We start from the raw sequence: 230686 nt of genomic DNA, 5'->3' as shown, positions 1-230686 counted from the left end.
ATCTGCAGGCAGACCTAATAAGCATATGGATAATCCAGTAGAAGATAGAAAAGAAGACAAAACCTCTATTCCTGATATTTCATATGGTAAAGATGTAGATGCAAGATGGATTAAGAAAGGTAATAAGAGTCATTATGGCTATAAAGTTTTTGCTAGTGTAGATGATAAGTATGGTTTCATACAAACAATACATACAGAGTCAGCAGAAGTCTATGAGGCTCATAGATTAGAAACAATGTTAGAAGATATTAACTGTAAACAGTTATTAGCAGATAAGGCATATGATACTGCTGCTAATAGAGAATTACTAAAAGCTAACAAAATTAATAATCGTGTACTTAAAAAAGCAGTTAGAAATAAACCACTAACTAAGAGACAAAAATTACGAAACATTCTTATATCTAAAGTTAGATATAAGGTTGAACAATGCTTTGGCACGATGAAAAGAAAGTTTAACTTTACTAGAGCTAGTTACTTCTCTACAGTAAAAGTAAATGCGCAAGCTTTGTTAAAAGCTATATGTTTTAACGCATTAAAAGCTGTCAATTTAATGGCTTAACTAGGATAGGTGTATTCATATCGGTACAAAATGCCGATATGAAACACAAAATAAGGATTTTAAAGTCAGATTTCTCTAAAAATACTCAAGATTAAGAGACATGAAAAAGGTCTTAGATTAACTCAACAGCCTTTTTCATTTAAACGAGTTTTAGCTATATTTACTCGTGTAGGGCTTAGATAACGTATACTTTTTATGTGGTTTGAGCTGGGTATTGCATTAAATGTTCTGATTCAGACTATATAGCTGTAATTAAGACAACTACAGACAGAATCAAAACTGTTACGATTTATAGAAACAAAAGTTTGTGCTTGGTTGACAAATTGACATACCATAATGATTAGATCATTAGCTGTCATCGGTGTACTTGCATGACCACCTTTGCCATGAAAAATTATCTCAAATAGATCTTCTCCAGCCATAGTAACAGAGTGTTTTATTTGTATTTTACTACCTATTCTAATGTTTAGAAAATAAACCTGACTATTTTGAAAATAACTTAGTCTAGGACTGTAATAAAAGGATTAGTTAATTTTTAATACTGCTTGTTAAAAAATGATTTGTAAGATTGTTAATAATTAATGTTATATTTATCACCTGAGTTTTAGATAGTTTATCTGAACTTTTAGTTTTGTTGTTAAAGATACTAAGTGTTAGCGCTTAGAAAAATAAATAAAAGGGTGTAATTATGAAAAAAATATTAAAATCATTACTTTTAGGTACTGTGACTTTTGGCTCTATGTTTGCTGCAGGTAATACGTTAAATGTTAATGATTTAAATTGTTTGAGAGTAGAGAAGCAGTTTAGCGAAAAATATAAGAATGTTTGCTTACCATCAGAAAAACCTGAAAACTGTTCAACAGAAAGCTACGATAAACTAAAATCTAACATTAAAGAGTGTGATTTTAAACTTTTAGGATCTTTAAGAGAAGCATTTTAGGGTTTATATTAGTTCTTTCAATAAAAGTTACTAAAGATAGATTAATTGATATGTTAAAAAATAAGAAGCTTAAAATATCTTAAATAAGAGCTTAAAGCTAAACATTAAAAACAGGAAGTTATCATGAAAAATTAGTATTAATACTATCAGTAGTTATGGCTACTTCAGTATATGCAGCTGAGTCATGTTCAGATACTGAATCAAAATCAGAAGTACCTCATGTGTGTCATGGAGTTTAGATAAACATTATCTAATCAAACTTAATAAATTCTATAAAATAATAGTTATTATAAATATCGTAATTTATTCTAAATATTTAGTTTAATTTTTTAGAGTAATGGTATAACTTCAGAATTATACCTCTTGTATATTAGTTGTTAAAATGTAAAATCTAGAAATACAAACATTTATGATTATCTCTTATGCAAGAATCTTTAAAACTTAGTGAGTTCTTAGAGCTTATAAAAAGTACTATAGAAATGAGCTTTGGTTATGAAGGTTTTTGGGTTGTTGCTGAACTTTCAGAATGGAGAAAATCAGGTCGACACTATTATGGTGAGCTAATAGAACATGATGGTGTTAGTAAATATCCTGTAGCTAAGATTAGATGTAATTGTTGGGCGAATAAAGCTGACTATATTCTAAGAAAATTTAGTTCTTCAACTAATGAGCAGCTAAAGTCAGATATGAAAGTTTTACTAAAAGTATCTGTTAATTATCACATTAGTTTTGGACTTAGTTTAAATATAATAGATATTGATCCAGCTTTTACGTTAGGAGATAGACAAGCGCGTAAATTAGAAATTTTACAAGATCTAACTAAAAAAGGCATCTTAGAAAAAAATAAAAACCTTATTTTACCGAAAGAATTTACAAGTATTGCTGTGATTACAAGTCTAACAGCAGCAGGTAAGGGAGATTTTTTTGAAGAAGCAGAGAAACTACAATCTTTAGGATTATGTGAGTTTGATGTCTTTGAAGCAAAAATGCAAGGTAAAGATTGTGCAATAAGTGTCTCAAATGCCTTTAGTAAGATTATGCAAAAATCTGATCAATATGATGCTATCGTGCTTATCCGTGGTGGAGGCTCTCAAGCTGACTTAGATTGGTTTAATAATATATTGCCTGCTGAAAGTATTTGTAATAGCAGATTACCTGTGATGGTAGGTATAGGTCATGAGCGAGATAGTACAGTTTTAGATGACATCTGTACAAAACGTTTTGATACGCCTTCAAAAGTGATAAATTTTATAGCAAATACTATAGTTGAGAATGCTAAAACAGCTAAATATGACTATGATTCAATAATTAAAATAGTTAAAAACTTAGCTAGACAAAATCAAGATCAATTAGAAAGAGTATATAGTGATTTTAAAACTAAGGTAGATCACTATTTATACCAAATCAATCAAAGTTTAGAATATAATTATAAAAGTGTTTTATCAGTATCAAGAGGGCTTGTTAAACTATATAGTCAAACCGTTGAATCTCAATATAATAACATAGGTCACAACACTCAAAACTTAGTAAAATATTATAATAATTCTGTTGATGAATATTATAAACAGTCAATTAATATCTCAAGAGGTATTACAAAGTATTATAGTCAAACAAGTGAGTATTTATATAAACAGATTCTCTCGGTATCTATTGAACCGACATTAAAAAGAGGGTTTAGTGTTACAGTATCTCAAGATGGCAAGTATATAACTAACTATAAAGAAGCTCAAAAATATTCAACACTAGATATAGTTTATTCAGATGGAAAAATTCAAGTAGAGGTAAAAAATAATGGCAACACAAAGTAAAAAATTTGCAAAAAATTATGAAGTTTTGGAACAAATAAATGAAAAACTTCAAGATAACCAAGATAATCCAGCATTATTAGATGAGTTAGCTCCAATGTTAGAGCAAGCATCCAAAAGTTATAAACTATGTAAAGAAAGAATAGATGCTGCGCAGAAATTTATAGATGAGTTTGATAAAGGATAATTAAAATACCATACCAGGCATTTGCCAGATACCAGCCATTCTAAGGGTATCTTTTATGATCATTGCTCTTTCATCTTCAGATATAGGCATCATAATATTATACCCTCTAACTCCTGAGACTATATTATGGAACTTAAAGTTTGAATTTGTATTTAAATTTTCTTGTTCAAATATTGCATTAGTTCGTCTGATATCAGATGATGATGTGATTAGAATAATATTTTTGATTTTTGGCTTTAAGCTTTCTAATATTTTAAAGGTATCAATAGCTCCCCATACAGTACTATTTGACTGATCTTCTTGGATTATCATATCTCTAGGCACACCATTTTTGACAAGCCATTGTTTCATTTTATAAGATTCTGTAACTCCTAATCTAGGCTTACCTCCGGCAACTATAATCTTGGCATTTGGATATCTATGGTGAGCTTCTAATCCTTTTTGCAATCTTTTTATTAGTATATCATTCATTGAGCTATCTTGATTAAGATTGTAGCCATTAATAATAATAACTGTAGGCAAGTTGTTTTCTATTTGTATTTGATTTGCATTAGTATTAATTTGTAGGTAGAAGCTATTTTTTATTATTTTGAATGTTTTTATAAAATTATCTGTTTTTGACCATTTTAATTTTTGTAAGCTTCTTAATGATAGGTTATAGTTTTTTAATTTGAGTAGATCTAGATATGCTATTGCATATATATGAACAACAGGCTCTTTGGGAAAGTCTTGTGAGAGCTGTATGATTGTTTGATCTGCTTTCTTATAATCATGTAGATCTAGTTCTAAAGAAAACAAAGATAGTCTTATTTGAAGTGATTCTGTAGATTTTTCTGGAGTATCTTTAAGAGCTTGGGTCAAATAGTCTATAGCATTATTCAAATTTTGTTTGTTTGTGGAGCTATCACTATCATCGCCATTTTTTGTGACATATTGAATGTTAGCTATAGCTTTTTGCTTTAACTCAATTTGTTTAGAGCTAGTTATCGAAGCTATTAGTTTGCTACTATCACTATTATTATAAAAAGGAATATTTGATTTAATGTAAGATATAATACTATTCTCATCAGCAAAAGCAGAACTTGATATAGCTAGAAGTAGGTTTATCGTTATTATTTTTTTCAATAGTTTCGCCATATTTTATAAAAAGTTTCTACAAAGTACTAAATTATGTCTAGTTCCTTTGCAAATTATACTTGTATTTAATAATATAACATAAACTCAGCTAGAATTTATTGAAAATGAAAAAAGAAATATCCATAAAGAATATAATATTTGCAGGTTTTGCAACAACTGTAGAATATTTTGATTTTGCTCTATTTACATATGTGGCTATCTATATATCGGCAACATTTTTTCCTGATAACAACTCATCAGTAGCTATATTAAAAACATTTGGTTTGTTTGCTGCTGGATATTTAATGAGACCATTAGGAGGGATTTTCTTTGGTAATCTTGGTGACAAAAAAGGGCGTAAATATGTCTTAATAGTTACAGTTGCTCTAATGTTTATATCAACAGCTATGATAGCTCTTACTCCAGGCTATGGTAGCTTAGGTATTACATCTGTAATTGTTATTCTATTAGCTAGAATGATCCAGGGATTTTCGATTGGTGGTGAGTATAATGGCGTGCTTGCGGTATTAAGTGAAGGTGCACCAGATAATAAACGTGGTTTTATTACTGCTTTTGGGACTTTTTTCTCTGGGTTAGGAGTTTTTTTTGGTACATTTATAGTATATGTCCTAACAAGCTTTTTAAATCCTGATCAGATGCATGCTTATGGTTGGAGACTATGTTTTGTTATAGGCATGATTTTAGCAATTATTGTACTTATTATGCAGTTTTTACAAAAGGAATCACCTGAATATCTTAAAGCTAAAGAAGATGGAATGTTAGATGATACACCAGTTGTTTCAGCAGTTAAGGAGTTTCCATATCAGATATTCATAGTATTTGCATTAGCTGGATACCTGGGGATTGTATATTATATGGTTTCTGGTTTTATTCCAACATTCTTAAAACAAGATTTGGGTTATTCTGTACATACAGCTATGTTAATGTCTATGGTTGCTGCATTTAGTTATTTTGTAACAGCTCCTTTGTGGGGTGGCTTATCTGATAAAGTAGGTAGAAAGAAAGTACTATTGCTGTCTTGTATTGGTATTGGTGTACTAATAATTCCAGCATTTTATATTATGACAAATACAAATTCACAAATTGTTATAACATTAGTTATGACGATTATTATGTTACTTATATCAGCAGCAACAGCTACTTTTGTTGTAACTATTAATGAACTATTTCCAACACATCTAAGATTTAGTGGTGTAGCAACTGGGTATAATGTAAGTAATGCTCTATTAGGAGGAACTGTGCCAGTTGTATCAGCTGCATTAGTAATGTATTTTGGTAATGTTGCTCCTAGTTTTTATGCTTTAGTTGCCTCTATAGTCATAGTTATTATCATAGCTAAAATGCCTGAGACTAATGGTATAGAGCTAGAGGAGTAGTGTGAAAAAATAGCAATAATTTTACTTTTTTGTTTACCGGTATCTTTATTTGCAAGCGAGACTTGTAAAAGCTTATACTCTGCAAAAAAATATAATGAGGCTTTTAAACAGTGCTCAAAAGATGCTAGCCAAGGCGATAACTATGCTAAAAAAGCCTTAACAGCAATGTATGCAAAAGGTCAGGGTACTGAAGTTAATTTACATAAGTCATTTGAGCTAGATCTAGATTTAGCAGAAAGTGGTGATGAAATCGGTATCCAAAATATGGCTTATGACTATACTAATGGTGTAGGGGTTAAGAAAGATATTTCTAAAGCTATATATTGGAATAAACAAGCTGTAGAGAAATTTAACTCTATTGATGCAATGTTAAATCTAGCAAGTATTTATGAAGATCAAGATAATTCAAAAGAGATAATTTACTGGAAAACTAAAGTCGGAGAGAATGGTTTTCCTATAGAGCTTTTCGATGTCGCTGCAATGCATCGTTTTGGCTACAACAATACTAAGATTGATTATAATAAAGCTATAGCTGTATATAAAAAAATATTAAAAACTGGTCATTACAAAGGTGATGCTGCTTATGGTCTAGGTGATATGTATTATAAGCAAAAGAAGTACAAGCAAGCTTTTAAATGGTATGCAGTAGCCTCAGATAAATACCACTTTGCAGCAGCTAATGCTAGTCTTGCACAGATGTATCAAAATGGTATTGGAGTTTCAAAAAATACTACTAAAGCTATAGAGTTATATAAAAAAGATTATTACTTATCTCAAGGATTCCCTAGTTCAAAAAGTGACTCTGTATATGCACTGGCAAATATATATCTAAAACAAAAAAACTTAGATAAATCACTGTATTGGTTAAGAGTATTTAATGCTATAGGAGTTAGCTATGTAAATATTAAAAATAAGCTAGTTGATCATGATATTCATGGTAGAGTTTATCCACAGGTGTACTGTTTTGTAGGATATCAAAGTGCAGAATATAAGCAGGGCAAAGAGTCGTGGGACATTTATCCAGGAGGCAAAATAAAAAATGTAGTAGTCTATGATGGTAAGTCAAAAATGTTTGTAGCCGATTGTTGGAATAAATATCGTAGTTTAATTAATACAATAAGGGCTGGCCATGGAAATTTAAGCTATGGAGAAGTAAATCATAAGCCAATTTTTAACGTCAGAATAATTAATAGTAATAATAAGAAAATTAACTTAGATGATACTAATTTACATTGGCTAAAAGGAAGCATCTAATTTGCCTTTTATTAATGATATCTATATTATCAGTAGCTATAAATCATTTTTATTTAAGGGTGTTTGTCTATGCTTGAGCTATTTATATTAGCTTTATTTATAGTCGTTATTGTAAGTGTTATCTACCTTCCAATTAGGTTATATAACAATATTATTATTAATGAAAATAATACTAAAAGAGCATGGTCAAATACTGTAGTTTATCAAAAACAACTTCTTGAGCTCATACCTAGGTTAGAGGCTAATTTGGATAGTTATAAAGATTATGAAAAAGCTACCCTTACCGATATAGTTAGTTTGAGAGAAAGTATTAAAAAAACATCTTCTGATGAAATTGATTTAGATAAGCTATCAAAAAGCTGTGATCAAACTGAGCAATTAATTTCTAAATTAAATGTACGCTTAGAACAATATCCAGATCTTAAATCTAATACAGTTTATTTGAAATTTATGGACAGTTTGTCAGATAACTACACTAATGTAACATCATCAATTAGGATCTTTAACTCTTGTGTTAATGCTTTTAATGATAGTATTACAATGTTTCCGCACTCTATCATAAATGCTATTTTTTTAAAAAAACATAAGCTTGATAATTTTCAACATAAGAAAAGTGAAGACTCTCTAGGTGGTTTTAAACCAAATTTTTAGGAATTATAGATGCTTAAAAATGAAATGTTATTGCAAGAGTTAGAGAGTGAGCTAAGTGCTGATACTGATATAAATACCTTTTATATGAATGTTGAAAAAATATTTAAAAAATATTCTTTTAAAAGAAAATCTGTTTTTTTACCAATATTACATTTCTTTGGTTTCTTTTTTTCATTTGCCTTGTTTATATTTGTATATAGCTGGTTATTTTTTAATATTATAAATTTTATTGCTAGTATAGTCAGTTTTCTAGGAATTATACTTATGCTTTTGTGGTTTGTTTCTTTATTACCAGCACTATTCTTATATTCAAAATTTTATTATAAGCTTTTTTATAAAAGTATTAATAATTTTAATCTTGAGAGTGAAATAGGATATCTCTTAAAAGATAGGTTATTAGATATTAAGTATAGTTTTAAGCATACAGAAATAGATATATTACCAGTCTTGTTACATCAGTTAAATTATCCCAAAGGTGATGCTTCTTATGGGGTTGAAGAAGTACGTGAATTTAAAAGAGATTTTGGAAAATGTTTTATTGGAACTTATTTCTACAAGAAAAAAGATAAAGATTCTGATAATAATACTATTTACAAAAAATACGAGAAGAATTTTATCTTAATATAATATTGAAAACTTACCCTCGTTTAACTTTAAACTAAAAGCTGAATACTCAATATTTAAAATATTTGGTAATAAATCAAGCCAAATAACAGCATCCCCAGAGTTTAATAAAAATTATAAAGTCTCATATAATCAAAGCAATAGTGTCCAAGCAGCTAATTATTTTGATGCAACGAGGGTTATTAAACTTATAGATTTTTATAAGAAAAACTTATTTGATTTTAGGCTTCAGGTTAATGGTCAAGATGCAGAGAGGTTTGTCTGCATAGATAATCACAATATAAATATTGAAAGCTTTTTAAATAATATATCAAAAAATTTTCCTAATAATTTAAGAGATCTTGAGCTTCGTGAGTATCATACCTTCTTAGAATTGCTTAAAATATTAGATATTAATTAAAGGAGATAAAATGCAATTTATAATTGGACTTGTATCATTAGCCCTAATAATCTTGTGGTATATAGGTTTATATATTCTGAATAATAAATATATTATAGATTTGACGATTAAAAATAATGCTAACAAGCTTTTAATTTTTTCATCGATAACAATGATTTTATATACACTGGGTATTTTGATTTTACTACTAGTAGCAGATCAGGCAATTGTTCAAAATATAAGAGCTAGTACATTTATAGGGGTGACAATTATTTCAGCAATACCTTTTGTTGTTTTACCTACTCTATGGAGAAGGTTTGCTGATAATATTTCAATAAGAGTATTTTTTTGGTTATCTTTGGTGCATGTTGTTATATCTGATTTGATAATAATATTGAGTCAAGCAAACCTTTCTCCAATTTCATCTCTTATAATCTCACTTATAGCCTTTTTAATACTTATTGTCTTTATTGTGATGTTAAGCACAAAGATAAAACAAACAACCGAAAACAAACCTTTACTAAATAAATTAGTTATAAATATTGGCGCTATTTTTATATCAATAATATTTATAATTGGCGCAATAATTGCATCATATGCTTCTAACATGTACGAAAGTGGCAACTATAGTACTTATCAGACTATTTTACTTAGTAATATAGGACATTGTTTTATAGATGTTGCAAGTATAGTAACACTTTATTTTATAATGTCTTTATTAGCTTATAGATATAGGGTTATTAGAGGAACTATTATAATAGCTATATTAATGATACTTGTAGGTGTTGTTACTGTAGGCGCATTTACAGCCATATCTACTTACTATGCTAACTTATCAACGAAAGATTATTTAATGATGATTTCTAGTGTGTATAAGTTACGATATGTTGTTGAGTTTTTTATTTATTCAGCTTTCTTTGTGATGCTATTAAAACAAAATAACTTAAGAATAATAATAATTAGCATTTCATTTTTAACTATATTGATACTACCTGTGTTTTATAAGGAATATTCATTAGGTTGCACATATACATTATTTTTTGCTATTTTATTTTTGTTTACTAAAGATAAGTACTTAAATAAGTAACTTATCATATAGGGAGTTTTCATGTTAACTGTAATATTTGGATTAGTTGTATTAGGCTTTACATTATTTTGGTATTTTCTTATCTATATGCTAAATAATAAATTTATACATAACTTACTAGAGAGAAAACAAACTAATAAACTTCTCATAAAAGTATCAATCGTTGTTGTTGGTTATTTAATAGTTTATTTATTATTTGCTTGCTTAGGTAGTACAAATCTTGCTGATTCTTTTAGATCACAAAGTATTTATGCTATGTCATTACTTGCAATGTTTCCACTTGTTTTGATGCCATCAATATGGCGAAGATATACCAATAAAATAACAGTTCGATTATTCTATTGGTTTGGAATTATATATATTATATTTTCTGGTTTATCTTCTGTATTTTATTTAGGCTCTAATCATTCTCTAATATATATGATTGTTAGCTTACTAGCTGGTTTATTATTATTTATATTATTTGTATTAATGATTATGATGCTTTTATCAGATCCTAAGATAGAAATAACTAATAAAACATTACAATCTAATATGCTATTAAGAATCTTATCAGCTATTGCACTTTTAGTTTTGCTTGTAGGATATACACTTAGCTTCTTAGCTAATAAATCATATAACACGAATGGTATTGATTTTGATACATATCTTATAATGATTAATTTCTCTAGTGCGTCTATCTTTGTAGCATTTACTATAGTCTTTAGTAGTATATTAACGTGTATGGCAAAAAGCTATAATAGTCTCAAGCATATTTTATATGCAATTATTGGACTTTTAATTATAGGAGCTTACTTTTTACTAGCTTGGACATATACAGCAGGTTTTCAAGGACAAACTTTAGAAAATGCATACTCAGTGTTGAATATAACGACTAATATTATTAGTTTTATTGTATATTCATATTTGCTTATTTTTATATTAAATAAAGTAAGTTTAAAGATAAGTTGGATAGTTATATTTTTTGTTGCTTTTATAGTATTGCCTTTTACCACAAAGTATATGAGCGCAACATATAGTCAAGCGTATATAATTGCATTAGCTATGTTAATTATTAGAAATGGTAGCAAATATTTTAATACAAATGTTGAATCTATAGATTCTGATCAAGATACTATTTTAACCATAGATAAGACTAATGATCCATCTGACAAAAACAAAGAAGATGAAGTTAAACAGAAAGATGATCAACACATATCACAGCAATCTAATAGCTTCTCAGATATAAGTTTTGATCAAAAAGATGATGACTTAAATGAAGAAATACTTATTCGACCCTTATTAATATCGCTAGCTGTATCAGTGCTTGTCTGGGTTGTTACTTTTATTATTGGTAAAATATATGCTTTTTTCGCTTCAGGAGCTATGCTAGCTTACTGTTCTACGCTTGGTGGTGCGGGAGCTGTATATAGTGGCGAATTTAAGTGTCCTGGAATGGGAGATGGTAATGGTGATATTTCTCTCTACTATCAGCATATAAATTCTATAGCTTCACTAGTAAGTTTGATAATTGCATTTTTGAGTTTTGTGTTTCTATACTATGTTTTATACAAAAGTTTTAATAAAAAAGATAAGTAAGGTTTAGTTGATGAAAAAGATACAGATAGCTATTAGTGCATTTATCGTTTTATTTATTCTTGTCTTGATGGTTGGGACTTTAGTGTACTTAAAAAGTCTTAAAAATTCACAGAGCCAAAAACAAGAAACTTCATTAAATTCAACTTCTGAGAAAAACTCTAGTCACAATTATGCTAAATCATCTGATAATAATAGGGCAGTTAGCTCACTGACAGATAAGATTTCATTAAAGATAAAAGAAAAAGATTTATCTAAAGGTAACATATTTTTAGCAACAAAATATTTTAAAATAGCAGATACTCAAAACCTTTCTGATCTCGATAAGAAAAGAACATTGGCAATAGGCTCCATACCTACTGATTTTGAGATTATAAACGGTAATCAATGCCAACTTAATAGTATGTCTGCAGAATGTTTAGTAACTGTAAAAAATAAGAAGACTGATAAATTATTATATTTAACATTAGGTTATCATCTAGATTATAATACTTCTCAGGTTGCCATAGATGCTATTGTAAATAGTATACCACCATTTGAATACTCTAAAAGCAATCCTAAGGTTGGAGCTATGATAAGTGATGGTAAATTGTTATACACATATGATAGAAGTATAATTAAGGATATAAGAATATCTAAAAATGACTTATCAGATAAGCAAATAAAAGATGTTCATTATAATGACAAAAATAAAAGCATTGTAATAAGTTATGTAGACTCATCAGTTATAACAGTTATTTTTGAAAATGGTAGTTATAAAGATTTTACATTACCTTTTATGTATAATGGTTATTCCACTTATTCAATAAAGCCAATAAATAATGATCATGGATATATTGTTAATTATATAAAGTCTGGCTTTAACAATAGACCATCTTTACTTGGTTTATTACTACCTAATAAAGATAACTATAAGTTTATCTATAAGAAAGAGTTTTACACCTTACCTAATTTAAAGCAAAGTAAAGATGGTAATCTTATATATTTCTTAGCAGATGGAAGAAATATAGATTATAAGAAAGCTTATATCTGGAGTAAATCAAATGGTCTTAAAGAAATAAGATATACAAGTTTTAATTCTGTCGGTGAGGCTAGTCGTGCAATTTTTATGTCAGTTAAAGATCCTGATGAAAAACCGAATAAACTTTATAAATCATCATTTGGTATTTTAATAAAAGCAGATGGTAGTATACAAGAATATCGAAATCTTTCTTTTATTACTGATATAAAGGTGACAAAAGCTGGTGACTTTATTGTTAAGAATCAAAATGATACATATTTTATATCTAAAGATGGGCAAATATCAAAAGTTGATAAATCATCAGAAATTTATAGTATTGATGAGTTTGTAAAAAATAATATATTTTATATAAAAGGAAATAAACTTTTTATAACTTATAAAAATTCACATAAAGTTATTGATAATCCAGTTATAAATATAAAGGGTAGTAATCATGAATATGTAATAAAAGATACAAAAGGAAATATATATATTGTAATTACAGATAGTAAAAATAATATCTTTGTATATAAGTTAGTAGATAATTTCTCCTTTTCTCAAGTTACAAAGTTTCATGAGAAGAATTTGTCTGATATCAGTCTATATTCATTAGATAATGGCTTGGTTATATGGAGCAAGAGTAATAACCCTAAGCATATATATATTTATAATAATGATGAAGCTAGTGATTATTCTGTAGATAAAGATGTTAAAGGGTTAAGAAAATTAGCATCTTTAAAAGATGTATATGTAATATATCCAGAAGGTAAAAAGTACTTTTTAGAGTTAAATAAAAATACTTCTAAATTATCTAAAGTTGATTTAGCTAAAGATATTTATAACCCTCTTGAGAAGCAGGGCGTAAAAATAAAACCTAATTTTGCTTCAGTAATAGTAAACTCAACAAAAGATAGTTTTGGGATGTTATTCAAAGATGCAGAGAGTGGAGAAAACTATAAGTTTATATTTTGGATGAATGAGAAGGGTAAAATATCAGCATTTATTTTACCTGACGATGCTGATCGTTTTGATACTGAGAATTCACCTTTAAAATCAGATACAGGTCAGCTATTTTATGTTAATACAACAGATCCTTCTCAAGGTTATAACAGCAATAAAAATCATTTTGTATTAACTGTAATAGGTAATGATGGTAATGCTCATAAATATACAGCTACAGATGGTTCTATGTATATTAATTATGAATGGGTAAGAACTTATTTTTATACAGGGAAGAATAAATCTGGCGTAATAATCTTTGTTTTTTATTCTAATACTCAGAATTATGAATATAACTCATCATTTTGGATTTCAAATACCGATAGTTCTAATCTAAAGCAGTTAAAGGCTCCAGAAATATTTGGGAAAAGACCTGGTTCAGTAATTCAAGTTGGTGGTGATTATGGTAGTCATCAAGCTAATATATTTAAATATAAGAATACGGATTTTTATGTAAATATAAATAAAGATGGTAGCTATTATTATGCAGAAAATCGTTATACTTATTAGATAGTATTTACAGCTATGAAAAAAATGATTACTAGAATGATATTGTTCTTTATTATTCTAATTATTTTCATTGTTAGTGCTAATTATTACTTTGATAATTCTTTAGATTCAGAAGATATTAGCAATTGTCTGAGTATAAAAAATAAGATGTTAAAAGATTCTAACCTATATTCTACATTCAAAAAATTACCTAAAACATCAACAAAGATAAACGCTTATAAATTTAAGTTACACAATACTACTATATATTTACCTGAATATAAGATAAAAGATATACACCTAGGAGATATTCCTAATGATAAAGATAGTGTAGTAATTATATATGAGAATAATACAAAGATATTAATATACAGAGATAAAAACAACTCTATAAAAGATATATTTTCATCAATAGATATTTCTCATAATAAAGAAATAATCTCTCATTCTGGTCAGCAAATGACTAAAAAACTATTTGGAGATAATCTAACAATTATAGGTTTGAATATATATGGCTACGAACATACACCAAAAGATATTAAATGTGATAAAAATAGTTTTTTGAATGATATGCGTTTGATGGTAGCATTTCCACTGAAATCTGTTGCTTATGGTTTTGGAGATTTAGAGACAGTTTATCGGAAGAATAAAGATTCTGACTTTTATATTAAGGAAATACATAAACCTGAAGATGATACTATAGCATATACTATTACAAAGTTAGTGAATAATAAAAAACAATACATAAATATTGATTATATATTTCCTCAAAGTGAAGTGCAAAAGGACCTTGTTTTTGCTTTTAACAATAAAAGAATATTAGCTAGCCATAATCGTCCAAAATGGTTGATTAATCTACAGCGTACGATTGATTTAAGTGAAGGTTCTAAAAATTAAAAAATAAATCTTTTATTTTTATTGAATATGTTGTTATGCTGTACTACTATGTTAGTACATTGATACATTAGTTTATTCTAAATGTCTGAAATAAAAAATAATGAAGAAAATCTCCAAGGTCTTTATGAGGTTTTCACGAACTTTGAATCTGTAGATGATGCAAAGCTTTTTTTAGAAGATTTATGTACGCCAGTAGACTTAATGGCTATGGCTGCTCGTTGGAGAGTGGTTAAAGAATTAAAAAAAGATAAATCATATCGCCAAATCCATGCTGAAACAGGGGTTAGTCTTACAACTATTAGTAGAGTTGCGAGATGTCTTACCTATGGAACAAATGGTTACAACACTATCTATAACAAAATCAAAAAAGAGAATTAAAATGAGAAAAAGATTAAGAGTCGCTATACAAAAGAAAGGCAGGCTATATGATAATTCAATGGAATTATTTAGTAAAATAGGTGTCAAAGTAGAGTTTTCGAGTAAAAGTAATTTATTATGTCATTCAATAAATGCTCCGATTGATTTTCTTTTTGTAAGAGATGATGATATTCCAACATTAGTAAATGGTAACGTTTGTGATTTTGGTATAGTTGGTGAGAATGTTTTAGAAGAGTATTTACTAAGCATAAAAGATACTAATAAAAACAATGATATTATCAAAACTAAAAAACTAGGTTTTGGTAAGTGCAGATTATCCATAGCTGTATCAAATAATGCTAGTGAGAATTTAAATGATTTAAAAAATACGCGAATAGCAACTTCATATCCTTATCTGGTACAAGAGTTTTCTGATAAGAATGATTTAGGTCTTGATCCATTATCTATTTCTGGATCTGTTGAGATCGCACCAAATTTACAAATGGCAAGCTCCATATGTGATTTGGTTTCTACTGGCAGAACATTAGAAGAGAATAACCTTAAAGAGATTCATACCATAATGAAAAGCCAAGCTATTTTAATTCGCTCAAATGAGAGTTTTGGTGAAGAATTAGAAGAGTATTATGAGTTATTACTTAGACGAATTGAGGGTGTAAAACATGCCCAAGAACGTAAATATATTATGTTTCATATTGATAAAAATGCTGTTGATACGATCTCACACATTTTACCAGGCCATGAGGGTCAAACTATTATGCCTATATATGGTGATAGTAAAGTCGCGGTACATTTAGTTACCAAAGAAGGTGTTTTCTGGGGAACTTTAGAGAAGTTAAAAGAAGCTGGTGCTAGCTCTATACTAGTTTTACCAATTGAAAAAATGCTGGAGTAAGTAACGAAAATGATTGAAATATATAATTGGCAAGAGCTTAGTGTAGCTAAGCAATTAGAGCTTTTATCTCGCCCAGTTTCTGCTAATAAAGCTAGCTTAGTCTCAGGTGTTAGAGGCATTTTAAACGAGGTTAAGCAAACTGGTGATAAAGCTCTTTTTGAATTTACTTCTAAGTTTGATGGTGTTGATTTAGATAGTATTGAAGTCTCAGCAGATGAGATTAAAAAAGCTTACTCACTAGTCTCACAAGATGATATTAACTTGGTTAAAAGCTCTATAGCTCGTATATCTAATTATCATGAGGTAATGAAGCCAAAAACTACTGTTTGCGATACTAATGATGGTGTGGTTTGTAAAAAAGTTTATAAACCTATCGAAAAGGTTGGTTTGTATGTGCCTGGCGGTTCAGCTCCTTTAGTGTCAACTTTGATAATGTTAGCAGCTCCAGCACAAATTGCAGGTTGTAAAGAGGTTTATGTAACTACTCCTTGTGATAAAAATGGTAATGTTCATCCATTAATTTTAATAGCTGCGGATATTTGCAATGTCTCTAAGGTTTATAAATTAGGTGGAGCTCAAGCGATAGCTGCTCTAGCTTATGGTACAGAGACAGTAGCAAAAGTTAATAAGATCTATGGCCCTGGAAACTCTTGGGTTACAGAAGCAAAACAACAAGTATCTAATGATAGTCAAGGAGCTGCGATAGATTTGCCTGCAGGGCCGTCAGAGGTTTTAGTAGTTGCTGATGAAGTGGCCGATCCTAGATTTGTTGCTGCGGATTTACTAGCTCAGGCTGAGCATGGCACAGACTCACAAGCACTACTAATCACAACTAGTCAGACTGTAGCTGATAAGGTTAGAGATGAAGTTTCTAAGCAGACTAGTACAGCCCAAAGAAAAGCTATCATTGAAAAATCTTTAGAAAATAGTGCAATTATTGTTGTAGATAATCTTAGACAAGCAATCAGTATAGCTAATGAATATGCTTCTGAGCATCTTATTTTAAATATTGAAAATACAGATAATTATATTGATAGTATCGAAAATGCTGGAGCTGTATTTGTAGGCCCTTGGGCAGCAGAGGCATTAGGAGATTATATTACAGGGTCAAATCATGTGCTACCTACTTATGGTTATGCCAAAGCTTATAGTGGTTTAGCAACTATAGATTTTATGAAAGCAATAAGTATTCAAAATGTCTCAAAACAAGGGATGAAAAATATAGGTGAAATAGCAATGAGACTAGCTGACATAGAAGGTTTAAAAGCTCATGAAATGGCTGTAAAAATTCGTTTGGAGAGCTTATAAAATATGCAAGAGCTAGAAAAATTAATTCGTAAAGATTTACAAAAGTTTAGTGCTTATTCATCAGCGAGATCGCTAAAAGTTCAAGGGAGCATATGGCTTAATGCAAATGAATCTCCTTATAATGATGAAAATTTATTTAACCGTTATCCTTCACAGCAACCTCAACAATTAGTTCAGCATTTAGCAGATATCTATAAGGTCAAAACTAATAATTTGTTAGTTACTCGAGGTAGTGATGAAGGAATTGATCTATTATTTAGACTATATTGCGAGTATCAAAAAGATAGTGTATTTGCAGTAGAGCCAACATTTGGAATGTATAAAATAGCTGCGCAATTACAAGGTGTAGAGTATAAAACTATAAAGCTTGAACAAGAGAATGATTTTAAACTTGATATTGCTAAGCTTTTAGAAAGTATCGCTAATAATTGTAAGTTACTTTTCTTATGTACCCCGAATAACCCAACAGGTAAATCATTATCTTTAGCTGAGATTGAAAAGGTACTAACAAACTTGGTAGGTAAATGTATAGTTGTAGTGGATGAGGCATATATAGAGTTTAGTAGTGAACAGTCTGCAATTACTCTTATCGATAAATATCAGAATCTAGTTGTACTAAGAACGCTATCAAAATCTTTTGGTATGGCTGGGCTTAGACTAGGAACTATAATTTCTAATCCTAATATGATTGAATGGCTTAGAAAAATATTAGCACCATACCCAATTCCAAAGACTACTGAAACTACGATATTAAATTTACTTGATGATAAGAGCTTAGCTAAGTTAGATGCTCAAGTTGAAGAGATAAAAAAACAGAGGCAGCTAGTATTTGAAAAGCTAGAACAGTTAGCGATAGTAAACAAAGTATACTCATCAGATGCGAACTTTTTACTAGTTAGTTTTAAAAAGCACGTTTTTGATGATTTAATTGCAAACAATATAGTTGTCCGTTCCATGGCACATTTTTTTAATGATGAAAAAGTTCTAAGAATTAGCATAGGGACAGTACCTGAAAATAAAAGATTAATCGAAGTATTACAAAAATTAAGTAGTGATTATGAAGCAAAATAAATATTTATTCATTGATAGAGATGGTACGTTAATAGTTGAGCCACCTATAGATAAACAGGTTGATAGTATTGAGAAGCTTGAGTTTTTTGAAGATGTTTTTGAAGCTCTTAAAAAGTTACAAAAAGCAGGTTTTAAACTTGTGATGGTATCGAACCAAGATGGCTTAGGTACTGAGTCTTTTCCACAAGAGGATTTTGATGCGCCACATGATCTGATGATGAAGGTATTTAAATCACAAGGTATTGAATTTGAAGATGTTTTAATTTGTCCTCATTTTGCTCATGAAAACTGTAATTGTCGTAAGCCTAAAGTTGGTTTGTTGATGGATTATTTAGTAGAGCAGAAGATTTCTCTAAAAGATAGCTATGTGATTGGAGATAGAGAGACAGATATTCAATTAGCTCATAATATAAAAGTTAACCCTATTCAATTTGGTGTTGGAAATTATCAATCTTGGGATGATATAACTACAGCTATATTAAATAAACCTAGAGTAGCTGAAATCAAGCGTGTAACTAATGAGACTGATATTATTGTAAAGGTTAATCTAGATGTTCCAGGGACTCGAGAAATCGATACTGGTCTTGGTTTCTTTGATCATATGCTTGATCAGATTGTAAAGCATGCTGGTATAAGTGCTGTAATTAACGCAAAAGGTGATCTTCATATCGATGATCATCATTGTGTTGAAGATGTTGCAATTACTCTTTCACAAGCAATTGCCCAAGCTCTTGGTGATAAATATGGTATTAATCGTTATGGTTTCTTGCTACCAATGGATGAGGCTTTAGTTGAAATTGCTCTAGATTTAAGTGGTAGAAATTACTGCTCATTTGAGGCGAATTTTGATCGAGAAATGGTTGGGGATCTATCTGTAGAATTGGTGAAGCATTTCTTTGTGTCTTTTGCTGAAGGCCTAAAAGCAACTCTACATATCAAAGTAACAGGTGAGAATACTCATCATATGATAGAAGCATGTTTTAAAGGCTTAGGAAAAGTGCTTAAACAGGCAATTGCTAAAGATGGTATAGATGAGATTCCAAGCTCAAAGGGAGTATTATGATAGCGATAATAGATTGTTGTGGGAGTAATTTTGCATCGATAAAATATGCTTTTGAGAAATTAGGTCGACAAATAGTCCTAACACATGATGCTGAAGTAATTAAAAAGGCAGCTTGCGTGATTTTGCCAGGTGTAGGACATGCTAAATCAGCCATGGATAGTTTAAGAAAAAATAATTTAGATAAGCTTATTCCAGAGCTTAAGCAACCTGTCTTAGGAATCTGCCTAGGAATGCAGATTATGTATAGTTTTTCTGAAGAGGGAAATATAAATTGTTTGGGTATTTTTCCTGAAAAAGTAAAAGCTTTTAAGAAAACTCAAGGTTTTAGTATTCCACACATGGGTTGGAATAGTTTACAAAATGTAAATAAAGATCATTTTTTGTTTAAAGATATTGCAGAAGATGATTATGTATATTTTGTGCATAGTTTTTATGCTGAGCTTAATCAATTTAGTATAGCTACTAATGATTATATAAATGATTTTACTGCGATGGTAAATAAAGATAATTTTTATGGCATTCAATTTCATCCTGAGAAGTCAGGTAATGTCGGGATGAAGATTTTAGAGAATTTTATACAGGGAGTTTTGTAAATGAATATATTTCCAGCGATAGATCTAATAAATGGCAAATGTGTTCGTTTAGAAAAAGGTGATTTTAATAAAACTACTATTTATGAGCTTGAGCCTAAAGATGTTGCAAAAGCATATCAACAAGCAGGTGCAGAGTTTATCCATGTTGTAGATTTAGATGGTGCTAAAAAAGGTCAAACTTGTCAATTTGAGACTATCCAGCAGATTAGAAAAAACTGTAATATGACGCTACAAGTTGGTGGAGGTGTCAAAGATTTTGAAACTATTGAAAAGCTTCTAGAGATTGGAGTTGATAGGGTAGTTATTGGTAGTTCAGCTGTTAAAGATATTGCATTAACAAAGAAGTTTTTTGAGAAATATGGTGCTGAGAAGATAGTTTTAGCTTTGGATGTATTTATCAAAGAAGGAATACCTTATATAGCAACGCATGGTTGGCAAGAGTCTAGCACAACAACTTTAGATGAAATATTGCAGACTTATCTTGGTGATGGTCTTGAATATGTTTTATGTACTGATATTTCTCGCGATGGTATGCTACAAGGTCCAAATTTTGAGCTATATAGAATCTACTCATCTATTTATCCAGATATTCAGTTTATGGCTTCTGGGGGAGTGGGGGCTTTACAGGATTTAGAAATTCTAAAAGAGCAAAATACTTATGGTGTTATCATAGGCAAAGCTCTATATGAGAATAAATTTACACTACAAGAGGCTTTAGAATGTTAACAAAAAGAATAATTCCATGTCTTGATGTCAAAGATGGCGTAGTTGTCAAAGGTGTAAAATTTAGAAATCATAGAATCATTGGCGATATTATTGATCTGGCTCAGAAATACTCAGATGCAGGAGCTGATGAGCTGGTATTTTATGATATTGGAGCTAGTCCTGATAATAAGCTACTCTCTATCAAGTGGATACAAGAGATAGCTAAAAAGATAAATATTCCATTTTGTGTGGCTGGAGGTATCAAGTCAGTAGAAAACGCTCGAGCCATATTAAATGAAGGTGCAGATAAAATATCTGTCAACTCTGCAGCGCTTGCTAGACCTGATTTGATAGATGAGCTAGTTTATGAATTTGGTACACAGTGTGTAGTGGTTGGTGTAGATAGTAAATTTATTGATGGTGAATTTAAAGTTTGCCAATATACAGGTAGTGCTGATAAAACTGTAGAGACATTATTAGATCCAGTTAGCTGGGCAAAAGAAGTTGAATCTCGAGGTGCTGGTGAGATAGTTCTTAATTGTATGAATCATGATGGTGTCAAAGGTGGTTATGACATAGAGCATCTTAGAGAGGTTCAATCAAATGTATCAATACCAGTTATTGCCTCTGGTGGAGCTGGCCAGATTCAGCATTTTATTGATGTATTTAAGTATACGAATATTGATGGAGCTTTGGCAGCTAGTGTATTTCATGATGATATTATAGCTATACCTGAGTTAAAACAAGAGCTTTTTAAAAATAATATACCTACAAGAATAGTAAAATAGGATATAAAATGGATAACAAAATTATAGAGTCTATAGCTTGGCAAAAAATGGATAATTTAGTTCCAACTATTATTCAATCAGCAATTGATAATAGTGTCTTAATGCTAGGTTATATGAGTAAGGAATCTTTAGAAAAGACTTTAGAAATCGGCAAAGTAACTTTTTATAGTCGTAGTAAGAAACGTTTGTGGACTAAAGGTGAAGAAAGCGGTAATTTTCTTGAGCTAAAAGATATAGCTGTTGATTGTGATAATGATTCTATACTTATAAAAGCTATACCATTTGGCCCAACTTGTCATACTGGTAGTAAATCATGTTTTACTAAAAATGAAGAAAATAGCTCGGTGTATATAATAGATAAATTAGAAAAATTAATAGCTGAAAGAAAAGACTATTTACCTGAGAATAGCTATTTGACTAGTTTATTTAAAGAAGGTTTACCGAGAATAGCTCAAAAAGTTGGCGAAGAAGGTGTAGAAGTTGTGATCGCTGCAATGAAGCAAGATTCAGAAGATGAACTAATTTCAGAGACAGCAGATTTATTATTTCATTTATTAGTTCTGCTTAGAGAAAAAGAAGTTTCATTAGAGCAAGTTTGTCAAAAGTTGGTTTCTAGGAATAGTTCAGGTTAGTATATATGGCAGCTAAATAAATGGATATATTATAATGGTCTCATATGATGAAATAAAGAAAGAGATAATTCCTTTTATTAAAAGTAGAATAGTTAGAGTAGTTATTTATCTTACTATTTTTACTATAGTGTTAGGATTATATTTTAAGCAATATAATTATATGTTTTTTATTATTTATTCAATTCTTTCATTTGGAGTATTATTTTTAATAATAGTTTTTTTATTTCTTTGCCAACATTTAATTACAGATAAAAACAACTTTATTATATTCATACAAGGAAGTATTTATTTGCTAATTGTAGGAGTCATATCTTATTTACTTTTTCCATATATAAATACTTATATAAAAAGTGGAAGTGTTAGTTTTGATTTTCATCGACTAATAATTGGACAGTATAAATCTTTATTATACTTACTAATATTAACTGTAGGCTTAGATCTTTCATATATTTTTATTGGAAACTATAGAGATAAGGAGTTACAAAAGCAAAAACATATGAAACTATTAGGCAAAGAAGCTTATGATTTTTATAAGAATCTATAATAAATATAAAAGTCAATTTCTTAAACGCTCTAATTTATAATCATTTCCATTTAGTCATAGCAGTTGAATTAGTCTATATATAATGTAAAACTAGTCTTTAAGAATTTAGAATAAGTAACGATAGATAAACCGAGTAAGAAGGGATTTATATAAGTTATGGATATAAGCAAAATTTTAGAAGATACAAATATTACTAATGCTTGTTTAAAGCAAGCTAATATTAGTGAAAAAGAATTATCAGAAATTATAAGTGATTATCTAAGTAGAATTGATGATTTTAAAAGTACAGCTAGTTATTTAGCGAATACCTTACAACAATGCGATAATGTTCACTCTGTTAGATGGCGTGTAAAAGATGCCTCTCACCTCTTAAAAAAGATAGTAAGAAAGAAAAAAGAGGGAAATAAAAAGTATGCAGATATATCTGTAAAAAATTATCTAAAAATAATTACAGATTTAATAGGAATAAGAGCATTACATTTATTTAAAAATGAATGGGAAGATATTTATCACTATGTCAATCAAAAGTATGAAACTCATGAAAAGATTGTTTATATAAGAAAAGGTGATAATGAAGTAGTTGAACATAAAGATTGTGAAGTGAAGGAACATCCTATTGGCTATCGTTCGACGCATTATGTAATTAAAGCGAAACCTCTCAAGGAAGAAATATTTTGTGAAATACAAGTAAGGACAATATTTGAAGAGGGCTGGAGTGAGATTGATCATAGAGTAAGGTACCCTGATTTTTCAGATGATAAATCAATACTACATTTCTTAACGGTATTTAACAGATTTGCTGGTAGTGCTGATGAGATGGCTAGCTTTCTTAATAATTTAGTAACAACACTAAAGGAAGAGAGAGTTAAACAAAAAGCTATAAACAATAGTAATGAAACTAAGATAAATAACTTAAATTATGAGATTGAACATCTAAAAATGCAGCTTGAAGAAATGAGCTCTGATAAGAAAACATCTTCAGGTAAAGAGGTTGCGAATCAAAACTTTGATAATTTATTTTCTAGAATTACAAATATCCAAAATTCTATAAAAACATTAAATAGTAATGATGTATCAAAGACAATTAATGAGCTAGGTTTACCTGTTATAAATGCTGATATCTTGGCAAATGCATTAGAAGATACAGATGTTTTATATAATGCATCTAAAATCATTGAAGAACTTTGCCCTGAGATAGATATGGATGAAGTAGTAAAGAGTATTGAGTCTAGCGATACAGATGATCAAAATGAAAATAAGAATTAATCTTTGGCTTATTAGTGTTTTACTTTTAATAACTACGTCAATATATGCCGAGCCAGCTTCAGGTACTTTTACAGCAAGGTCATCTTGTCAAGCCTATATATCTAAAAATAAGCAAACTAATCCTGATAATACTCATGTAATAATTGGACAGACTTACACTATTAAAGAAAAAAATAAATACACTAATGCAAATTGGTTTAGAATTTTTATCCCAAAAGCTGATAAGAATCAGTTCCGCTGGGTTAGTAAAAATTGCGGCATAGTTAAGTTAAAAAATAATTTGAGTAGACAGTGTATAAATAAATCAGGCTATGCAGATAGTTATGTGTTAGCTTTGAGCTGGGAGCCTGCTTTTTGTGAGACTTATGGTTATGGTGCAAATAAGCAAGAATGCAAAAATTTATCATTAAATAATACAGCAGCTAAGAGTTTTTCATTACATGGTTTTTGGCCAAATCAAAATGCCTGTGGTATTAACTATGGTTTTTGTAATACTAAAGAACAAATAAATTTCTGCAGCTATGCACCTTTAAAATTAGATGCTAAAACTGAAAAATTGCTACATAGTGTAATGCCTGGCTATAACTCCACTTCATGTTTACAAAGACATGAGTGGTATAAGCATGGAACTTGCCAGCTTCAAGATCAAAATCAATATTTTACTCAAGCAGCTAACTTTGTAAGACAAATAAATAGTTCAAAACTTGAGCAGTTATTTAGTCAAAATATTGGTAAAGAGATCACTATTGAACAGTTTAATAATGCGTTTAATAGTAGCTTTGGAGCAAATTCTAGTAAGAAAGTATATCTAAATTGTAAAGAGGGTATGTTAGTTGATATATACATATCTTTACCTAAGAGTGCTGATGATCCTACTCAGAAAGATTTGGCAGCCTTATTATCTAAAGCACCTAATGCTAAACAGAGTACTTGTCCAAATACTTTTAGAATTTCTAATTTTTCTAGTAGTGTGAATTAGTTTTGTAGATTAAAATTTATCTTTATAGTTTTTTTTAGTGACAACACATTGTGCTGTCTTATTATAGTTATATAAGTAATTGACAGATCACTGATCTGTCACTACATAAATAAAATCCTTAAGAAATAACATTATTATTGTAAACTTATTTCTGTGTTCAGGATGATTTATACATGGCTAGCTATATTTGTAGGGTTGGATATATCTAATAAATCTCTATCCATCAAATGACTTGGTAATACATTTGAAAGTGAATTTAAAATATTACTTGGGACTTTTGGATTCTCATGTGCTAAATCTTGAATAAGCTTTTTAACTTTCTTTCTTTTAAGATTTTCTTGGGAACCACATAGGTTACATGGAATTATAGGGAAATCTTGTTCTTTAGCAAATTCTATCAAGTCACGTTCTTGGACTAATACCATTGGGCGGATTACAGTGTTTTCACCATCTTTAGTAATAAACTTAGGTGGCATAGATTTGATTTGCCCTTGATATAGTATAGACATTAATAAAGATTCAATTAAATCATCACGATGATGCCCTAGAATGATTTTATCCATTTTATGCTCTTTTGCATATCTATAGATATTGCCACGACGAAGCCTTGAACAAAGAGAACAGTAAGTTTTACCCTCTGGAACTTTATCTATCACTACACCGTAAGTATTTTTTGTCTCAATCTCATAAGATACGCCTAGATCATCAAGATATTTTCTAAGTTGACTATCATCCCAGCCAGGTTGAGATTGATCTAGTGTATATACATGAAGATCTATATCATAAGTTCCATTTTTGATAAGACCATGTAGAACTTTCAGAAGTCCAAAGGAATCTTTACCACCAGATAGGCAAAGCATAACTTTATCACCTTTTTTAATAAGCTTATAATCAGCGACAGCTTTAGTGATATAGTGACGTAATTTTTTTTCAGTCTTGCTTATTTTGATATCAGTCATTTATCTATGCGCCTTCTTAAAGATTCTATCTTTCTCACGCGCCCAATCTTTATCTTTTTGAACTTGACGCTTATCATGTGTTTTCTTACCTTGAGCCAGAGCTATTTCAACTTTTACGCGAGGACCTTTCCAATACATGGCCAGAGGTACGCATGTTAGGCCTTTTTGCTCAACTCTACCCATAATCTTGTCTATTTCACGACGATTAAGTAGTAGCTTACGATTTGCTGAAGCATCTGGTATTACATGTGTTGATGCAGATAGTAGCGGTGTGATTAGGCAGTTAAATAACCATGCCTCACCACGTTTGATATGCACATGACTATCTATCATCTGAACTTTGCCAGCTCTAATACTTTTTACTTCCCATCCTTGTAATACTATTCCAGCTTCAAACTTCTCTAAAATAGTATAATCATGGAAGGCTCTTTTATTTCTAGCAATAGTTGCTGGAGAAACCTTATGTTTACTCATAACTTTATTATTTTTTGTAAAAGATATACAATGTAGAGCTATATATTATCAGCAAAACACAAAAGATTAAATAAATGAATAAAGTTAATAAATCTGCAATTGTAAATTATAGTGCTGCACAGATGTATAATCTTGTAAATGATATCAAAAGTTACCCTGAATTTTTACCAATGTGCTATGATATTGAAGTTTTTGAGCATACTGAAACAGAAGCAAAAGCATCTTTAAAAATTAAGTCTGGTTTTGTTAAGCTAGACTTTGCCACACACAACACTATGGTAAAAAATGAGCATATCCATTTGAATCTTATGAATGGGCCTTTTAAAAGCTTAATTGGTGACTGGAGATTTGAACCTCAAGATGAAAACTCGTGCAAAGTATCATTAGATATGGAATTTACTTTTGAAAATAAGTTTGTAGAGATGGCTCTTGGTCCAGTATTTCGTGGTTTAGCAGATAAGATGTTAGGAGCTTTTTGTAAGCGTGCAGAAGAGGTTTATAAATAGTGAAAGTAGAAGTTATTTATGCTTTACCTGATGAGCAGAAATCTTTTTTTGTTGACTCTGAAGAATCTATGTCAGTTAGACAAGTCATTCAACAATCAAAGATAGTCCATAAATATCCAGAGCTAGAAAACCTAGAAGAGTTAAAAGTCGGCATATATAGTGAGATTGTTGATTTAGATCATCCTGTAAAAGATAAAGATAGAATTGAGATATATAGAAATCTAACTATCGATCCAAAGCAAGCTCGCATGCTAAGAGCTGAACAAAAGCGTAAAAGAGAAGGCATAAGAGGCTTTGGAGCATAAAAGAGCTTTTCAACGCAAAAATCATCGTCTAGAGAATTTTGATTATTCACAAAATGACTATTACTATGTGACTATTTGTACTAAAGATAGAGTTAGTTATTTTGGACAAATATCATCAGATGGCCAGATGATATTGAATGATTGTGGAAAGATAGTTTATGATCAATGGGTGTGGTTAAGCCATCAGTATGAATATGTCTTTCTAGATGAATTTGTTGTAATGCCAAATCATTTTCACGGAATATTAATTATTGATAATCCAAATGTGTGCGTAGAGGCTGGTCGTGACCAGCCAAATAAAAGGACAAGTCACGACATGTCCCTACAAAAAAATAGAAAAATTAAACCTTTATCTCAATTAATAGGTGCATTTAAGACAACATCATCTAAACAAATCAGAAATAAACTTGGATTATCAGACTTTGAATGGCAGAGATCTTTTTATGATCATATAATAAGAAATGAGCTATCCTTATTAAAGATCCGAGAATATATAAATAATAATCCAGCTAAATGGTATTTAGACAAATATAACTGTGAGAATCAAAATGAGTACTAAAAAAATAGCTATCATTGGGGCTGGACTAGCAGGGTGTTCATTAGCTTATGAGCTAAGTAAATCAAATGATTTTGATATAACTATATTTGATAAAAACTCTGAAATAGCTCGTGAGGCATCAGGAAATTTTGCTGGGATTTTAGAGCCATATTTGACTTCAGATAATAACTTCTCAGACCAGTTTCATACTTTAGGCTACAGCTTATTACTGGATTTTATAAATCAGTATAAAGATCAAATAGAGGTTTGTAATCAAGGAGTATTACAGATATTAAGTGATGAGAAAGATCTAAAAAGATATCAAAAGATATTTGCCAAAAGAGATATAGATTCTAATTTAGCTCAATTGCTTTCAGATCAGGAGTTAGCGAAATTCATTAATAAAGATATATTAAAACAAGCAATTTATTATCCTAATGCTTTATCTGTAGTACCTAAAAGTATTTGCCAGCTATGGCTTAAGTTATCTGATGCTAAGCTAGAATTAGGAACTGAACTATTCGATATTCAAAAAGCTGATAATGATCTTTGGAATCTTAGCTTTAAACACACTAATCAAGATAATAAGATTCTAAATCATCAGTTTGATATAGTGATTTTTGCTGGAGGATATCATTTATTCAAAAATATTTCTTATTTACAAAAAATTCCTGTATACCCTTCTTATGGTCAGTTAACTGTTATAGAAAAATATTTTAATATAGATAAAACTATAGTTGATAAGGGTTATATTATTCCAGGCTATAAAGATAATCTCCAAGTTATTGGTGCAACATTTAGAGATAACTCAGATATTAGTGGCGAGCTTAGAAATGCTGATGATGAGTTTAATATCTCTCAAATAAGACAGATATCATTAAACAACTATGATACTAGCTTAAGTATTGTTGATTCTAGGGTTGCTATGCGCTGTGTAACATCTGATCATCTGCCTATTATTGGACAGCTATGCAACTACAATAAATTTGAGCAAGATTTTTATAAACCTTTATCAAAAGGTTATCCTAAATCCAAGATGCCAAAACTTGAGCATGAAACTGGATTATATGTATCATCTGGGTTTGGCTCTAAAGGGATGTGCTCATCTTTAATTGCTGCAAAAATAATTACCTCAAATATACTAAATCGACAAAGCATAGTATCTAGTAAGTTATTAGAAGCTCTATCACCGCAAAGATTCTGGATTAGAAACTTTAAGAAAAGTTTAAAAATCTAAATTATAGCTTTATATTTAATCATAATTGGCTATAATGCTTACTTCAAAATCTTGTAATAAATTTATTCTGATATGAAAGTTAAAATAAAATTAATATTCTTTTGGATTGTCTTAGCGGTAACTCTTGCAGGATGTTCTTTTAAATGGGAGGTCCCTGTAAATAAAAGAGACCCTTATGAGAAATATAATAGAAAAATATATAAATTTAATAATGATGTCTATGAGTTTTTAACTCCTGCAGCTAAAGCGTATGCTTTTGTAATGCCTAATATTGTTCAAAATGGTATTTTTAATGTCTTTCAAAATCTTTTTGAACCTAGTAGAGTTGCAAATGATATATTTCAAGATCAATGGGGTTATGCCGGTGATGATAGTATGAGATTTTTAGCAAATACTACCTTAGGTGTTGCAGGAATCTTTGATGTTGCAAATAGTTGGTTTGACTTACCTATGCGTTATCACCAAGATTTTGCAACCACATTACATAAATGGGGTGTGTATAAAAAAGGTTATGCTTCACCATATATTGTATGGCCTATTTTTGGCCCGGGAACTGTAGAGAGTCTATCAAATAGTGTTGATGCAGCATTTAACCCTCTTACATATGTATTTGTTATTCCTGGTATTGATACTTTTACATCTTATCTTATAAACTGGAGTGTTTACGGTTTGTATTATACAAACCAAGGTGTGTCATATTTACCAGCATATTCAAATTTACAACAGACTTCACTAGATCCGTATGTAGCATTAAGAAATGCTTATCTACAAAATTATGACTATAGTATGGCAAAAATATTAAAACAAAAACTTCCTCAAGCTGAATCAGCTCAACAAAATGATCAAGCTGTATTAGACATATTAGGTGTCAGTAGTAAAAATGCTACTTCAGAAGTTGCTTCAAGTGGTGAAAGTTTTGTAACAAATTCGCAAAATATCCCTGTACTTAAAAGTAGTTTATCAACTGTAAATGATGCAGCCAAAGTTTAGAAAAAAATTCATATAAAATATATTCATAAGAGTTTCTCTAATTAAAAAGTTTTTGCTATAGTAAATACATCTATTAATTGAATTATATGCTTTCAATGAAAAAAATATTCGTAATTTTTATGTCTGTGGTAATGTTATTACCAAGTTTATCAATTATTGCAGCACCTGTACCTAGTGGTTATGATTTTATTCCTATCCAAGAGGAAATGCAGATTGCTCAACCAGTTGTACAAAGACATGGTATGGTTTCTTCACAAGAAGCTTTAGCTAGTGTAGTAGGACTCCAAATACTCAAACAAGGTGGTAATGCTGTAGATGCTGCAGTTGCTGTTGGCTTTGCTTTAGCTGTGACTTTACCTCGAGCAGGAAATCTTGGTGGTGGAGGCTTTATGCTAATATATCTAAAAGATAAGCATAAAACTATAGCTATAAACTATCGTGAAAAAGCTCCTTCTAAAGCTACTAAAGATATGTTTCTTAATAAAAAAGGAGAAGTTGATTATAGTAAAGTTTCTGGATCATATAGTGCATCAGGAGTTCCTGGTACTGTAGCAGGGCTAATTGATGCACAACAAAAATATGGTAAATTAAAACTTGCTCAGGTAATTGCTCCAGCTATTAAGCTTGCAAAATACGGTATTCCAGTAAGCTATGATTTACATCAATCATTAGTAACTGCTAAACCGTGGTTGAAAAAATCTCCTGATGCAATGAGAATTTTTTATAAAAAAGATGATTCTGCATATAAGGTTGGTGAGACGTTAAAACAACCTGAGCTTGCTAAGAGTTTAGAGCTCATTTCAAAGCAAGGAAAAAAAGCTTTTTATCAAGGTGAAATTGCCCAGAAAATAGCTAAAAGTATGGCAAAAAACGGTGGATTAATTACTCTAAAAGATCTTAAAAACTATAACGTTGAAGAGATGAAACCAGTTAAGGGTACTTATAGGGGGTATACTATCTATTCTATGCCGCCGCCAAGTTCTGGAGGTGTGGTTTTAATTGAGCTTCTAAATATTTTAGAAAATTTCCCTCTATCTGATTATGGAAACAATAGTGCCAAAACTATTAATCTTATGAGTAATGCTATGAGCTATGCTTATAATGACCGTAATTCAGATCTTGGTGATCCAGATTTTGTAAAAATGGATTTAGCTAAATTCTTATCTAAAAAATATGCTAAGCAGATAGCTAAGAAGATAGATACGGATAAGCATATTCCTAGTAAAGATATTAGTACTGTTGATCCAGATGATCATGAGAAGCTACAAACTACACAATTTAGTGTGGTGGATAAAGATGGTAATATGGTCTCAAATACTTATACACTAAATTACTCTTATGGTAGTGGTATTATCGCACCAGGTACAGGGATATTCTTAAATAATGAAATGGATGACTTTGCCGCTAAAGTTGGTGTAGCTAATGTGTTTGGGTTAGTTCAGGGTGAAGCTAATACGGTAGCCCCTAATAAGCGACCTTTAAGCTCAATGACACCAACTATAGTGTTAGATAAAAAAGGTAATCCATTTTTAGCCACAGGCTCTCCTGGTGGTAGTCGTATTATTACAACTACATTGCAAGTGATTTTAAATCTAATTGATTACAAGATGAATTTACAATCAGCAGTTAATAACCCTCGTGTGCATAGCCAATTATGGCCAGAAGAGCTAGGTGTAGAGCAGGGTATATCTGTAGATACTATTAATCTACTTAAGAAAATGGGCAATAATGTTGTTCCTTATGCAGCTATGGGAGCTGCTGAATCGGTAGGTTCAGATGGACAGTATGTATATGGTGCTGCAGATCCACGTAGAGCGGGTGCTTTGGCAGTAGGTTATTAAATTCTATTTCTTATTCCTCTTTTCTAGGAGATGCTGAGCTACCAGCAAGTATTCCTCCATCAATATTTAACTCAATACCTGTAACATATTTTGATTCATCTGAAGCTAAGTATAGTGCCGCATAAGCTACATTTTCAGCTTCCCCCATTCTTTTTAGAGGAATATCTTGAGAAATAGCTTTAATAGCTTCTTGTCTTTGAGTCTCATCTTTGGGTAACATTTCATCCCACATAGGAGTCAAGATAGCTCCAGGATGTATAGAATTACATCTAATTCGATAGTTCATGTCAGCACAATATAAAGCAACAGATTTTGTATGGTTTCTTACAGATGCTTTACTAGAAGCATATGCAACAGCTTGAGGTATTCCTACAATTCCAGAGCGAGAAGAAATATTTACTATACTTCCGCCACTTTCCTTCATAGTCTTGATAGCATATTTGCATCCTAATGCTACTCCATCAGAATTTATAGAGTGAATTTTATGCCAAGAATCCATATCTAAATCTTCAGGATTATGAGGACCAGAACTTTCTATAAAACCTGTAATACCTGCATTATTGACTAAGATATCTAACTTACCGAATTTGGACTTAATATATTTAGTAATATTTATCCAATTATCCTCAAGACTAACATCCAAATTTTTATATTCAACATTTGTAGAATTAATATTTTTGATAGTCTGATTACCTAAGTTATCATCTATATCAGAGCAAATAACTATAGCTCCTTCATTAGCGAATAATTTAACTATTGCTTTACCAATACCTCTGGCACCACTTGTTACTAAAACAATCTTATTTTCTAATCTTTTCATAAAAAAGTCCTGTAATTTATAAATTATAGGTTAGCTTAGTATTTTATTTTTTTATATTAAAATGATCTAGCAATTAGGTTTAGAATGAAATATTTTAAGGAAGATATATGGAATTAAAGAGCTCCACGAGCTGCTTTTTTACGATCAGATTCAGTTAGATGTTTTTTTCTTAATCTAATAGATTCAGGTGTAATCTCAACAAGCTCATCATCTTCAATAAACTCTAAAGCATATTCAAGAGTAAGTTTTATTGGAGTAACTAAAGTAAGAGCATCATCTTTACCAGAGGCACGAACGTTAGTTAACTGTTTACCTTTACAAGGGTTTACAGCTAGATCATTATCTCTACTATGAATACCTATAATCATTCCTTCATAAACATCTGTACCATGAGAAATAAACATTTTGCCTCTCTCTTGTAGGTTCCATAGAGCAAAAGCCACTGCTTTACCCGCTAACATAGAAACTAGAGTACCGTTCTGACGAGTTTCAAGAGTTTGCTTTTTCATCGGTCCATAATGATCAAATACTTTATTTAAAATACCGGAGCCTGATGTAATAGTTAGAAACTCTGTATAAAAACCAATTAAACCACGTGATGGAATTATAAACTCAAGTTTTACACGACCTTTTCCATCTGGTTCCATATTTTTAAGCTCACCTTGACGCAAGCCCATTCTTTCCATTACAGTACCTTGATGTTCTTCTTCGATATCTATAATCGCTTGCTCATACGGTTCATGCTTTTCACCATCAACTTCCCTGAAGATTACGTGCGGACGAGAAACTGCTATTTCGTAACCTTCACGGCGCATATTTTCTAGTAAGATTGAAAGGTGAAGCTCACCACGACCAGAGACTTTGAACTTATCAGGGTCATCAAGCTGTTCAACTCTTAAAGCTACGTTTGTAAGTAGTTCTTTATCTAAACGATCTTTGATCTGACGAGAAGTTACATACTTACCTTCTTTACCAGCAAATGGAGAATTATTAACTTGGAAAGTCATGCTAATAGTTGGCTCATCTACAGAAAGTTCAGGTAGAGCTTCTACTTTGTCAGGGCTACATAATGTATCTGATATATTCAAACCTTCCATGCCTGTTACACAAACAATATCACCAGCTTGTGCTTCAGGTACTTCAACTCTATCTAGACCCATATAACCTAATATTTGTAAGATTCTACCATTACGAGTTTTACCATCTTTACCAACAATAGTTACAGGAGTATTTGTTTTAACTTTACCCCTTTGGATACGGCCAATACCAATAGTTCCTGTAAAGTTTGAATAGTCTAATGAAGATATTTGCATTTGGAATGGGCCATCTTCATCAACAGCCGGATGCTCAACATTTTCAACAATAGCTTTGAAAAGATCAGTCATATCTTCTTTTTGTTCGCCAAGCTCATTAGTTGCCCAACCATTGATAGCAGAAGCATAAATAATAGGAAAATCTAACTGCTCATCTGTGGCACCTAATCTATCAAAAAGATCAAAGACTTGATCAACAACCCAATCAGGTCTTGCACCATCTCTATCAATCTTATTAATAACAACGATCGGTTTTAAACCTTTTGCAAAGGCTTTTTCTGTTACAAATCTTGTCTGAGGCATAGGTCCATCAACAGCATCAACTAGTAGTAGTACTGAGTCAACCATAGATAGTACACGTTCAACTTCACCACCGAAGTCAGCATGGCCTGGAGTATCTACGATATTAATTCTATAGTTATTCCATTTAAGAGCGGTATTTTTTGATAAAATCGTAATACCTCTTTCTTTCTCAATATCATTCGAGTCCATGACTCTTTCAACTTCTGGCCCACGAGTATTTAGAGTGCCAGACTGTTGTAATAACTTATCAACCAAAGTAGTTTTACCATGGTCAACGTGTGCGATAATCGCAATATTTCTTAAATTTTCAATCATTTAATTTTACCTATTTTTATAAAATCACAACAATTATAGACTAATAATGATCAAAAGTACCGAAAAACTTAGTTACTTTAGTTTTTCAGGAGTTTTTTATTTTTGATATATCCTAGTAGGAAAATAATAAAAGATATCATACTAAAGAAAAAGTTGATAAAGAAGACGAGAGAAAGGTGTTGAATTTGTAATATAAAAAATATGCTCATAGTGATTGATTTAATAGCATATATGGCATTTATAATTAGTCCAGCTATATACCCAAATGCTAATAAAACAGTGCCAACGAATACCAATATATTAAAAATATCTAGAATAATTGTATCTGTAGATACTTGATTTACTGGAGATGTTAAGTGTATGAAGACAATCATTAATAGAATTATTAATATTATCAAAGGAGCTACTTTAGAAAGGTCAGCTTTTGTTATTTCTTTAGGTTTTACCTTAACTTTATTATAAATAATTATAGCGACTAAGGCTAAAATTAAGTTTCCAGTACTTGGAATTATACCATTTAATAAGCTTATATAGTTCAATCCAGCAACAACAAAAAATTCAAAAGCTCCAGTGATGATTGCTAAAAAATAAAAATACCATGCATCTTTTTTAAAGGAACAGATTCTTATAGCAAAAAGGATACCAAAGATATGCAAAAGAACCTCAAGAATATAAAAAACAATACTCATATTATAATTAACCATTTTTACGTAATTATCATTTAAATATACTAATTTAGGAGTGATTGTTAAAGTGATATCTCAAGGGATACTTGGGGTTTGTATACTTGTTTGTTAGAATAAAAGTGTATTTATAAGAATAAAACTATGAGTAATGCTATCTAAAGTTAAAAAACTAAAATCTAGATTTAAAAAAAGAAATTCATATAACAACTCATATTCAAGTGAGCTTATTTCATCTATTCATAGAGCAGATATTAAAGCTACTATACTTTCAATAATATGGGCAGCAGGACCTGTAACAATAATAGCTATTACATTAGGCTATTACTTTAGTCATGGAACTAGCGTGCCTTTAGTTACTGTTGCATACTTCTCATTATATGTGTTTTTTGTTGGTTTAGTAGGTTTTGTTAGTAAGATTATTTTTGACTCGATTAGGCATAGTAAACAAGAGAAAATGCAAGATAGATTTTTGACAGTTATGGAGGAGTCATATCAGAGTCTATATCTATCTAAAAAAATGAATTTAGCTAATTTAAATGATCAAGTTAGAGATAATAGAGTAGCTTATGAAATTCTTTCAAAATCACATCCAACAAGTAAAGAGATATTTTATATTTTTGATCTGCATTTTAATAAAGAAATGGCTGAGTTTGCCGAGATTATATATCTACATAAGGAAAATGGTTTTCCTATAGATAATCATGATAATAAACGTAAATTAAGAAAATTTTATAAACAAATATCTAATAGCCAAAATATAACTGAAGACCTAAAGAAAAAGTTTTTAAATGCACTAGTTGGAGAGTATTCAGATTTGAAGCAAGGGCTTGAGAGAAAAGCAGGCTTTTTAACAAAAATTTATAATAGTGCAGGACAATATAATCTTTTTGATTTAGATGATGCTAGTAATGCAATTACACTTTTTATAGAGTTACTTTCTGGTAGAAAAATATATTACTTTAGAACTATTTCTAAATTTGAAGATGTGAAAAAAGATTATTTATTTACATCAATAGAAAAATTAAGAAGTAAAATAACACAAAAATATAATCATATTTTAGGGATTTATAAACAGTGTTTTTTAATTATGTCTGAAGTAGCGCCAAATTTAGATTTACGTGAACTAATAAACATAACAGAGGATGTTACAGAGAATATTTCTAAATTAGAAAGTTCAATAGCTCAGCTTCATACCAAAAAATTACCAAAAGATGTTAAAAGGCAGCTTCAGCAGAATAGAAATAGGTTTAATCAAAATGTTCGAATAATTAAAACTTTGCTCAAAAGATTAACAGTTTTATTAAATCAATGGCGATCACTAAATTTTGATAAAGATGAAAAGTTAAACAAAAATATTGAACATGAATTAGCTTATGTTTTTCTTGAAGAAAAAATGAGAATGTCGATAGCTTATGAATTATTTGAATATATTAATTATGAACATGATTTTGCAACAAAAACAGAGCAAATAAAAGCGTATGCTAGACAGATAGTCCGAGTTTTGCAAGAGCCTTTAAGCTTAGAAGAGGCTCCTGTTTTAACAGCTATAGAAATGTCTAATAGAGCAAATTTAAGTAGTATAAAATTAACAAACTCAACAGCTCAAAAGCTTAATACAACATATAATTTATGTAGATCTGTCAAGACAAATATATCTGAAATTAGACGTAGAATAAATAAGGTATTAGTTGCACAATATTTATGATGATTCATTTAGGAATCTTTTGTATCTATTCATCATAGTTATATTTCCTGATGTACCACCACAGTGGATATATATAATTGGCTTAGATAAGTCGTCATAATTTTCTAAAAGTACGCGCCAAGCTATTGGATCATAGAGAAGATCAAACTCTATAGTAGTTTGTTGCAGAAGCTCTTTGTAAATATTATGGTTTTCTATATCTAATTGACCAAAGTTTGTTCGAAATTGAGGCTCTAAAATTTGTGGGTGATTTAGATTCTTATCAATATCATTAAATTGTTGTTTTAAATATTGTGAATTACCAACACAAGGTACTGTAAAAACTTTTTGTTTTAGATATTTTTCTAAATATAAAGCTGTAGTACCAGTTCCTGAAGCAATTACTACACTATAGTCTTTGATTTTGTTTTTTTCACAATACGTTTTAATTTCTAGAGCACAGCTAGCGATACCCTCTTCAGCAAGAGGGTTTCTACCTCCTTGATCAAAAAAGTAAAAGTCTTTGGTATTTTCGTATTTAGCTTTTATACTTTCTAGCTCTAAAGATTCATTACTTTCAAAAAGTTGCATACCATTTTCTAATGCAAGCTGTAAGTTACCATTCTTATTTTGCTTAAGAAATTTGGGTAGGGGCTTTATCCAATAGTGAAAGTCCCAGCTTTTAATTTTAGCAAGTTGCGATAATGCCAGCATAAAGTTAGATTGGTTGCCACCAAAAGAAACAATAGTCTTAATTTTTGAATAGTTATCAGGGTTATTTAAGATGTAAGCGAGTTTTCTAGCTTTATTACCTGAAAAGATAGGGTGGTTTAAATCGTCTCTCATTAGTATGAAATCTTTATTATCAAAAGAAATCTTTTGAAACGGAGACATTTGATTATTCTTCTAAAAGCTCAAATTCATCTTTACCAACACCGCAGTCAGGACACTCCCAATCTTCAGGAACATCTTCCCATTTAGTACCTGGTTCAATACCATCTTCTGGCCAGCCTTCAGCTTCATCGTAAATTAATCCACAAACAATACAAATATACTTTCTATATTCCATAATTTCACATAAGAGTTAAGTTATAAAAGTTGAGCTATTTTATCATTATAAAATGTTGATATCTAGCCTAGTGATAGAGAGTTTCTAAAATACTATATTTTTGAATTATCAACACCAATTTTACGTGACTTATTTGAGAAATAAACTATGTTTTGATCGATAAAAATATCGGCAATTTCTCTAGGAATATCTTTATCTAAGTGTCTTCTTATCAGACGATAAAAGGCATCTTTATTTGTTTCATTAAAATGTTTCTTAAAAGATCTACTTGTTACTCCATCATAGCAAGCTAGAAATTTCTTAATACGCACTTTAGGGTCTGTATTGCTTGTACCGGTATCACACTGTGTTGGAGCTGTCGTAGCTATATTGAACCCTTTACGGGTGTAGTAAGAAGCAATACCTTTAAATATCCGATCATTACTGTATATTGTAATACTAAGATAAGTACGAAAATCCCTATATCTCTCGACGTATTCACCAACTTTAGCGCAAATATAGCCATCCATATTGTCCTTGTTACCTTCACCATAGATTATAGGTACAAGTTCGAAGTTTTTGTAGATTTCAGTTTTTTTGAAGTTTGACTCTAATTCTTGGCTATTGGTAAAGATTATAACTCTATCAAAATTATTTTCGGAGATACGTGAAAAGTTATTATAGTTCTCTGAATCAACTATTGCTAATTTAAGATATTCCATGATTTTACCATTTATGTATCTTTATACTAATTTTACCCTAAAAGCTGTGGAAATTCTGATATTTTGTTAAAATGATACTAAAATAGTAAAGTATATTTGCTGATATGATAAATTTCCAACATACCTATACTGGCTTATCTGAAGAATTTTTTTCAAAACAATCCGTATATAAATACCCAAATGCAAAGTTATTATTTTTAAATGAAGACTTAGTAAATGATTTAGATATGAATTTTTCTAAATATGATCAGAAGGATTTATTAAATTTACTACTAGGTTATGGTAGTAAAAACCCTATTTCACAGGCCTATGCAGGTCATCAATTTGGTAATTTTACAATGCTTGGTGATGGTAGGGCTATACTAATAGGGGAATATCAAAGTCCAAATGGAGATTTATTTGATTTTCACCTTAAAGGAGCAGGCTTGACTAAATTCTCAAGAGGAGGTGATGGTAAAGCTGCTTTGGGGCCTATGCTTAGAGAGTATATAGTTAGTGAATCTATGCATAATTTAGGTATACCAACTAGTCGTATATTAGCTGTGATAAGCACAGGTGAAAATATTCAAAGAAATAATCTCGAGCAAGGTGCAATTGCTGTAAGAGTTGCAAGTAGTCATATAAGAGTGGGTACTTTTCAGTATGCCGCAATGCTGGGGGAGACTTACTCTCAAGAGCTACTTAATTATACTATTGATAGACATAAGATTCCTTGTGAAGATAATAAAGCTCTAGGTTTGCTTGATTATGTCATAGATAAACAAACTAATCTAATTACTGAGTGGGAGAGGGTAGGTTTTATTCATGGTGTCATGAATACTGATAATATGACTATATCAGGTGAGACTATTGATTATGGTCCTTGTGCTTTTATGGATACGTATGATCCTGAAACAGTATTTAGCTCTATTGACAGAAATGGTCGTTATGCATTTGCAAATCAAGCATCTATAGCTGGATGGAATATAGCAAGACTTGCAGAGAGTTTGTTAAAATTAATTTCCTCAAATGAGGAAGAAGCTATTAAACTAGCTCAAGAAAAACTACAAGGCTATTCAGAAATCTATAAAACTAAATGGAAAAAAATGTTTCTTAATAAATTAGGCTTGGATAATCAGATTGATAATTACGATCAGGTTATTTCAAATTTGCTTGTGGAGATGTTTAAAAATAAGCTTGATTATACAAATACATTTTATGATTTAGCATATGCTAATGTTGAGAATTTAAAAGCAAAAGGGTTAGGATATTGGCTAGATTCATTGAAAAACCTAGATTTAGACTATTCAATAATCAAAAAATCTAATCCAATTATTATCCCGAGAAATCACCAAGTAGAAAAAGCTATAAAATCGGCTGAAGAAGGTAGCTTTGGAAATGTTTATAGCTTATTAGATGCTACGAAAAATCCTTATGAATTTAGTAAGATAAAAAGTAAATATATGGCTGAACCAACAGATAAAGAGAAAGTTAACTTTACTTTTTGTGGGACTTAACTAAGCTTTAGAAGCTTTTGTAGTTTTATCAACAATAATTGCTGTAGTCATACTCCCATGGATATTTAGAGGTGTTCTAAAGCTATCAATAATTGCATCAACTCCAATTATTAAAGCAATCATCTGCCAAGGCAAGCCAAAATAAGAGAATACTACACCAGCCGCAACAAAAGCTGTTCCAGGAATTCCTGAAACTCCTAATGAAGCAAGCATACAAATAACAGAGATTAGCAGAACATTTGAGAACGTTATATCCATGCCCGTAGCATTCATGGCCATAATAGCTAATACCGCAGGAAATACACCAGCACAACCATTCATTCCTAAAGTAGTTCCCATAGTAGGAGCAAATGTTGCGATACTACTAGAAGTACCATATTTATTTAGTCCATCAATAGATAATGGTAGTGTTCCCATACTTGATCTAGAAGTTGCTGCAACTACCATCGCTTTCCAGATACTTCTATAGAATCTAACTATATTTGTTCTAAATATAACTAGTAGAATAATATGCATTACTAAAACTATTGCTAAGGCTATATAGCAAGTTAAGATAAAGTATAAGACTGTAGAGATACTATTTTTATCAAGCTCAACGCTCATTTGAATCATTAAGCCTAATACACCATAGGGTGTGATAGCTATAATCATTCTTGCTAATTTTTTGATTACAAAAAATGCTGAATCTATAAAACTAATAAAGGGTGCTGCTAACTTACTATCTTCACGATGAGCAACTAACATAGAAAAACCAAGTAATATCGCAAATATGACAACAGCCATAACATTATTATTATCCATTTGCTCAAAAATATTATTTGGTAAGAATCCTAAAATAGTCTGAGATATCGTTGATGTTTGCATATCTTTATCAACATTACCTGTAATAGATGCAATATCTATCCCTTGACCTAGATGCATTGTAATTGCTACGACAGCACCAATTGCAGCACTAATTCCTGTTAGAACTAAGAGTATAGCAATTGTTTTGTACGCAAACTTTATAACATAAGAGCCTTCGTAGTTTTTAAGATTTACTATTGAATGTACTATAGATGTTAAAACTATTGGAATAATTAACATTTTAAGTAATGAAATATATCCATCGCCTAAAATATCACTAATTTGTATAAATGCTTTACTATCCTGATTAACAACATTATAAATAATACCAATTATAATACCGGATACTAGAGCTAATATTGTTCTAAAATTAAAGCTAAAATTCTTTACATGTAATAATACTAAAATGAGTAAAGAGATTATAAGTATAAATGCCATATCATGCCTTTAATTTGTAAGCTAATAAGACCTGGATTCTAACATACTCTACTAATTTAGTATATTAACAAAGCAGCATATTTTAAGTTAAACTGCCTAAAATTAAAATGTATTTTTTGAAAATGAATACTATAATGGAAATACTAAAATTTTTATGACTGAGAAAAACATGTTAAAAACACTTATGCATCAAGAGACTAGTAGTAGTTTTCAAAAAGTAGCAAATCAACTTAAGCTTAATAAAGCTATAGTTGAAGATATTGTTAACAAATTAAAAGAAAAAGGCATCAAAAGAGTAATTACTGTAGCTAGAGGTAGTTCAGATTGTGTTGCTAATTTTGCTAAGTATTTATTTGAAACCCAATTAGGCTTTAGTGTTTCTTCTTTACCGCCATCAGTAACGACAATTTATGGCAAAAATATTGGCGATGAGAAAACATTAGCTATTGGTATTTCTCAGTCTGGAGGTTCTCCAGATCTAAGACTAGCTTTAGAAGGATGTAAGAAAGCAGGATGTACAACTTTAGCTATTGTGAATAAGGAAGAGTCTCCACTAGCAGAAAGTGCAGATCTAGTTTTGCCTGTTAGAGCAGATGCTGAAAATGCTGTGGCAGCAACTAAAAGTGTTATAACGTCACTAGTAGCTTTAGTTAGTATTGTTGCAGAATATAATCAAGATTCATCATTGATGAAAAGTTTAGAAAAACTACCTGAGGCTTTAAAGGAAAGCTTAAAATCAGATTGGTCTGATGCTGTACAGGAACTAAAAGTTAGTAAGAATATGTTCGTAATAGGTAGAGGTTTTGGCTTCCCTATTGCTCAAGAGATGGCTTTAAAGCTTAAAGAAACCTGTGGAATACATGCTGAGGCATTTAGTTCAGCAGAGGTTTTACATGGTCCTTTTGCTTTGATGACACGTACATTTACTACATTTACTATTTTACAAAATGATGAAAGCGCCAAAGGTACTCATGAAATAGTAAAAAGGATGACAGATCTTGATGTAAAAACAATATGTGCGACTACAGATCGAGAATCATCAGCAAAAATTCATTTACATGTTGATGTTGATATTCATCCAATACTTCAAACAATAGTTCTATTACAAGAATTCTATCTTATGGTTAACGAATTAGCAGTATCTTTAGGTCTTAATCCGGATAATCCGGTAAATCTAAAAAAAGTTACCGAAACAGTTTAATTCTTATAAATAAATTTTGAGGCAATTCGGTTATGAATAAATCTATAAAATTAAAGCTTAAAATAACTATTATAATATTTTTCTCAGCAATGGGGGGAATGCTGTATGGCTATGATATAGGTGTAATTAATAGTGCTTTTCTATTTATAAAAGATGATATCCCAATGAGTGCATTTGAGACATCTTTATTAGGAGGATCTGTTTTATTTGGTGGTGCATTTGCTATATTAGTTGCAGGTATAGTAGCTGATATTATTGGTAGGCGAAATACCCTTAAGTTATCAGGTCTTGTTTTTATAATTTCTGTATGGATGATTTATGAATCTAGTAGTTACGAGTTTTTATTAACTTCTAGGTTAGTTCAAGGTATTTCTGTAGGTTTTATTACAGTTACTGTACCACTATATCTTACAGAGACAGTTCCTAGTAATATTAGGGGTGTAGCTGTTACATGTTTTCAACTCTTTTTGACAGCAGGAATTTTAATCTCAAATTATGTCGGGCTATTATTTGAGAGCACCCGAGACTGGAAGGCAATGTTTTTAACATCACTTATTCCTGCGTTAATATTCTTTTTTGGTTGTTTCTTTATCCTAAAATCTCCTAGATGGCTAATACTTAAAAATAAAGATTCAGAAGCAAAAACTGTTTTACAAAATTTCTTTAGTAAAAGTGAAGTAGAGTCGCAAGTTAAGCAGGTTAAAGATACATTAAAAGATAGTAGTCAAAGTTTGCTTCATATTTTTACCAATAAGCATTATGTTGTACCAACTGTAATAGTTATTTCTGTAGCAATTCTAAATCAATTAACAGGTATTAATAGTATATTGCAGTACTCATCTAGCTTGCTAAAAGAGGCAGGTTTAGGAGGTAACTATGTATCAATTGTTGGTGGGATAACTATTACAGCAATTAATTTCTTGACAACTTTATTAGCTGTTTTTATAGCTGAAAAAATAGAAAGGAAATTTATCGTCACATTTGGGACGTTCATGGTTGCTATTACTTTAATATTAACAGGTATAGCATTAGTAGTTTTACCTCCATCAAATATTAAAGGATGGGTTCTACTTATTGGATTGATATGCTTTGTATTTTTCTTTGCTATAGGTTCTGGATCATATGTCTGGGTAATATTATCAGAACTTCTTCCTAATAATATTAGAAGTAAAGCACTTGGTCTTGCTCTATTTTTAAATAGTATGGCTTCTGCAGTATTAGCATCAGTGTTTCTTCCAATAACAGCTAATTTAGGTGATAGTAGTATGTTTTTTATTTGTGGAGCATTTACATTGCTGTTTGGGTTTATAGTATTAAAATTTGTACCTAAAACTACGGGTCGTTCATTAGAAGACATTGAAAAAGAATTTATGAAATCTTAATTTTAAGCAGGATTATCTATATCAATAAACTTTGTATCTAAATCAAAGTTTTTTTCTAATAGTTTAGCAATAGCTTTTGCACCTTCTTTTTCAGTTGCATGGTGTCCAGCTGCTATATAGTTTATACCTAGTTCACGAGCTGTGTGAGTAGTTCTTTCTGATATTTCACCAGATATAAAAGTATCAGCTCCAGCATTATAAGCATATTCTATGAAATCTTGAGCACCACCTGTGCAAATAGCAACTTTTTGATTTTGATTTTTTGCATCTATGACAGTAGGTTGCCTGTTTAGTTTTTCTTGAATAAATTTGCTAAAATTATTTAAGTCTAGATCACAGTCTGCTATTACTGAAATATCAGGTTTAGATCCAGTTTCGAAGAATTCTATATTGCTTAGATTTAGTTTCTTTGCTAAAAGGATATTATTACCAATATCTTTATGCCCATCTAGTGGTAAATGGTAGCCAAAGAGATGTATGCCATTTTTAATAAGTTTTGCGATGCGTTCATATTTCATGCCAACTATAGGATAACTTTCACCTTTCCAAAAATAACCGTGATGAACAACGATAGCATCAGCGTCTTCTTGTATAGCAGAATCAATTAGATCTTGGCATGCTGTAACACCGGTTACAACTTTTTTAATATCTCTATCCCCCTGTATTTGCAGGCCATTAGGTGCATAGTCTTTATAGTCATTTATTTCAAAGTAATTATTTAAGTAATTTTCTAAATCTTTAAAGTACATAGGTCTGAAAAATCAACTTTATAATGGTATAATCTTACATTGTATATTTTCGTATGATTATTTGAAGTATAAATATATTTTTTTGGAATCTTTTATATGAATAAAACAAATGTTGTAAAAGTAGGTAGTGTTTTAATTGGAGGAGATAATCCAGTTGTAGTTCAGTCAATGACTGATACATATACCGCAGATATTGAAAAAACAGTTGAGCAAATTTTAGCTCTGCATAAAGCAGGAAGCGAGATAGTTCGAATTACAGTTAATGATGAGCCAGCTGCAGCAGCTGTTCCTGAAATCGTTAAAGAGTTAGCAAAGCATGATTGCCATGTGCCAATAGTTGGTGATTTTCACTATAATGGACACACACTTTTAAGCAAGTATCCAGAATGTGCAAAAGCTCTAGCAAAGTATCGTATAAACCCAGGTAATGTTGGTTTTGGTAAGAAAAAAGATACGCAATTTGCAGAGATAGTAAAAATAGCGATCGAGAATGATAAACCTGTGCGTATAGGTGTAAATTGGGGAAGCTTAGATCAAGCTCTTTTAGCTAGATTGATTGATGAAAATAATGCTCAAGAGCATCCATTGAGTTTACAGCAGATTATGCATAAGGCTTTGATAACATCAGCTTTAGAGAGTGCTAAATATGCCGAGGAAATTGGCTTAGCTAAAGATAAAATTATAATCTCTTGTAAAGTCAGTGAAGTTCAAGATTTGGTAGCAGTTTATCAAAAATTATCAAAAGAATGTGATTATGCTTTACATTTAGGTCTTACAGAGGCAGGTATGGGTACTAAAGGTATCGTAGCTAGTGCTGTGAGCTTAGGTATATTATTACAGCAAGGTATAGGCAACACTATACGTGTATCTTTGACGCCAGCTCCAAATGCACCACGTACTGAAGAGGTCAGAGTTTGTCGTGAAATATTACAAAACCTAGGTATGAGGACGTTCACTCCAAGTGTGACATCTTGTCCTGGGTGCGGTAGAACAACTAGTTCATTCTTTAGAGAGTTAACTAGTCAGGTAAAAGAGCATTTAGATGAGAAGATGCACCAATGGAAAGAGCAGTACAAAGGTGTTGAAAGTATGAAAGTTGCTGTGATGGGCTGTGTTGTAAATGGACCTGGCGAATCTAAAAATGCTGATATAGGTATAAGTTTGCCAGGTAGTGGTGAATCTCCTGTTGCTCCAGTGTTTATTGATGGTAAAAAAGCACATACTCTACGCGGAGATAATATCTCAGGAGAGTTTATTGAGATTGTTGAGAATTATGTCAAAAATCGTTATGGTTGTGAATAATCTAAAATAGGTATTTAAAACATGTCAGTAGTTTTTGTTAACACGCCTTTTACTAGACTTAAATTAGGTTATACAAATAATACACAAGGTTTTAGTAAAGAAAAATATGCTAAATTAAACCTGTCAGATAGTGTTGGTGATAAACACTTAGTAGTGGAAAAAAACCGTAATTTATTTAAGTCTTATGTAAATGCTGATGTCAAATGGTTAAGACAAAATCATACAAATATTGTCAAAAATTTTGACGAATACGATGGTGAATTTTGTGATGCTATATTTACAAGTAGACCAAAGCAAGCTTGTGTTGTTTTAACAGCAGATTGTTTACCAATAATTTTGTTTGATAAGCGCATGACTAAGGTTGCTGCAGTACATGCAGGCTGGAAAGGTTTATCTAAAGGAATATTAGAAGAAACATTAAAAGAATTTGTTGGTCTTGATATAGTTGCATGGCTTGGTCCTTGTATTAGTGAACCATATTATGAAGTTGGTAAGGATGTTCACGATAAGTTTGTACAGCAACATGAAAACTTTGGTCAAGCCTTTAGGCAAAAAAGTGATGAGAAATATCTATTTGATATGAAATTTATTGCTAAACAAATATTAAATGATAACCATTGTTTCGATATAGTTGATTCTGGTTTATGCACGTATAGTAATAAAAGATTTTACTCATATCGTAAAGAAGGCATAACAGGTAGACAAGCTACATTCGTATGGTTTGAGTAGTTATTTTAAAGTAAAAGGTTTGTTTGAATGGTTATAGAAGAGCTTGAATTATCTAGAAAACAAGTAAAAAAAGCTGGAGATATATTTAGGCATATTGATAGTGTAAGTCAAGAAGAGTCTAATAGTGCTTTTGATATTTTATCGGAATGGAGAGCTCGACATATAGAACCATTAAATCTAGCTTATAAATTAGTAAAAAGATATACATTGAAATATGATAGTAAAGCTTTTTTTGGTCAAAGATTAAAAAGAGCAATATCTATTATTCATAAACTTGAAAGAATACCTAAGCTAAACTTAGCTAGAATGCAAGATATTGCAGGCTGTAGGGCTATTGTAAAAGATTACAAAACTTTGAGAAAGATAGACTCTGGACTACTTAAAAGTAAAGCTATTGATAAGTCAAAAGGCAAAGATTATATTATAGAGCCAAAGCAAGATGGCTATAGAGGCATTCATAGGATATACAGATATACGGGTAATAAAGTTTATTGTAAAAACCTAATGGTAGAAATTCAGCTAAGAACAGAGTTGCAACATGCTTGGGCAACAGCAGTTGAAATTATTGATACTTTTGAGAAAGAGAATCTTAAAATAGGTCAGGGCTCTCAAAATTGGAAAGAATTTTTTTATTTAGTTTCTAATGAGTTTGCAAAACTAGAAGAGCTACCGAATATAGATGTTAATGTTAATAAGAATGACTTGGTGAATTTAGTAAAAGAATTAAATGTACTTGATAAGTTACAGAGCTACAGTGTTGTTTCGAAGATTACAGATGATGCGAAAGAAAAAATAAAGGATTTTCTGCTTATCCGTTTAAATAAAAAGGAGAAGCGAGTTTCGGTATCTAGTTATTCAGATGATTCATTAGCAAAGGAAACATATAAGGCTATGGAGAAAGAATATACTAATAATGATGATTATGATGTTGTCTTGGTGCATACACAATCGATAAAGGAACTAAAAAAGTCGTATCCTAATTATTTTGCAGACTCGAGATTATTTATTGAGAAACTAAAGCAAATATTATAGATAAAAAAGCAAAAGAGGAAAACATGTCTGAAAAATTACAAGTTTTAAAAGAAATAATGAAACAAAAGGGCTATGATTTTTATCTAGTACCTTCTACTGATGATCATAATAATGAGTATTTACCAAAATGTTGGCAGTATCGTGCTTGGATTAGTGGATTCGATGGTTCTGCTGGTGATGTATTAGTGACAATGGCTGAATCTTTTCTATCAACTGATGGTAGATATTTTTCTCAAGCAGAAGCTCAGCTAGATAATGAGTATTTTACTTTATTAAAACAGACTAGTTTTGAGTCAAAAATTGAAGAGTGGTTAAAGGAAAATTTTAAAGGTAAAACGTTAGCAGTAGACCCTAAGAAGATTGGTATTGCTAGGGCTGAAAACTTACTTTCAATTGCTAAAGAGAATGGTGGGAAAGTTGTTTTTGATAACGAGAATCTAGTTGCACAAGCGCAGAAAAAATTAAACCAAGAAACTCCTGTTCCAACTGAAAAAGTATTTATTCATGAGATTCAATATGCTGGTCAATCTGTTGACTCAAAATTAAAGAATATTAGAAGCTACCTAAAGTCTATAGATGCAGAATGCTTGATTGAAACAAGCTTAGATTCAATTATGTGGGCGTTGAATATTAGAGGTAGAGATATAAAAAATACGCCTTTAGCTATTTGCTATATGGTTGTAACAGTTGAGAATACTTTTTTATATATCAATGTTGATAAGATCACCGATGAAGTTAAAGAACAGCTTACTCAGAATAATGTTGTAATATTAAATTATGAAGAATTTTTTAATGATTTAAAAAGATTTGCAGCAAAATTTGTAATCGATAAAAATGTTGCAAGCTACGCGGTTAAATTAGCTGTAAGTGCAAATGAACATAGTAAGCTAATACAGGGAAATAATCCTATAGTCATAAGTAAAGCACTAAAAAACTCTATCGAGATAAATGGTGCTAAAGATGCACATAAAAAAGATGCTGTAGCATTTATTAAGTGGTGGCATTGGATGGAAAACAACTTCGAAGATGCTACTGAGCTAAGCGCTAAGGCAAAATTAGCAGAGTTTCGTTCACAACAAAGAAATTATTTAGAAGATAGTTTTGACTATATAGCTGGATATGCGGAACATGGAGCCTTACCTCACTACAATGCTACAGAAGAATCAAATAAACAAATCAAAGATGATGCTCCATTTTTGTGTGACTCTGGAGGTCAGTATAAAGAAGGAACTACTGATATCACAAGGGTACTTCACTTTGGCAGACCATCAAAAGAGCATAGAAGGTATTATACCTTAGTATTAAAAGGGCACTTAGGCCTTGGTAGAGCAGTTTTTCCTAAAGGAACAACTGGGTCTCATCTTGATGTTTTAGCTCGTGAACATCTATGGCACTTCTGTGCAGATTATAGTCATGGGACTGGTCATGGTGTTGGTAGCTTCTTAGGTGTGCATGAAGGACCTCAAAGAATAAATTCAGCATCAAAAGTAGAGCTTATGCCTGGTATGATTTTAAGTAATGAGCCTGGAGCATATTTTCCTGGTGAGTTCGGTATTAGAATCGAGAACTTATGTTATGTAAAACAACGTAATCAAGAGTCTCCTACTGGACATGGACAATTTTATTGTTTTGAAGATTTAACTTTGATTCCATATGAGTTCAAGATGATTGAAACGTGGATGTTAACCTATACTGAAAAGAAAACAATCAATAATTACTATAGTAGAATTAGAAAAGAGGTTTTACCGTTGATTGAAGAGCAAGAGATTAGAGATTTCTTATTGTTTAAAACAAGACATATTAAATAATACACAAATTTACAGATAGCATGATTAAATCATGCTATGACAGAAGTATTAAAAATGGCAAAAAAAACAACAAATAAAAAAGATAATCCTAAAGGTAGTAAAAACTCTACTTTAAAATTTATAAAAATATTTATATTCTTAGGTTTAGCTATCGCTGGAGGTTTTTCAGGAACATTCTTTGATAAGTATGATTTAAAAGAGAAATTCATAAGTTTTAGACATAATATCTATAACTACTTTTCAAGTGATCCTGTTAAAGATAACTATACTGCAAAAGATAATGAAAATATTGTAGCTAAGTTTTTTTCTCAAAATGATGATGCTAAAGTCAAAAAGCAGCAAGCAAATCAATTCAATGATCTAAAGCAGTATTCACCTCAAAGAACTTTACCTGCAGTAACTAATTATTGTCATGATTTCTTAATTTATGGTAATCCTAGCTTTGATGTAACAAGTGGCTTAGGTCAAACAAATCTATACTTATGTAGAGATGGCTATGTAGTTGGTTATAACTATAAAACTAAAGAAGCAAGCTGGGTAGCCTTTAAGCTAACAAAAGCAAAAGTAGCTAATAAGCTTAAGAGAAACGATAGGTTTAAAGAAGATGATGATGTACCTTTTGTCTATAGAGCTACATTAGATGACTACTCACATTCTGGTTATGATCGAGGACATTTAGCATCTTATGCATCTATGGACTTTAGTAAAAAATCTGCAGAAGAGTCATTTTTATTATCAAATATGTCACCACAGAAGGCTGGTCTTAATAGACAAGGTTGGGAGAGATTAGAAAGAGATGAGCGTATTTGGGCAAACATGTACGATAGTATATATGTCTATACTGGGCCAATATACAAAAAGCAGAAGATCCATAAAACTATAGGTGATAATAAAATTGCTGTGCCTGATTATTTCTTTAAGATAATTTATGTACCATCTAAAAATAAGGCTATAGCTTTTGTAATGCCAAACGCAAGAGTTGATAAAACAAAGATTGCTAACTATAGGGTTTCTATAAAAGATATTGAACAACGTACGGGATTACATTTCTTAGATAATATTCCAGATAGAAGCATGGTTGTAGATAATGTTTCATCAATGTGGAGAACTTCTTATTTTTAATTATTCAATTGAACATTTTTTCTTGATCATTATTTGTGAAGAGGTATTTGGCAGCCTTATTTAAAATCTGCACCGTAGGGCGTATAGTTAAAATAAGATTTATGATGTTCTTGAGCATTTTCAAGTTTAGAAAAAGTATCACTATATGTAAGATGGGAATTTCTTTTTTGATACTTATCCCATAGATCTTTATTATGAAATTCATCTTGAGAAGAGGCACAGCTTGATAATGTAGATATTAAAAATAATAAAAATATAGTTTTTTTTAACATAGTTCTATGTATAATGATTATATAGATTAAATTATTGCTGTTATTTTATCAGATTAAATAGGCAATAATTAGTATCAATTTTTTATTTTTATAAAGATATATTTTTATATATTTTGGCTTTGCTTATTAATTTTTAATTAGTGCTATCAAATCTCCCTATGTGCTTTTAAAAACTATATTGCTATTCTATAGCTTCTTTCATTAGCGTGGGGATATAGAATCAATTATGGATACAAGGGAAAAGGTTTCTTTAGTTGAGTTAATAACAGTAATAGCACTGGCTACAGTTTTAATTTCTATTACAATGCCAATATATGCAAATCATAGAGTAAGAAATAGAATTCTTTTAGAATTAGAAAAACTAAAATCAATCTCACAATATGTAACAAATGAATCAGGAACAATTAATTATTCTTTAGAAGATTTAAAGAATATACCAAGTAGTTTTCATATAGATGATAATGGAGTTATAGCTTTAAATACGAATAATATAGTTGCTAGCTCGTCAATATCCTTGGTTCCAACGTTAACATCTGGTGCTATCATTTGGAAATGTATTTCGATTGGATTAGCTCAGTCTCAAACACCAGAGCCTTGTGTAAGCGACTCAACACCTAAAAAGAACCTTGTTAAATCATTATACGATCCTGCAAAAGATCCAGATACTTTTACTTTCATTCAATCTGGTGAGGTGGGTTTAAAAGCTAACTGCATAACATATAAATGTACGATTGCAGAAATTAAAGGTAAAAGATGGTTAGCTCAATATATCGATCAACTTAATATTATCCAGCTGTATAAAGAAGATTCTGATTATTTAATAAACTTATATACAGATAATTTAACTATAGATCCTTCGATAGTTAATTCAGAATTATTACAGCAATTTGTTGATGAGTCTATGCTATGAGGTTGTTTAATAGTTAAATATGGGGTTTATATGAAAAATAAAGGCTTTTCAGTAGTCGAATTAATGGTAGTTATAGCTATAATAGCAATTATAGCAGCAATAGCTATACCCATGTATTCCAACTATAAAGTCAGAGCAAAATTATCAAATGCAGATACTACAGCTCGAATCTATATTAATGAAATTACTGATCATACATATCAAACAGGCAAGTTTCCTGCTGAAGACTCTGAGTTATGGAACTGTGAGGATATAAATAGAAGTTATGTTACACAAGTCTGTAAGGAAAGAACCGATTCTCAAAATGCAGTTATCAAAATTTATGTTGATCAAAACTTAGTGCCAGATGTTGAAGATCCATATTATCAGTATGATTTGGCTTTAGTTGAGTAATAGGAGTTATTTAATGGATATTAAGAAATTAATAATTATTATTTGGGGTACTTTCTTTAGTTTAGTATTTTTAAATGCTAAAACTCTTGTAATAAATAAATCAGCAGGGAATATGCCTAGTAGTTTGATTACTGGAATATCAACATCTAACTCTGGTAATAATGGTGGATCGGCAGGAAGTCTAGTAGACTCTTTATATGATGCGGCTGCCGATGAAGATCCTTTTACATTTACTCAGAATGTTCTTGGTAATGAATACACAGGAGTTAGTGCTGACTGTACAAATCATAAATGTGCAGTTGCTGAAATTAATGGTGCAAGATGGATGGTTCAAGAGGTTCCTGCTACTAGTCAAATTTTTTTATACAAAGAAGATTCAGATGATTCAGTTACTCTGTATTCTTCATATGAAGGTGGTACAACTGTAGATCCATCAAGAGATGATGCTGAGCAGTTGCAACAACTTGTTGATGAATCTATAACATTATTTAATGAGAATTAATTACTAAATTTTTATTTGCTTTAGATACCATTTATCCATAGATATTATACAGTTACCATATTTAACTGACTCATAAGTTCCATCTTTATAGCTAGAGCTAATATCAGAGCATATTTTATTACGATATTCTTTAAAAAATTTAATATTGTGGTTTTGTACCTTATCTAACTTATTGTCATACTTTTGCATTTGTGATTTTAAACATTTATTTATTTGGTAAGTATTACCATGACATAAAGTATCTGCAAATATTAAAATAGGTGATATTGTGAAAATAGTAAGTAACAGCTTTTTCATTATTATAAAATCCTGTAATGTTTATATTGCTAAAATATAGCTATCTAAGTCAATAAAATTAGCTATTTTATTTTTCTCTGTGGTGGTGATGAAAACCTGAGATTTTAGTTTTTTTAGATAGTCAAATAATGTTTGCGTGTGGGTGTTATCTAATTCTGAGGTTATATCATCAATTAGATAAATACATTTATTTTCATTCTCAATATTGTGTATCTCTCCTTGAGCTAACTTGATAGCGCAGATAAGAAGTTTTTGTTGACCTCTTGAGAAAATATCTTGTATAGGCTTATTATTAACTGTTAGAACCATATCTGCCTTGTGAGGGCCGTGATTGGTAACTTTATATCTATTATCATAATCAAATGATTCTTGGAGTACTTGTGAAAGCTCTTTGTGTGAATTCCAGCCACGAGAATATTCAATATCTAATTTTAAATCTGGATTAAATTGTGAAAGGATTTCATAGATTTTAGGCTTTAGCTTTGTAAAGTAAACTTGCCTTTTTGAATCTAATATATTAGCAAATTCACAAAGTTTTTTATCTATGCTGACTATATAAGCATAAGGATAGTTTTGCTTAAGAGCAGAGTTTCTTTGCTTTACTAAAAATTTGGTTTGTTGCCATATTTTTAAGAAAGTCTTATCAAGATAAAATGCACCCCAGTCTAACACTTTACAACGTTGTTGAGCTCCTGAATTTATAATGTTAAAACTTTCTGGATTCATTAGTTGTATTGGTAGAGTTCGGGTTATTTCAGTATGATTTTTTTGGATTTCGCTATTTAGTTTTGAAATATTATTACTATTTTTTTTACGTGATATAGAAATAGTTATTTCATCTGGATTATGTGATTTTGTATAAATTATGAATTCATCAGCATCATGGTTTATTATTCTATTTAGCTGAGAGCTACGAAATGATCTACTATGAGATAAGAAGTAAATCGCTTCAAGAATTGATGTTTTCCCAGAGCCATTTTTACCAACTATAAAATTTATATTATCTTTAAAATCAAAACTTTTAAAAGGTATATTCCTAAAGTTTTGCAGACGTAAGTTGGATATATACATTTTAGATAAATTCTAAGCTAGTATTATAAATTTGTTGTTTTAGTATATCAGGATTTAGATCATAAATATTGCTTAAGAGTTCAAAAATTTTAGGTATATTTTTAGGAGTATTAATATTTTCATTGCTGTTATAGAGCAGCATATCTGGTGAATCTGTTTCTAAAACAATATTTTTAGGATCAATTTTACTTAAAGTATCTTTGAGTTTTGTTTTGGGATATGAGAGTATGCTACCAACCCCAAGCTTAAAACCAAGTTCTATATATTTTTGCGCAATATCATAATTAGCATTAAATGCATGAATAATTCCACCATGCTTAAACTTTAGATCTTTGAGAGTTTTTAAAACTTCATTATGTGATTTAACTGAATGGATAATAACTTTTTTATTGAGATTTCTAGCAATACTGACTTGAGCTGAAAATAATTTTAATTGCTTGTTAAAATTATCAAATCTTTTATCAAGACCTATCTCACCAATTAATTTTGTTGCTGCTTCTTGTGTATATGACTCTAAATCATTTAAATCAGAGTTTGAGTGTTTATCTATAAAAATAGGGTGTAACCCAAAGCATATATGGATATTGCTAAACTCTTTATTTAAAGCTATGAGACTATCCCATGAGACTCTTTGAGTAGCTGGATTTATAAAATGTTTAATTTCTAAATCACCACATCTATTTATTAAATCTTTACGGTTTTCGTCAAAAACTTCAAAATCTAAGTGGCAATGAGTATCAATAAACATATATGATTATTAGTTAAATTCTTTGGGTTATTAAGTTATAATACACGAAGTTACAACTTATCCAATATACTAAAATGTCATGCTGAATTTATTTCAGCATCTCACAAATGCTACAAATTATATTGAGATCCTGAAACAAGTTCAGGATGACTTATTGGTTTTGTTGTTGTTTTAGATATTAAAATAAACATTTATTTATAAGGTTTGTAAATGAGCAAAGTTACAAAAGATTTTTTATTTGAACTAGGTACAGAAGAGTTACCTCCAAAAGCACTTAAAAAGCTATCTCAATCACTATTAGAAAGTGTTGAAAATCAACTTAAAGAAGCAAAAATAGATTTTGCTGCAACAAAATGGTTTGCATCACCAAGAAGACTATCTTTTATAATCAAAGATCTAGCATCATCTCAAGATGACATAGTAGTTGAAAAGCAGGGGCCTTTAGTAAGCATTGCATATAAAGATGGTGAGCCAACTAAAGTTGGTTTAGGGTTCGCTAAATCTTGTGGTGTAGATCTAGATCAGCTAGACAAAATAGAAACTCCAAAAGGGGACAAACTATTTTATAAAACGACTCAAACTGGTCAAGCTACAGTAAAACTACTACAAGATATTATTACAAAAGCTCTAAAACAATTGCCAATTCCAAAAATGATGCGTTGGGGCGACTCGCCAGTTGAATTTGTAAGACCTGTACATTGGGTTTTAGCCTTATATGGTAAAGATGTTGTTGATATGCAAATACTAGGACATAAAGCATCTAATATAACTTATGGGCATAGATTCCATCATCCAGAAGCTATAGCTGTTCAGAATATAGCTGATTATGCTGAGTTATTAGCTAATGCTATGGTGCTAGTAGATTGGGATCAACGCAAGCAAAAGTTAGTTGAGCAGGCAAAAGCTATTGCTAAGCAAAATAATTATCAAGTTGTCTTAGATGAAGATTTGGTTGAAGAGGTTTGCGCAATTATTGAATATCCAAATGCGATGCTATGTAGCTTTAATGAAGATTTCTTAAGAGTTCCTCAAGAGGCTCTAATATCTTCAATGGAAGAGCATCAAAAATGTTTTGCTCTTCTAGATAATAATGGAGATTTGGTTGCGCATTTTATCACAATTTCAAATATCCAAAGTAAAAAACCAGAACTAGTAACAACTGGTAACCAAAAGGTTATGAATGCTAGATTAGCAGATGCTGCCTTCTTCTATGACACAGACTTAAAGCATTCATTAGATAGTTTATTACCAAAATTAGAGAATGTAACATTCCAAAATAAACTTGGCAACATGCATCAAAAAGCTCAAAGAATAGCCGATATATCACAAAACTTAGCCGAGCTAAGTAATGTTGATACACAACAGGCTTATAGAGCTGGACTGTTAGCAAAGGCAGACTTGATATCTGATATGGTTTTTGAGTTTACTGATCTTCAGGGGATAATTGGTAAATATTATGCAAAAGCACATGGCGAGTCTAAAGTTGTAGCAGATGCTATAGAGCAGCAATATTGGCCTAAATATTCAGGCGCGGAACTTCCAAGGACTGATGTGGCAGCATGTGTTGCTTTAGCTGAGAAATTAGATACTTTAGTTGGTATATTTGGTATTGGACAAAAACCAACAGGTAATAAAGATCCATTTGCCCTAAGAAGATCAGCTATTGGAATATTACGTATATTAAGAGATACAAATATTGATATTTCTTTAGAAAAAGTTATTGATGTTGCTATAGCTAGTTATAAAAAAGTTAATAACTTAGAGCTTAAAACTGATGTCAAAACTGAAATTGTAGCTTTTTGTATAGACAGATTGAAAAATTTATACAAAGAAGAAGGTGTTGCAGTAAACTCTTTTGAAGCTATTAATAATACTGATTATGATTCGATAAAAGATTTTGCAGCTAGAGTAAAAGCTGTAAATAACTTTAATAGCTTAGATAAAGCACAAAGTCTTATAGCCTCTAACAAGCGTGTAGCTAATATCTTAGCTAAAAATGCTAAAGAAAAAGTAGATGCTTATGATATTGAGTTAGCTAAATCTACAGGAAATGAATATGAGTTGGCATTAGCTTATAGTATAGAAGAAATTACTCCTGATCTTGAAAAATATATAAAAAATAGAGAGTATAACTATGCTCTAGAATTACTAAGTAGTTTAGATAAGGTGGTTAGTGAATTTTTTGATAATGTTATGGTTATGGATGAAGATATCAAGGTTAGGCAAAATAGAATCACATTACTTGCTAATCTTCATAAGCTTTTTGCTGATGTTGCAGATATATCTAAGCTATAGGTTTCGTTTCTTTAAATAAAATCTTTATTTCATAACTTTCTTATTCTATTATTATCTTATTACTATGTTTAGTGATGTATAAGATGTCAAATCAAAAAAATGTTTTAGGAACTGATTTAAAACCTTGTTGTTTAAATCCAAAGACTGGGTTCTATAGGGATGGTTTTTGCCACACTGATGAACATGATCAGGCTCGTCATGTTGTATGTGCAATAATAACTAAAGAGTTTCTAGAGTATACAGCATCTCGGGGTAATGATTTATCAACACCAAATCTTGCTTTTGATTTTCCAGGTCTTAAACCAGGAGATAAATGGTGCTTATGTGCTTTAAGATGGTTAGAAGCTTATGAGAATAATTGTGCTCCTGAAGTTGTTCTTGAATCAACCCATGAGTCAGCACTTGAATTAATTAAAAAAGAATATTTACTAGAAAAAGCTTATTCAAGTATAAGCGTATAAGCTATTGGTGTTTTTGGTTTAATTTATAAATGCCAAATAAAAGTCCTATTGTTAGTATGCAAAATCCAAGTTGGGCATATGGTGATGCAATTACAAGATCTCTGCCATGGTAAAAGCTAACGATATAGCTACCACTTGCAGCAACCATATTTTTTGTGAAGTTTATTATAGAGTTAGCTGTACCAAAACTATGGTCTATTTGATCTATGGCAAATGAATATATCAAAGTAGAGCCAAAAGATACGCTTGCACATAAAACTAGCATTGTTAGAGTATATATCAGAGCATTATCCAAATTTAGACTGTTAAAGATTATTAGAACAATGCAACTTAGAGTAATTAGAGCAACACTATAATATAAAAATTTTAGCTGTTGAACACTACTAGAGTTCTTTTTGATAATCATATTTGCAAATATAGAGCCAACACAACATACTCCATAGTAAAAACAGTACCAAAACGATCCTGTTGCATAGTCACCAAGGTATATCAAAGCAGATGATGATATGTATATAAATAGCGCTGCAAAAATAGTTCCGCTAGCAACTGTAGCCAACATAAATCTAATATTTACTAAGTGTTGAAAATAACCAGGGATTAGTTTTAGTAAGCTGCTTTTTCTATCCTTATGATCTAAAGTTTCTTCAATTATACAAGCACATATAAGCATAACAACACCATAGAAGGTAAGAAAGTGAAAAGTGCTTTGCCAGGTGTGTGTTAAGTTTGTAAGTATAGTTCCAATAATTGGTGCTACTATAGGAGCTACAAGTAATATCATAATAATTGTAGCGATAAGATTAGTTAACTGAGCCCCTTTATAACAATCTCTTGCGATTGAAAATGCTACAACAGCTCCCACAGAATCTGCTAATCCTTGAATTAATCGCATAGTTTCAAGCATCTGAAAGTTATAGCTATATGAGCATGAAACAGTACTTATTATATAGATAATACTGCCTATGATAATGACATTTTTACGCCCATATTTATCTGATATGGCACCCCAAAATAGCATACCAAAAGAGAAGCCAACAAAATAGGTGGCAAACGTTGTCAAAACTGTACTATTACTAACACCAAAGTCATTAGCAATTAATGGAATCGCTGGAGCATATGTATTTACAGCTAGAGGAGGTAGAGCTGCAAACAGAGCAAGAACTATTGGGAAAAGCTTAGAGTTTCGAGTTATATAATTCATAGAAAAAAGAAGAATATTTATTATTTTATTTAATGATCTCTAGTATATACTCTTTTAATTTTTTACCAACTACTTTGTGCCTCCAGCCATTTAATAATTTACCCTTAGAGTAATTATTATCGACACCTAGATTATATGCTAAAGATTTTATATCTTTTCGTGAAGCGATTATACTACTATCAAAGTTAAAATCTTTAGTCTGAGCATCAAAATATGCAACTATTTTATTATTGATATCAGAAGATATCTTATTACTTATTTGTTTTTTCTCAATCAGGCTATCTTGTACATTATGAGCTGATTTAATAACATCGATGATTGCTTTTTTTAGCCAAGGTTTGAGTTTCTTTATCTCAGGGTGTTTAAAGTCGTCGATAGATTTTGGTTTGGCATGAGCTATGAGATATAAGACTTTATTGTTAAACATAAATCTTACAGGAATATTTTTCTCTTGAGCAACTTGTTCACGCCATTGTGCTATTGCTATAGCATTTCTTTGGATTTCTTCATCAAATTTTTGGATATTACCTATTTTTGTATGAATGATCTCAACAGAGTTAAATTCTGTCTTTTGAATATCTAGAAGTTCTTGTTCATAGAAATCCTTATATTCACAGTCATCAAGCTTTGTATTAAGGTGATCACGTATTTCTATAAGGTGTTCAACATCTTTAATAGCGTAGTTTATCTGCTTTTCAGATAATGGTCTTTTACGCCAGTCAGAAAACTGAGATTCTTTTTCCATATCAATGTCAAGTATCTCTTTCATAAGAGACTTTAGTGATAGTTGCGTCTGAAAGCCAAGAAATGTTGCTGCAAGTTGAGTATCAAAAATATTATTAACTTCACAATCAAAAAATCTTTTGATTATAGGAATGTCATTCGTTGCAGAATGAATAATTTTTTCGATATTATGATCTTCAAAAATCTTTTTAAGCGTTGAAAAATCTAGCCCTACAAGGGTATCTATCAAAAAAACTTCATTTTCAGTAGCTATTTGGATTAGACAAAGCTCTGGATAATATGTACGCATCCAGTAGAACTCAGTATCTACAGCAATTCTATTTGAATTTTCTAAAGTAATTATTAAATTGCTTAATTGTTTAGTTGTATTTATTATCATTTTTATAATTTATTAAGAGGTTTTTTCCACGCTGTTGTTGCAATCTGTTTAGCATTTTGCGTGATTAGGTTGCCATGAGCTAGGATAATCTTATCAAAATCCCATTCTAATATATTTTGTAAAGATTGAGCAGCTAATTTTTTATCTTTCCAACCTAGTTGGTATTCGGGTGCTGGTTTTGCTTTGTTCCACATTCTAAAAATTAGCCACCATATTTTAATACCAAAACCTATGTTTTGTGTCTTATTGCCAATATTCTCTATAATATCAACAACAATCAAAGTTTTTGTCTCTTTATGCAGCAATACAACTTCATTCATGATTTTAGAACCAAGAATAGGTTGCTGCTTAAACTCACTTAGTAAAGTTTCTTCTGTAAGAATACCATCATATTTTAGATTAGGTTGCTTTTTCTCAATCCCTTTACAAATATAAGTTTTGGCATTTGGGAAAGCTTTTTGAGCTGAGTCAATGTATAAATGGTGAAAATTACCTGGGGCAAATATATAACTTACGTCACCAAGTTTAAGTATTTCCTGTTTAAGCTTTTCATCGATTTCACATGGTGAATGAATGAGAACTGATCCATCATCTAATTTAATTAATGTTGTGCGAGAACTAAATTTGACACCTGAATATTTTATAGGATATTCAATAATCCATATTTTATTTTCTATAAAAGAAATTATTTCGTACATGTACTTTATTTTTATGATACATAGAATAAATTAAACTAATATATATGGTAACATTTTCACATATATATTAGTTAATAAAAATTAGATGATTTCTGATAATTCTAAAGATTTTGATTTGAAAAGCTTTTTAGCCAACTTAACGACTCATTCAGGTGTTTATCGTATGATTGATAAATATGGTGAGATAATTTACGTAGGTAAAGCAAAGAATCTTAAAAATCGTGTTAATAGTTATTTTTCAAAAGGCGCTAAAGATAGCAAAACTTTAATGATGGCAGCTCAAGTCGTTAGGATTGAGATAACTATTACCCCAAGTGATTATGAGGCATATTTATTAGAGAATAATTTAATTAAGCAACATAGGCCTAAGTATAATATCCTTTTTAAAGATGATAAAAGTTATCCATATCTAGTAATTTCACGTGATAAGTTTCCTAGAGTTTCTTTCTATAGAGGTAAATCAGCATATAAAAAAGGTCAATGTTTTGGTCCCTATGTTTCAATATCCTCAGTGAAAAATACTTTAAACATTATCCAGAAAATATTTCCTATTCGACAATGTGAAAATTCATACTATAAATCTAGAATTAGACCATGTTTGCAATATCAGATTAAACGTTGTTTAGCCCCCTGTGTAGGATTAGTTTCTCAAGAGCAATATGATGAGCAGTTAGCAATATTAAAGAAATTTCTAGCAGGTAAGTTTAGTAGTGTTTTAGAAGAAGTATCTGAGAAAATGTATCAAGCTTCAGAAAATATGGAGTATGAAAAAGCTCAGATCTATCGTGATCAGCTAGTAGTACTGCGTAAATTACAGCAGCAACAAATAGTAGATATACAAGCAGATAAAACTTTTGATGTGGTTGGTATTTATATACAAGATAACTATGCAAGTATTGCCTTATTACAAATTCAAAATGGTGATGTTATTGCAGATAGGCACTGGAGTATTGATGTAAAAGGTCAGGATAAAACCTCAATAATGCATGCATTTTTATCACATTTTTATTTAGGTGATGAAATTCGTAATATTTGGCCAAAAAATATAATCTTATCAAAGGTTGATTTTAGTGAGATACAAGATCTTATGACAAGTATTTCACAGAAAATAGGTCAGTCAATAAACTGGATATTAGCACCAGCTGCAGATAATCTAAAATGGTTAAAGTTAGCAGAAGTAAATGCTCGTCAAAAGTTAAATATATACACAAGCTCAAAATCACAATATCAAAAACGCTTAGATTCATTAAAAGAGTTTCTTGAGCTTGATCAAGATATTAAACGTATTGAGTGCTTTGATATTTCACATTTTCAAGGTGAGGCAACTATTGCTTCATGTGTTGTTTATACAGATGAGGGCGAGGATCGTAAATCTCATCGTAGGTATAATATCAAAGATGTCAAAGCAGGAGATGATTATGCTGCCATTCATCAAGCTGTTTCACGGCGAGTAAGTTCAGGATTAGAAGCTGATAATCTTCCAGATGTAATGATAATAGATGGCGGTAAAGGGCAGATCCATCAGGCTGAGGCAGTATTTAGAGAATTTGGGATTCAAGATAAAGTTCAGCTTGTGAGTCTTGGTAAGGGTGTTGAGCGAATTAGTGGTAAAGAAAAGATCTATAAAGGCTTTGATGATACTGAATATACCTTAGATGAACATAATCCAGGGTTCTTACTTTTACGCCAAGTTAGAGACTCTGCACATGATCATGCTATTAAAGGTCAAAGAAAGAAAGTTAGCTCAAATAGACAATCATCAATTATCGAAGAGATTGAGGGAGTAGGGCCTAAGCGTCGTAAAGCTTTGATAATGTATTTTGGTGGTTGGCAAGAACTAAGTAAGGCATCAGTTGATGAAATTTCTAAGGTAAAAGGAATTAGTAAAAAATTAGCTCAAGAGATTTGGGAGTGTTTTCATTAAAGTTTAGGATGTATGATATAACTGATCCGAGAGAAATATGTCATTCTACGACTTGATCGTAGAATCTAATTATAAAATTCATAATGATGAGTAGATTATGTGATCACACTTCGACTCCGCTAGGGTGGTAGCAGTCATTTTAAAAGAGGTTTGGGTTGACTATATATGAATAAATTATTTTGTGGTAAAGTTAGTCTTTAATTTGAATATGGGAGATTAATTGGTAATGTCTAACATAAGAAACTTAGCATTATTTTTTATAATTGGAATAGCAATGATAGTTTTTTGCTATTTCTTCGTAGATAGACAAATAGTATGGTTTTTACATGATCATCATTTTAGAAGTTATAAAATATTAGAAATTTTTGCCAATGATATAACTTTTTGGATAACTAAAGTAATTGCTATATTTTATATTTATTTCTTTATTAAACTTGTAATAAAAAAGACTAATGATTTAGATTACAAAGTTTTACTTATAGCAAATGCTGTAGTTATAGGTCAGTTTTTAAAAGATTTTTTGAAAGGAATCTTTGGTAGATATTGGACAGCTACTTTTATTGATAATAACCCATCATTAATTAGAGATCATGTCTATGGTTTTAATTGGTTCCATTCGGGTAATGCCTATGCATCTTTTCCATCTGGGCATGCGACTTTTATAGTATCTTTTTCAATAGCGGCTTGGATATTATTTCCAAAATTACGTTGGCTTTGGATTCTACTAGCAGTCTTAGTTGTGGTTAGTCAGATACTTATGTATTTTCACTTTGCTAGTGATTTAATTGCTGGATCAATGCTTGGCACATTGGTTGGTTATTATACGGCTGGTTTTTATAGTAAAAAAGCATCAGTTTAGTTTAGCAGAATCATAGCATTTAACAAAAACTATAGTTATAAAATGCTGATATGTTAAAATTATCACAAATATTGAATATTTGAATTTTAAAACTACAAATAATATGGAAAATAAACAAAGAAAAGCAATATCACTAATATCTGGTGGTCTTGATTCAATGCTTGCAACAAAGATGATGTTAGAGCAAGGTGTTCATGTTGAGGGTATAAATTTTTTTACAGGTTTTTGTGTTGAAGGGCATACTCATGCGATTCGTAAACATGATAAAGAAAAACAAAAAAGAAATAATGCGCTATGGGTTGCTGAACAACTTGGTATAAAACTACATATCATTGATGTGATAGAAGAATATAAAGATGTACTTCTAAATCCTAAATACGGTTATGGTGCAAATATGAACCCATGTCTTGATTGTAAAATCTTTATGGTGCGTAAAGCAAAAGAATGGGCTATAGAAAATGGTTTTGACTTTATTATAACAGGTGAAGTTATTGGTCAAAGACCAATGTCCCAGCGTAAAAGCACTATGCCAGTAGTACAAAAACAATCAGGTATTGATGATTTACTTCTTAGACCTCTTAGTGCAAAGAATTTACCGGAAACTAAACCTGAAAGAGAAGGTTGGGTTGATAGATCTAAGCTAATGGGAATCACGGGACGTGGTAGAAAAGAGCAAATGAAAATGGCGCGTGATTGGGGTATCGAAGACTATGCATCTCCAGCTGGAGGTTGTTGTTTCCTTACAGATAAACAATATTCTGATAAGCTAGTTGATCTATGGCAGGCGCGTAATTCAAAAGAATATGAGTTTGATGATATTATGCTTCTAAAAGTTGGCAGACACCTTCGTTTTAAACCAGAATATAAATTGATAATTGGTCGTGAAGAAGGCGAGAATAATTATTTAAATGGTTATAAGAATCAATTTACTCATGTGTATTGCTCATCTCACGGTGGTCCATTAATCTTAATAGATGGTGATTTTGATAAAGCTGATGAGGAGTTTACAGCAAGTGTCTTAGGTAGATTTACCCAAGGTAAAAATGCTGATAGTGTAACTATGGTGTTTAACTACACAGATGGAACGAGTAAAGAAATCGTTGTAAAACCTATGCCAGCCGATGATATCAAACAGGAGTGGTATATATAATGAAAGAATTAAGTCTTGAAAGATTATTATGTCCTATGCCTGTGATTAAAACACAAAATGCTTTACGAGGTATGAGCTCAGGTGAACAGCTAAAAGTAATATGTACAGATCCTGGGACTATGCATGATATACCAGCATGGTGTAAAGTTAATGATTATATACTTGTCAAAGCAGAGCAAGTAGAAGATAAATATGAATTTGTAATCGAGGTAAAATAATGGATCATTCAGTTTTAAATGTGTTAGTTTGTCCAGTTTGTAGATCAGGCTTATATTATGATAAAGAGAATCAAGTTTTAATTTGTAAAGCTGATAAGTTAGCTTACCCAATTAGAGAAAATATTCCGGTGATGTTAGTTGAAGAAGCAAAGAGATTAACTCTTGAAGAGGTTAAAAAATATGATTAATATTCATGTTGTAATTCCAGCACGACTTAAATCAACTCGTCTGCCTGGAAAAATGCTTGCTGATATCGCTGGTAAATCCATGATTCAAAGAGTATACGAGCAAGTCTCTAAGACAAAATTCAAAAGCATAATCATAGCTACAGACTCTCAAGAGATTAAAGATGTAGCAGAAGGTTTTGGTGCAAAAGTTATTTTAACAAGAGATGATCATGAGTCAGGTACAGATAGAATTGCCGAAGCTGTTACTAGTTTGGGGTTTGATGATGAAGATATTGTAGTCAATGTTCAAGGTGATGAGCCTTTAATACCAGTAGAGAATATTGAGCAAGCTGCGCAGTTATTAATAGATAAGCCAGAGGCTGTAGTATCTACTCTTTGTGAGAGAATAATTGAAGCTGAAGATATTTATAACCCTAATAACGTCAAAGTAGTTTTTGATAAGAATAATTATGCTTTGTACTTCAGTAGAGCTTCAATTCCTTTTGAAAGAGGCTATTCTGAAAATCAAGAAGTTAATATATCAGAATTTTTTAGACATATTGGTATTTATACGTATAGAGTTGGTTTTTTGAAACATTATGCAGAACTAACTGTATCACCTATAGAAAAGTATGAAGCACTTGAACAGCTTAGAGTTCTATATAATGGTTATAAAATAGCTATTGATCAAGCTCTTAAGCTAACTCCTGCCGGCGTTGATACTCAACAAGATTTAGAAAAAATAAGGAGGCTCTTCAATGTTTAAACTAGATTCTCGTTTAGAAGCTGATACTTTTGAAGTTTGTGAGCATTTAGATTGTAAAATCTTGGTGATGAATAACTCTACTATACCGTGGTTTATTGTAGTACCTTTTACAGATAGAACAGAATGGTATCAACTGGATGATTCAGTTCAGTACAATGTAAATAAGATTATTAATAAGCTCTCTGATTTTATAGTTAAAGGGTATAATGCAGATAAGCTAAATGTTGCGACTATTGGTAATGTTGTCAAACAAATGCATATTCATATTGTAGGACGATTTGAGAATGATCCAGCTTGGCCAGCTCCAGTGTGGGGGAATATTGATCCTAAACCATATACAAAACAAGAAAAAAGTAGCTTAGTAGAGAAGGTTAGAAAGATATTCTAGATCTGATGCGTTCCTTGACAAGCTTTTGAGATATAAAAGTTTGGCCTTATATTAAACTTTGCATAATAGTTACTCTCTAAGTAATTACTATATTCTTTAAGCATTTTACTTGGTAAAAGGTGTATTGTAGAGCCTCCAAAACCACCACCAGTCATTCTAGCGCCATAAACTCCATCAAACTTTCTTGATAAATCGACTAAATAGTCTAGTTCATCAGAACTTACCCTATAGTCATTTTTTAGCGAATTATGTGATTGATACATTAGTTTGCCTAAGCTTTGCCAGTCTTTAGTTTGCATTGCTTTAGTAGCATCGACGACTCTTTGGTTTTCTGTAAAGACATGTAATGCTAACTTATAATCTTGTTCAGAGAAATTAGCTTTAGTTTGTTCAAGCTTTTGATTATCTATCTCTCTTAGTGATTTGATATTATTAAATTTCGCAATATTTTCACAAACCTGTCTGCGTTTATTATAGGCAGAATCGGCTAAATTATGTTTGATATTTGTATCTGCAATCAAAACAGATAACTCATCAAGCTCAAAAGGGATATTGTTATGCTTGTCATTATCACAATCAATCATTGTAGCTGAATTCTCTTGTGAAAATATGCATGCCATCTGATCCATAAGACCGCACTTAGTACCAATATAGTTGTGTTCAACCTTTTGAGCAATTTTAGCAAGGTCAAGTTTAGAAATGTCTAATTCATAAGTTTCATTATAAGCAAAAGCAATTGCTGTATTTAATGAAGCTGATGAGGAAAGTCCAGCACCGAAAGGTAGATCACTAAATATATAAATATCAGCACCTTTAATATTTGCTGAAAATTCTTCTTTGATAATATTTAAAGTACCTTTAATATAGTTCTGCCAAGTGTTAGATATTTCTTGTTTAATTTCCACTAGATCGAAGGATGTTGAATCATCCAAATTTTCACTATATACATTGACTATATTGTCATCTCTTTTTGCAATAGCTATAAATGTCCCTTTATTTATAGCAAATGGCATTACAAAACCATTATTATAGTCAGTATGTTCACCAATTAGATTAACTCTACCAGGAGAGAAAAACATCTCAGGATTAGTGTTATATAGCTTTTTAAAGCGACTAACTAAATTATCTTTGATACAACTCATAATCATAACTCTCTTAATACTTGTGCGGCTAATTCAGGTGTAATATCTCTTTGAGACTCACCAAGCATCTCAAAACCTACCATAAATTTCTTAACTGTAGCAGAGCGTAATAGCGGAGGATAAAAATGTGCGTGAAGTTGCCAATGATCAGATTCCTGGGCTCCTATAGAACCATGCCAGCCCATAGAATATGGGAATGAAGTATCAAAAAGCTTATCGTATTTTACTAACAATGTTTTAAGAGCATTAGCAAGTGATATTTTTTGTTCTGCAGTTAAAAAGTTTAAATGTGAGCATTTAAACTTTGGTAAAAGTAAAGTTTCATAAGGCCATGTTGCCCAAAATGGTACAACAACTAGCCAATCATCATTTTGGTAAACGATTCTTTCTTTCTCGTTAATTTCACGATTTGTATAATCTAAAAGCATATTAGATTTGTTTTTCTCAAAATATTCTTTTTGAGAATGCTCTTCTTTTTGAGCTTCTGTAGGCAAGAAATCACAAGCCCATATTTGTCCATGAGGATGTGGGTTTGAGCACCCCATAATAGCTCCTTTGTTTTCAAAAACTTGAACCCATTGATATTTTTTACTTAAGTTTGATACTTCATCTGACCATAAATCAACCACTTTAGTTATGTCTTTTTCTTGCATAGATGCCATAGTTAAGTTATGTTTTGCAGAGAAGCAGACTACTTTTGCAACACCTGTGGCACCACTTACTTGGAATAAACCATCATTTATTTCTAAATCAGTGGCTATTTTTTCTTTTGAAAGAGCTGAAAAATCATTTTCAAATATAAAAGTCTCTTCAAAATTTGGATTTGTCTCTCCATTAGCCCTTGTATTGGTAGGACATAGATAGCAGTTTTCGTCATATTCTGGACGTGTATCTTTTGCATTCTCCTCTGATTGGCCTTGCCAAGGTCTATTAAGTCTATGAGGTGATACTAAAACCCATTCATTTGTTAATATATTTTTTCGGCGGTGAGAGAGCTTTATTTGAGAGATTTTCTGTGAAATATTCATAGCCATTTTTATTAAAAATAGTTGTTTTGTATTTTATGTATAGTATATCATCATTATTATAAGTGTTAATTAAATTTAATATTCGAAACAGTATAGGAAGATATATGTATGCAAAATGCAAGTAAAATAAATTTTGTAGTCATTCGCGTGGCTATAATAGCAGCTTTGGCCGGGCTATTATTCGGTATGGATATTGGTTATGTTAATGGCTCCTTGGGCTTTATATCAAAAACATTTGGTTTAAGCGTTGAAGAAAGTGGTCATGTGTCTAGTGTTTTGTTACTTGGTGCTGCTTGTGGAGCTTTTGCTAGTGGTTTTTTATCAAAACAATATGGGCGTAGAAAGGTATTATTAATCGCGGCGGCTATATTTTCTATTTTTACAATTGTAGGTATTTTATCTCCTAATTATGAAATCTTTATTGGGTCTAGATTTATCTTAGGTATAGCTGTAGGTATAGCATCATTTATTGCTCCTTTATACTTATCTGAAATAGCGCCAAAAGAATTCAGAGGAGCTTTAATTGCTCTTTATCAACTAATGATAACTATAGGTTTATTTTTGGTATTTTTAACAAACTCTGCTCTTGAGAGTACTGGCTCTTGGAGAATCATGCTATCAGTGTTAGCAGTTCCCTCAGTAATAATGTTTTTTGGTTGTTTGACTTTACCAAGAAGTCCAAGATGGCTTGTTTTAAAAGGTAATGATGAAGAAGCAGCTGTAGTCCTTAAGAAAATTAGATCTTGTGAGATTGAGGCTCTAGAGGAACATAAAGAAATCAAGCAAACTACGCATAAAGGAGTAAGTGTTTTTTCTTTACTTAAGAAAAAGTTTTTCGTAAAAGTAGTGCTTTTAGGTATAGCCCTTCAAGCATTTCAACAGTTCACAGGTATGAATGCTTTTATGTATTACTCAACTGATATTTTTAAGTTAGCTGGGTTTACTAACCCATCAACATCTACTATTGTAATTGGTTTATTAAATATGCTAACAACATTCATAGCTATTAAGTATGTTGATAAGTTTGGACGTAAACCAATCTTATATTTTGGTTTAAGTTTACTTATAACTTCTTGTATCGTTGTAGGGTTTATATTTAAATCACATTTTGCTTACGGCCAGGCTATGGTTCTATCACAAGCTTTGCAGTGGACTGCTTTGATATTCTGCTTATTATTTATATTCGGTTTTGCTATAGCAATGGGGCCTGTAATTTGGATTTTATGTTCAGAGATTCAACCTATAGAAGGTAGAGATTTTGGTGTTACAGCATCAACGATGAGTAACTGGATATGTAATGCTATTATCGGTAATTTTGCTCTTACTTGGTTGACATACCACCCTGGAAATACATTCTTTGGTTTTGCGATATCTTGTGTGGTCTGTGTGTTATTTGTTAAGTTCTTTGTGCCAGAGACAAAAGATGTTTCTTTAGAAGAAATTGAGAATAATTTAAGAGCTGGTAAACCTTTAGCAAAAATTGGATGTTAGTAAATTTTAAAAATAATGGTGGAGATATATGGAAGCACAAAAGGAATATAAAAGAATAGTATTTTTAATTGCTATAATAGCAGCTTTAGGTGGTTTACTTTTTGGTTTAGACCAAGGGTTTATTGCAAATGCTGGTAAGACACTTGATCATATTTATAATATGGCTCCAGGTAGTATTGCTGAAGGCAAGTTTAATGCTATTTTAGCTTATGGTGGTATATTAGGTACTATTTGTAGTGGTTTTTTTACTAGATACTTTGGTAGAAAAAATACATTGTTAATAGCTGGATTTTCATTCCTTATGGGAGCTTTAGTGTCTTCATTATTACCTCCTTTGAATATTCTAACTGCTTGTAGATTTATTCTTGGTTTTGGTGTTGGTTTAGCTTCTTTTGCGACACCTTTATATTTAGCTGAGACAGCTCCTAAAGATATTCGTGGGGCGATGTCTTCATTGTTCCAGCTAATGATAACATTCGGTATATTTTTAATATGCTTAGTCAATGTCGTGATTGTTGAAGTATCAGGACATACCAAAATATCATTAACTTTAATGTTTAGTGTTATTACATTGTTTGCTTTTTTAATGTTTTTGGGTTGTTTTTTCTTACCTAAAAGTCCTAGATGGCTTATGATGAAAGATAGAGAAGGAGAGGCTAGAGAAGTATTAGCAAGACTTAGAAATAAGGATGAAATTGATAGAGAAATCCAAGAGATGAGTCAAAATGATAAGCAAGAATCTCATTCTGTTAAACAAGTGTTAAGTAAAGGTTTCTTCTGGAAAATACTTATTGTTGGTGTAGTGATTCAAATGTTTCAACAATTAGTTGGTATCAATGCAATGATATATTATGCACCAAGTTTCTTACAAGGAGCTGGATTAAATATAATCTTAGCAGGTTTGGCAGTATTTTTTGTAAACTTTCTTTCAACATTTCCAGCGATTCGTTGGGTTGAAAAATGGGGCAGAAAAAAACTTTTGACAGTAGGCGCTTTGACGATGGCGGCAGCTCTTGTAGTTGTAGCTATATGTTTTTATGCTATTGATATTGCGGGAGTTCATTCAGAATTTCCTAAGTATATATTATTGATTGCATGCTTAGTGTATATCTTTGGATTTGCTTGCTCTTGGGGACCTGTTGCTTGGATTATTTGTTCTGAGATATTTCCACAGAATGTTCGTGAGTTTGGTATGACTATTACAACTATTGTTAACTGGACTTTTGTTTGGATAGTAGTAGCATATTCAAATGTGATCATGGATGCAGGAGTTTGGGGTAAGCCAATGATATTTATTAGTTATGCTATATTTTGTATGATTGCTATAGTTTTCTTAAAACTATTTGTACCTGAAACAAAAGGTGTTAGCTTAGAAAAAATTGAAGATAACTTAATATCAGGTAAAAAACTTCGTAATCTTGGTCAGTAGTCAGGCTTCTAATAAAGTTGTATATTTTTCTTAAATAATGTATTCTTTGCATTGTAATTACTAATAGTTAAATCAAAAAAATAAGGAACTATAATTATGAAAGCTTCAGCTAGACATTTGCTAGTACAATCAGAATCTGAATGTCAACAAATTAAAAAAGACATAACTGAAGGTAAAATTACATTTGAAGAAGCAGCTAAAAAGCATTCTCTATGTCCATCTGGTGCTAGAGGTGGTGATTTAGGTACTTTTTCTCAAGGACAAATGGTTCCTGAATTCGATAAAGTAGTATTTAATGATGAACTAAATACGGTTCATGGTCCAGTACAAACTCAATTTGGTTATCATCTATTAGAAGTTACATCTCGCGGATAATTTAAATTTCTCATAATTTTCAAATTATTAATAAGATTTCTCATAATAAAAATTTACGGATAAAAATGAATTCTGAAACTAAAAAAGATTTTAGTCAGCTTGGACTAAGTCAAGATATTGTAGATACTGTTGTTAAACTAGGATACGAAAATCCTACGCCAATTCAACAGTATGCTATTCCATATATCTTATCGGGTAGAGATGTGCTTGGTCAAGCACAAACGGGTACAGGTAAAACAGCAGCATTTGCATTACCTTTAATAAATAACATGGATTTTGACTCTAGAGATAGAGCGCCACAAGTTTTAGTATTAGCTCCAACTAGGGAGCTTGCTATACAAGTTGCAGAGCAGTTTGAGGCTTTTGCAAAAAACATCCCAAATCTAGATGTTGCTTGTATCTATGGTGGTCAAGAATATGGCTCACAGATTAGAGCACTTAAAAGAGGTGTTAAGGTTGTAGTAGGTACTACAGGGCGTGTAATGGATCATATTGAAAAAGGTACATTACAACTTGATAATCTAAGAGCGTTAGTATTAGATGAAGCTGATGAAATGCTTAGAATGGGTTTTATTGATGATGTAAGGTTTGTATTAAGTCATGTATCAGATGAGTGCCAAAGATTACTTTTCTCAGCAACAATTCCAACGGATATTGCTGATATTATACAAGAGTATTTAAGAAATCCTTGTAAGATACAAGTAAAGGCAAAAACAAAAACAGCCAATACAGTAACTCAAAAGTTCATGGTAATTAAAGGCTTTAGAAAAATAGATGCTTTAGATAGATTGCTTGAAGTTGAAGAGACTGATGGTGTTATTATCTTTGTTAAAACTAAGACTAGTACAATCGAAGTAGCTGATAATTTAAAAGCTCTTGGCTATAAAGTCGCAGCGATAAATGGTGATATGCAACAATCTCAAAGAGAGTATATTGTTGATCAATTTAGAAGTTCGAAATCAGACATATTAGTAGCTACTGATGTGGTTGCTAGAGGTATTGACCTTGAGAGAATTTCTCATGTCATTAACTATGATATGCCTGGTGATACAGATACTTATGTACATAGAATTGGACGTACAGGTAGAGCTGGACGTGAGGGTACTTCTATTTCTTTAGTGCCTTTAAAAGAAATGAGATTCTTACGTATTTTAGAGAGATTTACAGGATCTCCAATGCAAGAAGTCTTTATGCCAAGTGCAAAAGATTTAGCTAATAGTAGGATAGAGAATTTTAAAGCTAGAATAACTTCAGCGATAGATAAAAATAAATCTTTAGATAAGTATAAAGAGATAATTACAGGTATTCGTGATGAGTTAGAGCTTGATTCAGATGAGCTTTTAGCTGTTTTAACATTACTTACTCAAGGTAAGAAGTCTTTCTTCCCTAGAGAAATACAAGCTAGAGATGATAAGCCTCGTAGAGATAGAAATCCTAGAGATGGTAGAAGAAATGATAGGTTTGAGCGCAGAGGCGATCGTAATGACAGAAGTGATCGTGGTGATAGACGCTTTGATAGATCAGAAAGAAAACCACGTAGAACTCCAAATATAGATTTAACTACATATAAACTAGAGGTTGGTCGTGATAATGATGTTCAACCGAGAAATATTGTAGGTGCTATAGCAAATGAAGGAAATATTGATAGTAAGCATATCTGTAATATTTCTATCCAAAAAGATCATACTTTAGTCGATCTACCATCAAATTTACCACCAAAAGTTGTAAATCATCTTAAAAGAGTATGGGTTGCAGGTAAAAAGCTAAATCTTTCTGCTCAGTAATCTAATTTTTTGTATAGATTTCTTATGATTAGTTTATACTATATCTTTTTTTAATATTTTAATTATCTCTATTTTAAGAACAAATACATAAATTTAGCTATCTTTGTTCTATTTAATTAACGAAACCTGTATAATTCATCGAACTATCTATTCAATTATGATTTTTACAAATGAGTAACTATATTTTTATAGTTTCTGCACCATCAGGTGCTGGTAAAAGTTCTTTATTAAAAGCTTTTTTAGAAACACAAGTTGGCAGAGATAATTTTGCAGTAGCCACATCTCATACAACTAGAGCTCCTCGTACTGGTGAAACTAATGGTAAAGAATATCATTTTGTCTCTATTGCTGAGTTTGAGCAGATGCTTAGAAAAGATGGCTTTATTGAGTATGCAAAGGTTTTTAAAAACTATTATGGCACATCAAAGGCTGAGATAGATAAACTACTTGCAGAAGGTAAAAATATAATACTTGAGATTGATTGGCAAGGCGCTCAACAGACTCGAGTTATATATGGATCAAGAGCTAAGAGTATATTTATACTACCACCCTCAATGGATGAGTTAAGAAAGCGTTTAGAAACAAGAAATACTGATTCAAAAGATATAATTGATTACCGCATGGATCAAGCAGAAGCAGAAATATCCCATGCTAATGAATTTGATTATCAACTAGTTAATGATGATTTTAGTCAATCATTAGAGCAACTATGTGAATATTTCGAAGCAAATATCCAAGGTTAAAAGGAGCATTTGGATGTTAAATCAAAAACTTATAAAAGATAAAATATCACAAGCTAGAGCTGAACTGCCAGGCTTAAAAATTAAAGATGTTGAAAAGCAGAAATATATTAATGAAATAAAAGAGTTGTTAGAACAAAATAATGCTTGTTTAGTAGCCCACTATTATGTGGATGCAGAAATCCAAGAGTTAGCTGAGCAAACAGGTGGTTTTGTAGGTGATTCTCTTGCTATGGCTAAATTTGGCTTAGAAAGTGAATGTGATACATTAGTTGTTGCGGGTGTAAGATTTATGGGAGATTCAGCAAAAATCCTAAGTCCTGAGAAAAAAGTGCTTATGCCAACTTTAGAAGCTGAATGTTCATTAGATCTAAGTTGTAACAATGGTGAGTTTAAAAGCTTTATAGAAAAGCATCCTGATAGAGAGGTTGTTGTTTATGTAAATACTTCAGCGGAAATAAAGGCTCTAGCTGATTGGACTGTTACATCCTCTAATGCTTTAGAAATTTGCTCTTATTTACATAAACAAGGCAAAAAAATTCTATGGGGTCCAGATAGATTCTTAGGTGACTGGATTGCTAAACAAACAGGCGCTGATATGCTGCTATATGATGGTAGTTGTATTGTTCATGAAGAGTTCAAGGCACAAGCTTTAGATGATTTGATGCTTGAATATCCAGAAGCTGCTGTTTTAGTACACCCTGAGTCACCAGCTGAAATTATAAAAAGAGCTGATGCTGTTGGTTCAACTTCTCAGCTAATAGCTGCAAGTAAAGAAATGAATAATGATAAGTTTATAGTTGCTACTGATACAGGAGTTTTCTATAAAATGAAACAGTTATCTCCGCATAAGGAATTTATCCCTGCTCCTACTGCTGGTCGTGGAGCTACTTGCCAATCGTGTGCTAAATGTCCGTGGATGAAATTAAATCAATTAAAAAACTTAAGAGACTGCTTAGCAAAACAAAATAACCAAATTTTTGTAGATGAGGAAGTGAGACAAAAAGCTCTTATTCCTCTAAATAGAATGATAAATTTTTAGGAAAAATTATGTCTGAAGTAATGTTAAATAGTAATCAGATAATTGAAGTTCCAAATAATGTTATTAGAAAATTGGTTACAGAGTCTTTAACTGAAGATGTTGCTAGTGGCGATATCACAGCTCAGTTAGCCCAAGATATTGATACTACTGCTTTTTGTGTCACACGTGAAGATATGGTCTTGTGTGGTCAAAAATTTGCTAATGAAGTCATAAGTCAAGTTGACAGTAATATCGAAATAACATGGTTATATAATGATGCAGATGAAGTAATCGCAGGTCAAAAAATTTTTGAACTAAAAGGAAATGCTAGAAGTATTCTCACAGCAGAAAGAGCAATGTTAAATTTTATTCAAATGCTTTCAGCTACAGCGACAGCTACAAATAAACTTGTAAGACTTATATCTGACTATAAAACTAAGCTACTTGATACGCGTAAGACTATTCCAGGATTTCGCTTAGCACAGAAATATGCAGTTAAGTGTGGAGGTGGGTTTAACCATCGTATAGGTTTATTTGATGCTTATTTGATCAAGGAAAATCATATCAGATCTGCTGGTGGAATTTTACAGGTTGTTACAAAAGCTAAGCAATTAGATAGTAGTAAGATTGTAGAAATTGAAGTTACAAATCTAGATGAGTTAAATCAAGCAATAAATGCTGGAGCAGATATTATAATGCTTGATAATTTTTCTGTAGAAGATATTAAAAAGGCTGTTAGTCTAGCTAAAGACAAAGTAGCGTTAGAAGTTTCTGGTAATATTGATAGTAATACTATAGTAGAGATGGCAAAGACAGGTGTTGATTTTATATCTGTTGGTGCTATTACAAAACATATTAATGCTATAGATCTTTCTATGCAGGTTCAAATATAAAAAATGATTGTAAAAAAGCATGATATAGCTATAGTAGGGGGTGGACTAGCTGGGGTAGTTGCAGCTATAGAGTTAGCAGAACATGGCTTAGATATAGCTATCATTTGTGATCAAGTTTTTGACAAATGTGCTAGTTCATATGCTCAAGGTGGTATTGCTGCGATAATATCTGAACAAGATAGCGTAGAGTCACATATAACTGATACGTATGTTGCTAGTGGTAATATTGCAAATCTTGAGAGTGTAAATCAAGTTGTAAGTAATTCAAATTCTTCAATAAAATGGCTTGAACAACATGGTGTTGAGTTTGATAGAAATAATGATGGAAATTATAGCTTACATTTAGAAGGTGGACATTCATTAGCTAGAATCTTGCACATCAAAGATTACACAGGAAGAGCAGTTATATCAAAGCTATATGAAAACCTAAATGAGCTTGAAAATATATCAATATATTCAAATCACAAAGTATTTAAACTAATTAAAAAAGATAATAAATGTATAGGTTTATATACTCATAAAAGTAATCATCAAGTAATTAAGTTTATTGCCAAAAAAGTAGTATTAGCATCAGGAGGAGCTTCTGGGTTATACAAATATGTAACTAATGTTACTGCTGGTGATGGTAGTGCGATGATTATGGCTTATGACATAGGTTGCCAGCTAGAGAATCTAGAGTTTACACAATTTCATCCTACTTGTTTTTTTGGTAAGGCAGGAGAGCCTATTTTGATTTCTGAAGCTATTCGCGGTAGTGGCGCTGTATTAGAAACAGAAAAAGGTATAAGAATCATGAAATTAATTCATGAAAAAAGAGACCTTGCTCCTAGAGATATTGTAGCTAGACAGATTTATATCAATATGCAGGCCGGAAGAGATATTTATCTAAATGCTACTCATCTTAGTGCTAGTCAGTGGCAAGATAAATTTCCTTACATATACCAAAAATTATTAGATAATAATATAGATCCAACTATAGATAGGATTCCGATATCACCAGCAGCTCATTATAGTTGTGGTGGAGTAAGTGTTGATAAAAATTCACAAACAAGTGTGCAAAATTTATACGCTGTTGGTGAGGTTTCTTGCACAGGTTTACATGGGGCAAATAGATTAGCAAGTAATTCGTTACTTGAATGTGTTGTATATGCTTTGCAAGCAAGTAAAGATATATTAAACAATCTGACACATGATTTTTATCAAGATAATGAAGTGTTAGAGTTATTTAATTCAAGTAAAGATTACACTCACATGATAGCCCAGATAAGACAGTTAATGTGGGATAAAGTTGGGTTAGTTAGAAGACAGTCAGAATTGAATGATGCTTATAAACAGCTTAAAACACTAGAAAACTCAATATATCGAGATAGCGTATTAGGTAAATATGACTATAAATTAGAAGCATATAAAAAAGTAATTGCTCTAGCTAAATTGACTGTTAGAAAAGCAATGTTAAGACAAAATAGCATAGGCAGTCATTTTATAAGAAAATAAATATTTGCTAAAACCAATAGTTTAGTAATTATTTTTCTTACGGTTTTTACTCAGTATGGGCTTTTAAATTTTTTTGGAAAACATTATAGTATTAAAATCATATTTAATTTATAAATATAACATGAAAAAGTATGCAATATTTTTCTTAAGCTTTATTTGCTGTAGCTCGTCTTTTGCCATGGCTCATAATAATGCTAGTAAACCATCTGTAGAAAGTTATAAAGCTAAGATATTGAATGCAGATCAGCAAATTATTGAATTGATTGCAGAGCGCAAGGGATGGCGTAAAAAAATGTTAAAACTTGAGAAAAAACAAAACTTACCAAGTTATGATCCGTTTAAAGATAAATCATTAGAAAAAACTCGTACATCTTTTGCAATACAGTATGATGTTTCTCCTAGATTAGTGGATGAAGTTTTTAATATATTAAATACGCAGGATTTAAAAACTGCAGATCAAAGTTTTTAATAAAATATATGAGGTAATAAAATAACATGTCTATTTATGATTTTAAGCTAACAGCGGGAGATGGATCAGAATTCTATTTACCAAAAAATAAGGTTCTATTAGTTGTTAATGTAGCAAGTAAGTGTGGTTTTACAAAGCAGTATAAAGGTTTACAACATTTGCATGAGATATATCCAGATTTAGAAATTGTAGCATTTCCGTGTAACTCTTTTGGTGGTCAAGAGCCAGGAAGTGATACTGAAATAAAAGGTTTTTGTGAAACTAACTTTGGTATTACATTTCCTATTATGAAAAAAACAAAAGTTAATGGTAAGGATTCAGAACCTCTATTTGAATACTTAAAAGAACAGGCGAAAGGGATTTTAGGTACTGAAAGAATAAAATGGAATTTTACTAAATTCTTGGTATCAAAAGATGGTCAAACTGTTATAAGATATGCACCTAAGACAATACCTGAAGATTTGATTGCTGATATTGATAACTTCTTAAAAGATTAATTTAAACGATTTATCTAAAGATAAGTTTCTCAAATATTTTTTTCTTTCAATATACTTCATCAGTCAAATAAATAGCTAGAAAAAATATTGGTTTTAGAAACTCAGTTGAGTAGAATCTTTAAGTTTAAAGACTATTGATTTAATCAGTATTCACCATAAAAAAGTCGTGCTTGACACGGGGATCTCTTAAATACTGGAGAGATTCCCGCCTTCGCGAGAATGACTTGATAATTAAATCAACAGTCTTAGTTAGTATTTGCACTTATTGCTAATATTTAAGATTATAAAATTTTTTATTTAATCAAATCAGGAGTTAAAAGTGATTTCAACATCTCTTTCTTATATATCATCACTATTATTGATATGTAGTTTAATAGTACTTATTTCTAGTAAGTCTAAATCAAAGATATTTGAATATTTTCCCGCTATAGTAATTATATATTTTTCGATAGTTTTATTATCAATACTTGGTTTGTGGAATACTCATTCTATAGAGATTAAGCAGACAAAATCACAACTTGAAGGCTTAATATTACCGATAATGTTATTCTTAATGTTAATCCGCTGTGATATTAGGCTAGTAATTAAGCTTGGAAGGAAATTGTTGATCGCTTTCTTTGGTGCAAGTATTAGTATAATTATAGCTTTTATAATTATGTATCTAACTATTGGTAGATATATATCACCAGATGCTTGGAAAGGTTTCTCTGCATTATCAGCTAGCTGGATGGGAGGCACTGGAAATATGGTTGCTGTTAAACAAGCCCTTAATACACCAGATAATCAGATGGGATATATACTTCTGACAGATTCAATAAGCTATACTATCTGGTTTGCATTTTTGTTTGCTCTTATCTCTCGTGCAAAAATATTTGATAAATGGACAAAAGCAGGTTCATTAGAAGAGCATATTCGTAAGGTTGATATTCAAGATCCTTATAATTTTAAAAGGAGACATTAACTTTGTAGGGATATTCTTATTAATAGCCATAGCGTTTACAGCGACAGATATTGCAAGTATAGTAGCAGCATATTTACCTCAAACAGCACTAATTAGTACAAAGACTTGGACTATCTTGGTTGTGACATTTTTAGGGTTTATAGGGGCAATGACTCCAATAGCTAAGATAAGAAGTGACAGTATTATTGCTAGTATATTTTTATACTTTTTAGTAGCTTTGATAGCTTCAGGCTCTTCATTTGAAGGATTTTCAGAGGCTCCAATATATATAGCGTGTGGAATAATGATTTTAGTTATACATGCTATAATAATGACAATCATAGCTAAGATATTTAAGCTAAATTTAGCAATGTGTTCTATAGCATCACTAGCTAATATTGGCGGTATCGCTGGAGCTCCTATTTTAGCAAGTGCTTATAGTAGAAGTTTAGTTTCTATAGCTGTAGTTATGGCATTACTGGGGTTTTTAGTGGGAACACAGGGAGGTTTAATTGTTGCTAAAATACTTTCTGGATTTGCAGTATAGTCAATCCGATTGTATTGTGTACTTTTATGCGGTCATCCTGAACTTGGTTCAGGATCTCTTCACTTTGGCTAGGAGATTCCGGATCAAGTCCGGAATGACAGGTTTTATTTTACATAAGTCATTCGGATTAACTATATGAGTAAAATAATCGATATAAAAACATCTATAGTAAAAATAGCTCTTAAAAGAACATTTACAACAGCTATACGAAGTACAAATCATATAGATTCTTTAGTTGTTGAATTAACTTTAGATAATGGAACAAAAGGTTATGGTGTAGCTCCTGCAACAACTGCAATTACTGGCGATACATTACAAGGTATGCAATATATTGTTAATGAAATTTTTACTCCAGTTATTAAAGGAGCGTATTTGAGTGACTATGAAAGGGTTTTACACCAGGCTTTTAATAGAGTTATGTTTAACTCAGCAGCAAAAATGGCTGTTGATCTAGCTTTTCATGATCTACTTGCTAAACAAAAAAACACCTCTGTAGCAAACTTCCTTGGGGCAAAAAATAATACTATGGAGACTGATGTATCTATAAGCTGTGGTACAGTTTCAGAGACTATACAAAATATCCAAAATGGTGTTGAAGCTAATTTTACAGCTATAAAGGTCAAAACTGGAGCTGATTTTAGAAGAGATATAGAACTACTTAAAGCTTTAGATAGTGAATTTAATAAGAGTACTAAATTTAGATTTGATGCTAATCAAGGCTGGAGTATAATTCAAACGAAACAGTTTATTGAAGAGCTAAATAAATATAGCTTAAACGTTGAAATAATCGAGCAACCAGTCAAGTATTATGATATATCAGCTATGCATGAGATAACTCAGTTTAGCAATATTCCAATAGTTGCTGATGAATCTGTATTTAACTCAAGTGATGCTAAACGAGTTATAGATGAGAGAGCTTGTAATATGATAAATATCAAACTTGCAAAAACAGGTGGTATTTTAGAGGCTAAAAAAATAAAGAAACTAGCTGATGAGGCAGGTATACCATGTATGGTTGGCTGTATGATGGAGTCTCCCGCAGGTATCTTAGCTACAGCAAGTTTTGCATTAGCTGAAGATATTACTATAGCAGATCTTGATCCCTTAGATTGGGTTGCAAAAGATATTTATAATGGTTATCTAACTTTTAATGAGCCAAATATTATTTTAAAAGATAATTTAAATGGATTTGGTTATAATTTCTAAAAATATATTAAGTATTTATAGTAAATGAAAACAGATAGAATCATGGTTTTAGTTCATGGGTTTATTAAAAATAGTAAGGATATGCGTACTTTAGCGAGCTTTTTTAATCAGTATTATGATGAGATTATATCTATAGATTTACCTACTACTTTTGTAAGTATCAACACTGCAGTTTCTAAGCTTTGCGAAGTTATAAGAAACATTCCGAAGACAAAGTCTATCACATTTATTGCACATAGTATGGGTGGCATAATAGTTTGTAAAGCTATCAATGAGCTACAACTAGAAAACGTTGACAAATGTGTATTTATAGCTACACCTTTTAAGGGATCAAAAATTGCTGATTTTGGAGATAAAATTCCTTTTTATTCGAGAATATTAAAACCAAATAAAGAGTTAAAAATAACGGATGAATATCTTGATAGTTGTAATGCTATCTCTGCTAAATTTCCAGTAGGGTTGATAGCAGGGAATAAATACTCAAGGCTTAATCTTTTAGCTAGGTATTGTCTTAATAATGATCATGATGGTTTAGTGGAAGTGCAGTCTGCCTTTGGTATAAATAGTGATGACAGAATTATCTTGAATAAAAATCATGGTGAAATTCATCATGATGTCGAGACACTTGAAAAGATAGATTGTTTTTTAAAGACAGGCAAGTTTAAATAAATATAAATTAACAAGGTTTATATTAAGCAGCTAATGAGAATTGCTGTACAGGAAATGAGTTTGTTGAACCTACCTGGTGAGCAAAACAGCCAAAACTTGTAGAAGTTAGAGTAATCATTACTGTAGCTGAGATAATTATTTTTTTCATTTTATTGCCTTAGAGATTTATTTATTTCTTATTTATGGGTTTATTATTACACTGTTTTTTTATATATATTAAATTAATGTTTTTTATCTTATATATAAATTCAGCTTATATATTATAATAATTTATTCTGGCTTAGATATAGCTAAAACTGTATCTATATCAAAGTAGTACGTCATTGTGTTAGGTAGTTACTGAGCCTAGTCGAATGTACTTGACCATACAATCTAGCAAATAGTGTGCTTGTAAGCTATTTGATCAAGTGCTACTTTTAAACATAGTAGATCATATATGAGGCTTTATAGTTCGTATTATTATTTTTTCTAGAATCATATCTTTTTTTAATAAGCCTTGTTAAAAATAAATGAAGAGGGGTAATATATTATTAATATATAATCGAATTGTATTTAATTAAATTAGGAGATAAAAATGAGTACAAAAAAAGTACTTTTAATAGGATGGAATCCAGAGTCAGTAGATTATTCAAGATATCCAGGGATGAATGCAGATATGCTTAGAGCAGCTCTTGAAGGAGATTTGCAAAAGTTAAACGATATTGGTTATGATGCACACATGGGCTATATAACTAGTGAAGCAGCAGCTGTTAAAGAAGTTCAAGATATACTTTCGAAAAATACTTTCGATATTATTCTGATCGGGGCTGGAGTACGTAAGGATGATAGCTGTTTTCTTTTATTTGAAAAACTAGTAAACGTTGTACATGAATATGCAGTTAATGCAAAAATATGTTTTAATACAGGTCCTACTGATAATGTTGAAGCTGTCCAACGTTGGGATATTTAGCTTATAATATTTAGTTTAAAAGAAAATTATCTTACTTTTATAAAAATATTAAATTATTTTTGATTTAAAAGTTTTTTAAGTGTAAATTATGACTCATAAATATACGCTACTTTGAGATTGTTAATGATAAGTTGCAAAAAATTGAGTTTAAAGTTATTTGGTATAGTAGTATTAAGCGTTCCCTTTGAAGGAGGTGCTCATGACCATAACAATCCTTCTCATGATTCATTAAATCGGTATGGTTATATCATAAAGGATAAGAATGGTGTAGATATTACAGACGTAGTTTTATCTGAAAGGTCTCCTTATTGTAGTAGTTATGTGGGTAATTATTTTGCTTTAGCGGATGACTATAATTTAAATCAGAAAAACTCATCATATATGACTATAAAGACTAACACCGAGGACTGTATCATTATTAGTAATGGAATTCCAAATCATACTTATGATGATGCTAAGGAAGGAGCTTTTCGAAATAAAGTAGTACCACAATACCAGATATATGCAATTTCTAAAAAACCTAAACAGTTAGATAAACCAATTCCTTTATCACTAAGAATGGATAATGCAATTATGCTAAATGGAGTCAAAGTTGATCTATTAGCTGCGGGGTGTTATGGGGTTGGTGATGGTAGGATTGGTTGTTTTGATCCAAATGCAAGATGGCGCTATAATCCAACATATGAAGAGTCTGAGTTTGTAATGGATACTCATCATGCACACTCTCAGCCTGATGGAACTTATCACTATCATGCCTCACCAAATGCACTGTTTAAAGATAACTCATCTGTTGAGTCTCCTGTGATAGGTTTTGCAGCGGATGGCTATCCTATTTATGGCAGCTATATTAAGAATAATGGTGAGATTTTTGAAGTTAAATCTAGTTATCAACTAAAAAAAGGTAATCGTCCAAATACACCAGATAGTCCAGGAGGTAAGTATACGGGTGAATTTGTTGATGATTATCAGTATATTGCTGGTAGTGGAGATCTAGATGAGTGTAATGGTATGGAATATAATGGCCATTATGGTTATTATGTTACTCAAGGATATCCTTATATTATTAACTGTTTCAAAGGCACTCCAAATAAATCATTTATGAAAAAACTACCAATGCGTAGATCCTAAAAAAATATCATATAAAAGTTTAGATCTTTAGCTTATTATATTTATATATAGAATAGCTTTTAGGTCTATAGATATGACTTTTCTTACTGAAGAACAAAATCGTCAAATTGAAGAATATGCTATTTCTCAAGGTTTAAACCTGATTGAGAATGCCTCTGATGAGATAGTTAAGCTTATTTGCGCAAAATTCGATCAACAAAATAAAATACTAGTAATCGTAGGCTCAGGTAATAATGGTAGTGATGGTATTGCAGCTGCGATTAAGCTCTTAAATAAAGGCTATAATGTTGATGTTTATAGAGTTTTTGCTAAGGGAAATAAGGATAATCAGTACTATTATGAAGAGTTTTCAAAGTTTAAAAATCCTATTAGCTCTTTAAAACAAAACAAAAATGTCATTCCGGACTCAGATCCGGAATCTTCTAAAAATAATCAAATAGGTTCAATATGTGATTATGATATCGTAATCGATGGAATATTCGGTATAGGGTTGGATAGAGATTTACAAGCAGATGTTTTAGAGCTCGTTAAAACTATAAATGAAAATTCAAAATATACCTTAGCAATAGATGTACCGAGTGGTTTAGGTGCTTTTAATGCCAAAGTATATGGTGAGGCAATCCAAGCTAATGAAACAATTACATTTTTAGCAGATAAACAAGGTTTGCATACTGGCGATGGTCTAGATTATGCTGGTAAAGTAATTGTTAAAGAGCTAATTAACAGTGAAAATATCAAGATTACTCAATCAGAATATCAAATTTATAAAAGCGATATTCAAAATATAAATTTAGACAATATCCTTAGGAAAAAGAAAAATACCAATAAAGGTACTTATGGCAATCTAGCTATAATTGGTGGTAATGTTGGCATGAATGGTGCTTTGCAATTAGCTGGTAAAAGCTCGCTATATAGTGGTTGTGGTAAGATCTCAATGATATCTTTGGATAAAAACTTTCGTGCTGATATGTCTACACCTGAGCTAATGATAAAATCTTTGGAAAATATTCCTAAAAATCTAAATACTTTCTCAGCTTTGGTGGTTGGGGTTGGCTTTAATACAACAGATGACTCTCAACAAGTTTTAGAGTTAATAATTGATAATCTAACTCAACCAGCAATTTTTGATGCAGATGCTCTAAATATAATTGCAACAAATCAGCAAATTAGAGAAAAATTTATAAATTTAGAAAATAAAATAATAACTCCACATCCTGCAGAGGCTGCAAGATTACTTGGTTGTACCACAAACGAAATTCAAGAAGATAGATTTGCAGCAGTTAGAGCTATAGCTAAAAAATATAATGCTACAGTCGTACTAAAAGGAGCTGGAAGCCTAATTTGTAAAGATGATAAGATCTATATAAATACTACAGGCAATCAAGGTATGGCAGTAGCAGGGCAAGGAGATGTATTATCTGGGATTATAGGCGCATTTTTAGCTCAAGGTTTAGATACTCTATCGGCAAGTAGATTAGCTGTATATATTCACGGTTTAGGGGGAGATAATCTAGCTAAAAAGCTAGGTGGCTATATTGGCATATTTCCTAGTAGAGTTGCTGAGGAGGTTTGTGAGGTTTTGAATAATGTTAAATAATAATGTCATTATTGATTTAAATTATAAAGATAGAGAAACTGGACAAATCTTAAGATTAAAAAGCATTATAAGTAATGACTTTTCTGTTATTTTAGGTTCTCCTGGAAGTGGTAAAACCCAACCATTAAAGAAATATGAGAAATCTAATCCTAAAGTACAATTTTTTAAAATAGTTGCAGGTATTAAAAACCTAGTGCTTGATGATGAAACAGAGGTTTTGTTATTAGATGGACTTGATGAGTTTTTACTTAATGATAATTGTTATAAATTTTTTGCTCAACTAAAAAAGTTTCTAAATAAGTCAGTAAAAATAGTACTCACCTGTAGAGAAACTGAGTGGACTAAAGAATTAGAAGATGAATTGAACGAGAACTATAAAACTCCAAAAATTTATACTATTGAACCATTAAACTATAGGCAACAAAAAGAATTAGCTTTTAAATACGGAATTGAAGATAGTTTTATTGAAACTGTAGACAATAAATTTCTAGCAAATCCACAGATGTTTTCTATGATTTTAGAGCTATGGAAAAACGATAAAAAAGATATAAAGGATAAACAAACTCTATTTAGAGAGTTTATTTCTTTAGCGTCTGATGAATCTAATGTTTTATATAAAAAATATATGTTAAAAGAAGAGGATAAATTATATAGGTATTTAGGCTACCTTGCCTTTTTTTATATTTTTTCAGATATGAGAGAATTTAATGATAAGAGCCTGAAAATTATAGCTTGTGATAGTTACGAGAGAGAAATAATAGATAAAGTAATAAAAACTAGGCTTTTTAGTGATAGAACTTTTATACATAGACCTATTGCAGAATTTATTTTAGCAAAATTCATCTTAAAAGCTCTTGATAGTGAAAAGCTTAACTTTAGAAGAATACAGTCATATTTTATAAAAGATAAAGTTGCTATTCCAAAGCTTAAAGGTACATACGCATGGATAAGAACTCTTAATAACAAATATGATTTTGAAAAGATAAATGCTTATGAGCAGTTAATATATGGAGATATACCAAAATTAGAGGAAAGAAAGGGGTTTATTCTACAAGTTAAGGAAGAGTCAAAAAAGAATCCTTATTTTAGATATAATTTGAGGAATGAAACTTCAGATATTGATACTCTTAGTCAAGAGAAAGCTTTATATTCCACAGAAATTGAAAACTTCCTTATTGATGAATTTGATAAAACTAAAGATCTAAATAATAATTATCCAATGTTTATAGTAAATATTCTAACTAAAGGAGAGGCTGCGACTAAAAAATATATAATATCATCTATTAAAAATAACTCTATAAATGAGCATTTTATAACTTGTTTTATGACTTTATTTAAAGATGATAAAACAACTTTAGATTTTATTCTTGATAAAGTAAGTAAAGGAAATATCGCTGACAAAAATAATCATATAAAAGAACAGTATATATCTTTGTTGCATGACGAGCTAAGAGGAAATGAAATAGGAAAAATAATTTCATCCTATAACTATACAGATAGCTATATAACTATATATTTTATTGAGTTTGATGAATTAGATATAGTAAAACAAGAAGAAATAATTGCTTCTTTAGGACAAAATATTACAACATCTAATAAGTATATAGACAATAATATAGAAAAATTAATTGAAAGGTTTCTAGTAAACATTATATTAGCTTATTGCGATAATCAAATTAGTAATGAAAAAGCGTATCAAACTTTTAAAAAAGTAAGAGAGTTATTTTATAAAAATGATAATAGGTTAGCAAATATTAATATTCCTACTTATAGACTTAATATTTCGCAACAGAAAATAGTCGAAAATCTATTTGAATTTTTCTTTGAAAAATATGTCGAAGATATTTTATCATCACCTCCAGATAGAGATGGAAGATACTATTTCTTTAATTTTGATAATTATTTTTTCTATGATGAGAACATAGATAAATTAAAAGTCTTTTTATTAACAGTTGATAAGGAATACACTGAGAATATAAAGAAAGAGCTCTTAATCAATACTCTTCCTTATTCTAATGATAGTAATCTTAATAAGATTATAACCAAAGCTGAGGAACATGATTTAAAAGATTGGTTAGAAGAAAAAATAAAAGTAAGAAAACAAATAAGAGAAGAAGATAAACTTAAACAAAAACAACAGTCTGATGCTTGGACATTGGCTGAGCGTAAAGAAATTGATGGTTTTATAAACTATATTTCTATCAGATCTGATGATGATTTATATAAGAATTTGCAATTTATGTATTATATAGCAAATTTGTTCTTATTTGAAAATAATAAGTTACAAAAACTGCCTTTTGATGTTAAACGTAGATTAAATAACTTATTGCAAAATTTTATCTATACTAAAGGTGTTTCACATCTTACTATTGAAAGCATAGTTAAGGAAGATTTCTTAGATAAAAGAAGGTATATTTCAAATATATGTTTTGTCTCTACCTACCTTAATGAAGATAATTTAAGTAAAATACCTAAAGATATAAAAAAGTATTTATATATAAATGCTTTAAGATACAAATATTATAAGATTAGCACTGATAGTTTTCTTGAATATATAGAGAATGATATTGAATTTGCAATAAAAACACTTAATGAGACAGTAGGTATTATAATTGATGAATATTTTCCAGAGATAAAATCTTTTTTTGGGAAGTATTTAGATAAAGATAATATTGAAGATTTAAAACTATTTGTAGGTATAAGTGCTGATAATAAAGAATCATTACAAAATGAATTAGCAAAACAATTTTTATATAAATATGCTAATAAGTTATGTGTTAGTGAGCAAGATTTTTCTGAATTTATAAGTATTAGTAACTTAAAAGAAGCAAAAGCTATAGAAAAACTTATTAAAAATGCAGAAGTTAATTTTGATCTGGATGATGCTTGTTATCTCAAAGAGATTTTGATGAAAAACCATAAGCTTTTTCAGTGTATGGATAAAATTAGACTAGTTAGCTTTATTATGAAGCAATTTGTTTCAGAAAAAGATTTTGGTACCCTGAATAATTATATAACTAAGGAATATGATTTATTTCTATTTTTAGCAAATAACTTGTTTCCTTGTTTATCTTATATGGAGTTAAGTCAATTATTAGAACTACCATATATAAATAAAGATATCTGGGGAGATAAGATATATCAACGGATACAAGAGAATAGGCAGATTAGTTTTAAAAACCATAAGTATGAAGTTGAAGTTGTTAAAGGTCTAATTCTAGAAAATAAAATAGTCGATTATAGAGATTTTTTTGAGGAAACTTGCTACAGGTTAGAGAATTTAAAAAATGAAATAGAGTCGAATAGAAATAATGATAAATTAGACTTTTATAATGAGCCAAAAGAGACTTCAAAAAAAGTATACTCACCAAAAGATGAAGATAGATGCCGAGATGTTATCTTGAGAAGATTATCTGATAAGTATATTGATATCTTGTGTACTTCTGAAAAGCTCGAAGCAGATAATAGGGCAGACCTTAATATAAAGTATAAGTCTAATATTGAGTATGAAGTTCAAATTGAATGCAAAAAAGATAAGCATCGTAAACTTTATGAGTCAATAAATAATCAACTAATAAAACTTTATTTAGAAGATAAAGTTGAATATGGAATTTATTTAATTTTTTATTTTGGAGAAAAGCGCAAAAATAAACAATATATGTTTAATAAGTTAGAAAAAGGTATACAAGAGGAGTATAAGAACAAAATAAAAGTTATATGTATTGATTTGACAGTTATTAAAAAGGTGTAACGTCATCAATTACATCACCAACAATCTGAAACGGTAATTTTAATATACAACTATTTAAACTAATACAACAAACAGCTAATGCAGTAACTAAAAATATTTTCTTTAATTTCATTTTTTATAAGATCAGTATTTAAAATTTATTTATATAATACCTAAGTGATTTATACATTTGTAGATCTTATTTTAGTAATACTGGTTTAATTAGATATTTGTTATAATTAATACTAATAAATTTAGATTGTCTATTTGGATAAGTATTGTGAAACACCAACTTAAATGGATGGCATGGGAGACAACTAGACGTTGTAATCTTAAGTGCGTGCATTGCCGTTCATCTTCAGAATGTGAGGTGCTTGGTCACCCTGATTTTTCTACCGAAGAAGGTTTTAGAATCATTGATAATATAGTCGAGTTTGCTAATCCCGTATTAGTATTATCAGGAGGAGAGCCACTTTTAAGAGCAGATATCTTTGAGCTAGCAGAATATGGAGCGAGTAAAGGTTTGCGTATGGCTTTAGCTACCAATGGTTCATTAGTTACAGATGGAATTTGTGAGAAAATCAAAAACTCAAGTGTAAGTATAGTATCTCTAAGTATAGATGGTGCTACAGCCCAAACACATGATGATTTTCGTAGCCAAAAGGGTGCGTTTGAAGCAACTGTAAATGCTGCGAAATTATTTAAAAAGCATGGTATACCATTTTTGATAAACTCATCATTTACCAAGCGTAATCAACATGAGATTAAAGATGTTTATAAGCTTGCAAAAACTCTTGAAGCTACGGCATGGTATTTGTTTATGATAGTACCGACAGGGCGTGGCGAAGAGCTTATGCAAGAGTTGATAGATGTTGATGATTATCAAGATATTTTAAATTGGCACTATGATATGGAAGCCGATGAGCAAGATATGCTTGTACGTCCAACTTGTGCACCACATTATTATCGTATTCGTTTTGAGCGTAATAAAGAAGATAATGCAAAGGTTTGCTCACGTGCTCTTAGCTTTGGTACTGGTGGTGGTAAAGGTTGCATAGCTGGGCAAAGTATATGCCTACTAGATGTTGATGGTAATGTCTATCCATGTAGCTACCTACCTGTAAGCGCGGGAAATGTTAAAGAGAAATCATTTGCAGACATTTGGCAAAACAGTGATGTAATGCACGATATGCGTGATTTTAGTGCTTATGAGGGTAAATGTGGCTCATGTGAGTTTATCAAGATATGTGGTGGTTGTAGAGCTAGAGCCTATAATATTCACGGTAGCTATTTAGCAGAAGAGCCGTTTTGTAATCACATGCCAATTAGAATGAAATAATGAGTAAGAATAATTTTATTATAGATATTACTGTCTTTCTAAGCCAACTACATCACTCATATTAACAATTTCAATAACTTTTTCTTTTGGAGTAGGCTTGATTATATGCTTGTTTGCTTCTGGAGGCACATCAGTAAAATTCATAGCATTTAGATCATAACTGATATATCCTTCGTTAATACCTGCTGCATAAACTCCAGTAGGGCTATTACCTTGATATGCTGCAATATCTTTATATGAGACTATTAGGTTTTTTAGATCTTTAATAGTAGTCCATAAAGTCATAGAAACCTCATATGGTGGTACAGCGACATTATTAATAATTGATGAAGCATGGAAACAAGCTTCTCTATTTGATTGAGGCTCAGGAACTAACTGTGACAGAATGTAAGCTCTTACAAACCTAGATACTCCACTGAAGTCTCCAGGCATACCTATCAATTGAGCAACCTCAGGACGAGAACTTGAAACAGTATCTTTATAGTTTATTGTTTTATCAGAAAATTGACTATTGCTACCTTCAAATGGTTCTAATAAAGATTTATATTCTTTGATATTCTCTAAATGCCAATCATAAGTAGGTGCGTTAGTTAAAATATTGCCTTTGTTTTCGTATACTTTAACTTCACCATCAACAAACTCTACAACTGCAGTATTACCTTTTGAGTCCCTTAAACTAAAATGTATAGGGATATTTTTCACAAAAGTTCCAGGCTTGAGTTCTAATGCTCCACCAACTAACTGGTGTTCCGCTATAAGCTTTAGAGCCTCTGGAACATCTTTTGCCATAGATAGCAAAAAATTACCTATATAATAGACAGATAAAACCTTTCTTTTATCTTCTGGGTTAAAAGTAGGATGCTTTGTAACATCTAAATATAAGAAACTAAATGATAAGCCTTGAGTGTTTAATCCATCTGTAAGACATTTATCAAAGGCTAATCTACCAAAAAAACCGTAGCGAGTCTTCCAACTAGTTAATTGAGAATCAGGTATTTTATCAGCATCAATAACTATGTCCATGGTATTATCAATACCTACATAACTTATACAATTTTGAAAAGCTATATTCATTGGGAAATCCATAGATCTAGCTTCTACTTTATACTCATTCTTATTTATAAAAACATTTGTACACACAGCTATCTCCTTTTTTATTTGATTACTAATGCTATACTTTATAATATCAACACTACATTATTATGGAGTTTAAAACAATGACTCAACAATTTAATAAAATAATTTTATATCGCATGGTAACACCTGAGAAAACTTGTCCGTATGGTCTAAAGGCGAAAGCCCTTTTTGAAGAAAAAGGCTGGGGTTTTGAAGACCATATTTTAGAAACTAGAACTGAAACAGATGCTTTTAAACAAAAATATAACTTAGAAACTACACCTTTAATCTTTATCGATGGTAAACAAATCGGTGGCTATAGTGATCTAGTAGAATTTTTGGGTGAAAAATGAAAGATCAATTAAAGTGTTTTGTATATGAAACAAAAGTTTTACCTGAGCATATAGATCCAAATAATCATCTAAATAACATTGTATATCTGCAATGGATGCAGGATATTGCAATTGCTCATGTCAAAGCTAATGGTGTATTTGATATCACAGAAGCAAATGGTCTAACATGGTTTGCAAAAAAGCATACAATAGAATATTTAGCTCAAGGGTTCTTAGGTGATGATATTGTGGTTGTTACATGGGTAGAGAGTATCACAAAGATTTCTACATTTAGGAAGTATCATATTTATAGAAAGTCAAATAAAGCTCTTCTGTGTAAAGCAGATACCCTTTGGGTAATGGTAAATGCACAAAAGGGTAGACCTGCAAAAATTCCTGCTGAACTAGTAGAAATTTTTAATAAATATAATGATTTTGAAACTGATAATATCGAAAATCTTTTTTAATTTTTCTCAAAATAGAGAATTCGCTATAGATTATTGTTAGTATAGTTGTATAAGTGTGCTGATATATTTAATTTAGTAGAGTTTAGTTTTGTTAAATTTTTCAGAGAAAGAGTTAAGGTATTTATTAGAAAACACTCCTGATGGAATCCATATTATCGATCAAAAAGGTGATCTTGTATTTTTTAGTAAGTCTTTTATGAATAGACCTCTTGCGAAATACTAATTATTCACCATATATATAGAAAGATTGCTTAAGAGATCCATAAAAATGCAAATAAGCTACGCAATATTGTCAAAGAAAGCCAGAATATTTAGAAAACTAACAGGTTTAAAACTAAAACATTTCAATAAAATCTTAACCGATGCCTCAAAATCCTTAGATGAAGGATTTCCAAGGATTGGCAGAAAGCCAAAAGTTGATAATCATGCAGATAGATTATTGTTAGTTTTAATATATTATCGTTGCTATATGACACAAGAATTTTTAGGCTACTTGATAGGATTAGATGAATCAAATGTAAATCGCCTAATTAGACGAGTAGAGTTACTACTAGTTAAAGAAATACATATAAAAAAAGATAGAAGCATGACTAATCAAAAAGTAGAAAGACTTTTAATAGATGCAACAGAACAGCCAATCCAGAGACCTAAGAAATTAAAACGAAGAAAGGCTAACTATTCAGGGAAGAAAAAAAGCCATACACAGAAAGTAGAAATAGCTATCAGTGAAGCAGGTCAAATAGTTAATGTTTCGAAGGTTTATCCAGGCAGTGTTCATGATATAACTGTTCGCAGAAAATCAGATAAATTAGCTCGTGATGTTGATAAATATTGTGACAATGGCTACCAAGGTATTCAAAATGAATCTACTAAAGTAAAACTCCCCTATAAAAAGCCCAAAGGAGGTTCTTTAAGTATAGAGCAGAAGAATTATAATAAATGGCTTAGTAAGATTAGGATTTATGTTGAGCATAAAATTGCAGAAATTAAAAAGTTTCGTATACTGGGTGAAACCTATAGAAGTTTTGGTAAAAAAGCTAATCTTAGGTTTAATTTAGTGGCTGGAATAGTTAATTTACAAAACGGATTCTAAAAAGAAAATACCTACTTAGAAATAAAATGCCTCTGAAGTAGTATTTCGCAAGAGGTCTAATAATCTTGGTTATAACCAAGATGAAATGTTAGGTTTAAATGTAGTTGATTGGGATCCTTTTGCTCTTCATACTCAGCTTAGCTCTTTAATTTTGGATTTAATTGATAATCCAGAGATATTTACTTCAAAACATTTAAAAAAAGATGGCTCATTAATAGATGTTGAGATAAATGCTAAAGGTGTTGTTATCGATAATAAGAGATATCTTTTTGCTTCTCAAAGAACTATTAAAGCAAGAAATACAACACAAGTAGATTTAGCCAATAAACTCTTAGTAAGAGAAAAGGCAAAGTATAAAACTATCTTGGAATTAGCATCAGATGGTGTTTTCATTATGGATTTTGAGGGTAGACTTCTTGAGTATAGTAAAAAAGCCCAAGATCTTTTAGGATATTCTGATAGTGAGATGGTGGATTTAAGTGTTTTTGATTGGGATAAAAATATTACTAAAGAAGAGTATGCTCAGATAATCTTAGCACTTAAAAAAGGACCTATTGAAATAGAAAGAATACATACTAGAAAAGATGGTTCTAAATATATTGCTTTTATAACTGCAAATATTATTAATATTAAAGATCAAGAATTACTTTATGCTTCAGCTAGAGACATAACTCAACAGAAAGAAAGCCAAAGAATAATTATAGAACAGAATGAGCAATTAGAAGCTATATTTCAAACTGCTTTAGGTGGGATTAGCTTGTTGAGCCTAGATGGTAAATATGAGTTTGTTAATAATAAATATTGTGAAATGTTAGAATACTCTAGTAAAGAAATATTAGATAAAAGCACATTTGATTTCACAGATAAAGAATATTTAGCTGAATATAAACATGTACTTAAAGAGGTAACTGAAAAATCTATATATGAGGATTTTGAAAGAGTTTGTATAACCAAATCAGGTAAGCTAAAAAGACTAAGATCATCAATTGCTTTAATGCCAAATAATAGACAGTTATTAATGACAACAGTTGATAATACAGATCTTTTTAATGCCATGAGTATCATTAGAAAACAAACATATACAGATGATTTAACAAAACTTGATAATAAAAGATCGTATAATAATCATATTAAAGAAAATCTAAGACTATATGAAAGATATGAAATGCCATTTTCTATGATTATCTTTGATATAGATTTCTTCAAGAAAGTTAATGATAATTATGGACATCTTGTTGGCGATAAAGTACTTAAAGAACTTGGTAGTTTAGTCTCATCTAATATTCGTGGAACTGATACGGCATTTAGGATTGGCGGTGAGGAGTTCGCTTTAATTTTAAAAAATACTTCTTTAAATAATGCGGTTATCGTAGCAGAAAAACTTAGAACTATTGTTGAACAAGATTTAGATACTATCAAAGGTCAAACTATAACTATAAGTTTAGGTGTCACACAAGTCATAATAGGTGATACTACTGATAGTATTTATACAAGAGCTGATACTTGCCTGTATACTGCAAAAAAACATGGTAGAAATTGTGTTATAGCATCTGACTAAAATTGTAGTCAGTAATAAAATCTAATCTGTATCTGAGTACAACGATATAATTATCTAAAATCTTATGTTTTATAAAGATTAATTAAGCCTAAATAATAGTTTACATTTAACTGTAAAAAATATAACTTTAAATTATGATAGTACATTATATTTTGAATAAAAATGTCTAGAGATCTAAATCTTGCAATACTTGAAACATCAAGCTTGGAAGTTCGAGATAAACTAAGTGAATTTAGTATCAAAGAATTTTCAAAAACAAACGCTTTTTTTTCTAGAGAATTTGAAAATATTGACGCTTTTGTCATTGATTATAACTATAATGCTAGTGATTTGAGTGCTTTTGAGGTTGTCGAGATTATTAAAAAGATACGCTCAAGTGTGTATACATATCTAAAACCTATATTTTGCAATAGCTGCGAATATGTAGACTATACGATGGAAAAATTTTCAACTACTGATGAGCTGATAAAATTTGTTGAAACAATTAACCATGAGATTGATAATATAATTAAAATTATCCGAAATATTAATGACATATCAAATGGTTGGCAAACTCGACTTTTAATATATCTGTGTACGCGAAAATCTATTAGAGGTTTAATTCCTCATAAGAATAAATCTAGAAATACATGTTATAGCTATCCTACTTTAGATATGTTTTCTCAAGATGATGAGTTTGATTATTATGAATGGATAAAGGAGCTTAAGGATCAAAATATCCTTAAAGCTAAAAAGCTCATAAAATCATTTTTCTATTGTTCTAACTGTCCATCTTCACATGTTTTATTTTCAAAAAGATGCCCCGAGTGCCATAGCGAGGATATTATAGTAGGTGCTGATAGTAAGCAACCGGATAATTATTCTTGTAGAGAATGCGAAAGTATTTTTGTCGAGCCAGAAGTTGTTAATGAATGTGTTGACTGTGGTACGATAACGTTTTTAGAACAAATGCGTAAGCAAAATATTTTTGAATACGTGCTTACTACAAAGGCTGAGCAAAATATAAAAACTACTATATTACAAGATCCAATATCTGTGTATGACGATATAGATTATACTATTCCAGAGTTTTTTTATAGCTTTGTTGATTGGGCATACTCTATGCAAAAAAGAAATCCTGAATATGAATTTTCTTTGATGCATATTAATATATTTGATTATATAGGTACTAATGATATTGAGGCAATATCCAAAGCTTTAAAAAGTATATTACGCAAGACCGATTTGTTAACTAAAGTTTCACCGCATGATATATGGTTGTGGTTACCAAATACTTCTCTTGAAGGAGCTGAGGTTGTTGTAAAAATGATCAAAGATGCACATTTATCAGAGAAAGATACAGTTGAGGATCTAGTTGAGATTAATGTTTTTCACTCTAAATCGTTAGAGGACTTCTCTTCGGCAGAGAGATTCTTACAAGGACTGTCAGCGAAAGAATAAATCTATTTGCTCTTTATTCTTATGGATAAGTGTATAATCGATCTAGAGATGCTTCGTCTAGTATGCAGCTTTTTATAGAGTTAATGAATAACCATAATTGAAAAATTATCTTATGTTTAGTGTAAAATCTATTGTCTACTTTATCTACTGAAACTATAATCAAAATAGTTACATTTTAAGTCTATCACATATATTTTAAATTTTCACAAAAGATTTTTTATAGTGTATAAGTAAATATACAAGTGGGCTAAATTCTTTAATCATAGAGATTAGCTGTAGGTTAAATCAATTAATTTAGAGGAGGATTGTTATGAGTAAATCAATAGTCACAGAGGGAATGGCAAATATAATAAGTATAGACTTAAACCAATCTATGAACAACCTTAAATAGACCTCTTGCGAAATACTACTTCAGAGGCATTTTATTTCTAAGTAGGTATTTTCTTTTTAGAATCCGTTTTGTAAATTAACTATTCCAGCCACTAAATTAAACCTAAGATTAGCTTTTTTACCAAAACTTCTATAGGTTTCACCCAGTATACGAAACTTTTTAATTTCTGCAATTTTATGCTCAACATAAATCCTAATCTTACTAAGCCATTTATTATAATTCTTCTGCTCTATACTTAAAGAACCTCCTTTGGGCTTTTTATAGGGGAGTTTTACTTTAGTAGATTCATTTTGAATACCTTGGTAGCCATTGTCACAATATTTATCAACATCACGAGCTAATTTATCTGATTTTCTGCGAACAGTTATATCATGAACACTGCCTGGATAAACCTTCGAAACATTAACTATTTGACCTGCTTCACTGATAGCTATTTCTACTTTCTGTGTATGGCTTTTTTTCTTCCCTGAATAGTTAGCCTTTCTTCGTTTTAATTTCTTAGGTCTCTGGATTGGCTGTTCTGTTGCATCTATTAAAAGTCTTTCTACTTTTTGATTAGTCATGCTTCTATCTTTTTTTATATGTATTTCTTTAACTAGTAGTAACTCTACTCGTCTAATTAGGCGATTTACATTTGATTCATCTAATCCTATCAAGTAGCCTAAAAATTCTTGTGTCATATAGCAACGATAATATATTAAAACTAACAATAATCTATCTGCATGATTATCAACTTTTGGCTTTCTGCCAATCCTTGGAAATCCTTCATCTAAGGATTTTGAGGCATCGGTTAAGATTTTATTGAAATGTTTTAGTTTTAAACCTGTTAGTTTTCTAAATATTCTGGCTTTCTTTGACAATATTGCGTAGCTTATTTGCATTTTTATGGATCTCTTAAGCAATCTTTCTATATATATGGTGAATAATTAGTATTTCGCAAGAGGTCTAATATAAACTAACCACTTTTAAGCTTGATAGCGGACTTCTTAAAGAATTCTCTGATAAACTTCTTAAAAAACCAAAGCCACATTTTGATGTTGCTGATTTTAAGGAATATTTATTAAATAATAGTATATTATTCGATGATTTATCTAGTGAAGATGTAACTAAGTTAATAATTAGTTATCAAAGAGAAAAAGATAGTAGATTATAAGTAAAAGAAAATTATTTTTTATCATTTTTAATTATTTCAACAGGGCCATGATCATCACAGTGGTCGCCATGAGGATGGTGTAATCTGCCATCAACAATATAGTCTACATGATCGCCATGAGGTACAGCCTCATGTCCACAGTCTGGACCATGAACATGGTCACAGCAATCATCTTTAACAGGTTTGCAACCATCTGGATTCTTTTCAGAAACTTCTAAAGTATGCTCATCATAGTGATCTTCATGTTTATGGTGTAAATGTCCATCATGTAAGTAATCATAATGATCGCCATGTTTTATCTTTGTATGGCCACAACCATCTTTATGTTCATGGTCATGATTTTTATGTGTTTTACATTTGCTCATAAAATTTCTCCTTTTTATTAAAAAACTTATATGTCTAGTACTATTCTAACAGTTTTTGTCTCAAACCTTCAAATAAATAGATAGTTGCTGCTTGAGCAACATTTAAAGACTCAATATCACTGAGAGTTGGAATCATAGTTTTTTTACCTATTGAGAAGTCTTGGATACCATTAGCTTCTTCACCAAAAACTAATATACTATCTTTTAGTTTAAATTTGTCATCATAACAAGATATTCCTTCATGAGGAGTTGTTAACCATATTTGATGATTTTCAAGTTTTGAGATATTTTTTAGTTCTTTGAGATCCTCAATATAGCTAAAGGTTAAGCTAAACTGAGCTCCCATTCCTGCTCGGATTGCTTTAGGGTTAAAAGGATCAACTGTACCATTTATTAAAACTATTTCTTTTAATCCAACTGCTATTGCTGTGCGAAGTATTGTACCAATATTTCCTGGATCTTGGATTCTATCTAATACTAATATGAAATCATCATCAAACTTAAGATCATTAAAATCTTTCTTATAAGCTAATATTAGAATTCCTTGTGAATTTTGCGTTTGTGAGAGCTCGCTAATATCTTTTTCAGAAACAATATATTTCTTGTTTATTGGGTATAGGCTGCTATCTGAGTTTTCAGTTATTATTATCGTGTGTATATCTGAAGAGGGGAGCCTTTGAATAGCTTCTTGGCAGCATCTGAGTCCTTCTATAATATAGTAGGGAGATTTTTTTCTACCTTGGGATGTGTGGAGTTTCTTTATTTCTTTTTGTAGCTTTTGTGTAATAGTTTTCATTAATTATTATTTTAGTATAAGTTACTGCTTATATTTTATGTATTTTTGATATACAAGGAAAGACATGTTATGTTAAAAGCTATTAATAATAAAATATAAAATTCTATGCAAAGAGAAAAAGGAGCATATGCTCCAGTATTTTATCCAGCGATTATTTTAGCATCTATATTAGCATTACTAGGTATCATCTTTCCAAAAGACTTCGCTAACTATATGTCTATTGTTCAAAATCTTATTTTAGAGAAATTTGGTTGGGCATATATTTTAGCAATGAGTATTTTTGTTTGTTTATGTTTAGTTTTGATGTTTAGCAGATTTGGAGATATTAAGCTTGGTCAAGAGCATGATTTACCTGAGTATAATAATATCTCTTGGTTTGCAATGCTTTTTGCAGCAGGTATGGGTATTGGATTGATGTTTTATGGTGTTGCAGAACCTCTAAAGCATTTTTTATCACCTCCAAATGCTTCAAGTGAGCAGTTAGAAGTAGTTAAACAAGCAATGAATACTACATTTTTTCACTGGGGCATAGAAGCTTGGTCTGTATATGTGATAGTAGGTTTGTCTTTAGCTTATTTTGCTTATAGGCATGATTTACCATTATTACCTCGTTCAGTACTTTACCCGATCTTGGGCGATAAAATTTATGGTTCCATAGGGCATGCAATAGATATTTTTGCAATACTAGGAACATTATTTGGTGTCGCTACTTCACTTGGCTTTGGAGCTATGCAAGTAAGCTCAGGAATGAGTTTTTTAACAGGGCTTCCAGACACTATAAATATGCAAGTGATTTATATTGTATTTATTGTTGCATTGGCTACACTATCAGTGGCATTAGGACTTGATAAAGGTATTAAAATTTTAAGTAATTTTAATATAGTTCTAGCATTATTCTTATTAGCCTTTATATTATTTCTTGGTAATACAACAGGGTTAATACAAGATTATGTCCAAAATGTAGGTTATTACCTAAGTACTCTTGTTAATCAGACATTTAATTTATATGCCTATAATAAAGAAAGTCATGAGTGGTTAAAAGATTGGACTTTATTCTACTGGGGCTGGTGGATAGCTTGGTCTCCTTTTGTAGGAATGTTTATTGCGAAAGTTTCAAAAGGTAGAACAATTAGACAATTTACGTTAGGTGTTTTATTTATACCAACTGGGTTTACATTTTTATGGATGACAGTGTTTGGTAATTCAGCTATTGATATAGCTATGAATAGTAATGCTCAGAATCTTATAAATGCAGCTAATAATAATATCCCAGTGGCTCTTTTTGAATTTTTTCAGCATTTTCCTTTTTCTATAATACTTTCAATTATAGCTGTGTTTTTGATAGTTACCTTTTTTGTGACATCTGCAGATAGTGGAGCTCTAGTTATAGATATCTTAGCAACAGGAAATGCTAAAAAATCAATAACTATGCATCGTATAGCGTGGTCTGTGTTAAGTGGACTTTTAGCAATTTCACTTATTTTGGCTGGAGGTTTAGAAGCCTTACAGTCAGCAACTATAATTAGTGCATTTCCTTTATTGTTTATTTTGTTTTTAATGTGCTTTTCGCTAGTAAAATCATTAAGGCTAGATTATCTAAGGATTAAAAGTATCGAAACGCACTCTACAGTTGTACAGTATGTAAAAGCAAATACATCTTGGCAAAAAAGACTAGAAGCCATAGCTTATAAACCATCTAAGGATCAAGCGATAGATTTTTTACAAAAAGATGTTACTACCGCAGTAATAGAAGTAGCTGATGAAATGGAAAAAAATGGTATAGATACTGAGGTGCTTAGAGATCATGATCATGTCCAGCTAACTATTTCTATTGAGGATAATGAAGATTTTGTATATAGTGTTATGCTTAGAGCTTATCAGTCAAAAGTTGGTACATATAATAGAGTAGAAGTTCTATTAAGTCATGGTGGGCAATATTATGACATTATGGGATATTCAAAAGACCAAGTGATTGCTGATATTGTTAATCAATATGATAAGCATTTACATTATTTGCATCTAGCGGTAGCTGATAAGGATATTATTAATTAAGAGCAATGTAACTAAGGTTTAGTATCCAAGCAAAGCTTATCCATAAAAGATAAGGAATAAGTAAGTATCCAGCAACTTTGCTTATGTTACTAAATATCCTAATATTCCAAGCAACAAATATCCATAAGACAGACATTTCTAATAGTGCTAAATCTATTTGCTGCCAGCAAAAAAATATAAAACTCCATAAGAAGTTAAGACCTAACTGGATAGCATAAACAATAAAGGCTTTTTCTTTAAGTTGGCCTTTTAAAAATACTAACCAACCAGAGATAGCAATCATAATATATAAAATGCTCCATACAGGTGCAAATATCCAATTAGGAGGCGCAAAAGAAGGACTATTTAGATAAGCAAACCAGGTTGGTATATTATGAGCTGTTAAGGCTCCAACCAACATACCAACACCTAAAATTACAACTATAAATATAACTAATGATAAATAGTTTTTAAGTTTTATATTATTATTCATTTTTTACTCCATATATTCGCTAGAAAATATCTTTTAATATCATATAAATATTGTAGATTAGAATATACTTTTGCAAAAGTTTGTATGATAATTATTAACAATATTTAATAGATGATTAGAGGTGTTAGGGTGCTTAAAACAAAAAGTTTAACTCCAAAAGAGTACGAAGTTATAATAAATAAAGATACTGAGCAACCATTTACAGGTAGATATAACGATTTAGATGAAAAGGGTGTATATATCTGTAGAAATTGTGGAACACCGTTATTTAAAGCAGATAGTAAATTTATTTCAACTTGTGGTTGGCCTAGCTATGATATTCATATAGATAATAATGTCAAAGAACTTCCTGATGCAGATGGTCGAAGAACCGAAATACTATGTAATACCTGTGAAGGACATTTAGGGCATATTTTTCATGGTGAAGGTTATACAAAATTAAATACGCGCTATTGTGTGAATTCAGCATCAGTTGATTTTATAGCGAGTGAAAATTTTGGTGAGACTGAAGAAATAATTGTTGCAGCTGGATGTTTTTGGGGTGTTGAGTATTACATGAAAAAACTTGATGGCGTATTATTTGCTGAATCAGGATATTGTGGTGGAGATCAGCCATATCCAAACTATAAAGATGTATGTAATGGTGATACAGGGTATCTAGAAGTTGTTAGAATAATCTTTGATAAGACAAAATTATCATTAGAAAATCTTTTAAAATACTTTTTTGAGATTCATGATTTTCAACAAACTGATGGACAAGGTCCTGATATTGGTGAGCAATATAAGTCTGCAATATTCTATTATGAAGATGATCAAAAGCAAATTGCAGAAAGCATAAAAGATTCTTTAATTAATAAAGGATACAAGGTAGCTACTGAGATTAAAGAAATGAGCTCTTTTTATGTGGCAGAAGATTATCATCTAGATTATTATATGAAGCAAGGATCTTTACCATACTGTCATACGCGTAGAAAAATATTTTAATTAAGCTTTTACTGGAAATAGCTTATTTTTAATCATCATAAAAATAAGTATAGAGAAAATTATAAATCCTAACTGTTGCATTGGAATATCTACCATTAAATCTGAGATAGATAAAAAACTCAGAAAGAATCCAGCAAAACCAGCAGCTACAAATCTTGTTAGTCTTACAATAGCATTTCCAGCACCAAAGCCTTCTTTTAATAAATCAATTGCTTTAGTTGTTGTGATAAGGTTTATCAAAGAAAAACTAGCTGTTGCAAACGCATTTAAAACAATGAAAATGTAAATATTATTAAAGAGTACTGAAGCTATGATATTTGCTATTATGATTGCAATAGCAGATGCATAGCCAACAAATATAAAATATCTTTGGTTAGATGAAGTTATTTTTTTCTTTATGTAATAGCTAGCGAATAAAATACCACAAATATTCAAGCCAAAAAGAATACAATATTGGGTATATCCAAGTTTATAGTATTCTATAATTAAGTTAGATGATGAGCTAATAAAGCTAAATAGTGCTCCAAAACAAAGTCCTCCGACTAAAGATGCTGCTATAAAAGGCATGTTTATTAAATGTTTAAAGTAAACTTTGAAACTAGATAGTAAACTTTTTGACTTATTATGTGATAGCAGTGTTTCAGGAATTATAAATGTAATTATAAGTAGTATAATTCCATAAATAGTTAAAAAATGGAATATATCTTGCCAGCTTCCAGTTGTATAAATAATAACACTTCCAATAATTGGTGCGACAATAGGAGCTATCATAAAGACCATAACCATTGTTGCCATCATCTTTATTAGCTTTTGTCCTCTGTAGCAGTCTTTTAGGATCGCTGCAGCAGCTACAGCTGCGGGAGAATCGCCTAAACCTTGTACAAATCGCATAAATATTAATGTATTAAAATCGTGGGTGAATGAGCATAAAATGGTACTTAAAACATATATAAGCATACCTATTATAAGTATATTTTTACGCCCAAATCGGTCTGATAAAGCTCCCCAAAAAAACATCCCAACGCCAAAACCAATAAGGTAAGTTGAGACAGTAATGGATAAAATACTTACATCTACTTGAAAAAAATCACTGATGTTACCAAAAGCAGGAATGTAAGTATCAATAGCAAAAGGAGGTAAAGCAACAAATATAACCACAAAGAAAACAAGGTATTTACTACCTTTTCTTACTTGAAACATTCTAGAACTTATCTTTATAAATTTATTAGGAGATATATTTTAACAAATAAAATTACTTTATAGATTTAATTTATACTTATTTAAAATAAAAGATTGGATAATTTAGATAAATTTTAAATTATTTAGATTTGTCTGAAGTACTAGTTGAAGCTACTTTGCTACTAGCTTTATCTACAGCTTTTTGGATATTAGCTGCGCTTGTGTAACCGCCTATTACAGTAGTGTTATCAGCATTAGCACCTTTAAGAGGAGCAACAACTAAGAAAGGAGTTCCTTGAATATCAAGATCTTTGAAGCCCATTTCTAAAGTAGATTTTACATGAGCGGCTATTTTATCATCTTTGATAGCTTTTTTAACAGCATCGATCTTAGCACCAGCTTGTACAGCTACTTTATTTACAGTTGAATCAGTAAGCTTACCTTCATCTTCACCTGTAGCAAATATACCGTTATGATACTTAACATAAGCATCAGCACCGTATAGCTTATAAATTGCAGTACCAACTTCAGCAGCATACTCTGATGCTGGAGCTCTTTGACCAAAAATTGGGAATTCGCCAAAGACAACCTGAACATTGCTATTATTTTTCATGATTTTCTCAATCTCAGGAACTACTTTTGAACAGTACATGCACTGATAATCAAAGAATTCATATATTACTACATCAGGGTTTTTAACATATGATTTAGGAGTTAAATCAGAGTTATACATGCTATCTTTGACTTTAAGGAAGCTAGTTACTCTTTGTTCACTCATTTTTTTCATCATAGTTTGACGAAGAGAGTCCATATTGTTTTTAATATCTTGTTCAGAGATTTCTGGCTTTTTAGAATTCATTGCATCTTCAAATCCAGCTATAACACGATCTTTGTATAAACCGTAATTTTTAAGATTTGGATCTTGATTTATACTTGAACCCATACCGTAACCAATAGTGTAGCTAGCATTAGCTTTAACATTATCACTATTTGTATCTGTTGTTTTTTGAGTTGTAGCTACCGTAGATGCTGAGCTAGCAGCGCTAGTAGTTGAAGTAGAATCATCACTACTACTATTAGAACAAGCAACTAAACTAGTTGTAATCGCAGCTACAGCTAGTGCTTTTAAAAGTTTTTTCTTAGTCATTTCTTACTCCTTGAATTACTTACTGAGCATTTTTTTGTGCAGCCATAGCTTGCTTTTGGAATTCTGCCATAGCTGTTTGCATTTGCTCAGGAGTTAATTTAGGTTTTTTTGAATTAATTCCGTCTTTTAAACCATCAACAACTTGTGCATCATCTGCAGAAACATTATTTTGTTGCATTTGAGCTTTTAGAGTTTTACCCATTGTGTATCCAACTGAGTAACTAGTATCAGATTTAGTATCTGTTGCTGCAAAACTAGTACCAATTAAAGCCCCAGCAACTAATGGAGCTACAAGTAGAGTTTTAGTTAATTTCATTATTCATTTTCTCCTTTGTTTTATAAAAGTATTCCTTAGCAATTCTAACAAACAATATCTAAATCACAATCATTTATGTTCTTTTTGAATTAATCTTTGCTGTTTGTCTATAGCCCAGTTAATATGTTCTAACAATAGTGGATTATTGTTAAACTCATTTTTTTTAGTTATTAAAGCCTCTATATTTACTTCACTATGTGGCGAGTTACCTATCGCTATTGCTATATTTCTCATCCAAGCATCATAGCCTATTCTGCGGATAGCAGATCCTTGGGTATATTTATCAAAATCATCTCTTGTCCATGCAAATAGCTCTAGCAAGGGTTTGTTTACTAAAAAATCTCTTTGCTGGAAATCTTTTTCAGTCGTAGTAGGTGCATCGTTATTAAACGGGCAAACTAATTGACAATCATCGCAGCCATATATTCTAGTTCCTATCTTATCTCTAAGTTCTAGTGGTATAGCATTTTTATTCTCAATCGTTAAGTATGAAATGCACTTGCGAGAGTCAATCATTTTCCCTGGTTGTATAGCTCCGGTAGGACAAAGCTTAATACATGCTTGGCATTTACCACAGGAGTCAATATGTTTTTCTAAGTTAGGAAGTTTAGATAAGTCTAAATTACTATATATAACCCCAATGAAAAAGAATGATCCTTGAGTTTTGTTCATCAACATTGAGCTTTTACCTTGCCAACCAAGTCCAGCTTTTTCAGCTAAAGGCCTTTCTAGTACTGGAGCACTATCTGTAAATACTCTAAATTGATGTCCGCCTGTTAGCTCATCGATATATTGCCCTAATTTTTGTAACTTTTTTTTCATTACTTTGTGATAGTCACGGCCATGAGCATATATTGAAATATCAGCAATATTATCTATTGTTCTTAGTTTTTTGACTTCAGACTTTATTGATATTGGTCGATTAAGATAGTTTAGTGTAGCAACAATTACGCTGTTTGTGCCAGGGACTAGCTCGTCAGGAATATATCTTTTTGAGCCATGTTTAACCATATAATCAAGGTCTGCATGATATCCTTTTTCTATCCATTGATTATAATAGGGTATATATTCAGAAAGGTCGCAGTCAGCTTTTGAAATAGATGATAGATTCAGCTCACTAATAGCATAGTCTTTAACTTTCTGCCACTGTTGTAAAGAAAGTTCAAGCTTCATAATTAGCTATCAGTGCGTTTGATATCCCAAAGTTTCTCTAATGCATATAGATTTCTTGTTTCTTCAAGCATTATATGGGCAACAATATCTCCAGTATCTACTAAAATCCAGTCAGATTTGTTATCACCTTCGATACCTAAGATAGATATTTTATTACTTTTAAGTTCTTGTTCTAGATTTTTAGAAAGAGCTTTGGCATGAGTAGTTGATGAAGCTGTACAAATTACAACCTTATCCATCATATCCGTTAGATGTTCTACATCTATAGTTTGGATGTCTAATCCTTTTAAATCATCTAGAGCTTCTGTCACAATATGTAATCTTTGGTCTGTAGTCATAAATTTAAATTAATTTAAAGTTCTATAATTTTGGTCTAAGATTATAACACAAGTTATAACTGAAGTTACGCACTAAACATAAATTTGAGCATAAAGACAAAGTATTATATGCAAGGCAGGTTTTTATTAGCATAGCAGTAGCTATGGTGATAAAGTTCTAAGGCAGTCAGATGATACTTAGCTTTGTCCTTTGGATGATATAATTTGCATTAAATAACGTCGTTACCAAGATTTGAAGCTACTAGTAGCTCTTGACCTTGTTTCCTAGTTCTTCAACGCAACTTATAACACTCAAAATATATTTAGTGCGTAACTTCAGTTATAATAAAATAATGATATCATTATCTAACTTAAGATTTTAGGAGTGTGGCTATGAAGAAGAAAAGTTTATTTTTATTTTTATTACTAGTAATTTTGACAGCTATTGGCTTATTTTTGTTTTATAGATTTGCTCAATGGTATGAACAATTACTTGGATCAATTTTTTCTTACATTGTCATGATTAGTTTAGCTTTATTTATATTTGCGCCATTTAGATTTATCAAAGATAAAAAGGCAAATATAAACATATTTAGTTATATTAAATACTTAGGTGTTACAGTATTAGTCTTGGTAAAATTTGTAGCTAATGTCTTAAAAGAGATTGTCTTAACGTTTAGCTATATAGTTGCAAGAATTTTCACTAATAAAACTTTTTCACAGCCTATAAAAAAAGAATCTTCCGAAAAAATAGATCAAGAGTTACCACAAGAATAAATGCAATATACATCTGAACAACAAAAAATTATTAATCATGATATCAAAAAGCACGCTTTAGTCTCGGCAGTTGCTGGTAGTGGTAAGACACAAACGCTTATTGCTAGAATTGAGTACTTAATATCTAAAGGAGTCGTGCCAAATAAAATATTGGTATTAATGTATAATAAGTCTGCTCAACTTGATTTTGCAAATAGACTGAAAAAAGTTTTAAAACCTGAAATTTCTAGATTTATTAACGTTCGTACAATGCATTCTTTAGGTAATAGCTTTTTACAAGCTTTTGCTAAAGCTGGCTATGTTAATATTGAAAAAATTCTTAAAGAGTATGAAGTTGATAGTATTATTCAAAAACTATTAAAGCTATACCAAAAAGAATTTAAAATAACTAAAGATATTGATAATGAAAGAGTAGAGAGTTTTAAAGAATATATTTCACTTCTTAAATCAGATCTTACTTTAAATAACCAAAGAATAAAAGATTTAAATGCGAAAGAAAAAAAACTTTTAGATAAAATTTTTGCTGAGTTTAATAAAGAATGTGAAAAACAAAAAGCAATTACATACGATGATATGATATATTTGCCAGCAAAGCTATTTGAAAAGGATAGCTCAAGTGTGGCTCGAGCAAATAACCTATATTCATATATAATTATCGATGAGTACCAAGATATAAATCAAGCACAGCAGTTTTTTCTAAAATGCTTGGTTGGCGATAATACCTATGTAATGGCTGTTGGTGATGTTGATCAGACTATCTATCAATGGCGTGGCTCAACACCTTATTATATGTTAGAGGGGTTTAAAAAAGATTTTAAAAATGTAACCCAATATCAATTATCTTACACTTTCCGCTATGGAGATTTGGTATCCCTTATGGCAAACAATATTATTACTAATAATAAGAAGCGCCATAATAATCTCTGTATAACTTATCCTAAGTTAGAAGATAAAACTACAGATATTAGTATCTTAGATAATAGTGATAAGGTTGTTTTAAAATTAAAGGGTTTAATTGATAGTGGTGTAAAAGCAGATCAGATTGCCATATTAGTGCGAAAATATAATTCAACAACAGTTTTTGAATTAAGCTGTTTATATAATGATTTAGCATATAATGTCGTAGCTGATAAGAATATTTTTAGCGAGAATCTTTTTAAAGCAATATATGGCTATTTGATGTTATTTAACAAAGGTTACGGCTTTGAAAAGCATACTATAGAACAACGTGTTGAATTTATAAAATCAATGCTAGATTATCCATCACTATACCTAAAAAAAGATACTAAGCAAAAATTAGCACAAGAAATAGCTAAAGATGTCTCACAAGCGATGACTTTAATAGCAGAACTTACAAAAACAGTAGATAAGCCTTTTAAAGAAAAAAATATATTAGCAGTTGCCAGTAGTTGGAGAACTATTTTCAACAATACTAGGATAAAGAAATCTGATCGAGCAATAAACTTTATTTTAGAAAATTTAGATTTAGAAAAACAAATCTCTAAAGTGTCAGGTGAGACTCATTCAAGTAAGTCAAAACTTCAGATTATAGATGGTATAGCTAGCTTTGCAAAGAGTAAAAAAAGTTCGCTAATTGAATTTATTGAGCTGTTACATAATCTCTATCTTAAATCTAATCAGCAAGATAGCAATGATCCAGATCAAATACAAATAATGTCAATGCATAGGGCAAAAGGTCTTGAGTGGGATTATGTAGTTGTTCATGATGTTACTGAAGGTGGTTTTTTTGGTGATAAAAACACCAAAGTCTCAGATGAGACTATTGAGGAAGAAAGAAGACTATTCTATGTTGCTATTACAAGAGTGAAAAAGCATTTATTTATAGTCTCAGCTGATGATATAAGTAGATTATCTGCATGGTATCAAATTAAAAAGAACTCCTATCCAAAGGATTTGAAGTGTAAAAATAGTCTAAGATTTCTTTATGAAGGTAATTTGGTTGAAAGTGAGAATTATTTAGAAAATTCCAGCTCTTTAGAAAATACAGATATAAAAAATAAAATTATAAGAAAATACCATCAGAAAGTATCTGATATTTAGTTATCTAGATGGTAGTAAGTTAGCTTGATAGTCATTAGTTTGATCTTCTACAGTTTTTGGTTGAGGCTTTTTGGCATTTGGATCAAAGGGCTCATCTGATATTTGTAAAGATGGACTAGAAATCATTTTGCCATCTTTTGTTTTTCCTATCCAACTACCATCTTTAGCCGTTTCAGGCTTAAAATCTTTCATAATTTCGAGATACTTTTTCCAACACTCTGCTTGGTATGTAACTTTTTGACCATTATTAATAATTTTTTTAACCCAAGTTTTACCATTATCTGTAGATATTTTGTATGTCATATAGCAATAGCTTGAAGGCTTAGGCATAGCTGCTAATTCAGCAGCCTTTTTAGCTTCTTCTTGTTTTTTTATTTCTGACTGGTGATAAAAATAATACCCCGTTGCAGCTATTAATATTACTATGATTGATATAATAGAAGTAACTAGGATTTTTTTTATTATATTTCTCTTTTTCTTCATTTTAAGATCTTAAAATAACGATATAGTCAAGATTATATATGTAATTATAGTTAAATGCGATCAGTAGAGTTTATTTTATTTAGTAAAATAGTTTATAATATTGACTGTTTTATTTATTTTAATTAAGAAATCTGTAGCAACATCTACATGAAAGGTAAATCATGATTACTACTAAAGAATTGCGTAATAAGTTTATAAATTATTTTAAGTCGAAAGACCACTCGCATCAACCAAGTTCATCACTAATACCATTTGGCGATGAAACATTACTTTTTACAAATGCTGGAATGGTTCCATTTAAAGATGTTTTCCTTGGAGCTGAGAAAAAAGATTTTTCTCGTGCTGTGACTGTACAAAAATGTTTAAGAGCTGGTGGTAAACATAATGATTTAGATAATGTTGGTTATACTGCTAGACATCATACATTTTTTGAAATGCTAGGTAACTTTAGTTTTGGCGATTATTTTAAAAAAGAAGCTATCGAGTTTGCTTGGGAGTTTTTAACTAAAGAGATTAAATTACCTACAGAAAAATTATGGGTTACTATCTATGCTACAGATGAAGAGGCTTTTGATATTTGGCATAATCATATTGGTTTACCAAAAGAGAGAATTATTCGTATAGATACTGCTGATAATTTTTGGTCAATGGGAGATACTGGTCCATGTGGCCCATGTACTGAAATTTTTTATGATCATGGTGAAGATGTGCCTGGAGGGTTACCAGGAACTCCTGAAGAAGATGGCGATAGATATATTGAGATTTGGAATATTGTATTTATGCAATACAATCGTCATGCAGATGGTAGTACTACAGATTTACCAAAGCCTTCTGTAGATACTGGTATGGGACTGGAGAGAATTGCTGCAGTTTTGCAAAATGTTCACAATAATTATGACATAGATCTTTTCCAAGCATTAATTAAAAAGGCTCAACAAATAACAAATACTCAAGATGCTAACTCAGCATCATTAAAGGTTATCGCAGATCATATTCGTTCATGTGCATTTTTAATCGCTGATGGAGTTTTACCTTCTAATGAAGGGCGTGGTTATGTTTTACGTAGAATTATTCGTCGTGCAATTCGCCATGGTAATAAGTTGGGCGCTAATGAAGTATTTTTTTATAAGCTTGTTGATGAGTTGATTAATCAAATGGGACAAGCATACCCTCAGTTAGTTGAAAAAAGAGAACTTATAGAAAAAACGTTAATAAAGGAAGAAGAACTTTTCTTAAAAACTATTGAGAATGGTATAAAAATATTTGAAGCTGAAATAGAAGATTTAAAAGATAATACAATCTCTGGAGATGTTGCTTTTAAACTGTACGATACTTATGGTTTTCCATTAGATTTGACAGCAGATATGGCAAGAGAAAAGGGCTTAAAAGTTGATGAAAGTACTTTCCAAAAGCTAATGCAGCAACAAAAACAAAGATCAAAAGATGCTGGTAAATTTAATATTGATTATAACAATACGATTAACTCTCAAGCTAAATCTGAATTTAAAGGATATTCAACTTTGATTGAAGATGCTAAAGTTCTTGAAATATATCAAGATGGCAAACTTGTAGATGATGCTGTAGAACAAACATCAGTAATCGTAGTCTTAGATAAGACTCCTTTCTATGCTGAATCTGGTGGGCAGATTGGAGATAAAGGTGTCCTTGAAGGGGTTGGCGTAGAGTTTATCGTTGAGGATGTACAAAAATCTGGCAATGCTATTTTACATATAGGTAAAATTTCCAAAGGAACTCTACGAGTAAGTGATGAAGTAACAGCAAGAGTAAATGATCAGAAAAGATTGGCTATTGCTGCAAACCATAGTGCGACACACCTACTGCATAAAGCTTTAAAGATTGTATTAGGAGATCATGCCGAGCAAAAAGGATCTTTGGTCGATGAAAGAAAACTAAGGTTTGATTTTACTCATGATAAAGCTATTTCTAGAGAGCAAATCCAAGAGATTGAAACTTTAGTAAATAGACAAATTAGAATAAATTATCCTGTAAATACTATAGAAACCTCTCAAGAAAAAGCTAAAAATATGGGCGCAGAAGCTCTTTTTGGTGAGAAATATGGAGATATAGTTAGAGTTATTGTAATGGGGGATTTCTCTATAGAGTTTTGTGGTGGTACTCATGTAAGCCGTACAGGAGATATTGGTTTATTTAAGATAGTATCAGAGGGCGGTATTGCTTCTGGGGTTAGAAGGATAGAGGCAATAACAACTCAACAGGCTATTGACTACACTTTTGAAGTAGAAAATAAAATTGCAACTATCAAAGAGTCTTTGAAGGCAAATGATAGTAATGTTTTTGATAAACTTAAAGCGTTATTAGAGCAAGTTAAAAATCAAGAAAAGCAAATAGCTAAGCTAAAGAAAGATTTATTATCAGGATCAAGTAATGATATCAAAGAACAAAGATATAGTGATATAATTGTAGTTGTCGCTAATATTGAAGGTGTAGACGTTAAGACACTACGTGAAAAAATCGATGATTATAAATCTAAAAATGATAAAGTAGTTGTAGTTTTAAGTACGGTCAACTCTGGTAAGGTACAATTTGTAATTGGCGTAAGTAAGTCTTTAACATCATCAATAAAAGCTGGCGATATTGCTAAAGAATTAAGCTCTCACATAGATGGTAAAGGTGGCGGACGTCCTGATATGGCTCAGGGCGGTGGTAATAACTCTGCAAATCTTGATGAAGCTTTAGCTGAAGTTGAGAAATTTATTTGTAAAAATATAAAAGAGTAATACTTTGAAAATAATAAATAGATATTTATCAATATTATTAGGTATATCTTTTTGTAGTCTTGGCTTTGCTAAAGGTATTGTATCTGATTATACTACTACAATTAAGCAGGCTGTAAAAAATTCACCTCAATACAAATATATTGGTTTTCAATTAGACTCACAACAAATGGATCCAGCAGTCCAACTAGGTAAATTACTGCCTAGAATTGATATCGGTGGACAAATAAGTGCTGTTAATATTTTACAAGGACAGAAAAGAGCAGATGGCGATAAAGGACAAGGACGGTTTAATACTATACAAGGTCTAGTTACTCTAACTCAGCCATTATATGATTATGGTGCGTATAAAGATTTACAATCAGCTCAAGAGACTGCCCAATTTGCACAGCAAGATTATAGAACTAATTATCAACAATTTTTGTATGATGTTAGTTATGCGTATTTTAATTTGGCTAAAGCTATAAAAAATGTTCAATATAACTCATATAACCTAAAGTCGAATAAACAAAGTTATAATGAATTACAAAATAAATATGATTCAGGTGTTGCCGATATTGCAGACTATGAAACAGCAAAAGCTAACTATTATATAGCTCAGGCAGATTATGCCGCAGCCAAAAGAGAACAAAGAGTTGCTCGCGCAGAGTTACGTAAATTTACAAATAATGATGATGACATTGTTTTATACAATAATAAGTTCGAAATAAAGAATCCATCGCCAGATACAGAAGAGGGTTGGGAAGAGCTTGTAATGAGAAGTAACCCTTCATACTTAGGCTCTAGACATACAAAAGAAAGTAAGTATTATGATTATCAATCTGCGACTGGAACATTTATGCCTAAGGTTAATTTTGAAGTTAAATACTCTCCAGGGTTTAATGCTGTAAGTTCACTAGGTAACCCAGTTTTTGATTATGCGTTACCATCTCAAGGAACTGTAAATGCTTTTTATTTTGGACTTAATTTAACTTGGAATATATTTGCCGGTGGAACCAACTATGCTCAGCTTAAAAAGGCTGCATATGATTATCAGTCATCAGAATTTGATATGATTCAAACCGGCAGGGTTGCTCAAAATGATGCCATGTATGCATTTAGATTTGTTCAGCTGAAGAAAAAACAAGTAATGAATCTACGCAAAGGTGTTGCAGCAGCTAAGATAGCTTATGAGAAATATAAGCAAAGATATGAGCAAGGTACAACAACAATTACCCAGTATTTCATACTATTAAATGATTACTATAGAAGGCTGATTGAATTAAATAATGCCGAGTTTGATTACGTGATGGGCTTTTTAAGCCTTTATAAGACAGCAGGTATATTAACAGCAAGTACAGTACAAGAATTTAATAGCTGGTTAATCTTAAATCAAGATGTGGAGTTATAAAAAATGCATATATCAACGAAATTAATGTGTTTTACACAAGATAAGAATATAGACTCTTTACCTATATATATAATTAAAAAAGAGAGTTTTTCTAACTGGTTAAAAAATCAAGATAGTTTTTTGCAAAATTTTGTAAAACAATTTGATAGTAATAAAACAGTTTTAATAATTCCAAACTTAGATGGTAATATTGATAAAGTTATTTGTTTAGCTTCAAAATCTATGTTTAGTATTGCTGATTTACCTGGGCAGTTATCATCAGGTCATTATCATATAGAATATTCAGATACTGAAGATTTAAGCCTTTATTATATTGCATTTGCATTAGCAAGTTATAAGTTTGAAAGGTATAAATCAAAAACATGTGAGACAGAAGTAAAGCTATTTTTACCTCAAAAATATCAACATATTTTGATAAGTATAGAGGCGAATTATTTAGTTAGAGATATGATAACAACTCCAGCTGAAGATATGGGACCAGCTGATATATCAAATATTATAAAACAACTATCTTCTAAGTTTGATGCTAAATTTGAAGAAGTTGTTGGTGAAGATCTTGCTAATCAAGGTTATATGGGAGTATACACTGTTGGTAAAGGTAGTCACCGACCTCCACGTTTAGTTAGGCTAAATTGGGGGAATGAGAAACATCCTAAAATATCAATCGTTGGTAAAGGAGTAGCTTTTGATACAGGCGGTGTAGATGTTAAGCCAGCTGCTGGAATGCTACTGATGCATAAAGATATGGGAGGCGCAGCAAATGCTATAGGTCTTGCATATATGATTATGAAATATAACCTACCTGTGAATTTAAGTCTAGTGATCCCAACAGTTGAAAATGCTATTGATGCAAAATCGTATAGACCTAGTGACATAATTAAAATGAAAAATGGTACTACGGTTCAGGTAACTAATACAGATGCTGAAGGTAGGCTTATACTGGCAGAACCATTATATGAAGAGGCTCAAAAAAAACCAGAATATTTAATAGATTTCTCAACATTAACTGGTGCTGCTAGAGTTGCTTTAGGACCTGAGATTTCAGCGTTTTTTTGTAATGATGATGATATTGCCAATGAGGTTTATAAATATGGTGAATCTATGCAAGATCAAGTATGGAGACTTCCATTGGCTGATTGCTATAGAAAGAGTTTAAAAACTGAGTTTGCAGATATTTCTCATTGTGACTTATCACCTTTTGCAGGAGCAGTAAAAGCAGCTCTTTTTATGGAACATTTTGTAGGTGAAAAGGATGCTCCAACTTGGATACATTTTGATATGATAGCATGGAATGTTTCTAGTACTCCAGGAAAACCTAAGGGTGGTGAAATGATGGCTGTTAGAGCTATGTTTGAATTACTTAAAAATAAATATGAGAATATCGTTTAGCTAGAGTCTTCAAATTCATATACTTCTTAATATTTCTTTTTTAAAATAGCTATTATTTATTTACTTAGATATATTTCAAACGGTATACTTTAATAATTATAATTTTAAATTAAATTTTATTAGAATATGCAACAGTCAGTATTAGAGCAGCTAAAAAAAGTTACTATGGTAGTAGCTGATACAGGTGATTTTGAATTAATAAAAAAATATAAGCCAGTTGATGCAACCACAAACCCTAGTCTAATTTTAAAAGCTGTAAAAGATAAAAAGTATTCTGATTTAGTTAAACAAACTATTGAAGATGTAAAATCGAATAATTCAAAACTAAATAGTAATGAATTAATTAAAGAAATATTAATAGAGATTTTGGTTACTTTTGGTATTAAGATTCTTGGTGTTATTGATGGTAAGGTATCAAGTGAAGTTGATGCAAGAGTTTCTTTTAATGCTGCAGAGACTATTGATTATGCTAGAAAAATTATAGCTAGATATCAAGATAAGGGTATTAGTAAAGATCGTGTATTGATAAAAATAGCAGCTACTTGGGAAGGTATAAAGGCTGCTAAAATCTTACAAAAAGAAGGCATAAATTGTAATTTGACGTTAATTTTTGATAAAGCTCAAGCTCAAGCATGTGCAGAGGCTGGAGTTTATCTAATATCTCCATTTGTTGGGAGAATAACAGATTGGCAAATAAAAGAGAATAATATAGAAGGTTTCCCTGATATTGAAAATGATGATGGTGTTAATTCTGTTAAGTCTATTTATCATTTTTATAAAACACATGGGTTTAAAACAATCGTAATGGGTGCCAGTTTTAGAAATGTTGATCAAGTTATAGCTTTGGCTGGCTGTGATGCTTTAACCATTTCTCCAGCTTTACTTGAAGATTTAGAACAAAGAAAAGATAATCTTGAAGCTAAGCTATCTGATTGTATGGATGTTTCAACTCAAGATCCAGAACTTACAGAATCAAAATTCCGTTGGTTACTTAATGAAAATGCTATGGCAACTCATAAGTTAGCAGAAGGAATTAGACAGTTTGCAAAAGATACTGTTGAATTAGAAAATATTATTAAAGAAAACTTATAATAAGGATATTTATAGTGAGAAAGATTTTATTATCATCAATATTAACATCAGTTTTTATTGCTCCAGCATTTTGTGCATTTCCAGTAAATGACTCTAATAATGATGGTGAACTTGATGGTGCCGAATTAGCGCAAACGTCTCAACAAAGAACTGTCCATAATATTGGTTCAAGTGTAGACTCTCATACTAAAACAAAAGTTAAAAAAGGTGATGAGGATCTACACACTAATGTAATGGGTATGCATAGAAAGCATCAAAAAAATAATACTAAATCATACGATGCTCCTTCTGGAAAAATTACTCATCATGAAGCTGATTATAAGAAAGCTAAAAAAGATAACTCTGAAGATGATAATCCAAATTTGGCTAATCTGACAACACCAGAAGTAAATGTTAGAAATAATCTAGCTGTGAGTGATCAAGATGTAGCATTAAGTAGACAAATGATGCTAAATGGGCCTCAAGGTGGTATACAAAATAATCAGCCTCCAGGAATTGGTGGAACTAGCGCTAACTTTTAATTTTTAAAGCCAAAAACATTCTTTGCATAGTTTCTTTAAATATACTAAAATCTACTAGTTAAAATATTCTATTATAGTTAGGTTTTATTATGATTTTTCAATATGATAATTTTCAAATATTAGAAGTTAATGGAGTAGATACTAAAAAATTTCTACAAGGGTTAGTTACAGCTGATCTAAATATATTATCCCAAGATAATAATGTTTTATTAACAGCTTTTGCAAATTTAAAAGGGCGTATTATATCACTATGTTTTGTTAAGTTTGTTGATGATAATAAACTACTTCTTTCAGTTGAAGAAGGAGTCCTAGAAGGTTTACTAGCATGGTTAAAAAAATATGGCATGTTTTCCAAAGTTACTTTTTCTATAAATGATAATTATTCATTATTTTTTAAAAAAGATAATTTTTTAAATCACGATATCTTAGACAAAGATAGCTTAGCATCTGATACCAGTCTTGAGCAAATACAGAAAGAGAATATTATTAATAAATTAGCTATTATAAATGCTCAAAATTTTGAGCAGTTTTTACCTGCTGAATTAGAGTTAGATGATGTTGAGAATGTCGTTTGCTATACAAAAGGTTGCTATATGGGACAGGAAGTAATAGCTAGAATGCACTATAAAGCTAAACTTAAAAAAGAACTTGCAGTAATAAAATCTCAGTCAGATATTGATAGCTTTGATTTAAAAGATGTAAATAATAAGCCTTTAGCAAACGTTGTAAATAAAGTGTTTGTCGATAATGAGTGCTATATGCTTGTAGTTTTTCATAAAGAAGCAACAGAGCAGGAATATCAACTTAGTAATGGTCAAATTATAGTTAAATGCTAGACTATTTAAACCTACAGCAGCAGGAAGCTGTTAGGTATACAAGTACACCATTATTAGTATTAGCTGGCGCAGGTAGTGGTAAAACTAGTGTTATTATTGAGAAAATTTCTTATTTAATCGAGGAGTTGTTATATCCTGCAAAAAGTATTTTAGCTGTTACATTTACAAATAAAGCAGCTAAGGAGATGCAAGAACGAGTTAAATCTCGATTAGATAAGGAAAAATCAAAAGGTCTTGTTATATCAACATTTCACTCACTAGGTTTATCTATTTTAAAAAGACATTTTTCAGATCTTGGCTATAAAAAAAACTTTACCCTTTTTGATAGTCATGATTCAGCAACGTTAATATATGATATTGCTTATGACCAGTACCAATTACCTAAGCAAAATACTAAATTTATTCAAGCAAAAATATCTTTTTGGAAATCTGCTTTATTAACACCTGATGAAGTCCAACCTAAAGACGACTTAGAGGAGCAAGCAGCTTTTATTTATAAAGAGTATCAAAAGTATTTAAGGTCATATAACTCGTTTGATTTTGATGATTTGATATTCCAGCCAATTCAGCTATTTAGAAATAATCATAATATCCAGAAATTATGGTCAGACAAGTTCAGATATATATTAATTGATGAATACCAAGATACTAATGAGTCGCAGTATCAGCTTTTAAAGTATCTAACTCAAAATAAAAACAAATTTACAGTAGTTGGTGATGATGACCAATCTATATATGCTTGGAGAGGCTCACGTCCAGAAAATCTACGCCATTTACAGGAAGATTTTCCAAACCTTAAGGTTATTAAGTTAGAGCAAAACTATCGTTCTACTGGTAGAATTTTAAATGTTGCGAATAAGCTGATAGAGAATAATAGTCATATTTTTGAGAAAAAACTATGGTCTGCAAAGACATATGGTGAACAGATAAAAATAATCAGTTTGATAAATGATGAAGATGAGGCTCAATTTATTGCAAGTGATATCTTTTTTGATAGGGTAAAAACTAACTCTAGAAATTCCGATTATGCAATTTTGATTAGAAGTAATTATCAAGCTTATCTTTTGGAAAGATATATGCAGATGCATAAGATTCCATATACTATAAGTGGAGGGAGTTCATTTTTCTCAAAGACTGAAATCAAAGATATTATTTCTTATCTAAGGTTAATTGTTAATCCTGATGATGATAGGGCATTTTTGCGTATAGTGAATACTCCTAAAAGGGAAGTTGGTAGTGCTACGATTCATAAGCTAGGCGAGTATGCTAGTGAACATCATTGTAGCTTTTTCCATACTTTATACAATCTAGAGCATTTTGAGATGCGTGAATTTACAAAAAAGAAATTGCTAAATTTTAAAAATTTGATTTTGAATACGCGACAAGAAATTGTTTCAAGTATTTCAGCAGTAGAACTTAAGAAAATATTACATACATTTATTGATAATATCTCATATAGACAGTGGCTAATTGATTCTAGCTCATCTGAGAAACAAGCTGAATTTAGGTATACAAATGTTATTGAAGTTATAAGTTGGATAGTTAACCAATTAGATGATTCTTATAATGGACTTGAGTCATTATCTACAGTGTTAAATAAGATGCTTCTGATAGATATTTTAGATAGAGATAATGAAGATAAAAATGATAATCAAGTTCAGATAATAACTATGCATGCTTCAAAAGGTCTTGAGTTTAGAAAGGTCTATATAATGGGTATGGAAGAGGGGATATTGCCTCATCAACAAAGTATAGAAGAAGAGTCTATAGAAGATGAGCGTCGCCTTGCATATGTGGCGATTACAAGAGCTAAAGAAAACCTAACTATAACAATGACAAAACATCGTAAAAAATTTGGTGAAAAGCAAGTTTCAACACCGAGTAGATTTATTGATGAGTTGCCAGAAACAGATTTATATTGGGTTGGCACAGAAAAAGAATGTGCAGAGACTCGTAAAGAAAACTCAAAACAAAGTCTTTCAGCTTTGAAGAATATGTTTGGATAAGTCCCTTTATCAACAACCCCATTATAGTTTTAAAATAGTACTTGGTCAAATAGCTTATTAATAAGCTATTTGCTAGATTCCGTGGTCAAGCCTGACAGAATGACGTACTATTTTATATGAGCTTTAGCTATTCTTCTTTGATACTATAATAACTCCACGTGGCTTGTGTGATGTAGAATCTTTAGCTTGGATTGCTTTATATAAGTCAGAAGTTTTGATCCAAGCTGGAGGATATTTGTATCTAGCTACATCCATAAGTAACCACATGTCTTTGCTAGGGTTATATGCTGCTAATGGAGAGAAATGACCTCCACCTTGAGCGCCCATATCTGCTCGCTTATAATTAATTATAATATATTTACCAGCTTTCATACTGTTTAGAAGCTTATTTTTAAAATCTTTTTCATTTTTAAATTCATTAGCATGAAATACTTTTGCCTGAACTTTTGAACCTATAGTATCTTGCTCATTAATTATCTTAGCAGTTTGTTCGATAGTAAGACCACGAGCATAAACTAATTGTGGAGTTATTTTATCTTTGATTAGATTTTTATTGTAGAAAATATTGTTTTGATCAAATATTGAATATTGCATATGCGCTGGAGCTAAGGCTGGTTGTATGCCTAAAGCGTTAAGTACCATAACATCAGAAGCTGGTCCACAAAAAGTGGTGCCATTTTCAGTAGTAAAGTATTTAGCAAGTTGCCAGTACTGTTGAGAATATTTTTCTGGAGCAGTTTTCAGTAGTTTTTGTCCCTGAAGGCTAGAGAAGGCTATGGTATTACTTGGAAGAGTTAAAGGTTTTGCATAAATACTTACAGAAAATGAAAATATTAGTATAAAAAATAAAATTATTCTATTCATTTTGTTTTAGGATTATTTTGTTTTAGCGTATTAAATCATGTATAAAAATATATGTAAAGATAATAGTAAAATCCTATTCTAGAGTTCTTATTATTAAATATTTAATAAAAGCTTAATGGTATAGTTATAACTATGGTAAGATTCATTAGTATTAAGTCAGAAAGGAAATTATTTTGATTTCAATAGGAAAGTATAACAACTTAAGAATTCTAGATAAAAAATCACATTTTTTAATTTTGGATGCTTTAGAATTAGGCCAGGCAATACTAAATATATCAGAACTTGGACATACTCCAGAAATTGGCGATAATTTAGAAGTTTTTTTATACCATAACTCAAAATTAGAGCTTATTGCTACAACTAAAAGTGTTCCAACAGTAGGTCAAGTTGCTTATTTACAAGTAAAGAATCTAACAAAAATTGGTGCTTTTTTAGATTGGGGTTTAGAGAAAGATTTATTTGTACCACTAGCTGAACAACATCGTCCTTTTGAAGTAGGTAAGTCATATCTTGTTTATTTATACCTTGATAAAATTAATGGACGAATTACAGCATCTTCAAAAATTAATAAATTCATCAAAGATTACGCTGGTGATGATTTAAAGCCTAATCAAGAAGTGGATCTTATAATTGCTAACTCTACCAATATTGGTTATAAGGCGATTATAAATAATCTATATTGGGGTATAATCTATAGTTCAGAAGTCTTTAGAAGATTAAGCTTTGGGCAGTCTATAAAAGGTTATATTAGAAATATTCGTGATGATGGACGTATAGATATATCACTACAGTTAGCACATAAAGATCTAGATAAAAATGCTTCACTTGTCGAAAAATACCTTATAGATCATGAAGGATCTGCACCATTTAGCGATAAGTCAGACCCAGAAGATATAAAAAAAGAGTTTGGTATAAGTAAAGCAGCATTTAAGCGAGCTATTGGAACTCTTTTAAAACAGAAGAAAATTATAATAAAAGATAATGGTATATATTTGAATGGTTAGTCTAAGAAAAGAATGCTTTTATTTAATGAATTAGTTAATTTTCTTATTGAGAATAGAAAGTTTATTTTGTCTAATTAAGAGGTATTATTTTAAAGTAGAACAATCTTTGTTATCAAATGCAACATTAATCATTGTAGCAAATTGATAGTTATTATTAGAATCATGTGTAACTTCCCAAGTCATTGAACCACCATATTGTGATTGTCCATTTAAGTCTTCATAAGATTCACACATGGCATAGTATGGATGAGCGCTATCTGTTCCATTAAAGACAGTTGCTGCTCCTGCTGATGCTTTTGTTGCAGGTTGTCCCATTACAATTTTTGTATTTTCTGGAGTCATCTTTTTCAAAGCATAGAAACTATTTTCTATAAATCCAGCACTTAGTTGATCATGACAATCTTCAGTACCTTTAGTACATAAATTACCATCTTGATCAACAAAGTTACCACCTGTGTTATATGCTTGAACAAACATATAATCAAATAGACCAAGTTCAAGTGCTTGATTATATACTTGTTGAGTCGCTGTATTTACGTATTCTAACTTACCATTAACATTATTAACTTGTGGTGCTGCAGTTATTATTATATTTGGTTTTCTTTCTCTTAATGCTTCGATAAACTTTTTAACTGACTCAGCAGTAACGCTTGAAGGTACTTGCTCTAAGTCAAAGTCAATACCATCAAAACCATATTCATCTAAAAATGCGATAGTCTTATCTGCAAGAGCTGCATAGTCTGCATTAGATCCTGGATCATAAGTATTATGTTCACCACCTATAGAAGCCAATACATATTTTAGTCCTTTTGAACTTTTTGCAAAAGCTATATCTTCCTTGATTTGATCGATTACTTGTTGATCATCAGCAGAAGCGTTCCATCCACCATAAGATAAGAAAACATTATCTGTGAAAGTAATCGGCTCGTTACCCTTGATTATCACAAAAGAAGGAAGTATTACATTATATCCCATATCTGCTGCTTTAGATATTGTTGGAGGATTACTTCCCCAACTAACTGGTAAGTATCCAGCAAATATTAAAGAATCTTGTTTATATAAAACTTCATTAGTATTTGCAACACCATCTTTAACAACTACAGCAGGAGCCATATATTTTTGACCTTGATGATCATAGCTATCAAAAGTAATAGTGAAGTCACCTTTTGATGGTATCTCAAATGAGTTATTACCAGATACAATATTAACAGTTTCAGTATAACCTGAACTGTTTTTAATATATGCTTTTAGCCCATTTGGTGATGTGCCAGAAGCATAATTTATTGATAAGTTAACATAGCTATAGTTAATATTTTGTTCTTCAAAACTGATCTTAATGTTATTTTGTGTAGATTCGGATACTATTAGGTTATTAGTAGCAACACCATTGACTAAAATTTTGGCAACATATTCAGTTTTAGTTGCTAAATTTATAATATTATCAACACTTATATTATAACTACCTTCTGATAATTTAACTTCATTAGAACCTATAGCTAATGAATGATTTTCATCTCCAATTTTTACAGTAATTTGCTCGACGCCTAAATCAGAAGCATTTGCATTGACATTAAAGTTAACAGATTGCTTTTCTTTTGCTTCACCTATAACTTGCCATGGAGAATCCCATTCATTAGAAACTTTAGTATCTGGAGCAAATCCTTTAGTCCACCACTTAGCTTTATAAAGTATACCTTTGTATATTGCGTGAGTAGGGTTGCCATCATTTTCAGACGGAGTGTATACGGTATTAGCATTCCATTCTTTAACAGAATCGTCTGGAGTTGGAGTTGGAGTTGGAGTTGGAGTTGGAGTCGTAATCTCATCCCAAGCATTGCTACCATATGTTCCACTAGGCTTATAAGCAGCTATTTGACACCAACCAGAAGCAGGCCACCCTTTACACTTATAAGTTTTACCATTATCAGTTACAGTAGTTCCTGCAATATATGATGTTAAATCATTAGGTGACCATTGAGCTATTTCTGCTGCATTTAGCATGGAAACTCCACCTAAAGCTATTAAAGTTGCAAGCATCGATTTCTTCATATTATTATCCTTATTTATCTATGTTATAAAATTAGTTATCTAATTAATTTTATATAAGCTAAGGCTGTTGAGTTAATCTAAGACCTTTTTCATGTCTCTTAATCTTGAGTATTTTTAGAGAAATCTGACTTTAAAATCCTTATTTTGTGTTTCATATCGGCATTTTGTACCGATATGAATACACCTATCCTAGTTAAGCCATTAAATTGACAGCTTTTAATGCGTTAAAACATATAGCTTTTAACAAAGCTTGTGCATTTACTTTTACTGTAGAGAAGTAACTAGCTCTAGTAAAGTTAAACTTTCTTTTCATCGTGCCAAAGCATTGTTCAACCTTATATCTAACTTTAGATATAAGAATGTTTCGTAATTTTTGTCTCTTAGTTAGTGGTTTATTTCTAACTGCTTTTTTAAGTACACGATTATTAATTTTGTTAGCTTTTAGTAATTCTCTATTAGCAGCAGTATCATATGCCTTATCTGCTAATAACTGTTTACAGTTAATATCTTCTAACATTGTTTCTAATCTATGAGCCTCATAGACTTCTGCTGACTCTGTATGTATTGTTTGTATGAAACCATACTTATCATCTACACTAGCAAAAACTTTATAGCCATAATGACTCTTATTACCTTTCTTAATCCATCTTGCATCTACATCTTTACCATATGAAATATCAGGAATAGAGGTTTTGTCTTCTTTTCTATCTTCTACTGGATTATCCATATGCTTATTAGGTCTGCCTGCAGATTCAACTAAGGTAGCATCTATAATTGCACCTTTGGCATTATTTATCGATAAGCCTAATGCTTCTAGCTGTTTGTTAAATTCTTTAAGTAGCCTTTTATATTTTTTCTTTTCTATTAATAAGTTTCTGAACTTATTAATAGTACTATAATCAGGTAAGTTAGACGTTGGCGTAAAACCTGTGAAATACATGAAATCAATTCTTAGCCTTAAACTAGATGCTAATTCTCTATCGCTTAGACTATACCACTGCCCTAGTAACAAAAGTTTAAACATCATTATACTATCATAGGCGGGTCTACCTTGCCTTGTCATATCTTGAGTATAGATACCTTTAAGTGTTTTCCTAAACTTTTCAAAGGTAACTAACTTGTTTAGCTTTACAAACTTATTATCACTACCTAATGATTCTTCTAATCCTAAAAAGAAAAAATCCATAACTGTTAAAATATAAATATCTACTGCTATAGCTATATTTTACAAAATTCATAAATTTATTGGCAGATTAAATCAACAGTCTTAAGCTATGTAAGATGTGTGTTATTTAAATTTAATAAGGATAGTTAGAAATTAATAAGGGATTGATTTTATTACTTTATTTTTAGGGAATAATCTAGAGTTTAAGAGTTATTTCTTAGCTTTTTTACGAGCTTTTTCTTTAGCTTGTTGTTTTTTTAACTTATTTATTTCAGCTAGTTTTTTAGCTTCATCGCCAACATGAGAAAATCCTCTTTCTGCAGCTAGTTGTGATTGTTTCTCACGTTCTGCAAAGCGAGCTTTTTGTTTTTCTGTAGCTTTATCATAACAGTGATGGCAACTTATTCCTTTTTGATATTCAGGACGTTTTTTATCTTCTTCTGTAATTGGCATACGACAAGCAAAACACTGATCATAATTTCCTTTTTCTAGATCATGGTTTACAGCTACTCTTGAGTCAAAGACAAAACATTCACCTTGCCACATTGACTCTTCTTTTGGGACTTCCTCCAAATATTTAAGTATCCCACCTTGTAGATGATAAACTTCATCAAAGCCTTTAGCTTTCATCAAAGCTGTAGATTTTTCACATCTGATACCACCTGTACAAAACATAGCTACTTTTTTATGTTTTTTAGGATTTAAATTTTCATCAACATATTCAGGGAATTCTCTGAAGTTTTCAGTATGAGGGTTTACAGCGTTTTTAAATGTTCCTATTTCTATCTCATAATCATTACGTGTATCGATAAGAAGTGTTTCTGGGTCTGAGATTAGTGCGTTCCAATCTTTTGGTTTCACGTATTGCCCACAGACTTTATTAGGATCTATTTCATCGATTCCTAAAGTAACAATTTCTTTTTTAAGCTTAACTTTTGAACGATAAAAAGGCATTTCCTCATGATATGACTCTTTATAATCAATGTCTGCTAAGCGTGAATCAGACTTAAGGTACTCTAGTAAACTATCAATAGCTTGGCGAGATCCTGCTACAGTGCCATTGATTCCTTCATTTGCTAAAAGTAGTGTACCTTTAACGTTATTTTTTATCATTACATCTAGAAGAGGTTGGCGCATAGCCTCAAAATCATTTAAGGTAACAAATTTGTACATTGCACATACAACTATTTGTGACATAGAAATTCCCGAATTTTTTAATTAATATAAATAAAGATTTGCTATTATAACAAATATTATAATAGACCTCTTGCGAAATACTACTTCAGAGGCATTTTATTTCTAAGTAGGTATTTTCTTTTTAGAATCCGTTTTGTAAATTAACTATTCCAGCCACTAAATTAAACCTAAGATTAGCTTTTTTACCAAAACTTCTATAGGTTTCACCCAGTATACGAAACTTTTTAATTTCTGCAATTTTATGCTCAACATAAATCCTAATCTTACTAAGCCATTTATTATAATTCTTCTGCTCTATACTTAAAGAACCTCCTTTGGGCTTTTTATAGGGGAGTTTTACTTTAGTAGATTCATTTTGAATACCTTGGTAGCCATTGTCACAATATTTATCAACATCACGAGCTAATTTATCTGATTTTCTGCGAACAGTTATATCATGAACACTGCCTGGATAAACCTTCGAAACATTAACTATTTGACCTGCTTCACTGATAGCTATTTCTACTTTCTGTGTATGGCTTTTTTTCTTCCCTGAATAGTTAGCCTTTCTTCGTTTTAATTTCTTAGGTCTCTGGATTGGCTGTTCTGTTGCATCTATTAAAAGTCTTTCTACTTTTTGATTAGTCATGCTTCTATCTTTTTTTATATGTATTTCTTTAACTAGTAGTAACTCTACTCGTCTAATTAGGCGATTTACATTTGATTCATCTAATCCTATCAAGTAGCCTAAAAATTCTTGTGTCATATAGCAACGATAATATATTAAAACTAACAATAATCTATCTGCATGATTATCAACTTTTGGCTTTCTGCCAATCCTTGGAAATCCTTCATCTAAGGATTTTGAGGCATCGGTTAAGATTTTATTGAAATGTTTTAGTTTTAAACCTGTTAGTTTTCTAAATATTCTGGCTTTCTTTGACAATATTGCGTAGCTTATTTGCATTTTTATGGATCTCTTAAGCAATCTTTCTATATATATGGTGAATAATTAGTATTTCGCAAGAGGTCTAATGTTTTTGTTAGACTGAATACACAAGGTTAAAATATGAGTGATAATCATTATAGTATTTGGCTAGTACCTAGAAAAGATTCTTTAATACCATTAGCTGATTGTATAAATCACAATTCTTTTACTTCTAAGCAACCAGCATTTATACCACATATGACATTATTTACATCTGGAAAGAATATTTTAGATGATTTTGATACTTATGTAAGTCAGTTAAAGTATGAAAGTATTAAGCTTAGAATAGAAAGTCTTATAGAAAATAAAAAGTCATATTACATGAACTATTATCTAAAACTATCAAAGACAAAAGAATTAAAAGGGCTTTTTGATAATATTAAACAGCTTGATATAAGTAGTAACTATCAGCTCAACACATATAAGTTTAGCTTATGGTGCTAATGACTTTAGTGATTTTGTAACGTATAAATTCTCTGAAGATATTATATTTTATGAGCTTATTATAATGGAATATTCACTTGCAGGTTCTGCTAAAGCAGTTTTAGACTTTAAAATACTCAAATCCTACAATTTACAAACTCAAAAACTTATAAAATACTAAAATTTGTCTCTTTGCTGTTCTACTTTGTTTTAAGATGCTTTATTATTTTGAGACTACATATTTAAATTGATAATTAGAATGTTTTTTAAAAACCTTACAGCATTTAAAATCTTAGATATTAATATGGATATCTTTGAACAATCCATAAATAAGTTAAATTTTGTTTCTTGTAGTAATTCTCAAAAATCTTCTAGAGGATTTGTAAATCCTTTTATTAAAGAAGATGATAATGTTTTATTTAAGTTTAATCATCTTGCAGCATTTTGCCTTCTTAGTGAGGAAAAAATACTTCCTGCTCAAGTTATAAACCAACAAGCACAAGAATATATCGAAGAGCTTGAATTAACTCGATATGTCAGTAAGAAAGAAAAAACTCAGATTAAAGAAGATATAGAGCAGCGTTTGTTGCCTCAAGCTTTTAGTAAATTTAAAAAGATTTTTGGTTATTTGGATCTGACTAATAATCATCTTGTTATTGATAGTATCTCAGATAAGCAAATAACGGAAGTTTTAGATCTGTTGCAAAAATGTGAAGCTAGGTTTGAGCCAGTGATAAAAGAAGAGACAGACGTATTAACAGATTGGTTAGTTGAAAATACACATCCTTTAGATGTAGAGATAGCCGAAAAATGTAAGCTAACTAGTGCAATAGGTGATAGTATCGCTAATATATCATGCCAAGGAAGCTCAATGCTAAATGATAATATTAAATCTTTTATTGAAAGTGGCGGATATATTACTGAGCTAGCGATAGTTTGGCGTGAGCAATTAGCAATGACAGCTAATACGAAGTTACAATTTAAATCAATCAAATTCTTAGAAGGTATCAAGGATTTAAATAAAGAAGATAATCATGGTCATGAAGTCGATTTATTATTAATGGCAGATATATTCTCAGAGCTTTTAAATACTATGCAAGATTGGGTAGTAGAAGAAGAGCAAATATAAATATAAAGAGATAACTATATGATATTAAATGAAAACCAATTAAAAGCATATGAGTATGGATTAGCTCATCACCCTAATTTAAAACAAAACTGTAAAATATCTTTAGAAAAAGATATTTTAGAGATCGAGTTATCTGAAAATGATAATAATGTTGTCAAATTATATAAACATGATAATACAAAAGCAGGGTTAGTCGCATTGCTTAAAAGTGATGAGGTTAAAAGTCTACTTGGTTTTGATTTTTCTAATCTAATCGCTATTATGTGTATCAGATAATTTTAGAAAAATATGTTAAATTAGTTAATATTTAAAGTTTTAAGAGTCAGAAAATGCAATATATTTCAAAAGAAAAAATTAAAGTTAGCCAAGCATCAAATGGTCAAGATATATTTATAGAAAAAATTATAATAAAAGGTTCTGATCCTCAAGCTCCAAGTGTATATATGCAAGCAAGTATGCATGCATCGGAATTACAGGGAAATGCAGTCATGATTAAGCTTTTAGAGCATTTTAAAAAGTATCAGCCTAAAGGTGATATTTATTTAATTCCGCAATGTAATCCTATTGGTGCAGATAATTTTATCGGGGCAGGGCATCAAGGAAGATTTGATTCAGCAACAGGAGATAACTGGAATAGATACTATTTTAATCCTAAAATAGACTATAAGGCTTTTGTAAAAGAGCATTTAAATTCTTCAACAATTGAATATAAAAAAGCCTTTGAAAAACTTTTAGCTGAAGCTATAGATAAAGAGCTTGAACAAGAATGGTTCTTATCTCGAGCAAAACGACTAAACTATACAGTTCAAAAAGAAGCCCAAAAAGCTGATTATGTTTTAGATTTACACACTGATACTGATGCGACTACATATATTTATACTCCTGCGTTTGCTAAAAAAACTGCCGAGATTTTTGGTTATAAGCATACGCTAGTAATTCCTAATGAGTTTACAGGAGCTCTAGATGAGGCTATCTTTGTTCCATGGTGGAAGCTTCAAGAAGAGTTTAAAGCACATGGCAGACATGAGGATATTCTTAAAGAATGTTTTACCCTAGAGTTAGGATCTGAAGAGTATATTAACTTCGATGATGCCACCATGCAGACACAAGGGGTATTAAACTATTTAAAATCTAAAAATGTTATTGATTCGCCTTTTGATATTGATAGATTACACAAAGATATAATCCATCATGATATATCTAACTACAAATCCGTTCGAGCAGTAGAAGGAGGCTTATATGAATGGTTTGTCAAAGCAGGTGATTATTTTAACGCTGGTGATGTAGTTGGACAATATATACAAACTTCAACAATGGAAGTTAAACCTCTTAAGTTTCCTTTTGGTGGAACAATAATTAGTGTCCATATTAAAGGAGCTGTTTGTCAAGGAACTCAACTTTTAAATCTTGCTATTCATTAATCAGGGGTTGTTAAGTCTTATTACATTAGTTTTCATAAATCTTACTAAATATTCTTTTTACTGTTAGAATATAAATGTTATTAGATTAATTTACTGTATTTTATAAAATGGCTAAGAAATATTTATCAGTTATCGTTATATTATTTTATTCAACTGCTTTTGCGAATGTCTATGAGACAGATAATAATGGTGTACCGACATTTTCAAATGTTGATACAAAAGGAGCTAAGCAAGTAAGTGTTGATAAGCCTCAAGTTGTTAATTCATATAATCAGATATCTAATGGGCCATCACTAAATGATTATAAGCAAAAAAGAGATAATCAAATTGTTTGGAAGAATCAAGGCTCTAGAGGCGAAGAAAGGTCCAGTCAAGATGTTAGGAATTTAGAAGAGTCATTAGAAAGTTTTGCAAGAAATTATGAAAGTCAAAATCGCTCAAGAAGATAGTTTTAGGATATTAATCTAGATAATAGACTTATATTTGTAATGATATACAAAACTAAGCTTATTATAACATTTTTGAGTGTAGCTAATTAGAAAACTTATAAATTAAGAAATCTTATAGAAGTGAAAATTGAGATTCTTCTTTGTCGCTCTCTTTTTCTTGAGATTTACGTCTTTGTTGAACGGCTTGAGATAGCATTTCAAGCATTTTAATTGTATCATCAAAATCAACACATTTATCTGTAACACTTTGGCCATATGTTAATGGTTTCTTATTGATATCTTGGTTTCCAGCAACAAGATTACTTTCAATCATTACACCAAAAACATCATCACCAGCTTTAATTTGCTCACAAATATCAGCTAGTACAGAAATTTGTTTAGTATGATCTTTTTGACTATTGCCATGACTACAATCAATCATTACTTTTGTATCTAGATCAGCTTTTTTAAGCTTAGCAACACAGCTATCAACATCTTCTTTACTGAAGTTTGGTCCAGAAGCTCCACCACGTAAAATTACGTGACCATTTTGATTGCCTTTAGTTGAAAATATTGCTGTTGAACCTGATTTTGTAGTGCTCAAGAAGTGATGAGGATAAGTAGCAGATTTAATAGCATCTACAGCTACCTGTACATCGCCGTTAGTAGCATTTTTAAAACCGATAGGTGCTGAAAGACCAGATGCTAACTCTCTATGTACTTGGCTCTCTACAGTTCTTGCTCCAATTGCTCCCCATGTTATTAACTCTGCAAAATATTGAGGAGTTATAACATCTAGAAATTCAGTTGCGCATGGTAGTCCCATATTTGTAACATCTGATAATAACGTACGAGCAAGTTTTAATCCTTTATTGATATTATATGAGTTATCAAGATCAGGATCATTTACTAAACCTTTCCATCCAATAGTTGTACGAGGTTTTTCAAAGTATACTCTCATTATGATTAGTATATCTTTTTGAAATTTTTTGACTTGTTCTTTTAATTTATGTGCATATTCAATAGCAGCCTCAGTATCATGAATAGAGCAAGGACCTACAATCACAGCTACTCTATCATCTCTTCCATGAATAATATCAGCTATTTCTTTACGCGATTTTTTAACTGTTTCAAAAGAAGTTTTTAGAAGAGGAATATCTTGAATTAGAACTTCTGCTGGGATCAATACTTTTTCCTTTTTTATATTAACATTAGAAACTTTATCAAAGTTTTTATCACCTATCATTGACTTAGATATCCTTATTTATATTTTATGTATTTTATTTTCTTTTACCTAAAAGACCAGGCATATTACCCATGCCTTGCATAGCTGACATACGTTTCATCATATTTGCCATACCACCTTTTTTACCAACAACACTTTTCATCATTTTTTTCATTTGAGTATGTTGCTGTAGCAATTTATTAAGATCCTGGATAGTTGTTCCAGAACCTTTGATGATTCTTTGCTTTCTACTATGCTTTATTAGTTCAGGTTTTTTGCGTTCAAGAGGAGTCATTGAATCAATCATTGCCTCAATTTTCTTAAACATATCATCACCAACATTTCCAGGAAGGTTTGCTGGCATATTAGGTAGTTTAGACATGATAGAGCCTACACCACCCATTTTTTTCATTTGAATAATCTGAGCTTTAAAATCTTCTAAATCAAAGTTTTTACCACTTTTTAGTTTTTTTGTAAGTTTTGATGCAGATTTTTTTTCAGTCTTTTGTTCAATATTTTCAATTAAACTAAGGACATCACCCATTCCTAAGATTTTAGAAGCAACTCTATCTGGATGGAATGGTTCTAGAGCATCTGTTTTTTCACCAACACCTAAAAACTTGATTGGTTTACTTGTGATTTCTCTAATTGATAGAGCAGCACCACCTCTAGCATCACCATCGGTTTTTGTCAGGATCACACCTGTTAGCTCTAGAGCATCGTTAAATGCTTTCGCTGTCACAGCTGCATCTTGACCAGTCATACTATCAACTGTAAAGAAAGTTTCAATTGGATTAGCAATTTTATGAATTTGCTTAATCTCGCTCATCATATTTTCATCAATATGTAGTCTACCTGCAGTATCGATGATTAGTACATCAGCTAGTTTAGTTTTTGCTGATTTGATTGCTTCTGTAACTATATAATCAGGTTTTTGACTTGCATCTGATTCAAAGAAATCAACATCTAAGCTATTTGCTAAAGTTCTCAGCTGATCAATAGCTGCTGGGCGATAAACATCGGCACTGACAACCATAACTTTTTTCTTATGTTGTTCTTTTAAGTATTTAGCAAGTTTGGCTGTAGATGTTGTCTTACCAGCACCTTGTAAACCGGCCATTAAAATAACAGCAGGGGGCTGTGTTTTTAAGTTTATAGGTACAGCTTCTTCACCAAGAGCATTTTCTAATTCTTTTTTTACAAAAGATATAAATGTTTGATCAGGAGTCAAACTCTTTTTAACTTCTTCACCAATAGCTTTTTCTTTGATATTAGCTATAAACTTTTTGACAACAGGCAATGCAACATCTGCCTCTAACAATGATACTCTAATATCACGTAGGGCTGCTTGGATGTTTTCTTCTGTAAGAGATGTTTGTCCTTTTATTTTCTTAAAAGAGGACTGTAACTTATCTGATAAACTAGTAAACATATGTCTATAAGCTTTTTAACTCTTTATGAGTATAATTACTACAATAAGCAAAATATTAACATTTTTAGATTCAATATACTATCTAACAAATAACACTTATCAATATTATTATGAATAATATTAAGCAAATAAGTATATAAGTATAGTTTTTTTCTTTTATGAAAAATATAAGCTCTAATAAAATTCTTAAAATTGGTGAAATAATAATAAGCAAAATGCCTGTATTTATCAGTTCAAGTGACGGATTAGGGCCTTGAATAATTCTATGTATAGCACCCAAGATTAGAGCTACTATAGCAATAGTTAAATTAAGTTTTAATACTTTATATATAACTATGTTTTTCATTTGTTTACAGTTATAAAATTATTAGTCTATTAAATTATTTAATCATCTTTTTGCAAGATAATACAACTAAAAATGCATTTTAAAGCTGGCTAGTATAGAAACTTATTGAATTGTTGTTTACTCAATGGTTTTGAGGTGATATAACTAAGATATAAGACTTAAAGGAGGTGCTTATGAAAGAAGTCATAATTTTAGGTGCGGGTAGAGTTGGTTCGCTAACTAGTTGTTTATTAGTAGAAAGTGGTAATTATGTAGTTCACTTGATTGATAAATTTATTCCAAATGATAAACCAGTCTTAGAAAAAAATGTAGAAAATTTAAAGTATGTTGAACTAGATGCAACTAATTCAGAAGAGTTAGGAAAGTATATAAAGCTTCATAACATCGAAACTATTGTATCTTGTCTACCATTTTTCTTTAACAAGGGTGTAGCAGAATTAGCTGGTAAGTTAGAAATAAATTATTTTGATTTAACAGAGGATGTTGAGGCAACTAACTATATTAAAGATATTGCAAGTAATGCAAAAAATAATTTCTTTGCACCACAATGTGGTCTAGCTCCAGGATTTATCAGTATTGTTTCTAATAACCTTATGAAAGAGTTTGAATCAATTGATACTGTACGTATGCGTGTAGGGGCTTTGCCTTTGAATGTTTCAAATACTCTTCAATATGGATTGACATGGTCAACAGAAGGGTTGGTAAATGAATATGCTAAACCTTGTGAAGGCGTTGTTGATGGTAAAAAAAGAACTCTAGCGCCATTAGCCGATGTTGAGGAAATAAAAATTGATGGTCTTACTTATGAAGCATTTAATACCTCTGGTGGTATTGGTTCAATGATAGAAACTTATGCTGGTAAGGTTAAAAATATTAACTATAAGAGTATTCGTCACCCAGGACATTGTGAAAAAATGAAGTTTTTGATGCAAGATATGAAGTTAGGTGATGATTTGGATACTATGGTTAAAGTCATGGAAAATGCTATACCAAGAATTAACCAAGATATAGTTTTAATTTATGTATCTGTAGATGGTATCCGTAAAGGATTAAAGGCTGAACGACATTTTGCTCAGAAATATCCGTCAAAATTCATGTTTGCTAAGCATTTTTCAGCTTTACAATTAACAACTGCAACAAGTTTATGTGTAAGTATAGATTTGTTACTTAATTCTAAAGATAAGCCTAATGGCTTTATAAATCAAGAATCTATATCATTAGAAGATTTTTATAATAATCAGTTTGGTCAATACTATAGAGATTCAGGGCTTTTAATACAAGCAGACTAGTAAAAATTATAAAAGGTGGACAAATGAGTATTTTAAAAGAGTTAAATTTAGGTTTAGAAAAATATATAAATAATGATGTTAGTAATGCTATTGAAACTTATAGCCCAGCAGATGGTAAGCTTTTGGCAAAGGTGGAGAATCATGATATAGAGGTTATGCAAGAAGCTATTTCAAAAGCTACAGAGGTTGCTAAGAAGTGGCGTCAAGTACCTGCTCCTAAGAGAGGTGAATTAGTACGTTTGATAGGTGAAGAGCTGCGTAAAAATAAAGATCATCTTGGTAGTTTAGTTTCTTTAGAAATGGGTAAATCTAAACAAGAGGGTGATGGTGAAGTCCAAGAGATGATCGATATGGCAGATTTTGCTGTTGGCCAATCAAGAATGTTATATGGTGCAATGATGAATTCCGAGCGTGATGAGCATCGTATGTATGAACAATGGCATCCTTTAGGGGTTGTTGGTGTAATCTCAGCTTTTAACTTTCCAGTTGCTGTATGGTCGTGGAATGCATTTATTGCTGTAATTTGTGGCAATACAGTTATTTGGAAGCCGTCTGAGAAAACACCACTATGTTCTATTGCTGTACATAATATATGTAAAAAAGTTATTGAAGAGTATGATTATCCTGAAATTTTCCACACAGTAATTTCTAAAGAGATCGAAGTATCAAAGCTTTTGGTAAACGATGAACGAGTGAATTTAGTATCTTTTACAGGCTCGACAAAAGTTGGTCAAGATGTTGGACAACAGGTAGCTAAAAGATTTGGTAAGAGTATTTTAGAATTAGGTGGTAATAATGCAACAATTATTGATGAAACTGCTAATTTAAAACTTGCTATCCCTGCGGCAGTGTTCGGTGCTGTTGGAACAGCGGGACAAAGATGTACTTCTTTAAGAAGACTATTTGTACATAAATCGATTTATGAGTTAGTAAAAGAAAAGATGGTCAATGCTTATAAGCAGATAAAAGTTGGTGATCCATTAGATCAAAATAATTTAATGGGACCTGTAATTGATCAAGCATCAGTTAATAATTTCACAAGAACTATAGCTGAAGCTGTTAATCAAGGTGGTAAAGTTTTAACAGGTGGTAATAAAATTGAGAAGGAAGGCTTCTTTGTTGAACCAACTATTATTGAAGCTAGGCCAGATATGCAAATAGTAGCAGAGGAAAACTTTTGCCCAATATTATATATAATGCCTTATGCAAATATTGAAGAAGCTATAGAATTAAATAATTCAGTTAAATATGGTTTATCAAGTTCTATATTTACCGATAATCTGCAAAATGCTGAAAAGTTCCTATCTAGCTTAGGTAGTGACTGTGGTATTGCAAATGTGAATATTGGAACTTCTGGTGCTGAAATTGGTGGTGCTTTTGGTGGTGAAAAACATACTGGTGGAGGGCGTGAAGCCGGTTCAGATGCTTGGAAAGCATATATGCGTAGACAGACTAATACTATTAACTATGGTAAGGATCTACCATTAGCTCAAGGTATTAAATTTAACTTAGAGGAGTAGTCATTATGAGCGTAGACATTTTAGAAAAGTTATGGGATCAATATATGACAGATAACCCTCATGCAAAAGATATCTATGATCTTTTTGTTAAAAAAGGTGAAAATCCTGAAAATGATCATATTGCTCTAAGAACTTTAGATGATGATAGAATAGATATTCATAAGCTAGCACAAGCATTTATTTCTAAAGGATATAAAGTTTGTAATGATTATGATTTTGAAGTCAAAAAACTTAAAGCAATACATCTAGAACATAGTGATGAGAGTCAACCTAAGGTTTTTATTAGTCAGCTTTTAACAAAAGAGTTTTCTAGTGAATTGCAGCAGACACTTAATAAATGTATTGATTCAATTCCACAAGATTTAATTAATAATCCAGAAAAACTTTTACTATCGGGCGCTAGCTGGAAAACTAATTACGAAGTATATAAAAAGCTTCTAAATGAATCTGAATATGCTGCTTGGTTTTATGCTTTTGGGTTTAGGGCTAATCACTTTACAGTTTTCATTAATCAACTTAAGAACTTTAATGAAGTTGTTGAAGTTAATGATTTTCTTAAACAAAATGGTTTTAAGCTCAACTCTTCTGGTGGAGAGATTAAAGGTTCTCAAACTGATCTATTAGAGCAATCAAGTACAATGTCAGGGCTTGCAGAGGTAGATTTTGCTGACGGTAAGAAACAGATTCCATCCTGTTACTATGAGTTTGCAAAACGCTATAAAGATAGTGATGGTAAGCTATATCAAGGCTTTGTTGCTAAATCTGCTGATAAGATATTTGAAAGTACTAATACTAAATAATCTTATATTATTAAGAGTTCTTAGAAATTATCTTTACTAACTTATCAAAGATATCATTATATACAGAACTCTTTCTCATAACTAAATCAATTTCTCGATAAAACTCAGCATTATCAACTGTTATGTATTTGATATTTTCTGTTTTGGTACAGGCTATCTTAGGAATTAGAGTTACTCCTTCATCAATAGATACCATTTGTCTTAAAGTTTCTAGGCTACTACCTTTAAAGTCTCTATTGGTAAAATCATCTAGCTGACAAAGCTTTAATGTTTGATCGCGAAGGCAGTGTCCTTCATCAAGTATCATAAGATTTTCTTTGACTAATTCACTAACACATATGCTTTTATTTTTTGAGATTGGATTATTTTTAGCTACAGCTGCAAAAAACTTATCTTTAAAAACTGTTTTCCTTTTGAATTGGTAGTTGTCTGTTGGCGTTGCTAAAAGAGCAAAATCAATTTTTCCTTGATCAAGCATATCTACAAGGATATTGGTTTTTTCCTCAATTACTGAGATACTAATATTTGGTATTTCTTGTTTTATTATTGGCAGTATTTTTGGCATTAAATATGGGCATAATGTTGGAAAAGCACCAATCGAGATTGTTATCTTATCATTCTCAAGTAATAGTTTTGATATTCTTTTTAGATTTTTAACTTCGTCAAGAACCTTATATGCTTGGTTAATTATTTTGATACCAGGTTTTGTTATTAAGACTTGTTTAGAACCTCTCTCAAATATTTGTACACCAATAAATTCTTCAAACTTTTTTATTTGCATGCTCAGGGCAGGTTGGCTGACAAAACATCTCTCAGATGCTGTAATAAAGCTTTTAGTCTCATATACAGAAATGATATATTCTAGTGTACGAGTATTCATATAAGTAAATCTTATTGTAATGATAAGTATTATATATTTTAAATTATGTTTTATATTTATACAATATATAGTGAATCTTAACAAAGCAAGGAGCTAAATATGACTAAAAGAGTACCTAATGTAACTTTTAAAACTAGAGTTAGAGATGAAAGTATTGGTGGATCTAATCCATTTAGATGGCAAGATGTAACTTCAGCAGATATCTTTGATAATAAAAGAGTAATAGTATTTTCATTACCTGGTGCATTTACGCCAACTTGCTCTACATATCAATTACCTGGATTTGAGAATAATGCGGCTAGATTTAGAGAGCTTGGTATTGAAGAAATTTACGTTTTATCTGTAAATGATAGTTTTGTTATGAATAAATGGATCCAAGCTCAAGATGTTAAAAATATTAAGCCAATTCCAGATGGTAATGGTGAGTTTACACAAGGTCTTGATATGCTTGTAGATAAGTCTAATCTTGGTTTTGGTAAAAGATCATGGAGATATGCTATGATCGTAAACAATGGTGAAATTGAGAAGATGTTTGTAGAGCCTGGTAAGCGTGATAATGCTGAAGATGACCCTTATGGCGAATCATCTCCAGAAAACTTACTAAAATACTTAGAGTCTAAATAGTAATGAAAAAAGTTATTTTAATAGGAGCTTCGGGAACTATTGGTTCTGCAACAAATGAAAGCCTTAAAACAGCGGGATATGATGTTGTTACAGCTAGTTTCTCTGGTGATAAGACTGATTTTTCTGTAAATATACAAGATCCTAGCTCTATTAAAAACCTATTTGAAAGAGTAGGTAGTTTTGATGCTTTAGTTTCTACTACTGGAAAAGTTGCTTTTAAAAATATACAAGAGATTGAGCAACAAGACTGGGATTTAAGCTTAAGCAATAAACTTCTAGGACAGATAAACCTTGTTCAAATTGGCGCAAAGTATATTAACGAAGGTGGTTCGTTTACATTGACTACTGGAATACTAAATGTTGAACCAATAGCTATGGGAAGTGTAGCTGCAACAGTTAATGCTGGTTTAGAAGGGTTTATTAAAGCTGCGACTCTGGAGTATAAAAAATTTCGTATCAATGCAGTAAGCCCTACAGTAGTTGAAGAAGCTCTAGGCAAGTATGGTCCATTTTTTGTTGGTTATAAACCAGTAAAAGCTGAAGAGGTTGCTCAGGCTTATTTAAAATCAGTTGCAAGTATTGCAAATGGTCAAGTTATAAAAGTAGGTTTTAATAATCTTTTCTAAGAACTCTTTAATCAATTAATATTTCAAAATTTATTTAGTAAAATTAGATCTTTGATGTTACTGCTTCAAAAACCTCTTTTATAGATAAGTTTGATGTATCTATAATAATTGCATCATCCGCAGGTTTTAATGGTGCAGTCTTACGATTACGATCTTGAAAATCTCTCTTCTCAATATCTGCCAAGATTTTATCAAAATCAGGATTTAACCCTTTAGACTCTAGCTCATCGTATCTTCTTCTAGCGGTAACTTTTGTATCAGCATCAAGAAAGAATTTATATTTAGCATCAGTAAAGACTACTGTGCCCATATCTCTACCATCGGCGACTAATCCTTGTTCAGTTGCAAACTCTCTTTGTTTATTTAATAAAATATCTCTTACAGAAGGATAGGCTGCAATTTTTGAAGCAAGCATGCCAGTTTGTTCAGTGCGGATTTCTTTTGTTACATCTTCATCATTAAGAAATGCTTTAACAATATCTTCTTCAATCTTAAAGCTGATATTTAAATTTTCTAAAGTTTTTTGTACTTGAGACTCATTTTCAAGGTCAGCATTATTCTTATGGCAGTGAAGAGCTGCTAGTCTATAAATAGCGCCACTATCTAGTAAATTATAATTTAAATATTTTGCTAAAGCTTTTGCTAAAGTACCTTTACCAACACCGCTAGGTCCATCGATTGTAATAATTTTAGAATTGTTCATTTTCAAAATCCTGCATAAATTTAACTAGTTTTCTGACATCTTCAAGAGATACTGCATTATATAAACTTGCTCGACAGCCGCCTACATTACGATGACCTTTAAGTCCATAGAAGCCTTTCTTATCAGCAGATGATAGAAACTTATCAGTTAACTCTTGAGACTTTAGATGAAAGATAACATTCATATTTGAGCGATATTCTGGTTTTATATCATTGTTGTATATTTTTGAGTTGTCTATTGCTGAATAAAGAAGATCTGCTTTTTGATTATTAAATTCTTCAACTTTCTTCAAATTAGCATAGTTTTTAATTAGATATTCTAGAGTAAGCTCAAATGTTACCCAAGAAATAACAGATGGTGTATTATAAACGGAGTTTGATTTCTTAGTAATAAAATAATCAAAAACTACTGGGATGTTTGATTTTTGTTGGATTAAAGAATCTTTAACGATCACGATTGTTAGACCAGGAATCCCAGCATTTTTTTGCGCACCAGCATAAATTAAGCCATAATCAGCAACATTTACAGGTTTTGATAAAAAGCTTGATGACATATCACAGACTAGTTCTGTGTTACATGATTTAGCTAATTTATTGATTTGGAAACCATCTACAGTTTCATTGTCTGTATAGTATATATAGTCATACTTATTAGAAGTGAAGTTTTTGGCTATGTTTTCATCGTATTTAATAGCTGTTACATCAATAAATTTATCAGCTTCTTTAGCTGCTTTCTCTGACCATTGACCACTACATACATATAAAGCTTTATTGTATTTATTTGATAAGTTCATCGGAATAGCAGCAAATTGAGCAGTAGCCCCGGCTTGCATCAGTAGTATCGAATAATTATCAGGAATATTTAACAAGGTTCTTAAGTTTTTCTGTATAGCATCATGAACTTCATCAAAAGCTTTATCACGATGAGATATTGATAATAAAGAAACACCAGTGTCTTTATAGTTGGTCATCATTTGCTGAAGAGTTTGTATAATAGAATTAGGAACTACAGCTGGACCAGCACAAAAATTTATTTTCATTTAGTAAAGTAATGATTAAATATTTTGAGATTAATTGTAACATAAATAATATAGCTAAATACATATAAAAGTAGTATCTAATTTGGGTTATATAAGTTTAATAAAATCCTAAAGAATACCTTTTAATAGAGTTGTTTCTATTTTTAGTAATTAATGTTTTATTTGTTAATTATTAGGAGACATTATTAAGTATTAATTTTTAACCAATCTCTAGGTTTAATATATTCATATATTTTAGCTTCTTCAGAAATTTCTTCTGGGTGCCAATTATATTTCCATGTTGCCATAGGAGGCATAGAAGATAGTATAGATTCTGTACGTCCACCACTTTGTAAACCAAATATCGTACCTCTATCAAAAACTAAATTAAATTCTACATATCTACCTCTACGATAAAGTTGGAAATCTTTATGTTCTTGAGTGTATTCAATGTTTTTTCTTTTTTCTATTATAGGCAGGTAAGCATCTAAGTATGAATTTGCACAATCAGTCACAAAGTTAAAGCATTCATCAAATGATTTGTCATTTAAATCATCAAAAAATAAACCACCAACACCGCGGCATTCATCACGGTGTTTCAAGTAAAAATAATCATCACACCATTCTTTAAATTTGGGATAGTAGCTTTTATCATGTTTATCACAAGCATCTTTAGCTGTTTGGTGCCAATGTATAGCATCCTCTTCAAATGGATAATAAGGAGTCAAATCAAAGCCACCGCCAAACCACCAAATAGGACTATCAGTATCAGCTCCAGCAACAAATATTCTAAAATTAGCATGAGAAGTTGGAACAAATGGATTACGCGGGTGAATAACAAGAGAAACACCTGTTGCTATAAATGATTTACCAGCAAGTTCTTGTCTTTTAGCTGTAGCTGATGGAGGCAAGGTATCGCCATGAACTCTAGAAAAAGCCACTACACCTTTTTCAAAAACTTCCCCATTTTCTATTATCATTGAATTACCGTAGCCTTTAAGTTTTTGCTCAGGAGTGTTTGGTTTTTGCCACTTATCACTTACGAATTTTGCATTATTAGTTTCATACTTTTCTAATGCTGTGGTAATATTTTGCTGAAGTTGAGTTAAAAAATTTTCAAATTTTGAGATTTTTTCTTGCATTACTTTTAACCTTATAATTCAAGCTTGCTATTTTAATAGGATAATAGCAGAGTGGTTAGGGTTAGTTTATAATACTATTTTACCAGTAGGGACATAAAATTGCTTGTAAAAAATAAAGGCTTTGGGGCTAAAGAAACTATAGCATTAGTTATATTTACGATAATTATTGTTTTTTCAATATTTTTTATTTATTTGAATCACAATTATACAACAAGAATCTCTAATGATATTTCAAAACTTAATTTGCTAAAAACTAGAGTAGTTACAGAAGTTATTTATGGGAATGGTAGTGTAGAAGAGCAAAAATCAAAAAATCACTTATATGCTCTTACGAATATATCAACAAATAAAAAATATCAAAATATTAAGTCGCAAAATATTGTTATACGCAATAGTGGTGAAATTATAGCAAAGTTAGATGATAAGTATTTAGGTAGAGGTAGTATAGTTCTGACCCCATATGTTAAATCTAGAGCTAAGGTTGAAGATCCATATATAATCTGGGATTGTTTAATTATAACTGACAGAAATATTCCCCAGTTTTTAATGCCTGATAATTGTATTATTAAAACTACTAAGAATTAAAATTAATTATAGAATAGTATTTTATATGATTGAATCTGCAAGTATTACTTTTTTTGGTGCTCTGCTAATGGTTTAAGAAATGAGTCATTAAATAAAAAATGTTTCCTCGCTTTTATTATTCAAAGACTATTGATTTAATAAATATGTACCATAAAAACAGTAGTCATCCTCGTGCTTGACACGGGGATCTCTTAAATACTAAGGAGATTCCCGCCTTCGCGGGAATGACTTGTCCATTAAATCAACAGTCTTATTCATAAAGAATTTTAGTCAAATATAAATTGCTTTTATTACTAGATATTAGTATAATGCTTTCTTGCTCTTTGCTATGTAAATAACTTTTCATAGCTTATCAGTAAAAACACTTAAAGAAAATGATAAACCGGAAGGAGTTTATAAAAAATGAAACATTATGAAATCGTTTTAATGATTCACCCTGATCAATCAGATCAGCTAGAAACAATGCTTAACAAATATCGTGGCATTATCGAAGAGAAAGGTGGAAAAATTCATAGATTTGAAGATTGGGGACGTCGTCAATTAGCTTATCCTATAGAGAAACTTCACAAAGCACATTATGTATTATTTAATGTTGAATGTGCTACTGAATCATTAGAGAAGCTTCAAGAGTCTTTAAAATATAACGATGCTGTATTACGTCGTTTAATAATCTCTCAGAAAGAAGCTGTAACAGAGCCATCTATAATGATGCAATCAAATGAAAAAGAAGTAATTTAATTTAGGGGTATTTCAAAATGAGTCGTCGTAAAGTTTGCCGTTTCACTGTTGAAGGCGTAAAAGAAATTGATTATAAAGATGTAAATAAGTTAAAGGCTTATATTACTGAAACAGGTAAGATTGTTCCTAGTCGTGTAACAGGTACATCTGCTAAGTATCAAAGACAATTGTCTACAGCTATTAAAAGAGCTAGATTCTTAGCGTTATTACCATACTGTGATCGTCACTTTAACTAATACCGGAGGTTGATTACAATGCAAGTTATTTTAAAAGAAAAAGTTGAAAATCTTGGTGTATTAGGTGATATCGTAAACGTAAAACCTGGTTATGCTAGAAACTTCCTTATCCCTTTTGGTAAGGCTGTTCAAGCTACAAAAGCAAACATTGAAGTTTTTGAAGCTCAAAAAGCTGAGCTAGAAAAAGCTGAAAAAGCTAGATTCGATGCAGCAGTTGCTACAGCTGAGTCAATCAAAGACAAAGTTTATACTATCGAAGCTCAAGCTGGAGATGGAGGTAAGCTATTTGGATCAGTAGGTACTGCAGAAGTTGCTGAAGCTGTTTCTAAAGAATCTGGTAAAGAAATTGAAAAAAGCCAAGTTCGTATGCCAGAAGGTGTTATCAGAACAATTGGTGAATTTGAATTATCAATTCATGTTTATACAGATGTAGATGCAGACATTAAAGTAAATGTTGTAGCTATGCAAAGTTAGTTTTATAATAGTCTAACTAACACATATATCTTAATAAATATAAAAACCATGTGTTAGGCATGGTTTTTTTGTATTTAATATAAGGGTTTTTGAAGTCTATGGATTATCAATTTAAAGCTGCTGAGACTACTTATTCAATTGAAGCAGAAAAAGCAATACTCGGAAATATACTTTTAAATAACCAGAATATTGAGTTAGTTGAAGATTTGCTTTTAATAGAAGACTTTTTTGATAAAAGACATAGAATTATTTATAAGCAAATTAATATTCTAAATCAAGCCAATACACCTTTTGATGTTTTAATTCTAAGTGAATATCTTGCTACGGAAGGACTTCTTGAAGAGGCTGGTGGAGAGGTTTATATTGTTGATCTAGCAGCAAATACTCCATCTGTTTCAAATATTAAAATTTATGCAAACATCGTTAAAGATAAAGCTAAGTTGAGAAGCCTACAAAGTAGTGTAAATGATATAGTCCAGAAAATATATTCAGCTGATTCAAAAAATCCGGATGAGGTTATTGATTATGCTGAAAGTAGAATATTAGATATTGCCAAAGAGAGAGAGACTCTTACAAAAGGTCCTGAATCTATAAAATCTGTTATTCCTAAGCTGGTTGATCGTATGAGTGCGATTGTTGATGCTGGTACCGGATTGACCGGAGCTTCAACAGGGTTTATTGATCTGGATAAAATGACTTCTGGATTACAAAGAGCTAACTTGGGTATTATAGCAGCTAGGCCGTCTATGGGTAAAACAGTACTTGGTATTAATATTGCTCAAAATGTTGCAAAAATATCTGAAAAGCCAGTGTTAGTTTTTAGTTTAGAGATGCCTTCAGAAGATATTGTAACAAGAATGCTAGCAAGCCAAGCTCGAGTTGAAATGAATCTTTTAAAAGAATGTAATCGTTTAAATGATGCACATTGGGTTAAAATTACTAAAGCAATGAAAGATCTTAGTGATATGCCACTGTATATAGATGATACATCTAGTTTAACTCCAGCAGAGATGCGTTCTAGAGCACGTAGATTATATAATGAGCATGACGGTTTATCGATGATTTTGATAGATTATCTTCAGTTGATGAAAATTCCTGGATATGAGACAAATAGGACTCTTGAGGTATCTGAAATTTCAAGATCATTAAAAGCTTTGGCTAAAGAGCTTGATATACCTGTTATAGCGTTATCGCAGTTAAATAGGGCGGTTGATGATCGTAAGGATAAGCGTCCTATGATGTCAGACTTAAGAGAGTCTGGAGCAATTGAGCAAGATGCTGATTTGATCATGTTTATTTATAGGGATGAAGTTTATAATAAAGATAAAGAGGATAATAAGAATCTAGGTGAGATAATTATCGGTAAGCAACGTAATGGGCCTATAGGTGCTGTCCATGTTAGATTTGATGGTCAGTTTGCAAGCTTTGCTAATTTGACTAACGAAAATGATAATATTTTGCCAGGTGATATTGGTTATAATGAATAGCCTTTTAAAAAGATTTTAAAGAGATATTTTATGCAACAAGAAAAAATAAATTTACTTGGTCTTAACCAAAAAGCTATAGAAGATTTTTTTATTTCTATTGGCGAGAAAAAGTTTCATGCTAGACAAGTTTTTAAGTGGATTCACAAGAAGGGTGTTATAGATTTTGATGCTATGACGGACTTAGGTAAAAACTTACGTGCTAAATTAAAACAACAATCAGAAATAGTTATTCCTAAGGTTGTATTTAGTAAAGCATCTAAAGATGGTACACATAAGTGGTTAATAGATGTTGGTGGTAGTGCTGTTGAAACAGTATTTATACCTGAGGAAGGTAGAGGAACTCTATGTATATCTTCTCAGGTTGGATGTACTTTAAACTGTAGCTTTTGCTCAACAGGCAAACAAGGATTTAACAGAAATTTATCATCTGCAGAAGTAATATCACAACTTTGGATTGCAGCTAGAACATTATCAAAAACTAATGGCGAACATGACTTTACTGTTACAAATATAGTTATGATGGGTATGGGTGAGCCATTAATGAATTTTGAAAATGTAGTTCCAGCTATGGATATTATGATGGATGATTTGGCTTATGGATTATCTAGGCGTAAAGTAACTCTTAGTACATCTGGAGTAGTACCAAGAATATATGACCTACTTGAGCAATCTGGAGTATCACTAGCAGTATCATTACATGCTTCAAATGATACTCTTAGAAATGAAATTGTTCCAATTAATAAAAAATATAATATCGAAGAGCTTTTAGATGCATGTAAGTTATATGCAGAAAAAGGTCCTCATAAGCATATAACTTTTGAATATACATTAATGCAAGAAATTAATGATAATTTATCTGATGCTAAAGAGTTGGTTGAATTACTAAGATCTCGTGAAGTTCCTGCTAAAATAAATCTTATCCCTTTTAATCCTTATCCAGGTACTCCTTATAAGAAGCCTAGTGGAAATAGAATCCATAGATTTAAGGAATTTCTGCAGCATGAAGGTTTTGTTACTACTGTAAGAAAAACACGCGGTGATGATATTGATGCAGCATGTGGTCAGCTTGCAGGTGATGTAATGGATAAAACAAAAAGAAAAGAGAGATACTTGAAGAAGATTGGAGATATGGATGAAAATTAATCTTAAAAAGATTATTACTATAGCTATATTAGCAAGTACTTTATCTGCATGTGCAAGTTCAGGATCAAAAACTCAAAATGTTGCGGCTCAAGAGAGTGTTCAGCGCGATCAAAATAAATCAAATGAAATCGTTGATGGTAATACAGCAGAATATGTAGTTCCTGTTACTGAGCAAAAAAAAGCAAATTATAAAAAGGCTACGGAATTATATGCTGAGCTTGCAATTACTTACACTAGCGAAGGTTATTTAGATAGAGCAAAACAAAAACTTATTCGTGCTCAAAATTTACAAAAAGAACATGGTTACAATCTAGCAATTGTTGGGTATGCTGCGGGATATTATTATCAGAATATAGGTGTAAACTCAGTTGCCGAGAAATATTATACAGATACTGTAGATGATCACTCAAAAAATTTTGAAGCTATAAACTTTTATGCTCAATTCTTATGTAAAGAGAAAGATGAATATTCTAAAGCTGAAAAATTATTTGATAAATCATTATATTTATCAAACAATGATGATATGGCACAGACTCTATTTTTATATTCAGAATGTGCATATAAGCAAGGAAATAAAGATCAAGCTCTAAAGCTTATGCAAAGAGCAGATAGGTTTAGAACAAATTATCGATCTGCTAAGCTAAGATTAGCGCAAATGTATTTTGAAAGAAAAGAATATAGGAAATGCTATAAAGTTATTTATAGTATGAAAGATGATAATCAGTTTTTCTATAATAGAAAAGTCTTAGAGCTAAGACTTAAGTTAGCAGAGTATGCTAATAATAGAAGTGAAATAGCAATGATTAAACTTATTCTATCTTCTAGTGACTATAATGATGATGATATGAACCAGTTCTTCTCAAAAGCTGATATGGGAGATATAAATAATGCGAAAAATAAATAGATTTGAAGAGAAAAAAGCTCCAGAAAGGCTACAAAAGATATTAGCAAAATATGGGATTGGATCTAGAAGAAAAATAGAAGAGTTTATTCAGCAAGGTAGAGTGAGAGTTAATGGAAAAGTAGCAACAATAGGTGACAAAGCTACAGATAGTGATAAGATTAGCTTTGATGGAAAGGCTTTGCATTTATATGGACAACCAATGACTAGGCCTAGAGTTGTTATTTATCATAAAAGAGAGGGTGAAGTTTGTACAAGTAAAGATGAGAAAGACAGAAAAACAGTTTTTGACTCTTTACCAAAATTAGCAAAATCCCGTTGGATAATGGTTGGGCGTTTAGATATAAACACTACAGGCTTATTGCTTTTTACTACAGATGGAGATCTTGCTAATAGATTAATGCATCCATCATATGAGATAGAAAGAGAATATGCAGTTAGAGTTTTTGGTGAACAGTTATCTGAAGATACAATCAAAAAGCTTAAAGAAGGTATCCAGCTAGAAGATGGTGTTGCTAAATTTAATCATATAAAATTCTCAGGTGGTGAAGGAGCTAATCTTTGGTACTATGTGACTCTTTCTGAAGGGCGGAACCGAGAGGTTAGAAGAATGTTTGAAGCTATAGGAGTAACAGTTAGTAGATTAACTAGAGTTAGGTTTGGTGATATCATTTTGCCAAAATATATATCTAGAGGTAAGACATTAGAGCTTACTCCTTCAGAGGTTAATAGACTTAGAAAGTCTGTTAAGCTAAAAGAATATTCTTTTCCTAAAAAACTAGTTGATAGATTAGAGAAAAAATAATGAGTTTTGAGAATCAGTTAAGTGATATTTTTGATTTAGATATATGGGAGCTGAAACCCCAATATAAATCGTCTAATCAATTACAAACTGATAATGAGAATAGTAATGTTAATTTAGAAGAAATTACCGTTGACCTTAAACAAAATTCTCTAATTAGTAGAGAATTAGTTTATACAAATAATATTGATAGTAATAAGATCATAAATATATTTATTGAAAATGACCTTAATACTAATTTTTTAAATAATATTGTAGATAATTTATTCTTTAATTCAAAAGTAAGTATTTTTAGAATTCAGTCTACTGATTTTCAGACAGATCTTAATGAAATCAACCTTTTTGAGAAAGACTTTATTCTAGAAGGTAGTAATCTATTAAGTACACAAAATAAAAAACATATATTAGCAAAGCTATATGAGTATGCGGATTTTAAGTCTAGGTAAATCTCACTTTGATGCAGTTATTAGTCTTATACGATTTTCAGATAGAGAGTTTAGTTGGTCAGATCAACAAATTCTAGATTCTATTGAGAATGATTTAACTTTAGGTTTATTTGAAAATGATAAATTAAGGGCAATAGCTATTTTTAATAGTATTTTTGATACAGCAGAGCTTTTATATGTTTGTGTTGATAAATCTAATCAGAATAAAGGTTTCGGCTATAAAGTTCTTAAACAATCTTTTACATATTTGCTAAAGCAAAAGATATCTAAAGTTTTTTTAGAAGTTGATGTTAGTAATCATTATGCGTTAAAGCTTTATAATAAAATTGGTTTCAAAAAAATATCTACGCGTAAAAACTATTATAAGAAAAATGATGGTAGTTATAATGACGCATTAATCTATAAGTTAGAAATAAGCTAGATTAGAGAATATATTAAATAGCCGGAAATTGTGATATATTGTGTAAATGAGACAGCAGGGGGGCTATTAAATAATAGCTGAGAAGAACCCTTAGAACCTGATCTAATTAATATTAGCGTAGGGAGTTTGTTTGGTATATCTTTTAAAAAGTAAATCACTCAAACTTCTATTATTTATTAAATAATAGGAGATTAACATTGGAAAATTTTGGTTATATAACATTAAATATATCATTAATTCTTTATTTCGTACATTTTCTGCCGCAGACTATTCATAATCAGTTTAAGCATAAGACATTCGAAATTAGTCTTTGGACTCACTCTTTGATGATATTTGCAAATGCATTAGATTTGATTTATGCAATTGGTTTTAATTTACAGTGGCAATATGTATTGGTAGATATAATTTTATTGTTTTTTTTAACTGTTCAACAGTTTCAAATTTTAAATGATAGAAGAGAAAAGAAGATATTTATACATACTTTATTAATTCTGGCATTTTTATTATTAATAGTATTAATAATTAATATAGTAAAATTGGATAAAACATATTTATTATGGTGTGGATCAATAAGTGGGGTAATTTATAATATTTATTATCTTCCGCAGATTTGTAAAAATTATCTTCAAAGAGATGCCCAGGGGTTTAGCATTTTTTATTTAGGACTTTTAGCGATTAATATTTTATGTGATATAAATAGTGCTATTTTCTTGAGCTGGCCTATTGTGTCACTTCTAGTCCCTTGTAGTATGTTTGTGTTAGTGTTTATTCAGATACTTCAATATTTATATTATAAAGATATATTTTCAAAGCTACTTTTGAAGAAGGCCCAAAACAAACTGTAAACTTTACTGGAGCTTATGTTAAAATATTTGGTAGTTCATATCTAGTAATTTTAAAATAATAATGAAAAATACATTTAAGAATTTGTTATTGTTGTTTGCATGCATGGTTTTTAGTAATACTTTTGCAGACACTAAGACTAAAGTTTCATATAGCCCATATGTAATAGGTCAGTCATTGGGTAAAATTTCACATAAAAGTTTTAAAGCAATGGATAAAGAGCTTTCAAAACAAGATTTTATTACTGGATTTGATGATACTATTCTAGATAAAAAACCTGACTATAATAAGATATCTGATCAAGATTCTTATGTGGTAGGTATGATTATTGCTGCCAAATATAAGTCAGATCTTAAGAAGTTAATTAAGATTAATAAGAAAAACTCTCAAGAATTTGTTAAAGGCTTTAATAGTGCCGCAAATTCAGATAATGCTAAACTAACGGCACAAAATAAAAAAATATTAGAATATTTTAAAAAATCTGATGATGAGGATGATTAAAAGTAATATTTGATCAATTATTATATTGATAAATAAGCTATGCTACTTTATTCTTAAGTCTAATTAAATATCTATTTTTTTTATAATGCAAAAGCTTAAAGATATTCAAACTCTTATTGAGAATGATATAAAAAATAATAACCAATTTATTATTGATTCTCTTTCCTCAGATGTGGTTCTTATTAATCAAATTAGTCACTATATCATAAATAGTGGTGGTAAGAGGTTACGCCCACTTTTAGTTATGCTTTTTTCTAGAGCATTAAACTACCAAGGTGATAAACATTTAGCTTGTGCTGCTATTATAGAGTTTATACATACAGCAACATTACTACATGATGATGTTGTAGATAACTCAGAGCTACGTAGAGGTAAAGAAACCGCTAATAATGTTTTTGGTAATGCTGCCAGTGTTCTGACAGGTGATTTTCTATACTCAAGAGCTTTTCAGATGATGGTAGGTTTGGATAATATGCAAATTATGCAAATATTGGCAGATGCAACGAATAAAATTTCTGAAGGAGAGGTTTTACAGCTGTTAAATGCGAGAAATTCTGAGCTTACTGAGAAAGATTATACTAACGTTATATATTGTAAGACAGCAAAGCTTTTTGAGGCCGCTTGTGAGTTAGCAGGGGTTATTAGTTTAGATAAAGATAATTATCAAGAACATCAGGATAATATTAAAAGCTACGGTGTTTACTTAGGAAATGCATTTCAAATAGCAGATGATGTATTAGATTATGTTTCGGATGCTGAAAGCTTAGGTAAGAATATTGGTGATGATTTAGATGAAGGTAAAATGACTTTACCAACAATCCATGCTCTTGCTAATATTGATCAACAAAAACAAAAAGTACTGAAAAGAGCTATAGAAGAAGGTCAATATAATGTTGATGAGATTGTAGCTATAGTTAAAAATAGTGGTGCGGTAGAGTACTCATATAAGGTTGCTTGTCATTATGCCGATCTAGCGAAACAATCTATAAATTTTTTGCCTGAATCTGATTATAAAGAAGCTATGGTATTACTATGCGATTTAGCAGTTAAGAGAAAAAGCTAGATTATCATACCAATCTCAACACAGGATTATACACTCTCGCTTTATATTCCATACCTACTTCATAGCTTACATATCAAAAGCTTAAGTTGTGATTAATATTAATTACATTTTTATTGCTAATAGTTATAGTTAGTTCATTACAAGATGAAGTATATTTGTCGAATAATATTTGATGGATTTATAATTATATATTCAAGAAACTTTATTATTCAAAACTCTTAAGGGTTATTTTGAAAGAAAGAGCTTGGTTTGGTCCTATAGCAGCAGGAGCTCTTGTTCCATAAGCTGTATCCGGGGCACAGTATAGGATAACAGTAGAACCTGTTGGGATTTGTGGTATTGCATCTTTCCAGCATTGAATTAGATTTGTAAGAGGGAATGAAACACCTTTGCTAGAATCAAAGCTAGAACCAATTAGTTTTCCTTCTTTGATAGCTTTAAGAGCTTTTTGACTATCTTTTGCATAAACAACACCAGGAGTAGTTCCATCATATGCAATTGTTACTTTGCTATTAGCATTAGGTTTTTTACCATCGCCTTTCTTTATCATCTTATAGTAAACACCATCATTTACTTTAGTAATTCCATCCATCTTTGAAATTTCACTAATTAATTCTTGTGAATTAGCTTTATTTTGCTTAGCAATATTAACCTGCTTTTTGATTAGCTTATCTTTTAAAGCTTGCATATCTTTTTGGATTTGATCTTGAGATATTTTAGGTTGATTATCTTTTAAAGCGTCCTCAAAACCTTCTGCTGCTTTTGTATTATCTATACCAAAGTTTTGATTAGCTATTCCAGAGCCTATTTGGTAACCGACAGTATAACTTGCCTTAGGGTTAATTTTTATTCCATTTGATTCTGTATTGCTATATGCATTAACAGCTAGCCCCATTAATGAGCATGATGTTATAGCTACTATTTTTTTTAGATTCATGTTTTCTCCTTATCTATCTTTGTATATCATTTTTTGAAATATTAAAAAAATCAAAAAGCTCTTTATCCAACATTTGTGATGGAGATATATTTGAAAGAGCCTTAAATATTACATTTTTTCTATTTGGACTATTCTCTTCCCATTTGTTTAGCATATCTTTTATAAATACTCTTTGCAAATTATCTTGAGAACCGCATAAATTACAAGGAATAATAGGAAAGTTTTTAAGCTCTGAATATTGAAAAGTTTCTTTTTCACTAACAAAAGCAAGAGGACGAATTACTATATTTCGTTTGTCATCACTTAGAAGCTTAGGAGGCATTGCCTTAATTGTGCCGTTATAGAATATATTTAAAAAGAATGTCTCGATGATATCATCTCTATGATGTCCTAAGGCAATTTTTGTGATGCCATTTTCTTCGGCAAAATCATATAAGATACCTCGGCGCATTCTTGAGCATAATCCACACGTTGTTTTACCTTCAGGAATTACTTTTTTAACAACACTATATGTATCTCTTTCAATAATATGAAAGTCAACTTCCTTTGATTTTAGATAGTTTGGTAGTACATCTTCAGGAAAACCAGGCTGTTTTTGATCTAAATTAACAGCAATTATATCAAACTTTATAGGTGCTTTTTGCTGTAATAGTAACAATATTTCAAGTAAGCAATATGAATCTTTGCCTCCTGATAAGCAGACCATTATCTTGTCGCCATCTTCAATCATATTATATTGATTAATGGCTTGAGCTGTTTTTCTAAGTATTTGTTTTTCAAGTTTTTTTAAACTTTGTTTATTATTATCAATCATTTTTTTCTAAAAGTTTTTGTTTTAAGTCTGCTGGAAGTTTTTGTAGCCTAGATGTTTTAGCGTTATAGCATGCTAATTTAGCTTTTGCTTTGGTAACTACTTTATCACTACCAAAGATTCTTATTTCATAATCAAATTCAATACTTGCAGCACCTATTTTAGAAATATACTGTGTAACTTCTATTTTATTTGGATGTTGTAAGGCTAATATGTATTTACAACTCTGTTCAGTAATTACTAATTGAATAGAGTTTTCTTTGGCCCAATCCATAAGTCCGGTATTTTCGTATGCCCATGTTGTTCTTGCTTCTTCAAAATAGTCGAAGTATTTGCCATTATTAACATGATCATTCTTATCAGTATCAGACCAGCGGATATTGGTTATAATTTTAAATGGTTTTGAATTCATTATGTTACCTTTGATTAGAAGATATAAGATAGTAGTGGTTTACGAGGAATTTCACAATTTTCTAACTGTACTGAATATTTTTTTGCAACATCAGCTGTTTTGCGCGCATAGTTCTTTAAGAAAGAGTTATTTTTATGGCTACCGCGTTTATATCCGCCGATACCTTCATGATATGCAAGATATAAATCGTAAGTATTTGTTTTGCTTATCCCTGTTTGGTTATGTACATCATTTAGATACCAACCAATGAAATCTACTGCATCGGAGTAGTTTGAGCGTGAAACAAAAGACTGTTTTGTTTGTTTCTTATAATGATCCCATGTACCGTCTAATGCTTGGGAATATCCATAAGCACTAGAAGCTCTGCCTTTAGGAATAAATCCAAAATAATATCGCATAGATGGTTTAGCATCTGCTCTAAATGAAGATTCTTGCCTTACAAAAGCCATTTGGACATTTAGAGGAATTCCCCAGCGATCATATGAGTCAACCATATCATAATACCAGTCAGGATGTTGATGAATAATACTACAAGCATTATTTATATTTTTTGGTTGAGCAGTTGTACAAGATCCTAAGATTGCTATAGTTGTAATTATACCTGTTAATCTGATTATTTTCTTCATTATAAATACCTATAAAAAACACCTACTACTTTATCTTGAAATCTACGCGCATTATAGCGGTTTGAACGTTTCAGATCATTTAACATTATCGAGAATGTTACACGATGATTTTTTGCAGTTAATACATAACCTGATAAAGTCGATACTCCAGAGAGAGTTCCAGTTTTAGCATGAACTTTACCAAGAAGTTTGCCACCCATTCTATAAGCGATAGTACCGTTCATTCCAGAGGTTGGTAAATAATGATAAAATTTCTTGCCAACAGAGCTGTTGAAAGTTTTGGTTAAAAAGTTAACCATAAAGTTTGGTGATACTCGATCTAGCTCTGAAAGACCTGAGCCATCATACATAGTTAGTGCCGATGTGTCTAAACCTAATTCGTTATATATAATGTTCTGTACTGCTTCAGTTCCTGCTTTTATTGATCCTATCCCTGTTTTTTCAAAAGCAACTGTATTTAGAATTGTCTCAGCATATAAGTTATCAGAGCGTTTAAGTGTTTCATCTATTATATATCCTATTGATGCTGATGATGTCTTTATTTGAACGGGGTAGCCGTCAGGGACTTTATTTGCTATAGAGACATTACCATGTTTGATTCCATCACTATTAAGAAAATCTTTTACAGTATCTAGAGTCTTTAAAGCAGGGTTTTTAATTGCTAGTTCAAACATTTTCTCTGCGGCTCTAGATAGGTAACCACTAATATGTATAGTATTGTCATCGTCCATATATATTAAAGTTGCTTTGGAAGAGCTAGTGTATTTAGCAGAGTTATCAATAGCAATATTACTAGCATTACTTAGTTTTATTACCCTTGTAGATAAACTATTTGGATTTTTTGCTAATTTTATAACTGTACAATTTCTATTCATTGTGAAGCTAGATGCAGGCGCACCGTAGCAGAAAGTACTATCTTCTTTTGACCATCCTTGTGGGATGTATGGTCCAGAAAAAACACCAACCAAATAGATATCTCCAGTTATTTGCTTGATACCTTTTTTAGTTTTAATTTTCTTTATAAGTTTTGCAAGTCGAGTCCCAGTTAGAGAGGGATCACCCGAGAACTTTATATACATATCACTATATAGAATATGGTTTTTAACTCTGTCAGATGGATAGTTTACTGATGTTGTAAATCTAAAATCACTAGGAAGCGTAAATAAAGCTGCTGCCATTGTGAAAACTTTGTTATTACTGGCAGGCTCCATGGCTCTATTTTTAGCATAAGAATATAGCTCTTTGCCTGAATTTGTTCTTTGAGCTGCTATAGCAATCTTAGCATCTGCTAAGCCGTATTTTTTCACAAGATATTGAATCTCACCGCGCGCATTAGCTGCAAATGCGCTACTTGTACATATAGTAAAAATAGATAGAGCTACTAAAAACTTAGTTTTTTTATACAAAACTTCTTAATCCGTATAGTTTTTCTAAAACAACATTAACTTCAGATAATAGCATTTTATCTAATATAAATACAGCTGAACGTTACAAGTTTTGCACTAGTTTTGGCATGTATCTTTTTGCTATGAAGGGAGATTTTATATACTTGTATTTATAAGCTTATATGTTATAATCGCTATCTGTAAAAATTATCGTGGGCAAATAGCCCTTAGTTTTTTAATAACTGATAAACTGGCATTTAAGTGAGGTGAGAGAGTATGCCAAGCGTTAGAGTTAAAGAAAGAGAACCTTTTGACGTTGCTCTTAGAAGATTTAAAAGATCTTGTGAGAAAGCTGGAATAGTATCTGAGTTACGCCGTAGAGAGTACTTTGAGAAGCCAACTTGGGCGCGCAAAAGAAAAAAAGCTGCAGCTGTTAAAAGAGCACATAAAAGCAATATGATGGCTAGAAGATAGTTTTTTATTTAAACCACCTCGAGAGCATAAAGCTCTCATCTTTCACTAGGAATTCTTTTTTAAAATGTCACAAATTTTTGATCAATTGACTCTTGATATGAAAGAGTCTATGAAAACTAAAGATAAAAATAGATTAACTACCATTCGTATGGCTATGTCTGCTATTAAACAAAAGCAGATTGATGAAAAAATAGACATTACAGATGAGATTGTCATAGCTGTTATTACAAAAATGATTAAACAGAGACAAGACTCTTATAATCAATATATCCAAGCAGACAGAGCTGAATTAGCAGAGGGCGAGAAAAAAGAAATTGAGGTATTAACTCAGTATATGCCTAAGCAACTTAGCGATGAAGAAGTAGTAGCTATAGTTCAGAAAGCTATTGAAGATGTAGGCGCAACATCTATGAAAGAGATGGGTAAGATTATGGCAAATGTGAAAAAAGAATTAGCTGGCAGAACAGATATGAGTAAAGTCAGTGCAATTGTAAAATCTAATCTAGTGTAACACTATAATTTTGACATCATATGGCAAAGAGAGTCTCAAATACTTTTATAAAAGAGCTTGTCGCCAGTGCTGATATAGTAGATGTCGTCTCAAGATATGTTAATTTAAAAAAATCAGGCAAAAATTATAAAGGATGCTGTCCATTTCATAATGAAAAAACTCCTTCATTTTTTGTAACTCCAAGTAAAAACTTTTTTCATTGCTTCGGTTGTCAAGAGTCTGGAGATGCTCTTACATTTGTTAAAAAAATTAATAACCTAGAATTTATTGAAGCTGTAAAAAATCTAGCTGAAATAGTTGGAAAACCAGTAGAGTATGAAAACTATTCTCAAGAAGATTTACAAAAAGAGCAGCTATATAATAAATGTATTAGTTTTTTAGAAATCGCACAAAAATACTATCGCTGGAATTTGGGAAATTCAGAAACAAAAGATAAAGCTATAAATTATCTTAAGAAGAGGGGAATAGATAGTAAATTAGCTAAGTTTTTTGGTATAGGATATTCATCTGAAGGGTGGAATAATATTACACAGATTGCCAGATCTGCCAAAGCAACAGAAGATGTTTTAATAGATACTGGTTTAGCAATAAAGAACGATAAAGGTAATGTTTACGATCGCTTTAGGGGTAGAATTATGTTCCCTATTCGCAATATTCAGGGTAATGTAATTGCTTATGGTGGTAGAGTTGTGGATGATAATGATGGTGTTAAATATATTAATTCACCAGAGACGTTAGTTTTTCAAAAAAATAATACGCTATATGGTTTATACGAGTATAGAGAACATAAAAAACAAAAGTCAGAACATTTAATTCAAAGTTTAGTTGTTGTTGAAGGATATATGGATGTGGTTGGTCTTGCCCAACATGGCTTTTATAACGCTGTTGCTACATTAGGAACTGCTTTTTCACAGAACCACGCTAAAATTCTATTCCGAGAAACAAACTCTGTAGTATTATGTTTTGATGGTGATTCTGCAGGACAGAAAGCCGCTCTTAGAACTATTAAAATAGTTTTGCCCATATTAGATGGAAATAAAAAATTGAAAATATTAACTTTACTTGATGGTAAAGATCCTGATGATTTTATCAAAGCTTATGGTTTAGCAAAATTTAATGAAGTTTTAGAGGGTGCTTTACCAGTTTCAGAATTTTTAATAAAGAATTTTGTTGATAATAAAGATCTCAGTAGAGCTGAATCTAAGGCTGAGGTTATAGAGAATTTAAAGAATTTTTTATCTGATGTAGAGGATAATATTTACTCAGAAAGTATCGTAGCAACTATTGCTGAAAAAATAGGGATAAAAACTGAGCAAATTAAAAAGTTATTAAAAATACGTAAACATAATGCTTATGAAGGTTTGCAGAATGTAAACACTAATGTTGTAAAACAAAAAAGACTTTCAAGAAATTTATCCTTGGAAGAAGAGTTGCTATCTGAATTATTTGTAAATATTTCAGATTTTCGTATACTGCAAAAAAAATCTGATTTTGAAATTTTCTCGGCAACAAAAAGGTTAGATTTTTTAATAAAAAGCTTGAAAATTCTAAAAGAAGACTCATCTAATGAAATTGAAGCTGTTATACTTATACAGTTACTGGCAGAGGACTATCCTGACTACAGAGAGTATTTTTTTGAATTATTGAGTTATGGTATAAAGAATACTAGAAAAAAATCTGATAGTGATAATTATCACCTTCAGATCTTAAAAGATATAAAAAGGATTGAGAACTATAGTGTAAAAGAACAACTTAAACACTTAGGCTCCTTACCTTTTAGAACAGAAGTCCAGGAAATGGAACGTAAATATTTGATTGCAAAATTAAGTAGCAAATAAAAAATAAAATTCTATTGGAGTATTAGATGACAAAAGAAGATTTACTCTCAGATCTTAAAGATTTAATAGTAGATGGTAAAGAAAGAGGCTATTTAACTAGAGCTGATATATTGGATGCTTTGCCAGGAGATGTTTCTGAAGATCCAAAAAAATATGAAGAAATAGAAGCAATACTTGTTGATGCAGGTATTGATGTTTATGATAGAACTCCTGAGATAGAAGAAGAAGACGAAAGAAAAGTTAGTGAAGCAAATCTTGATGATTTAAGAGGTAAGACTTCTGATCCTATACGCATGTATATGCGAGAAATGGGAATAGTTGACCTTTTAGATAAAAGAGGTGAAACAGATATTGCTATTAGAATAGAAGAGGGTACTACAGAGGTTTTTAGTACAATCTTAAGCTATCCAATAGTTATAAAAACGTATATTGAAAGATTTCGTGAATTAGAAGAAAAAGCTTTAGATTATATGTCTTCTCAAGATATAGAAGAAGAACCTACTGCTAAATATATTCGTTTCAACGAAATTATGTCAGGTTTTAGTGATGAGCAAACAGCTGAAGAGAAAGTTGCTGAAGATGATCACGATGAGAAAATAGATACACAAAGAGCTTATGAATTTTTTACTAATCTTGAAAAAATGTTCGAAGAGTATCAGGAAAAGCCTACAAAGAAACTTTATAATAAAATTGTTAAAGAGTTTGAATGTTTAAGGCTTTCAACCTCACATTTACAAAAGTTAGTAGATTATATTAGACTTCCATATGCTCGAGTAAAGGAATTTGAGAGAAAAATATTAAGATTATGTGTTGATAGAGCTAAGACTCCAAGAGTAGAATTCTTAAAAACTTATAAGATTGGTTCTACTGAATGGCTTGAGCCATTGACAAAGAAATATAGATTCACAGATAATATTATCCGTGAAATAAATAATCTTACTAAGCAAGTTAACCAGTTTCAAAGCTTAATGATGATGGATATTGCTGAGCTCAAGGACGTTAATATCAAAATCTCAAAAAGTGAAGCAAAAATTACTCAAGCTAAAAAAGAAATGATTGAGGCTAACTTAAGGCTAGTTGTTTCTGAAGCGAAAAAATATACAAATAGAGGTCTACATTTCTTAGATATTATTCAAGAAGGTAATATTGGTCTAATGAAAGCTGTAGATAAGTTTGATTATCGTAAGGGTTTTAAGTTTTCAACTTATGCAACTTGGTGGATTCGTCAGGCTATTACTCGTTCGATTGCAGATCAGGCTAGAACTATTCGTGTACCTGTTCATATGATTGAAACAATTAATAAGGTTAATAGAATTAAACGTCAAATCTTACAAGAAAAAGGTCGTGAAGCTACAGAAGAAGAGATTATCGAATATACTCCAAATATGACTAAAGATAAGCTTAAAAAGATTCTTAATATTTCACATACACCTATTTCTATGGAAAGTCCAATTGGTGATGATGAGGATTCTACTGTAGGTGACTTTATTGAAGATAAAAATAACTACTCTCCAATAGAAGCTGCGAACTTAGAAAACTTAAGAGAGGCGATTAAAGAGCTTATAGATACTGGCTTAACAGAAAGAGAAGCCAAAGTTTTAATGATGCGTTTTGGTATTGGTATGAATACAGATCATACATTAGAAGAAGTCGGTAAGCAGTTTAATGTGACAAGAGAGCGTATTAGACAGATTGAGGCAAAAGCTCTTAGAAAACTTAAGCACCCATCTAGATCAGCTTTCTTAAAAACTTTCTTATAATTTGATTCATCAGTCTTTAATAATATTCTAAATTTTATTATTTAATTGGAAAATATAGTCTTGTAAATATAGATTTACTCAAGGTTTTGTGTTAATTTAACGCAATTTTATTTCTATCTTAAATTCAAATGAAAAAAATATTATTTATGATTTTATTGATTTCTTGTATTTTAACTTTAAGTAGTTGTGTTTTGGCACCATATGCTGTTGAGCAAGAAGCTGAATATTCTGAAAATTTTGATTATTCTGTAGAGCAGGTTAGCTATGCAGTATTTAGTCTATTTAAAAATAATAAAAATATTACACTAACTAAAAGTATAGTTACTGATGATAGAGCTGTTATAGAAGGTAAAGTTAATTCTAGGAAGTATCAAGGAACTTTCAGTATTAATATTTATGAGATTACAAAAAATGCAGCGACATTAAAGATTAAGTACGATATCTTTGGCAATAAAGTAAGATCTAGAGAGTTATTATCAAAAGTTAAAAAAGAGCTACAACAAGAATATTCTTAATATTATTAAACTAGTTTAAGAAATTCTTCTAAATATTGTTTCTGAACTTTAGTTACGCTAGTTCTTTCAAAATCACTGATTTGACACATTTCTAAGCCACTATAACCACATGGATTTATATAGCTAAATGGAGTTAGATCCATATCTGTATTTATAGCAATACCATGGTAAGTTTTACCTTGTTTGACTCTAAGACCTAGTGATGCTATTTTTTTATTGTTTATATATATGCCATGAGCATTTTCTATAGTGTGAGCATCTAAATTATAGTATTTCTTTAGCATATTTAAGCAGGCTTCTTCAATTATAGAAACAAGTTTTTTTGCACCTAACTTATTTCTTTTTACGTCAAGTAAGAAATATATAACAGCCTGACCAGGACCATGATAAGTAACTTGACCGCCACGATCAGTTTCAACTATTGGGATGTTATGAAGGTTAATAATATGTTCAGGTCTACCATGTTTACCTTGAGTAAATACTGCTGGATGCTCAACAAGCCATACTTCATCATTTATATCATCAGTGCGGTTTGCAGTAAACTCGATCATATCTTTAAATACTTGGGTGTATTCTTGCAGGCCTAAATTTTTTTGTTGAATTTGCATAATAGTATTTATTACTTGATATTGATTAAACTTTATAGAACCATATGAACTTCTGGATGACCAGAAATTTCTTTATATATATTATCTAACTGTTCTTTACTATCCGCTGTGAAAATGGCAGTTATAGAGATGTATTTACCTGTTTTACTTTCTTTGGTGTTGAAATCTATTTCGTTATGATTAGGAACATATTTTTCAAATATATTTAAAATAAATTCAACAGTCTCTTTTTGTGGGTTTGCCATTATCTTTATAGGGAATTGGCAAGGAAACTCAAAAAAAGTTTCTTTATTTTTGTTATCAGACATTATTATCTATTCCTTAATTATTTTTTACCACCAGCCTTTTTGAGAAATATCATTTTGTGCTACTACCGGAACACTTGCTATTTTCTCTTTAGAATTGCCAACTGTTATAACAAGATTACCTACAGTTTGACCTTTAGTTATAGGTGCTTTAACTCCTGGGTTAAACTCAATACCTTGTTTAAGGTGTGGAATATAAGTTTTTGCAACAGTTTTATAAATATTCTGGTTAGATGAAACAGTTATTTTTTGTCCTGCACTTGCATTAGGAATATTGTTTGCACTAATTGTTACAGGAGAGTTTGCTTTGTAAAGTAGTACATTTTGATATTTTGTTAAGGCATATCTTAATAGTTTCGCTGATTCTGAATCTCTTTTAGCAGAACTGTTTGTGCCAAGAACTACAGAAATAAATCTTTCACCTTCTTGCTTAGCTGAAGAAACTAGACAGTAGCCTGCCGCACTTGTGTGTCCGGTTTTCATGCCGTCAGCACCATCAAATGTAAATAAAAGTTTGTTTCTATTGTTTTGAAGTACAAAGTTATCACGTTTAGGGAATAATTTAGTACATTTGTCTTTAGCAGAATCATCAAGGTCTTTTGCAGTATAGCTTTCGATAACTTCGCCATTTGAGCGATCAAATTTAGGTAAGCACTCTTTACGATCAGCAATACTTACAGAATCTTGTTGTGTAGCATTCCAAACTAGACCTTTTTGATCATAAACTTTATATGCTTCAGGGAAGTTGTATATATATGATCTTGCTAGTAGAGCCATGTCATGAGCTGTAGTATACTGATTACCACCAGGTAAACCATCTGGGTTTACAAAATGAGTATTGTTCATGCCAATAGCTTTAGCAGTTTGATTCATCAGATTAGTAAATGCTTCTGTAGTACCACCAATATATTCAGCAAGTGCGATAGTAGCGTCATTTCCAGATACTACATCCATACCTGTTACAAGGTTTCTCACAGAAACTCTAGCACCTGCTCTGACATACATTTTTGAACCGCCTGTACTAGCAGCTTTTTGACTGATTGGAACCATAGTATCCCAAGTCAGGTTTCCAGCTTTAATTTCACTAGCAACTATGTATGAAGTCATCATTTTTGTTAAGCTTGCAGGTGCTCGTCTAACATCCATATTTTTTTCACTTACGATATCGCCTGTACGATAATCCATGGCTACCCATGCTGCAGCATCTAATTGTATATTTACAGGTTTTACAATGATATCTTTTTGTTTGATGCCACTGCCACCATTAAAATAAGGATCAGAGCTTGCAGAGATATTAGGAGCTGCAATTGCTATGCTTGTGGTTAGTGTAGCTGTTAACAAAGCTATTTTCTTTAAATTCATATTATTTCCTCTTTAAAACTTATTAAAGCGTATATATTTTAATCAAATCTTTATTCGGCTATTTTAATATTTATATAATATAAATACAAAGGTTTTTATGTTAGACTCTCATATAGTGTATCAAGTGTCTATACTTTAGCAAAAATAAAGGAGAAATTACGATGCTAAAAAATATACCTTGTGGAAAAGATATTCCAAATGATTTTAATGTTGTTATTGAGATACCTCAAGATGGTGACCCAATTAAATATGAATTTTGTAAAGACAGCAATATGATTGTAGTTGATAGATTTATGTCATCTACAATGAGATATCCAGCTAACTATGGTTTTGTACCAAATACTTTATATGATGATGGTGACCCAATTGATGTATTGGTTATTGCTCCATATCCTCTACTTGCAGGGTGTGTTATAAACTGTAGAGCAGTTGGTGTCTTTAAAATGGAAGATGATGGTGGTGTTGATGCTAAAATTATCGCCGTACCAAACCATAAGCTAACTAAAGAATATGAACATATTAATGATATCCAAGATATTCCGGAGACATTAAAGCGTAAAATCGAGCACTTCTTTACACACTATAAAGACCTTGATTCTGGTAAGTGGGTTGAAGTTGATGGCTGGGATAATGCTGATTTTGCTAGAAGAGAGATCGAAAAGTCTGTTAAAAACTATAAATAAATCTATAACTATTTAAATTCTGTCTTTTGTTTTAATCTACAATTCTAAATCTAAATTATTCTTTTTAATATAAACATACGTATACAAACTAGTCTCTTTTGTTCTTTATTATTTTTGTCTTTTTCTTATTTATGATAGTATCTATGATTGAGAATAGATATTTTATGTAAGTTATTAAATGAAAATAAATAAATCAAAAAATATAAAATTGCTAATACTTGATGTTGATGGTGTATTAACTGATGGTAAGATAATTATCTCTAATGATGGTAATGAATATAAAAACTTTAATGTTAAAGATGGTCTAGGCTTGGTTCTGTTGCAAAAACTAGGTTTAAAAGTAGCTATAATAACGGGAAAAAGCTCTAGAATTGTTGCTGATAGGTTAGCAGGGCTAGGCTTAGCTTCTGAGGATATATTTCAAGGTCAAAAAAATAAACTTAAAGCATATGAAATATTAAAGCAAAGATATAGTCTTGAAGACAAAAATATTGCATATATAGGTGATGATCTACCAGATATAACTTTAATGAATAAAGTTGGTGTATCAGCAGCTCCAGCAGATTCTATTGATATCGTAAAAAATTACGCTGATTATGTTTGTCATCATAATGGTGGTGATGGGGCAGCTCGAGAGTTTTGTGAGTATTTAATAAAACAGTTAGGATTATATGATAAAGTTATTAAAGACTTTGTAGAGTTAGGTGGGGTAAAATAGAATATAATGAAATTTTTTACTAAATATTCCTTCTTTGCTAATACTATTTCTATTGCTGTAGTTGTTGTTTCAATAATGTACATAAGTTATAAGGCTCTTGAGGGAGGGATAAGCTCTGACTCAAAGGATAAAGATAAAAGTAGAGTTGAATTGACAGCTTATAATTTTCACTATAATGAATATGATAAAGATGGTGATTTGAAAACTAACTTTGTTTCAGGAAAGCTTGAACAATATACTAATCAAGATGTTAAAATGACAGATCTTATTGAAAAGAGCTATGATAAAAAGACTAGTAAAAAAACTTGGCAAGTCAAATCAAAATATGGATTTTCAAGTAAAGAAACTAATGAAGATCTAATACATTTATATGGCGGAGTTGATGCTATTATGTATTCAAAGAAAAAAACAGATAACAAAGAACAAGCTTCATCAAACGATAACAGATATTCACCAGATAAGATATATATAAAAACTCCAGAGATGTACTATAATACTGATTCTAAAGATTTTTATAATGATAATTTTGTTAAGATGTATGATCCTAAGACAGGTAACAACACAACTGGTGTTGGAGTCAAGGGTAATGCAGATTCGAAAATTATCAATCTTAATCAAGATGTAAGGAGCTACTATGCGTCAAGCTAAATTAATGCTAGTTGCTCTAGGCTTATGTTCTTTGTTTAATACTTCATTTGCGGTTAGTTCTAGTACTGAAACTAGAGAAGATAATGTGACAGCAAATGAAAAGGAAAATAACTCAGTTGATAATGTTCTAAAAGAATATGGTCCAATAACTATTTGTGCAGATAAAGCTGTATATGATGGTAATAAAAATAGATTGACTTATTATGATAATGTTTTTGTTATGCAGATTCACAATAAACACATTCTATGTCATAAGCCACGTATATTGAAGAAAGGTGTAGAATACTTTGAAAGAGATAAAAAGTACACCTTTGAGCAGTTACAAAAAAAATGGTATAAAGAAGCTAAAAAACTTTGTGCTAGTGAAAGAGAATGTAACTTCATTTCTGGACAAAGGCTTGTTATGCAATTAAGTAAAGATAAAAAGGTTAAAACATTAACGATGGAGTCAGAAGGGATGGATAGATCACAATTTTATACATTCCCAACTAACCCAACACCAAACTTTATTGAGAGTAAGAAAATTACCAGGGGACCTGTTACAGGGGTTGCTAAAAAAATTATATATAATTTAACAAATAAAAATTTAGAATTAGACAAAAAAGCAAAAGTTACACAAAATGATAATCAGTATCGCGGTGAGAAAATTATCTATGACATTAAACATGATTTAGTCTCTATTCCAGGCAGTAGAAATAGACGTTCGACAATTGTGTTAGAGGGTGTATCAAAACAAACTAAAGTTAAAACAGGTTTAATGCCAATTTCTGATTATCATAAAGATGCTAAAAAGCCTCATGTGGTTGGCTTAACTGGGTAGCTGGCTTGAGAAAAAAATTTTGGATTATAGGTTTAAAATGGAAAAATATACATTAGAAGCAAAAAGGTTAGGTAAAAAATATGGCTCGCGTTGGGTTGTAAATAACGTTTCTATGAAAGTATCAACAGGAGAAATCGTTGGATTATTAGGCCCTAATGGTGCTGGTAAAACAACTTCTTTCTATATGATTGTAGGACTAGTCGCAGCAACTCGTGGAAAAGTTCATATGGGCAAAGAAGATGTTACAAAAATGCCTATTCATCTAAGAGCTAGAAGAGGGCTTGGTTATTTACCACAAGAGGCATCTGTTTTTAGAAAATTAAGCGTTGAAGATAATATTGTAGCTATTTTAGAAACACGTAAGGATCTAAGTAGAGATCAAATTGATGAAAAGTTAAATGAACTTTTAGATGAGTTTAGTATTCAACACATTCGTAAGAGTCTAGGTATGGCACTTTCTGGTGGTGAAAGAAGAAGAGTTGAGATAGCTAGAGCCTTAGCTATGGACCCTAAATTTATTCTTCTTGATGAACCTTTTGCAGGGGTTGACCCGGTTTCTGTGATAGAAATTAAAGAAGTTGTGCGCCATCTAAAAGATCGTGGTATTGGCGTATTAATTACTGATCATAATGTACGTGAAACGCTTGATATTTGTGAACGTGCATATATTGTAAATGCTGGTAATATGTTAGCTACAGGTACCCCAGAAGAAGTATTGGCAGATGAAACAGTTAGAAAAGTATACTTAGGTGAGGACTTTAAACTATAGTGACTATGAATTTAGATATATCAAAATCAAAGGTAATTTGTGTTGGGCGAAATTATGTCGAACATATACAAGAACTAAATAATGAAATCCCTAAAAATCCTGTTATTTTTTTTAAACCAAACTCGAGTATTTCTAGGAAGTTAGAATTATCAGATAAAAGAGAAACACATTATGAATGTGAAATAGTTTTTAGTTTTGATAGTAAATCTAATATAAAAGCAGTTGGTGTGGGACTAGATCTAACAGATAGAAAACTACAATCAACTCTTAAAGCTAAAGGATTGCCATGGGAGCTTGCAAAGGCGTTTAATAATAGTGCTGTAATTAGTGATTTCGTTGAAATATCTCAAGATCAGATACCAAAACTAAGCTTTAAGGCATATAAAAATGATATGCTTATTCAATATGGTAACTATGAATTGATGATATATAAGCCAGATCAGATCATTGAGTTTTTGAAAGAAAATGAAATTTTAATATGTGAGAATGATTTACTAATGACAGGTACACCTAAGGGTGTTGGAGTAGTAACTGCAGGTGATAAGTTTAAAATAGAACTTTATTGTGAAGATAAGAGAATTTTAGAAACAAATTTTTAGGTGTAATAATAGTATGTGGGCAATAATAGGTAGTAGTGGTTTTGAATCTTTTGATGATTTTGAAATTGTGGAAGAGTTATCAAGAGAAACTCCTTTTGGATTATGTTCTAATGGCTTATTTAAAATAAAAGTTGAAGGTCGAGAGGTTTTATTTTTAAATAGAACTGGTTTAGAAGAAAGCATATTACCACACCAAATAAATTATAAAGCGAATATGTATGCTTTAAAAAAACATGGAGCAACCTCAATTATTGCTTTGTCTTCTGTTAGAAGTTTAAGAGATGAGCTAAAGCCAGGTGATATGGTTATTCCATATCAGTTTATTGATAGGACGAAGTCTTTGCGAGAATTTACATTTTGTGAGCAGGGACTTTTGAACTATGTATCTTTGTCAAAACCTATTACAGAAAGTATCGCTGAAGAGATAAGAGAAAAAAAACAAGAGTTTGATTTTGAAATTCATTTTAAGCAAAGCTATGTTTGTATAGAGGGTCCTCAATTTCCTACAATAATCGATGCCAAATGCTTCCAGAGCATGGGTGGAGGGGTTATTGGGATGACAGCTTTTCCAGAGTTTGCTTTAGCAAGAGAGGCGGGTCTTAATTATATAAGCTGTAATTTTATTGTCGATTATGTACCTTGGTCGTATGATGTCAGAAATTTATATAATGTTTTAGAAATAAGAGAAACCAATAATTTAAAAGCAGAAAGGCTACTTAAATGGCTAGTAAATAATCTACCATTTTATGCTGAAAATGATTGTCATGAGCTTGGTATTGCAAGATATTTATCTACGCCAATTGAATCTTTACCTCCAAGTAAAAAAGCCTGGTTAAAAGTTATTGCAAAAGATAACTCAAAACATGAAAAAGCTCGAGAAGCAGAAGTTCTTAAGAAAGTTCCTGATTTATATGGTGGTATCAAAACAATTCCACCAAAATTACAAGATCTTTTAACATTTATTGGTAAATATGATCGCGAAGGGAATAGGAAAGATCTTGAAGCAACAAGAAAAGCAGCAGCTTCACTGAGTTTATATAGTTATGCAAAAGAACCTATTGAAAAAGTTAAGGACATTGAAATATTCCATGAAGATGGACATAGTATTCCTGTTAGAGTTTATGACCCTAACACTCAAGAAAAGTTAAAAGCAATAGTCTTCTCTCATGGAGGTGGTTTTGTATCAGGAACTTTAGAGTCATTTGATGCTTTTTGTAGAAGGCTTGCTTTGACAACTAATCGTGTTGTTTTTGCTGTGGATTATAGACTTGCTCCAGAACATCAATTTCCAGCAGGATTAAATGATGTTGAGTGCGTTGCTGAACATGTCTTTAAGCACTCTAAGAAGATTGGTATATCTAGAAAAGAGTTTACTCTAATGGGTGATAGTGCAGGAGCTAATTTGACAATATTAGCAACACATAATCTTTTACAAAGTGATAAAGCAAAAGTCTCTAATAATATTATTCTATATCCATCAGTTGATTTGTCACATATGCCGACTAAGTCTTTAGATGATTTTGAAAGTGGTTATATTTTAACTAAAGCAAAAACAATGTGGTATTCTGAGTTATATGTGCCTGAAGGTGTCGATGAACGTTCTCCTGAGATTTCTCCATTTTACATAAAAAACTTAGAAAATATGCCACGTACCCTAGTTATGACAGCAGGATACGATCCTTTAAAAGATGAAGGATTATTATTTGCTGAAAGACTTCTTAGACATGATGTTGAGGTACAGCATTATCATTTTGATAGTTTGGTGCATGGTTTTATTAATTTTTCTAAACTTATTCCTAAAGAGATGGATGTTTTACATTCAAGAGTCGTTAAGTTTCTTGGGTAAAGACTTTTTTACTTTTATTTTGATTTTCTTAATTATGAATTCTAAGAGCTGTAAGAAGTGCCTATATTTTATAAATCAAAGAGATATAGTCAATCCGACTGTATTGTGTACATTTATGCGGTCATCCTGAACCTGATTCAGGATCTCTTTACTTTAACTAGGAGATTCCGGATCAAGTCCGGAATGACAGGTTTTATTTTACATGAGTCATTCGGATTAACTATATTATGATAAAAGAGCTTACTCTTCAGAATTAGAAGAAATTTTTTCATCCACTAACATTTGCTCTTTTTCATTTTGTACAGTCTCAGGATCTTCTAAAGAAATTTTACCAAAATGTCCAGCTCTAAAATCATGAACGATATTTTTAGCTGCTTGCTTGATATTAAAATTTGTTTTTATTCCAGAGATATCTTTAATTATATCTTGAGGATGTTTTTCAAGAAATTCTTTTTCATTTATAAAACTATAACGATTTAAGAAATTCTTAGTATTTTTTTCTTTAAGAAAGTTTAATAAATAACATGCTGTAGTTTCATAATCCATAGCGGTATCTCTAATAGAGCCAATACTTGCAATTCTAAAGCCACTAGTTTCACTTTTAGGGCTAGGAAACATAATTCCAGGAGTATCAAAAATCATAAAACTTTTATTAATATCAATACGTTGCTGAAGTTTTGTTACAGCCGGCTCATTACCAGTTTTTGCAACTTTTCTACCCGCTAGCTTATTTATCATTGTAGATTTACCAACATTAGGTAGCCCAAAGATAATAGCTCTAATTGGCTTTAGCACAGTACCTCTATTAGGGCATTTCTTTTGTGCCAGATCTATAATTCTTTTGACAATATTCTTATCCTGTAAGGTATTTACTGCGATAGCACTTCCATGATAGTAGTTAAGCCATTCTTTAGTAATTTTTGGATCGGCAAGATCATTCTTTGAAAGTATTTTTATAATTGGCTTATTGCCAACAATTTCTTCTAAAACATGATTACTACTAGAGTCAGGAATACGAGCATCAACTATTTCAATAGCAATATCAATAGAAGGCATTTTTTTGCGAAACTCTTTAGTAGCTTTATGCATATGCCCAGGAAACCAATGTAACATTGTAGATAAAAATAATAAATTTAGTTAATATAAAGCAAGATTTTACCTATAAGGGCTTTTATATGCAAAGCTATATTTTAAAAGATGCCAAAATTTACAGTGAAACTGGGTTTGAGAATAAAGATATAGTAGTAGAAAATAATGTTATTAAAGTAATAACTGATCAAGCAAAAGCAAAGGATTTTAACTTTCCTGTAATTGGTTTAAGCTCTGATGACTATGTTATACCTGGATTTATCGATATTCATATTCATGGTTCAAAAGGTGCTGATGTTATGGATGGAGATGTTGATGCTCTTGACGTGATTTCAAAATCTATTTATAAGCAAGGCGTCACAAGCTATCTTGCAACAACTATGACAGCCTCTAATGAGCAAATTTTAAAGTCAATGCAGTCTATTAAACTATATAATGAGCAATCTAACAATCACAGTGCTAAGATAGCTGGAGTTCATTTAGAAGGACCTTTTATATCTCCTGGAAAGATAGGTGCTCAAAATCCAAACTATCTTCAAGAAGCAGATGTTGACAAGTTAGCTAACTGGCATGCAGCCTGTAATAATTTGATAAAAAAGATAACTATAGCTCCAGAAATAAAAAATGCTGATAAGGTAATACAGTTTTGTAATCATAAAAATATAGTAAGTTCTATAGGTCATACTAACTGTACAATGGCACAGGCTCTTCAAGCAATAGAACGAGGGTGTAGTCATGCTACTCACTTGTTTAATGCTATGAGTCCGATTGAGCATCGTAATCCAGGTGCAGCTACTGCTTTATTAATGTCAAAGAGAGTTTTAGCTGAGTTGATTGTTGATGGTATACATCTACATCCGGATATGGTTAAATTTACTTATGAGATAAAAGGTTCAGACAATATTGCTCTTATCACAGATGCTATGTCAGCTCAAAATGCTGGGGAAGGCATGTTTGAACTTGGGGGACAAAAAGTAATAGTGAAAGATGGTCAGGCAAGACTAGAAAATGGCGTGCTTGCAGGAAGTGTTTTAAGTATGAATAAAGCTCTAGAAAATATTATGAAGTTTACAAACTGTAGCTTGCATGATGCTGTTAAGATGAGTAGCACAAATCAGGCAAAGTCATTAGGGTTGAGGAAAGGTCAAATTAAAGTTGGCTTTGATGCAGAATTCGTTGTTTTAGATAAGAATTATCAAGTTAAACAAGTTATTGGTTAAAGGATGAATTTTTTAGTACTAGATACATCAAGTAAGTATTGTTCAATTGCTTTATCAGTAGATGGTAAAGTTTACAATGATACAAGAGAAATACCTCGCCAACATAATAAATATCTTTTAGAAATGATTAAAGACGTTTTTGAAAAAGCCGATATTGATAAAAAATCATTAAATTTTATTGCTTATGGTATTGGTCCAGGTAGTTTTGTTGGGGTTAGGCTAGCAGCAGCTGTTTGCCAAGGTTTTGCAGTTGGATTAGATATTCCTGTTGTTGGTTTTTCAAGTATGTTTACTATTGCAAAAAGTACAAAAACCAATTCAGAAAATGTAGCAGTTATTTTAGATGCTAGAATGGGAGATTTTTATTTAGGCTTATATAATGTAGCCAATAATGAAATAGTTTCTGAGGGTGTTTATAAGCTAGATGAATATTCTAGGGATCTTTACTCAGAATATGACCTTATTGGTGATAGTATTTCTGAATTAGATATTCAGAATGATGATTTTCAGTTAGATGTTAGCAATGTTACTGAGTATGTTTCTAGTTTATACACTAAGCAAAAAACTCAACAAACCCTAACACAAGAAGTATTTCCTGTATATCTTAGAGGCACATCACATTGGAAAACTAAGGAGTAGTTATGTGTAGATGGATTATGTACCATGGTGATAAGATAAAAATGAGTGATCTTTTAGTAGATCCAGAAAATTCTCTAATGCATCAGAGTATACACTCCTCTCAAGGAGCATTTCCTGTTAATGGTGATGGCTTTGGGGTTGGCTGGTATACAAGCTTACATAAAGAGCCTGGAGTATATAGAGATCCACTACCTGCTTGGAATAATGAAAACTTAATATCCTTAGCAAAGCATATAAAGAGTAGAAACTTTATGGCTCATGTTAGAGCTAGTACTATCGCGCCTACTTCACGTCTAAATTGTCATCCTTTCAAATTTGGTAGACACATGTTTGTGCATAATGGTTCAATAGGAAGTTTTGATGATATTCGCCAAGAAGTTGAGCAGTTGATTAAACCACAGTATTTTAAATCTAGATTTGGTTCGACAGATTCAGAAGCATTATTTTTATTAGCTTTATCAAATGGATTAGAAAATGATCCTAAAAAAGCTATAGTTGAATCTATAGATCAAATTCAGAAAATTCAGGCAAAGAATGGTTTAGAAGAAAAAGTAAAAGCAAGCATTGCATATTCAAATGGAGAAGCTTCTTGTTCGCTAAAAATTTCTACCATTGGAGATAAGCCATCGTTATACTATATAAGCTATAACGATATTATAGATACTCTTGATATAAAGAAAAAGGGTAAGAAAAAGAATGGTTTTGTGGTATTATCAGAGCCTTTAGTAGATTCTGATTTATATACCTATGTAGATAATTACACATGTATTGAAATTAAAGAAAATAAATTTAAAGTAGAAAAGTTATAAGGAACAAAAATGGCATCGCTAAATACTAAGATTCAGAATGTTTCAACTTCACCAACTAATGCAATGGCAGCGTTAGCAAAGCAAATCAAAGATGATGGTAATGATGTAGTATCACTTGCTATTGGAGAGCCTGGTTTTAATACGCCAGATGTTGTTAAACAAGCAGGCATTGAAGCTATTAATAAAAATATTACAAAATATACTAATGTTGATGGTTTAAAAGAATTAAGAGAAGCAATCGTCGCTCGTTACAAGAGAGAATACGACATTGATTTTGCTGCTGACCAAGTATGTGTAACATCAGGGGCTAAACATAGTTTGCATAATATTTTCAATTGTATTTTAGAAGAGGGTGATGAAGCTATATTTTTTGCACCATACTGGGTGTCTTATCCTGATATGATTGCTTTAACAGGTGCCAAACCCGTAGTTGTTGAGACTAAATTTGAAAATAACTTTGAAATAGATGTAGCTGATCTTGAGAAGCATATTACAGATAAGACTAAAGCTGTAATAATTAACTCACCAAATAACCCAACTGGTTTAATTTACTCAAAAAAATGTATTGAAGATCTTGCTAATCTTCTAAGAAAATATCCAAACATTTGGATTATCGGTGATGATATATATGATCAATTATTTTTTAAAGACAGAATTACATTGATAACAGAAGTTGCTCCAGATTTAGCGGATAGATATGTGATTGCTAGTGGAGTATCAAAGAACTTTGCTATGACAGGTTGGAGAGTAGGCTTTACGATCGCTCCTAAGCTGCTAAATGATGCTATGAAAAAATTTCAATCACAATCTGCTACTTGTGCTTGTTCAGTGTCTCAATATGCTGCCATTACAGCATTAAATATGCCGGCTGAAGATCTACTTTATTTTGCTGAATCATATCAAGAAAAAGAACAATTTGTTACAAAATGCTTAAAAAACATGCCTCATATAGATGTTAAAAGTGCTGATGGTACTTTTTATTTATTCCCTGATTTGCGCAAGTTGATTGAACAGACAAACTTTAAAGATGATGCTGAGCTTTGTAGTGCATTATTAAAAGAAGAATATGTAGCAATGATGCCGGGAGTTGCCTTTGGTTTAACTGGTTTTGCTAGAATTAGCTGTGCAAATGAAATGTCTGAACTAGAAAAGGCTATGGATAGACTAGCCAAATTTGTTGCTAGACACGTTTCTAAGTAATTTTAATCATATAATTCTATAATCTATCCTGTAAATAGTTTCGACACATTAAGTAATTGCTGTTAAAATCATATTATTACTGCTCTGTAGAGTTTTTATATGAAAAAATGTGGTTATATCTCAATAATTGGTAGACCTAATGTAGGCAAATCTACTTTATTAAACAATATCCTTAAATATAAAGTTAGTATTACGTCACGGAAACCCCAAACTACTAGACATCAGATTACAGGTGTGAAGACTCTTGGAGATACTCAGTTTATATATGTAGATACGCCAGGTATCCATACTAAAGAACCCAAAGCTATTAATAAATTTATGAATAAAGCAGCAACGACAATGGTCAAAGATGTTGATGTGATTTTATTTGTAGTTGAGATGGGTAAGTGGACAGAGCTTGAAGATAATATCGTTGAGAAGTTGAAGTATTCAGAGATACCTATATTCTTAGTTGTTAATAAGGTTGATAAGAAGAAATCTCTTGAAGCCTCAATGTTTATTGAGTCAATCAAAGAAAAATTAAGCTTTTATGATGTGATTTATGTTTCAGCTAAACAGGGTCATAATGTTAATGAGCTAGAGTCAAGAATTGAAAGGCTACTACCTGAGTCAGAATATTTCTTTTATGAGGATGATCAAGTAACAGATCGAAGCATCAAGTTTTTAGTCTCAGAGATTATTCGTGAAAAAATTATGCGTACTATAGGTAATGAAGTACCATACCAAATAGCTGTTGAGATTGATAGTTATAAAGTTGATCAAGAGAAAAACATAGTTGATATATATGCAAGTATTTTGGTTGAGAGAGATAGTCAAAAAGGTATTGTTATCGGAGCCAAAGGAGTTAAACTTAAAAAAATTGGTACAGATTCACGTATAGATATTGAACGTTTAGTTGATATGAAAGTAAATCTTAAAACTCATGTTAAAGTTAAAAGTGGTTGGTCTGATGATGATAGAGCACTTAAGTCTCTTGGCTATGATCTAATGTAAGAAATATGCAAAAACTTGCTATTAATAAATCACGTAAATATCGTACTATACTTTATGGCTGTCTGATATTTTTGACTAGTTGTATTGTTATAATTTATTTTAATGATAGTAATATTAAATATTTGGGATTTCTACTGATCTTAGCATCAATATATTTTGAATTTAAAAATAATAGGCAATTTATGAGTGCTATAGTTCTACCAGAAGCTGATGATAATTGTCTAAAAATTGTTATTGATGGTGAATTAAGTGATTTTTGGCTAGTTAAAAAACATATAGTAATAAATGGCTGGATCTATTTATATGTGATTCAGCAAGGCTCTAATAAAAAGCTAAAATTATGGCTACATAAGTCAAATTTCGATAAACAAAATGCTATTAGAGACTTAGCAAGATATCTCTTATTCGCTCAAAATAATTAATCTTTATTATTGTATTGTGTATACTAAAAATATTAAGTATTTTAAGATAATATGAGTTTAAAATGAGTTCCTTGGAAAATGCTTTAAAGAAAAACCAATGGTTTCATAGTATTGAGTTTGATTATAACAAAATAAGTAAAGGAAGGTTTGATGAAAATAGACCTACAAATTATACATTGTATGGCGTTTTATATTTAATAAACCAAATAGATATTTCGAATAAAAGCTGTCTTGACATGGGAACCATGGATGGCCTCATAGCCTTTAGTTTAGCGGAAAAAGGCGCTAATGTCATAGCAACTGATTTAGCTTTTAGAGAAAATTTTTTATTAGGTAAGGAATTTTTAAATTATCAAATTGAATATTTGCCTGATTGTTCAGATGACCAGCTATCAAAAAGATTAGATAAAAAGCTTGATTTAATTGTTTGTGCTGGAATCTTATATCATGTATTAGAGCCAATGAGGCTTTTATATAATTTAAGAGTTAACTTAAAAAAAGAAGGACTTCTTATTTTAGAAACTCAATATATGTGGAGGAAAAACTATCCCTATATGGAATTTTCTCCTGCTGATAATAAAAATGGAAGTATACATGCAAATACTTTTTTTAGACCTTCTTTGTCTAGTTTAATAGCAATGATGGAGATAGTTGGATTCCAAGTAATATCTACTATAAGTGTTAATTCAAGGCTCACTGTATTAGCAAAAGCTGTTAAACCATCTGAGCTCGTCAGCACAAATAAAATGACGATGAATATTTGCAAAAATTATAAAAATTATAAAAATTACAGAGATTTTATTGATTATTCATATTTAGAGCAGGACTTAGATTGTTCAGATATTAGATATAGTCAAAAGGTTATAGGAGATTATTGGATATACTCATCAAAATTTACAATTGAAAATTCTTTACAGCCAAAATATAAACCCAAAAAGAGATTCCTAATTAAACAGTTTTTAATAGATTTTAAATATAAATTTTTTTTAATGTTAGCTAGAAAAAAGTATATTCGAAATATCGCATTGAAATAGTATTAAATAATTAATCTTTATTATGGTATTGTGTATACTCTAAATTAAGATATTTTCATAATATATTTTATAATGTTACAACAATTTAAATCTAAAATTAGTGACTTCTTAAGTAGTGATCAAATAGTTGAAAATGAACTCCTGAGGTATGCATATTCTACTGATGCCAGTCTTTATAGAATGGTTCCAGAAATTGTTCTAATTGTTTCAAATGAGCAAGAGGTTATTCAACTTATAAACCTAGCTAGTCAGCATGATATTAAGCTGACTTTTAGAACAGCAGGTACAAGTCTTTCTGGTCAGGCAGTAACAGATGAGGTGTTAGTTATTTTAGCATCTGACTCATGGTTGGATTATAAAATTTTAGACGACGGTAAAAAAATCAAACTACAACCAAGTATTATTGGAGCAGAAGTAAACAAGTATCTTAAGATCTATGATAGAAAAATTGGTCCAGATCCAGGATCAATTAATACGGCTAAAATCGGCGGCATTATAGCAAATAACTCAAGTGGTATGTGTTGTGGTACTGCTAAGAATTCATATGCTACTTTAGATTCTATGCGAGTTGTTTTTGCTGATGGAGAAGTTCTTGATACTTCAGATCAGAGTAGTATTGCTAACTTTAAAAATAATAGAAGTGATTTTATAAACTCAATTTTAAATATTCGCCAACAAATTGTAAGTAATCCAGAATTGGTTGAATTTATAACAAAAAAATTCTCTATTAAGAATACTAGTGGTTATAGCTTAAATGCATTTTTAGATTTTGAAGATCCTATAAAAATTATTGAACGGCTAATAATAGGTTCAGAAGGAACTCTAGGTTTTGTCAGTACTGTCACACTAAATACAGTTCCAGAATATAAACAAAAGGCTTTAAATCTTATTTATGGACAACTTGATGAGCTTATAGAGTTAACAACAAAGATAGCTCCGCTTAACCCCTCATCAGTTGAGCTTTTAGACTATTTGTCGTTGAAATCAGTTTCAGATGTTGCAGATTTACAACCATTTTTGATACCTTTAGAAGATGAGAATATAGCAGCGATTATGGTCGAGCTTGCTGAAGAAAATTCCCAAACCTTAGAATCAAAACTGATCAAAGTAGATAGCTATATAGAGCAGACAGATATCATTCATCAAGTAGGTTTTAGAAAAGATGAGAGTGAAATACAAACTTTATGGAAAACTAGAAATGGAGTATTACCAACAGTTGCAGGGCAAAGGCCTGATGGAACTAGTGTTTTAATTGAGGATATTGCGGTAAATATTTTAGATCTTGCAAATCTTATCAAAGATGTGAAAAAAATGTTTATAGAATATAATTACTCTAACGCGGCTATTTTCGGTCATGTTTTAGCTGGTAATATTCATTTTGTTCTTACTCCTAATTTTAATAATGAAAATGAAGTTCTAGAATACGATAAGTTTATGCATGAGCTGACCTTATTAGTAGCTAAAAAATACAATGGTTCACTAAAGGCAGAACATGGTAGTGGTAGAAACATTTCACCATTTGCAATAGTTGAATGGGGTGAAAAATGCTGGGATATTATGTGGCAAATAAAAAGCTTATTTGATCCAAAAAATATCCTTAATCCAGATGTTAAGTTGACAAAGGACAAAGATCTACATAAAAAGAATCTTAAAGAGTTAAATAATTTAGATAATCAGATTGATAAATGTATGGAATGTGGCTTTTGTGAACCTGTATGTCCGTCACGTAATTTAAGCCTAACTCCAAGACAAAGAAATACTGTGGCAAGAAAAATAAAAACATTGCAAGGTAAACAAAAAGAACAATGGCTAAAAGATTATCAATATTACGGTGTTGAGACTTGTGCAACAACGAGTCTTTGTAAAACTCGCTGTCCAGTAGATATTGACACAGGAGCATTTATACTTAGTAAAAAAGAAAGAGTTGATGATTTAGTCAATCATGCTAGAGAAATAAATACAGCAAAACAAAAGGTTAAATTAGGTAATTTAGTAGGAAATATCTTAGGTAGAAGTAATTTGCAAAAAATGACTCAACATCTTCATAGTAAGTTTAAATCTATTCCTATATATTTAGAGACTATGCCTCAAGTCCAAAAATCTAAATTTACTAATTCACAAGAGTCAAGTAGAGAAAAAGTTTTATTATTACCATCATGTCCAAATAGAATTTTTGCAGCAGATAAAAACTATCAGAAATATCCTAGTCAAATAATTTTAGAAGAGCTTGGTTTTGATGTTGATTATCCTAATAAGGTAGACAAACAATGTTGTGGTCAAATGTATCATTCAAAAGCAAACTATAAACAACAGCAAGCATCACAAAATCTTTTGCAGAGGAGTATAAATCTTGAAATTTATAATTATGTCGTAACAGATAACAGCTCTTGTGCAAATTTTGCTAAGGATCAAAATATTGAGATATCAAATATTAATAATCTAATTTTAACTAATTTAGATAGATTAAACTTAAAGAAGAAATTTAAAAAAATAGCTCTGCATATAGATTGCTCAACTAGGAAGCAAAATATAGATGATAAATATATCAAAGCTTTGAGTAAGTGTTGTGATGAGCTCGTTGTTCCTGAAAGAATATATTGCTGTGGTTTCGCCGGAGATAAAGGGTTTACAACTCCTGAGTTAAATAAGGCTAGTTTAAGATCATTAAATAATCAGATAAAAGATTGTGATATAGGAGTTAGCTTTAATAGAAGCTGTCAGATAGGGTTATCTTACCATGGAAGAGTAAAATATATTTCTTTTACAGAATTACTGGTAGAATGCTTGGAAGATAGAAGCTTGGCTTATTAATCTATATTATTAAAAATATCTTGAGATACTTTCTCAACAGCTTGATCGCCATTAACTTTAATGTATTTTGGAGTCTTAGTGTTGTTTGAAGAGAAATTTCTATAGAAATCAACTAGTTTAGCTGTTTGTTGATGATATACAGAAAGTCTTTCTCTTACAGTATCTTCATTATCATCTGTACGAGTTATTAAAGCTTCTCCTGTTACATCATCTTTATCAGCAACTTTAGGAGGGTTAAATTTGATATGATAAGTTCTACCTGATGCTGGATGAACTCTTCTACCTGTAATTCTTTCTATTAGAAGCTCATTAGCAACGTCAACCTCAACTATATAGTCGATATTTATACCTAGCTTATCTAACTGTTCAGCTTGAGCTATAGTTCTAGGTACACCATCAAGTAAGAAACCATTCTTACAGTCATCTTTAGATATTCTATCTTTAACAATTTCTATAATAAACTCATCTGAAACTAATTGGCCAGCATCTAGAACTTTTTTTAGTTCATTACCAATTTCACTACCTGATTTAATAGTTTCTCTAATCATATCACCAGTAGAAATATGAGCGATATTATATTTTTGTTCAATTATTTTTGCTTGAGTTCCTTTACCTGCTCCAGGAGCTCCTAGAAGTATTATACGCATAGCTTTATCAACCTTAACTTTAAAAGAATAGTTTACATAATATGCATTTAATTATAAAATAAATGACAGTATATATCTAGAAATTGATTATTAATTTTTAGATTAATGGTAGCTGGATTTTAGATTAAAAATAGCTAATTTTTAGATTAAATAGGTAAAAAAATCTCATGATATCGTTATTAATTGAGAAAAAGCGAAGACAAGCACAAAGGACAGTTCTAGGTATTGAGTTTGATACTGCGTCATTAGCAGCTGTAAAACTTGATAAAAATTCTAGTAGCTACTCATTAGTAAGCTATTATAGCGATATTTTTCCTCCTGAGGCATATTTTGAAGATCAATTGACATCTGATTATGTTGGAGGAGCTATTGCTGAAACTATAGCTGTCAATAAGTTAGGGCGCTTTACAAAACTTGGCTTTACTAGCTATAACGATATAGATGTTATAAAAGAAGAAATCGTATGTGATAAGAAAGCATTAGAAGTTATAGAAAAACAAGGAGCTATATTTTATATTGTTGAGCATTTTTTGAAGAGAAAATATCCAGATAACTATATGGAAGTTGCTTTTGACTATTATGATGATATTGATGAAAAAGGCCTTCTGACTATATATTATATTTCAGATGTTGATAAAATTAATCAGCTAAGAGATATAGCTGCTAAGGCTAAGAAACCTCTATCAGTATGTACATTAGATAAATTAGCAATTGCTAGCTTTGTAAAAGAACTCTTTCTTTCTGAGATTTCAGATAATAAAGGAGACAATGTCTTTCTAGGATTGTATACAGATAAGCTATCAATATGTAGTTTTTCTTCTGATGGTGAATTTAAAAGCTATGAAACAATAAAAATTTTTGATACTAAAATGTCTGATGCCAACTATATTGATGAGGCTATTCAACTTTTATTAAGATTTATGGATTTTATGTCTTTAGATATGGCTGGTAATGATTTTGATTATTTTGATAATGCTGAAAATACAAATGTTTATATCTATGGTCTTAAACAAAATTTTGAGAGTATTTTTGAGTCAATAAAAGACCTGTCACAAAAGCAGTGTCAAATATTAAATCCATTTGTCAATATTAATCATAGTAGCTTTGATACAATAGATCAGCCATATCGCTATGTAATTCCTGTAGCTATAGCTATGAGGGAGGCTTTATAATATGCGAGATCTAAATTTTATAAGAGGGCGTTGGAGAAGGAAGCAGCTTATATATATAGTTACAGATTTTGCATTTATGGGGTTTGTTGCCTTTGTGTTGATGTTTTCAATTTCTATAATTTTCTCATGGTCAAGTGATGAGGATATAAGAGTAAAAAACTATTTACAAACACAGATCTCAAAACTAAATAAGCAAGCATCTGAATATAAAACAGTTAAAGAGCAAAGAGATGAACTTCTCGATATTTCTTCAGATTTAGCAAATATTAAAGCCAGTCAATATTATATTTTATTAGGGATAGAAAAAATATCACGAGCGGTTACCGACCAGTTATATATTACAAATATGAATTATGTTACAAGCTCAGATATTTTAATTTTAAATGGTGAGGTAAGAGATCTTAAATTGCTATCAGTATTTATGAAAAATTTGGAAATTGAGTTTCGAGTTAAAAAAGTTGAACTTAAGAGCTTAGGTTCTGAGAAAAATGGTCAAAGAAGTTTTTCTTTAGAGTTTAAATTTGGTGAAGATAATGCATTTAAGGGAGATAGTGTTAGATGAAGGAAAGAATAGAAAAGTTTTTTTTATCTAATAAATATTCAAAGTTGATTATAGATACTCCTTTGAAAATTAAACTTCCTGTAATGATAGTTGTGTTAATTGTATTCATATTTTGCTTCTATCTGATGCTTGTAAGTCCTGTTTTATTAGAAGAACAAAGAGCTCAATCTCAGATTAAGTCTATGGAGGCAAGAATTCCTAAGCTTGTAAGAAAGCAAAAAGATTTAGCAGCACTTAAAAATGAGGTTAAAATACTAGAACATCATAATGCTGAGGAAAGATTTAGTATTCCAGAGCGTCATTCTGTACCAATATTCTTATCAACTCTTAACGAAGCTATTAGTGGCTCTGGAATGACTGTTATAGATTTATCTCCAGCAGGTGTTGAAAAAAACAAATATTTAGACTTATATGCATTAAATTTTAAAGCAAAATTGAGTGGTAATTTTTCTCAAATGATTAAGCTTTTTGTCGCTTTAATTGATATGAAGGATATTGCTGTCATTACTAATATTAATATTAAAAAAGAGTCTGATACTAAGTTGCTTATAGAGCTAAATTTGCAGACCTATTCACGTCAAGGTGTGGGGGCTTAGCTTATATGGTTAGATTTAGTTTTTTATTATTTATAGTAGCTCTTTTTTTAGGATCATTTAGTTTAAGTTTTGCTAGTTATGAATCTAGGATTAAACAGATTGATCAACTAATTCAAAATAAAATGAGAACTATAAAAAGCTCAGAAAAGTTAGAGATCCCTGAGTACAAGGGTGATACATTAACGTTTGAAAGACTTTCAAAAATAAGAAATTTATTTGATATAAATCATGGTTTGCCTTTTGAAAAAAAGAAAAAGACTCAAACAAAAAAGAAGAAGGTCGTAAAATTAAAGCCAATAGTTATTCCTCCTCAATTACAAAAAATCATGACAACTAAGCCTACAAATTTACAGCAATATCCAATAAGCTCTTTTAGATTTGAAGGTGTGGTATATCAAAATGATCAAAAATGGGGAGTTGTTGAAAATCCTCAAGAGAAAAAGCCTATCTACCTAAAAGCGGGTGAATTAATTGGTAGGAACTATGGACAAATCGAAAATGTTACGAAAGAAGGCATTTTGGTGGGTGAATGGAAGAAAAATACAAGCAAAAGAGTTTGGGAAAAGACTCAAGTAGTTATACATTAAGGTAAAATGATGTTTTTTAAAAAAAAGAAGTTATTAGCAATTTTAGCAATCTTTGGTGGAGTTTTGGGGTATGATTCATCTTTAGCTGAGACAACAAAAAATGGTTCTGCAGCAGCCAAAACAAATGTACCACAAAAAACACAAAAACCAGCGACAAAAATTGTTGGACGTGAGCAAAATAAAAATAATAATGATGTTAAACATATTAAAGATCTTGAATTTCATCGTAGCCTAAACGGTGGCGCTGTATTTGAAGTTTTGTTTGAAGAAAATATTAGTGGTTTTTCTGATTATAAAACTAAATTATCACAAGATGGTTATACTTTAACAATAACATTTGAAAATACCTCTATATCTGATAGATGGGTTAGTAATATAGATACTAAAGTATTCAATACTATTGTAGATTCTATAAGAGTACACAAAGGAAATAACAATGTTGTTTTTGTTATACATTCTCTTGATAGAGTTGCTTTAAATGATTTAAAAGAAGGCGATGCTTTTAAGTTTAAAATAGATAGGCGCAATAGTCGTGTTGAAGGTTTTAATATTAATGAACCAATTTCAATATCTTTTAAAGATGCTCCTATTCAAACAGTATTGCAAGTTTTATCTGAGTTTGCAGGATTAAATCTTGTTGTTAGTAGCAGTGTTCGAGGAAATATTTCTATCGATTTAAAAAATGTTCCTTGGAATGAGGTCATGAATATAGTGCTTGTGAGCAAAGGTCTAGCAACTAAGAAAATGAATAGTATTCTATATGTTGCAACAGCTGCTGAAATTGCTGCCCAAGAGCAGTTAGAATTACAAACAAAACGTTCATTAGAAAATAATGCCACCCTTGTAACCGAGTTTATACCTTTAAATTATACTACTGCTCAGTCTGCTCAAACAGTAGTTACTTCTATGGCAAAACAAAATGGTGGTATAATGTCTCCAAGAGGTAGTATAACTTCTGACGCACGTACAAATACTTTGATTGTAACAGATACAGAAGAAAAAATGCCACGTATCAAAGAGGTTATTAAAGAAATTGATATTCCCAATGATCAAGTATTAATTGAATCTAGAATTGTTGAGGTACGTAGAGAAAGCTCTTTGGAGTTAGGCTTTAATTATGGCTTTAATGGAGGTGGTACTAATGTAGCATTTAATACTTTTAATAATGGTGCAGATGCTGCAGCAGTCACGAGCCTAAAAGGAGCTACTGCTGAACTTGCTTATGCTATTTTTGGAGGAGCTAAGTTAACAGTAGAAATTCAAGCCTTAGAAGCTGAAACTTTAGCTAACCAAGTTGCTTCACCTCATTTAGTGGTAGCAAATAATGAAACTGCATTTATTAAACAAGGTGAAGATATTCCTTATAATCAATCAACAGCATCAGGTGCAGCATCTATTGCCTTCCAAGAGGCTGTTTTAGAATTACAAGTAACTCCTCAAATAGCACCAGATGGTAATATAGTTATGGACTTATTAGTAACAAAAAATAGTGTAAATACAACTACAGAAACAGGTGAAAATAATCCTCCGGCAATTAATAAACGAGAAATTACTACTAAGATAATGACTAAAGATGGTCAAACAGTGGTTATAGGTGGAATATATGAGAAGAAACAAGATGAAATTCGTAGTAAAATACCAATCTTAGGAGATATTCCATATCTTGGCTATTTATTTAGTTATACAAAAATATCTGATACAGATACTGAACTGTTGATATTTATAACCCCAAAAATCATAGAGACAAAAATACAGAGATAAATAAGTATATAATAGTTGCAAAAATATAGATATTTAGGTATCTTATATAGCTATAATTTTTATATAAAAGGGGTGATTAGTAACTAACTATCACAGTGTATAATCAACTTATAATTTTGAGTCAAAAATGATAAGAACAAAAAATATTTTCTTAATAGGTCCAGTTGGTGCTGGAAAATCTACTATAGGTAAACAGTTAGCGAAAGAGTTAAAACTAGAGTTTGTTGATTCTGATGAAACTATCGAAAAAAAATGTGGTGTCGATATTAATTGGATTTTCGATTTAGAAGGTGAAGAAGGCTTTAGAAATCGTGAAAGAGATGTTATAGCAGAGATCTTAACTGAGAAACAAAATATAGTTCTAGCAACCGGTGGTGGTGCTATATTAGATCCAGAAACAAGATCTTTATTATCATCACGTGGAAAAGTTGTTTATTTAGAAGCAACTATCGAGCAGCAGCTTGAAAGAACAGCAAAGGATACAAAAAGACCTCTACTAAGAGTTGATGATAAAAGACCTGTTTTAGAAGAATTAATGTCTGAGAGAGAGCCTTTATATAAAAGTATAGCTGATGTGGTTGTTGAAACAAATGGTGCAACAGTTAAAAATATCGTTAATAAAATATCTACATTCTTAGTAGAAGAAACAATCCTGTGATAGACAAATTACAAGTAAATCCTACATCTAGTGAAAAATATGAAATAGTAATCGACTCTTCGCTAGATTTTTCATATATAGATAAGTATATAACTGATAAACAAGTTCTTATTGTCACAAATACGACTATTGAAAATCTTTATTTGAAGAGTCTTTTTGATTATATATCTGAAAGAACATCTGTACAAACTTGTATTCTAGAAGATGGTGAACAATATAAATCACAACAAAGCTTAGATAAAATATTATCAACTCTATTAGAAAATAAGTTTACTCGTTCCTCTACGGTTCTTATAGCCCTTGGAGGCGGTGTAATAGGTGATATCACTGGTTTTGCTGCTGCTATTTACCAGCGTGGAGTTGATTTTATTCAAATACCAACAACTTTACTTTCTCAAGTTGATTCTTCAGTTGGTGGTAAAACTGCTATAAATCACGCCCTTGGTAAAAATATGATTGGTGCTTTTTATCAACCTAAACTTGTTTATACTTCGATAGAGTTTTATAAAACTTTACCTTCTAGAGAATTTATAGCAGGTATGGCTGAAGTAGTAAAATATGCTTTTATCTCAAGGGATTTCTATTATTGGTTAGAGTCTAATAGGCAGAAAATTTTAGATAAGGATCAAAAGACTCTAATCGAGATGATAAAAAGAAGTTGCCATATAAAAGCACAAGTAGTCGCAGAAGATGAAAAAGAGATAACAGGTGCTAGAGCTATTCTTAATTTTGGTCATACTTTTGGACATGCTATAGAAAAATGTCAAAAATATCTTGGGTTGAAACATGGTGAAGCAGTAGGCGTCGGTATGGCCCAAGCTATTGACTTCTCACATTTTTTAGGAATGTTAAATCTTCAGCAAACTAGAGAATTTAAAAAATTTATTACAGGCTTTAATATATCTATAGAATTTCCTAAAGATATAAATAGAAACGAATATCTTGAAGCAATGCTTTTAGATAAGAAGAATAGTAATAAAAAGCTTAAATTTATTTTGGTTAACGATATTGGAAATTTACAGTTGTTAGCTGAGTCTCAAGAGAATCTTAAAAAATTTTTAGCAAATTAGGTTTATTAGAAATTTTAATTAAACTATTTTAGACTATAATTATGATGGTTTAATTATAGTTAATCCGAATGACTCATGTAAAATAAAACCTGTCATTCCGGACTTGATCCGGAATCTCCTAGCCAAAGTAAAGAGATCCTGAATCAAGTTCAGGATGACCGCATAAAAGTACACAGTACAATCGGATTGACTATATATATTACTGCGATGTGTAAGAATTTTCTAATTACATATAGCTAAAACCATATAAAAGTAGTACGTCATTGTGCCAGGCTTGACCACACAATCTAGCAAATAGCGTGCATGCACGCTATTTGATCAAGTACTACTTTTAAACATAGTAGACTATATGTGTTTTTGTTTTTAATTATAAATTTGGCTCAAGCAAAATATTCTGTCTTAAATAAAGAAGGACAACAAATAGGCCTTTGTAATAAATTAGAAATTGAAAAAGATGACCTAAATAGGTTTTCTCGAGCAATTTTTTCTGATTGTAATCGTAATTTAGTTCTCTCTTTTAGAGGAGATTTTGTATACCAAGAAAGATAGCAGTTTTTTAGCTTTTGCTATCTATTAAATTTCTTGTAGCTTTTTTTAGCTCATTTCTATAATAATCTAGATTTCTAGATGATTCATCTTTTAGGTCTTTGATCTGCTGAGTTAAGAAAGTTATTTGGTTTTCTAAGCTTTCTTTTAGATCAGATATTCTTTGTTTTGATTGCTCTTGAACTAGGTCGCAATATGATTTTGCATCTTTGGCCAATCTTTCAGCTGTTTCACGACGTATACTTTCTTTAACTAAGGCTGAATATAATTTTTTGATTTTTATTTCATCATTCGGTTCATTTAACAATGTAGACCATTCTTCAGAGATGTTTCTAAATAGATCTAATTCATCGATTTCTTGAAGTATTTTTATAGCATTTTGACTAATAGCCATTAGATTTAAGTCCTTATAAATTTTTTGGTAAAACTATTTATAGAGAAAATTAATAGTTAATTTGAACTGTATTTGTAAAACTAATCAAATAATACCTAATTGTTTGCTTAATTTAAAGAGTAATTTTTTAAATAATTTCGTTAACTGTATTGGTTGTATGATCTGTATGGTATAAACTAGTGTAATTCTTGTATTTATAGCCCATTAGATATGTTAATAAAGAACGATAATCTTATATTTAGTTCTGCTGAAAAAATAAAGTATTCAGCAAGAAGAGGTATGCTTGAGCTTGATATAATATTAGCTCCATATTTAAACAACTGTTATATGAAAGAGGATCTAGAAAATAAAAAGCTTTTTGTTGAATTTTTGACAAGTGAAGATAGTGACATGTTTGACTGGCTTTTTAAAGGGGTACAAGCTCCAGGAAAGTATCAAGAATTAATAAAGAAAATTATTAATGAAAAGAAAAGGTTTAATGAAAGTAATTTAAAATAGAGGAAAGGGAGTCTTATGAATAACCTACTAAACCATACCGGTGAGTATCCTATTTCTAAGGAAATAATGAATATTTCTCAATACTGGCTCATAGATGAGAAAAAAGCAGTAACAGATCTTGTTGATAAAGCACAAATCTCAAGTCTTTCAAAAGCTAATGTTCGTGAAAAGGCTTATAACTTAGTAGCTCAAGTTAGAAAGAACAGACTCAAGAAATCTGGTATAGATGCATTTATGATTGAGTATGACTTGTCTTCAGAAGAAGGTATTGTACTTATGTGTTTAGCGGAGGCTTTATTAAGAGTACCTGATAAATATACTATAGACTTGCTAATTAAAGATAAATTAACAAGTGCTGCTTGGAAAGAGCATGTTGGTATGGAAAAACATCTGTTTGTCAATGCTGCAACATGGAGCTTAATGCTAACAGGTAGAATTTTAAAAGATAGTAGAGGATCTTACAGAAAGGTTTTTCAAAACTTTCTTAAGAAATCAAGTGAACCTGTGATTCGTCAAGCAATGAAGCAAGCGATGAAGATTGTTGGTAAGCAATATGTACTTGGAGAAACAATTGAAGAAGCTTTAAAAGTTTCGCAAATCAAAGTAGATAAAGGTTATAGCTATTCGTATGACATGCTTGGTGAAGCGGCTATGACTATGGCAGATGCTGAATATTATTATAATCAGTATCTACATGCTATAAAAGAGCTAGCTAAATATGCAGTTAATAAAGAAATCAAGAAAAACCCTGGTATATCAGTTAAGCTATCAGCGTTACATCCGCGTTATGAAGTTATCAAACATCAAAGAGTTCATGCTGAGATATATCCTAAATTACTTAAATTAACAGAGTTAGCGAAAGAATATAATGTTGGTATGAATATTGATGCTGAAGAAACAGAAAGACTTCAGATATCATTAGAGCTAGTTGAAAGATTAGCACATGAGCCATCATTAGAAGGTTTTGATGGTATTGGTATAGTTGTTCAAGCGTATCAAAAAAGAGCTCCTTATGTCCTAGATTACTTAGCTAATCTAGCGAAGAATACAAATCGTAGGTTTATGGTGCGCTTAGTAAAAGGTGCTTATTGGGATGCTGAAATTAAACATGCTCAAGAGCAAGGTTTAGAAGGGTATCCTGTATTTACACGTAAATATCACACGGATGTATCATATCAAGCATGTGTAAAGCAATTATTTGAGAACCATAAATATATTTATCCTCAATTTGCAACGCACAATGCTCAAACAGTAGCTGTTGTAATGGAGCTTGCTGGTGACATTAAAGATTTTGAATTTCAATGCTTACATGGAATGGGTGATCCTTTATATGATAATATAGTTGGTAAAGAAGGCTATGAAGAAATACCTTGTAGAATATATGCTCCTGTTGGAGGGCATAAGCATCTATTAGCATATTTGGTTAGAAGACTTTTGGAAAATGGTGCAAATAGTTCTTTTGTTAATAGAATTGTTGATGAGAATTTACCAATAGAAGAGTTAATTGAAGATCCTGTTAAAAAAGCTATAGATCATGGTTGTGATCAGCATCCAAATATCCCCTATCCCAAAGATATTGTTGCTCCTAGGTTAAATTCACAAGGCTTTAATACTAATGATTTTGCAGTTTTAGATAAGATGCATACAGAGATTGAAAAGTATACCTCTAAAAATACATATAAAGCAAAACCAATAGTTTCTGGAGTTAAGTCTGATAAAGAGACAGCTGAAGATGTTATAAACCCAAATACAAATGAAGTTATTGGCAGTGTAGTTAACGCAGATGCTAAAACAGCAAAAAGAGCATTAAAAAATGCTCAAAGCGCATTTAATGATTGGAATAATACTCCTGCTACGCAAAGAGCAGAGATACTTGAGCGTTTTGCAAATCTTCTAGAAAAAAATACAAATGAATTTATTGCTGTAGCAATGATTGAAGCGGGTAAAACTTTAGCTAATGCTATAGATGAAGTTCGCGAGGCAGTTGATTTCTGTCGTTATTATGCAGCTCAGGCTAGAAAAGAGTTTGATGGTCCTATAGATTTACCAGCTTTATCGGAAAATCTAAAACAAATAGAGTTTAGTGGGCGTGGGGCTATGGTTTGTATTAGTCCATGGAACTTCCCATTAGCTATATTCTTAGGGCAAGTTACTGCGGTTCTTGCCGCTGGTAATACAGTTGTAGCAAAGCCTGCTGAACAAACTTCTATAATTGCATATAAAGCAGTTAAACTTTTATTTAAAGCTGGTCTTCCAAAAAATGTGCTACAGTTTACTCCTGGTGATGGGGCTACAGTTGGTACAGCATTAGTTAAGAGCCCAGTTTGTAAAGGAGTTATCTTTACAGGTTCAACTGAAGTTGCTGGAATTATAAACCAAACATTAGCAAATAAATCGAGCGAGATTGTTCCATTTATTGCAGAGACTGGTGGTCAAAATGCGATGATCGTTGATTCATCTTCACTTCCTGAGCAAGTTACTGCTGATGTTATGCGTTCGGCATTTGATAGTGCTGGTCAACGTTGTTCAGCATTACGTATATTATGTCTTCAAGAAGATATTGCAGATAGCTATATCAAAATGATAGTTGGAGCAATGAAAGAGCTTAAAGTAGGAGACTCTAAATACATTGATACTGATGTTGGACCTGTAATTGATAAAGAGGCTGCTGATAATCTAAATGCTTATATTGAACAAAAGAAAAAGCAATTTAAATTAGTGTATCAATCTCAGCCAAATGAGAATACACAAAATGGCACATTTGTAATGCCGACAGCTTTTGAAATAAATAAACTATCTGATTTAGGTAGAGAACAGTTTGGACCAATTTTACATATATTAAGGTTTAAAGCTAATCAACTAGATACTCTAATCAAAGATATTAATGCTACGGGATATGGCTTGACAGCTGGTGTACATAGTAGAATTAATGAAGTAATGAACTATGTTAAAAATAATATTAAAGCCGGTAATGTTTATGTAAATAGAAATATTGTAGGTGCTGTTGTTGGTGTGCAACCTTTTGGTGGCCAAGGTAAATCTGGTACTGGACCTAAAGCAGGTGGACCATATTATATGCATCGTTTAGCAAATGAGAAGCTTTCTGGCGTTGGTGCTGTTGAAGAAGTATACAATCCTGAAAAGATAGCTAATGATGAAAAGCAAACTAATAAATATATAAAAGATAAATATTCTATTACAAATATTGTAGCTGGAGAAAAATCTAAAAAAGGTGAATTTAACGATCTTAAGTCAGCTAATGATCAAACAATAGGTAAAGCATATGCAGCTTCTGTAAATACTGTTGATACAGCTATTGCAATTGCGCATAAAGAGGCAGATATATGGAATCATGTTAATGCAGAACAAAGAGCTGATATTATTGGTAAGTTTTTAGACTTGCTTGAAAAAGAGCGTCACCTAATAGCATCTTGTCTTGTTGTAGAATCAAATGTATCTGTTGAAGATGCACAGATTCAGATAGATAAAACTATTCAACAAGTAGCTTACTATTGCTTACAAGCTAAAAAAGAATTTTCACATCCTCAACTTTTACCTGGACCTACTGGTGAGATAGATGAGTTAAGCCTAAAAGGACGTGGTGTTGTAGTTAGTATGTGTTCAAGCTGTGATTTGTTGATTAGATTTGTTGGTCAAGCAGCTGCAGCTCTTTTATCTGGTAATACAGTTGTTACAAAACCAGCATATACAGGTAAGTTAACAGCTTATAAAATTGTTGAATTAATGTTGAAAGCTGGAGTAAGTCCAAAAGCTATACATTTAATTTTATCAGATCAAGAGGAGATAACTTCAGCATTACTTTTTAATACAAAAGTAGCTTTAGTTGCATTTTCAGGTAGTGTATCTGCGGTTAAACAAATCCATCAAGCATTAGCATTACGTAGAGGAGCTATTATTCCTTTTGTTGCTGAAAGTGTTGCACAAGATGGTAAAAGTACTAGCTTAGCTATAGAAACAGCATCACCATTATATTTACGTAGATTTGTTGTAGAAAAAACAGTTAGTGTAGATACTACAGCTTCTGGCGGTAATGCTTCTTTAATGAGTCTAGAAGAATAAAAAATATTGCAAACTCATTTTCTTAATGATAATTTAAATACTTATGGTTTTTTTTCTAATTAAGTATTTAATCTAACTTTATTAGAAAAAACTTTAATAAATTAGAGGTATTATCCTCTAAAAAAGTTCTTTAATTAAATTATAAGGAAAAGAAAATGAGTGATGTATCTGTTAAAAAGATGTCATTGTTTAGTGCTGTATTGATCGGCACTACTTCAATGGTTGGCTCCGGATGGCTTTTTAGTGCTCAGTTAACTGTTAAAAATGCGGGTAATTGGGCATTTTTAGCATGGATTTTTGCTGCTATTTTAGTTTTGATGATAGCTCTTTGCTTAGGCAAAGTAGTGTCTATGTATCCTGTTCGAGGGGCTACTACTAGATCAAGTGCAATATCGCATAATAATATCTTTGCAATGCCGTTTGCTTTTGCAAACTGGTTTGGAATCGTTGTTGTAATATCTTCTGAGGCTTTAGCAACAACACAATATCTTGCAGGTGTTAAGTCTATGGATTGGCTTATGCATGATAATATTCTAACTATAGCTGGAACAGCTTTTTCACTTTTTGTTTTGGTTGTATATCTTATTATTAACTTTTATGGGGTTAAGCTTTTATCAAGAGTTAACAATGCTATTACAATTTTTAAAATGGCTGTTCCTGCAATTATTGTTTTAATATTTGTTACACACGCACTAATGCATAGTGATAACCATGTGAGTATGTTTGCAGCAGATATTCCAGGTAATAGTGAGTTTGGCTTTACATCTGCTTTAACAGCAATTGTTGCAGGTGGTCTTATTTATACATTTAATGGTTTTCAAACAGTTGTAGCATACGCTAGTGAAGTTAAAAATCCTGGTAGAAATGTACCTTTAGCAATTGTATTAGCTTTAGCTTTGGTATTAGTCCTATACCTTAGTTTACAGTATGCGTTTATGCAAGCTGTACCACATGATTACTTAGTAAGTAAAGGTGGTTGGGCTGGTTTAGATTTTGAGTCGCCATTACTGCAATTGGCAACAATACTAGGTTTAGGATATATATCTATATTATTGATTATTGATAGTGTTATTAGCCCATCAGCTACAGGTTATAGCTACTTAGGTGCTTCATCTAGAATGTTGTATGCAATGTCTTCTGAAGGTCAGATGCCAAGATATTTTGCAAAAATTACTCCGATTGTTAATATTTCACGTAGATCGTTAATAGCAAACTTTATATTAGCTGCGATATTTTTACTTTTCTCAGATAACTGGACAGCTTTAATGCTTGTTGTAACAGGGTTTCATATTATTGGATATATGGCAGCACCAGTTAGTATGGGAGCACTAGCACCACGTACTAGATTATATGGTTTAGTTGTGTTTGTAGTATTAGCATTGCTTTTAAATACTGTTGAAATACAGACTAATATCAATATGAGTGTTATCTTAATAGTTCTTATGACTATATATGGTGCGATTGAGTTTAGAAGAGTTGGTGTTAAAAACCTTATTTATTTAGCAGCACCTTTTCTAATATTTTTATGTATAACATCTCCTATTGATAGCTATATATTAAATGCAGTTATAGGAGTTGTATTTTACTGGTTTGCTACAGATAAGCGTTACGTAGCGTTCTGTAAATCAACAGCTAATGAAAAAAATGTTATTGAAGACTAAAATAATAAATCTTGTCTAGTTATATTCTATCTTACAATTTATAATATAAATCTAATACTTATATATTTTCTTTTTTAAATTAATGAAAAATACAAAATGGATTCTACTTATCCTTTGCCTAGGATATTTTATTGATTTCTATGATCTTACCGTATTTAGTGTGTCTTATGTTGATATATTTAAGCAGCAGTTTAATATGCATGATTCGACAAAAATACAGCAAATGTATTATCTAATTAATAATATTCAAATGGCAGGCATATTAGTTGGGGCTATAGCTTTTGGAATGTTGGCAGATAAATTTGGTCGCATAACGGTTATTAAATATAGTATTCTACTTTATAGCTTTTCAACTATATGTTGTATCTTTGTAACTAACTTACATATGTTTATGTTACTAAGGTTTTTAGCGTATCTTGCTCTAGCTAGTGAATTTGCTGTCTCAAGTGTTTTAATAGTTGAGTTTTTTCCTCCTAAAATAGCTGCTTGGGGAATGAGCCTTTTGTATATATTAGGAGTTCTTGGAGGAATTGTAGCGACATTGTTTGGAGTATTTTCTTATCAAATAATGTTTGTATTTGGTGGTTTAGCTGGATTAACAATATATTTATTTAGAAGAGTGCTAGAAGAGTCTCCATACTTTATTGAAATATATGAATCAGATAGATTTAAAAATGCAGGTAGTATAATTTTTTTATTTAAAAACTATAGTAAACCTTTAATCTTAAACTTCTTAATTACATTACCTTATTTCTTTGTTATTACGGTAATGTTTGCATTAGTGAAATTTATTGCTTCAGATGCTGATTTTGCAACTTTAGTGAAAATATTCCTGTTTGGTTTTTTTGCAGGAAATATTATTAGTTGTATTATTAGTGGCTTTTATAATCAGTATTTTAAATCGCCAAATCTATTTTTTGCAATAAATATAATCATATTTTTAGTAAGCATTTTTAGCTATAAATATATATCAAGCGATGTCATATTTTTATATGGTATTGTTATTGGACTTATAGGGGGTGGATATAATATTATGTGGGCACAGTACGCTGCGACAGAGTTTCCAACTGAAGTTCGTTCATTAGCTTGTAATATGATATTTGCATTAGGTAGAACTAGTAGTATATTCTTTGGGATTATTTTTGCCTCTTGGCTTACTAGTGAACAATTGTTTAGACAAAATGTAAATATATTAGCAGTTATCGTAGCAGCTATGGTGTTATTAATAATTGCTTTTTATAAAAGAAAAAAAGTCTTAAATAAATAGAGAGGTCTTTATGACAAAGAAGATTCTATTTGGAATTACAGGAAGTGTATCAGCTTTTAAAACTATAAATTTAATCCGTCTTTTTATCAAAAGTGGTGTAGAGTGTAGAGCTATTGTTACAAAAGGTGGACAGCAGTTTATAAAACCAGAGTTACTAGTAGCTCTTGGATGCGATGTTTATACAGATGAATCATTGAATATGTATGATTATGAGCAAAGTATGGCACATATAAACTTATCACGCTGGGCTGATAAAATATTTATAATCCCAGCTTCTGCTAATACTATAGCTAAATTAGCTAATGGTTTTGCAGATGATTTGCTTAGCCAATGTGTATTAGCTAATAAACAAACTAATAAAATATATTTTGCACCTGCTATGAATGTAAATATGTGGCAGAATCCACTAACTCAAGAAAATATTAAAAAGTTACAAAATTTAGGCTTTAACTTAATATCTCCAAGTAATGGTTTACAAGCATGTGGTGATACTGGCGGGGGGCGATTAGCTGAACCTGAGGAGTTATTTGAATTATTATCAGTAGATCAAGATTTTAAAGATAAGAAAGCTTTAATAACTGTTGGGGCAACGGTTGAAGATATTGATGGTGTTAGGTATCTGTCAAATTATAGTTCTGGAAAGATGGGCTTTGCATTAGTAGAAGAGCTATTAAATAGAGGTGCTAAAGTTACAGTATTAAAAGCTAAGACTTTAATAGAGTTTGATATAACTCATAACAATTTAACTATCATTGATACTAAAAGTGCTGATGATATGAATCAAGTCATGCTTGAAGAGGCAAAAACGCATGATATTTTTATTGGCTGTGCAGCTGTTGCTGATTATAAAATAAAAAATAAATTTGATAATAAAATTAAGAAAACTGATGAAACATTAACACTAGAGTTTGTAAAAAATCCTGATGTTTTAGCTAACTGTAAAAAGAATTATCCTGATATCTTTGCAATAGGGTTTGCAGCTGAATCACAAAACATAATTGAGTATGCTAAGAAAAAGCTCATAAAGAAAAATCTAGATATGATTGTTGCAAATTCAACAAGTGTCTTTGGTAAAGATGACTCTTCTGTAACAATCTTATCAGAACAAAAAAATAAAGAGTATGCTAATAAAACTAAATCGCAGATAGCTAAGTCAATACTAGACTTTGCTAAGGAGATAATATGAATATACAAGAAGTTCATATAGCTAATAAATCTAATAATTTAATAACATTAAAAAATGACAATATTGAAGTAACATTTTTAGATTTAGGTGCGACTATATATTCACTTAAAACAAAAAATAAGAATAATAAGTTAGAAAATATAGTATTACAATATCAAGATATCCAAGAATATTCTAATAATCCATCATACTTTAATGCAACTGTTGGAAGAGTTGCTGGTAGGATTAAAGATGCTAAAATTATACTAAATAACAAAATATATGATTTAGAAAGGAACTATCAAAATAAGCATACTCTTCATGGAGGTTTTAACTGTCTGACGCATCAAAAATTTGATTTTGAAATTATAAGTGAGACAAAAGTTAAATTTACAACTATGCAAAAATCTTCTGTTGATAGTTTTCCTGGAAATGTGGCTATTAGTGTAACTTATGAGTTATTAGAAAATTCATTAGTCATAAGCTTTGATGCCATATCAGATGCCGATACAGTTTTGAATATGACAAATCATTGTTATTATAATTTGTCAGGTGATTATAAAGCGACTATAGTCGATCATCGACTTAAAGTACCAGCTAAAAAATTTGTTAATGTAGATGGTGATTTAATACCGACAGAAGTACTATCATTACCTGAGGAAATGGATTTTAATATAAAGTCAAAAATTAGTAATAAACTAAAATATCAAGATTCTAAATACTTTAGTGAAGGTGGAATTGATCATTGTTATATAGTTGATGCAGAGATAAAACTTGAAGATCCTACTAGTGGTAGGAAATTAAAAGTATCAAGCTCATATCCTGCTATGCAGATTTATACATGCAACTTTATCGATGGTCGTATTCTTTCAAATGGTAAAGCCTTTAAAAAACATGATGCTATTTGTTTTGAGCCTCAATATGTTGGTGCTTTTGATGGTAACTATGATAATCATCCTGCTAAATTAAATAAAGATCAAGAATATAAACATTTTATAAGGCTAGATTTTTAGGCTATTATAAATAAATCTAGTTGTTGCCGTTGCCGTTGCCGTTGCCGTTGCTACTAGGGCTACAAGTGTTATTTATAGAAGATACACATATATTGTTTATGTTTACTGATGTTTCTTCTAGACAGCTATTTGGTAGTAAATCATCTGTTAAAGCTGAACCATTAGCATTTTCACAGCTCCAAACTAAAGAAGTGTTTACTATAAAAGGGACCAAATGTATAGCAGCACGATCGTCTGAAATAACAGGATTATCAGCAGCTGGGATATTTGAATATACAACACTACCAAGATTGACTGTAATAATACCATTAGTAGCAACACCAACATTTTGAGGCATAGTATATATATAGATATTTCTAATCTGATCACCTTCACTGAAATCACCTAATGAAATTATTTCATTAATTTGGGCTTTTACAGAGCCTATCTTGGTAATTTCACCACCAATTCTTGCTCGAATTTTATAATCTGAATATATAGGTATAGCTATAGCTGCTAAAATAGCAATTAATGATATAACTATCATTAATTCAACTAAAGTTATACCTTTAATTTTACGTGATACATAATTTACTAGTTTGCTCTTTTTAACTCCTGATGCTGGTAGTTTAGAATTGCTTTTTTTAAATCTATGTATCATGCGGATCAATGAAACCTTAAATACTTATATAGTGATTATACATTTAATTTTTTAGATTAAAAAAATATTTTATATTTGATAATATACATGATTTGGTTAATCTAAATCTTATCTCCAATAATAAAGAGCTGAGATTTCAAGTTCTCTTTCTATTTCTAATAAGCAATTGTATTTAGCAATACGTTCACTACGACATGCTGAACCTGTTTTAAATCTTCACCACCCATAGCTACAGCAAAATCAGCTAGGAAATCATCTTCTGTTTCAACTGAGCTATGTGACATAAAATAGCGCCAGCTATTATCACTACACATTCTTACAGCTTATATAGTTTCAGAAACTGTATCTATTTGATTTAATTTGATCAAAGCTGAGTTTGCAGTTTTTTCTCTAATGCCACGATATATATACTGCGTATTTGTGACAAAAATATCATCATCAACAACTTCAATATGATTACCAAGTTATGAAATGAAAATAATTTATTTAATTTTTCTATGTAATTCTAAAGCTTTATTTCGAGAGCCTTTAAGGTCGACTATTGGTCTTGGATAATCTTTGTTAAGAGTAATATTCGCATCATTTAAAATATTCTCTGAAGCTTCCCATGGCTTTACTAAAAATTTGTTAGGTAATTTAGCTATTTCAGGTACATATTTACGAATATAATCATAAGCTTCAAATTTCTCAGACTGTAATACGGGATTAAATATTCTAAAGTAAGGTGCTGCATCTAGGCCACAACCAGCTACCCATTGCCAGTTGGTATTATTACTAGCAAAGTCTGCATCAAATAAAGTATCAAAAAACCATTTTTCACCATATTTCCAATGAATTAAACAGTTTTTTATAAGAAAGCTTGCAACTATCATACGTACACGATTATGCATATAACCAGTCTGCCAAAGTTCTCTCATGCCCGCATCTACTATAGGTATACCAGTTTGTCCTTCTTGCCATTTTTTCAGAATCGCAGGGTTATTATCCCATTCAAAGTTGTCAAATTTTTGATTTATATTCTTATTATGAAGTTCTGGATAATAATATAACTGATAATATGAAAAATCACGCCAAACAAGCTCTTTTATAAAATGCTCTTCATTACTTCCAATAACATCTAAGCTTTGTACAGCGTTAAAGATTTGATTTGGTGAGATTTCACCAAAATGTAAATATGGTGATAATGCTGATGTAGCGTCTAGACTCATATAATCTCTAGCAGTTTTATAGTTTTTTACTTTATCTGCTAGAAAGTCTTCAAGTATTTTACTAGCTGATTCTTCACCAATTCTCCATTGCTTTATTATATTTTGCCAAGAGTGTTTTGGTTCTAATAGTTTTAAAGAATCTATACAGTTAAAACTATCTAGTTTTACTAGATTATTAAAGCTTGGTTGAGCAATATTTGATCTATATTTCCTAATTTTAATGAGCTCCTTATAGAAAGGTGTATAAACCTTATAATGTGTGCCATCATCTTTTTTACATTGCCAAGGCTCTATAAGCAGACTTCCGTTAAAGCTTTTTACATTGATATTTTGTTCTTGAAGAAATTGTTTGATCTGAGTATCTCGATCTATGCTATATTTGTCATAGCATCTATTCCAATAAAAGTCTGTAATATTATTTTCTTTGACAAGTTTTTTTATGATTTCTAGAGGTTCGCCAATATAGAAGTTTAACTTGTTATTTAGAGATTTATTAAGACTTTTTAGAGAGTGATGTAACCATAATTTGCTTGCAGCGCCTATTGGAGATTTTTCATCATGGATAAATATTGTGATAGTCTTATCTGCTTGGCTAGCCTGAGATAGTGCTGGATTATCAGCTAGGCGCAAGTCTTTTCTAAACCAATGTATTGCTATATTTTCACTCATATCTCTTCTTTAATAATATTGTATAACATTTCAACATGCTCTTGAGAATCATTTAGGCAAGGTATTAAGCTAAACTCTTTGCCACCTTTTTCTAAGAAAGCTTGTCTTTCAGTGATTGCTAATTCTTCTAAAGTTTCTAAACAATCAACACTAAAACCAGGAGCTATGACAACTATTTTTTTAGTTTGTTTAGCAAATTCCTCTAGCTTGGTAGTTGTATATGGCTCTAGCCATTTTTTAGGACCAAAGCGAGATTGGAATGATAATTCAAAATCTATATTTGGATAATTATCTTGTAGAGATTCTTTTACTAAGCGATAAGTTTTATGACAATGACAATAATAAGGATCACCTTTATCAAAATATTCTTGTGGTAATCCATGAAATGAGAATAAGATTGTATCAGAAGTATAATCTAAACTATGTAAATGATCTTTTACTTGCTGGCTAATAGTTTCAATATGAAGTTTATTATCGTAATAAGGGTTTATACCTTTGATAGTAGGTTGCCATCTTAATTTTGATAAAACTCTATAAACCTCATCGTAAACTGTAGCTGTAGTAGTTGCTGAATACTGTGGGTATAACGGGAAAATTACTATTTCAGTAGCACCTTGTTCTTGTAAGCTCTTAATCTTACTTTCTATACTAGGATTACCATAGCGCATAGCACAATCTACTATATAGTTATCAAGCTTTTGATCTAATTTTTTTGCTAGATTTTCAGTGTATAGAAGTAATGGAGATTTGTTGTGTTCTTTATTCCAAACAGCCTCATAAGTGTGAACGTTTTTCTTCGAGCGAATAGGTAAAATAATTAAGTTTAATATTAATTTCCATAAGATAGGATTAGCTTCAATTACGCGTTTATCTGATAAAAATTCTTTTAGGTATTTTTTTATAGATTTTGCATCAAATCCATTTGGAGTGCCAAGGTTAACTAGTAAAATTGCTTTTTTATTATATTTTTTGCTATATTCTTGCATTTATTATTTAAGTATAGGATTTATCTAGGTGTTATTGTAGCAAAAAAAAATTATTCAAAAGTTAATTTTTCTTCATATAAGAGTCAAAAAAGTTATAATGGAAGATAGACTAATAAAAGTCTTGATAAGGAGATGTAGAAAGTATGAAAAAAATTATTTTAATGACTATTGGAGTTCTTTGCTTTGTTGCTAGCTATGGATATATGCGACCATATAGTCCATATATGTATGATGGTCCAGAAGTTCAAGAAGAACAAGCTGAAGGTTCAGCGTATGTACCACCTGATAGAGAGTTTATTAACTCAAAATATGGAGAGTATATTGATAACAGACAATCTGAGTTTAGACCTGGTCAGGATGCTACGAGACTTTTCTGGTCATATAGTCAGCCATAACAATTTAAGCAATATTTTCTAATATTAAACTGAATTTATCTTTAATATAATCAAAATATTGAATATTAATAATTCTTAACTATTATATATCTAACTATACATAAAATGTAATGCTGAATACTCAATTAAATTTCAGCATCCTTACTAGAAGTCTTGATTTTGATGAGATCCTGAAACGAGCTCAGGATAATAGAATGTATTACTTTTATTATACAAGCGTTTTATCAAAGAAAACTAAAAATATGAATACAAGAAGAGCCCGAAGATTAATTAGTAGAAGAAAAAGATTAGAGAGTTCAAAATTTTTGGGCTCTGTAGCACACAGACTTACAAAAAAAAGTCTTTGGATCGCCAGTTATGATACTGTTGCAAGAGGAGTTTTTATTGGACTTTTTTGGATGATGATTCCTCTACCTTTGCAGACGACTCCTGTAATTATTTCAGCGATAATTTTGAGAGCAAATATTCCAACAGCTATTTCAACTGTATGGATTAGTAACCCTCTAACCTGGATTCCAATGTATTTAGGTAATTATATATTTGGATGTTTTTTGCTTGGAGAGCACGTTGATATTTCAGATTGGGAAAAATTCGGTTCTTATATGTTAAACCATTTATATGAGTTTTGGCAACCATTGTTCTTAGGTAGCTTTGTAGCTGGTCTACTTGTAGCGACTGCTGGATTTTTAGCGGTTCATATATTAGGGTTTATAAATCATATTTTGCTAAGAAAAATTAGATTTAACCAGCATTATCCAAATGTTAAATGATTAATTTAACCTAGCTGTTAATTATATTATTTAGTATCATTTTACGATATATAAGATTTTGAGTTATTTTTATAAAATGCAACAGTGGCACCAATTACAATTTAGTGTGAAATCTAAGTTTTTTGATATTATTGAAGATTATCTTTTTAATAATGATGCAGGTTCTATAACTAGAGTTGATAAGCCTAATGATATTGTTAATGTGGTAGTGTTATATGAAGATCACTATGATATAGATCATATAATAAATACTCTTAAAAAAGAGTTTGAGAGTATTTTAGAAAGTGAAATAAGCTACGAGATTATAAAGGATCAGCAATGGGAAGCAGCTTGGCTATATGACTATGAGCCGATTAAGGTAGGCAAGAATATAGTAGTCTATCCAAATTGGCGTGAATTGCCGAATGATAAAAATCATACATATATTATAGTAGATCCTAGTATAGCTTTTGGTTGTGGTAATCATGAGACTACTAAGATGTGTTTAGAATGGTTAGAAGATCATGTAACAAATGATTCTAATGTTTTAGATTATGGTTGTGGTACAGGAGTGCTTGCTATAGGTGCTGTGAAGTTAGGTGCAGGTTTTGCTCAAGGTATAGATATAGATCCAAATTCGATAGAATCATCTATCAAAAATGCTGCAGGAAATAATGTAGCTGATAAAACTAAGTTTAGTGATAATACACCAACACAACAGTTTGACTTAGTTGTTGCAAATATTTTCTCTAATGTGCTTATAAGCTTAGTTGAGAGTATTACAGGTAGTTTAAAGCAGGGCGGTAGTCTAGCTCTATCTGGAATAATAGAAAATCAAGTTGATGAAGTTCAAGAAGAGTTTAAAAAACATGGCATAAGCTTTAATCAGCCGAAACAGATGGGGCAATGGTTTTTATTAGATGGTGTAAAAGATGGGCTTTAAAATAGCTGATATTGAAATAGAAAATAATGTCGTACTTGCACCAATGGCAGGTTTCTGTGATAGTGCTTTTCGTACAATATGCAAAGAGCATGGTGCAGGGCTAATATATACTGAGATGGTTAGTAACAAAGCTGTAGTAGAGCGTAATTGGGAAACTATGGAAATGCTCTATATGGAAAATAGTGAAAAGCCACTTGGGATACAGATATTTGGTACTGATCTTGAGAGTTTTGTTGGAGCAACTAAATATATCGCTGAGAATACAGAATGTGATTTTCTCGATATAAATATGGGTTGTCCTATGCCAAAGATTGCTAAGAAACTTCAAGCAGGAGCGGCACTTCTTAAAGATGTCGATAGAATTCATGAAATTCTGACAGCAGTAGTAAAGGCTGTATATAAACCAGTTACAGTAAAGATGCGTATAGGCTGGGATGATCAAAATATTAATGCTATTGAAGTAGCTAAAGCTTGTGAAGATGCTGGAGTAAGTGCTATAGCATTACATGGGCGTACGCGTGAGCAAATGTATACAGGTAAAGCAAACTGGGATATTATCCGGGATGTTAAAAAAGCTGTAGATACTGTAGTGATTGGTAATGGTGATGTATTTTGTCCTCACAGTGCTAAAGCTATGATGGATCATACTGGTGTAGATGCTGTAATGGTAGGGCGCGCATCACGTGGTAATCCTTGGATTTTTAGACAAATTGCTGAATATTTAAACACTGGTGAATTAATACCAGATCCTACATCAATTGAGAGAGTAGATGTGTTAGGTGAACATCTAAGACGTTTGGTAAAGCTAAAAACTGCAAAAGTGGCTGTTAAAGAAATTCGTACTCATGCTAGTTTTTATCTTCAAAATTTGCCTAATTCAAAAGAGTTTCGTCAGAAACTAAATCAGCTAGATAATGAAGCTAAGATATTTAGCCTTTTAGAAGAGTATAAAAGTTTTTTAAATCAGATTACTTAGTCAGTCATTTTTTATAGAATACTTTTATATTGTTTAGTGTATGTTTAAAAAATAAATATCGTTAATTTATTTATAATAAATATAACTATATTGACAATAAAGAATTTTTAATATTTAATATATGTTGTATTTAAGTGATGAAAAAAAGGAGGTCATATGTTTATTGGATTAATAACAATAATGGTAATGTCTTCTAGCTATATATACTTGCGTACCAATAATATATTGCTGTCAACATTAGCAGGATTTATTATTGGGATGGTAGCTTTTATCATATGGTTTTGTTTAAAAGCTATACTAACTTCAAATTTATTCAAAGAATTTTGTCAGGAGATGAATAGATTAGCTAGAGGGATGTATCTGAATGAATATGATTAAACAGCTTCTAAAGGAATACTGATAAAAAACTTACTACCTTGTCCTAAATAACTTTCAAAGCTAATACTGCCTCCAAGTATACTAACATTATTTTTTACTATATATAGACCAATACCTAAACCATGACGATTATTATTATGTGAGGTTATACCAGCTCGATTAAATAACTCAAAGATATTATCTTGATGAGCTTTATGTATACCTATGCCTGTATCAGATACCTTAAAATTGAAAATAACTTGTTTAGAATTTCCTTCAATTATTTCTGTTTGAATATCAATATTACCTTCATCAGTATATTTAATAGCATTTGATAGTAAATTACGTATTATTTGGGATAATTTATAGTGATCAGTATAAACATCAATAGATAAATTTTCAGAAATAGAGAGATGAATATTAATTTTTTTGTTACTTTGAATTGAAGCTTCTGCTATTTTAATTTCTTCATCAACTAAACTGAATAAATTAAACGTGGTACTATAAATATTATTATCAAATTGTTCATGAGTAATTATATTTTGCATTTGCTTGAATAGTGTATCTAATACCATAGCACTATTTTCAGTATCTGTTGCTACTTTTATGAATTTCTCATTTTTTTCTTTTTGACCTATCAATTTTAATAATTGGATTCTACCTATAAGTGCATTTATTGGAACTTTAACATCATGGCTAAAGTTTTCTATAAACTGTGTTTTAATAGCATCTTTTTTCTCTAGTTCTTTATTTTTATATTTTATTTCTTTCTCTAATTCTTTACGATCAGTTATATTAACTGATATTCCTACTAATCCAATCTTATTTTTTTGATCATCAAATAATGTACGTTTCTTTGCCAAATATACACCTATTTGATCATCATGAATAGGGTAGTTCTCTTCATAAGTTGTTGTAGTATTATTTTTTATGACTTCTAAATCGTTATCTAAAATAGATTGAGCCAATGATTGATCTTTTAGTAGCTCTAATTCAGTTTTACCAATAGCATCTTGAGCACAGCTTAACTTTAATGCTGCTGCATTACTATTATTCATACCTAGATACTTACCTTGGCTATTTTTCCAGTAAATATTAGCATCAATAGTATCTAATATTTTTTTAAGCATTAAGTTTTCTTTTTTTAAGTCATTAATTTCTTGTTCTTGATCAATCATAATGGATTTCCTCATTTATTAAGATTTTAAATAAATCAAGCTGTTAAAATAACCACTAATGGCTCTATAATAAAATCCAATATATCCAAAGTATACATCGAAGCTAATATAATACCTGATGAAATGCTTAATAGTAACTTTTTATGATAAGTAATGGTTTTCTTAAGTTTATAAATAAAATAAATAGATTTGTCTTGCTTTATGGTTAACCAATCAAATCTTTTAGTTAAAAAAGAGTATTGATATTTATACCACTCTTTTAGTATCTGTGGTATTAAATTGATATGATCAGTATTAATTCTGCACAAATCAAAATATTTGACATATTTTTTAAGGTTATTATCTTTAATAAAATAACCTGGTTGTTTTAACGCCTTAAATAGAAATACTTTAGCATGTTTTAATTTTCCAGAAGGGTTAGTTTGTCCTAAAGTAATATCAATATCCTTACTTTTTATCACTCTTTGAGCATATTGATCATCTAAGCCTTTGACTAATTCTTGGATATACTCTTCAACTTTTCTTCCTCCTTTGTCAGGATTGAAATGAGCATGATATTTAGCTGGTTTCCCTGCAGGTATATGAGGATCAAATAAAATTAGTTGAACATTTCTTAGACCATACTGCTCTAACCAATATGCCATCTCAAAAGCAATTAGCCCTCCTAATGACCAACCTGATAAAATTATGTTTTGATTTTGCGACTTTGATCTTAAATGTAATTCTTCTATATATAACTTAGCTAAATGAGATAAAGAACTAATTTTAAGCTTTTTATATAAATTATAATTATCCACTCCGATACAGTTATAATTTTCTGCCAATTTATCTGCTAATTTTTGATATACCTCACATCCAGCAAATGCAGGGTGAATAAAATAAATAGTTTCTCGATTATCTTGAACAACAGGTGTCAGTAATTTAATTAGGTTAAAGTTAACAGTAAGCTTACTAATTAAATGATTAATAGTTCTTAGTCTAAAAATATCAGCAACATTAACAGTTTTATTTAAAACCTTTGACATTTCCTCTGCTGCTTTTATAGCTAAAAGCGAATTTCCACCTAAATTAAAAAAATCATCGTCAAGACTAATATTATTAACTTGTAATAACTTTTGCCATATTTTGCATAGAGCTTTTTGGGATGAGCTTTTTGGTGAAATATATTGTTCATGAATGATCTTAGGTTCAGGTAATCTTTTCCTATCTAATTTACCATTAATAGTTAATGGTAATTGTGGTAATTCAACAAAAAATGTAGGAACCATATATGGTGCTAGAGATGATGTTAATGTCTCTTTAATTTGTTTTGTAGTGAGCTGATAAGTTGGCTCTACTACATAATATCCTACAAGATAACATTGATCATTTAGATTTTTTTTAGCAATTACACACGCTTGTTTAATACCTTTTATACTAACCAAACTATTTTCAACTTCTCCTAATTCAATTCTAAAACCTCTTATTTTAACTTGGAAATCACTTCTACCTATATATTCAATCTCGCCATTATCTAACCATTTACATAAGTCTCCTGTTTTATATAATCTTGTATAACCTAACTTTTTATCTTTTTCAGTAGTAAATGGATTACTTATAAATTTCGTTTGAGTTAACTCAGCTAAATTAAGATATCCTCTAGCTAATCCATTACCACCAATATAAAGTTCTCCTGTTATTCCTGGTAGAACAGGTTTTAAATCTTTATCTAAAATATATAGCTTTTCATTATATAAAGGTTTACCTATAAATGCGTATTCAGACGAGTTTCTAAATAAATGAATACTACTCCAAATAGTAGTTTCAGCAGGACCATACATATTGTAAACATGTTTAAAACAAGTCAATAGTTTATCAATAGTTTTTGCTGTTGCTTTTTCTCCACCGACGAGAGCAACTTTATCTTTTAGTTGGCAGTCAAATTTTTCACATAGTGCTAGTAAAGTATGAGGGGATTGTTGTATTAGATTCACTTGTTTTAATTCTTTATCACTAACTTTTTCTAGAGAGGATAATACTATAGAATCGCCACAGGTTAATGGTAAGGCATACTCTAATCCAAAAATATCAAATACATAATTAGTTAGGCTTAATAAATGGAAGTGAGTTAAATTTGATGAAATTATTTTAAGTTTAAATAAGCTTATAAAAGATACTAAAGCACAATGTTCAACCATGATACCTTTAGGCTTCCCAGTAGTACCTGAAGTATAGATTACATAAGCTAAATTTTTAGCACTAACTTTAGTGTTTAAGTTAGTTATTGGATGGTTGTCTAAAACTTTATCGGCGTAAAGAATATTTAAATTAGCATCTAATTCATCATATTTATACTGTAAATGAAATTGTGAGATTAATATTTGCGCTTTAGTATCTTGAATAATGGATACTATTCGTTGTTTAGGAAACTCAGGTGATATTGGAACATATGCAGCACCTGATTTTAGCACTGCTAATATAGCTACTATCATCTCTATTGATCTATCTAATAATAAACATATTAAAGTATCTCCCATTAGTTCAGTGTAATTAATAGCTTGATAAGTAGCTTTAATATAATGAGCTAATTGATTGGCTTTTTTATTAAGCTCATTATAAGTTAAGGTTTTATCTTGAAATACTAAAGCTATATTGTCTGGTGTTTTTATAACCTGCTCTTCAAACAATTGATGTATAGTTTTTTCTTTAGAATAATCACAATCTGTTTTATTCCAGTCATAAACTATTTGTTGATATTGTTTACTATTCAATATTTCAATAGTTGATATTGGTTTATCAATTATTGTTTCTAATATATCTAATAAATTTGAATATCCTGATAGTAACGATTGAATTAAGCTTTGTTGGTAATAACTTGAATTAAATTCAATACGTGATAATATTTGATCCTTTTTAAAATCAAGCTCAAAATAAATTCCTTTTTTTACATAGCCTGAATGAGAGTAAATTTGTGTCTGCTGATATGGATAATCATCAGTTTCTTCTGTTTCAAGATTAAATTGAATATCAGAGAGTTGTTTAACTTTATCTCGATTCAATTTGATTAATGTTTCATAAGCAACAGCATTTTTAATATTATCGATTAATGTCTGTTTAGTATTTTGAATATGTTGTTTTAGTGTTATATCCTCAGTGATACTGACATCTAATAATATATTGTTAATCAAACATCCTGGAACCTGTTTGCAATCTAGTACATATATTCTTTCATCAATATTAGTCATAACCATGAATTGGTTTTGAGCTGATAGTTTATAGATTAGGAAAGTAAATAAACCGTAAAGCAGATTAAATTCACTAAAATTAAGCGACTTTGCTATTTTGGAGATTTTAAATTTTATTTTTTTATCAAATATCTTTGTTAATTGTTTTCCTTGTACACTCTCTTTACTGTCTTTACAGACAGCTAGATTTAATGGTTCATTTCTATTTATTTTAGCTTGCCAAAAATTAATCTTATCATAATTATTATAATTGTAATGTTGGGTAATAGTATTTATTGCCGCATAGAAATTTGATATAGGTGAAGAAGATAAATCAGTTTTTTTGTTAAATAAGAAGTTATACAAATCTGGTAGCAAAATATTAATAAAAGAAGTTGCATCAAGCATAATATGATGGAAAGTTATAAATACATATTGTCTTTTATCATTTAATTCAATGAGATAAAATCTAATAAGTTTATCGTTTTGTATATCGAAAGGTGTTTGATCAATTTGAGCTAGAAAACTTTGTAGATTACTTTCTTCTGATTCAAGTTGTATGAATTTACAAACGATTAGAGTTTCATAATTGAGCCTTCGAGTAAAAGAACCATTTATATTATTTAGGATATAACTACTATGTAGTATTTCATATTTATCTAATAACTTATTAATAGCTTCTCTAAAAGTACTAAAATTAAGTTTATTTTTATATTTAATGACAAAGCTTTCGTTATATATTAAATTATTCCCTGATGATAATTGATGTTTTAATATTATTCTTTCAAAATGGTGTAAAGTGTCTAGATTATTTTTAATATGATTAGTATTAGTTTTTAGTAAATTTGCGATGTTCTGAGCTTGAAGTAAATCTATAAAACTATAATTATAACCTAATTTATTTATTTTAATTATAGCTTCCATCGCTAAAATCGAATTACCACCTAATTCAAAAAAATTATCAGTTATACCAACTTTTTCAACTTTCAGTAAATTTTGCCATAAATGACATAATCGTTGTTGTATTTGAGTGACAGGAGCAACATATTCCTGAGAAGAAAATTGTGGTTCTGGTAATGCTTTACGATCTAACTTACCATTGATAGTTAATGGAAATCTATCTAACTTAACAAAGGTATTAGGTAGCATATAACTAGGTAATTTAGCTTTAATACGATTTCTTATGAATTGATTATCTACTGAACTATTATCGCTTATATAATAAGCTATTAATATGGTTTGCTTTTGATTATTGATGATTTTTTGTTTAGCAATAACACATACTTGCTGAATATTATTTATTTCAGAAATTACACTCTCAATTTCTCCAAGCTCAATCCTAAATCCTCGTATCTTCACTTGAAAATCATTTCTACCTATATACTCAATTTCACCATTATCTAACCATTTACATAAATCTCCTGTTTTATATAATCTTGTATAACCTAATTGTTTATCTTTTTCAGTAGCAAATGGATTACTTATAAATGTTTTATCAGTTAATTTTGGTAAATTAAGATAACCTCTAGCTAAACCTGCCCCACCTATATACAACTCTCCTTCAACTCCTATTGATACAGGTTTTAAATTTTCATCGAGTATATAGAGTCTAGTATTCTGTATAGGCTTACCTATAGTAACTTTTTTATTTGGTTGACAAATTGAAAAACTTACATCAATAGAAGCTTCTGTAGGACCGTATAAGTTATATAGTTTTGTATTTAGATCTTTTGTAAGTTTATGAAACTTATTAACTGTATTTAGCTTTAATGCTTCACCACTGCAGAAAACAACCTTTAATTCTTGAAGTTGTTTTTTATTAAAAGATATATACTCAAGAAATACATCTAGCATTGAAGGAACAAAATGTATAACGGTTACTTTTTTATTTATAATTTCCTGATATAAATAATCACAATCTCTATGTCCTTCTGGTTTAGCTATAATAATAGCAGCTCCATACCAGTTAGCCCATAATAGCTCCCATACAGATACATCAAAATTATAAGGTGTTTTTTGTAAAACTCTATCTTTTTGTGTTAAAGGATAAATAGATTGCATCCATTCAATACGATTGACTATTCCTTGATGTTCAATCATTACCCCCTTAGGCTTTCCAGTAGTACCTGATGTATAAATAACATAAGCAAGTTCTCTTGAGTTTGTTGATATTGCTAGGTTGTGTATTGGATAATCTAAATAATCTTTATCAGCAAAAATGATGTCTAAATTAGAACTAGAACCTAATTGATTTAACTTATCTTTGAAATGAGATTGAGAAATTAATATTTGAGTTTTAGTATCTTTGAGAATGTAATCTACTCTTTGTTGCGGAAATTCTGGTGATATGGGCACATAAGCAGCTCCTGATTTGAGTACTGCCAATATAGTAACTATCATCTCTATTGATCTATCTAATAATAAAGCAATTAAAGTATCACTTTTAAGTTCGGTATTGTTAATATCTTTATAAGTTGTTCTAATATAATGAGCTAATTGATTAGCTTTTTTATTAAGCTCACTATAAGTTAAGGTTTGATCTTGAAATATTAGAGCTATATTATCTGGTGTTTTTATAACCTGCTCTTCAAACAATTGATGAATAGTTTTTTCTTTAGAATAATCACAATCTGTTTTATTCGAGTCATAAACTATTGGTTGATATAATTTTGATATTAATGACTGACTTGCTTTCATTTAATTAATCCTTTCTTTTATTACGATAAATCAAAGCACAAATAATCACTAATCCACAGCTTATCATGCTCATTAAAAAACCAATGGTTAAAATCCAGTCATTCTGGAGTAACCCATAGAGTACCGAAATGAATTGCATTGAAATGAATCCTGTAAAAGTAATCAATGAAATAGATTGAGCATTTTTAGCTTTGACAATTTTAATTGCTTGTGGAATAAAAAGTACCGCATTAAAAAATAATGCAAGTCCAAAAAGTAGAGTGATAATATAGGAGTATATACTTAACATTATAAATCCAATATAGATTTATTTTTTTATATACTATAAATTTATTGCTTAGATAACAATATTGATACAGCACTTTGTTTTCAACTAAGAATTCACTATTTTTACTTTTTCAGATTTTAGTTCGTATTAGTCAGTTATTAGAAACAACTCTAAATTAATACTAAGCAACAAAAAACTAATAATCCTGATTGAGTAGGATGTTAATACAAAAACTTTCATAGAGAGTGATAATAGATGCACAATAAAAATTATAAAAAACTCTTTTAAAATGTTTTCTCAGTAATTATTTCCAGAATTTAATCAATATAAAATACCAAAAAGTATAAAAGGAAATAGTATTAGCTATCCTTCTTATTATTAGTAGCTAAGTTAACAGAGAATGTAAATACTAAAAAGTTTGGTTTAAACTCAGGGTCTAATCCAGAAGTTGGTGATGTGAAATGCGCATGACTAGTTACATTAAAGACATTCCACGTATTAAGAGGTTGGTTAAACTTGTAAGTACCAGGAAACATATAATCCATATTTCTAACACTAAAGACATTCCAATCTTTTAGTGGCTGATTAAATAGCCGAGCTCTATAAAACATATGATCCATATTAGTAACACTTGAAGTATTCCAAACACCTATAGGCTGATTAAAAGTTTCAGCATGAGCAAACATATAGCTCATATCTGTCACATTTGATGTATCAAAATCAGTAATATTAGCATCTACTTCTTTAGCATTTTCAAATAGGTTGCTCATATCTGTGACATGAGTAGTACATATATGATTAATTTTTTTGCCTTTATAAATAAAAGGTATATTCCTTCTTAGAAGATTAGTAACATTTCCATCTCTTATAGAAATATCATCAACAACCAGTGTATAGCTATTTCCAAGACCATTTTTGATTAGAACACCAACCTCTTTTTTTGGACATTGAAAAGTAGTTGGTTTTTCAACTGCTTCTTGAAAAGGGTTGTATTCATTGTATACATTAGTTACTGTTTCACAGCCTGTTAAAGATATAAATAATGACGACAATGCTAAAGTAGCTATTCGCTTAGAAACTGACATTTTATTTATGATATTTTTTTGTTGAAGAGATTATATGATATATTGCCGATTAATTAAAGATCTAAGCTAGTGTAAAAATAATATTAAGGTAATTGTAATTTTAATATACATATCTCAATTGCATTAGAAATACTATAAAATCAAGGATTTATAATGAAATCTGGAAAGTAAACTTAAAAGAGGCTCTATATAAGGAAATTAAAATAACTCCATCTGTCTATCATCAACTTCTCCAAGACGTATACCAATACCCATTAAACGGATTGGATGATTTTGTTTCTTATGTAGCTCAATTATTAGGTTTTTAAGAGCTTCTTTATCTAGAGTTTTAGCTACTCTAGTTAGACTTGTTTTATTAAATTTTGTATCTGTAAATTTGACAAAAATACCTACGATACTTTTATAATGCTCATCTGACATTCTACTAGTTAGTTTTTCATATAAGCTAGGTAATTTTTCTAGGCAGGTTTCTAAAGTCTTTAAATCATCTAAATATGTATTTTCAACACTTACAGATTTACGAATACGGATAGGATTAACTTCACGATTATCTATACCTCTAGCATAGTTATATAAACTAGCACCAAATTTACCGAACTTATCTATAAGGGTATTTAGACTAATCTGCTGTAACTGTGAGCATGTCTCAACTCCCATGCTTTTTAGTTTCTCTTGAGATACTTTACCAACACCAAAAAGTTTTTTGACTGGAAGATCTTTTACAAAATTATTAACTTGATCAGGAGTTATTACATATAATCCATTAGGTTTATTTATATCACTAGCTATTTTTGCCAAAAGCTTATTCGGAGCTACTCCAGCTGAGCCTGTCAGACCAGTCTTATTAAATATTTGTTGTTTGATAGCTTGAGCAATTAAAGTAGCACTATTTTTATACTCAGTAACATCTGTTACATCAAGGTATGCTTCATCAAGAGATAGAGGCTCAACCTTATCTGTAAAAGAGTGAAATATCTCTCTAATAATTGCAGAAGCAGCTTTATATTTTGCAAAATCAGTATTTAGAAGTACTAAATTAGGACACTTTTGTAGAGCAATAGATGTAGGCATTGCAGAATGGAGACCATATTCACGTGCAATATAGTTACAAGTAGATATTACACCTCGTTTAGGATTTGTGCCTCCAACTGCAAAGGGCTTATCTTTTAAGCTTGGATTTACTTTCTCTTCGACTTGAGCAAAGAAGTAGTCCATATCAAAATGTATGATTTTTCTTAATTTATCCATGAGATTTTATTTATAAATATCTGCGAACTCATCTATAGTTGCATCTTCTTGCCATGAGTATTCTATTTCGATACTTTTTTGCTTGGCAATATCATAACCTAATAAATCTGCAACAAACCCTAAACTCATATCTATACCAGCACTAACTCCTGAGCTTGAGTAAATATTACCATCTTTTACCCATCTAGCTTTATCTATCCAAATGACACCAGGAGCTATATTTTTTGTCCAGTTTAGAGCTTTTTTATTTGATGTAGCTTTTTTATTATCAAGTAGGTTTGTCTGTGAAAATAAAGAAGATCCTGTACAAACTGTAAGTATATATTTTGCATTAGTCGCTAATCTAGCTAATTCAGCTATTAGTTCTTTATCATATATTAATTTGCGAGTACCCATACCACCAGGGACAAATAATATATAATCTTTTGAGTTTACTTGATCTAGTTTTTTAGTAGTTATTGAGACATTTTGACTGCTAGTTATATTTCCACCTTCAAGAGAATAGTATTCTAGTTTGAAGTATTCTTTAAAACTTCCTAACACCTCTACAGGTCCGAATACATCTAAAGTCTCAAAATCATTAAATAATACAATTACTATATTTGTCATTTATGAAATTATTTAAATACTAATTTTTAAATTATATCATGACCATTTAAGAGGGTGTTTTTTTATAGATACTAAATTATATCTAGTTTAATTATTAATTTATTATTAAGAGTATGAAAGTGTGTGGTATGATTCTAAAGTCAGATTAGATGAAATAAAATAATATACTAGGAAAATATCAAATATGATCTTAATAATAATTAAACTAGCAATATCTATAATTATGGTGTTGGGTCTTATATATATTTCTGAAAAAAATCCCAGACTAGGAGGTTTATGTTCAGGACTACCATTAAGTGTAGGAATATTTACTTACTTCTATGCAAAAGAAAATGGTCTACATTTTTTGATGATATCAATGCCATATGCAATGGCTGGATTTGCTAATGCGTTGATATATACGATAGGCTTTTATTTAGGAAGCAAGCTGTTTACTGAGCAACGTTATTTAAACACTATAAGTGCGGTTGTTTTAGGTGCTATAGTTTACTTCATTAGTGGATATTTTATTACATTATTACATTTAAATTTATTATCAGGGTTTATTATATTTATAATCTCAATGATTGTTTGTATTTTTTTCTTTAAAGGCGTAGCTGAAACTAAAACTATTAAAGAAAAAATTAAGTTAAAGCCAACTAGTAAAATTAAAATTACTTTATTTAGAATTATTCTTGTATCTTCACTAGTATTATTGATTACAGGTGTTTCTAAATCTGTCGGTTATGCATGGGCAGGAATATTCTCTTCTTTTCCCGTAATGTTAATGTCTGTCGCTACCGTTTTGATATTTACTTATAAGGATGAACTTTTCCCTCGAGTTCTTAAGCATTTTTCATATGGAATATCTATTTTAGTGATTTATGATTTATTAATTTTTTGGTTATATCCAATAATAGGTATTAATTTAGGTACAGTAGTTGCTTATATTATCTGTTTTATTTATTTAGTATTTCTAAATAAGCTAAATCGATAGCTTATCTTTGATAAACTCCTTTTATATAAATACTTAGTGTATATAATTTATGTAATTAAGTATTTATATTAAAACTAATGATTTTCTTTAAAAATATATCTTATCAAGTTGAGATAAAAGAGTTATTTGATAATGTTAACTTTTTAATTTTTCCAAACCAGAAAATAGGTTTAGTTGGTAAAAATGGTACTGGTAAAACTACGCTTTTTAACTTAATACAAGGAAATATAACTCCTGATAAAGGTGATATTGAGATTGCTAAAAATACTCGTATAGTCACAGTTAAACAAGAAGTTGATGATTTTGAAACTAAAGTAATTGATTATGTAGTCAATGGTATCGAATCTTTGAAACAGCTAAAAATAAAAATGCAACAATCACTAGCAACAGAGAATTTTGTTGATTATTCAAAATATCATGAAGAGTATGAATCTCTAGGTGGCTATGCTATAGAATCTCAAGCTGGTAAATTATTATCTGGTCTAGGTTTTAGTATTAGTCAGTTGCAACAAAAAGTAAAAGAGCTCTCAGGTGGTTGGCAGATTCGTTTAAATTTAGCTCAAGCTCTATTACAAGAATCAGATATTTTATTACTTGATGAACCAACAAACCACTTAGATCTAGATGCAGTTTTATGGCTTGAAGAATATTTGCAAGAATATAAAGGCTCTTTACTGCTTATTTCACATGATAGGATTTTCTTAGATAATGTTGTTAAGCAAATATTTCACATCGATAATAAAACTATAGCTACATATACAGGCAATTATTCATCATATGAGAAGCAAGCTTATGAACAACAAGTCCTGCAACAAAAACAGTTTGAAAAACAACAAAAACATATAGCTCATTTACAGAGCTTTGTTGATAGGTTTAAAGCCAAAGCATCTAAAGCAAAACAAGCTCAGAGCCGTGTTAAAATGCTTGAGAAAATACAGCGAGTTGAGGCAGTTAAGACAGAGTCTGATTTTAGTTTTGAGTTTAAGCAAGTTAAAGACCATTTAGGAGGGACTTTAGTCAGTTTACAAAGTGCTGATCTTGGTTATGGTGATAAAAAGATCTTAAATAATGTAAAGCTAAATATCTATAATGAGATGCGTATAGGTCTCTTAGGCCTAAATGGTGCTGGTAAATCAACTTTAATTAAATCTTTAATTGGTGAGATTGATATCTTATCAGGTAAGATTGAAAAACATCCAAACCTTAGAGTAGGGTATTTCTCGCAACATTCTTTAGATATGCTTGATCCTCAAGCTTCACCATTACTACATATGCAGCGTTTTGATCCTAAAGCAACACAAGAAAAGCTTAGAACTTTTTTAGGTAGTTTTAACTTTGTTGGTGATAAAGCCTTAGCAAAAGCAGGGACTTTCTCTGGTGGTGAAAAAGCCCGTTTAGCTTTAGCAATGATTGTCTATCAAGAGCCAAACTTTCTATTATTAGATGAACCAACAAACCATTTAGATATTGGTGTACGTGAAGCCTTAACTATAGCGCTACAAAGTTTCCAAGGAGCTATTATTTTAGTTTCTCATGATAGATTTTTACTTGAGTCAACAGTTGATGAATATATGCTAGTTGGTGAAGGGCACGTTAAATCTTTTGATGGAGATATGAAAGATTATTATAAATATATTCTTGAGATTAAAAAAATAGAAAATGACTCATCAAACTCATCTGTGCAGTCTAACAATGATCATAAAAAACAAACTAGAAAATTATCAGCAGATAAGCGTAAGCAATTAAAACCATTACAAGATAAAATCAAAGAACTTGAAAAAGTATTCGATAAATTGCAAAAACAAGATTTACAAATGCAAGAAGCTCTTCAAGATCAAAGCTTATATGATGATAAGATAAAGTTACAACAAACTTTAGTTGAGCACTCCCAATTAAAAGAAAAAATTGAAGAAGCTGAGTTAGAATGGTTTGAAGCTTTAGAAGAACTAGAAGATCTAAAAAATAATAACTAAAAATCTATTTACAATCATAAGGTTTGTATTATTGTCGCTAGCATTAAAGTTTAATAGTGCTTTTCAAAATGAATATTCAACAAGCTAAAACAGAAAAACTAAACAAAAAATACTCAATGTAGTTTATCTAATAGTTAAAGAAGAGGGATTCATGCTGTATCTTCTACTAAAATTATTAAAACAGCTGGAATTAGTAAAGGTAGATTTTTTCATCATTTTTATCAAGTCGAAGATTTATATTTGTATATCTTAGATAGTTTTGTTGAGAAATTAGAGATTAATCTATCCCCACAAAAGTTTGAAAGTTTCAAAGGTTTTGTTTGTAAGATGTATTGAGTATAATTTTAATGTGTTAAAACAGTCATCAGAAGAAGTTGTTATTATTTTCTATTTTTTTGGCTATAGCCAACATATAGCTAAAACCATATAAAAGTAGTGTCATTGTGTCAGGCTTGACCACACAATCTAGCAAATAGCGTGCATGCAAGCTATTTGATCAAGTACTACTTTTAAACATAGTATAACTATAATATCAAATATAAGACTGAATTCAGAAATATGCTTAAACACTTATTTAATAAATGGATAAGTGAGTTTTCGATTCATTTTGAATCTAGACTATCTGAATATCAAAAAGATCGTTTGCTAAGGTTATTAGATATGTATATTTGTGGTTTAGGCTTTCATTATTTGCTAGATATGATTACCAATTTTTTTGATCAAGATAGTTATTAATAGAAATTTATTAAATAAAAAGGTTATTGATAAGCTTCATCCCAATTACCAGTTAAACCAGCAACTTCGTATTCTGTAACACGGTTCTCAAAGAAGTTTGTATGATCAGCGCCATTTAATATCCATTCTAACCAAGTTAGAGGATTTTTATCAACATTATATATTTCATTTAACCCTAATTGATTTAAACGTCTATCAGTAATATGGCGAATATATTCTTTTACTTCATTTGCATTTAAACCTTCAATAGTGCCTATCTCATATGCTAGATCGATAAATCTATCTTCAAGCTCTACAGCTTGAGTAGCCATTAGATAAATTTCTTTTTTGAATTCATTATCAACTATATATGGGTTTTCTTGGCAATATATTCTAAATAATGCAGCATTACCTTCTACATGCATTGATTCATCACGAATTGACCATTCTACTACTTTACCCATACCTTTCATTTTACCAAAGCGTTGGAAGTTAAGTAGCATAGCAAATGATGCAAAAAGGGCGACACCTTCATTAAATACAGTTTTTGCTAAACATAATCCTAAACCACGACGAGTCGATGGATCAGCATCCATCATAAACTCAATCTTATCAGTCATAGCTTTATATTCTAAGAAAGCATGGTACTCAGAATCAGGAAGTCCTAATGTATCATTAAGTAGAGCATATGCTCTTTGATGGATACCTTCTCTAGCTGCGAATGAGCCTAACATATTACGCACTTCATTATTCTTAAAAGCAGGAATAAACTGATCATAATAGTTTTGACCAACAGCAACATCAGATTGTGTAAATAGTCGTAGAATATTTGTTATATATTCTTTTTCAACTTTTGTGATCTTACCGTTCTTCCAATCTGTAACGTCTTCTGAAAGGTCAATTTCATCTTCAATCCAGTGTGCTTTTTCATGTTTAACTGTCAGATCAACTGCCCATGGGTAGCTAAAAGGTTTATATGTTTTTGAGAATGTTGTTAAAGATGAGCCCTTAACTCTAGCTATAACTTCACCAGCTCTAGCCATAAGGTTATCATAACCACCAATATGTACATCACCAACAAATATTTGTGGTACAGTTCTAACATGTTCTTCAATAAGAAGAATATTTTTATTTACATCATTATAGAACTTAGCTCTCTTTTCATCATCATCAAGAGTAATTTGTGTAAAAGGAATATTATTTGCACCAAACCAACTTTTTGCAAGATCACAGAAAGGACAGTTTGTTTTTGTATATATTTTTACTTCCACTATTTTACCTACTTTTTACTTAAGATTTTCTCAGCATTAGCTTTTAACTCTGTAAAACCACCAATATGCTCATCATCAACAAATATTTGTGGTACAGTTGAAATAGGGTGGTTTACTTTTCCACTTTGATTCATTTCTTCATAGAATCTAGTACGTTGGCTATAATCATCCATAACGATTTCATCAAAAGCTATATCATTGTCTTCAAACCATTGTTTTGCCCAAACACAAAAAGGACAACCATTCCTACTATATACTTTTACTTTCATATTTTATCCTTCACAAGCGATACATTCATTCTCAGATTGTTTAAGTTCAGAGAACTCAACAAGCCTTTGTTTTTCAACTTTTTTAGAAATATTTTCTGCTCTATTAGATGTTTCAGTTCTTAGATAATATAAACCCTTACAACCATATTTCCAAGCATTAAAATGAGCTTTATGTAAATATTCTCTTGAAGCTCCTGCTGGGAAGAAGATATTCAAAGATTGACCTTGACATAGATATTTCTGACGCTCACCACCTAAGTGTACAACCCAGTCTTGATCCATTTCAATAGCTGTTTTAAATACATCTTTTACTTCTTCACTTAAGAAATCTAATTGCTGGACGGATCCACCATTCGTGATAATATCAGACCAAACTTCCTCATTATTCTTACCGATTTTCTCAAGCTCTTGCTCTAGATATTTATTTTTTGTTAGATGTGATCCAACTCTTGTTCTAGATGTAAAGGCATTTGCTTTCCAAGGTTCTATACTAGGAGAAGTATTAAGTATTAGAGAGCTATTTGCATTTGGTGCAATAGCTAATAAATGGGCATTTCTACGCCCAGTACCAGCCATATCTGGAGCTTCACCTTTTTCTTTGCCAAGTATTAGAGTTTCTTCAACAGCTTGATCTTTTATTCTCTTGAATATCTCTTCATTAATTTCTTTAGCTTTTTGAGATTCAAAAGCAACACTATGTTTTTGTAAATATGAGTGAAAGCCCATAGCTCCTAGACCAAGACTTCTTTCACGAGATGCACTGTAGCGCGCTTTAGATATCTCATCTCCAGCATGATCTATGAAAAACTGTAATACATTATCTAAGAATCTAATCAAATCTTTAATAAGAGTAGTATCTTTCCATTCATCATATTTTTCTAAATTTACTGAAGATAGACAACATACTGCAGTACGATTTTCATCAGTAACTAAGTGTATTTCATTACATAGGTTTGAGCCTTTGATTGTTAAACCAAGATCTTTTTGAGCTTTTGGTAAGGCTCTATTTGCAGTATCAATAAAGTTTAGATATGGTTCACCTGTACGGTAACGAGTCTCAAGTATGGTTTCCCAGATTTTACGTGCTTTAACAATATCTCTTACAGTCTTATCATCTGGATCAACAAGTTTCCAATCTTCATCATTAGCAACTGCTTGCATAAAGTCATCTGTAAGGTTTACAGCATGATGAAGGTTCAAACATTTTCTATTAACGTCACCCGTAGGCACACGAATGCCCAGAAATTCTACTATATCAGGATGAGATACATCCATATAGGCAGCATATGAACCTTTACGAGTTTTACCTTGTCTATAAGCTACCATGTCAGCATCTACTGTATGCATAAAAGGTATTGGTCCAGGAGCTTTATCTGAAACAGCTCTAACATTTGACCAATGTCCACCAACACCACCACCTTTTACAGATAACCATCTTAATTCAGAAGAGTGCTCAATAAGTCCTTCTAATGAATCTGGGACATATGACAAAAAGCAGCTAATTGGCAATGATTTAACTTTTGCACCAGGTAAAGGAGCATTCGAAAGTACAGGTGATGCAAACATAAACCAGCCATTAGATGCAGCATCATAAATACGCTGAGCTAAGTTAGTATCACCAAATGAATATGCTACAGCAGCTCTAGCAAAAGCATATTGTGGAGAGGGTTCATTCTCCAAACAATAATAGTTTGTAAGAAGTTGCTGAGCTTGTTCTGAAAGCTCACGATCTTTGGATACATTAATATTAATGCCAAGATAATTTTTGTCAGACATAGTAAAACCTGTTTTAATGTATTATTAATATTAATGAATGTATACCGTTTTAGTATACATTCAAATTTATATGTAAAATTTTATCAATTTTTTTCGATTTTAAAATACTAAATAGTTAAATATTATTCTTGACTTTATAGAATGAGTTTTAAGATGTAGATAGCATAAGGATTATCCACATCCTTAATAAAAAATTTATTTTGCTAAAATTTCAGCAGCAGCATTATTTAGTTCTTTAACTGCATCTATTGATATTTGTAATTGTTCTCTTTCTTTATCAGAAATCTCAACTTCTACAGGTCTTACACCATTTGCAGAGATCTCAGTAGGAACACCAACAAATAGATCTTCATCTAGACCGTACATACCAACTTTTACTTTCGCCGCACATGGTAAGATCATTTTTTTGTCTTTCAAGTAGCTATCTGCCATTTGAATACCAGCAGCTGCAGGAGCATAATAAGCTGAACCAGTTTTAAGTAAAGCTACGATTTCACCGCCGCCGCTTCTAGTTCTAGCAACTATAGAGTCAAGTCTTTCTTGTTTTAGAGATCCTTCTTTAACAAGTTGCTCTAGAGAAACACCAGCAATATTAGACATTTTAGTAAGAGGTACCATAGTATCACCATGACCACCCATTACATAAGCTTGAACTTGTTGCACCGAAACGTTTAATTCATCTGCTAAGAAAGTTCTAAATCTAGCTGAATCTAAAACACCTGCCATACCTACGATTTTATTATCTGGAACACCAGAGAATTTTTGTAGCATGTTAACCATAATATCTAGAGGATTTGTGATACATATTACAAATGCATTAGGGCAGTTGTGTTTGATTCCTTCACCAACTGATTGCATTACTTTAATATTAATACCTAAAAGATCATCACGAGACATACCTGGTTTTCTTGCAACACCAGCTGTTACGATTACAACATCAGAGTTTTCAAGGTCTCTAAAATCATTAGTACCTCTAACTTTAAAATCAACTCCTTCAATAGGACATGTTTGTAGCAAGTCAAGAGCTTTACCTTGAGGCATACCTTCAGCGATATCGAATAAAACTACATCACCTAACTGTTTGATAAGAGCTAAGTGAGCAAGTGTACCACCAATATGACCAGCACCAACTAGCGCTATTTTTTTTCTAGCCATTTAAAATCTCCTTTTTTATGCTAAAAAGTAAATACAAGAATATATTTGTAATTATACATAATAGTTTGCATGTTATTCAATGAAAACTTTTGTAACAATGGTAGTTTATATTTATAATTGTAATCAAATAAATTTATCAACTCTTGCATGCAAAATAAATATATCAAAAATACCGGCTTATACTTAGGTATTCTAGGGCTATTAATATTTATGTTTGGCTTAGCAGAAAAAAATATTTCTGACAAAAACACTATTGTATTGATAGCAACATTTTTTTTGTTTGTTTCGGCATCTATACAGAAAGAACCATTTTTTAGTGGTCTGCAAGGTATAGCATTTGTTAGTGCTATTATGGTTTTTTATCAAATACAACAGGTTTATAATTTAGGCGTATTTATATTTTTAGCTATTGCATTTTCTATCTATTATTTTGGTAGACATAAGTTAAATCTTGCTAGAATATGTGCATTTGTTGGTTTAATAGCTTTATGCTTAGGTATACTTTTAGGTAAAAATGAGCCAATGGTAGTATGTGGAATTGTTCTAGCAATTTATGCAATATTTTCAATACAAGAAGGGTATAGTGTAGGCTGGGTATTTTTGGTGCTCAATATTTTATTTGCAATAGTTGCAGCAAATGCACTATACGGATTTTATTAAACTAGGAGTTTAAATTATGAGAAAATTATCTTTTTTAGATAGAGTTATTGAAGAGCTTGATAGTTATGCAAGATTTACAAAAGCTCCTCTAAATCCAAATAGAAAATCTCCAAGTAAAAATACAGTTGATGGTAAATTATCTGATGATGAAAAAAAACATGCAGCTGGATTGATGAGGGTTGACTATACAGGTGAAATTTGTGCCCAAGGTTTATATAGAGGGCAGGCTAGTGTAGCAAAATCAGCCGAAACTAAAGAACATCTATACCATGCTGCAGATGAGGAGTATGATCATTTAGCCTGGTGTGGTGAGAGGCTTCAAGAACTAGATGCTAGACCTAGTTTACTTAATCCATTTTGGTATTGGGCATCATTTGGGATAGGAGCAACAGCAGGTTCAATAAGTGATAGTCTAAGTTATGGATTTGTTATAGAAACTGAAAAACAAGTAATGAGACATCTGGACTCTCACCTAAAAAGTTTGCCTATAAATGATAATCGCTCACGTGAGATACTTAAGCAAATGTATATAGATGAGTCAGAACATGCAGTTGAAGCAGAAAAAGCTGGTGGTAAAAAACTTCCTAAACCAGTTAAAGTGATTATGAAACTACAGTCAAAAGTTATGACAACTCTTGCATATAGATTTTAAATTTCACAATTTCGAAGTTCTAAATCATAAACTTGACTTTTTAATCTTACTTTCGCAGCTATAGCCTCTTTTTTTAGTACAGAATTACTTTGATATGGATTATCTAAATAATTTTTAAATCCTCCCTCGCCAAGCATGTATGCAAGATATAAATCAAATCTATCAGAAGCTTTCAAGTGAAGCTTATGAGCTAATCGTGCCATATACCAATCTACAAATTCAACACTATCATTGAAACTATTACGTTTAGCATTAGGTTTAACATCTCTTTGAAATATTCTCCAAGTACTATTTAATGCTTGAGCATAACCAAATGCTGAAGAATATCTATTTTTTGCGTTTGCATGAAATTTTGATTCTTGATGTATAACAGCTAGGGTGAATGCAGGGGAGATGCCATATTCCTTATCAGCTTTTTTTAAAGAATTTTGCCAATCTGGATGATGTTTTAATATTTGGCAGATATTTGTATTTGGTGAAGATTCTGTTTTAGCAAAAATGTTTGTTGTGCTTAGAAAAAATATACTAAGTATAATAATAGCTAAATTTTGCTTTTTCATAAGGAGTTTAGATTTTGCAGTTTTTTAATTGAGATTGATAAACTTTTGTATAATTACTTATTTTTGTAGCGATCTTTTTATCTTCTTCAATTTTTGCTTTATTTTTAAATGTTCCAGCTTTATAACGTTTAAACCCTGTTGCTCCAAGCATGTAGGCCATGTAGAGATTTTTGCTATCTGTCATACGTAATTTTAAACTTTTTGATAGTTGTGACATATACCAACCTATAAATTGTACACTATCATTGAAATTATTACGTTTAGCATTTGATTTAACATCTTGCTGAAAATGCTTCCATGTGCCATCAATAGCTTGAGCATATCCATAAGCAGATGAGTATTTACTTTTGGCTTCAGCGTCAAATCGAGATTCTTGATAAATAATCGCCATCGCAAAAGCTGGAGGTAAATTATATTTTTCTTGTGCTGTTTTTAGTGAATTTTTCCAACTTGAATGCTGAGCTAATATTTCACAAGCTCCCATTTTATCATCAATTTTTGTTTTTTCAGAACAACTAGAGATTGTAATGATTAAAAAAATCAATAGTAAATGTTTTAAGTTAAGAGTTTTTGACATATTAAATTTAAATGGATATCTAACTAATAGTTACAAGAGTAAATTATATGAATTTATATTTCTATAGTGTATGAATAATATTTAGTTATTAAAATCTTCGCCTACTATTTCTTTAAGAACAATTCCCGCTATAGTTAGACCAAATAATGATGGCATATAACTAAGAGTACCATTAGTAGCTCTAGATCTACCTTGTTGGTTTGGTTCAGGATCTTTAGGTGGTAGGGGAGCTATACCTTTTTCAGTTGAGAAAACAGCTTTTATACCTTTTTTGACTTTTTGTTTTTTTAGACGAGTACGCATCGCTCTTGCTAATGCACAAACATCTGTTTTATAAATATCTGCTACTTTTATTTGTGTTGGATCAGTTTTTCCACCTGCTCCCATACTTGATATTGTTTTTATATTTAGTTCATGAGCTGCTTTTACTAGATGGACTTTAGCATTTAATGTATCTATAGCGTCTATAACATAATCATATTTATATTGAGTAAGTAATTCATTAGTATTCTCTGGATTTATAAAAGCCTCTAAAGCATTAACATTACATTCTGGATTAATATCATTAATACGCCTTTGCATAATTTCTACTTTAGGCATACCAATAGTGCTTTGTAATGCTATAAGTTGACGGTTAATATTTGATGGATCAACAACATCCATATCAACAATTGTTAAATTACCAACACCAGCTCGTGCTAATGCCTCTATAACAAACGAACCTACGCCACCACAACCAGCGATAAAAATATTAGCACTCTCTAATTTCTCTATGCCTTTATCATTAACCAGTATACCTGTTCTTTCTGTAATTTCTTTAATCATTTTATGAGTAAACCCTATTCATATCATTTATATAATTATATGCAAATAAGTTAGCATAAATTTCACCTGTTACATGATCTACTTCATTTATATTAAGATCAACTGGAAGCCAATCGATAGTATTAGTTACAATCTTATCATTATCTAAAACAAAACCATCTACTATAGCATTAGCATTCTTCATGAATTTGTCATAGTTTAAGCGAGTAACAACAGAATCTTCTTTTAGAGTAAATAAAAACATAGGAGTTCTTGTTCTTTTACCTTGATTTACAATATTTGCATCTCTCATTGTGTTTAAAAGCTCTTCGTTAGAAAAGATTTTTTGTTTAAATAGGTCGTACATGGAGTTATTGCCTGTCGGTATGCCATAATGTGAAGCTGATTCTTGATTGGGATATTTTTTATATAAAGCACTATTAAAAATTGCTCCAGCAAAAGCATTATTTGGAAGATGTTTTTGTAAAAAAAGATTATCAAATGTGTAATGTTTACCTTCAAGGTTGCATTTATCTTGAGAAAATGTAGAGCACATCATATTAAAGAAGCCTTTATCAAAATCCTGTGTACTAATTGTTTTTGAGGTATTTCCATAGTGAAGATAACTCATAAAAGCATTAGACATTAAACCAGGTTTTAACATAGTTGTTATTAATTTACTATGTAGAGCATATTTATTAGAATCATTATTATCAGTCATAAAATCTAATTCGATTTGACTAATATCATAAGCACCGCTTAATCCCGCTGCTGCTCTATATTTGTATAAATTATTTAGCTTATTAACACCTTTACAGTCGCCTCGCCATCCTAAGCATTTAGCACTCCATATTGAGTATGCACCACCTTCTGAGTAACCTACTGAGTAAAGGTTTAGATGTTGATCTGCTTTTAGGTTATATTTTTTGCGAATATCTTTACTAACATTATTTAGCATATCAACAGCAGTATTTACAGTTTGTCTAGGATAAAAAACATATGGATGATAGTTTTTGTAATCATCACCTTGTCCTATGTAGTCTGGAGCAACAACAATATAGCCATTTGCAGCATAAATAGCAGCATAAATAGTATTAAAGAGCACACTTGTTTTATTCTTTTTACTAAGATTAGAACCAACTCCAGCATTATCAAACACAGTAGGGTGGTAGTATATAATTACACCCCTAGGGTCCTTTGTTTCCGGTAACATTAAAAGACCAGATACGTTTGATTTAACTTCACCTGTTGCAGGAAAAGTATTTGTTGTAGTGTAAGTTACCTTATTTAGATCAATATTTTTAATATTTTTATCAGCTAGAGACTTAACATCAATACCATAATCTTTGATATTTTTAATATTCTTCTGGCAATCTTCTTTAGATAATTTTTTGTTACAAAAAACTTTGGTTAGATAGTTTTTTTCTGCGTTTTTAGTTTTCCAAGTAGTTGTTTCAACAATTTTTGAATAACCTAAAGAAGATATTAGAATTAAACTAGTCAATAAAGCAGTTTTTTTCATAGCTAGATTTATTTTCAAAATGTATAGCTACTATTTTATCAATTATTTATATTATGTGTTTTATTTTTACTAATCTAAATCTATATTTCTTACATCTGTAACAGTCATACCAGCTTTTAAAGCATTTATTAATCCTGGAACACCATCTTCAAAAACATGACACTCTTGATTTTTTACCTTATATTTTTCAGCTAACGAGGTAAAGGCTTTAGGAGTGTCTTTACTTGGATGATTATCATCAGCGGTAATAATTTCATCAAATAAATCTGTAAGCTCTAAAGTATCTAAAGATTTGTAAACATTATCTCTTTTGCCCCCAGATATTACAACCATAGGCATTTTGTTATGATAATATTTAACTAAATCAATAACTGGTTGGATAGGTTTTGTTTTATCTAAAAGCTTGTGAGATGTTATTCTTATTTCTTCGGCAATAATAGGGATTTGTTTGTTGTCAAAATTAAATACCTCTTTTAAAATAATTTCGCTTGGAAGACCGTTATATTTTTCAAGATTAACTGAAGAGATAGCTATATTTTTCTTACTTAAAACATCTATCCAAGCATTGATATGTATGTGCATGTTATTTGCAATAGTTCCATCACAATCAAAAATTAAAAGTTTAGTATTCTTATTAACAGGTAAAAGCATAATATTTTGTCTTATTACATATAATGTGGAATATTATATACAATAAATATTGTTGACATAAGAGTAATTAATGCGCAAAATTAGTAGCGTTAAATTTGATAAATAACCATAAAAATTTACTAAATGGAGGATGAAGTTATGGTATTAGTAGGAAAAAAAGCTCCTGTATTTAATGCACCAGCTGTACTAGGCGATGGTGAGATAGTAGATAATTATGATTTTGCAAAAGCTATTCAAGGTAAATATGCTGTTGTAGTTTTTTACCCATTAGACTTTACATTTGTTTGCCCATCTGAGCTAATAGCTTTGGATAAAAGAACAGCTAAGCTAAAAGAACTAGGTGTAGAAGTTATTTCTGTATCTATTGATTCTCACTTTACTCATAATGCTTGGAGAAATACTCCAGTAAATGAAGGCGGTATCGGTGCAGTTAAATATACTATGGTTGCTGATATAAACCAAGAAATTGTAAAAGCTTATGATGTTCAGTCTGAAGGTGGTATGGCATTTAGGGGTACTTTCTTGATCGATAGAGATGGTATAGTACGTCATCAAGTAGTAAACGATCTTCCATTAGGTAGAAATATGGATGAAGTTACTAGAATGGTTGAAGCTTTACAATTCCATGAAGAGCATGGTGAAGTTTGTCCAGCTGGTTGGAACAAAGGCGATGAAGGTATGAAGGCATCTCCAGAAGGTGTAGCAGAATACTTATCTGGCCATGTTGTAGATCTATAATTTAAGTAATTTTCAAGTAAAGTACTATTCTCTTTTTAATTTCTATTTCTTTAAGCTACATAAATGAAAAAAGTTATCTTAATCATTATAAGTTTGTTTTTACTTACTTATAACGTTTATGCAGCTAGTGATGATATAAATACACAAGAAAAACTAGCCAAAGCTAATAAAGATCAAGCAAGTAAAAAAGATGATTCGGCTATTGATAATGTTGAAGAGTTTGAAGGAGAATCTATTTCTTCAGGAAGCACATTTGATATTGGCAAATCATTATTAAACACTACTCACTTGAATAAAGTTAAACCACCATTTTTTGATGGTATAGATAATAATGTTATATTTTCACAAGCATTACTTAATACTCAACAAGAAACGTCAGATGGACTATTTATCCTAGAATCTCGTCAAAATGGACTTTTAAAAGATAATTATCTATATTTAGGTGGAATGGGTTCTTTTACTCCAGTATGGGGTAGGGATTCACAGAATGGTTTATCTTCAAACTCTGTTAATAATTATACTCTAGAGTATTATGTCTTAAGTACGCTTGGAGAATGGACTTCTGTTTATGCATCTTTAAATACTTATACCGTAAATGGTCAATGGAATGTTACACCTGGTAATATATTCTTTATACTAGGGAATCTTGAAAAATTTCCAATATATTCATATGCAGCATTGTCAACTGTTAACTTTGGTAATTTTAATGAAACAACTAACTTTTTACCGACACTAACTAGATTATATTTTATGCAATCTGGAGGTAATATTAATGTTTCTTATAATCAAAATGGCTTACAAGCAAACTTCGTTTTTTTAGGATCTTCAAGAAATAACAATTTGTTACAGGTTGCTAATGCTTATAATGGTAATGCAAATTTAGGCTATTCTGTAAATCTAAAATATACCCAAGACTTAGATAAAGTTGGTGATTATTGGTATGCTGGAGCAGCATATTCAAATGTATCTGGCTTTACAAATCAAAATAATGATAATGTAGGTGTGGCTGATTTTAACTTTGGTATGAATATTAACAAGTTTGAATTTATAAATGAGTTTGTTTTTACTGATAAGGGCGTAACTAGAGCAACAGATCTTTCCGCAGGTTTTAACTTAAGAGAGTCTTTTTCAGCTTCAATATTCCCTGGGTTACAATCTAGTAAATTTTTA

232 protein-coding genes, 1 pseudogene and 1 riboswitch (2 of these 234 only partly in view) are annotated in these 230686 nt (G+C 30.7%); of the genes and pseudogenes, 157 read left to right on the top strand and 76 right to left on the bottom strand.

What is annotated here, in order from left to right; translation table 11 throughout:
- A protein-coding gene (locus F7310_RS06530) for an IS5 family transposase (protein ID WP_072712481.1) crosses the window boundary here: on the top strand, window positions 1–559 show its 3' portion. The gene continues 434 nt to the left of window position 1, outside the view; 559 of the gene's 993 nt are visible here — the last part of the coding sequence; the start codon falls outside the window, past its left edge; it ends in the stop codon at window positions 557–559.
- Window positions 560–792: 233 nt separating this feature from the next.
- On the opposite strand, the gene F7310_RS06525 is transcribed toward F7310_RS06530, so the two are convergent.
- Window positions 793–981 carry a hypothetical protein gene (locus tag F7310_RS06525; RefSeq protein WP_072712660.1) on the bottom strand — a complete coding sequence of 63 codons (189 nt, stop codon included), beginning with the start codon at window positions 979–981 and terminating at the stop codon, window positions 793–795.
- 266 nt (window positions 982–1247) lie between these two features.
- On the opposite strand from F7310_RS06525, the gene F7310_RS06520 reads away from it, so the two are divergent.
- The 3 genes from F7310_RS06520 to xseB all read left to right on the top strand — a co-directional run bounded on the left by F7310_RS06520 (window position 1248) and on the right by xseB (window position 3491).
- Window positions 1248–1499: a hypothetical protein gene (locus F7310_RS06520; RefSeq protein ID WP_072712658.1), complete on the top strand. Its 252-nt coding sequence runs from the start codon at window positions 1248–1250 to the stop codon at window positions 1497–1499.
- A gap of 422 nt (window positions 1500–1921) precedes the next feature.
- Window positions 1922–3307, top strand: a complete 1386-nt coding sequence (gene xseA, locus F7310_RS06515; protein ID WP_072712656.1) for an exodeoxyribonuclease VII large subunit — start codon at window positions 1922–1924, stop codon at window positions 3305–3307.
- A complete protein-coding gene (gene xseB / locus F7310_RS06510) occupies window positions 3291–3491 on the top strand; it encodes an exodeoxyribonuclease VII small subunit (protein ID WP_072712654.1) in 201 nt (66 codons plus the stop codon). Before xseA ends, xseB begins: the two co-directional genes overlap by 17 nt.
- Here xseB and F7310_RS06505 read toward each other — a convergent pair whose 3' ends face one another.
- Window positions 3492–4616: a YdcF family protein gene (locus F7310_RS06505; RefSeq protein ID WP_158513252.1), complete on the bottom strand. Its 1125-nt coding sequence runs from the start codon at window positions 4614–4616 to the stop codon at window positions 3492–3494.
- A gap of 116 nt (window positions 4617–4732) precedes the next feature.
- Between F7310_RS06505 and F7310_RS06500 the strand changes: the two genes are divergently transcribed.
- The 20 genes from F7310_RS06500 (at window position 4733) to F7310_RS06405 (ending at window position 25178) form a co-directional block, all read left to right on the top strand.
- On the top strand, window positions 4733–6004 hold the full coding sequence (locus tag F7310_RS06500) for an MFS transporter (RefSeq protein WP_072712652.1): 1272 nt from the start codon (window positions 4733–4735) through the stop codon (window positions 6002–6004).
- Window positions 6005–6169: 165 nt separating this feature from the next.
- The gene (locus tag F7310_RS06495; RefSeq protein WP_072712651.1) at window positions 6170–7258 is read left to right on the top strand and encodes a tetratricopeptide repeat protein; all 1089 of its coding nucleotides are present in this window, start codon (window positions 6170–6172) and stop codon (window positions 7256–7258) included.
- A gap of 69 nt (window positions 7259–7327) precedes the next feature.
- Entirely contained in the window at window positions 7328–7909 is a 582-nt protein-coding gene (locus F7310_RS06490; RefSeq protein WP_072712649.1) for a LemA family protein, read from the top strand.
- Between the two features lie 9 nt (window positions 7910–7918).
- Window positions 7919–8536, top strand: coding sequence for a hypothetical protein (locus F7310_RS06485; RefSeq protein ID WP_072712648.1), 618 nt, complete (start codon window positions 7919–7921; stop codon window positions 8534–8536).
- A gap of 407 nt (window positions 8537–8943) precedes the next feature.
- On the top strand, window positions 8944–9999 hold the full coding sequence (locus F7310_RS06480) for a hypothetical protein (RefSeq protein ID WP_072712646.1): 1056 nt from the start codon (window positions 8944–8946) through the stop codon (window positions 9997–9999).
- 21 nt (window positions 10000–10020) lie between these two features.
- Window positions 10021–11577 carry a hypothetical protein gene (locus F7310_RS06475; protein WP_072712644.1) on the top strand — a complete coding sequence of 519 codons (1557 nt, stop codon included), beginning with the start codon at window positions 10021–10023 and terminating at the stop codon, window positions 11575–11577.
- Window positions 11578–11587: 10 nt separating this feature from the next.
- The gene (locus tag F7310_RS06470; RefSeq protein ID WP_072712643.1) at window positions 11588–14083 is read left to right on the top strand and encodes a hypothetical protein; all 2496 of its coding nucleotides are present in this window, start codon (window positions 11588–11590) and stop codon (window positions 14081–14083) included.
- 15 nt (window positions 14084–14098) lie between these two features.
- Window positions 14099–14959 (top strand): hypothetical protein, encoded by an 861-nt coding sequence (locus tag F7310_RS06465; RefSeq protein ID WP_072712641.1) that lies wholly within the window; start codon window positions 14099–14101, stop codon window positions 14957–14959.
- A gap of 81 nt (window positions 14960–15040) precedes the next feature.
- Window positions 15041–15337, top strand: coding sequence for a YerC/YecD family TrpR-related protein (locus F7310_RS06460; RefSeq protein ID WP_072712639.1), 297 nt, complete (start codon window positions 15041–15043; stop codon window positions 15335–15337).
- A 1-nt stretch (window position 15338) separates the two neighbouring features.
- On the top strand, window positions 15339–16229 hold the full coding sequence (hisG, locus tag F7310_RS06455) for an ATP phosphoribosyltransferase (protein WP_072712638.1): 891 nt from the start codon (window positions 15339–15341) through the stop codon (window positions 16227–16229).
- A gap of 9 nt (window positions 16230–16238) precedes the next feature.
- Window positions 16239–17537, top strand: a complete 1299-nt coding sequence (gene hisD, locus F7310_RS06450) for a histidinol dehydrogenase (protein WP_072712636.1) — start codon at window positions 16239–16241, stop codon at window positions 17535–17537.
- A 3-nt stretch (window positions 17538–17540) separates the two neighbouring features.
- A complete protein-coding gene (gene hisC, locus F7310_RS06445) occupies window positions 17541–18608 on the top strand; it encodes a histidinol-phosphate transaminase (RefSeq protein ID WP_072712635.1) in 1068 nt (355 codons plus the stop codon).
- Window positions 18595–19671 carry a bifunctional histidinol-phosphatase/imidazoleglycerol-phosphate dehydratase HisB gene (hisB, locus tag F7310_RS06440; RefSeq protein WP_072712633.1) on the top strand — a complete coding sequence of 359 codons (1077 nt, stop codon included), beginning with the start codon at window positions 18595–18597 and terminating at the stop codon, window positions 19669–19671. Before hisC ends, hisB begins: the two co-directional genes overlap by 14 nt.
- Window positions 19668–20264 carry an imidazole glycerol phosphate synthase subunit HisH gene (gene hisH, locus F7310_RS06435; protein ID WP_072712631.1) on the top strand — a complete coding sequence of 199 codons (597 nt, stop codon included), beginning with the start codon at window positions 19668–19670 and terminating at the stop codon, window positions 20262–20264. Before hisB ends, hisH begins: the two co-directional genes overlap by 4 nt.
- Entirely contained in the window at window positions 20265–20990 is a 726-nt protein-coding gene (gene hisA / locus F7310_RS06430; RefSeq protein WP_072712629.1) for a 1-(5-phosphoribosyl)-5-[(5-phosphoribosylamino)methylideneamino]imidazole-4-carboxamide isomerase, read from the top strand.
- On the top strand, window positions 20984–21757 hold the full coding sequence (hisF, locus tag F7310_RS06425; protein ID WP_072712628.1) for an imidazole glycerol phosphate synthase subunit HisF: 774 nt from the start codon (window positions 20984–20986) through the stop codon (window positions 21755–21757). Before hisA ends, hisF begins: the two co-directional genes overlap by 7 nt.
- Window positions 21758–21765: 8 nt before the next feature.
- Window positions 21766–22389 (top strand): bifunctional phosphoribosyl-AMP cyclohydrolase/phosphoribosyl-ATP diphosphatase HisIE, encoded by a 624-nt coding sequence (hisIE, locus tag F7310_RS06420; RefSeq protein ID WP_072712626.1) that lies wholly within the window; start codon window positions 21766–21768, stop codon window positions 22387–22389.
- A gap of 160 nt (window positions 22390–22549) precedes the next feature.
- The gene (locus F7310_RS06415) at window positions 22550–22933 is read left to right on the top strand and encodes a hypothetical protein (protein WP_145951735.1); all 384 of its coding nucleotides are present in this window, start codon (window positions 22550–22552) and stop codon (window positions 22931–22933) included.
- A 156-nt stretch (window positions 22934–23089) separates the two neighbouring features.
- Window positions 23090–24199 (top strand): RelA/SpoT domain-containing protein, encoded by a 1110-nt coding sequence (locus tag F7310_RS06410; protein ID WP_072712623.1) that lies wholly within the window; start codon window positions 23090–23092, stop codon window positions 24197–24199.
- Complete coding sequence (locus F7310_RS06405) at window positions 24183–25178, top strand: ribonuclease T2 family protein (RefSeq protein ID WP_084645252.1); 996 nt, start codon at window positions 24183–24185, stop codon at window positions 25176–25178. Before F7310_RS06410 ends, F7310_RS06405 begins: the two co-directional genes overlap by 17 nt.
- A 167-nt stretch (window positions 25179–25345) precedes the next feature.
- Here the strand turns inward: F7310_RS06405 and ttcA (F7310_RS06400) are convergent, their stop codons facing one another.
- Window positions 25346–26137 (bottom strand): tRNA 2-thiocytidine(32) synthetase TtcA, encoded by a 792-nt coding sequence (gene ttcA, locus F7310_RS06400; protein ID WP_072712619.1) that lies wholly within the window; start codon window positions 26135–26137, stop codon window positions 25346–25348.
- Window positions 26138–26611 carry an SsrA-binding protein SmpB gene (gene smpB, locus F7310_RS06395; RefSeq protein WP_072712617.1) on the bottom strand — a complete coding sequence of 158 codons (474 nt, stop codon included), beginning with the start codon at window positions 26609–26611 and terminating at the stop codon, window positions 26138–26140. It lies immediately after the preceding gene.
- Window positions 26612–26685: 74 nt separating this feature from the next.
- Here smpB and F7310_RS06390 point away from each other — a divergent pair, with 74 nt between their 5' ends.
- The 6 genes from F7310_RS06390 to ggt all read left to right on the top strand — a co-directional run bounded on the left by F7310_RS06390 (window position 26686) and on the right by ggt (window position 32028).
- Entirely contained in the window at window positions 26686–27117 is a 432-nt protein-coding gene (locus tag F7310_RS06390; protein WP_072712615.1) for a type II toxin-antitoxin system RatA family toxin, read from the top strand.
- The gene (locus F7310_RS06385) at window positions 27117–27422 is read left to right on the top strand and encodes an RnfH family protein (protein WP_072712614.1); all 306 of its coding nucleotides are present in this window, start codon (window positions 27117–27119) and stop codon (window positions 27420–27422) included. Before F7310_RS06390 ends, F7310_RS06385 begins: the two co-directional genes overlap by 1 nt.
- Window positions 27412–27981: a transposase gene (locus tag F7310_RS06380; protein WP_072712612.1), complete on the top strand. Its 570-nt coding sequence runs from the start codon at window positions 27412–27414 to the stop codon at window positions 27979–27981. Before F7310_RS06385 ends, F7310_RS06380 begins: the two co-directional genes overlap by 11 nt.
- Complete coding sequence (mnmC1, locus tag F7310_RS06375; protein WP_072712611.1) at window positions 27971–29197, top strand: FAD-dependent 5-carboxymethylaminomethyl-2-thiouridine(34) oxidoreductase MnmC1; 1227 nt, start codon at window positions 27971–27973, stop codon at window positions 29195–29197. The genes F7310_RS06380 and mnmC1 overlap by 11 nt, the downstream gene beginning before the upstream one ends.
- 72 nt (window positions 29198–29269) lie before the next feature.
- Window positions 29270–30187 (top strand): MlaA family lipoprotein, encoded by a 918-nt coding sequence (locus F7310_RS06370; protein WP_072712609.1) that lies wholly within the window; start codon window positions 29270–29272, stop codon window positions 30185–30187.
- A 95-nt stretch (window positions 30188–30282) separates the two neighbouring features.
- Window positions 30283–32028 carry a gamma-glutamyltransferase gene (ggt, locus tag F7310_RS06365; protein WP_072713556.1) on the top strand — a complete coding sequence of 582 codons (1746 nt, stop codon included), beginning with the start codon at window positions 30283–30285 and terminating at the stop codon, window positions 32026–32028.
- Between the two features lie 10 nt (window positions 32029–32038).
- Here the strand turns inward: ggt and F7310_RS06360 are convergent, their stop codons facing one another.
- From F7310_RS06360 to F7310_RS06350, 3 genes are all read right to left on the bottom strand, one after another.
- Window positions 32039–32848, bottom strand: coding sequence for an SDR family oxidoreductase (locus tag F7310_RS06360; protein ID WP_072712608.1), 810 nt, complete (start codon window positions 32846–32848; stop codon window positions 32039–32041).
- A gap of 113 nt (window positions 32849–32961) precedes the next feature.
- The gene (typA, locus tag F7310_RS06355; protein WP_072712606.1) at window positions 32962–34779 is read right to left on the bottom strand and encodes a translational GTPase TypA; all 1818 of its coding nucleotides are present in this window, start codon (window positions 34777–34779) and stop codon (window positions 32962–32964) included.
- A 77-nt stretch (window positions 34780–34856) separates the two neighbouring features.
- Window positions 34857–35468 carry a hypothetical protein gene (locus F7310_RS06350; protein ID WP_072712604.1) on the bottom strand — a complete coding sequence of 204 codons (612 nt, stop codon included), beginning with the start codon at window positions 35466–35468 and terminating at the stop codon, window positions 34857–34859.
- Between the two features lie 145 nt (window positions 35469–35613).
- On the opposite strand from F7310_RS06350, the gene F7310_RS06345 reads away from it, so the two are divergent.
- Window positions 35614–37170, top strand: coding sequence for a hypothetical protein (locus F7310_RS06345; protein WP_072712603.1), 1557 nt, complete (start codon window positions 35614–35616; stop codon window positions 37168–37170).
- On the opposite strand, the gene F7310_RS06340 is transcribed toward F7310_RS06345, so the two are convergent.
- The 3 genes from F7310_RS06340 to F7310_RS06330 all read right to left on the bottom strand — a co-directional run bounded on the left by F7310_RS06340 (window position 37165) and on the right by F7310_RS06330 (window position 38919).
- Window positions 37165–38043 carry a pyridoxal-phosphate dependent enzyme gene (locus F7310_RS06340; protein ID WP_072712601.1) on the bottom strand — a complete coding sequence of 293 codons (879 nt, stop codon included), beginning with the start codon at window positions 38041–38043 and terminating at the stop codon, window positions 37165–37167. The genes F7310_RS06345 and F7310_RS06340 overlap by 6 nt on opposite strands.
- Window positions 38044–38047: 4 nt before the next feature.
- Complete coding sequence (locus tag F7310_RS06335) at window positions 38048–38218, bottom strand: rubredoxin (RefSeq protein ID WP_013922958.1); 171 nt, start codon at window positions 38216–38218, stop codon at window positions 38048–38050.
- A 92-nt stretch (window positions 38219–38310) separates the two neighbouring features.
- On the bottom strand, window positions 38311–38919 hold the full coding sequence (locus tag F7310_RS06330; RefSeq protein WP_072712599.1) for a PIN domain-containing protein: 609 nt from the start codon (window positions 38917–38919) through the stop codon (window positions 38311–38313).
- 104 nt (window positions 38920–39023) lie between these two features.
- Between F7310_RS06330 and F7310_RS06325 the strand changes: the two genes are divergently transcribed.
- The gene (locus F7310_RS06325; protein WP_072712598.1) at window positions 39024–40415 is read left to right on the top strand and encodes a protein adenylyltransferase SelO; all 1392 of its coding nucleotides are present in this window, start codon (window positions 39024–39026) and stop codon (window positions 40413–40415) included.
- Here the strand turns inward: F7310_RS06325 and F7310_RS06320 are convergent, their stop codons facing one another.
- Window positions 40416–41696 (bottom strand): dicarboxylate/amino acid:cation symporter, encoded by a 1281-nt coding sequence (locus F7310_RS06320; RefSeq protein WP_072712596.1) that lies wholly within the window; start codon window positions 41694–41696, stop codon window positions 40416–40418.
- Between the two features lie 169 nt (window positions 41697–41865).
- Between F7310_RS06320 and F7310_RS06315 the strand changes: the two genes are divergently transcribed.
- The gene (locus F7310_RS06315) at window positions 41866–42897 is read left to right on the top strand and encodes an SIS domain-containing protein (protein WP_072713555.1); all 1032 of its coding nucleotides are present in this window, start codon (window positions 41866–41868) and stop codon (window positions 42895–42897) included.
- A 32-nt stretch (window positions 42898–42929) separates the two neighbouring features.
- Window positions 42930–44279 (top strand): sugar porter family MFS transporter, encoded by a 1350-nt coding sequence (locus F7310_RS06310; protein ID WP_072712594.1) that lies wholly within the window; start codon window positions 42930–42932, stop codon window positions 44277–44279.
- A gap of 2 nt (window positions 44280–44281) precedes the next feature.
- Here F7310_RS06310 and F7310_RS06305 read toward each other — a convergent pair whose 3' ends face one another.
- Window positions 44282–45028 carry a Nif3-like dinuclear metal center hexameric protein gene (locus tag F7310_RS06305; RefSeq protein ID WP_072712592.1) on the bottom strand — a complete coding sequence of 249 codons (747 nt, stop codon included), beginning with the start codon at window positions 45026–45028 and terminating at the stop codon, window positions 44282–44284.
- 96 nt (window positions 45029–45124) lie between these two features.
- Between F7310_RS06305 and ispG the strand changes: the two genes are divergently transcribed.
- The 5 genes from ispG to F7310_RS06280 are packed head-to-tail and all read left to right on the top strand — an operon-like array spanning window position 45125 to window position 51021.
- Window positions 45125–46330 (top strand): flavodoxin-dependent (E)-4-hydroxy-3-methylbut-2-enyl-diphosphate synthase, encoded by a 1206-nt coding sequence (ispG, locus tag F7310_RS06300; RefSeq protein WP_072712591.1) that lies wholly within the window; start codon window positions 45125–45127, stop codon window positions 46328–46330.
- 21 nt (window positions 46331–46351) lie between these two features.
- Window positions 46352–47059: a peptidoglycan editing factor PgeF gene (pgeF, locus tag F7310_RS06295; RefSeq protein ID WP_072712590.1), complete on the top strand. Its 708-nt coding sequence runs from the start codon at window positions 46352–46354 to the stop codon at window positions 47057–47059.
- A gap of 27 nt (window positions 47060–47086) precedes the next feature.
- Window positions 47087–48091: a RelA/SpoT domain-containing protein gene (locus tag F7310_RS06290; RefSeq protein WP_072712588.1), complete on the top strand. Its 1005-nt coding sequence runs from the start codon at window positions 47087–47089 to the stop codon at window positions 48089–48091.
- A gap of 23 nt (window positions 48092–48114) precedes the next feature.
- Window positions 48115–49899: an aminopeptidase P family protein gene (locus F7310_RS06285; RefSeq protein WP_072712586.1), complete on the top strand. Its 1785-nt coding sequence runs from the start codon at window positions 48115–48117 to the stop codon at window positions 49897–49899.
- A 54-nt stretch (window positions 49900–49953) separates the two neighbouring features.
- Complete coding sequence (locus F7310_RS06280; RefSeq protein ID WP_072713554.1) at window positions 49954–51021, top strand: DNA/RNA non-specific endonuclease; 1068 nt, start codon at window positions 49954–49956, stop codon at window positions 51019–51021.
- Between the two features lie 56 nt (window positions 51022–51077).
- Here F7310_RS06280 and F7310_RS06275 read toward each other — a convergent pair whose 3' ends face one another.
- Window positions 51078–51293 carry a hypothetical protein gene (locus F7310_RS06275; RefSeq protein WP_072712585.1) on the bottom strand — a complete coding sequence of 72 codons (216 nt, stop codon included), beginning with the start codon at window positions 51291–51293 and terminating at the stop codon, window positions 51078–51080.
- 226 nt (window positions 51294–51519) lie between these two features.
- Here F7310_RS06275 and F7310_RS06270 point away from each other — a divergent pair, with 226 nt between their 5' ends.
- Genes F7310_RS06270 through F7310_RS06260 form a run of 3 tightly spaced genes read left to right on the top strand, consistent with a single transcriptional unit; the run spans window position 51520 to window position 53098 of the window.
- Window positions 51520–52203 (top strand): pilin, encoded by a 684-nt coding sequence (locus tag F7310_RS06270; protein ID WP_072712583.1) that lies wholly within the window; start codon window positions 51520–51522, stop codon window positions 52201–52203.
- A gap of 30 nt (window positions 52204–52233) precedes the next feature.
- Window positions 52234–52596, top strand: coding sequence for a prepilin-type N-terminal cleavage/methylation domain-containing protein (locus tag F7310_RS06265; RefSeq protein WP_072712581.1), 363 nt, complete (start codon window positions 52234–52236; stop codon window positions 52594–52596).
- 13 nt (window positions 52597–52609) lie between these two features.
- Complete coding sequence (locus tag F7310_RS06260) at window positions 52610–53098, top strand: hypothetical protein (RefSeq protein WP_072712580.1); 489 nt, start codon at window positions 52610–52612, stop codon at window positions 53096–53098.
- A gap of 3 nt (window positions 53099–53101) precedes the next feature.
- Here the strand turns inward: F7310_RS06260 and F7310_RS06255 are convergent, their stop codons facing one another.
- The 3 genes from F7310_RS06255 to F7310_RS06245 are packed head-to-tail and all read right to left on the bottom strand — an operon-like array spanning window position 53102 to window position 55214.
- On the bottom strand, window positions 53102–53395 hold the full coding sequence (locus F7310_RS06255; protein ID WP_072712578.1) for a hypothetical protein: 294 nt from the start codon (window positions 53393–53395) through the stop codon (window positions 53102–53104).
- Window positions 53396–53416: 21 nt separating this feature from the next.
- Complete coding sequence (gene recF / locus F7310_RS06250; protein ID WP_072712577.1) at window positions 53417–54466, bottom strand: DNA replication/repair protein RecF; 1050 nt, start codon at window positions 54464–54466, stop codon at window positions 53417–53419.
- 1 nt (window position 54467) lies between these two features.
- Window positions 54468–55214 (bottom strand): TatD family hydrolase, encoded by a 747-nt coding sequence (locus tag F7310_RS06245; RefSeq protein ID WP_072712575.1) that lies wholly within the window; start codon window positions 55212–55214, stop codon window positions 54468–54470.
- Between the two features lie 210 nt (window positions 55215–55424).
- On the opposite strand from F7310_RS06245, the gene glyS reads away from it, so the two are divergent.
- Together glyS and F7310_RS06235 are read left to right on the top strand one after the other, a co-directional pair.
- Window positions 55425–57509, top strand: a complete 2085-nt coding sequence (gene glyS, locus F7310_RS06240; RefSeq protein WP_072712573.1) for a glycine--tRNA ligase subunit beta — start codon at window positions 55425–55427, stop codon at window positions 57507–57509.
- A gap of 83 nt (window positions 57510–57592) precedes the next feature.
- Entirely contained in the window at window positions 57593–57970 is a 378-nt protein-coding gene (locus F7310_RS06235) for a DUF2237 family protein (RefSeq protein ID WP_072712571.1), read from the top strand.
- Window position 57971: 1 nt separating this feature from the next.
- Here F7310_RS06235 and F7310_RS06230 read toward each other — a convergent pair whose 3' ends face one another.
- Genes F7310_RS06230 through F7310_RS06220 form a run of 3 tightly spaced genes read right to left on the bottom strand, consistent with a single transcriptional unit; the run spans window position 57972 to window position 60992 of the window.
- Entirely contained in the window at window positions 57972–59171 is a 1200-nt protein-coding gene (locus F7310_RS06230; RefSeq protein WP_072712569.1) for a multidrug effflux MFS transporter, read from the bottom strand.
- A 25-nt stretch (window positions 59172–59196) separates the two neighbouring features.
- A complete protein-coding gene (locus tag F7310_RS06225) occupies window positions 59197–60294 on the bottom strand; it encodes a ribonuclease D (protein ID WP_072712567.1) in 1098 nt (365 codons plus the stop codon).
- A 2-nt stretch (window positions 60295–60296) separates the two neighbouring features.
- A complete protein-coding gene (locus tag F7310_RS06220) occupies window positions 60297–60992 on the bottom strand; it encodes a DUF4336 domain-containing protein (RefSeq protein ID WP_072712565.1) in 696 nt (231 codons plus the stop codon).
- A gap of 85 nt (window positions 60993–61077) precedes the next feature.
- Here F7310_RS06220 and uvrC point away from each other — a divergent pair, with 85 nt between their 5' ends.
- The 7 genes from uvrC (at window position 61078) to F7310_RS06185 (ending at window position 66464) form a co-directional block, all read left to right on the top strand.
- Window positions 61078–62916 (top strand): excinuclease ABC subunit UvrC, encoded by a 1839-nt coding sequence (uvrC, locus tag F7310_RS06215; RefSeq protein ID WP_072712564.1) that lies wholly within the window; start codon window positions 61078–61080, stop codon window positions 62914–62916.
- A gap of 226 nt (window positions 62917–63142) precedes the next feature.
- Window positions 63143–63775, top strand: a complete 633-nt coding sequence (locus F7310_RS06210; RefSeq protein ID WP_072712563.1) for a phosphatase PAP2 family protein — start codon at window positions 63143–63145, stop codon at window positions 63773–63775.
- A 103-nt stretch (window positions 63776–63878) separates the two neighbouring features.
- Window positions 63879–64925 carry a tRNA (5-methylaminomethyl-2-thiouridylate)-methyltransferase gene (locus F7310_RS06205; protein ID WP_072712561.1) on the top strand — a complete coding sequence of 349 codons (1047 nt, stop codon included), beginning with the start codon at window positions 63879–63881 and terminating at the stop codon, window positions 64923–64925.
- Entirely contained in the window at window positions 64925–65143 is a 219-nt protein-coding gene (locus F7310_RS06200) for a sulfurtransferase TusA family protein (protein ID WP_072712560.1), read from the top strand. Before F7310_RS06205 ends, F7310_RS06200 begins: the two co-directional genes overlap by 1 nt.
- A complete protein-coding gene (locus tag F7310_RS06195) occupies window positions 65143–65331 on the top strand; it encodes a Trm112 family protein (RefSeq protein ID WP_072712558.1) in 189 nt (62 codons plus the stop codon). Before F7310_RS06200 ends, F7310_RS06195 begins: the two co-directional genes overlap by 1 nt.
- A complete protein-coding gene (kdsB, locus tag F7310_RS06190; protein WP_072712557.1) occupies window positions 65324–66076 on the top strand; it encodes a 3-deoxy-manno-octulosonate cytidylyltransferase in 753 nt (250 codons plus the stop codon). Before F7310_RS06195 ends, kdsB begins: the two co-directional genes overlap by 8 nt.
- Window positions 66069–66464 (top strand): HIT domain-containing protein, encoded by a 396-nt coding sequence (locus tag F7310_RS06185; RefSeq protein ID WP_072712555.1) that lies wholly within the window; start codon window positions 66069–66071, stop codon window positions 66462–66464. The genes kdsB and F7310_RS06185 overlap by 8 nt, the downstream gene beginning before the upstream one ends.
- Here the strand turns inward: F7310_RS06185 and F7310_RS06180 are convergent.
- Complete coding sequence (locus F7310_RS06180; protein ID WP_072713553.1) at window positions 66461–67609, bottom strand: galactokinase; 1149 nt, start codon at window positions 67607–67609, stop codon at window positions 66461–66463. The genes F7310_RS06185 and F7310_RS06180 overlap by 4 nt on opposite strands.
- Window positions 67609–68634, bottom strand: a complete 1026-nt coding sequence (locus tag F7310_RS06175) for a UDP-glucose--hexose-1-phosphate uridylyltransferase (protein WP_072713552.1) — start codon at window positions 68632–68634, stop codon at window positions 67609–67611. Before F7310_RS06175 ends, F7310_RS06180 begins: the two co-directional genes overlap by 1 nt.
- A 108-nt stretch (window positions 68635–68742) precedes the next feature.
- On the opposite strand from F7310_RS06175, the gene F7310_RS06170 reads away from it, so the two are divergent.
- The 14 genes from F7310_RS06170 (at window position 68743) to F7310_RS06110 (ending at window position 82189) form a co-directional block, all read left to right on the top strand.
- Window positions 68743–70125, top strand: a complete 1383-nt coding sequence (locus F7310_RS06170) for a sugar porter family MFS transporter (protein WP_072712554.1) — start codon at window positions 68743–68745, stop codon at window positions 70123–70125.
- 28 nt (window positions 70126–70153) lie between these two features.
- Entirely contained in the window at window positions 70154–71554 is a 1401-nt protein-coding gene (locus F7310_RS06165) for a sugar porter family MFS transporter (RefSeq protein ID WP_072712552.1), read from the top strand.
- A gap of 96 nt (window positions 71555–71650) precedes the next feature.
- Window positions 71651–71929 (top strand): peptidylprolyl isomerase, encoded by a 279-nt coding sequence (locus tag F7310_RS06160; RefSeq protein ID WP_072712550.1) that lies wholly within the window; start codon window positions 71651–71653, stop codon window positions 71927–71929.
- 65 nt (window positions 71930–71994) lie between these two features.
- Complete coding sequence (locus tag F7310_RS06155) at window positions 71995–73713, top strand: DEAD/DEAH box helicase (RefSeq protein WP_072712548.1); 1719 nt, start codon at window positions 71995–71997, stop codon at window positions 73711–73713.
- Window positions 73714–73883: 170 nt separating this feature from the next.
- Complete coding sequence (gene gmk, locus F7310_RS06150; protein WP_072712547.1) at window positions 73884–74456, top strand: guanylate kinase; 573 nt, start codon at window positions 73884–73886, stop codon at window positions 74454–74456.
- A gap of 13 nt (window positions 74457–74469) precedes the next feature.
- The gene (gene nadA / locus F7310_RS06145) at window positions 74470–75495 is read left to right on the top strand and encodes a quinolinate synthase NadA (RefSeq protein WP_072712545.1); all 1026 of its coding nucleotides are present in this window, start codon (window positions 74470–74472) and stop codon (window positions 75493–75495) included.
- Window positions 75496–75503: 8 nt separating this feature from the next.
- Window positions 75504–76367, top strand: a complete 864-nt coding sequence (nadC, locus tag F7310_RS06140) for a carboxylating nicotinate-nucleotide diphosphorylase (protein ID WP_072712543.1) — start codon at window positions 75504–75506, stop codon at window positions 76365–76367.
- Between the two features lie 3 nt (window positions 76368–76370).
- Window positions 76371–77861, top strand: coding sequence for an L-aspartate oxidase (nadB, locus tag F7310_RS06135; protein ID WP_072712542.1), 1491 nt, complete (start codon window positions 76371–76373; stop codon window positions 77859–77861).
- Window positions 77862–77982: 121 nt separating this feature from the next.
- On the top strand, window positions 77983–78330 hold the full coding sequence (locus F7310_RS06130; protein ID WP_072712540.1) for a chorismate mutase: 348 nt from the start codon (window positions 77983–77985) through the stop codon (window positions 78328–78330).
- A gap of 26 nt (window positions 78331–78356) precedes the next feature.
- Window positions 78357–78827 (top strand): glutathione peroxidase, encoded by a 471-nt coding sequence (locus F7310_RS06125; RefSeq protein WP_072712539.1) that lies wholly within the window; start codon window positions 78357–78359, stop codon window positions 78825–78827.
- A 319-nt stretch (window positions 78828–79146) separates the two neighbouring features.
- Complete coding sequence (locus tag F7310_RS10760) at window positions 79147–79788, top strand: DUF819 family protein (protein ID WP_250637426.1); 642 nt, start codon at window positions 79147–79149, stop codon at window positions 79786–79788.
- Complete coding sequence (locus F7310_RS10755) at window positions 79748–80314, top strand: DUF819 family protein (protein WP_250637425.1); 567 nt, start codon at window positions 79748–79750, stop codon at window positions 80312–80314. The genes F7310_RS10760 and F7310_RS10755 overlap by 41 nt, the downstream gene beginning before the upstream one ends.
- 135 nt (window positions 80315–80449) lie before the next feature.
- On the top strand, window positions 80450–81520 hold the full coding sequence (locus F7310_RS06115) for a dipeptide epimerase (RefSeq protein WP_072712537.1): 1071 nt from the start codon (window positions 80450–80452) through the stop codon (window positions 81518–81520).
- Window positions 81521–81544: 24 nt separating this feature from the next.
- The gene (locus F7310_RS06110) at window positions 81545–82189 is read left to right on the top strand and encodes an alpha/beta hydrolase (RefSeq protein ID WP_072712536.1); all 645 of its coding nucleotides are present in this window, start codon (window positions 81545–81547) and stop codon (window positions 82187–82189) included.
- A gap of 22 nt (window positions 82190–82211) precedes the next feature.
- On the opposite strand, the gene F7310_RS10805 is transcribed toward F7310_RS06110, so the two are convergent.
- Window positions 82212–82337, bottom strand: a complete 126-nt coding sequence (locus F7310_RS10805; RefSeq protein ID WP_257786350.1) for a hypothetical protein — start codon at window positions 82335–82337, stop codon at window positions 82212–82214.
- A gap of 426 nt (window positions 82338–82763) precedes the next feature.
- Here F7310_RS10805 and F7310_RS06105 point away from each other — a divergent pair, with 426 nt between their 5' ends.
- The 4 genes from F7310_RS06105 to F7310_RS06090 all read left to right on the top strand — a co-directional run bounded on the left by F7310_RS06105 (window position 82764) and on the right by F7310_RS06090 (window position 89614).
- Entirely contained in the window at window positions 82764–83138 is a 375-nt protein-coding gene (locus F7310_RS06105) for a hypothetical protein (RefSeq protein ID WP_072712534.1), read from the top strand.
- Between the two features lie 141 nt (window positions 83139–83279).
- Complete coding sequence (locus F7310_RS06100) at window positions 83280–84266, top strand: YHYH protein (protein ID WP_158513251.1); 987 nt, start codon at window positions 83280–83282, stop codon at window positions 84264–84266.
- Between the two features lie 73 nt (window positions 84267–84339).
- The gene (locus F7310_RS06095; RefSeq protein WP_072712530.1) at window positions 84340–85863 is read left to right on the top strand and encodes a bifunctional ADP-dependent NAD(P)H-hydrate dehydratase/NAD(P)H-hydrate epimerase; all 1524 of its coding nucleotides are present in this window, start codon (window positions 84340–84342) and stop codon (window positions 85861–85863) included.
- A complete protein-coding gene (locus F7310_RS06090) occupies window positions 85853–89614 on the top strand; it encodes an NACHT domain-containing protein (protein WP_072712529.1) in 3762 nt (1253 codons plus the stop codon). Before F7310_RS06095 ends, F7310_RS06090 begins: the two co-directional genes overlap by 11 nt.
- Here F7310_RS06090 and F7310_RS10800 read toward each other — a convergent pair.
- The gene (locus tag F7310_RS10800; RefSeq protein ID WP_257786349.1) at window positions 89601–89726 is read right to left on the bottom strand and encodes a hypothetical protein; all 126 of its coding nucleotides are present in this window, start codon (window positions 89724–89726) and stop codon (window positions 89601–89603) included. The two genes, F7310_RS06090 and F7310_RS10800, sit on opposite strands and share 14 nt — an antisense overlap.
- A gap of 147 nt (window positions 89727–89873) precedes the next feature.
- On the opposite strand from F7310_RS10800, the gene F7310_RS06085 reads away from it, so the two are divergent.
- A complete protein-coding gene (locus F7310_RS06085) occupies window positions 89874–90932 on the top strand; it encodes a radical SAM/SPASM domain-containing protein (RefSeq protein WP_072712527.1) in 1059 nt (352 codons plus the stop codon).
- Window positions 90933–90959: 27 nt separating this feature from the next.
- Here the strand turns inward: F7310_RS06085 and F7310_RS06080 are convergent, their stop codons facing one another.
- Entirely contained in the window at window positions 90960–92072 is a 1113-nt protein-coding gene (locus F7310_RS06080; RefSeq protein ID WP_072712525.1) for a linear amide C-N hydrolase, read from the bottom strand.
- Window positions 92073–92149: 77 nt separating this feature from the next.
- Between F7310_RS06080 and F7310_RS06075 the strand changes: the two genes are divergently transcribed.
- The 6 genes from F7310_RS06075 to F7310_RS06055 all read left to right on the top strand — a co-directional run bounded on the left by F7310_RS06075 (window position 92150) and on the right by F7310_RS06055 (window position 96938).
- A complete protein-coding gene (locus tag F7310_RS06075; RefSeq protein WP_072712523.1) occupies window positions 92150–92401 on the top strand; it encodes a glutaredoxin domain-containing protein in 252 nt (83 codons plus the stop codon).
- The gene (locus tag F7310_RS06070) at window positions 92398–92847 is read left to right on the top strand and encodes an acyl-CoA thioesterase (protein WP_072712522.1); all 450 of its coding nucleotides are present in this window, start codon (window positions 92398–92400) and stop codon (window positions 92845–92847) included. Before F7310_RS06075 ends, F7310_RS06070 begins: the two co-directional genes overlap by 4 nt.
- Window positions 92848–92935: 88 nt before the next feature.
- Window positions 92936–93070, top strand: coding sequence for a PAS domain-containing protein (locus F7310_RS10795; RefSeq protein WP_257786348.1), 135 nt, complete (start codon window positions 92936–92938; stop codon window positions 93068–93070).
- 45 nt (window positions 93071–93115) lie between these two features.
- On the top strand, window positions 93116–93940 hold the full coding sequence (locus tag F7310_RS06065) for a transposase family protein (RefSeq protein WP_072711046.1): 825 nt from the start codon (window positions 93116–93118) through the stop codon (window positions 93938–93940).
- 85 nt (window positions 93941–94025) lie between these two features.
- On the top strand, window positions 94026–95498 hold the full coding sequence (locus tag F7310_RS06060; protein WP_072712520.1) for a sensor domain-containing diguanylate cyclase: 1473 nt from the start codon (window positions 94026–94028) through the stop codon (window positions 95496–95498).
- 162 nt (window positions 95499–95660) lie between these two features.
- On the top strand, window positions 95661–96938 hold the full coding sequence (locus tag F7310_RS06055) for a TackOD1 domain-containing metal-binding protein (protein ID WP_072712519.1): 1278 nt from the start codon (window positions 95661–95663) through the stop codon (window positions 96936–96938).
- Between the two features lie 447 nt (window positions 96939–97385).
- Here F7310_RS06055 and F7310_RS06050 read toward each other — a convergent pair whose 3' ends face one another.
- From F7310_RS06050 to F7310_RS06040, 3 genes are all read right to left on the bottom strand, one after another.
- A complete protein-coding gene (locus F7310_RS06050) occupies window positions 97386–98210 on the bottom strand; it encodes a transposase family protein (RefSeq protein WP_072711046.1) in 825 nt (274 codons plus the stop codon).
- Between the two features lie 283 nt (window positions 98211–98493).
- Window positions 98494–98847, bottom strand: a complete 354-nt coding sequence (locus tag F7310_RS06045) for a hypothetical protein (RefSeq protein ID WP_072712518.1) — start codon at window positions 98845–98847, stop codon at window positions 98494–98496.
- 40 nt (window positions 98848–98887) lie between these two features.
- The gene (locus F7310_RS06040) at window positions 98888–99643 is read right to left on the bottom strand and encodes a TrmH family RNA methyltransferase (protein WP_072712516.1); all 756 of its coding nucleotides are present in this window, start codon (window positions 99641–99643) and stop codon (window positions 98888–98890) included.
- A gap of 105 nt (window positions 99644–99748) precedes the next feature.
- Here F7310_RS06040 and F7310_RS06035 point away from each other — a divergent pair, with 105 nt between their 5' ends.
- Window positions 99749–101695: a BCCT family transporter gene (locus tag F7310_RS06035; RefSeq protein WP_072712515.1), complete on the top strand. Its 1947-nt coding sequence runs from the start codon at window positions 99749–99751 to the stop codon at window positions 101693–101695.
- Here F7310_RS06035 and F7310_RS06030 read toward each other — a convergent pair.
- Window positions 101688–102167, bottom strand: coding sequence for a TspO/MBR family protein (locus F7310_RS06030; protein WP_072712513.1), 480 nt, complete (start codon window positions 102165–102167; stop codon window positions 101688–101690). The two genes, F7310_RS06035 and F7310_RS06030, sit on opposite strands and share 8 nt — an antisense overlap.
- 129 nt (window positions 102168–102296) lie before the next feature.
- On the opposite strand from F7310_RS06030, the gene F7310_RS06025 reads away from it, so the two are divergent.
- On the top strand, window positions 102297–103151 hold the full coding sequence (locus F7310_RS06025) for a bifunctional methionine sulfoxide reductase B/A protein (protein ID WP_072713551.1): 855 nt from the start codon (window positions 102297–102299) through the stop codon (window positions 103149–103151).
- On the opposite strand, the gene F7310_RS06020 is transcribed toward F7310_RS06025, so the two are convergent.
- From F7310_RS06020 to rsfS, 5 genes are all read right to left on the bottom strand, one after another.
- Window positions 103152–104351: a multidrug effflux MFS transporter gene (locus F7310_RS06020; protein ID WP_072712511.1), complete on the bottom strand. Its 1200-nt coding sequence runs from the start codon at window positions 104349–104351 to the stop codon at window positions 103152–103154.
- A 118-nt stretch (window positions 104352–104469) separates the two neighbouring features.
- Window positions 104470–105477: a thioredoxin domain-containing protein gene (locus F7310_RS06015; RefSeq protein WP_072712510.1), complete on the bottom strand. Its 1008-nt coding sequence runs from the start codon at window positions 105475–105477 to the stop codon at window positions 104470–104472.
- Window positions 105478–105496: 19 nt separating this feature from the next.
- On the bottom strand, window positions 105497–105793 hold the full coding sequence (locus F7310_RS06010; RefSeq protein WP_072712508.1) for an FKBP-type peptidyl-prolyl cis-trans isomerase N-terminal domain-containing protein: 297 nt from the start codon (window positions 105791–105793) through the stop codon (window positions 105497–105499).
- A 69-nt stretch (window positions 105794–105862) separates the two neighbouring features.
- A complete protein-coding gene (queG, locus tag F7310_RS06005; RefSeq protein ID WP_072712506.1) occupies window positions 105863–106966 on the bottom strand; it encodes a tRNA epoxyqueuosine(34) reductase QueG in 1104 nt (367 codons plus the stop codon).
- A 2-nt stretch (window positions 106967–106968) separates the two neighbouring features.
- Window positions 106969–107304 carry a ribosome silencing factor gene (gene rsfS, locus F7310_RS06000; RefSeq protein ID WP_072712504.1) on the bottom strand — a complete coding sequence of 112 codons (336 nt, stop codon included), beginning with the start codon at window positions 107302–107304 and terminating at the stop codon, window positions 106969–106971.
- Window positions 107305–107676: 372 nt separating this feature from the next.
- On the opposite strand from rsfS, the gene F7310_RS05995 reads away from it, so the two are divergent.
- On the top strand, window positions 107677–108060 hold the full coding sequence (locus F7310_RS05995) for a hypothetical protein (RefSeq protein ID WP_072712502.1): 384 nt from the start codon (window positions 107677–107679) through the stop codon (window positions 108058–108060).
- The gene (locus F7310_RS05990; protein ID WP_072712500.1) at window positions 108061–110121 is read left to right on the top strand and encodes an ATP-dependent helicase; all 2061 of its coding nucleotides are present in this window, start codon (window positions 108061–108063) and stop codon (window positions 110119–110121) included.
- On the opposite strand, the gene F7310_RS05985 is transcribed toward F7310_RS05990, so the two are convergent.
- A complete protein-coding gene (locus tag F7310_RS05985; protein ID WP_084645199.1) occupies window positions 110122–110604 on the bottom strand; it encodes a hypothetical protein in 483 nt (160 codons plus the stop codon).
- Window positions 110605–110765: 161 nt separating this feature from the next.
- Between F7310_RS05985 and alaS the strand changes: the two genes are divergently transcribed.
- The 7 genes from alaS (at window position 110766) to F7310_RS05950 (ending at window position 120594) form a co-directional block, all read left to right on the top strand.
- The gene (gene alaS / locus F7310_RS05980; protein ID WP_072712498.1) at window positions 110766–113363 is read left to right on the top strand and encodes an alanine--tRNA ligase; all 2598 of its coding nucleotides are present in this window, start codon (window positions 110766–110768) and stop codon (window positions 113361–113363) included.
- Between the two features lie 4 nt (window positions 113364–113367).
- Window positions 113368–114750: a TolC family protein gene (locus tag F7310_RS05975; protein WP_072712497.1), complete on the top strand. Its 1383-nt coding sequence runs from the start codon at window positions 113368–113370 to the stop codon at window positions 114748–114750.
- Between the two features lie 3 nt (window positions 114751–114753).
- Window positions 114754–116139, top strand: coding sequence for a M17 family metallopeptidase (locus F7310_RS05970; protein WP_072712495.1), 1386 nt, complete (start codon window positions 114754–114756; stop codon window positions 116137–116139).
- A 126-nt stretch (window positions 116140–116265) separates the two neighbouring features.
- Entirely contained in the window at window positions 116266–117231 is a 966-nt protein-coding gene (tal, locus tag F7310_RS05965; RefSeq protein ID WP_072712494.1) for a transaldolase, read from the top strand.
- 14 nt (window positions 117232–117245) lie between these two features.
- Window positions 117246–117752, top strand: coding sequence for a hypothetical protein (locus F7310_RS05960; RefSeq protein ID WP_072712492.1), 507 nt, complete (start codon window positions 117246–117248; stop codon window positions 117750–117752).
- Window positions 117753–117841: 89 nt separating this feature from the next.
- Entirely contained in the window at window positions 117842–118588 is a 747-nt protein-coding gene (ygfZ, locus tag F7310_RS05955; protein ID WP_072712490.1) for a CAF17-like 4Fe-4S cluster assembly/insertion protein YgfZ, read from the top strand.
- Complete coding sequence (locus F7310_RS05950) at window positions 118582–120594, top strand: UvrD-helicase domain-containing protein (protein ID WP_072712488.1); 2013 nt, start codon at window positions 118582–118584, stop codon at window positions 120592–120594. The genes ygfZ and F7310_RS05950 overlap by 7 nt, the downstream gene beginning before the upstream one ends.
- Before the next feature lie 123 nt (window positions 120595–120717).
- Here the strand turns inward: F7310_RS05950 and F7310_RS05945 are convergent, their stop codons facing one another.
- A complete protein-coding gene (locus F7310_RS05945) occupies window positions 120718–121458 on the bottom strand; it encodes a phytochelatin synthase family protein (RefSeq protein ID WP_072712487.1) in 741 nt (246 codons plus the stop codon).
- Window positions 121459–121631: 173 nt separating this feature from the next.
- On the opposite strand from F7310_RS05945, the gene F7310_RS05940 reads away from it, so the two are divergent.
- Window positions 121632–122462, top strand: coding sequence for a CvfB family protein (locus F7310_RS05940; protein ID WP_072712485.1), 831 nt, complete (start codon window positions 121632–121634; stop codon window positions 122460–122462).
- A gap of 84 nt (window positions 122463–122546) precedes the next feature.
- Here the strand turns inward: F7310_RS05940 and F7310_RS05935 are convergent, their stop codons facing one another.
- From F7310_RS05935 to F7310_RS05920, 4 genes are all read right to left on the bottom strand, one after another.
- Window positions 122547–124511 (bottom strand): glycosyl hydrolase family 18 protein, encoded by a 1965-nt coding sequence (locus tag F7310_RS05935; RefSeq protein WP_072712483.1) that lies wholly within the window; start codon window positions 124509–124511, stop codon window positions 122547–122549.
- Window positions 124512–124704: 193 nt separating this feature from the next.
- A complete protein-coding gene (locus F7310_RS05930) occupies window positions 124705–125697 on the bottom strand; it encodes an IS5 family transposase (RefSeq protein WP_072712481.1) in 993 nt (330 codons plus the stop codon).
- Between the two features lie 189 nt (window positions 125698–125886).
- A complete protein-coding gene (gene trhO, locus F7310_RS05925) occupies window positions 125887–126873 on the bottom strand; it encodes an oxygen-dependent tRNA uridine(34) hydroxylase TrhO (RefSeq protein WP_072712479.1) in 987 nt (328 codons plus the stop codon).
- Between the two features lie 121 nt (window positions 126874–126994).
- Complete coding sequence (locus F7310_RS05920; RefSeq protein ID WP_072711046.1) at window positions 126995–127819, bottom strand: transposase family protein; 825 nt, start codon at window positions 127817–127819, stop codon at window positions 126995–126997.
- A 102-nt stretch (window positions 127820–127921) separates the two neighbouring features.
- Between F7310_RS05920 and F7310_RS05915 the strand changes: the two genes are divergently transcribed.
- The 5 genes from F7310_RS05915 (at window position 127922) to F7310_RS05895 (ending at window position 131262) form a co-directional block, all read left to right on the top strand.
- Window positions 127922–128284, top strand: a complete 363-nt coding sequence (locus F7310_RS05915) for a hypothetical protein (RefSeq protein WP_084645197.1) — start codon at window positions 127922–127924, stop codon at window positions 128282–128284.
- 238 nt (window positions 128285–128522) lie between these two features.
- Window positions 128523–129392, top strand: a complete 870-nt coding sequence (gene rdgC / locus F7310_RS05910; RefSeq protein WP_072712478.1) for a recombination-associated protein RdgC — start codon at window positions 128523–128525, stop codon at window positions 129390–129392.
- Window positions 129393–129410: 18 nt separating this feature from the next.
- On the top strand, window positions 129411–129668 hold the full coding sequence (locus F7310_RS05905; RefSeq protein ID WP_072712476.1) for a hypothetical protein: 258 nt from the start codon (window positions 129411–129413) through the stop codon (window positions 129666–129668).
- Between the two features lie 53 nt (window positions 129669–129721).
- A complete protein-coding gene (locus F7310_RS05900) occupies window positions 129722–130813 on the top strand; it encodes a succinylglutamate desuccinylase/aspartoacylase family protein (RefSeq protein ID WP_072712474.1) in 1092 nt (363 codons plus the stop codon).
- 107 nt (window positions 130814–130920) lie between these two features.
- Window positions 130921–131262 carry a hypothetical protein gene (locus F7310_RS05895; RefSeq protein ID WP_072712473.1) on the top strand — a complete coding sequence of 114 codons (342 nt, stop codon included), beginning with the start codon at window positions 130921–130923 and terminating at the stop codon, window positions 131260–131262.
- Window positions 131263–131374: 112 nt separating this feature from the next.
- Here F7310_RS05895 and F7310_RS05890 read toward each other — a convergent pair whose 3' ends face one another.
- From F7310_RS05890 to F7310_RS05880, 3 genes are all read right to left on the bottom strand, one after another.
- Window positions 131375–132487, bottom strand: coding sequence for a 3-deoxy-7-phosphoheptulonate synthase (locus F7310_RS05890; protein ID WP_072712471.1), 1113 nt, complete (start codon window positions 132485–132487; stop codon window positions 131375–131377).
- A gap of 34 nt (window positions 132488–132521) precedes the next feature.
- Complete coding sequence (gene ffh / locus F7310_RS05885) at window positions 132522–133898, bottom strand: signal recognition particle protein (protein ID WP_072712469.1); 1377 nt, start codon at window positions 133896–133898, stop codon at window positions 132522–132524.
- Between the two features lie 82 nt (window positions 133899–133980).
- Window positions 133981–134244, bottom strand: coding sequence for a DUF1634 domain-containing protein (locus tag F7310_RS05880; protein WP_072712467.1), 264 nt, complete (start codon window positions 134242–134244; stop codon window positions 133981–133983).
- Between the two features lie 173 nt (window positions 134245–134417).
- On the opposite strand from F7310_RS05880, the gene F7310_RS05875 reads away from it, so the two are divergent.
- From F7310_RS05875 to F7310_RS05865, 3 genes are read left to right on the top strand one after another with little or no spacing between them, the layout of a single operon-like run.
- Window positions 134418–135533 carry a saccharopine dehydrogenase family protein gene (locus F7310_RS05875; protein ID WP_072712466.1) on the top strand — a complete coding sequence of 372 codons (1116 nt, stop codon included), beginning with the start codon at window positions 134418–134420 and terminating at the stop codon, window positions 135531–135533.
- Window positions 135534–135556: 23 nt separating this feature from the next.
- Entirely contained in the window at window positions 135557–137053 is a 1497-nt protein-coding gene (amaB, locus tag F7310_RS05870) for an L-piperidine-6-carboxylate dehydrogenase (RefSeq protein WP_072712464.1), read from the top strand.
- Window positions 137054–137058: 5 nt separating this feature from the next.
- Window positions 137059–137853: a DUF1338 domain-containing protein gene (locus F7310_RS05865; RefSeq protein WP_072712462.1), complete on the top strand. Its 795-nt coding sequence runs from the start codon at window positions 137059–137061 to the stop codon at window positions 137851–137853.
- Window positions 137854–137863: 10 nt separating this feature from the next.
- Here the strand turns inward: F7310_RS05865 and oxyR are convergent, their stop codons facing one another.
- The gene (gene oxyR / locus F7310_RS05860) at window positions 137864–138733 is read right to left on the bottom strand and encodes an oxidative stress transcriptional regulator OxyR (RefSeq protein WP_072712461.1); all 870 of its coding nucleotides are present in this window, start codon (window positions 138731–138733) and stop codon (window positions 137864–137866) included.
- A gap of 99 nt (window positions 138734–138832) precedes the next feature.
- Here oxyR and F7310_RS05855 point away from each other — a divergent pair, with 99 nt between their 5' ends.
- Complete coding sequence (locus tag F7310_RS05855) at window positions 138833–139357, top strand: peroxiredoxin (protein ID WP_072712459.1); 525 nt, start codon at window positions 138833–138835, stop codon at window positions 139355–139357.
- A 2-nt stretch (window positions 139358–139359) separates the two neighbouring features.
- Complete coding sequence (locus F7310_RS05850) at window positions 139360–139983, top strand: short chain dehydrogenase (RefSeq protein WP_072712457.1); 624 nt, start codon at window positions 139360–139362, stop codon at window positions 139981–139983.
- Between the two features lie 43 nt (window positions 139984–140026).
- On the opposite strand, the gene cmk is transcribed toward F7310_RS05850, so the two are convergent.
- From cmk to hemF, 3 genes are all read right to left on the bottom strand, one after another.
- Entirely contained in the window at window positions 140027–140686 is a 660-nt protein-coding gene (gene cmk, locus F7310_RS05845) for a (d)CMP kinase (protein ID WP_072712455.1), read from the bottom strand.
- Window positions 140673–141725 (bottom strand): 3-phosphoserine/phosphohydroxythreonine transaminase, encoded by a 1053-nt coding sequence (gene serC, locus F7310_RS05840; protein WP_072712454.1) that lies wholly within the window; start codon window positions 141723–141725, stop codon window positions 140673–140675. The genes cmk and serC overlap by 14 nt, the downstream gene beginning before the upstream one ends.
- A gap of 185 nt (window positions 141726–141910) precedes the next feature.
- Window positions 141911–142846: an oxygen-dependent coproporphyrinogen oxidase gene (hemF, locus tag F7310_RS05835; RefSeq protein WP_072712452.1), complete on the bottom strand. Its 936-nt coding sequence runs from the start codon at window positions 142844–142846 to the stop codon at window positions 141911–141913.
- A gap of 99 nt (window positions 142847–142945) precedes the next feature.
- Between hemF and F7310_RS10565 the strand changes: the two genes are divergently transcribed.
- The 13 genes from F7310_RS10565 (at window position 142946) to F7310_RS05770 (ending at window position 152486) form a co-directional block, all read left to right on the top strand.
- Window positions 142946–143431 carry a transposase gene (locus F7310_RS10565; RefSeq protein WP_236939853.1) on the top strand — a complete coding sequence of 162 codons (486 nt, stop codon included), beginning with the start codon at window positions 142946–142948 and terminating at the stop codon, window positions 143429–143431.
- Between the two features lie 402 nt (window positions 143432–143833).
- Window positions 143834–144169 (top strand): 30S ribosomal protein S6, encoded by a 336-nt coding sequence (gene rpsF, locus F7310_RS05825; protein ID WP_072712451.1) that lies wholly within the window; start codon window positions 143834–143836, stop codon window positions 144167–144169.
- 17 nt (window positions 144170–144186) lie between these two features.
- On the top strand, window positions 144187–144405 hold the full coding sequence (gene rpsR / locus F7310_RS05820; RefSeq protein WP_070083940.1) for a 30S ribosomal protein S18: 219 nt from the start codon (window positions 144187–144189) through the stop codon (window positions 144403–144405).
- An 18-nt stretch (window positions 144406–144423) separates the two neighbouring features.
- Window positions 144424–144879, top strand: a complete 456-nt coding sequence (gene rplI, locus F7310_RS05815) for a 50S ribosomal protein L9 (protein WP_072712449.1) — start codon at window positions 144424–144426, stop codon at window positions 144877–144879.
- A gap of 98 nt (window positions 144880–144977) precedes the next feature.
- Complete coding sequence (gene dnaB / locus F7310_RS05810) at window positions 144978–146366, top strand: replicative DNA helicase (RefSeq protein WP_072712447.1); 1389 nt, start codon at window positions 144978–144980, stop codon at window positions 146364–146366.
- 30 nt (window positions 146367–146396) lie between these two features.
- On the top strand, window positions 146397–147509 hold the full coding sequence (rlmN, locus tag F7310_RS05805; RefSeq protein WP_072712446.1) for a dual-specificity RNA methyltransferase RlmN: 1113 nt from the start codon (window positions 146397–146399) through the stop codon (window positions 147507–147509).
- A complete protein-coding gene (locus tag F7310_RS05800) occupies window positions 147499–148413 on the top strand; it encodes a pilus assembly protein PilF (protein ID WP_072712444.1) in 915 nt (304 codons plus the stop codon). Before rlmN ends, F7310_RS05800 begins: the two co-directional genes overlap by 11 nt.
- Window positions 148397–149215 (top strand): 23S rRNA pseudouridine(2605) synthase RluB, encoded by an 819-nt coding sequence (gene rluB, locus F7310_RS05795; RefSeq protein WP_072712443.1) that lies wholly within the window; start codon window positions 148397–148399, stop codon window positions 149213–149215. Before F7310_RS05800 ends, rluB begins: the two co-directional genes overlap by 17 nt.
- A complete protein-coding gene (locus F7310_RS05790) occupies window positions 149215–149658 on the top strand; it encodes a hypothetical protein (RefSeq protein WP_072712442.1) in 444 nt (147 codons plus the stop codon). The genes rluB and F7310_RS05790 overlap by 1 nt, the downstream gene beginning before the upstream one ends.
- Complete coding sequence (locus F7310_RS05785) at window positions 149636–150079, top strand: GNAT family N-acetyltransferase (RefSeq protein WP_072713548.1); 444 nt, start codon at window positions 149636–149638, stop codon at window positions 150077–150079. The genes F7310_RS05790 and F7310_RS05785 overlap by 23 nt, the downstream gene beginning before the upstream one ends.
- Window positions 150080–150125: 46 nt before the next feature.
- Window positions 150126–150221, top strand: a riboswitch (TPP riboswitch).
- Window positions 150222–150276: 55 nt separating this feature from the next.
- Window positions 150277–150924, top strand: a complete 648-nt coding sequence (locus F7310_RS05780; RefSeq protein WP_072712440.1) for a PQ-loop repeat-containing protein — start codon at window positions 150277–150279, stop codon at window positions 150922–150924.
- Between the two features lie 61 nt (window positions 150925–150985).
- Window positions 150986–151423, top strand: coding sequence for a hypothetical protein (locus F7310_RS05775; RefSeq protein ID WP_072712439.1), 438 nt, complete (start codon window positions 150986–150988; stop codon window positions 151421–151423).
- Window positions 151424–151508: 85 nt separating this feature from the next.
- Window positions 151509–152486, top strand: a complete 978-nt coding sequence (locus F7310_RS05770) for a polyprenyl synthetase family protein (protein WP_072712437.1) — start codon at window positions 151509–151511, stop codon at window positions 152484–152486.
- A 205-nt stretch (window positions 152487–152691) separates the two neighbouring features.
- On the opposite strand, the gene F7310_RS05765 is transcribed toward F7310_RS05770, so the two are convergent.
- Genes F7310_RS05765 through dacB form a run of 5 tightly spaced genes read right to left on the bottom strand, consistent with a single transcriptional unit; the run spans window position 152692 to window position 156678 of the window.
- Window positions 152692–153423, bottom strand: a complete 732-nt coding sequence (locus F7310_RS05765; RefSeq protein ID WP_072712436.1) for an FKBP-type peptidyl-prolyl cis-trans isomerase N-terminal domain-containing protein — start codon at window positions 153421–153423, stop codon at window positions 152692–152694.
- A 13-nt stretch (window positions 153424–153436) separates the two neighbouring features.
- Window positions 153437–154237, bottom strand: a complete 801-nt coding sequence (gene ttcA, locus F7310_RS05760; protein WP_072712434.1) for a tRNA 2-thiocytidine(32) synthetase TtcA — start codon at window positions 154235–154237, stop codon at window positions 153437–153439.
- Window positions 154230–154646 (bottom strand): acyl-CoA thioesterase, encoded by a 417-nt coding sequence (locus tag F7310_RS05755; RefSeq protein ID WP_072712433.1) that lies wholly within the window; start codon window positions 154644–154646, stop codon window positions 154230–154232. The genes ttcA (F7310_RS05760) and F7310_RS05755 overlap by 8 nt, the downstream gene beginning before the upstream one ends.
- Before the next feature lie 14 nt (window positions 154647–154660).
- Window positions 154661–155272: a transglycosylase SLT domain-containing protein gene (locus F7310_RS05750; RefSeq protein ID WP_072712431.1), complete on the bottom strand. Its 612-nt coding sequence runs from the start codon at window positions 155270–155272 to the stop codon at window positions 154661–154663.
- On the bottom strand, window positions 155272–156678 hold the full coding sequence (gene dacB, locus F7310_RS05745) for a D-alanyl-D-alanine carboxypeptidase/D-alanyl-D-alanine endopeptidase (RefSeq protein WP_072712429.1): 1407 nt from the start codon (window positions 156676–156678) through the stop codon (window positions 155272–155274). Before dacB ends, F7310_RS05750 begins: the two co-directional genes overlap by 1 nt.
- A 255-nt stretch (window positions 156679–156933) precedes the next feature.
- On the opposite strand from dacB, the gene rpsU reads away from it, so the two are divergent.
- From rpsU to F7310_RS05720, 5 genes are all read left to right on the top strand, one after another.
- Window positions 156934–157131: a 30S ribosomal protein S21 gene (gene rpsU / locus F7310_RS05740; RefSeq protein WP_072712428.1), complete on the top strand. Its 198-nt coding sequence runs from the start codon at window positions 156934–156936 to the stop codon at window positions 157129–157131.
- A 64-nt stretch (window positions 157132–157195) separates the two neighbouring features.
- Window positions 157196–157642: a GatB/YqeY domain-containing protein gene (locus F7310_RS05735; RefSeq protein WP_072712426.1), complete on the top strand. Its 447-nt coding sequence runs from the start codon at window positions 157196–157198 to the stop codon at window positions 157640–157642.
- Between the two features lie 20 nt (window positions 157643–157662).
- A complete protein-coding gene (gene dnaG, locus F7310_RS05730; protein ID WP_072712425.1) occupies window positions 157663–159480 on the top strand; it encodes a DNA primase in 1818 nt (605 codons plus the stop codon).
- A gap of 26 nt (window positions 159481–159506) precedes the next feature.
- Window positions 159507–161240, top strand: coding sequence for an RNA polymerase sigma factor RpoD (gene rpoD, locus F7310_RS05725; protein ID WP_072712423.1), 1734 nt, complete (start codon window positions 159507–159509; stop codon window positions 161238–161240).
- Between the two features lie 146 nt (window positions 161241–161386).
- Window positions 161387–161755: a DUF3568 family protein gene (locus F7310_RS05720; protein ID WP_158513250.1), complete on the top strand. Its 369-nt coding sequence runs from the start codon at window positions 161387–161389 to the stop codon at window positions 161753–161755.
- Window positions 161756–161760: 5 nt separating this feature from the next.
- On the opposite strand, the gene lipB is transcribed toward F7310_RS05720, so the two are convergent.
- From lipB to F7310_RS05705, 3 genes are read right to left on the bottom strand one after another with little or no spacing between them, the layout of a single operon-like run.
- On the bottom strand, window positions 161761–162366 hold the full coding sequence (lipB, locus tag F7310_RS05715) for a lipoyl(octanoyl) transferase LipB (RefSeq protein WP_145951733.1): 606 nt from the start codon (window positions 162364–162366) through the stop codon (window positions 161761–161763).
- Between the two features lie 29 nt (window positions 162367–162395).
- Entirely contained in the window at window positions 162396–162671 is a 276-nt protein-coding gene (locus F7310_RS05710; RefSeq protein ID WP_072712418.1) for an HP0495 family protein, read from the bottom strand.
- A 24-nt stretch (window positions 162672–162695) separates the two neighbouring features.
- Window positions 162696–164030, bottom strand: coding sequence for a D-alanyl-D-alanine carboxypeptidase family protein (locus F7310_RS05705; protein ID WP_072712416.1), 1335 nt, complete (start codon window positions 164028–164030; stop codon window positions 162696–162698).
- Between the two features lie 161 nt (window positions 164031–164191).
- Here F7310_RS05705 and ppa point away from each other — a divergent pair, with 161 nt between their 5' ends.
- From ppa to F7310_RS05670, 7 genes are all read left to right on the top strand, one after another.
- The gene (ppa, locus tag F7310_RS05700; protein ID WP_072712414.1) at window positions 164192–164713 is read left to right on the top strand and encodes an inorganic diphosphatase; all 522 of its coding nucleotides are present in this window, start codon (window positions 164192–164194) and stop codon (window positions 164711–164713) included.
- A 178-nt stretch (window positions 164714–164891) separates the two neighbouring features.
- Complete coding sequence (locus F7310_RS05695; RefSeq protein WP_072712412.1) at window positions 164892–165431, top strand: KdsC family phosphatase; 540 nt, start codon at window positions 164892–164894, stop codon at window positions 165429–165431.
- A 6-nt stretch (window positions 165432–165437) separates the two neighbouring features.
- Window positions 165438–166079 (top strand): LPS export ABC transporter periplasmic protein LptC, encoded by a 642-nt coding sequence (gene lptC / locus F7310_RS05690; RefSeq protein WP_072712411.1) that lies wholly within the window; start codon window positions 165438–165440, stop codon window positions 166077–166079.
- Entirely contained in the window at window positions 166066–166899 is an 834-nt protein-coding gene (locus tag F7310_RS05685) for an LptA/OstA family protein (RefSeq protein ID WP_072712409.1), read from the top strand. Before lptC ends, F7310_RS05685 begins: the two co-directional genes overlap by 14 nt.
- A gap of 37 nt (window positions 166900–166936) precedes the next feature.
- Window positions 166937–167668: an LPS export ABC transporter ATP-binding protein gene (gene lptB / locus F7310_RS05680; RefSeq protein WP_072712407.1), complete on the top strand. Its 732-nt coding sequence runs from the start codon at window positions 166937–166939 to the stop codon at window positions 167666–167668.
- A gap of 5 nt (window positions 167669–167673) precedes the next feature.
- Window positions 167674–168267, top strand: a complete 594-nt coding sequence (locus F7310_RS05675) for a fumarylacetoacetate hydrolase family protein (RefSeq protein WP_072712406.1) — start codon at window positions 167674–167676, stop codon at window positions 168265–168267.
- A gap of 13 nt (window positions 168268–168280) precedes the next feature.
- A complete protein-coding gene (locus F7310_RS05670) occupies window positions 168281–170113 on the top strand; it encodes an alpha/beta hydrolase fold domain-containing protein (RefSeq protein ID WP_072712404.1) in 1833 nt (610 codons plus the stop codon).
- 240 nt (window positions 170114–170353) lie between these two features.
- Here the strand turns inward: F7310_RS05670 and ylqF are convergent, their stop codons facing one another.
- The gene (gene ylqF, locus F7310_RS05665; RefSeq protein WP_072712402.1) at window positions 170354–171226 is read right to left on the bottom strand and encodes a ribosome biogenesis GTPase YlqF; all 873 of its coding nucleotides are present in this window, start codon (window positions 171224–171226) and stop codon (window positions 170354–170356) included.
- A gap of 62 nt (window positions 171227–171288) precedes the next feature.
- Here ylqF and nagA point away from each other — a divergent pair, with 62 nt between their 5' ends.
- The 8 genes from nagA (at window position 171289) to F7310_RS05625 (ending at window position 180330) form a co-directional block, all read left to right on the top strand.
- Window positions 171289–172422, top strand: coding sequence for an N-acetylglucosamine-6-phosphate deacetylase (gene nagA / locus F7310_RS05660; RefSeq protein WP_072712401.1), 1134 nt, complete (start codon window positions 171289–171291; stop codon window positions 172420–172422).
- A gap of 3 nt (window positions 172423–172425) precedes the next feature.
- A complete protein-coding gene (gene tsaB, locus F7310_RS05655; protein ID WP_072712399.1) occupies window positions 172426–173061 on the top strand; it encodes a tRNA (adenosine(37)-N6)-threonylcarbamoyltransferase complex dimerization subunit type 1 TsaB in 636 nt (211 codons plus the stop codon).
- A gap of 2 nt (window positions 173062–173063) precedes the next feature.
- Window positions 173064–173870 (top strand): class II glutamine amidotransferase, encoded by an 807-nt coding sequence (locus F7310_RS05650; protein ID WP_072712398.1) that lies wholly within the window; start codon window positions 173064–173066, stop codon window positions 173868–173870.
- A 9-nt stretch (window positions 173871–173879) separates the two neighbouring features.
- Window positions 173880–175070, top strand: a complete 1191-nt coding sequence (locus F7310_RS05645; protein WP_072712397.1) for a pyridoxal phosphate-dependent aminotransferase — start codon at window positions 173880–173882, stop codon at window positions 175068–175070.
- Window positions 175071–175169: 99 nt separating this feature from the next.
- Window positions 175170–176063, top strand: a complete 894-nt coding sequence (gene era / locus F7310_RS05640; RefSeq protein ID WP_072712396.1) for a GTPase Era — start codon at window positions 175170–175172, stop codon at window positions 176061–176063.
- Window positions 176064–176068: 5 nt separating this feature from the next.
- On the top strand, window positions 176069–176485 hold the full coding sequence (locus tag F7310_RS05635; RefSeq protein ID WP_072712395.1) for a hypothetical protein: 417 nt from the start codon (window positions 176069–176071) through the stop codon (window positions 176483–176485).
- A 62-nt stretch (window positions 176486–176547) separates the two neighbouring features.
- Window positions 176548–177519 (top strand): class I SAM-dependent methyltransferase, encoded by a 972-nt coding sequence (locus F7310_RS05630; RefSeq protein ID WP_072712394.1) that lies wholly within the window; start codon window positions 176548–176550, stop codon window positions 177517–177519.
- Between the two features lie 72 nt (window positions 177520–177591).
- On the top strand, window positions 177592–180330 hold the full coding sequence (locus F7310_RS05625) for an FAD-binding and (Fe-S)-binding domain-containing protein (protein ID WP_072712393.1): 2739 nt from the start codon (window positions 177592–177594) through the stop codon (window positions 180328–180330).
- Here the strand turns inward: F7310_RS05625 and adk are convergent.
- Window positions 180327–180977 carry an adenylate kinase gene (gene adk, locus F7310_RS05620; protein WP_072712392.1) on the bottom strand — a complete coding sequence of 217 codons (651 nt, stop codon included), beginning with the start codon at window positions 180975–180977 and terminating at the stop codon, window positions 180327–180329. The two genes, F7310_RS05625 and adk, sit on opposite strands and share 4 nt — an antisense overlap.
- 167 nt (window positions 180978–181144) lie before the next feature.
- On the opposite strand from adk, the gene F7310_RS05615 reads away from it, so the two are divergent.
- The 8 genes from F7310_RS05615 (at window position 181145) to F7310_RS05580 (ending at window position 187932) form a co-directional block, all read left to right on the top strand.
- On the top strand, window positions 181145–182149 hold the full coding sequence (locus F7310_RS05615; protein WP_072712391.1) for a type IV pili: 1005 nt from the start codon (window positions 181145–181147) through the stop codon (window positions 182147–182149).
- Between the two features lies 1 nt (window position 182150).
- Window positions 182151–182711, top strand: coding sequence for a PilN domain-containing protein (locus tag F7310_RS05610; RefSeq protein ID WP_072712390.1), 561 nt, complete (start codon window positions 182151–182153; stop codon window positions 182709–182711).
- Complete coding sequence (locus F7310_RS05605) at window positions 182708–183307, top strand: type IV pilus inner membrane component PilO (RefSeq protein WP_072712389.1); 600 nt, start codon at window positions 182708–182710, stop codon at window positions 183305–183307. Before F7310_RS05610 ends, F7310_RS05605 begins: the two co-directional genes overlap by 4 nt.
- 5 nt (window positions 183308–183312) lie before the next feature.
- The gene (locus F7310_RS05600; protein ID WP_072712388.1) at window positions 183313–183894 is read left to right on the top strand and encodes a pilus assembly protein PilP; all 582 of its coding nucleotides are present in this window, start codon (window positions 183313–183315) and stop codon (window positions 183892–183894) included.
- A 9-nt stretch (window positions 183895–183903) separates the two neighbouring features.
- A complete protein-coding gene (locus F7310_RS05595; RefSeq protein ID WP_072712387.1) occupies window positions 183904–185655 on the top strand; it encodes a type IV pilus secretin PilQ in 1752 nt (583 codons plus the stop codon).
- Between the two features lie 127 nt (window positions 185656–185782).
- A complete protein-coding gene (gene aroK, locus F7310_RS05590; protein ID WP_072712385.1) occupies window positions 185783–186313 on the top strand; it encodes a shikimate kinase AroK in 531 nt (176 codons plus the stop codon).
- Window positions 186310–187383, top strand: coding sequence for a 3-dehydroquinate synthase (gene aroB / locus F7310_RS05585; protein ID WP_072712384.1), 1074 nt, complete (start codon window positions 186310–186312; stop codon window positions 187381–187383). Before aroK ends, aroB begins: the two co-directional genes overlap by 4 nt.
- 357 nt (window positions 187384–187740) lie before the next feature.
- Complete coding sequence (locus tag F7310_RS05580) at window positions 187741–187932, top strand: hypothetical protein (protein ID WP_236939852.1); 192 nt, start codon at window positions 187741–187743, stop codon at window positions 187930–187932.
- Between the two features lie 7 nt (window positions 187933–187939).
- On the opposite strand, the gene F7310_RS05575 is transcribed toward F7310_RS05580, so the two are convergent.
- Window positions 187940–188323 (bottom strand): kinesin, encoded by a 384-nt coding sequence (locus F7310_RS05575; protein ID WP_072712381.1) that lies wholly within the window; start codon window positions 188321–188323, stop codon window positions 187940–187942.
- Between the two features lie 210 nt (window positions 188324–188533).
- Between F7310_RS05575 and F7310_RS05570 the strand changes: the two genes are divergently transcribed.
- The 6 genes from F7310_RS05570 to F7310_RS05545 all read left to right on the top strand — a co-directional run bounded on the left by F7310_RS05570 (window position 188534) and on the right by F7310_RS05545 (window position 198007).
- Window positions 188534–188821 (top strand): FAD assembly factor SdhE, encoded by a 288-nt coding sequence (locus F7310_RS05570; RefSeq protein ID WP_072712379.1) that lies wholly within the window; start codon window positions 188534–188536, stop codon window positions 188819–188821.
- Window positions 188822–188836: 15 nt separating this feature from the next.
- Window positions 188837–192901: a bifunctional proline dehydrogenase/L-glutamate gamma-semialdehyde dehydrogenase PutA gene (gene putA / locus F7310_RS05565; protein WP_072712378.1), complete on the top strand. Its 4065-nt coding sequence runs from the start codon at window positions 188837–188839 to the stop codon at window positions 192899–192901.
- 155 nt (window positions 192902–193056) lie between these two features.
- Window positions 193057–194562, top strand: coding sequence for an APC family permease (locus F7310_RS05560; RefSeq protein WP_072712376.1), 1506 nt, complete (start codon window positions 193057–193059; stop codon window positions 194560–194562).
- A gap of 82 nt (window positions 194563–194644) precedes the next feature.
- The gene (locus F7310_RS05555; protein ID WP_072712375.1) at window positions 194645–195829 is read left to right on the top strand and encodes an MFS transporter; all 1185 of its coding nucleotides are present in this window, start codon (window positions 194645–194647) and stop codon (window positions 195827–195829) included.
- A 10-nt stretch (window positions 195830–195839) separates the two neighbouring features.
- Window positions 195840–197015, top strand: coding sequence for a bifunctional phosphopantothenoylcysteine decarboxylase/phosphopantothenate--cysteine ligase CoaBC (gene coaBC / locus F7310_RS05550; protein WP_072712374.1), 1176 nt, complete (start codon window positions 195840–195842; stop codon window positions 197013–197015).
- A complete protein-coding gene (locus F7310_RS05545) occupies window positions 197012–198007 on the top strand; it encodes an aldose epimerase family protein (protein ID WP_072712372.1) in 996 nt (331 codons plus the stop codon). Before coaBC ends, F7310_RS05545 begins: the two co-directional genes overlap by 4 nt.
- A gap of 16 nt (window positions 198008–198023) precedes the next feature.
- Here F7310_RS05545 and F7310_RS05540 read toward each other — a convergent pair whose 3' ends face one another.
- The 4 genes and pseudogenes from F7310_RS05540 to hemH all read right to left on the bottom strand — a co-directional run bounded on the left by F7310_RS05540 (window position 198024) and on the right by hemH (window position 201510).
- Window positions 198024–198647, bottom strand: a complete 624-nt coding sequence (locus tag F7310_RS05540) for a prepilin-type N-terminal cleavage/methylation domain-containing protein (RefSeq protein ID WP_072712371.1) — start codon at window positions 198645–198647, stop codon at window positions 198024–198026.
- Window positions 198648–198755: 108 nt separating this feature from the next.
- Window positions 198756–199054 (bottom strand): annotated as a pseudogene (locus tag F7310_RS05535) (hypothetical protein).
- Window positions 199055–199129: 75 nt separating this feature from the next.
- Window positions 199130–200524: a cryptochrome/photolyase family protein gene (locus F7310_RS05530; RefSeq protein WP_072712369.1), complete on the bottom strand. Its 1395-nt coding sequence runs from the start codon at window positions 200522–200524 to the stop codon at window positions 199130–199132.
- Window positions 200521–201510 (bottom strand): ferrochelatase, encoded by a 990-nt coding sequence (gene hemH / locus F7310_RS05525; RefSeq protein WP_072712367.1) that lies wholly within the window; start codon window positions 201508–201510, stop codon window positions 200521–200523. Before hemH ends, F7310_RS05530 begins: the two co-directional genes overlap by 4 nt.
- Before the next feature lie 143 nt (window positions 201511–201653).
- Between hemH and F7310_RS05520 the strand changes: the two genes are divergently transcribed.
- The 5 genes from F7310_RS05520 to F7310_RS05500 all read left to right on the top strand — a co-directional run bounded on the left by F7310_RS05520 (window position 201654) and on the right by F7310_RS05500 (window position 204951).
- Window positions 201654–201905, top strand: coding sequence for a hypothetical protein (locus F7310_RS05520; RefSeq protein ID WP_072712366.1), 252 nt, complete (start codon window positions 201654–201656; stop codon window positions 201903–201905).
- A 242-nt stretch (window positions 201906–202147) separates the two neighbouring features.
- Window positions 202148–202675, top strand: a complete 528-nt coding sequence (locus F7310_RS05515) for a DUF2062 domain-containing protein (protein WP_072713547.1) — start codon at window positions 202148–202150, stop codon at window positions 202673–202675.
- 76 nt (window positions 202676–202751) lie between these two features.
- On the top strand, window positions 202752–203597 hold the full coding sequence (gene prmA / locus F7310_RS05510; RefSeq protein ID WP_072712364.1) for a 50S ribosomal protein L11 methyltransferase: 846 nt from the start codon (window positions 202752–202754) through the stop codon (window positions 203595–203597).
- Window positions 203587–204573 carry a tRNA dihydrouridine synthase DusB gene (dusB, locus tag F7310_RS05505; protein ID WP_072712363.1) on the top strand — a complete coding sequence of 329 codons (987 nt, stop codon included), beginning with the start codon at window positions 203587–203589 and terminating at the stop codon, window positions 204571–204573. The genes prmA and dusB overlap by 11 nt, the downstream gene beginning before the upstream one ends.
- A gap of 156 nt (window positions 204574–204729) precedes the next feature.
- A complete protein-coding gene (locus tag F7310_RS05500; protein WP_072712362.1) occupies window positions 204730–204951 on the top strand; it encodes a hypothetical protein in 222 nt (73 codons plus the stop codon).
- Here the strand turns inward: F7310_RS05500 and F7310_RS05495 are convergent.
- The 6 genes from F7310_RS05495 to F7310_RS05470 form a co-directional block, all read right to left on the bottom strand.
- Window positions 204948–206108, bottom strand: a complete 1161-nt coding sequence (locus tag F7310_RS05495; RefSeq protein ID WP_072712361.1) for a PAS domain-containing sensor histidine kinase — start codon at window positions 206106–206108, stop codon at window positions 204948–204950. The two genes, F7310_RS05500 and F7310_RS05495, sit on opposite strands and share 4 nt — an antisense overlap.
- Window positions 206109–206143: 35 nt before the next feature.
- On the bottom strand, window positions 206144–212008 hold the full coding sequence (locus F7310_RS05490) for a non-ribosomal peptide synthetase (protein WP_072712359.1): 5865 nt from the start codon (window positions 212006–212008) through the stop codon (window positions 206144–206146).
- Window positions 212009–212012: 4 nt separating this feature from the next.
- Window positions 212013–212297: a PQ-loop domain-containing transporter gene (locus F7310_RS05485; RefSeq protein ID WP_072712357.1), complete on the bottom strand. Its 285-nt coding sequence runs from the start codon at window positions 212295–212297 to the stop codon at window positions 212013–212015.
- A gap of 338 nt (window positions 212298–212635) precedes the next feature.
- Complete coding sequence (locus F7310_RS05480; protein ID WP_072712356.1) at window positions 212636–213361, bottom strand: BspA family leucine-rich repeat surface protein; 726 nt, start codon at window positions 213359–213361, stop codon at window positions 212636–212638.
- A gap of 198 nt (window positions 213362–213559) precedes the next feature.
- Window positions 213560–214609, bottom strand: a complete 1050-nt coding sequence (gene dinB, locus F7310_RS05475) for a DNA polymerase IV (RefSeq protein ID WP_072712354.1) — start codon at window positions 214607–214609, stop codon at window positions 213560–213562.
- Between the two features lie 6 nt (window positions 214610–214615).
- A complete protein-coding gene (locus F7310_RS05470) occupies window positions 214616–215218 on the bottom strand; it encodes a DJ-1/PfpI family protein (protein ID WP_072712352.1) in 603 nt (200 codons plus the stop codon).
- A gap of 184 nt (window positions 215219–215402) precedes the next feature.
- Here F7310_RS05470 and F7310_RS05465 point away from each other — a divergent pair, with 184 nt between their 5' ends.
- From F7310_RS05465 to F7310_RS10855, 3 genes are all read left to right on the top strand, one after another.
- Entirely contained in the window at window positions 215403–216194 is a 792-nt protein-coding gene (locus F7310_RS05465) for an MFS transporter (RefSeq protein WP_072712350.1), read from the top strand.
- A gap of 77 nt (window positions 216195–216271) precedes the next feature.
- A complete protein-coding gene (locus F7310_RS05460) occupies window positions 216272–218167 on the top strand; it encodes an ABC-F family ATP-binding cassette domain-containing protein (protein ID WP_072712349.1) in 1896 nt (631 codons plus the stop codon).
- Window positions 218168–218314: 147 nt separating this feature from the next.
- Entirely contained in the window at window positions 218315–218503 is a 189-nt protein-coding gene (locus F7310_RS10855; protein WP_084645248.1) for a TetR/AcrR family transcriptional regulator, read from the top strand.
- A gap of 422 nt (window positions 218504–218925) precedes the next feature.
- Here F7310_RS10855 and F7310_RS05450 read toward each other — a convergent pair whose 3' ends face one another.
- The 4 genes from F7310_RS05450 to mdh form a co-directional block, all read right to left on the bottom strand.
- Complete coding sequence (locus F7310_RS05450) at window positions 218926–220155, bottom strand: ribonucleotide-diphosphate reductase subunit beta (RefSeq protein ID WP_072712347.1); 1230 nt, start codon at window positions 220153–220155, stop codon at window positions 218926–218928.
- 5 nt (window positions 220156–220160) lie between these two features.
- Window positions 220161–220421, bottom strand: coding sequence for a glutaredoxin domain-containing protein (locus F7310_RS05445; protein ID WP_072712345.1), 261 nt, complete (start codon window positions 220419–220421; stop codon window positions 220161–220163).
- A gap of 3 nt (window positions 220422–220424) precedes the next feature.
- A complete protein-coding gene (locus F7310_RS05440; protein WP_072712343.1) occupies window positions 220425–222197 on the bottom strand; it encodes a ribonucleoside-diphosphate reductase subunit alpha in 1773 nt (590 codons plus the stop codon).
- A 195-nt stretch (window positions 222198–222392) separates the two neighbouring features.
- On the bottom strand, window positions 222393–223352 hold the full coding sequence (gene mdh / locus F7310_RS05435) for a malate dehydrogenase (protein ID WP_072712342.1): 960 nt from the start codon (window positions 223350–223352) through the stop codon (window positions 222393–222395).
- A 147-nt stretch (window positions 223353–223499) separates the two neighbouring features.
- Between mdh and F7310_RS05430 the strand changes: the two genes are divergently transcribed.
- Together F7310_RS05430 and coq7 are read left to right on the top strand one after the other, a co-directional pair.
- Window positions 223500–224012 (top strand): MFS transporter, encoded by a 513-nt coding sequence (locus F7310_RS05430; RefSeq protein WP_072712340.1) that lies wholly within the window; start codon window positions 223500–223502, stop codon window positions 224010–224012.
- Between the two features lie 16 nt (window positions 224013–224028).
- Window positions 224029–224664, top strand: coding sequence for a 2-polyprenyl-3-methyl-6-methoxy-1,4-benzoquinone monooxygenase (gene coq7, locus F7310_RS05425; protein ID WP_072712338.1), 636 nt, complete (start codon window positions 224029–224031; stop codon window positions 224662–224664).
- On the opposite strand, the gene F7310_RS05420 is transcribed toward coq7, so the two are convergent.
- The 5 genes from F7310_RS05420 to F7310_RS05400 all read right to left on the bottom strand — a co-directional run bounded on the left by F7310_RS05420 (window position 224661) and on the right by F7310_RS05400 (window position 228778).
- The gene (locus F7310_RS05420; RefSeq protein WP_072712337.1) at window positions 224661–225224 is read right to left on the bottom strand and encodes a transglycosylase SLT domain-containing protein; all 564 of its coding nucleotides are present in this window, start codon (window positions 225222–225224) and stop codon (window positions 224661–224663) included. The genes coq7 and F7310_RS05420 overlap by 4 nt on opposite strands.
- A 7-nt stretch (window positions 225225–225231) precedes the next feature.
- On the bottom strand, window positions 225232–225801 hold the full coding sequence (locus F7310_RS05415; RefSeq protein WP_072712335.1) for a transglycosylase SLT domain-containing protein: 570 nt from the start codon (window positions 225799–225801) through the stop codon (window positions 225232–225234).
- Window positions 225802–225882: 81 nt separating this feature from the next.
- A complete protein-coding gene (locus F7310_RS05410; RefSeq protein ID WP_072712334.1) occupies window positions 225883–226626 on the bottom strand; it encodes a tRNA threonylcarbamoyladenosine dehydratase in 744 nt (247 codons plus the stop codon).
- Between the two features lies 1 nt (window position 226627).
- On the bottom strand, window positions 226628–228127 hold the full coding sequence (locus tag F7310_RS05405; RefSeq protein WP_072713546.1) for an alpha/beta hydrolase family protein: 1500 nt from the start codon (window positions 228125–228127) through the stop codon (window positions 226628–226630).
- A gap of 69 nt (window positions 228128–228196) precedes the next feature.
- Window positions 228197–228778: an HAD family hydrolase gene (locus F7310_RS05400; protein WP_072712332.1), complete on the bottom strand. Its 582-nt coding sequence runs from the start codon at window positions 228776–228778 to the stop codon at window positions 228197–228199.
- 138 nt (window positions 228779–228916) lie between these two features.
- Between F7310_RS05400 and F7310_RS05395 the strand changes: the two genes are divergently transcribed.
- Window positions 228917–229516, top strand: a complete 600-nt coding sequence (locus tag F7310_RS05395; protein ID WP_072712331.1) for a peroxiredoxin — start codon at window positions 228917–228919, stop codon at window positions 229514–229516.
- Between the two features lie 63 nt (window positions 229517–229579).
- Window positions 229580–230686, top strand: the 5' portion of a protein-coding gene (locus F7310_RS05390) for a hypothetical protein (RefSeq protein WP_072712329.1). Its footprint extends 264 nt past the window's final position; 1107 of the gene's 1371 nt are visible here — the first part of the coding sequence; its start codon is at window positions 229580–229582; its stop codon lies off the right edge, out of view.

Origin of the sequence: Francisella uliginis, from assembly GCF_001895265.1 — a bacterium.
GTDB lineage: Bacteria > Pseudomonadota > Gammaproteobacteria > Francisellales > Francisellaceae > Francisella > Francisella uliginis.
The sequence above is the reverse complement of the archived record's forward strand: the minus strand, read 5'-3'. Positions and strand labels throughout refer to the sequence as shown.

Bases quoted from the DNA above. Each gene is read 5' to 3' on its own strand.
- F7310_RS06525 (WP_072712660.1), bottom strand. From the start codon at position 981: ATGGCTGGAGAAGATCTATTTGAGATAATTTTTCATGGCAAAGGTGGT.
- F7310_RS06520 (WP_072712658.1), top strand. From the start codon at position 1,248: ATGAAAAAAATATTAAAATCATTACTTTTAGGTACTGTGACTTTTGGC.
- xseA (WP_072712656.1), top strand. From the start codon at position 1,922: ATGCAAGAATCTTTAAAACTTAGTGAGTTCTTAGAGCTTATAAAAAGT.
- xseB (WP_072712654.1), top strand. From the start codon at position 3,291: ATGGCAACACAAAGTAAAAAATTTGCAAAAAATTATGAAGTTTTGGAA.
- F7310_RS06500 (WP_072712652.1), top strand. From the start codon at position 4,733: ATGAAAAAAGAAATATCCATAAAGAATATAATATTTGCAGGTTTTGCA.
- F7310_RS06495 (WP_072712651.1), top strand. From the start codon at position 6,170: ATGTATGCAAAAGGTCAGGGTACTGAAGTTAATTTACATAAGTCATTT.
- F7310_RS06490 (WP_072712649.1), top strand. From the start codon at position 7,328: ATGCTTGAGCTATTTATATTAGCTTTATTTATAGTCGTTATTGTAAGT.
- F7310_RS06485 (WP_072712648.1), top strand. From the start codon at position 7,919: ATGCTTAAAAATGAAATGTTATTGCAAGAGTTAGAGAGTGAGCTAAGT.
- F7310_RS06480 (WP_072712646.1), top strand. From the start codon at position 8,944: ATGCAATTTATAATTGGACTTGTATCATTAGCCCTAATAATCTTGTGG.
- F7310_RS06475 (WP_072712644.1), top strand. From the start codon at position 10,021: ATGTTAACTGTAATATTTGGATTAGTTGTATTAGGCTTTACATTATTT.
- F7310_RS06470 (WP_072712643.1), top strand. From the start codon at position 11,588: ATGAAAAAGATACAGATAGCTATTAGTGCATTTATCGTTTTATTTATT.
- F7310_RS06465 (WP_072712641.1), top strand. From the start codon at position 14,099: ATGAAAAAAATGATTACTAGAATGATATTGTTCTTTATTATTCTAATT.
- F7310_RS06460 (WP_072712639.1), top strand. From the start codon at position 15,041: ATGTCTGAAATAAAAAATAATGAAGAAAATCTCCAAGGTCTTTATGAG.
- hisG (WP_072712638.1), top strand. From the start codon at position 15,339: ATGAGAAAAAGATTAAGAGTCGCTATACAAAAGAAAGGCAGGCTATAT.
- hisD (WP_072712636.1), top strand. From the start codon at position 16,239: ATGATTGAAATATATAATTGGCAAGAGCTTAGTGTAGCTAAGCAATTA.
- hisC (WP_072712635.1), top strand. From the start codon at position 17,541: ATGCAAGAGCTAGAAAAATTAATTCGTAAAGATTTACAAAAGTTTAGT.
- hisB (WP_072712633.1), top strand. From the start codon at position 18,595: ATGAAGCAAAATAAATATTTATTCATTGATAGAGATGGTACGTTAATA.
- hisH (WP_072712631.1), top strand. From the start codon at position 19,668: ATGATAGCGATAATAGATTGTTGTGGGAGTAATTTTGCATCGATAAAA.
- hisA (WP_072712629.1), top strand. From the start codon at position 20,265: ATGAATATATTTCCAGCGATAGATCTAATAAATGGCAAATGTGTTCGT.
- hisF (WP_072712628.1), top strand. From the start codon at position 20,984: ATGTTAACAAAAAGAATAATTCCATGTCTTGATGTCAAAGATGGCGTA.
- hisIE (WP_072712626.1), top strand. From the start codon at position 21,766: ATGGATAACAAAATTATAGAGTCTATAGCTTGGCAAAAAATGGATAAT.
- F7310_RS06415 (WP_145951735.1), top strand. From the start codon at position 22,550: ATGTTTTTTATTATTTATTCAATTCTTTCATTTGGAGTATTATTTTTA.
- F7310_RS06410 (WP_072712623.1), top strand. From the start codon at position 23,090: ATGGATATAAGCAAAATTTTAGAAGATACAAATATTACTAATGCTTGT.
- F7310_RS06405 (WP_084645252.1), top strand. From the start codon at position 24,183: ATGAAAATAAGAATTAATCTTTGGCTTATTAGTGTTTTACTTTTAATA.
- ttcA (WP_072712619.1), bottom strand. From the start codon at position 26,137: ATGACTGATATCAAAATAAGCAAGACTGAAAAAAAATTACGTCACTAT.
- smpB (WP_072712617.1), bottom strand. From the start codon at position 26,611: ATGAGTAAACATAAGGTTTCTCCAGCAACTATTGCTAGAAATAAAAGA.
- F7310_RS06390 (WP_072712615.1), top strand. From the start codon at position 26,686: ATGAATAAAGTTAATAAATCTGCAATTGTAAATTATAGTGCTGCACAG.
- mnmC1 (WP_072712611.1), top strand. From the start codon at position 27,971: ATGAGTACTAAAAAAATAGCTATCATTGGGGCTGGACTAGCAGGGTGT.
- F7310_RS06370 (WP_072712609.1), top strand. From the start codon at position 29,270: ATGAAAGTTAAAATAAAATTAATATTCTTTTGGATTGTCTTAGCGGTA.
- ggt (WP_072713556.1), top strand. From the start codon at position 30,283: ATGAAAAAAATATTCGTAATTTTTATGTCTGTGGTAATGTTATTACCA.
- F7310_RS06360 (WP_072712608.1), bottom strand. From the start codon at position 32,848: ATGAAAAGATTAGAAAATAAGATTGTTTTAGTAACAAGTGGTGCCAGA.
- typA (WP_072712606.1), bottom strand. From the start codon at position 34,779: ATGATTGAAAATTTAAGAAATATTGCGATTATCGCACACGTTGACCAT.
- F7310_RS06350 (WP_072712604.1), bottom strand. From the start codon at position 35,468: ATGAGTATTGTTTTTTATATTCTTGAGGTTCTTTTGCATATCTTTGGT.
- F7310_RS06345 (WP_072712603.1), top strand. From the start codon at position 35,614: ATGCTATCTAAAGTTAAAAAACTAAAATCTAGATTTAAAAAAAGAAAT.
- F7310_RS06340 (WP_072712601.1), bottom strand. From the start codon at position 38,043: ATGTCTCCGTTTCAAAAGATTTCTTTTGATAATAAAGATTTCATACTA.
- F7310_RS06335 (WP_013922958.1), bottom strand. From the start codon at position 38,218: ATGGAATATAGAAAGTATATTTGTATTGTTTGTGGATTAATTTACGAT.
- F7310_RS06330 (WP_072712599.1), bottom strand. From the start codon at position 38,919: ATGGAATATCTTAAATTAGCAATAGTTGATTCAGAGAACTATAATAAC.
- F7310_RS06325 (WP_072712598.1), top strand. From the start codon at position 39,024: ATGATAAATTTCCAACATACCTATACTGGCTTATCTGAAGAATTTTTT.
- F7310_RS06320 (WP_072712596.1), bottom strand. From the start codon at position 41,696: ATGGCATTTATACTTATAATCTCTTTACTCATTTTAGTATTATTACAT.
- F7310_RS06315 (WP_072713555.1), top strand. From the start codon at position 41,866: ATGTTAAAAACACTTATGCATCAAGAGACTAGTAGTAGTTTTCAAAAA.
- F7310_RS06310 (WP_072712594.1), top strand. From the start codon at position 42,930: ATGAATAAATCTATAAAATTAAAGCTTAAAATAACTATTATAATATTT.
- F7310_RS06305 (WP_072712592.1), bottom strand. From the start codon at position 45,028: ATGTACTTTAAAGATTTAGAAAATTACTTAAATAATTACTTTGAAATA.
- ispG (WP_072712591.1), top strand. From the start codon at position 45,125: ATGAATAAAACAAATGTTGTAAAAGTAGGTAGTGTTTTAATTGGAGGA.
- pgeF (WP_072712590.1), top strand. From the start codon at position 46,352: ATGTCAGTAGTTTTTGTTAACACGCCTTTTACTAGACTTAAATTAGGT.
- F7310_RS06290 (WP_072712588.1), top strand. From the start codon at position 47,087: ATGGTTATAGAAGAGCTTGAATTATCTAGAAAACAAGTAAAAAAAGCT.
- F7310_RS06285 (WP_072712586.1), top strand. From the start codon at position 48,115: ATGTCTGAAAAATTACAAGTTTTAAAAGAAATAATGAAACAAAAGGGC.
- F7310_RS06280 (WP_072713554.1), top strand. From the start codon at position 49,954: ATGGCAAAAAAAACAACAAATAAAAAAGATAATCCTAAAGGTAGTAAA.
- F7310_RS06275 (WP_072712585.1), bottom strand. From the start codon at position 51,293: ATGTTAAAAAAAACTATATTTTTATTATTTTTAATATCTACATTATCA.
- F7310_RS06270 (WP_072712583.1), top strand. From the start codon at position 51,520: ATGGATACAAGGGAAAAGGTTTCTTTAGTTGAGTTAATAACAGTAATA.
- F7310_RS06265 (WP_072712581.1), top strand. From the start codon at position 52,234: ATGAAAAATAAAGGCTTTTCAGTAGTCGAATTAATGGTAGTTATAGCT.
- F7310_RS06260 (WP_072712580.1), top strand. From the start codon at position 52,610: ATGGATATTAAGAAATTAATAATTATTATTTGGGGTACTTTCTTTAGT.
- F7310_RS06255 (WP_072712578.1), bottom strand. From the start codon at position 53,395: ATGAAAAAGCTGTTACTTACTATTTTCACAATATCACCTATTTTAATA.
- recF (WP_072712577.1), bottom strand. From the start codon at position 54,466: ATGTATATATCCAACTTACGTCTGCAAAACTTTAGGAATATACCTTTT.
- F7310_RS06245 (WP_072712575.1), bottom strand. From the start codon at position 55,214: ATGTTTATTGATACTCATTGCCACTTAGATTTTGAAGTTTTTGACGAA.
- glyS (WP_072712573.1), top strand. From the start codon at position 55,425: ATGAGCAAAGTTACAAAAGATTTTTTATTTGAACTAGGTACAGAAGAG.
- F7310_RS06235 (WP_072712571.1), top strand. From the start codon at position 57,593: ATGTCAAATCAAAAAAATGTTTTAGGAACTGATTTAAAACCTTGTTGT.
- F7310_RS06230 (WP_072712569.1), bottom strand. From the start codon at position 59,171: ATGAATTATATAACTCGAAACTCTAAGCTTTTCCCAATAGTTCTTGCT.
- F7310_RS06225 (WP_072712567.1), bottom strand. From the start codon at position 60,294: ATGATAATAAATACAACTAAACAATTAAGCAATTTAATAATTACTTTA.
- F7310_RS06220 (WP_072712565.1), bottom strand. From the start codon at position 60,992: ATGTACGAAATAATTTCTTTTATAGAAAATAAAATATGGATTATTGAA.
- uvrC (WP_072712564.1), top strand. From the start codon at position 61,078: ATGATTTCTGATAATTCTAAAGATTTTGATTTGAAAAGCTTTTTAGCC.
- F7310_RS06210 (WP_072712563.1), top strand. From the start codon at position 63,143: ATGTCTAACATAAGAAACTTAGCATTATTTTTTATAATTGGAATAGCA.
- F7310_RS06205 (WP_072712561.1), top strand. From the start codon at position 63,879: ATGGAAAATAAACAAAGAAAAGCAATATCACTAATATCTGGTGGTCTT.
- F7310_RS06200 (WP_072712560.1), top strand. From the start codon at position 64,925: ATGAAAGAATTAAGTCTTGAAAGATTATTATGTCCTATGCCTGTGATT.
- F7310_RS06195 (WP_072712558.1), top strand. From the start codon at position 65,143: ATGGATCATTCAGTTTTAAATGTGTTAGTTTGTCCAGTTTGTAGATCA.
- kdsB (WP_072712557.1), top strand. From the start codon at position 65,324: ATGATTAATATTCATGTTGTAATTCCAGCACGACTTAAATCAACTCGT.
- F7310_RS06185 (WP_072712555.1), top strand. From the start codon at position 66,069: ATGTTTAAACTAGATTCTCGTTTAGAAGCTGATACTTTTGAAGTTTGT.
- F7310_RS06175 (WP_072713552.1), bottom strand. From the start codon at position 68,634: ATGAATATTTCACAGAAAATCTCTCAAATAAAGCTCTCTCACCGCCGA.
- F7310_RS06170 (WP_072712554.1), top strand. From the start codon at position 68,743: ATGCAAAATGCAAGTAAAATAAATTTTGTAGTCATTCGCGTGGCTATA.
- F7310_RS06165 (WP_072712552.1), top strand. From the start codon at position 70,154: ATGGAAGCACAAAAGGAATATAAAAGAATAGTATTTTTAATTGCTATA.
- F7310_RS06160 (WP_072712550.1), top strand. From the start codon at position 71,651: ATGAAAGCTTCAGCTAGACATTTGCTAGTACAATCAGAATCTGAATGT.
- F7310_RS06155 (WP_072712548.1), top strand. From the start codon at position 71,995: ATGAATTCTGAAACTAAAAAAGATTTTAGTCAGCTTGGACTAAGTCAA.
- gmk (WP_072712547.1), top strand. From the start codon at position 73,884: ATGAGTAACTATATTTTTATAGTTTCTGCACCATCAGGTGCTGGTAAA.
- nadA (WP_072712545.1), top strand. From the start codon at position 74,470: ATGTTAAATCAAAAACTTATAAAAGATAAAATATCACAAGCTAGAGCT.
- nadC (WP_072712543.1), top strand. From the start codon at position 75,504: ATGTCTGAAGTAATGTTAAATAGTAATCAGATAATTGAAGTTCCAAAT.
- nadB (WP_072712542.1), top strand. From the start codon at position 76,371: ATGATTGTAAAAAAGCATGATATAGCTATAGTAGGGGGTGGACTAGCT.
- F7310_RS06130 (WP_072712540.1), top strand. From the start codon at position 77,983: ATGAAAAAGTATGCAATATTTTTCTTAAGCTTTATTTGCTGTAGCTCG.
- F7310_RS06125 (WP_072712539.1), top strand. From the start codon at position 78,357: ATGTCTATTTATGATTTTAAGCTAACAGCGGGAGATGGATCAGAATTC.
- F7310_RS06115 (WP_072712537.1), top strand. From the start codon at position 80,450: ATGAGTAAAATAATCGATATAAAAACATCTATAGTAAAAATAGCTCTT.
- F7310_RS06110 (WP_072712536.1), top strand. From the start codon at position 81,545: ATGAAAACAGATAGAATCATGGTTTTAGTTCATGGGTTTATTAAAAAT.
- F7310_RS10805 (WP_257786350.1), bottom strand. From the start codon at position 82,337: ATGAAAAAAATAATTATCTCAGCTACAGTAATGATTACTCTAACTTCT.
- F7310_RS06105 (WP_072712534.1), top strand. From the start codon at position 82,764: ATGAGTACAAAAAAAGTACTTTTAATAGGATGGAATCCAGAGTCAGTA.
- F7310_RS06095 (WP_072712530.1), top strand. From the start codon at position 84,340: ATGACTTTTCTTACTGAAGAACAAAATCGTCAAATTGAAGAATATGCT.
- F7310_RS06090 (WP_072712529.1), top strand. From the start codon at position 85,853: ATGTTAAATAATAATGTCATTATTGATTTAAATTATAAAGATAGAGAA.
- F7310_RS10800 (WP_257786349.1), bottom strand. From the start codon at position 89,726: ATGAAATTAAAGAAAATATTTTTAGTTACTGCATTAGCTGTTTGTTGT.
- F7310_RS06075 (WP_072712523.1), top strand. From the start codon at position 92,150: ATGACTCAACAATTTAATAAAATAATTTTATATCGCATGGTAACACCT.
- F7310_RS06070 (WP_072712522.1), top strand. From the start codon at position 92,398: ATGAAAGATCAATTAAAGTGTTTTGTATATGAAACAAAAGTTTTACCT.
- F7310_RS06065 (WP_072711046.1), top strand. From the start codon at position 93,116: ATGCAAATAAGCTACGCAATATTGTCAAAGAAAGCCAGAATATTTAGA.
- F7310_RS06060 (WP_072712520.1), top strand. From the start codon at position 94,026: ATGTTAGGTTTAAATGTAGTTGATTGGGATCCTTTTGCTCTTCATACT.
- F7310_RS06055 (WP_072712519.1), top strand. From the start codon at position 95,661: ATGTCTAGAGATCTAAATCTTGCAATACTTGAAACATCAAGCTTGGAA.
- F7310_RS06050 (WP_072711046.1), bottom strand. From the start codon at position 98,210: ATGCAAATAAGCTACGCAATATTGTCAAAGAAAGCCAGAATATTTAGA.
- F7310_RS06045 (WP_072712518.1), bottom strand. From the start codon at position 98,847: ATGAGCAAATGTAAAACACATAAAAATCATGACCATGAACATAAAGAT.
- F7310_RS06040 (WP_072712516.1), bottom strand. From the start codon at position 99,643: ATGAAAACTATTACACAAAAGCTACAAAAAGAAATAAAGAAACTCCAC.
- F7310_RS06035 (WP_072712515.1), top strand. From the start codon at position 99,749: ATGCAAAGAGAAAAAGGAGCATATGCTCCAGTATTTTATCCAGCGATT.
- F7310_RS06030 (WP_072712513.1), bottom strand. From the start codon at position 102,167: ATGAATAATAATATAAAACTTAAAAACTATTTATCATTAGTTATATTT.
- F7310_RS06020 (WP_072712511.1), bottom strand. From the start codon at position 104,351: ATGTTTCAAGTAAGAAAAGGTAGTAAATACCTTGTTTTCTTTGTGGTT.
- F7310_RS06015 (WP_072712510.1), bottom strand. From the start codon at position 105,477: ATGACTAAGAAAAAACTTTTAAAAGCACTAGCTGTAGCTGCGATTACA.
- F7310_RS06010 (WP_072712508.1), bottom strand. From the start codon at position 105,793: ATGAAATTAACTAAAACTCTACTTGTAGCTCCATTAGTTGCTGGGGCT.
- queG (WP_072712506.1), bottom strand. From the start codon at position 106,966: ATGAAGCTTGAACTTTCTTTACAACAGTGGCAGAAAGTTAAAGACTAT.
- rsfS (WP_072712504.1), bottom strand. From the start codon at position 107,304: ATGACTACAGACCAAAGATTACATATTGTGACAGAAGCTCTAGATGAT.
- F7310_RS05995 (WP_072712502.1), top strand. From the start codon at position 107,677: ATGAAGAAGAAAAGTTTATTTTTATTTTTATTACTAGTAATTTTGACA.
- F7310_RS05990 (WP_072712500.1), top strand. From the start codon at position 108,061: ATGCAATATACATCTGAACAACAAAAAATTATTAATCATGATATCAAA.
- F7310_RS05985 (WP_084645199.1), bottom strand. From the start codon at position 110,604: ATGAAGAAAAAGAGAAATATAATAAAAAAAATCCTAGTTACTTCTATT.
- alaS (WP_072712498.1), top strand. From the start codon at position 110,766: ATGATTACTACTAAAGAATTGCGTAATAAGTTTATAAATTATTTTAAG.
- F7310_RS05970 (WP_072712495.1), top strand. From the start codon at position 114,754: ATGCATATATCAACGAAATTAATGTGTTTTACACAAGATAAGAATATA.
- tal (WP_072712494.1), top strand. From the start codon at position 116,266: ATGCAACAGTCAGTATTAGAGCAGCTAAAAAAAGTTACTATGGTAGTA.
- ygfZ (WP_072712490.1), top strand. From the start codon at position 117,842: ATGATTTTTCAATATGATAATTTTCAAATATTAGAAGTTAATGGAGTA.
- F7310_RS05950 (WP_072712488.1), top strand. From the start codon at position 118,582: ATGCTAGACTATTTAAACCTACAGCAGCAGGAAGCTGTTAGGTATACA.
- F7310_RS05945 (WP_072712487.1), bottom strand. From the start codon at position 121,458: ATGAATAGAATAATTTTATTTTTTATACTAATATTTTCATTTTCTGTA.
- F7310_RS05935 (WP_072712483.1), bottom strand. From the start codon at position 124,511: ATGAAGAAATCGATGCTTGCAACTTTAATAGCTTTAGGTGGAGTTTCC.
- F7310_RS05930 (WP_072712481.1), bottom strand. From the start codon at position 125,697: ATGGATTTTTTCTTTTTAGGATTAGAAGAATCATTAGGTAGTGATAAT.
- trhO (WP_072712479.1), bottom strand. From the start codon at position 126,873: ATGTCACAAATAGTTGTATGTGCAATGTACAAATTTGTTACCTTAAAT.
- F7310_RS05920 (WP_072711046.1), bottom strand. From the start codon at position 127,819: ATGCAAATAAGCTACGCAATATTGTCAAAGAAAGCCAGAATATTTAGA.
- F7310_RS05915 (WP_084645197.1), top strand. From the start codon at position 127,922: ATGAGTGATAATCATTATAGTATTTGGCTAGTACCTAGAAAAGATTCT.
- rdgC (WP_072712478.1), top strand. From the start codon at position 128,523: ATGTTTTTTAAAAACCTTACAGCATTTAAAATCTTAGATATTAATATG.
- F7310_RS05905 (WP_072712476.1), top strand. From the start codon at position 129,411: ATGATATTAAATGAAAACCAATTAAAAGCATATGAGTATGGATTAGCT.
- F7310_RS05900 (WP_072712474.1), top strand. From the start codon at position 129,722: ATGCAATATATTTCAAAAGAAAAAATTAAAGTTAGCCAAGCATCAAAT.
- F7310_RS05895 (WP_072712473.1), top strand. From the start codon at position 130,921: ATGGCTAAGAAATATTTATCAGTTATCGTTATATTATTTTATTCAACT.
- F7310_RS05890 (WP_072712471.1), bottom strand. From the start codon at position 132,487: ATGATAGGTGATAAAAACTTTGATAAAGTTTCTAATGTTAATATAAAA.
- ffh (WP_072712469.1), bottom strand. From the start codon at position 133,898: ATGTTTACTAGTTTATCAGATAAGTTACAGTCCTCTTTTAAGAAAATA.
- F7310_RS05880 (WP_072712467.1), bottom strand. From the start codon at position 134,244: ATGAAAAACATAGTTATATATAAAGTATTAAAACTTAATTTAACTATT.
- F7310_RS05875 (WP_072712466.1), top strand. From the start codon at position 134,418: ATGAAAGAAGTCATAATTTTAGGTGCGGGTAGAGTTGGTTCGCTAACT.
- amaB (WP_072712464.1), top strand. From the start codon at position 135,557: ATGAGTATTTTAAAAGAGTTAAATTTAGGTTTAGAAAAATATATAAAT.
- F7310_RS05865 (WP_072712462.1), top strand. From the start codon at position 137,059: ATGAGCGTAGACATTTTAGAAAAGTTATGGGATCAATATATGACAGAT.
- oxyR (WP_072712461.1), bottom strand. From the start codon at position 138,733: ATGAATACTCGTACACTAGAATATATCATTTCTGTATATGAGACTAAA.
- F7310_RS05855 (WP_072712459.1), top strand. From the start codon at position 138,833: ATGACTAAAAGAGTACCTAATGTAACTTTTAAAACTAGAGTTAGAGAT.
- F7310_RS05850 (WP_072712457.1), top strand. From the start codon at position 139,360: ATGAAAAAAGTTATTTTAATAGGAGCTTCGGGAACTATTGGTTCTGCA.
- cmk (WP_072712455.1), bottom strand. From the start codon at position 140,686: ATGAACAATTCTAAAATTATTACAATCGATGGACCTAGCGGTGTTGGT.
- serC (WP_072712454.1), bottom strand. From the start codon at position 141,725: ATGAAAATAAATTTTTGTGCTGGTCCAGCTGTAGTTCCTAATTCTATT.
- hemF (WP_072712452.1), bottom strand. From the start codon at position 142,846: ATGCAAGAAAAAATCTCAAAATTTGAAAATTTTTTAACTCAACTTCAG.
- rpsF (WP_072712451.1), top strand. From the start codon at position 143,834: ATGAAACATTATGAAATCGTTTTAATGATTCACCCTGATCAATCAGAT.
- rpsR (WP_070083940.1), top strand. From the start codon at position 144,187: ATGAGTCGTCGTAAAGTTTGCCGTTTCACTGTTGAAGGCGTAAAAGAA.
- rplI (WP_072712449.1), top strand. From the start codon at position 144,424: ATGCAAGTTATTTTAAAAGAAAAAGTTGAAAATCTTGGTGTATTAGGT.
- dnaB (WP_072712447.1), top strand. From the start codon at position 144,978: ATGGATTATCAATTTAAAGCTGCTGAGACTACTTATTCAATTGAAGCA.
- rlmN (WP_072712446.1), top strand. From the start codon at position 146,397: ATGCAACAAGAAAAAATAAATTTACTTGGTCTTAACCAAAAAGCTATA.
- F7310_RS05800 (WP_072712444.1), top strand. From the start codon at position 147,499: ATGAAAATTAATCTTAAAAAGATTATTACTATAGCTATATTAGCAAGT.
- rluB (WP_072712443.1), top strand. From the start codon at position 148,397: ATGCGAAAAATAAATAGATTTGAAGAGAAAAAAGCTCCAGAAAGGCTA.
- F7310_RS05790 (WP_072712442.1), top strand. From the start codon at position 149,215: ATGAGTTTTGAGAATCAGTTAAGTGATATTTTTGATTTAGATATATGG.
- F7310_RS05785 (WP_072713548.1), top strand. From the start codon at position 149,636: ATGCGGATTTTAAGTCTAGGTAAATCTCACTTTGATGCAGTTATTAGT.
- F7310_RS05775 (WP_072712439.1), top strand. From the start codon at position 150,986: ATGAAAAATACATTTAAGAATTTGTTATTGTTGTTTGCATGCATGGTT.
- F7310_RS05770 (WP_072712437.1), top strand. From the start codon at position 151,509: ATGCAAAAGCTTAAAGATATTCAAACTCTTATTGAGAATGATATAAAA.
- F7310_RS05765 (WP_072712436.1), bottom strand. From the start codon at position 153,423: ATGAATCTAAAAAAAATAGTAGCTATAACATCATGCTCATTAATGGGG.
- ttcA (WP_072712434.1), bottom strand. From the start codon at position 154,237: ATGATTGATAATAATAAACAAAGTTTAAAAAAACTTGAAAAACAAATA.
- F7310_RS05755 (WP_072712433.1), bottom strand. From the start codon at position 154,646: ATGAATTCAAAACCATTTAAAATTATAACCAATATCCGCTGGTCTGAT.
- F7310_RS05750 (WP_072712431.1), bottom strand. From the start codon at position 155,272: ATGAAGAAAATAATCAGATTAACAGGTATAATTACAACTATAGCAATC.
- rpsU (WP_072712428.1), top strand. From the start codon at position 156,934: ATGCCAAGCGTTAGAGTTAAAGAAAGAGAACCTTTTGACGTTGCTCTT.
- F7310_RS05735 (WP_072712426.1), top strand. From the start codon at position 157,196: ATGTCACAAATTTTTGATCAATTGACTCTTGATATGAAAGAGTCTATG.
- dnaG (WP_072712425.1), top strand. From the start codon at position 157,663: ATGGCAAAGAGAGTCTCAAATACTTTTATAAAAGAGCTTGTCGCCAGT.
- rpoD (WP_072712423.1), top strand. From the start codon at position 159,507: ATGACAAAAGAAGATTTACTCTCAGATCTTAAAGATTTAATAGTAGAT.
- F7310_RS05720 (WP_158513250.1), top strand. From the start codon at position 161,387: ATGATTTTATTGATTTCTTGTATTTTAACTTTAAGTAGTTGTGTTTTG.
- F7310_RS05710 (WP_072712418.1), bottom strand. From the start codon at position 162,671: ATGTCTGATAACAAAAATAAAGAAACTTTTTTTGAGTTTCCTTGCCAA.
- F7310_RS05705 (WP_072712416.1), bottom strand. From the start codon at position 164,030: ATGAATTTAAAGAAAATAGCTTTGTTAACAGCTACACTAACCACAAGC.
- ppa (WP_072712414.1), top strand. From the start codon at position 164,192: ATGCTAAAAAATATACCTTGTGGAAAAGATATTCCAAATGATTTTAAT.
- F7310_RS05695 (WP_072712412.1), top strand. From the start codon at position 164,892: ATGAAAATAAATAAATCAAAAAATATAAAATTGCTAATACTTGATGTT.
- lptC (WP_072712411.1), top strand. From the start codon at position 165,438: ATGAAATTTTTTACTAAATATTCCTTCTTTGCTAATACTATTTCTATT.
- F7310_RS05685 (WP_072712409.1), top strand. From the start codon at position 166,066: ATGCGTCAAGCTAAATTAATGCTAGTTGCTCTAGGCTTATGTTCTTTG.
- lptB (WP_072712407.1), top strand. From the start codon at position 166,937: ATGGAAAAATATACATTAGAAGCAAAAAGGTTAGGTAAAAAATATGGC.
- F7310_RS05675 (WP_072712406.1), top strand. From the start codon at position 167,674: ATGAATTTAGATATATCAAAATCAAAGGTAATTTGTGTTGGGCGAAAT.
- F7310_RS05670 (WP_072712404.1), top strand. From the start codon at position 168,281: ATGTGGGCAATAATAGGTAGTAGTGGTTTTGAATCTTTTGATGATTTT.
- ylqF (WP_072712402.1), bottom strand. From the start codon at position 171,226: ATGTTACATTGGTTTCCTGGGCATATGCATAAAGCTACTAAAGAGTTT.
- nagA (WP_072712401.1), top strand. From the start codon at position 171,289: ATGCAAAGCTATATTTTAAAAGATGCCAAAATTTACAGTGAAACTGGG.
- tsaB (WP_072712399.1), top strand. From the start codon at position 172,426: ATGAATTTTTTAGTACTAGATACATCAAGTAAGTATTGTTCAATTGCT.
- F7310_RS05650 (WP_072712398.1), top strand. From the start codon at position 173,064: ATGTGTAGATGGATTATGTACCATGGTGATAAGATAAAAATGAGTGAT.
- F7310_RS05645 (WP_072712397.1), top strand. From the start codon at position 173,880: ATGGCATCGCTAAATACTAAGATTCAGAATGTTTCAACTTCACCAACT.
- era (WP_072712396.1), top strand. From the start codon at position 175,170: ATGAAAAAATGTGGTTATATCTCAATAATTGGTAGACCTAATGTAGGC.
- F7310_RS05635 (WP_072712395.1), top strand. From the start codon at position 176,069: ATGCAAAAACTTGCTATTAATAAATCACGTAAATATCGTACTATACTT.
- F7310_RS05630 (WP_072712394.1), top strand. From the start codon at position 176,548: ATGAGTTCCTTGGAAAATGCTTTAAAGAAAAACCAATGGTTTCATAGT.
- F7310_RS05625 (WP_072712393.1), top strand. From the start codon at position 177,592: ATGTTACAACAATTTAAATCTAAAATTAGTGACTTCTTAAGTAGTGAT.
- adk (WP_072712392.1), bottom strand. From the start codon at position 180,977: ATGCGTATAATACTTCTAGGAGCTCCTGGAGCAGGTAAAGGAACTCAA.
- F7310_RS05615 (WP_072712391.1), top strand. From the start codon at position 181,145: ATGATATCGTTATTAATTGAGAAAAAGCGAAGACAAGCACAAAGGACA.
- F7310_RS05610 (WP_072712390.1), top strand. From the start codon at position 182,151: ATGCGAGATCTAAATTTTATAAGAGGGCGTTGGAGAAGGAAGCAGCTT.
- F7310_RS05605 (WP_072712389.1), top strand. From the start codon at position 182,708: ATGAAGGAAAGAATAGAAAAGTTTTTTTTATCTAATAAATATTCAAAG.
- F7310_RS05600 (WP_072712388.1), top strand. From the start codon at position 183,313: ATGGTTAGATTTAGTTTTTTATTATTTATAGTAGCTCTTTTTTTAGGA.
- F7310_RS05595 (WP_072712387.1), top strand. From the start codon at position 183,904: ATGTTTTTTAAAAAAAAGAAGTTATTAGCAATTTTAGCAATCTTTGGT.
- aroK (WP_072712385.1), top strand. From the start codon at position 185,783: ATGATAAGAACAAAAAATATTTTCTTAATAGGTCCAGTTGGTGCTGGA.
- F7310_RS05575 (WP_072712381.1), bottom strand. From the start codon at position 188,323: ATGGCTATTAGTCAAAATGCTATAAAAATACTTCAAGAAATCGATGAA.
- F7310_RS05570 (WP_072712379.1), top strand. From the start codon at position 188,534: ATGTTAATAAAGAACGATAATCTTATATTTAGTTCTGCTGAAAAAATA.
- putA (WP_072712378.1), top strand. From the start codon at position 188,837: ATGAATAACCTACTAAACCATACCGGTGAGTATCCTATTTCTAAGGAA.
- F7310_RS05560 (WP_072712376.1), top strand. From the start codon at position 193,057: ATGAGTGATGTATCTGTTAAAAAGATGTCATTGTTTAGTGCTGTATTG.
- F7310_RS05555 (WP_072712375.1), top strand. From the start codon at position 194,645: ATGAAAAATACAAAATGGATTCTACTTATCCTTTGCCTAGGATATTTT.
- coaBC (WP_072712374.1), top strand. From the start codon at position 195,840: ATGACAAAGAAGATTCTATTTGGAATTACAGGAAGTGTATCAGCTTTT.
- F7310_RS05545 (WP_072712372.1), top strand. From the start codon at position 197,012: ATGAATATACAAGAAGTTCATATAGCTAATAAATCTAATAATTTAATA.
- F7310_RS05540 (WP_072712371.1), bottom strand. From the start codon at position 198,647: ATGATACATAGATTTAAAAAAAGCAATTCTAAACTACCAGCATCAGGA.
- F7310_RS05530 (WP_072712369.1), bottom strand. From the start codon at position 200,524: ATGAGTGAAAATATAGCAATACATTGGTTTAGAAAAGACTTGCGCCTA.
- hemH (WP_072712367.1), bottom strand. From the start codon at position 201,510: ATGCAAGAATATAGCAAAAAATATAATAAAAAAGCAATTTTACTAGTT.
- F7310_RS05520 (WP_072712366.1), top strand. From the start codon at position 201,654: ATGAAAAAAATTATTTTAATGACTATTGGAGTTCTTTGCTTTGTTGCT.
- F7310_RS05515 (WP_072713547.1), top strand. From the start codon at position 202,148: ATGAATACAAGAAGAGCCCGAAGATTAATTAGTAGAAGAAAAAGATTA.
- prmA (WP_072712364.1), top strand. From the start codon at position 202,752: ATGCAACAGTGGCACCAATTACAATTTAGTGTGAAATCTAAGTTTTTT.
- dusB (WP_072712363.1), top strand. From the start codon at position 203,587: ATGGGCTTTAAAATAGCTGATATTGAAATAGAAAATAATGTCGTACTT.
- F7310_RS05500 (WP_072712362.1), top strand. From the start codon at position 204,730: ATGTTTATTGGATTAATAACAATAATGGTAATGTCTTCTAGCTATATA.
- F7310_RS05495 (WP_072712361.1), bottom strand. From the start codon at position 206,108: ATGATTGATCAAGAACAAGAAATTAATGACTTAAAAAAAGAAAACTTA.
- F7310_RS05490 (WP_072712359.1), bottom strand. From the start codon at position 212,008: ATGAAAGCAAGTCAGTCATTAATATCAAAATTATATCAACCAATAGTT.
- F7310_RS05485 (WP_072712357.1), bottom strand. From the start codon at position 212,297: ATGTTAAGTATATACTCCTATATTATCACTCTACTTTTTGGACTTGCA.
- F7310_RS05480 (WP_072712356.1), bottom strand. From the start codon at position 213,361: ATGTCAGTTTCTAAGCGAATAGCTACTTTAGCATTGTCGTCATTATTT.
- dinB (WP_072712354.1), bottom strand. From the start codon at position 214,609: ATGGATAAATTAAGAAAAATCATACATTTTGATATGGACTACTTCTTT.
- F7310_RS05470 (WP_072712352.1), bottom strand. From the start codon at position 215,218: ATGACAAATATAGTAATTGTATTATTTAATGATTTTGAGACTTTAGAT.
- F7310_RS05465 (WP_072712350.1), top strand. From the start codon at position 215,403: ATGATCTTAATAATAATTAAACTAGCAATATCTATAATTATGGTGTTG.
- F7310_RS05460 (WP_072712349.1), top strand. From the start codon at position 216,272: ATGATTTTCTTTAAAAATATATCTTATCAAGTTGAGATAAAAGAGTTA.
- F7310_RS05445 (WP_072712345.1), bottom strand. From the start codon at position 220,421: ATGAAAGTAAAAGTATATAGTAGGAATGGTTGTCCTTTTTGTGTTTGG.
- F7310_RS05440 (WP_072712343.1), bottom strand. From the start codon at position 222,197: ATGTCTGACAAAAATTATCTTGGCATTAATATTAATGTATCCAAAGAT.
- mdh (WP_072712342.1), bottom strand. From the start codon at position 223,352: ATGGCTAGAAAAAAAATAGCGCTAGTTGGTGCTGGTCATATTGGTGGT.
- F7310_RS05430 (WP_072712340.1), top strand. From the start codon at position 223,500: ATGCAAAATAAATATATCAAAAATACCGGCTTATACTTAGGTATTCTA.
- coq7 (WP_072712338.1), top strand. From the start codon at position 224,029: ATGAGAAAATTATCTTTTTTAGATAGAGTTATTGAAGAGCTTGATAGT.
- F7310_RS05420 (WP_072712337.1), bottom strand. From the start codon at position 225,224: ATGAAAAAGCAAAATTTAGCTATTATTATACTTAGTATATTTTTTCTA.
- F7310_RS05415 (WP_072712335.1), bottom strand. From the start codon at position 225,801: ATGTCAAAAACTCTTAACTTAAAACATTTACTATTGATTTTTTTAATC.
- F7310_RS05410 (WP_072712334.1), bottom strand. From the start codon at position 226,626: ATGATTAAAGAAATTACAGAAAGAACAGGTATACTGGTTAATGATAAA.
- F7310_RS05405 (WP_072713546.1), bottom strand. From the start codon at position 228,127: ATGAAAAAAACTGCTTTATTGACTAGTTTAATTCTAATATCTTCTTTA.
- F7310_RS05400 (WP_072712332.1), bottom strand. From the start codon at position 228,778: ATGCTTTTACCTGTTAATAAGAATACTAAACTTTTAATTTTTGATTGT.
- F7310_RS05395 (WP_072712331.1), top strand. From the start codon at position 228,917: ATGGTATTAGTAGGAAAAAAAGCTCCTGTATTTAATGCACCAGCTGTA.